Origin of the sequence: Bacillus sp. FJAT-26390 (assembly GCF_001682865.1) — a bacterium.
Taxonomy (GTDB): domain Bacteria; phylum Bacillota; class Bacilli; order Paenibacillales; family Paenibacillaceae; genus Pristimantibacillus.
The window spans coordinates 519,043-749,728 of the sequence record NZ_MAQX01000022.1; the positions used below are offsets into that span (position 1 = coordinate 519,043).

Sequence of the window (230,686 nt, forward strand, 5' to 3'; positions counted from 1 at the left end):
AGTACGCCGATGAGCAGCAGCAAGGCAGCTAAAATAAGCAAGGAGCGATTTAAAAGCTGGTAGCGGAGCGACCGGGGGGCGAAGAGCCGAGCGAACGCGCTTGATCTCAGCCTGTTCATGGCAAGTCCATCCGATAGCCTGCGCCCCGAAGCGTTCGGATAAGCCGATGCTCCTTATCGTTTAATTTATCGCGGAGCGAGCGGATATACACCTCGACGATATTTTCTTCCCCGCCGAATCGGTAGCCCCATACCTTGTCCAAAATAAGCGATTTGCTAAGCACGACGCCATTGTTCAAAATGATGAACCGGAGCAGCTCGTATTCGGTAGGCGACAGCTCAAGCGGCTCCTCCAAGTAAACGAGCTCCTTGCGGCGGTCATCGAGCCGAAACGGCCCATAGACGACCTCGCCAAGCAGATTGGGAAATTGGTTGCGGAGCCTTGCCCCAATGCGCGCGAGCAGCTCGCTGAAGCTGAAAGGCTTAACCAAATAATCGTCTGCGCCAAGCGTTAAGCCTTTGACGCGGTCCTCGACCTCATCCTTGGCCGTCAGCATAATGATCGCGATATTGTCGCCGGTCGCCCGAAGCGCTTGGCAAACCTCAAACCCGTTCAGCCCAGGCATCATGACGTCTAGGATGACGACATGAGGCATAAAAGCAGCTGCTTCCGCCAGGGCAGCTTCCCCGTCGTACGCGACACGAATGTCAAAGCCTTCATTAATAAGTCCAAGCTCCAAAAACTGCACGATATTAGGTTCGTCATCAACAAGCAATATTTTAATCCCCTTGAAGGATGTCATGCATAAGAGCCCCTTTCACGATTTATTACCATTCTATTATCAGCCTTTTGAGCAGAAGATGCACCTATTTGCAGCAGCATTCAGCAAACTTTCAGCGCGGTTATACGAAAGCGAACTATATAAGAAGAAGCATGTCCATAACATGCGGCTCGAAACGATTTTGAATAAAAGGATGGGGGCGTGTACACTAATAAAGCGGTTTATTCCTAGTGCGTTACTTAAACTTACATATTGTTAACGAAATTGTATTGACTATCAGGTATTCATTTGATAATTTATTGATTAATAGAAACTAATTATTGAATATTGATAATAAGGAGTGGCGAATATGGATCGAATTTTGGCTGCTAGAGGCGGCGAGCTTCGCTGCAAGGGATGGAGGCAGGAAGCGCTGCTGCGCATGCTCGAAAATGTGCTTGAAAATGGCGAGAATCAACAGGAGCTAACGGTATATGCTGCGCTTGCGAAAGCGGCGCGCAATTGGGATTCCTATCATGCCATTGTAAGCACGCTCAAAACGCTCGAGGAAGAAGAAACGCTCGTCATTCAATCCGGGAAGCCGATTGGCATTATGCGCACGCATAAATATGCACCGATCGTCGTCATGGCCAATTGCAATATGGTGGGCAAGTGGGCGACAAGCGAAAATTTTTATAAATATCAGGAGCAAGGCTTGATCGTTTGGGGCGGATTAACGGCTGCCGCATGGCAGTACATCGGCTCTCAAGGCGTTATTCAAGGCACGTATGAAATATTTCAGTCGATCGCTCGAATGCATTACGGCGGCTCTCTGGCAGGCAAATTCATTCTGACTGCCGGACTTGGCGGAATGGGCGGTGCGCAGCCGCTTGCAGGCACGATGGCAGGCGCGGTCATTTTGTGCGTGGAAGTGTCCGAAGCTAGAATCGATAAACGGATCGAAGTCGGCTATTTGCAGAGGAAGACCGAAAGTTTGGATGAAGCGCTGGAATGGATCGATGAGGCCTGCAAAACAAAGGAGAGCTTGTCCGTAGGGCTTCTTGGAAACGCTGCCGACATTTATCCGGAATTGATCCGCAGAGGCATCCAGCCGGATGTCGTAACGGACCAAACCTCGGCGCATGATCTCATGTACGGCTATATCCCAGCTGGCTATAGCTTGGAGAAAGCGGCTGAGCTTCGCAAGACTGCGCCGGATCAGCTTCAGGCGGATGCAGGCGCGTCGATTGCCGCCGAGGTGGAAGCGATGCTGGAGTTCCAGCGCAAGGGTGCGGTTGTTTTTGACAATGGCAACAATATTCGCTCGCAAGCGGTGCAGTATGGGGTGAAGGATGCATTCGATATCGCGGTATTTACGGAAGCCTTCCTTAGACCGCTGTTCGCGCGCGCGATCGGGCCGTTCCGCTGGGTGGCGCTGAGCGGCGATGCCGAAGACATCCGCAAGATTGATCAGTATATTTTGGAGCATTTCAGCGATAACGAGGTCGTCGTGAACTGGATTCGCCTCGCGAATGAATACGTCCCGGTCGAAGGACTGCCTGCTCGTATCGGCTGGTTCGGCCACGGCGACCGTACGAAGCTGGCACTTGCGGTTAACGCGATGGTGCAGGCGGGCGAGCTTGGCGGGCCGATTGCTTTCTCGCGCGATCATCTGGATGCCGGAGCGATGGCGCACCCGAACATCATGACCGAGAATATGAAGGATGGCAGCGATGCGATATCCGATTGGCCGCTGCTGAATGCGATGATTAATTGCTCATCAATGGCCGATCTTGTAGCGATACACTCAGGCGGCGGCGGATACAGCGGATATATGACAAGCGCGGGCGTAACGCTTGTTGCCGACGGCACATCGGATGCCGAGCTCAGGCTGAAAACGACGCTGGACAATGATACCGGGCTTGGCGTGTTGCGCTATGCTGACGCTGGTTATGAGGAAGCATTGGATGAAGTAAGCAAAAAGGGAATACGTAGAATCGATACGAATCGAGAGGGGAATTCATCTTGCGTGAACTAACGATAGAGGATGTACGGGCGGCAGTAAGAGGGGGAGCCGTATTCGCAGCAGGCGGCGGCGGCTGGGTTGACCATGGTTTGGAGATTGGCGGCGCGGCGGTTGGCATTGCCAAGCCGAAGCTGGTTTCAGTAGATGAGCTGCCGGATGACGCGATTATTGTGACGGCGACAGCGATTGGCGCGCCTGCGGGAAATGACTGGGAAATGTGGGGCATTGATTACATCAAAGCGGTTAAGCTGCTGATGGATAATTATGACGGCAAGGTCGTAGGCGTGATGACTCCGCAAAACGGCATGTCGAGCACGATTAACGGCTGGCTTCCAGCAGCGGCGCTTGGTCTCGTCGTCGTTGATGCGACCGGCGATATCCGCGCGCATCCTACGGGCAAGATGGGCTCGATGGGGCTTGCATCCCGCACGGATTATGAAACGATCCAGGTTGTTGTCGGCGGCAGACGGGATACAGGCTCGTACCTTGAGCTGGTTGTGAAGGGCACACCTGCCAAAACGTCCAACATTTTGCGGACGGCGGCTGATATGTCAGGCGGCTTTATTGCGTCGGCGCGCCATCCGATCCCGGCCTCTTACGTGAAGGAGCATGCAGCCATTGGCGGCATCTCTATAGCGCTGGAGCTTGGTTACGCGATGATCGAGGCGGAGGCAACTGGAGCTGAGGCGATTATGGAAACGGTATGCAAGAAAACAAACGGCCGGATGATCGGCAGAGGCATCGTATTGAAGAAGGACGTTCATTATTCGGGCGCTTTCGATATCGGCACGATTACGATGGAGGACGGCGGGGGCGGACAGCTGACGCTTCATGTGATGAACGAGTATATGGCGGTGGATGATGCGGAAGGCAATCGCCTGACGACTTATCCCGATGTCATTACGACATTTGAAGCGGCTACCGGCCTGCCGATCAGCGTAGGCGGCGTGAAGGAAGGCATGGAGCTTTCGCTGCTTGCCATCGACAAGCAGCATGTGCCGCTTAGCTCCAGCGTGAAGGACCCGACAGTGTATCCGGAAGTTGAGAAGGCGCTTGGCATACCGCTTGCCGAGTACGGATTGAAAGGCATTGTTTAATTCGTTCATTCCTAATTGATTTCAACTAAGAGGGTGCCATTGATGAGTGACAAAATAGTAGATACAGACCTCGGCAGGCAGCCGCCGCCTGTTCGAGTCGTTATGCTCGATGGGCATTCGCTCTCCATTCGGGAGGTTGAGCTAATCGCAATCGAAGGCTGGCGAGTGGAGCTGTCGGAGGATGCTTTGAAGCGGGTAGGGCAAGCGCATCGATTGATTCATGAGCTTGCGGCCGAAGGCATTCCCATCTACGGGCTTAACCGCGGGGTAGGGCTGAATAAAGACATTGAAATAACGGCGGACATGTATGAAGCCTTCAACCGGAATTTAATCTATTCGCATTCCGCGGCGGTTGAGCCTGCAGCCTCCGATCAGGAGGTAAGGGCGGTGCTTGTTGCCCGCCTGAATTCGCTGCTTAAGGGCTGCACAGGCGTTCAGCCGGCGATCGTCATGATGTACCGGGATTTGCTGAATGCCGGCATCCACCCGATCATGCCGCTGCGAGGTTCGATTGGCGCCGGAGATATTTCGGTGCTGTCGCACATCGGCCTAACCATGATTGGCGAAGGAAATGTCATTTGCGAGGGGCAGAACGTGGCTGCTAAGACAGCGTTGCAAGCCGCAGGAATGGAACCGGTGAAGCTAGGGCCTAAGGATGCGCTTGCGATCGTAAGCTCCAATGCGTTGTCCTCGGGCATCGGGGCGTTGACGGCAGCTGCGGCTCTAAGGCTGCTGGACACGGCTGATGCTGTGTTTGCTTTATCGCTCGAAGCCTTGCAAGGCTGCGCAAGCCCAATGGACGAGGCGTTATTCGCTGTAAGACCATTCGAGGGAGCGGCGGAGAGCGCGGCTAATGTCAGAGATGCTTTGCGCGGCGGCAGGCTTGTGCAGATGGAGCAAAGCGATAAAATTCAAGATCCGCTTAGCTTTCGCAGCGCTTGCCATGTGCATGGCGCGGCTCGTGATGCGCTTGCGTATGCGTCGAAGCAGCTGATCCTTCAATTGAACGGCTCCGATGATAACCCATGCGTCCTTATTGACGAGAGAAGAGTGGTTCCTTCCTCTAACTTCGACGTTACCTCATGGACGGTAGCCTTTGAAATGGTCGCGATTGCACTAAGCCATGTGTCGAAAATATCATGTTACCGCTCCCTTAAGCTCGGAACGTCCTCCTTTACCGGCCTCGGACGGTTTCTGGCTCCGAATCCGGGGACGATTGCATTTGGTACGCTGCAAAAAACCTATACCTCGCTAGACGCTGAAATCCGCTTGCTGTCCAATCCGGTGTCCGCTGATTATTTCTCGCTTGCGGGCGAGATCGAGGATCATGCGAACAATACGCCGCTCGTTATACGCAAGACAGCGGACATTATTGACCGCTTGTCCTATATTATCGGAATGGAGGCGCTGCATGCTGCGCAAGCGATCGACCTGCGCGGTTCGCAGGCTGGGCTAGGCCAAGGCTCGGCTGCTGTTTATGAGCAAATCCGCAGCGTTGTTCCGGTGCTGGCGGTGGATCGACCGCTTACTCCCGACATTGGAGCCGTATATGAGCTTATTCGCAGAGGGATTCGAATCGAAGGAGGGGTGCTGGATGAGTAAGTCCTATGATCTAGTCGTTTTTGGCAACATCGTGCTTCCAGAGGGTGTTTTATATGACTCGGCAATCGGAATCAAGGACGGCCGAATCGAAACGATAGGCCGGATAGGAGAGAACGGTCTGCCAGCCGCAAAAGTGATACGAGCAGAAGGCAGCTTCGTGCTGCCAGGCGCAGTTGATGCTCACGTCCATTGCTACAGCTCGGTAGATGAGGGATTCCATACAGCGAGCAAGTCTGCGGCTGCGGGCGGCGTAACGACGATTATCGAAATGCCTTACGATGCGACGGGGATGATCTGCACGCTTGAGGCATTTGAGCAAAAGAGAGTGCTGCTTGAGCAGCAATCCATCGTGGATATGGCGATGCTCGTTACGATTCATAAGCAAGACGGCTATGAGCATATACGCGAGCTGGCGCAGGCGGGAGCCTGCGGGTTCAAGGTATCGATGTTTAATACCGACTCCTTTCGGTTTCCGCGCATTGACGACGGCCAACTGCTCGACTCGTTCGCAGTCATTGCTGAAACAGGCTGTCCGGTTGGCGTTCATGCGGAAAACGATGAGATTGTTCACAGGTACATCGACAAATATAAGTCAGAGGGAAACAATCCTCGCGCGCATGGCTGGAGCAGGCCGAAGGTAAGCGAATCGGTGGCCGCCTTGACGGCGATGGAGCTGGCTTATGAAACCGGCGTTAAATTGCATTTATATCATTGCACTTATCCGCGTATTTTTCAGCTGGCTGACTATTTCCGTTCGCTTGGGGCTAAGATTACGGCTGAAACCTGTACGCATTATTTGACGCTTAGCGAGGATGATATGCCGCGGCTTAAGGCAAAGGGGAAAATCAATCCGCCGCTGCGCACCGAGCAGGATAAGGACGGCTTATGGGAACTAGCGAGAAAAGGGGCAATCGATATGATTACATCCGATCACGCGCCATGGCTTACCGACCGCAAATCGGATGCTGATATTTTCAAGAATGCTTCAGGCGCACCCGGTGTCGAGCATTTGCTTCCTATTATTTATAGCGAGGGAGTAGCCAAGGGCAAGCTGGCACTGACGGATTTGGTAAGAATGTTATGCCAAAGGCCGGCAGAAGTCTTCGGGCTTGGCCATCGCAAGGGCAGGCTGTCGGAGGGGTATGACGCTGACATCGCCATTATCGATCCATCCGTTTCTTGGATAATGGATGAGCGTGAGCTCCATTCCAGCGCAGGCTGGAGCGCCTATAACGGCATGTCTATGCAAGGAAAAGTGTCGCATACGATCGTTAGGGGTAAGCTCGTTTATGAAGCCGGAGCCATTGTAGGCAAAGCTGGCCATGGAAAATTTGTAAGGGCAGAGCACAGCGTTTAAGCCATAGCTGAAGAAGGAGAGGTATGGGATGGAAAGCAGAATAGACCAACTGGTACCGAGCGCCGCTCGGATGCAGGCTGATATCGAGCAGCTATCGTCGTATAGCGATCCGTCAAAGCCGGGCTGGACGCGTCGTCCGTTCACTTCGTTTTATGATGACGGAAGGCGCTGGCTTTCCGAGCTAATGCGGGCTGCGGGACTTGAGGTATCAATTGACGCGGCTTCTAACTTGATCGGAAGCTTGCCCGGAAGCGACCTCGCGCTGCCTCCGATTATGATTGGCTCCCATACCGATACGGTGACGGGCGGCGGCCGCTTTGACGGAATTATCGGCGTGCTTGCCGGCATCGAAATTGCGCGTTTGCTTAAAGAAGCGGGCAAGCCACTTCGCCACTCGCTTCAAATCGTCGACTTCACGGCGGAAGAGCCGAGCGAGTTCGGCATCTCGACGGTGGGCAGCCGGGGAATGGTCGGCAATCTGACAGAAGCGATGCTGGAGCTAAGCGACGATAACGGTCTGAAGCTTGGCGATGCGATTAACCGGCAGGGCGGGGACGCTGCGCAGCTCGCAGCGCAAGTAAAAAAGCCTGGTGACGTGGCGCTTTATCTTGAGCTTCATATCGAGCAAGGCCCGGTGCTTGAGCAGTCAGGGCACGGGCTTGGCGCCGTGCTTGGCATTGTAGGCATTCATCGATACCGCGTCACGCTGGCAGGCGCGCCGAACCATGCGGGCACTACGCCGATGACGCTGCGTAACGATGCGCTGGCGGGCTTTTGCGAAATAGGATTAGCGTTTGAACGCCACTGCATGAATTACGCGGCGGAAGCGGTAGGGACGATCGGTAAAGTTACGAATGAGCCCAACGCTTCGAATGTAGTGCCGGGTCTTGTTCGGTTTGACCTGGAAATTCGCTCGCTTGACCGAATGACTTCGGAAGCGGTGTATGCGGCTTTTGCAGCGGAGGCGTCTGCAATAGCTTCCAAGCGTGGACTCCGCTTGTCGCTTGAGCCATTGTCGAAGTCCGATTCGGTTATGGCCGGGGAGCAGGTGCTGCAAACCGTGCTCCAAGCATGCTCTTCGGTTGCTCCGGCAATTACTCTGGCAAGCGGCGCGGGGCATGATGCCAATCAGCTTGCAACGATTGCGCCAATCGGGATGATCTTTGTGCCCAGCAAGGGCGGCAGAAGCCATTGCCCGGAGGAATGGACGGATTATGAGGACGTAGCAGCTGGAACGCAGGCTTTGGCAGCCGCGTTGCTGTTATTTGACGCTAAGGATTTAAGCGGGTGGCAGGATGAATAAGACAGGAAGCTTACGAATCAGCGGCGGGCGGCTGTGGGAATCGATTCAGGAGCTAGGCAAGATCGGAGCCGACCCGCACGGCGGCGTAACGCGCCTCTCGCTCAGCAACGAGGAATTAATAGCAAGACAATTTATTATTCGATTGATGGAGGAAGCGGGATTAGCCGTTAGGCAGGATGAAGCAGGCAATCTTATCGGTCGACTGGAGGGCGAGCGCCAAGGCGCTGGAGCCATCGTGACAGGCTCTCACATTGACACGGTCATTCATGCCGGCATCTTCGATGGCGCGCTGGGTGTGCTTGGCGGCATTGAGGCGCTTCGAACCATCAACGAGCAAGGGCTTAAACATGATAGGCCGCTTGAGGTTATTTGCTTTACGGACGAAGAGGGCGTGCGCTTTGGCGCCGGTTATTTGGGCAGCCGAGCGATGGCAGGCACATGGGATGGGAACTTGCTCGAGCTGACCGATTCCGCTGGCACCAAGCTTGGGGAAGCGATGGCATTCGCGGATTTGAATCCGCAGCTCATATCGCTTGCCAGCCGCAGCCGGGAAGCAGTCAAAGCTTATGTGGAGCTGCACATCGAGCAAGGACGCGTGCTGGAGGAGTTAGGGGAAGCTGCAGGTATAGCAACGGCTATTTATGGTCATAGCTGGCTTGAGGCGAGCATGCGCGGACGGGCTGATCATGCGGGAACGACGCCGATGAAGCTGCGGCAGGACCCGCTCACCGCTGCAGCCGAAGCGCTGCTTGCGATTGAGCAAATTGCTGCCGAGCAGGGCGGAGTCGCGACGGCGGGTACGCTGAAGCTCGCTCCGGGGGCGATTAACGTCATTCCTGGCGAAGTGATCTTTACGATTGACCTGCGGCATGAAGCAGCGGAGTCGCTAGCGCAAATGGAGCTTGCAGTTAAGGCTGCGCTCGCAAGCTCAGCCGCTGCAAGGGGATTATCCATTTCCATCCGTACGATTGACGGTGCGCAGCCTGTGCAGTCTTCGAAACGAATCGTAGATGCGATCGCGAGCAGCTGCGCGGGTGTTGGTTTGCCGGACACCTATATGGTTTGCGGCGCGGGCCATGATGCGGTTGCCATGAATCAGCTGACGGATATCGGCCTGATTTTGGTTCGTTCCCGAGATGGGATCAGTCATCATCCGCTGGAATGGAGCAGCCCGGAGGATTGCGAGGCAGGTGCGAATGTGCTTGTGAACACGCTCATCCTGCTGGCAAATGATTTGGATTCATAATTCCGATTGACATAATGGGATATATAGTTTAATAATAATGGTAATGCATTATTGATAAATGATAATTCAATCGGAAAGGAGGAGCGAAGACAGATGGATGCTTTCCGCGGTGCCTACGAATATGTGATAACCAATAGCGATAGGTTTCTGGAAGCAGTCAAGGTTCATTTGACCATTAGCCTCTACGCGCTCCTTATCGCGATCGTCATATGCGTGCCGCTAGGCATATTGTGCGCGAAGAAAGAGTGGCTGACTGGGCCAATTATGGGTCTGTTCAACTCCTTGCGGGTTATTCCCAGTCTGGCTGTACTTATCATTATTTTGCCGATAATGGGGACGGGTTTTGCACCTGCGCTTATTGCGTTAACGCTGCTCGCTTGCCCGCCGATTCTGATCAACACCTACATGGGGTTTAGAGGGATTGAACCGGCTATCATCGAGGCTGCGTCAGGACTTGGAATGGGAGAGCGAATGATATTACGCAAAATCGAGCTGCCGCTTGCGGTTCCCTTGCTGCTGTCGGGCGTCAAAACAGCAGCCGTGGAGGTAATCGCCAGTGCGACATTGGCCGCTTTTATCGGGGGCGGCGGGCTTGGAACGTTCATCATTAACGGCCTTGGCATGTACAACTTCTCGTTGCTGCTTGTCGGAGCGCTGCCGGTGGCGCTGCTAGCGATTATATCGGAAATCGGCTTTGCAGGAATTGAAAGAGCGGCAACCAAATATGAGCGTTTATAATGAAGGGGGATTATTCAAATGAAAAAGAGATTAGTAGCTTTGACAGGGTTGATCATTAGTGCGGTACTGGTCATTAGCGCATGCTCGTCGAACGGCGGCTCAGGCAAGACAGAAGTTAAAGTAGGCTCCAAAAACTTTACGGAATCATTGATTTTAGGTGAAATGTACGCATTGGCGCTTGAAAATGAAGGTTATAAAGTGGATCGCAAGCTGAACCTTGGCGGTACGCTGGTCGCTCACGAAGCGCTCAAAAAAGGCGATATCGACTTTTATCCGGAATACACGGGAACGGGCCTCATCAACGTATTGGAATTGCCGCCAAACTCCGACGCTAAGACGGTATATGACGAAGTAGCTAAAGGCTACAAAGAAAAATTTAACCTTATCTGGCTTGAGCCAACGAACGCAAATGATTCGCAAGGTCTTGTAACGACGAAAAAAATTGCTGAAAAATACAATCTGTACAAAATTTCGGATCTTGTGAAGCTTGCACCTGAGCTTAACCTTGCTGCTGTACCGGAATTCGAAGAGCGCGAGGATGGCTTGAAGGGTCTGAATGCTTTCTACGGCAAAATGGATTTCAAAAGCATCAAGCTGTTTGATTACGGCATCAAATACCGCGTAACGCTTGATGGCGAAGCGGATGTAACGGTTGGCTTTACTACAGACGGCGACTTGACGAACCCGGATCTCGTACTGCTTGAAGATGACAAAAAGTTCTGGCCTCCGTACTTCGTGGCTCCTGTCATTCGCGGAGAGCTTAACGAGAAAGACCCGGAAGTGGCGAAGGTGCTGAACAAAGTATCGGCTAAGCTGGATAACGTGACGGTACAGAAGCTAAATGCTCAAGTGGATATCGACAAAAAAGAGTATGCTGATGTGGCAAAAGCATTTTTGGAAGAGCAGGGCTTGATCAAGAAATAAATCATATTTTGATGCAGCGGGGTTTCTCCATATCGGGGAAGCCCCCTTCCTACAGGAGTTGATAAACAATGAGCAAAGAGGCAATCGTATTCAATCAGGTATCCAAAACATTCCCGAAGGCGGCGAAGCCTTCTGTGAATGAGACGAGCCTCGTTATTCCGCAAGGCTCTTTTGTCACGATATTAGGCGCGTCTGGCTGCGGAAAAACGACATTGCTCAAAATGGTCAACCGGATCATTGAGCCAACAGCAGGCATCATCTCGGTGTTCGGCAAAGATATCAGGAGCTTGCCGGTTACGGAGCTGCGCCAAAGCATCGGTTATGTCATTCAGCAGGTGGGGCTGTTTCCCCATCTGACGATCGAACAGAATATCGCAACCGTCCCTGATATATTAGGATGGGATCGCCAGAAAACGGCTGAGCGAATCAACTACTTGATGGAGCTTGTCCATCTGCCGGAAAACTATAAAAAGCTGTATCCACGCCAGCTGTCCGGCGGTCAGCAGCAGCGTGTCGGCATAGCGAGAGCGATGGCGGGAGACCCCGCAATCCTGCTAATGGATGAGCCGTTTGGCGCGATCGATGCGATTACGCGGACGAAGCTGCAGGATGATTTCAAGCAAATTCAACGCGAGCTTGGCAAAACGGTTTTATTTGTGACGCATGACGTGGATGAGGCGATGAAGCTCGGAGATCGCATGATTGTCATGAATGAAGGCACGATCCAGCAATATGATGCTCCGCTTGCGATCATGTCAAATCCGAGCAATGATTTTGTGTCACGCTTGATTCAATCCGACAACTTGTTCCAGCAGCTGCATCTTATGCGTGCGGAGGAGCGGATGATCGAACTTGCGGAAAGTACAGCAGGCGACAACATTCCCCGCGTCCAAAAGGGGGAGAGCCTAAAAACGGTGCTTCAAATGTTGTTGCAGCAAAACATACCGTATGTGGCTGTGGAAAACGAAGAGCATGAGCTTGTTGGCAGGATCACGCTTGAGCAGCTAAAGCTGCAGAACGGCAGGTGAACGTAGATGATCGACTATTTTAGCCGCCATTATGACGATCTATTGGCCTCCTTGCTTGAGCATATTTATCTTACTTTCGTGTCGCTGTTTATAGCGCTGCTAATCGCGCTTCCGCTTGGTTACTGGCTCGCAAGACATCGCCGGATTTCGGTTCCTATATTGTCCGTGTTAGGCATCATTTATGCGATCCCGAGCCTCGGCATGTTCGCTTTGCTTATTCCGCTCGTTGGGCTTGGGAGCAAGCCAGCCATTATTGCGTTAGTTGTATACAGCCAGCTGATTTTGGTGCGCAACGTCATATCAGGGTTTCAATCCATTGAGCCGTCTATCCTTGAGGCAGCAAAAGGAATGGGCTTTGGCGCTTGGAGGATGTTCGTCCGAATCGAGCTCCCGCTTGCGCTTCCGGTCATCATTGGCGGGGTGAGGATCGCTTCGGTTTCCGTTATTGGCATAGCGACGATTGCAGCTTGGATCAATGCGGGCGGATTAGGAGGCATTTTATTCGAGGGCTTGTACCAAAATTCCGTTCCTAAAATGGTCTGGGGCACGCTGCTCGTTTCACTTCTGGCCTTATCGACGAATACGATTCTTCTGAGACTCGAAAAAACCACGCTGCATAGAGCACGCGGCGAACAGCGGGTATGATATACTATTCCACATACATGTAATAATTATTGCTTATATTTCGAGGTGTAATGATGAATGGTACTCAAACATTAGGGCGTGCTATCGATATTTTGTTCGTGCTTGCGGAGTCGGGAGCTACGCTTACGGTCAGCGAGATTGCGGAGAAGGTAGGCATCCCGGACAGCACGGCATATCGTTTTATTCAAACCCTTATAAAAAATGGTTTTGTGGAGCGCAAGGGCAGGGGACAAATTGGTTTAGGGCTGCGCATCTTTGATTTAGCCAGAAGCTTGTCTCAGCAAATTGAGAAGGAGCTTCTAACGATTGCTAGGCCGGTAATGGAGGAGCTTACCGCTCTAACGAACGAAACGACCGTTTTGTTCGTCCGCTCCGGCTCTAAAGCCATTTGCATCGAAAATGTAACGAGCAAACGGCTGATCAGGCTCTCCATTGAAAATGGCAGAGTACTGCCGCTTAACTCTGGCGCCTCAGGAAAGACGCTGCTCGCTTATGAAAATGACAAGGTTATTGAAGAGATGTGCAAGCTTTTTGCGGAAGATGCCAGCAAGCCTTCGTTATTGCAGGAGCTGCAAGGCATAAGGAAAGCTGGCTATAGCTTCACATTGGGCGAGGTGGATACCGATGCTTTTGCAATCGCGGCTCCGATTTTTGATCCGCAGCAGCGAATCGTCGCGAGCTTATCGGCAGCGGGTCCGATTCACAGACTTAATGAGAAAGAGATTCCAATTGTGATTCAATACGTGAAAGCGGCTGCATCACAAATTTCGTGCAAGCTAGGCGGTTTGGCATAAGTATTTTCCAAATAAGATGGTTAAAGAGCAGCGGAGCGCATATAGCGATCCGTTTTTTTGTCGTGAAATAATTGTGGTATGAAAATAAAAAGATGGGGATAGTAAGGTGGTGCTTTACTAACGAATTGAAAAGGATGGTGTATTAAGTATGCAACAAGGCGATGAAATGACATCAGGTGAGAAAAGCAGTTCGTTAATGAGGCTTGCTGCAAGATACATAGGCGCAGTGTTGCTAGCCGTAACATTAATGCTCAGCATGCCTCATACCGGACATGCGATTGGCAAAAACGCGAAGGGGCCGGATGTGTACGTGATCCAAGGCATGTTGAAGTCACTGGGCAGCTACTCTGGTCCAATCGATGGCTATTATGGTCCATCTACCGTTCGCGGCGTAAAATACTATCAGAAAAAGCACGGGCTAAAGGCAACCGGCTCTGTGGATGCTAAAACATTAAACTCCATTTCATACTCGTATTCAGTGTCGAAGTCTTCGATGAAAGCTCGGAGCAAAGCGAAGTCGAATATGAAAGCAAAATCAATTGGCAACGGTAAAGGCAATGGAGCTGGAGCTGGTAACGGCGCAGGCGGCGGAGCTGGTGGCGGTGCAGGCGGCGGAACTGGTGGCGGAGCAGGCGGCGGAGCTGGTGGCGGCGCAGGCGGCGGTGCTGGTGGCGGAGCAGGCGGCGGTGCAGGCGGCGGAGCAGGTGGCGGAGCAGGCGGCGGAACTGGTGGCGGAGCTGGTGGCGGCGCAGGCGGCGGAGCAGGTGGCGGAGCAGGCGGCGGAGCAGGTGGCGGAGCAGGCGGCGGAGCTGGTGGCGGCGCAGGCCAAGGCAAAGGCGGCGGATTTGGCGGCGGAGCAGGTGAAAACCGTGGCAAAGGCGGCGGATTTGGCGGCGGAGCAGGCGAGAACCAAGGCAAAGGCGGCGGATTCGGCGGCGGCCAAGGCGAGAACCGTGGCAAAAGCGGCGGAATTGGCGGCGGCGCAGGCGAGAACCAAGGCAAAGGCGGCGGAATTGGCGGCGGCGCAGGCGAAAACCGAGGCAAAGGCGGCGGAATTGGCGGCGGAGCAGGCGAAAACCGTGGCAAAGGCGGCGGATTCGGCGGCGGCGCAGGCGAGAACCAAGGCAAAGGCGGCGGAATTGGCGGCGGCCAAGGCGAGAACAAAAGCAAGGGCGGCAACATTGGCGGCGGCCAAGGCGGCAACCACAACCATGGCGGCAATGGCGGCCTAGGCGGAGGCAACAACCAAGCTCCTGGCGGCGGACAGTCAGGTAACCAAAGCAAAGGCGGCAACCAGTCCGAGAATCAAGCTCCAAATAGCAGTCAGCAATAAGCGAATAACGTTTTGAATAGGTAGACGAAGAGGACCTCTGAGAATGAGGTCCTTTTTGTTTTGCCATTTTCCGTTTAGTGTGCTGCCCATTGGATTTACGTTGCAAAAAGTGCAACGTAAGCTTCAAATGAAACCACTACTAAGAAGCAATGATGCAGAAATGCGTTAGAAATAGCCTCCAAAGTGGAAGATGAGGCGGAATTCAGCGATTCTGCTGTAAAAAATACATTGTAGCAAAGGAGCAGGCGGCAAATTTTGAATTACGTTGTATAAATTGCAGCGTAGCATCCATGCATACCGCATCAGCTGCTTGTGGAGACAAACGTATGAGGAATCAAAGTGATTAAAAAACACACTTTATTCTAAAGATACCTTTAAAAGTGCCTCATGCGCTGACCCTTACATCGCAGCTTGATGTGCGCGGCAATCCGATGACACTAGTCCGGTCGTGCCGTTTGGAGGTCAATTTGCCGCTGCTGATTGGCTTCTTTTTATAGGGCTCCGTTTGAAAATCCATTTGCAAAAGAGAAATGAATGACATATCATGATATATTATTAGAGACATGTTGATATGGTCAAATGGGAGAGGGGTTCAATATGAATGAAACTTCGTCTAAACCGATGTACGAAAAAATATTTGAATCGGTAAAAAATCAAATTTTAACGAAGGTATATGGCATGGGAGAACGGATCCCTTCGGAGAAGGAATTGGCGGAAGCCTATAAAGTAAGCAGAATAACGAGCAAAAAAGCGCTGGAGCTGCTTACGAATGAGCGTTTGATCGTACGAAAGCCGGGGAGAGGATCATTTGTTGCTGATCCAGCTACCGATTTCGGGTCCGCTGCTGCTCCCTCTCAGGCTGCTGCGTCTTCTTTGGCAACGGAAATGACGACGATTGGACTCGTCATAACCGATTTTGGCAACAGCTATGGGACGGGTTTGATCTATGGCATGGAAGAAGCTTCAAGAGAGCATGATTGCTTCCTTGTGCTCCGCAGATCTTTTGGCATACCGGCCAATGAGGAGCTTTCCATTCAGAAGCTGCTAGATTTGGGGGTAGACGGATTAATCATTTTCCCGGCGCAGGGGGAGTATTTTAACGAGGAAATTTTGAAGCTGGTTATTCGCAGATTCCCTCTCGTATTAATAGATAGGCACTTAAAGGGAGTTTCCGCCGCTTCGATCAGCTCCGATAATGCCGCTGCCGCCAGAAAAGCAACTTCCTATTTATTTGAGCTAGGCCATCGCCATATTTCGTTCCTATCACCGCCGCCAATGGATACGACCGCTGTCGAGGATCGGATCGAAGGGTTTATTCAAGCGCATGCCGAGCACGGGATTGCGGTGGATCGGGAGCTGTGGGTAAGCGATTTGACCTCAACCCTGCCGAATTCATTCAGCGATGAAAACATCGAACGGGATATTGAAAAGCTAATGGAGCATTTGAAGGAGCATCCGTTCATTACCGCATTGTTCGCTATTGAATATAACATTGCGCTGCTAGCCAAATCGGCTGTGGAGCGGCTGGGCCTTCGTATTCCTCAAGATATTTCGATTATTTGTTTCGATAGCCCGTCCACCAGACTTGGCGGCGGTTATGCCTTTACCCATATTCGCCAAAACGAAGAGGAAATGGGTCGCCTAGCCATCGGCCATGTGCTGCAAATTATGCAAGGCCAAGCCGTACCGAACAAAATCATGCTTGAAGCGGATCTAATCATTGGAGAGTCGACAGATAAAGCAAGCAAATAATGGAGCCGCGCCTATAGAGCGTTCAACATCACTCGATTAGTGATGTCGAACGTTCTTTTTTTGTGTGCAGCCCAGTTTAAATGATATATTAGCTTGTATAATGTCGAATTATATTTAGATTGACATACATATTTCATACTAATATACTAATCACATGAAAGCGTTTACTATTTATCGAATAAACCAAACAAAAGGGAGGCTTGGCAATGAAATCGAAGCAATGGTTGATGGGGTTAACGGCAATGGTGCTCGCAACGTCGCTTATGGCTGGATGCTCGGGCAATACGGACCAGAAAGATACAGGCGGAAACACGAAAGCGGGAGAAGGAAGCTCGAAAAACAATAAAGCGGTAGAGTTGACCTTCTGGGGCGATTGGGGCGGCGAAGGGCAAGCGCAATTTGAGACAATGGTGGATGCCTTCAACAAATCGCAGGATAAAATACGCGTCAAATACGTGCTGCAGCAGGATATGATCACAAAGTTTCTGACGGCTGCAACCTCGGGCGGCTCACCGGACATTCTGTTCTGGGATCGTTGGAGAACGTCGCTGTATGCGCCGAAAAACGTGCTCCATCCGATTGATGAATATTTAGAGCGTGACGGCATTTCGCGCGATGACTATTATGAGGAATCGCTAAAGGAGCTTTCCCTGAACGATAAGCTGTACGGACTGCCGCTGACGGTGGATGCGCGCGCGCTCTTCTATAATAAGAAGCTTCTTGACGAAGCGGGCTTGCAGCCGCCAAAAACATGGGATGAGCTTGCGGATGCCGCAGCCAAGCTAACGAAGTGGAATGGCAATAAGCTGGAGGTTGCAGGCTTCTCGCTTGGCGATGTCGGATTGTTCAACATGTATTTGCAGCAAGCAGGCGGACATATGCTTACCGAAGACGGCAAAACCAATTTTAACAACGAGCAGGGCAAGCAAGTTTTGCAATACTGGGACCGTCTGCTCAATCAAGACAAAGTGTATAAAGTCGGCTTTGAGCAAGGGTTAGGCGAGGGACAGGATGCGTTCGTAACCGGCAAGCTGGCGATGCAGTTTACTGGTCCATGGATGCTAAGCACTTATAAAAAATACGGTAAAGATTTGGAATTTGGCATTGTGCCGCCGCCAGCTGGACCGGGCGGCGACAAAGGAAGCGTCATGGGCGGATTCGGCCTTGTTATTCCAGAGGGCGCGAAGCATAAAGAGGAGTCGTGGACATTCATTAAATGGTGGCTTGCAAACAAAGACAACGCGCTGCTATGGGCAAAAACGAGCTTGAACATTCCGGGCTACAAGCCGGCGCTCGAAGATCCGTTTTTCAAGGATGATCCGCTCTGGAAGCCGTTTATGGATACGCTGGAATTCGCGAAGGTGCGTCCAAACCATCCTGGTTACTCGGTGTTGGAGGGCGATGCGCTAATACCGAACCTTCAGCTATTCCAGCAAAACAAGCAAAGTATCGAGGATACGCTTAAGAAATCGCAGGAGCAGGGCGATAAGCTGCTGAAGGACAATAGCGAAGTGAAATAATGCTTTAGCACTTTAAAAAAGAAAGGGAGGAAATCCTCCCTTTCTCCATGGAGGGGGGAGTTCCTATGGCTTCCGTTAGAAAGCTGGATCGTCATCAGGCAAGAACGGCATATGCTTTCATTGCGCCGACCATGCTGCTGTTTCTCGTTTTTACCGTGATCCCTGTATTTATGGCGCTTTATTTGAGCTTCACCAACTATGATGTGCTAAGCCGCAAGGATTGGGTTGGCTTCGAAAATTACCGGCGCTTGCTGGATGATGAGCTGCTTTGGGTTACGTTCAAAAACGTATTCCTTTATGCGGTCGTATTTGTTCCATTCAATATTATTATTTCGCTCGGGCTAGGCATTTTGATGAACCGGGCTTGGCGCGGCATTAAGCTGTTTCGGACGTTGAATTACTTGCCTACGCTCACTTCATCCGTAGCAGCAGCTACCGTATGGATCTGGCTGCTTCATCCCGAGTTTGGACTCGTAAACGGTTTGCTGTCGTATGTCGGCATTACCGGACCGGCATGGGTAGCCCAGACCGAGACGGCGATGCTCTCGATCATTATGGTGACGCTCTGGCAGTCTGTCGGCTCCAACATGATTATTTATCTTGCCGGCTTGCAGGGCGTTCCTGATTATTTGTACGAATCAGCACGGCTTGACGGGGCGACCAAGCTTGATTGCTTCCGGTTCATTACATGGCCGCAGCTCAGGCCAACAACCTTCCTTGTCAGCACGTTATCCATTATCGGGGCGCTTCAGTTATTTGATCAAGCGTTCGTGCTTACCCAAGGCGGGCCGGCCAATGTGACCAAAACACCGGTATATCTGATCTACCAGCAAGGCTTTAATCAGCTGCAAATGGGCTATGCGTCAGCGCAGGCATTTGTTCTGGCAGTAGCCATTCTCATTTTCTCCGTCATTAATATGAGAATTACTAAAGCAGAAGAGTCTGTGATATAGGGGGATGCATATGGAAACGGTCGGAAATACCCCCTTAACCAAGGGATTGAAGAAAACGTTCTATTATGTCGCGTGCGCCTTGATCGCCATCGTCATGTTTTTGCCCTTTTATTGGAGCGTGCTCACTTCCTTTAAACCGGATGATCAAATTTTTGCGATGCCGATCAAATGGCTGCCTACGGATATTACGTTTGAGCATTACAGGAAGGCGTTTACGACGGTGCCATTCGGCTTATATTTCTGGAACTCCTTTGTGCTTGCGGCTTCAGGGGTATTATTTAATCTCTTTTTAGGATCATTGGCGGGTTATGCGTTTGCCAAGCTCAAATTCAAACTAAGCCAGCCGCTATTTCGGGTATTGCTCGCGGCGATGATGATACCGGGAATCGTTACGATGATTCCAAGCGTTTATGTGCTGCAGCATCTTCCTTTCTTTGGCGGAAATGACTTGCTTGGGGCAGGCGGGCATGGTCTTATGAATTCGTTTTGGGGCATTATTTTGCCAGGTGCTTCGGGAACGTTTGCGGTCTTCTTTATGCGGCAGTTTTTCTTAACGCTGCCTACCGATATGCTGGAGATGGCGCGCATCGAAGGCTGCGGAGAATTTATGATTTTTTGGCGAATCTATTTGCCGCTGACGAAGCCGGCACTCGCTACGCTTGGGATATTTACGTTTCAGGCAGGCTGGAACAGCTTTCTGTGGCCGATGATCGTGCTTAATGATCCGGCAAAAGCGACGGTTCAAATGGGGCTGCAAGCCTTTTCCTACAACTTTCAAACGGATTTTGGTCCGATGATGGCAGGCGCCTTGGTCGCTATATTGCCGATACTGATTTTGTTTCTGCTGCTGCAGCGCTACTTTGTGCAAGGAATAGCGTTTAGCGGAATTAAAGGATAGCCGTGACGGCTCGATCAGCCATATGCAGCGTGTGGAGATTGGAACGAATAATGACATAAGGGGAGAAGGCAGATGAACCAATTAGCGGTAGGAGTATGGGAGAAGCGTGCTGACGAGGCTCAGGCAGCGCTGGAGCACTATTTTTGGAATGATGCGATACGGATGTACAATATTGAGACGCCGTGCCCGGATGGCAAATGCAATACGATTTTTCATTACTGGTGGATGGCGCATGCGGTTGACGTGCTGGTAGACGGCTTGGTTCGAACAGGGGATTCGCGTTATACGGAAAGGCTGCGCATTTTCTATGAAGGGATATTGGAGAGAAACGGCGGCTCTTTGCCTAACCAATTATATGATGATATGGAATGGATGGCGCTGGCCTGGCTGCGTGCTTATGCGGCAACCGGAGAAGAGACGTACAAGCAAGCTGCTTTGGAGCTATGGGAAGATATTAAAACCGGCTGGAACGAGCATATGGGAGGCGGCATCGCATGGCAGAAAACGCAGCTCGATTACAAGAACACGCCTGCTAATGCGCCGGCTGCGATTTTGGCGGCACGCTTATATCAAGCGTTCAAGGACGAGAGCGATTTGGAATGGGCGCTCAAAATATATCATTGGCAGAAGGATCATCTCGTAGATCCGGCAACCGGCTTCGTATGGGATGGGATGAACCGCAACGGGGACGGCGCCATCGATAAAGAATGGAAGTTTACGTATTGCCAAGGCGTATTTATTGGCGCTGCGGTAGAGTTGTTCCGCATAAGCGGCGAGCAAGCGTATTTGGATGATGCGGCACGTTCCTTCGAGGCAGCGGTTTCGGAGCTGGCTGATTCAGTCACGGGCATCTTGCCTGATGAGGAGACGGGAGATGGCGGCTTGTTCAAGGGCATTCTCGTTCGGTATGCAGCGGAGCTGGCGAAGGAAACGGGCGGAGCCGGCGCTTGGCAGCTGCTGCAGGCGAACGCTGAGCAGCTTTGGCTGAGCGGCAAAGCGGATGATAAGGCATTGTTTAATCAAAATTGGACAGAAATGCCTGGCGGGCTCGTTACGCTTAGCGTGCAGCTTAGCGGAGTCATGCTGCTGGAGCGAATGGCGGAGCGCCGCGGATGAGCATAATGAATAGGGCTGATTTTGCACAGGATGCTTTGATGGGCAATTATTGGAATGAAACGACCTCGATTATGAATCAATGGTATCCGCGCGAAGCGAACAGGGCTGACGAAAACTATTACTACTGGTGGCAGGCGCATGTGATCGACGTGTTTGTGGACGGGTTGAACCGGACGGGAGACCGCCTTTATAAGGACCGAATTGAAGCGATTTACGAGGGATTGCTTAGGAGCAACGGCGGGACGTTTCTGCACCATTATTACGATGATATGGAATGGCTCGGATTAGCTTTGCTGAGAGCCTATCAAGCCACTGGCAATGAAGCGTATAAACAAAGCGCCTTGGAGCTGTGGGCGGATATTAAGACGGCTTGGAGCGACCATATGGGCGGCGGCATGGCCTGGAACAAAGGACAATTGGATTATAAAAATACGCCGGCCAACGCGCCTGCTGCTATACTCGCCGCAAGGCTGTTTCAATGCTTTGGGGACAAGTCGGATTTGGAATGGGCTTTGAAAATATATAAGTGGAACAAAGAAAATCTGGTTGATCCTGAAACCGGCTTTGTATGGGATGGCATCAACCGCTTGGGCGATATGCAGATCGATTATGATTGGGCGTTTACGTATTGCCAAGGCGTTTATATCGGCGCTGGCGTAGAGCTGTATCGCAGCACGGGAGATCGGTCGTTTCTGGATGAGGCGAAGCGTACGGCGCACGCGTGCATCGTGAGATTATGCAGCCCGGGAAACCTCGTATTGCCTGATGAGGGCATCGACGATACGGGGCTGTTCAAAGGCATTTTGGTAAGGTATTTGGTCGAGCTGCTGCGTGCTGCTCCGGAGATGAACGAGGTGCGGGAAGTTGTCCTTGCCAATAGGGCGATTTTGTTGGAGCAGGGACTGGATAAGGCAAGCGGCTTATGCGGCCCTTCGTGGGAGGGCCTTCCCGTGGTGCCGGTACAGCTAAGCGTCCAGCTTAGCGGCGTGATGCTGCTCGAAGCGGCCGAGGCGCTTCAGCGTTTGGAATAAAAGAGTCCCCGTTAAGCTGGATTTACAGCGCAGCGGGGACTTTTTATTAGAGGTCATTGAGACCGGTAAAGGTTTGGATGAATTTTCGCGGCGAGATCGATACGATTTGCTTAAAGGCCTTGCTGAATGCGAAGACGCTGCCATAACCGACTTTCTCTGCGATGGTCGTAATCGATAACGGCGTATAAATTAATAGATGCTTCGCTTTCTCGATGCGGTAGCGCATCTGGAATTGATGGGGCGTAAGCCCGTATTTTTGTTTGAACAGCCGCGAGAAGTGATAGACGCTTAGCGTTGCCGTTTTGGACAGCTCTTCAAGAAGGATCGCCTGGTCAAAACGTTCCATGATTAGTGTCGCTGCCGCATCCAGTGATTTATGATGGACGCGGCTTCGAGTCAATTCGTATGCTTCCAGCCCTTTGGCAATGAGATAGATCAGCTTTAAAACTAACGATTTTTGCAAAATGTAAAATGCAAGGTCACGCCGTTCATACGCATAAATAAGCTGCTGCAGCGTTTTTAATATTTCCCCGTGGTTGTCCACTCGAATGACATCCGGTATTTGCAGCACGGACCCTAAGACGTCTTCACGAATCCATCCCTTTTCCTGCTCGCTGCATTCGGACAGGCTTTTGTAGCTGATGGGCACTTCCTCATGATTGTCCGCATAGAGCGCGTCAAAATGAATATGCGGCATCCAGCATTCGCCGACCGATTCGATAAACTCATGCTCCTTGCCAGGCTTAAACAGTACGATGTCACCGGGCAGGATGTTATGGATAGTATGGTCGATTCTTAACGTTAGCTGTCCCTTCTCTAAGTAAAGCAGCTCATAGTCGAAAATGATCCGGGCTTTCAGGCGCATGCCTGATTCGCGATGATTCCAAGCTCTGCGGACGTTTGGGGAAAGCTTGGCCATTAGTCCTTTTTTTGATTCGGAGAACGCTTCCATTTCATCACTCCAAAATAGCAGGATTGGACAAATAATAACAAGCTGAAATAAAGAAGTTCCCAAATAACTATGCTAACATAAGCAATGTAAACGGTAACAATACATAGCATATTCTATTATATGACGGAGCTGTTTAACGATCAATCACTGACATTTATGGGGAGTGAGCATTCGGTAATGAGTCGATTTAACGGGCTAGAGATGGGCATAGGCAGCTTGGCTAGAGTTTCTGATGCGCAGACTCGTTCGATAAGCGCAGAAAACTTTAACGGCGAAAAGGGCAAGGGCGGTATGGCAACGGAAGGTACCGGCGCGAATTGCGCGCGGGATTTGGGGATCGGCTGGAAGGTGTCGCCTTCGGTGGAAATCGCGGCTGGAGCGACCTTTACGATGGCGGATATCGACGGTCCGGGAGCGATTCAACATATATGGCTGACATGCGCTCCGGCGAACTGGAGAAATATGATTCTCCGCATGTATTGGGATGACGAGGAGCAGCCTTCCGTAGAGGTTCCGATTGGAGACTTCTTCTGCAACGGCTGGCAGGAGCGAAGCGACGTAAACTCGCAGCCAATTGCCGTAAATCCGGCTGGGGGGATGAACAGCTACTGGCTGATGCCGTTTCGGAAGCATGCGAAAATGACGGTCGAGAACAAAGAGGCCGACAAGGTCGTATTGTATTATCAGGTCGATTACACGCTAACGGACGTGCCGGATGATATGGCTTATTTCCATGCCCAGTGGCGAAGATCCAATCCCGTGCCGTACGGCGAAGTCCATACGATACTCGACGGCGTAACCGGAAAAGGGCATTATATCGGCACTTATTTGGCTTGGCAGGTCAACAATACAGGCTGGTGGGGCGAAGGCGAAATTAAGTTTTTTATGGACGGAGACAAAGCGTTTCCGACGATCTGCGGAACAGGCACGGAGGATTATTTTGGCGGCGCATGGAACTGGGAGCAGCCGCGCGGGCAATACGGCACTTACTCTACCGCGTACTTAGGCATGCATCAGCTGATTAAACCGGACGGCTTATATCGCAGCCAGCAGCGGTTTGGCATGTACCGTTGGCATATCATGGACCCGATCCGGTTCCATAGCGACTTGAAGGTGACGATCCAAGATCTAGGCTGGCGTTCGGGAGGAAGATATTTGCCGCAGCAAAGCGATATTTCTTCAACGGCTTTTTGGTACCAACTGGAGCCGCATGCTTCGTATCCTTCTCTGCCGGGGAACGACGAACGGGAAGTCATTTGACTTCTAAAATAGTAAATGAAATAGCAGGAAAAGATAGGGAAGTCATGCGGTTGGAGCGATAACGTTCCGAGCGGATGGCTTTTTTAGCGGCATTTTAGAAGCAAGTTCCATAAGTTGGGGAAGTTGGACTTTTGATGGGAAATGGTATATGATTCTATCGACCAAATTGATAGAGTAACAGCTTTACTCTAAAAGGAGAGAGATGATTTGAAGTTGCGGGGAAAAACGACGATGCTCATTGGGATCCTTATGCTGTTCATGATCGGAACGTCTATGCAGGCGTTTGCTTATGATGCACAATTGAAATTATATCGCGACGTGCCGGAGAAGGACTGGGCGGCGGAATCCATTTACCGTTTAGTCTCGCTTGGCGTCGTATCCGGTTATGAGGACGGTACCTATCGGCCTAATGCAGAGCTTACTAGAGAAGCGTTCGTGAAGCTGCTGGTAGAATCGGTAAAGCCGGTAATAGAGAAAGAGAAATCAGCCGCGCTCTCGGATGTGGCAAAGGACCGCTGGTCCTACGGACCAATCAAGCTTGCCTATGATGCGGGATGGCTGGACTTGCTTGTCAAAGACGGCAAATTCAGTCCAAGCCAAAGTATCAAGCGCGAAGAAGTGGCGGCATTAACCGCCTTTGCTTTATTGCAGGGCAAAACGGCGGAGGAGAAAAAGCAGTGGCTTGAGGTGGACTGGCTTCCGGCGCGCGAGCAGGCTGCTTTTGGCGATCAGGATCAGATTGACCAGAAGCTTGCTCCTTATGTGCTAAGGACATACGCAGACGCGATTATGAAAGGCGACAATAAAGGCTTGTTCCTTCCGAAAAAGTCGTTGACGCGCCGCGAGGCAGCCTCGATTATCGATCGGATGATCGGCTTTCGGAGCGCCAGCCATCAGCTTGAGATCGCGACGTTTTATGCGGCGTCCGGGCCTTATAAGAAGCTCGAGCGCTTCGCTTCCGCAAACGAGGTCATCTTCGATTGGGCGAAGCTCGATTATCAAGGCGCGGGCAAGGCAGCGGTTGCGCTGGCGCCGCCAAGCGATTGGAAGCAGGCGATTACTGCGGCAGAGAGCAGTACGTCTACGAAAACGCTAATGATTTTTGCGAATACGACGTTTCAAAAGCTTGGCGATTTTCTGATGGATGCCGATGCCCGCAAAGCATTTGCCGTTTCTGTAGGGGAGGCAGCCGCCAATCCATCATACGGATTTGACAGGGTTGCGATCGACTTTGAGGGACTTGTGCCAGCCTCCTACAAAGAGCCGCTCAATGAGCTGCTGTGTGCGATTAAGGCGGAGCTTGGCGATGCAGGTTTAACGGTTGTTGTACCGCCTTCGTATTATTACGCTGGCTATGATTACAAGCAGATTGGCGAGCTTGCTGACCAGGTCGTCCTGATGGCTTATGAATTTACGCATGAAGAAAGCGGGCTGCCGTCCGCGCCGCTCACTCTAGTGGGCGATGCTGCGCGGGATGCGCTGAAGCATATACCGGCGGACAAGCTGCTGCTTGGCATATCGAAGCAGGCAAACCAATGGACGACGGGCACGGATGGCAAAGTGGAATTTTTCCGTTCGCCGGCGATTACCGCCGTGGAAAGCCGGATAGCGGCACCGGATACGACATCGGTTATGCAGCTGCCTTACTTTTTGAATAAGGTGACTTTTACCGATGCAAGAGGCTCGCACCTGATGTGGTACGAGAACGTGCAGAGCATTCAAGCCAAGATGCGTTTGGCGAAGGAGCTTGGGCTGCGCGGCGTTGCCTTGTGGCAGATCAACCAGCTGACGGATGACGATTGGACGATGATCTCTTCTTTTAACAAATAGGATTAGAGGATAGGACGGAGCAGGATTTTACATCTGCTCCGTCCTATTTTTGTTGCAGCCGTAGCTTTAGTTTCTAGCTCTATTCACGCAAGTGCGGCGCTTGGAGGTGCCTCTAGCGGGACACTCCTTAGTTTTATACCCTTCTATCTTAGTTTCTTCCATCGTTTGTTTATGAAGGCGCTTTTATAATGAGGGTAGCGGGAGATAGCGGATGCTGTTTCGAATAGGCAGCACGGTATTCAGTTGGAGATAAGCTTACTTCCTTGCGGAAAAACTTAGTGAAATGGTTCGTTTCTTTGAAGCCGGTTTGATCGGCGATTTCTTTGATGCTCAGCGAAGTGGTCGTTAGCAGCTGCTTCGCGCGTTCGGTTCTTTTGCGGCTGACGTATTTAAGCGGCGGAATGCCAAAATGCTTTTTGAAATAGGAGCTGAAGTAGTTGGGGTGAAGATGGACGGACTCAGCCATCTGATCGACGTTAATGCTCGTATGAAGGCGGCTGTCCACAAAATGCGCAATGACGTTTAAGCGGTTCATCTCCTCCGTTCGGTGCTGGAGCACGCGAATCGGAACGCTGTCAAGGAAGAGGCTGACGATTTCAAGCAGCAATGCTTTTTCGCGAAGCCGGGCGACGATTGAGGTTTGCTCATGCCAAGCGATCAGCTCTTGGAACAAACGAGTCATGTTGTCGATGTCTTGGACAGGAATGCAAAGAGGGACGCCAATCCACTGGAACAGGTCGAGAGGGCCCGCCAGAATGCTGAAGTGGCACCAATATTTTAAGTAAGGACGCTCGTTTAAGGTCGAGAAGGAAACTTTCGCATGGGCGGGAGTAAGAAAGAGCTGTCCAGGCTGCGGATAATAATCGTCATCGCCGATTCGTATCCAGCCCTCCCCTTCGCAAATGAAATACAGCTTGTTGTAATCGGGATAGGAGTCGGTTTCTCCCCAATAGAGCGGAACCAGCGTTTTATGCGCGATGAGCAGCTGCAGCTGCAGCGATTGCAGCAAATCGGAAAGCGCATGTTGTTCATTTGTCCTGATCACCTGCTTAGCACCGCCATCTGAAGTTTTATTGGATTAACTACTAAATATAGTAATGGATTGTTCCATCAAATAAAAGATTAAAAGGAGAATCGCAGATGACGCAGCAAGCAGAAAATCGTTTGTGGTATAAGCAGCCAGCCTCGGTATGGGAGGAGGCGCTGCCGATTGGCAACGGAAAGCTGGGCGGCATGGTTCATGGCGGCACGCATCAGGAGAGAATTGCGCTAAATGAAGACAGCGTATGGTATGGCGGGCCGCGCGACCGCAACAATCCGGATGCGCTGCCTCAGCTTGAAAACATTCGGACGCTATTAAAAGAAGGGCGTTTGCGGGAGGCGCATTCCCTCTCTGCGATGGCGCTCTCCGGCGTTCCTGAAACGCAGCGCCATTACATGCCGCTAGGCGATTTGCAGCTGAACTTCCGCTATAAGAACGAGGACGAAGTGCACGCCTATGCGAGAGAGCTGGATTTATTCAGCGGGATCGCAGCGGTTGATTATAGCAAAGGGGGCACGTCATATCGCCGTGAAACGTTTGCGAGTTTTCCCGATGAGGTGCTTGCAACGCGGTTAACCGCGGATAAACCGGGCAGCATCAGCTTTACAGCGCGACTGCAGCGTGGGAGAAATCGATACTATGACGAGCTTGTGAAGGCCGATGAGAGTACGATTGTTATGCGCGGCGTATGCGGTGGAGCAGGCGGCTCGGATTTTCGAATGGCTTTGCGAGCGGTTGCGGCAGGCGGCTCGGTATCGATTATCGGCGAGCACATGGTTGTAGAAGGGGCAGACAGCGTAACGCTGCTGTTAACAGCAGCGACGTCGTTCCGCCATGGCGATCCAGAATCCTATGCGGTAAGTACGGGAGCTCATGCAGCGGCAGCGGGTTATGAGGCGCTCAAAGCCCGCCATATTCAGGATTTCGCTTCCCTATCGGAGCGGGTGAAGCTTCGACTAGCAGATGATGGCACGACCAGCCCGGGCGCTGCCTCTATGCCAACCGACGAGCGGCTAACGCTCGTTCAAGCGGGCAAAGCAGATGCGGGATTGACGGCGCTATATTATCAGTATGGGCGTTATCTGCTTATCTCGAGCAGCCGGCCCGGCTCGCTGCCTGCCAATCTGCAAGGCATTTGGAACGAACAAATGCTTCCGCCATGGGACAGCAAATATACGATTAATATCAATGCGCAAATGAATTATTGGCATGCCGAGACGGGCAATCTGGCTGAATGCCATGAGCCATTATTCGATCTTATTGAAAGGATGCGCGAGCCGGGCAGAGTAACCGCCAAAGCCATGTACGATTGCGGAGGCTTCGTCGCCCATCATAATACCGATATTTGGGGCGATACCGCGCCGCAGGATATTTATTTGCCCGCGTCCTATTGGACGATGGGAGCTGCATGGCTGTGCCTGCATTTATGGGAGCACTATGAGTATGGGCTTGATGCAGCATTCCTTGATCGGATATATCCGACCTTAAAGGAGTCGGCACGGTTTTTCGAAGATTTTTTGACGGAGACGGAAGACGGCTTGCTCGTCGCCAATCCATCCGTTTCACCGGAAAATACGTACATCCTGCCAAGCGGGGAATCAGGCACACTCTGTATCGGCGCTTCTATGGACAGCCAGATTTTGCATGAATTGTTTACAGCTTGTGTTGAAGCTGCTAAGGTGCTTGGTATCGATTCGGCGCAGCGGCAAAAGTGGGAGCAAATGAGAGCGAGGCTGCCAGAGCCTGCAATCGGCAAGTACGGACAAATTCAGGAGTGGATGGACGATTATGAGGAAGCGGAGCCTGGGCATCGGCATATTTCCCACTTGTTCGCCCTTCATCCCGGCAAGCGCTTCACGGTTAAAGGCACCCCGGAATGGGCGGCTGCTGCGAGAGTGACACTTGATCGGAGGCTCGCAAGCGGCGGTGGACATACAGGCTGGAGCCGGGCTTGGATTATCAACTTCTGGGCGAGGCTGGAGGATGGCGAGAAGGCTTTGGAAAACGTACATGCGCTGCTTGGCCATTCGACGCTTCCGAATTTATTCGATAATCATCCGCCGTTCCAAATTGACGGCAATTTCGGCGGTGCGGCAGGCATAACGGAAATGCTGCTTCAATGCCATGCGGGCAGCGTTCACTTGCTGCCGGCATTGCCTGCGGCATGGGCGGAGGGTGAAATAACGGGCTTGCGCGCCAGAGGCGGCTTCGAGGTGGACATGCGCTGGGCGAATGGGAAGCTGGCAGAGGCCCGTATTCGCGCAAGTGCCGCAAAGCTATGCTCGGTTCAAACGAACAGTCCGATCATCGTGATGAAGGATGGTCTTGCGGTAGAGGGTGTTGCCGGCAAAGACGGGCTGTTTGCTTGGATGGCAGCGGCAGGAGACGAATATGTGCTTGCTGCGCACGCTCCCATCCAAAGCGCTATAAACTAATGCGAATAAATAGCACCATGCAAAAAACCAGCCTATTCCAGTGCAAGGGAATAGGCTGGTTTTTTGCTCTTCATAGCTTTGCCGATCCGGCAAGCCCCCTCATAAATCTGTTGTTCATCCAAATGGCCGTAGCCAAGCAGCAGCCTGTTCTCAGGCAATCTCACGGCGTGTACGGCTTCTTCCTTTAGCCTGTCGCTGAAGCCAACCGGGAGCGGGTCAGAAAACTCCACGACCAGATGCAAGCCGGCGGCTTTGCCGAGCACCCGGAATTCCACGTCCAGATGCTCGTGCAAGGCGCTAAGCAGCTGCTCGCGTCTTCTTTTGTATAGCTTTTTCATTTTTAAAATATGGGCATTTAAATATCCCTTCGCCATAAAACGTACCAAGGCAAGCTGCTCGATGCTTGGCGTTTGGTAGTCGGATAGCTTCTTAAGCTGTCTGCAGCGGTCTACTAAACACTCCGGAACAATCATATATCCGACCCGGAGCGAGGGGAACATTATTTTACTGAAGGTTCCGATGTAGATGACCTGCTCCGGGCATAAATGCTGCAGGGAATGGACGGGAGCGCCGTCATATCGGAATTCGCTGTCATAGTCGTCCTCAAGGATGAAGCTGCCGGTGCGGCGGGCGTACTCCACTAGCTCAATCCGCCTTTGAATCGGTAAAATGCCGCCAAGCGGAAATTGATGCGAGGGAGTCACGTAGATACATTTTGGCGAGACGTCCTGCGGCAGCTTTTGCGATTGAAGGCCCGAATCATCGACCGGTATGTCTTGCAGCACAGCGCCGGTAGAGGTCAAAATGCTTCTTAAATCGTCATTGGAAGGGTCCTCCGCCAAAACAACATCACCGGACTGGAGCAGCAGCCTGACGATCAATTGCAGTGCTTGCACGGCGCCATTCGTTATGATGATATGCTCAGGCTTGCTGATTACCCCTCGCGTTCGCCGCAAATGCTGTGCGAGCAATTGGCGCAGCTCGAAATTTCCGGAAGGGTCGCCATACGCCAGTTCCGCGGTTGATAGGTCCATGCAGACTCTCTGAAGAATGGAGCCCCATTGCTTCATTGGGAATAGCTCCAGAGCAGGAAGGCCGGTACGAAAGGAAAGAAAAGGCTGCTCCGGCTCTTTCAAAACTGCGGACGAAGCGGAAGATTCATCATCAGTCTCCGCCGACGTATAGCCAATAAGGCAAGCGCCCTCTGCTACATAAGTTCCCGCACCTGAGCGGCCATTAATATATCCTTCGGCAAGCAGCAGATCGTAAGCCTCCAGTATGACATTGCGCGAGACATTAAGCTGCTCTGCCAGCTCCCGAGTGGACGGCAGCTTATAGCCGGCTTGCAGCTGACCGGTAAGAATCGCTGCTTGCAGCGCATTAAACACTTGGCGAAACATAGGCGCAGTCGCTTGCCTATCAATAGAAAACCACAAATATTCCAGTCCTCCCCCGTAAAGCGGTACCTTCAAATAGGTTTGTGAGTGGCACTACAACAAGCCAATTCCCCTTTGCTACAGTATATAGGAACCAATAGAAGAGGGGTTGTTGTTTTTGAATCGTTCCCGTATTTTTGCTTATTTCGAGCTTGCCATTGCCGCTATTCTGATCGGAAGCTCGGTTGTCGCCGGCAAAATGACTACCATGCAGATGCCTGTTTTTCTGTCGCAGAGTATGAGCCTATCGGTTGCTTTGCTGCTCTTAATTCCACTCTTATTGCGAAAACGCAGCGTTCCGATCATGGTTGGGAAGAAGGATCTTTTGTTTCTGCTGTTGCAGGCGTTTCTTGGCATGTTCATGTTTCGGGTGCTTATGCTGTATGGCTTGCGGTTTGCGCCTGCAACGGAGGCGGGCATCGTGACGAGCCTAACCCCGGCCATCGTGGCGTTTCTGTCGGTTATTTTCTTGAAGGAGCTGGTTACGGCACGGCTCAAAATAGGCATCATTTGCTCATTGTTGGGTGTTTTGAGCTTGCAGTTGCCCGGCTGGCTGCTGCCATCCTCCGAGTCACGGCCGCAGGGGCTGTACATCGGGCTTTTGCTCATTTTAGGCGCCGTTATCGGGGAGGCGATGCTTACCATTTTGCGAAAAATGACAGCCAGCAGCGTCTCCTCCTTGCTCGGCACCACCTATGTGACCTTTTTTTCGTTCTTAATGTTTTTGCCTTTTTCGTTTGCGGAAGCTTTAACCTACGATTTTGGCGAGTTAAGCTTTGGGGATATCGGGCTTCTGCTTTACTATGGCATTTTCGTTACGGCACTAGCTTATATCCTCTGGTTCCGCGGCGTCGCCAAGGTTCCCGCCGGTACTGCCGCCGTTTATACGAGCTGCATTCCAGTCAGCGCCTTGCTGCTCTCCTATGTCGTGCTCCATGAACCTTTTTCATGGGCGCATGTCGCAGGCGCCGCTTTTGTTTTTTGGGGCATATGGCAGGTATCTAGAAGCACAAAATAAATCTGGTTTTGCGAGGATAAAATAGATGTTTTGAAAGCTCCATTGTTTCATACTACATAGTTATGGGATAATTACTCAGGTAACGATCATCAGGAATGGAGCTTGTCTATGAATAAATTCAGCATTAAGAAAAAAGCGGATTTGGCGCTGCTCTTCTCGGCTATCGGAATATTTGCCGCATTTCCCTTTCACGATACGTTTATTGGGGGACTTTTCTTTTCGCTCTTTAGTGCGGCAACGATCGGTGGGCTTGCCGATTCCTTTGCGGTTGGCGCATTGTTCGGCAATCCTTTGCGGATCAAATGGCCGGAATGGATGGGGACTAACATTATTTCCCGCAACCGGGAGCGATTGATTGGCGAGCTTGTGAAGATGGTGCAAAATGAATTGCTGACCATCCCGAACATTAAGGAAAGGCTTGACGAATACAACATTGCGGATGTGCTGGTCACCTATTTGAAGCAGCATGGCGGCGAAGAAGGCGTAAACGATATTTTGCAGCAGCTAGCGGATGATGTGATTACGACAATCGATTTGCAGGAGCTGGCCAAAACGGTACAAATCTTCTTGTTTGAGCATGCCGATTCGATACCGGTCGCGGATATCGCGGCAGATGCCGGCGATTGGACGATCCGTAATGGCTACGATGACCGTATGATCGAATTTTTGATCCCGGAGCTCATAAAAATCGTGAAGTCGGCCGCTTTTGGCACCGTAATCAGCCAAATCGTTGATTCTGCGATTCGTTCTTATGAGGGTGATCAATTTAGAAGAAAGCTGATAGATGCTACAGCGGGCCTGGAATCGGCGAATATTAGCGGCAGGTTGCAGCAGTGGCTGGTGTCATTTTTGGAGAAATTCCATTCGGAAGATCATCCGCAGCGCATCCAGCTCAAGGCATTCATTGCGCAATTTGTTGAAAGGCTGCGTACCGACGAGCAGCTGCGCAACCGAATTGAAGCGGGCAAGACGACCCTTCTTTCTTCTGTAAAGGAAGAGGTAAAGCTTGATGTTTACATACAGCGGGGACTCGAGTCTATCCGCAGTGCCGCGGCAGCGAACGCGGAAGGGCAGATTACGCGATATCCTTGGATTGAGGAGAAGCTGAAGGAAGGCATTGCTTATTTGGAAGGCAATGCGGAGCTGCTCAACCGCATCGATCAATACGTGAAGACCACCGTGCTCAAATGGATGGAGCAGAAGCACTCGTACATCGGCAAAATGGTAACCGACAAGCTGAACAGCTTCTCTGAGGAGGAGCTTATCGAGCTCGTTAAAGAGAAAGCAGGGCGTGACTTGCAGTACATTCGAATTAACGGCATAGGGGTTGGAGCGCTTATTGGCGTGGTGCTGCATTTGGCAACCTTTTGGATCGGAGGGCAAGCGTAATGGCAATGAGAAAAAAAGCAAATCGCAGCCTGATGCTGCTAGCCGTCTTGTTCGTCCTTGCTGCTTGCTGCTTATATGTGTTCCCGAACAACTGGTGGACGCGCATGCTGCTCTATACGACCGAAGCGGGACTTGTTGGCGCTTTAGCTGATTTATTTGCGGTAACGGTACTATTTCGTCATCCATTTGGGTTGAAGTGGATTCCGCATACCGCAATAATTCCGAGAAATCGCGATAAGCTTATCGAAGGCGTCGCGAGCATGGTTGAGCAGCAGCTGCTCAGCAAAGATTTGTTGAAGGATAAAGTGAGCCAGATTTCGCTGGTGGAGATCGCGATAGCTTGGGTAGATCGCCGTCCAGGCGGCATGCTCGCAGAGCAGGGCTGGAAGCTCGTGTCGGGGCTGCTGGCTAAGCTGGATTTCAAGGGCATATCCGTCGTATTGGATGAGAAGGCTCGCAAAAGCTTAAGCCGCGTTAATATGTCGCCATATGCCGGCAAGGCGCTGAAATGGGTAATGGACCAGGGCAATTTTCAAAGCTGGCTCAACTATGTAGTTGAGTTTGCAGCTGTTAAGGCAGCCGATGAGCAGACGAAAGTAGCGATAAGGGAGCTGCTTGGCAAGGAGAAGGAGAAATTCGTTAACCAAGGAAGCATTTTTTCCAAGTGGCTCAAAAAAATGGCGGTAGAAATCGCAGAATCAACCAACGCGCTAAATCTCGACGATGCGGCAAACGTGCTGCATGGCGATTTGCAGCGATTAATCGATGACCTGCGAAATCCTCAGCATGAGCTTCGTGTTTTGCTCGAAAACATGGTATACCAGCTGGCTGACCATTTGCAAAATCGCGAAGACGTATCTGCAGCCGTCAACGAGTGGAGAGACGAGGTTATCGAGAAGATTTCCTTCCTTCCTTCGATTGAGGCGTTGCTTGGCAATTTGCGGCAGCTGCTGATGAAGGATCAGGGGCTTCAGCTGGCCTTGCAAGAGAAGCATTCCGTTAACCAAGCGGATATTAAGGATTTGATCAATCAATTTGTCATGTCTTATTGGGACTGGTTTAAGGCGAATGAGGAAACGAAGGGCTGGCTGGAGCAGTACGCCCAGAAATTCGTTCATAAAATGATTGAGACGGAGCATGCGATTATCGGAGTCATTGTGCGCAAGACGCTGGACAGCTTTACGGAGCAGAAGCTGGTGCACTTTATTGAAAGCAAAGTCGAGACCGATTTGCAGCGCATCCGACTGAATGGAGCGTATATTGGCTCCGCGCTGGGAGCAGCCTTTTATCTGTTGCTTTATGGCGTTTATGAGCCGATTTTGCGTTTGTTTTAACGGGAAGCCCTCACTCATTAGCGCTGCTAATGGCGAGGGCTTTTTTTTCATGTATGCCAATTCATTTAAAAGTAAACCATAAAGTTTGCTTTTACCCCCGTGCAATCCAAAATACAGTCAGGTAGTATGGAGGTAAGCAACAGCTAGAATGAGCAAGGTTAATGAAAATGCAAGAGGGGTAAGGTGAGAGGATGCTGCGTGCGCTAATAGTGGACGATGAATTCGAAATCCGCGAAGGTTTACGTAACCGCTTTCCTTGGGATCATTTTGGCATCGAGGAAGTGCTGGTGGCCGATGACGGAGATACAGCTTTGATGCTCGCAATGGATAAGCGGCCTGATCTGATCGTTACCGATATTAAAATGAACCGGATGTCCGGTCTAGAATTCCTCCGCTCTCTGAGTAAGGTGGAGGATTATAAGCCGGAGGCGATTGTTGTCAGCGGCTATGATGACTTTGAGCTGGTCAAGCAGGCGATGCAAATCGGCGTGCTGGATTATATTCTCAAGCCGATCAATTTGGAGGAGCTGGACCAAATCGTTCGCAAAACGATGGACCATATCCATAAGAAAAAAATGGACCAGCATAACGAACAGCTGCTAATCAACCAAGTTAAATTCGCCATACCCAAAATGCGCGAGGAGCTGCTCAGAGAGATGATTGAGCAGGATTACGATCCTTACCGGGAAGCGAGGCGGCGCCATCGTCTGCAGACGCTCAGCTTGGAGTGGATCGCAAACCAGCAGATGACGCTTGTGGTCGTGGAAGCCGATGATCTGAAGGCGATTGAGAACCGCCACACGAAGGAGAAGGATCTGGTGCTGTTTGGAATCGGCAATGTGGTCAATCAGACGCTGGAGGAGGAATATCCGCACCCCTTCGCGCTTTGCACCGACAGCAGCAGCCGCTGGGTCGTTATCTTAGGCTGCTCGCGCCCAGAGCATGCGGAGCTAAGCCGGGGCATGGCGCAGCTATGCTTGCAGCGAATCAATGATTTTGTGAAGGTGAAGGCGAGCGCTGGCATGCGGACGACACCTTGCACGTTCGAGCATCTTCATGAAATGTATGCGGAAGCGCTGAACGTATTGGAGCAGAAGGCGGTATATGGCGGCAATCGATTATTTACGGAGCAGGGGCTTTATTACGAAGGCGATGGAGGCGACTTGTCGCTTGGCGAGCCCGAGGAGGTGCTTGATCTCGTCAAATACGGATCAGATGATGAAATAACGGCGGCGATGGATCGGTTTGTGGAGATGGTCCAAGCTTGGCGGCTGAGCCAATTGCGGGATATCCAGCAGAAAATATTCGAATGGCTCTTTGAGGTGTTTCGAAGAGCAGCGGCGGCCGGCATTCCGAATAAAAATTGGGGCAGCAACCCGATTGCGGTTTGGGAGCAGCTGGAGCAATATGATACGCTGCAGTCGCTGCGCGTACAGACGGAATTATTTTTGAAAGCGATTGCGGCAGACTTTCGCAAGCTATCCGCAACGCCAAGCCAGATTGTTTATGAGGCGGAAAAAATATTGCACCGCGATTATGCGGAGAGCTTGACGCTGCAAAGCGTGGCGATGGCCGTTCATGTCACGCCCGTATGGCTGAGCAAGCTGTTCAAGAAAGAGAAGCGGAAAACCTTCTTGGAATATTTGACGGAAATACGCATTGAGAAAGCGAAGGAAATGCTGGGAGACATCCAGTATAAGGTGTACCAGATTTCGTATCAGGTCGGCTATAAGGATCCGGTGCATTTTTCCAAGCTATTCAAAAAGCAAGTCGGCTGCACGCCAAAAGAATATAGACGACAAAGGGGCATTGCTGACGAATAAAAGCTGCGGTAACCCGCAAATAGGAACAATGGCATTCATTATGACAGCAAGAGGCAGCTTCCAAGGTGGAAATAGCATGAACCTTCGGAAGCTGCCTCTTTGCGTTAAACGTTGATGCAAATGATAGTAATGAATTAGTTCGATTCTGATGATAAGCCGATCGTTACAATTTTATAGCCACCTACTTGAACCGTATTGTTAACCTGCTCGGAGCTTTTGTCTTCCATAATATTGCTTACGTAGGTTTCGGAAGCAGCGTCTGGATGAATGGCTAAGCTCGCAGACGTGCCGGCTAAATTATACCACCGCGCCATGCTGTCGCCTCTCTCTTCGTTGATCTTCAAGCTGGAGAACGCAAGCTGGTCGCCGTTCCACTTGAGAAAATCATGCGAAGCAGCAAGCTCGCCATTATGAACCCCTGTAAGGACAGCAGTCAGCGGAATGGGGAACCGGTACGCTTCACGGTAAGCATCGAAGCGGTCCGCGGCATCGCCGTACGGAATGATCATCCATTCCGCTTCGTTCGTGCCAAGGCACTGTGCTTCAGGCGTATGGAAAACGCCCCAGTCGCCAAGCTCTCCGACCGAGCGAAGCAGCGTTAACGCGATCGTGTTTCTTCCGTCCAGGAGCACCTCGTATTCATTTAAGCCTTTGCCTGCGACGGTTAAGCCTCTTTGATCTGCGTGCACGTCGATAAAGGTTTGCATATGCTGACAGTTGCTTGGATTTTCCCATTCCTTGGACGGTACGTTTTGGCGCTCTGCGACCTCAAAGATGGAGTCCGCAAAATGGGTTGTTGCCAGAATATCCGATGGCAGCAATACGCGCAGCCTGTGATCAGCGGACTGGTTTTCAATACGCGCATGAACATGCACGCCTGTGCCTTCGCGCTCGAGGCTGACGCGGGTTACGATGACGAGCGGAGCAAGCAAGTCGGATCTGCCAGCCTTCCGCTGCCGGAATGGGGCCATCGTCCGGACTTCTTCCGCGAGCAAGTCATCTGCCCGTGCAGGAATAGATAGCCGATGCACGATTTCGATGGCGGCCCTGTATGGCGAATCCTCAACAATCCGAATTTCGGCTTTGCTGCCTTTTGTCGTAATCGGCAAATCGCCAGCTGGCTGTTTGAAAATATATTCGTTCCCGATATCGCCAACGTTCTCATACTGGCCGAGATCAAGGAACAGCTGTCTGCTTCGCTTGTCATAAACAACGTAGCTTCCGTCCTCCTCAACGGTCAGTCTGAGATGACGATTTTCGAGCGTTGCCGTACCTGTCACCAAGGTCTCGCGTTTATCGGCTTCAGGCTTGCTATCATGCTCGCTTGGTATCCAAGCGAAGGAGCTGTAGCCCATGGAAGGAAGCGTTCCCGTCTCGAAGGTTATGCTCAGCGCGCGTGCCATGTAAGGCTGCCGGAATTTATCGCTTGGCAATTCATAGCCAAAACGCACGCCCAAATCATGCACGGTGAACGCGATCCGCTCTCCGGCAGCGTTAACCAAATAACCACCGGCATGCGTCCGCTCCTTAACGAGAGCGGCAATGGCCACAGGGTCCTCGCTCTGATCGAAGAAGCGATGCGACCATTCAACCTCAACGGTTATGACAGACGAGCCCTCGTAGCCGCTCGTATTAAAAACGACAAAAGGCGCTGCGGACTCTCCAAATGCTGCAAAATGGCTCGTATTCACTTTTGCGCTTATGAATTTGGCGCTCTCGTTCGTTAAAGCTTTGCCTACCTCCATGCTTTTGGCGAACCGCGTTTGCATCTCTTGGTAGACCTCATCTACGCTGCAGCCGCAAATGCTGTCATGCGGGTGGTTCTGCATCAATGTCTTCCAAGCATATTGGAACAGCCCATGCGGGTAAGGCTTGCCCAGCTGATGCGCTAAGCTTGCGATCGGCTCTGCAACTTTCTCCAGCAGCGTCTGATTGCGCTGATTCAGCTGCTTGATATAGACGCGGGCGGAAGCGGTATTGACTAAGGAATACCAGCCGTCCGTCTGCTGTCCGCGAAGCTCGCCGCGCGTCAAGCTTAAGGTTGGCGGCTGCTCGGCCTGAACGGCCTTTATATAGTCATCAAAGTTAGAATGCACAAACTCGTAGTCCGGGAAGAGCTCCCTGGCAACGCGAAGCGCTTCAGAGAGATTCGTCTGAATGGGCTGGTGGTCGCAGCCGTTCATGAGCAGCAGCTGCGAGGTTGACGCATACTGCATCGCGCGCGATAAACGATGCTCCCAGTAAGGCTTCGCTTTCAGCGGATCTACCGGAATTTCCATGCCGTTGTTGTACCAGTTGGCAAACAGGATGCCGAGTACGCTGGAGCCGTCAGGCGCCTGCCAGATCAGCTCGGAGAAAGGAGACTCAAGGCCGGTGCTATCCTCCACTCGGTTGTTGAAGCCCGTAGCCTTGACGCCTCTTCCGAAGACGGCGGTGTCGATGCCCGCTTGCCTGAGCAGCTGCGCGGCTTGGCCCATATTGCCGAATGAATCGGGGAAATAGCCAAGCTTCGAGATCGGTCCGTATTTTGCCGCATCCCGGTGCCCGATTTGCAAGTTTCTGACATTCGCTTCGCTGCTCGTAAGAAATTCGTCCTGCAAAATATACCAAGGGCCAAGCGACAGCTTGCCTTCATCACAAAGCTTTTGGATTTGATCGCGTTTCTCCGGGTATACCTGCAAATAATCGTCCAAAATAATCGTTTGCCCATCCAAATAAAAGCTGCGGAAATCAGGATCGGACTCGAACGTTTCCAGCAGCGTGTCCATCGTTTCAATAAGCTTCACATGATGGGCCTCGTAAGGCATATACCATTCTCTATCCCAATGGGTGTGGGAAATGACATGTACCACCCTTTTCGATGCAGTCATCGTTGTTCCTCTTTTCCGTGAAAGGTTAGGTATTACGGGAATAGTGTAATGAATCCGCAGCTTGGTCACAATGAGGGAAAAACAAACTTTAAGGGGAATTATTATCGTTTCGGGCCGAAAGAGCCAAAAGGCATAGAGATGCTCCTGCATAAGAGGAAATTGCATCTTGCAGGATGAACAGTAATGCGTATAAAATCGAGGACAAGTCTACCTGCGCGCAGGGGGCAGCATAGTCGAAGGAAGGTACATGCAGATGAATAAAGTTTCCTTTCGGTTGGCCTCATCCTTCCGCAATCGGATGATTCTAATCTTTTTTATGATCATAATCGTTCCGTTTCTGCTCTTCGCGTATTATGCGCATATCAAATCGATTGAGGGCATTTCCAATACGAATACGACGATGTCCATGAGTTATCTTCTCCAAGCGAGAAAAAACTTTGAAATCTATCTCAATAAATTAAACGATCAGGTTAATGAAGTGATCGGCAATAAAGCGCTTCAGGATTTGCTCGAAAAAGAGCCAAAGGACCAAGCAGAAGAGGAAGCGTTTACAGTTAATTTGTTGACCGTGCTGTATCATGCTACTCCGGCGATCGATGGGTTCAGGGTCAAGGTTTATCCGATCAAGCCAACCGATTATCCCTCGTACATGAGGACGATAGATGAATCGGTTCGCATTGGCGACCAGTATTGGTTCCAGCGCTCCAAAGCGACAGTCAGCCCGACTTGGTACCTGACCATGCCGCAGCAGGGCAAATACGCAAAGCCGCTGCTCTCCTATGTCAAACGTTTTTCGGGGCTGTACGACCAGAAAGTTAGAGGGATCATTGCTACGGATTTATCCGAGGACTATTTGAAACGTTATTTCTCGCCATCCGACCAGCTGAAGGACCAGAAGCTGCTGCTTATCAATGAGAAGGGCGTCGTGCACTACGATTCATCGGCTAATGAATGGACCGGCAAGGAGTTTCCGTCAGCCCCCTTTATCTCCTATATGAACACCGGGGATGAAGGCTCCAAATCCATTACGCTCAATGGGCAAACCTATCTGGCGACCTATATTAAAATGGCAAACCATCCGTGGACCATCGTCAGTCTGACTCCCCTGCACGAGCTGACGGGAACGATTGATGAGATTAACCGGATGCTCGTTATTTTTCTGATCGTCTATCTGGTCTGCTGCATTAGCGTCGTCTTTTATATTACCGCCTATTACACGCAGCCGATTGCTCATCTGGTTCGCATTATGAGAAGGCTGGAAGCGGACAATCTGCATTATTTGCTTCCATGGTCGTCGCGTAAGGACGAGGTTGGATGGCTTTACCGAGGGGTTGGCAGCCTTGTGCAGAGGATTGAAGGGTTGATTAAGGAAGCAGCGCGCTCGGAGAGAAACAAAAAAGCGCTCGAATTCCAAGTGCTGAGCCATCAGATTAATCCGCATTTTTTGTATAACACGTTGGAATCGATTCGGTGGAAGGCGGAAAACCATGGCCGCAGCGACATTAGCGAGATGGTGTCGGCGCTCGGCAATCTGCTAAGGCTCAGCCTGAACCAGGGCAAGGAGATTACAACGCTGCGCCGCGAGATCGAGCAGGTCAAAGCATATGTGTTAATTGAACAAGCGCGAATGGGGAAGGTAGTTCGCATCTTGTATGCTTGCGAGGAAGCGACGATGGATTTGCCGTTTTTGCGGCTTCTGCTGCAGCCGCTTGTGGAAAACGCGATTCAGCACAGCGTGCGGGACAATTTTGAGAAGGGCAAAATCATCATATCGGCTAGAAAAGAAGGCGACGACATCGTTATCGATTTGAGCGATAACGGAAAAGGCATTCCGGCTTCGGTTCTGGAGCAGCTGGAGAAGGAGGAGGAGCCTAGCGTCCAGTTCTCCCATACGCGCAGGGGAGTAGGGCTTCGCAATGTGAACGACCGGTTAAAGCTTTATTTTGGCGACGCGTACAAGCTCCAGATCGAGACAGGGCCCGAAATAGGCACGAAGATTACGTTAAGGCATCCTATCCTGAAGGAAGGTCAGGATTTGGATGCGATTGGGAATGGGTGAAGCGTGAGTATCTAAGGAGGCATAACCTTGAAAAACAAACGTACAAACACATTTGTTATAAGTTTACTCCTGATTTTTATGCTCGTTTTTACCGCTTGCTCGTACAATGGCTGGGGAGGCGGAGATGCGGCAAAGGGAGTTCGCACGACGAACGAGGAGCAGGAACCTGCTAAAGCTCCCGTCACGCTGAAGCTGCTGACTTGGGCCGATGATACGTACCAGGAGCTGTATGACAAATTTAATGCGAGATATCCTTGGATTACGATTGAGCCCATTCCAATCGAGGGCGGCGATGACGGCATTTTGGATCAAATACTTGCGCTTCAAGCTGCCGGTACGCCTGCTGATCTGACGTGGGTCGTGGGTGACCTGCTGCGCTTCGAGCAGCATGGCCTCTTAGAAAATTTGAAGCCGTATATGGACGCCGATGCTTCCTTCCAAGGAAAGGTGCTGCCTGACGGTTACTTCGATACGATGGCGTTTAATGGCCGCAGGCTTGCGGTGCCGTTCGTTGACGTGCCGATGTGGATTGTCGTGAACAAGGATCTGCTTGCGAAGCATGGCGTAGATATGCCGCCGAATAATTGGACCTTTGATGATTTTCGAGATATCGCAAGGCGAGTGACGGAGCCTGCGGCGGGCGAATACGGCCTGACAACGAGCAGCGACTTCGTGATGCGCCTGCTCCCGATGAAAGCGGCGGCCGACGGACACGCTCCGAATTTAGCCTATTTGAATGAGCGACTGACGCAAAGCCTGCTTAACACGCCGGCTGTTATGGAGGATGTGCGCTGGCTGACGGAATTCGTCACCAAGGACGGCTCGATGCTGTCATGGAGCAAATCGGCAGAGCAGGGCGACGTGGTCAAACAATTCATCAATGGCAAAACCGCATTTGAAATCGGCGGAGACTGGCTGCTCCCAAAGCTGCAGAAGGAAGCGAAGTTTGAATGGGATATCCTGCCCTTTCCTAGAGGCAAGGTTAACCAATTTTCCTTCCATATTCTAGGTCCGCTTGCGCTGCTGAGCGGCTCGAAGCATAAGGAGGAGGCGTACAAATGGATTAGCTTCCAATTCGAGACGGAGGCGCAAAAGTGGAAGATCGAGAAGGGCGCCAACGCCTCCGTCATCGAGCCGGAGCTGACGGCGTATATCGATCAGGTTCCTTTGTGGCAGGGGAAAAACATAGAGGCGGTCAAGATGACCAAGGATAACGGGCTCGTGCTGCCAGGCGCAACGATTCCCGGGTTTTCCGAGTACAACTGGATCAACGTGATTAACGATATCGTCTTCCAGGGACATGATATCAACCGGATCATTGCGGAGACGGAAGCATGGAACAAACAAACGCTGGAATTGCGGAAGAAGTGGAAGCGGTAATTCGCCGGATAGGCTGTCTAACAAGGTATTTGCCTTGTGGGGCAGCTTTTTTTGTATCAAGAGGGTGTGCGGGTAACTCATGCTAGTTAGATTGAGCTGGTTATACGCTGAATGCTGGTTAGTGCATTTACGTGCATGCTTTCACCAAAGGCTAGATATCCTGCGTATTCCTCTCTCATTCGCCTGCAAGGACAAGCCAGAGGCGAGGAGGATAAACCTAAACCACAAAGTATAAGAATGGCTCATAGTAAGCCCTTATAGCCTCCATTAGAATAAAAGTATCACATATGGGGAAGGGAAATTGATATGAAATCTAATGGAGTCATTCGGGAATTGCTTAGAAATCGCACGTTGCTGCTCATGTTCCTGCCCGTAGCGACGCTCCTTTTTCTCTTTAATTACTTGCCGCTCGCAGGGCTGGTCATTGCCTTCAAGGACTTTGACTTTGCCAAAGGAATTTTCGGCAGCGATTGGATGGACCCGCTGCTGAACAACTTTGAGTATTTGTTCTCCTCCTCCACCGCTTTCCGGGCGATGAGAAACACGATTCTGCTAAACGCATTGTTCATTACGGTGGGGCTGCTGTTCGAGGTTGGATTTGCACTCCTGCTTAACGAGATTAGGAACAAATATTTTAAACGGGTAACGCAGTCGTTAACGTTCCTGCCTTTCTTCATTTCATGGATTGTCGTTGGCGTGTTCGCTTACAATCTCATGAATTTCGAGAGCGGGGCGATCAATCGTCTCCTTGAAACGATTGGCATGCAGCCGATCGATTTTTATAGCGAAGCCGGCCTATGGCCGCTGATTCTAACCATCGCGGTGCGGTGGAAGGTTACAGGCTACGGAACAATCATTTATTTGGCGGCACTCACGTCAATCGATAATTCGTATTACGAAGCGGCTTCCATCGACGGAGCGACCAGATGGCAGCAAATTCGCTACATCAGCATACCGATGCTGAGGCCTACGATTATCATTTTAACGCTGCTTGCGGTGGGAAGAATTATGAATGCGGATTTCGGGATGTTTTACGCGATGGTTGGCGATGCTTCTCTCTTGTTCCCGACGACAGACGTTATCGATACGTTCGTTTATCGCAGCTTGCGCAAATCTGGAGATATTGGAATGGCATCTGCGGCGGGCTTCCTGCAATCGATTATCGCATTCGTGCTTATTATCGGCAGCAACTATGCAGCTCGCAAAATAGACAAGGATTCGGCGATATTCTAAAAACGTCATTTTACATCAAGGGAGGATCATCCATATGCTTGCGAAAAAGTTTTCCATCTCACAGTTTGTCATCATTGTAGCCATCTCCCTGTTCAGCTTGTCCTGCCTGTTTCCGTTCATTATGGTTATTTCGGGCTCGCTTAGCACGGAGAAGGACATTATGGATTATGGGTATACGTTATGGCCCAAAAGCATTACGTTTGACTCTTATCGCATTCTGTTTCTCGGCTCGACCCGCATCATTGATGCCTATGGCGTCAGCTTGTTCGTAACGGTAGCGGGCACGGTGCTGTCGCTGTTCGTCACAAGCATGGGCGCATACGTCATGGCGAGGCGGTCGTTTAAGTACCGGAATATTTTGTCCGTCTACGTCATTATTACGATGCTGTTCAATGGCGGACTAGTGCCTTGGTACATCATTTGCGTCAGATATTTGGATCTGAAAGATACGCTTTGGGCGCTTATTTTACCGATGCTCGCCAATGCGTTCAATATGTTCCTCATCCGAAACTTTATGTTATCGATACCCGAGGACATGAATGAATCCGCGAAGATGGACGGAGCGGGCGATTTTAAAATCTTTTACCGCCTCATTGCGCCGCTCTCTTTGCCGGTACTTGCCACAGTAGGATTGTTCGTAGCGCTGAGCTACTGGAATGACTGGTTTCTTGGCCTCATGTTCGTCGATAAGCAGGAGCTTCAACCGCTCCAGCTGCTGCTGCGAACGCTCATATCCAATGTGGAATTTTTGAAGAGCTCGAGCAACGCGTCGGCCATGCAGCGAATATCGGCGCAGATTCCTTCGGAATCGATCAAGATGGCGCTGACGGTCGTTACGATCGGGCCAATCATTTTCTTGTACCCGTTCGTTCAACGGTTTTTCGTAAAAGGTTTGATGGTTGGCGCTGTAAAAGGATGACTATGTCGGCATCAGCCGTGTAGTATATAAATCACAAGCTAAGGGGAGAGGTTTACATGCAAAAAAGCAGAGCAAAACTGCCGCTACTTATTGCCGTCATTATGCTGTTTAGCGTTATTCTGGCAGCGTGCAGCTCAAACAACGGAAATGCCCCAAGCAATGAGGCAACGAATGCGCCTTCGAATGCATCAGGGGAGAAGCAGGAGGATGAAGTTACGCTTAAGTTTTATTTTGGCGGGGATAAAAAAGCGGCTACGGACGAGGTTTGGTCCAAGGTCAGCGAATACGTGAAGGCTAAAGGGCTTAACGTAAAGTTTGATATTAACTTTATCCCGTTCGGCGATTTCAAAGAGAAAATGCTCGTTATGGCTGCTTCCGGCGATAACTGGGATATGAATTTCGACGGCGACTGGCTGTCGTACAAGCAAATGGCCGCAAAAGGTTCCTATATGGCGCTGAACGATTTGCTGCCGGAGTATGCTCCAAATCTGCACAAAAAGTACGAGGAGCAGGGAACGCTGGCTGCAGCAACAGTTAACGGCAACATCGTAGGTCTTCCTTGGACGATGAAAATGAATGAGCGCAAGTTTACCGGCTGGCGTTCCGATCTTGTAGAGAAAGCAGGCCTTGATATTCCTGCGGGCTCCATCAAGACGATTGAGGATGTCGACAGATTGCTGCGCGAGCTCAAAAAAGCGTATCCAAACGAAAGAATTTCCCGCACGCCGCCCGTTTCGCTCATTATGATTCGTGATGAGTGGGTTGACCTTAACTTCCACGGTCTCGGCTTCTATTTGAGCGACGATAAAATTACGGTTAAACCGGTTGAGCAGCAGCCTTTCTATCTTGAAGCTGCGAAGCTTGCCAAGGTTTGGTATGACGATAACCTCATCAACCGCGACGCTATGATTGATAAATCGGATGAAGCGGCTGAGTGGAGAAACGGCAAAAAACTGTTTACCGTAACGTCGCATGAGTGGGTAAGCGCAAATCCAGGTTTCTCTGATCCGACGTTCAAAATGGAATCTGCCGAGCTTTATCCTGACAAACGTTTCGTTAACCGTACCGCTCTTGCCAACGTCGTTGCGATCAACCGCAATTCCAAAAACCCAGAGCGCGTTCTTCGCTTCCTCGATATGATGGAAACTGATAAAACGCTGTATGACCTTGTGCAATACGGCATCGAAGGCAAAACCTATGTATTGAACGGTGAAACAGCCGAGTATCCAGAAGGCATGGAAACGACAACGAGCAATTACATGGAGTGGGGCGGCCAATGGGCATTCTGGAAGCCGCAATTCATGCGTCCGACTATGACTTACGGCAAGGACTTCTGGCTGAAGGAAGCTGAGTTTGCTAGCAAGCCTAACAACGTAAACTCTCCAATTGACGGCTTGTTCATCGCGGAAGACAATATGAAAAATGAAATTGCCAAACGCGACACGGCAAACGATGAGCTGAACAGACCGATTGAGTTTGGCGTCGTCAAAGATGTTGAGAAAGCGGTAGCCGATTATATCGCAACTCAAAAGAAAAACGGCCTTGACGTCATCATCGCTGAAACGCAAAGACAAATCGATGAATTCCTTGCAGCCAAAAAATAATACGCACACCACATGAGAAGCCGACCTGCTATTAAAAAAGGGAGGCTTCTCCTTTGAATCATAATGTAAGCGAATACATTTTCTTAATATGGAATACGCATACGTTCAAGCTAAGCTTTACCAAGGCGACAACAGCAAGCTGAAACCGCAAGGCAGCCTTAATCCGCGAGCCTGGTCCCCCGGGACCAGGCTCTTTTTTTTTGACAATACAAAAGCAGAGAGGGAGGTGGTAGGATCGACCAATTGAACGACAGGCTTTTGTTTCTCTATCATTCCAATCAATGAGGAGGCAAGTATGATGGTAAAAGGAAGGAATCAAGCGTACGTAATCGCTTTGCTTGTTTTTGCACTTATTTCCACGCAGCTTTCGTTTTCTTCATCCAAGGTTTCCGCAGCTACGAATCTAGCGCTAAACAAAAGCGTAACGGAAAGCAGCCATACCCAGAGCTATGCAGCCTCTAACGTTACCGATGGCAATCAAGGCACCTATTGGGAGGGAGCGGCAAACAGCTATCCGAGCTGGGTCAGAGTGGATCTCGGCAGCAGCCAGACCGTCAATCAAGTTGTACTTAAGCTTCCGGCGACATGGGGAGCACGTTCGCAAACCTTATCGGTGGAGAAGAGCAGCGACGACATCGCTTACAGCACGGTCGCTGCTTCAACTGCCTATTCATTTAGCGCGGGCACCAATGCGGTGACGATTAATTTTGCCAGCGCGAGCGCGCGATACATTAAAATTAGCATCACTGCAAATACGGGGGCCAGCGGCGGTCAGCTATCCGAGCTGGAAGTATATGGACCGGCAACGATACCATCGCCGACTCCAACTGCTACGATGCAGCCTACTGCTGCGCCGAGCTCTTTCTCGGCTTTTGCTCAAACGGCGGCTTCCAGCTTTACGAGCCAGTTCGGCACGCAATTGGAAGCCTCCAGCGAAGGCGGGCAAAATGTTGCCTTCGTGGATAACGGGGATTACATCGCTTTCGATAATGTGAATTTCGGAAGCGGCGCCTCCTCGGTCGCGCTGCGCGTAGCGAGTCAAACGAGCGGCGGCAATATCGAAATAAGGCTGGATAGCGCGAGCGGTACGTTAGCAGGCACATGCGCGGTGACGAGCACGGGCGGCTGGCAATCCTGGACTACGAAAAACTGCGCGATATCGACGATAAGCGGAGTGCATAATCTGTATTTGAAATTTACCGGCGGAGCCGGAAATCTGTTTAATGTGCAGTGGTTTAAGTTCGCAGCCGCTTCGCTTGGCGGCGATGTGGTCGGCAAAATATTTGCCGGCTATCAAGGCTGGTTCACCGCAGGCGGTGACGGCTCTCCGCTTAACAATTGGACGCACTGGTCGAAAAACAACAATAACCTTACGGCGAATTCGAACGTGAATTTCGAGATGTATCCGGACTTACGGGAATATTCCAAGCTTTATCAGACGAATCTGGGCAATTTGGGCAACGGCCAGCCAGCTAAGCTGTTTTCTTCTTATGATCAGGAAACGGTCAACAAGCATTTTGAATGGATGCAGACGTACAACATCAGCGGAGCGGCGCTTCAAAGGTTTGGAGCGGATGCGAACTATGCGCCGAATAGCTGGAACCAGAACCGCGACAGCGTAGCCGTTAAGGTGAAAAATGCAGCAGAAGCATACAGCCGCAAATTTTATGTCATGTATGATATTACGGGACTTGATCCAAACCAATGGGTCAATGCGGTCAAAAATGATTTTACGAACAATGTAGTCGGCACGATGAATCTGACCTCCTCGTCGGCTTACGCCAAGCAGGACGGGAAGCTTGTCATTTGTATTTGGGGAATCGGCTTTACCGACCGGCCGGGAACAGCAGCGGAATCCGCGGACTTGATCGCTTGGTTTAAGAACCAAGGCTATTACGTCATCGGCGGAGTGCCTACCCATTGGCGCAATGGCGACAACGATTCGAAGCCGGGTTTCCTTGATGTGTACAAATCGCTTGATATGCTGTCTCCGTGGTTTGTCGGACGGTTCAGCCAGCTTGCGGGAGCCGATCATTACAAGACCAATCAATGGCAGCCCGATTATGCATTTACACAGCAAAATGGCATCGTGTATCAGCCGGTTATTTGGCCGGGCTTTGCTTGGAAAAACATGAAAAATGGCCCCGTTAATGAAATTCCGCGGCTTCATGGCGATTTTATGTGGCGTCAGGCTTATAATTTGAAGAGCCTCGGCGTGAACACGGGTTACATTGCGATGTTTGACGAGTATGACGAAGCGACGGCGATTGCCAAAGCGGCGGAAAACAGCTCGATGATTCCAAACAATCAATATTTCCTTACCTTGGATGCAGACGGCGTCGCCGTATCCTCCGATTTTTATTTGCGGCTGACCGGCGACATTGCAAGGCTGTTCAATAATGAAATACCGCTTACCGTGAATCACCCGACTAGCCATCAATAAATAGCAAGTAAGGCGCTCCTCTAGCAGGAGCGCCTTTTTGGCTTATAATGGAGAGTGAAAGCAACGGGAGAGGAGCGATTTTTTATGCAGGAGATTAAGTCTATTATTTTTGACTTTGACGGGACGCTTGCCGATACTTGGCCGGTAATGTATCAGGCTTGTGCTGGCGTATTCCAAAGGCATGACAACCGGGAAGTGTCGATTGAGGATATTTATGCGATGGCGGGACCAACGGAGCTGCAGATCATCGAGCGGCATTTGGCGAATCGGGAGCAGGTTGAAACGGCGATAAATGAGTTTTTAGCAGACTATGAGCAGCATCATGAGGAGCTTGTGGAGCGAAACGTGGCGATTGCGCAGATGCTTAGCACCCTTCGGCAGGCGGGCTTTGGAGTAGCTTTATTTACAGGAAAATCTCGGCGCACGCTGGATATTTCGCTGGACAAACTAGGCTGGGACGTGGGCTTTGATAAAATCGTAACCGGTGACGATGTGCAGAAGCGCAAGCCTTCGGCTGAAGGCATTCATCAGATTTTGAGCGCGCTTGGCTGGGCGCGCGAGCAGACTATTTTTGTAGGCGACAGCAATGATGATATGCAAGCGGGCGAAGAGGCTGGCGTAAGAACCTTCGCGGCACAGTGGATGGCAGTGGTACAGGATAAGCATTACCGGATCCAGCCGGAGCGTATTTTTGATTCGGCCGAGGAGTTTCAGCAGTTTGTAATGGAGCGGCTAACCAGCGGTTAAATCCAGCTGCAACGCAGCAAAGGAGTGTCCTTATTCATAGGGCGCTCCTTTTTTAGTATATAAAGCACCGAGGAGGGGACAATCGTAAGATGGAATAATTGTACATAAGGAGAAGCGGGATATGGATGTTTTTCTGCAGGAAGTAAAGGAGCGGTTTGGTGGAAATGACGATTTCCTCATGCAACCGGACAAGATTTACGGGGAACCCGTAGTTTTGCTCGGTTTTACATCGCTGTTTGATTTGGTCAGCACAAAAATAGCATTGCGAAAAAATGTAGACAACGCTAATCCTGCGCCAAAAACGTTAGCGGACATCATGGCGCTATCCGGAGAGGTAAGAGAAATAGATATAAACGAAGCCCTTACCTTGTTTGTCGGGGGCAAAATGATTATTTTTTTCGAGAATGAACGAAGCTGTGCCATTGTCGATCCGTTCCCTATTGTCTTAAATCGGACGGTGGAATCCCCTACGAATGAGAACGTGCTTCAAGGGCCGATGAGCTCGTTTATCGAGGATATCGATACGAATATCGGGATCGTCAGGAAGCAGATTACGTCAAAGCATGTCCGGGTAAAATCGTTTTTGGCAGGAGACGATCAGCAAAAGAAGCTTTCGCTTATTTATGACGACCATAATTCCGATCCTGAGCTTGTCAGCAAAGTAATAGACCAAATCGAAGCCAACTTGCATAGAGAAATTAATAATTTGCAAAACCTTGCGAAAATGATGGGCTTCTCCTCATGGTCAGCCATTCCAAAATTCAATACGACTGAACTGCCGCAAGAGGTAGCCATTGCATTGAATAAAGGAAGAGTCGTGCTATTTATCGATCGATTTCCTTTTGCGCTAGTGCTCCCAAATCTGCTTTGGGATATGTTTGCGCTCGAAAATGACCGGAATTACCCGATTCCTTTAACGATAGTCATTCGCGCTTTGCGGGTGATTGGCGTACTGACAACGCTGCTTGCTCCGGGTTTGTATGTGGCTCTCGTTGCCGTGAATCCAGAGGTATTAAGGATAGAGCTGGCCTTAAACATTGCCGAAAGCCGCGAAGGCGTGCCGTATCCGGCGATCGTTGAAATTATTTTGATGCTGGTCGTGCTGGAATTAATTATTGAAGCGAGTACAAGGCTGCCCAAAAGCATCGGTCCAACGATCACGATGGTAGGAGGCATTATTTTGGGACAAGCGGTCGTAACGGCAAGACTCGTGAGCAATTTGCTCATTATCGTGCTTGCAGCTACGACGATAGCGAATTCTACAGTGGTTGGCTTTCAAAATTCGCTCTCGATCCGTCTGTTCAAATACTTAATCGTCATTTTAAGCGCCATCTATGGGGTTCTCGGACTGCTGGGAGGCTTGGTTATATTAAGCGCCTACCTCGCCAGCCTCACTACGTTTGGTATTTCATATTTGAATTTTAGTATGAAAAAGGGTGAATTCGAAAATGGATAGATCTTATCATGTCGTGCTGATGTACGGTCTGACTCAACTAGGGTTTGTGTTTTTTTTCTATCCTGTTGATATTATCGCAAGCACAACGGAGGGTCATTGGGTTGCCATAACATTAGGGATCGCCGTCAATATGATTGTCGTTTGGGCTTACATGAAGGGGCTAAGCTATTTTCCAAAACAGGATATCATCAGTATTTACTTGGGTGTCGGCAAGTGGGCAGCCATTCTTTTTTTATTGCCGCTTGTGCTGTTTTTGATACTCGTCAACATCATTACGGTACGGGCTTTCGCTGAGATCACTACCCTTGTATTTCTTGCCGATACGCCGATGTGGGCGATTATGGGGTTTCTTATTGCCATTTCAACCTATATCACTTTAAACGGGGTGAATGCAATCTTTCGGACGGGATTGCTGCTAGCCATTTTATTTCTTCCGTTGATCTTATTCACGACCAGCATATCGTTTCAAAATGTAGACCTCCGCTATTTGTTTCCGTTATTCCGGACCGACTTTTCGTTTTTGACAAAGCCAGCCTATCTTAACAGCTTTTCTGCATTTGCCGGGAACTTTCTGTTTCTTGGCTTCGTGCAGCCGTTTTTCTCTTTTCAGCGCAAAAAAGTGATGATATCGTTGGCGGCGCTCGTACCGTTTTTCTTTTTGTCGATTTACCTCCCCCTTCTTACTTTCGGACAGGCGACCGCTTCAACGTTCAAATTTCCATTCGTTATGCTTGTCAGCACGATCCATATCAATTGGCTGATGTTTGACCGGGTAACGATTTTTTTGCTGCTGAGCCTAATTACGTTTACGATGTTGTTTATTTCCATGCTGCTGTGGGAGGTCAGCCGTATTTTAAACCGGACCATGCCTAAAGTTAAACTAAATTATATTGTCATTGCCGTATCCGCGACGATTTATATATGCTGCTTAATGATTTTGAATTGGCAGGAAGTTCAGTCGTTTATGATGTGGAATACGTTTTTACGTTTTTTTGTATTATTCGCGATTCCTTTTTCCGTTTTATTTCTAGGGCTTCGTTCCAGAAGGATGTATAAAGATGAGAGTGCTTAGATCGCTAATTGCCGTCTGCATCGTTCTTTTCCTAAGCGGATGCTGGGATAACCGAGATATCAACCACCGGGTATTGCCTGTTGTAATGGGTGTCACGATGAAAGAGAACGAATACCTCATCTATCTGCAAATCCCTGTACCAAGCGGGAATACGACAAAAACGAAAATTGTTACCGGAGCAGGGAAAACGATCAATCACGCGGTGGATAAAATCAGTGCGAATTTGGAGGATCATGTAGATTTGCTGCACGTGAAGGTCATTCTTGTGGATACAAAGTATGCGCAGAAGGGCTTGGATGATATCATCGCTGATTTTATGAGAGGACGGGATGTATCTACCAAGACGCTTATCGCAATATGCGATGATGATATGGATCATTTTTTTACTTCTGCGACGCAAAGTATGGAGCCCAAGGGAACGGCGCTGTATGATTTTTTTGAAAAAAATGCAGGCTGGAATCCGCAAATTGCGCTTACCCGGGTGTGGGAAGTATACCGCAGCATTCACTCCTATACGCGGGATGTAGCGATCCCGGTCATTCGGTCGGGAAAAACGACTGTCGTTCAGCATATAGGTGCAGCAGTCGTGAAAAACGGGAAAATGGTCGCGCAAATCAATCCGGATGAAACGCTGCTGTTCAACGCTTTTAACGGAGAAAGCACACAAGGGAAAATCGAAGTCAGCAACCATGCAAGCGTACTTATCATTAGCAATTCGATAACGAATAAAAGTTTGATGGTAAACAGCATGCCGATTTTGAAAAGCAATCTAAAATTAAAGGTCGTCATTTTGGAAACGAAGGGCAATCCTACGACCGAGACGATTAAGCAGGAGCTTGAAGACGTGGTGAAGCAGCGGTTCGACCAGATGTTTGCCAAGCTTCAAAAGAGCGGCGCAGATATTTTAGGGACAGGCCAATATTTTCGGAGTGAACTATCGAGAGCAGAGCTCAAAAATTGGCGAACAAAATATTATTCCGAACTTAAGCTGGAGCTTCAAGTGGATGCGATTATTGAAAATACAGGATTTCTAAATATGAAGTAATAAAGCGAAGAGTATAGAAATAGGGATGATTTTGGGGAGCGGAGAGCCGCATCTTGGAATCATCCTTTTTTTTGCCCGGAGGGGTGAGAGAAAAGAGGACAATAATAGGACATAAAATTTATAGATGCCTCATTTGGAACGCAGCGCGATTGGCTTACACTAAACATGACAAAACAAGGGATGGTGGGAGCATGGCAAAAATTACGGGTATCAAATGCATTCGTACGCGAAAAAACGGCACTTGGACGATCGTGAAGGTGCAGACAGACCAAGACGGTTTATATGGAATCGGCTCCGCCTCGGACATTTATAATCCCGAGGCTGTCGTGCAGGTGATTGAGCAGCTTCTGGCGCCGCTGCTGATCGGCAAGGATGCCGCGAACATAGAAGATCTTTGGCAGACGATGTATATGAGCGGCTACTGGAGGAACGGCGCGATATTGCATACCGCGATCGGCGGCATCGATATGGCATTATGGGATATTAAAGGCAAGGAAGCGAACTTGCCGATCTATCAGCTGCTAGGAGGGGCAAGCCGTGCGGCCGTCCCGTGTTACGGTCATGCGGGCGGCGCGGATATTGGTGAGCTGAAGGAAGACGTGCAGCGCTTCATGGAAGAGGGCTATTCGGTCATTCGCGTCCAGATGGGCGGGTATGGCGGGGGCGGCTTCATTAATGGCGATAAAGCAAACCTGCCAGAGGGCGCATGGACGAAAGGTCCGGTATTTGATGAGCAGGCGTACCTGAATGCAATCCCAAGCATGTTCGAGCAGCTGCGGGTAGCTTTTGGCATGGGCGTTCAGTTCACGCATGACGTGCATGAGCATCTCTCGCCTATTAATGCGATACAGCTGGCGAAGCGAGTGGAGCCTTATGGTTTGTTCTTTCTTGAGGATGCGCTGGCGCCGGAGCAGATCGGCTGGTACCGCCAGCTGCGCCAGCAGAGCGCTACGCCTCAGGCGGTTGGCGAGCTGTTCGTCAATCCGCAGGAGTGGACGGAGCTAGTGAAGGAGCGGCTGATCGATTTCATCCGCGTTCGCGTCTCGAAGGCTGGCGGCATAAGCGCATGCCGCAAAATCGCGGCGTTATGCGAGGCTTTTGGCGTGCGGACCGCTTGGCAGGAGGGCGGAGAAAACGATCCCGTCAATCAAGCGGCAGCGGTGCATCTGGATATGGCGATCTGGAATTTCGGCATCCAGGAGGTCAATCATTTTCGGGCGGAGGAGCTGGATGCTTTTGAGGGACATATCGTTAGAAAAGGCGGCTACCTCTATCCATCGAACAAGCCGGGCCTTGGAATCGAGCTTGATGAATTGAAAGCGCAATTGCTCGTTGGCGAGGACTGGAATCGGTCCGTTTATCATAATCCTTATCATCTTGACCGTAAGGCGGACGGCACGTTAGTGCGCCCATAAAATAGCTACGGAGGTGCTTTTTATCATGAAAACGATCGCTGTCACGGGCGGGAGCGGCAAGCTGGGAACGCAGCTGATTAAGGAGCTTCAGCAGCAGGGCTATCAGGTTGTCTCCTTGGATAACCAGAGATCAAATGAGCTGCGCTGCAAGCAAATCAAGGTAGATTTGACCGATTTCGGGCAGGTCGTATCCGCGCTTCATGGCGCAGACGCGATTGTGCATTTGGCGGCTATTCCGGCACCGCTGGTTCATACTTACCCATATATTTTCGCTAACAATACGGTTGCGGGATATCATATTTTGGAAGCGGCATCGATTCTCGGCATACGGAAGGTTGTCATGGGCTCCAGCGAGTCTTCCTATGGCTTCGCATGGGCGCCGACACCGTTCGCGCCGGATTATTTGCCGCTCGATGAGGATCATCCGCAGCAGCCGCAGGAATGTTATGGCCTATCCAAAATAGTCAATGAGCAGACTGCTGCCATGTTCGATCGGAGAAACGGCATGCAGGTCATTTCGCTCCGGTTCTCGATGATTACGAAACCTGAGGAATATAAGCATCTCGCGACTGATAAGCCTGAGGTTTTCAAGCATATTTTGTGGAGCTACATCGATATACGGGATGCCGTCAGCGCATGCATAGCGTCTCTTCAAGTTGAGGATCGCGGGGCGATCTGTCTCAACATTACGAGCAGCGATACGTTGTGCAATTGGGAGACGGAGCGATTGGTGAGCCGCTTTTACCCAGAGGTTACCGATCGCCGAGCGGTGTTTGAAGGCCGCGCTGCCGTCGTCAGCAACCAATTGGCGCAGGATGTATTGGATTGGCGTCCCCTTCATTCGTGGGCGGATCACGTGGAGACGCAGCAGAGGTGAGGTTATTCATAGTGAGACTATCTTGAAAGGTCTGGCATGACCTTTTTGGATGGTCTTTTTTTTGAGGTTTTAGGCAAAGGATCTTTTTCTCACGCCAAATGAGCGGCCCCCTCATCCACCTGCCTAAAAAGAAAGCGTTTACCAAAAAAACAATTCAAATCGGTATTTTTGTACCCATAGAAGCTAATTTTTGACTGCAAAAGAAAATATCGTCTCATATTTGCCATTGTCTGGATGCGGTAACATTAATGATAGCAAGAGGAAGAAAAATACGTCATGAGAGGTGAGTGAGGGTGGGAAGCATTACGTTCAGCCATGTATATAAGCACTACAAAGGGGAGTCTCGTCCGGCGGTCAACGATTTCCACCTTTCCATTGAGGAGGGGGAATTCCTGGTGCTCGTCGGTCCATCCGGCTGCGGCAAATCAACAACGCTGAGAATGCTGGCTGGGCTTGAGGAAATCACCGAAGGGGATTTGTACATCGATGAGAAGTTCGTCAATTACGTCTCGCCAAAGGATCGGGATATCGCGATGGTTTTTCAGAACTACGCCCTGTACCCGAATCTAACCGTCTATGAAAATATCGCGCTAGGGCTGAAGCTTCGCAAGACAGCCAAGCATGAAATCGAGCTAAGGGTAAACCGCGTTGCGAAAATATTGGAAATCTCGCATTTGCTTGATCGCAAGCCGAGCCAGCTCTCAGGCGGGCAGAAGCAGCGGGTAGCTCTCGGCAGGGCCATCGCAAGGGAGCCGCAAGTTTTTCTCATGGATGAGCCGCTGTCGAACCTCGACGCCAAGCTGCGTGCCCAGACGCGGGCAGAGATCATCAAGCTGCAAAGCGACCTCAAGCGGACGATGGTATACGTCACGCATGACCAGGTGGAAGCAATGACGATGGGGACTAGAATCGTCGTCATGAAGGATGGCGTCATTCAGCAGGTAGCTCCGCCGAGGCAGCTGTATGATGAACCGGCAAATTTATTTGTTGCCGGATTTATCGGCTCGCCGCAGATGAATTTCGTAGAAGGCAGCCTGATCTTGGAGGAAGGGCATTATTATTTCCTCAATAAGCGGATGAAGCTGCTTGTGCCTGAGCGCTATTATGAGCATTTTGCCATTAGAAGCGGATCGCTTCGCAACTGCGTGCTGGGCGTGCGGCCCGAGCATGTAAGCTTGAAGCGTGAGACGGCAGGCGATTTGGAGGATGAATACGTCCGGTGTGAGGTCTTGATGTCGGAAGTGACGGGAGCCGACTCGTACGTGTATGTGAAGGCGGGAGAGAACACGGTCATTGGCAGAACGGAGCCGGAGATGGTGTTTGTCAAGGAAGAGAAGCTCGTTATGGGCTTCAATATGAACAAGGTGCATTTCTTTGATCAGCAAACGGGCGTATCCTTGGCGGCCGGAGGAGAGGAAGGATGAAGAGGATGAGGATGCTCGGCATCGGTCTTCGTCTCCTTGTGGCGGTGGCGCTGGTGTTTGGAGTCATCCGCTGGATGACAGCGAGCGAACCGATCCTTCACGCGACCTCCGTGAGTACGGAGAAGCTGCTCTCCTTCGAGAGCAAAGCGGAGGCGCTGCCTTATGCCAAGCTGATGTTTCAATTCCCGGAAGCTGCTGACACAGATGACAGCCTGAAGCCTATTGCGATTGCACCTGCTGAATATACGGCAGCCGCCGAGGAAGCGGTACTGAAAACCGGCAACGAGCAAGGCGAGACTGTACTGAGCTGGGAAAATGAGCAGGGCTGGGTCGAGTGGGCGTTCGAGGCGCCGCAGGGCGGCTGGTATGAGCTGCACTTTGAGTACAAGCCGCTTGAGGGAGGCAACGCTTCCGTCGTCCGCGGCGTGCAAATCGACGGCAAGTATCCATTCGTGGAATCGGAGCGAATCGAGCTTGAGCGGCTGTGGAAGGATTCCAAGTACCCGTATGACCGCAATACAATTGGCCAACAGATTCGGCCTGCCCAATCGGAGCTTTCGGAGTGGAGCAGTAAAGCGGCAGCTATTTTCTCCGCATCATCCGAGCCTGTGCTCTATCGCTTGGAGCAGGGGAAGCACACGCTCAGAATCGTTGGGGAAAGAGAGTCAGTTGCCATTCGTGCAATCTCCTTCAAGCCAAAGGAAGCCATTCCTAGCTATGAAAATTACAAGCGCTTACATCCGGAGGTCGAAGCGCAGCCAAGCTGGTACAGCATCATTGAGGCGGAGCAGTTCGAGCGTAAGTCGAGCCTCGCCATCCAGACCGATTTTTGGTCGGAGCCCCACATTTCGCCAGATCCGAAAGGGCGGATTACTTACAACGTACTGGGCGGACAGCGCTGGCGCTTGCCTGGCGAGTGGGTGGAATGGAAGCTTACCGTCCCGGAGAACGGCTGGTATGAAATCGATCTAAAAACGTTCCAGAATTATCGGAACGGCTTCGAGGCTTACCGCACGGTTTCCATTGACGGGAAAACACCGTTTCAAGAGCTGCTTCATTATGGCATTCCGACCAATAAGGAATTTTTGATCGGAGCGCTTGCGGACAACGAGAAAACGCCGATGCTCTTCTATTTGGAGAAGGGAGCGCACACGCTCCGCATGACCGCCGATTCATCGATGGTTCAGCCGGTATATCTGGCATTAAAAGAAACGCTTGACCAGCTCGCTGCGTTCGACCGTCATATCCGCCTGCTAACAGGAAATTACAGCAAGTCGGGCTTCGACGCGAATATCGACTCGACGCGGACTTGGGATATGAAGAAGCTGGAGCCTGATGTGGAGCAAAAGATGGCGGGCTTTATCACCCGCTTAACCGATATTCGAAATTATATTAACGGGCTGAACAAAAAGGATTCCGATTTGTCGGAAGCGATTAAGGGCTCAGTTGCCATTTTGGAGAAAATGCACAAAGACGTAGATGAAATTCCGAATAAAATCAACGACTTTTCCACCATTCAAAACAATATCGGAACGTGGATGGCAACGCTGACGCAGCAGCCGCTGCTGCTGGATTACATCGTGGTGCGCACGCCCGGAACGGAAACGAATTTGAAGGTGGCAAGCACGCTTTCGAGAGTTCCGTATTCCATTGCCGACTTTGGGCGCTCCTTCTACATGGACTATGACACGCGCAAGCATAATCGCAAGGAAGCGTTAACGATCTGGGTTCAGCGCGGACGCGATTACGTCGAGCTGCTGCGCGAGATGGTCGATCAGGATTTTACGCCGAGAACAGGAATCGAGGTCAACATCAATCTGATGACCAATCCCAATATGCTCATTCTCGGAAATGCGGCAGGGGATGTGCCGGACATCGCGCTTGGGGTAGGAGAATCTACGCCAGCCGATTATGCGATGAGGGATGCCGTACAGGATCTGTCTGGTTTTCCGGGATTCAAAGACGTGTTCGACCGTTTTATTCCCGGAGTCGGCCGTTCGCTCAGCTACGATGGGGGCATCTATGGCCTGCCGGAGGTGCAGAACTTCCAGATGCTGTTCTACCGCACGGACATATTAGAAGGCTTGAACTTGAAAGCGCCTGACACCTGGGAGGACGTGTTCGATATGCTCCCGACGCTGCAGGAGAACGGAATGACGATGAACTATCCGAAGAGCGACTTCTCCACCCTTTTCTTCCAAAATGGGGCCGAGGCTTACTCAACGGACGGCTTGAAGGGCACGCTGTCGAGCGATGCCGGCCAGCAAGCGTTCAAACGCTGGACGGAGCTGTACCGGAAATACAATCTTCCAATCGATATTCCGGCTTTCTTCCAGCATTTCCGTGACGGGGATATCCCGATCGGGGTGGCGGATTTTAACACGTACGTCCAGCTTCTTGTCGCGGCGCCAGAAATAACCGGCCACTGGAAAATCGCGCCTCTGCCAGGCATCAAGCAGGCGAGCGGCGAGGTGGAAAGGTGGTCGCCGCAAGGCATTTCCGCAGCGATGATCATGAAGAAGAGCGATCGCAAGGACGATGCTTGGAAGTTTCTTGAATGGTGGACCTCCGAAGAGGTGCAGTCGCAGTACGCGAAGGATATCGAATCCTTTTACGGCATCGAATTCCGATGGAATACCGCAAACGTTGATGCAATGAAAGCACTCACTTGGCCAAGCGACGACTTGAAGGCGCTCCAAGAGCAGGCGCGCTGGGCCAAAAACATGCCTTATGTGCCGGGCTATTATTTCCTGACCAGGGAGATGGAGTTCGCATGGAACCGCACCGTGCTTGAAGGCATCCCGGCGCAGGAGTCGCTTGAGCAGGCGCAGCTTTCCCTGCAGCGTGAAATGGACCGGAGACAGAACAATTTTGGCATAACGGCTGACGACGATCTTCATATTCCGCAAATAACACAACCTTACGAATGGGAGGAACCGCAGAGATGAATACGCAGCTTTCTCCCAGAATAGCCAAGCCTAAGCAAGGATCGGCACTCCGCTTGAAATGGAATCGATTTTGGCGGGAAATGAGGCGCGACGCGTTTTGCTACCTGTTTCTTGCCCCGTTCCTGATTTGTTTCCTGCTGTTCATCGTCGTTCCGGTCGTGATGGCCGGGACGCTAGGCTTTACGTCGTACGATGGCTTCGGCTCGCTTCATTTTATCGGGATAGACAACTACATCAGCTTGTTCACGCAGGACATTATCTTTCTAACAAAAGCGATACCGAATACGTTTTTGTTCGCGTTAATCGTTGGCCCCGGCGGGTATATTCTGGCGTTTCTGTTCGCGTGGCTTATTCATCAGCTGCCGATCCGCATTCGCGATTATTACACGCTGGCGTTTTATGCGCCGTCGATGGCGGGCGGAGTAGCGCTGTCTGTTGTCTGGATTGCAACGTTCAGCGGCGACCGCGTCGGCTACTTCAACAACTTCCTGCTGAATATGGGCTGGATCGACAGTCCGGTCATCTGGCTGCAGGACCCTAAATATTTGCTCAACATTATGATCATCGTATCGCTTTGGGTCAGCTTTAGCGTCGGTTTTCTCGCGATGCTAGCCGGGCTGCAGACGGTAAACCGGGAGCTATACGAGGCGGGGCGCATCGACGGCATATCCAGCAGGCTGCAGGAGGTTTTCTACATCACGATTCCTTCGATGAAGCCGCAAATGCTGTTCAGCGCCGTCATGTCGATCGTCGGGACGTTGAAGGCAGGCGGAATTTCTACCCAATTAACAGGGATGGCGATTACCCCTTCCTACTCGGGGCATTTGATCATCAATCATATTGACGATTACGCGTTTATCCGCTTTGAGCTCGGTTACGCTTCGGCGGTCTCGGTCATGCTGCTGCTCATCAGCTATTTCGCCATGAGATTTGCTTACCGGCTGTTCGGATCAAAGGAGGAGCTGTAAAACCATGATTCGAAAACTTCGCAACGTAACGTCGTTTCAGGTCATCCTTATTACGGTTTTTACCGCGCTTGCCGCGTTCATGTCGCTGCCGATCATCTTTATTTTGAACCATGCGTTCAAGCCGCAAAATGAGCTGTTTCTCTTTCCGCCGCGGTTTCTGGTGCAAAATCCGACGCTGCGCAATTTCGAGTCGCTTATTTTGCACGCTTCGAATGCGACGGTACCGTTCACTCGTTATTTATTCAACAGCTTAATCGTTGCGGGGCTAACGCTCGGCACCGTCATTATCGTCAGCACGATGGCGGGTTATGTGCTTGCCAAATACCAGTTTCATTTCAAGCAGCTCATTTTGGCATTGATTACGTTATCCCTGATGTTCGCGCCGGAGACAGTTGGCATACCCAGATACTTGATCATTAGCGGCCTCGGCATCAACAACACGTATTTCGGCCATATTTTGCCCGCGCTGGCTTCACCGATCGCCGTATTTATGCTGGTCGGCTTTATTTCGCAAATTCCAGGCGAGCTGCTTGAGGCGGCGAAGATCGACGGGGCAAGCCACTTTGGCATTTTTACGAAAATGGTGCTGCCGCTTTCGTCTCCCGCCATCGCGACGATATCCATCTTTACTTTCCAAGGCGTATGGGGAGATGTGGAAACCTCCACCTTGTTCATGCAGGAGGAAACGATGCGGACGCTGGCCTTCTATGTCAATAGTTTATTGAGCGGGCTCCAGAACAGCGTATCAGGCCAAAACGTAGCCGCCGCGGCCGGCTTGCTCATGTTCGTGCCCAATCTGATTATCTTTTTGCTCTTCCAGCGGAGAGTGCTGGAGACGATGGTACATTCCGGAATTAAGTAATTCAAACCAGCAAAGGAAGTCGTGACGATGAAGAGATTTCTAATATTCCTGCTTCTTGCGGCGACCTCCATGCTTGTCGCGCCAGAAGCGATTTTTGCGGAGCTGCCCTACCGGACTACCTATTATGACAGCAACCAATCGAGCTGGCTGCGCATTCAACCGATCTATACGCCGTCAGAAACGAAGGGCGCGCGCTTTGTCGAGCCGGTTGACCTGCAAGTGGGCGCAGACGATAAGGTGTACGTAGCTGACAAAGGGGCAAGCAAAGTAATGGTGCTCGGCAATGACGGAGCGCTTCTGCTGACGATTGGCGAGGAAGAGGGAGCCGGGATGCTTAGCGCTCCCGAGGGGTTGTTCGTCACACCGGAGGGGCTCGTTTATGTAGCGGATTCGGGCAATCAGCGCATTGCCGTGTTCGGTGCGGACGGCGCGTTCCTGCGGGAGTACAAAAAGCCGGAATCGACCTTTCTGGAGGGGGAGCATTTTGTTCCTGTCAAGCTTGTTGTCGACAGGCGCGGCGTTATGTATGTCAGCCTCAACTCCTCCTACCAAGGCCTGCTTCGGATGAATGATGCCGGGCAATTTATGGGCTTCTTCGGTGCCAACAAAGCACAGCAAACGGTGCTCAATTGGCTGAAAAAGCTCATTCTCAACAAGGAGCAGCTGTCGAAGGAGCTGGCTAGCCTGCCGCGGCCGATTACGAATGTGGCCATCGACGACGACGGGTTTATTTTCACGGCAACGGCTGCGGGGTTCGGACAGGGAGCCATTCGGAAGCTGAATGCCGGCGGCGTAGATGCCTTTAAAAACAAAACGTTAGTTAACGGTCATGGCATCGTCGATGTAGCGAGCGATTCAAAAGGTTTCTTATACAACATCGATATGTTTTCGGGCGGCATTAACATTTATGACCAAAATGGAGAAGCGTTGTTTGAATTTGGATTCATCGACAACGAAACGCAGCAGTACGGCGTTCTCGGCTTCCCGACGAGCATCGGCGTGGATTCCAAATATGGCGTCTGGATCGCCGACAGCCGGACGGGAACGATCCATAAATTTGTTCGCACCGAGTTCGGAAGCGATGTCATGAATGCGCTTGCTCTTTATTTGGAAGGCAAATATGAGCAGAGCAAGCCTTACTGGGATCGGGTTTATGCCCGCAATGATATGTACAACGGCACGTTCCAAGGGCTGGGCAAAGTGTATTTGCATGAGAACAACCATGAGGACGCATTGTCCTTCTTAAAAACAGCTTTTGATACAAAAGGTTATTCCAAAGCCTATTGGCAAATCCGGCTGGATTTCATACAGCAGCATTTCATTTGGCTGGCAGTCGCCATTGCAGCTTTTCTGCTATTGCTCAGATACGGCTCGCGGGCGATTCGAAAGCGGTTCGAGCGAAAGCCGTTGCCGGAGAAATGGCAGCGTCCGCTGGGCGATTTGCGAAACCTTTGGTACGTCATGCTTCATCCTTACCATGGCTTTTACCGGCTCAAGGAGGCGCGGGTTGCGCCTTGGATTATTATTCTGATCTTGGTGGCAACGGTAGCGGTGAAGATCGGAACGATTTATTACACGGGCTTTTTGTTCCATCCCGTGGAGCTGTCGCAAATCAATTTATTCAGCAGCCTGGGTTTGTTCGTGGTTCCATGGATCACCTGGATTATTGCCAATTATCTCGTTTGCAGCGTGAAGGACGGGGAAGGGAAATTCAGAGAGGTCATTCAAGGCAGCACGTATGCGCTTGCGCCGTATCTGTTTTTCTCCATTCCGACCTTGCTGCTCTCGAATATCGTCACGCTTGACGAGCGGGTAATCGTTGATTCGCTGAACACGATCATGTTTTTGTGGATGGGCGTGATGCTGATCGTCATGACGCAGGTCATTCATAATTTTGATTTTGTGGAGACGCTCAAAAATATCGCCATTACGGTGTTCACCATCGGCACGATCTGGCTGTTTGCTTTTCTCGTGTTTGGTTTGTCCTACAATTTATACGACTTCTTCTATCAGCTTTACAAGGAGGTGACCTTCTATGGTTGAGCTCATCAAGCGCACTTCCCTTCGAGTAAAGCTCGCAGCAATCGTGATTGGCGTGCTTATCGTGCTCATTCTCGTTATTTTCCTGCAAGGTGATGAGCTGTCGCCGGCAAAGGCACTGGAGTATGCGGGAATCGAGGAGCCGGCGGCAAGCCGTGCTCCCCTCTATGAAGGAGAAGCATGGAAGCCGCAGGCAGCCGCGGACGGTTTCGCCGAGGCGCTGGCAAGCGACGACTTTGCGCTATATATTCATCCAGCCAGCACGCAGATTGCACTGGTGGATAAGCGCACAGGCTACAGATGGAGCAGCAATCCTACGGAAGCACAGCTAAGCAGCGAGACCGTGAAGGGCGTACTGCTCGCCAATTTGAAATCACCCTTCGTCCTGACCTATGTGAGGACGCAAGGAAAGGATCAGACGATCAGGGAGGTTCTGAACGCGAATGATCCAAAGGTTCAGTCCACGCTGGTCAGAACGTCGAATGGGCTTCAAGTATCGTATGTTTTTCCCGAACGCCAGCTTGGCTTCACCATTCAATACGAGCTTACGCCGAAGGGGCTGAAGGTTCGGATTCCGACGGAGGGCATCAAGGAGGACGGCGAATATGCGATCTTTACGGTTGATCTGCTGCCGTACTTTGGAGCAGCGACTTCAGAGGAAGACGGCTATATATTCGTCCCTGACGGTCCTGGCGGCTTGATCCGTTTTGACACCGAGCGCGCAGGCGTCTCAAGAGGCTACATTCATCAAGTGTACGGGCTTGAATTGACCAATACGGGCAATTGGAGCCGTTCCGGTGAGAGACGGGAAAATATCGCATATCCCGTATTCGGCATGAAGCGCGGCAGCAATGCGTTTATGGCGGTTCTTACGGAGGGAGGCGCTTCGGCGAATATTGCGGCTATGCCGCCAGGCCTCAAATCGGGGCTTTACAATGTTTTCTCCAACCAGATATACCGCGAGGAATATTTGTATCGGATGAGCCGGCTGGCAGCTCCGCTGAAAGCGGTGCAGAAGCAGCGGCTGGACACGGATAGAGAGGTGGAGTATCGCTTCTTAAACGGAGAAGACGCAGGTTACGTCGGGATGGCAAAAGCCTACCGTGATTACATGACCGAGACAGGCAAGCTGAAGGAGCAGCTTAAGCCGGTAGAGCATATCCCTCTTTACCTCAAAATTATGGGGGGCAACTATACCGAAGCCTTTAACAAAATCAAGTATATTGCCGCGACTACGTTCCCTCAGGCGACCAAGATCGTGAACGGACTGAAGGAGCAGGGCGTCGACAATTTAAAAGTCATTTACTATGGCTGGCAAAATCAAGGCGACTATGATCTGTACGACCGCTTCCCGATCGAGGAATCGCTTGGCGGCGAGGCTGCTGCGAAGGACTTTGTATCCGCGATGCGCAAAGAAGACATTGACGTGATGTTCGAGGACGACTTTGTTTGGATTGATTCGGAAAACTCCAATCTATCGGGCAAATCGAACGGAATTCGCGGCATTGACGAGACGGTATTCATCGATGAGGGCTGGTTCATCAGCAAGCCTGCGCGTACGGTTGCAATGGCGTACCAGACCATCGAGAAGCTGAAGGAAATCGGAGTATCGGGCATTTTGTTCAACTGGATTGGGGAAATGGTATTCCATGATTATGATCCGTCAGGCATTGAGACCCGTTCGGATACGATCGCAGTCTATGATGGCTTGCTTGCTTATACAAGGAAGACGCTTGGCTCGGCCAGCGTATACCGCGGGAACGACTATGCTGCCCAGCAGACTGATTATATTGCCGGCCTGCCTTACGAATCGAGCTACGATTTCATGGTCGACGAGACCGTTCCCTTTTACCAGATTGCGCTGCACGGCTATGTGTCTTACTCCTTCGGAGACGGAAATCTTCGCAACGACGTGGAGTCCGAATTTTTGAAGGCGATTGAATACGGCGCTGTTCCTTCGTTTTTCCTGACGCATGACGACTCAAGGAAGCTCAAGTATACGTCTGCGGGTTTTCTGTTCAGCAGCCAATACGAGAAGTGGATGGAGCGGATTCAGAAGGAATATCAAGCGTTTGATTCGCTGTCAGCCTTGTTTGCGCAAAGGATTGTGAACCATGAGAAGCTGTCAGACAAACGGTTTGCGACCGTTTATGAGGATGGCACGCGCGTCATCGTCGATTACGGCAGCAAAACATTCGTAGTGGAGAAAGGGGATGGCGCATAATGCAAGCGAAGGAACGAGGCCGTGCAGAGCGCCTATATCTCAGTAAACGCTACGGGATGGGCCTGCTGTTCATGCTTCCGTGGATGATCGGATTTGCGATGTTCGTATTGATTCCGATCAGCTGGTCGCTATTTATGTCCTTTAACAAGGTTCAAGTAGCGGTCGGAGGGTTCAAATACGAATGGATCGGATTCCGCAACTACCGCGACGCATTCTTGAAGGACAACGTTTTTCCGATTGAGCTAATTACGTACATCCAAGAAATGCTGCTGATGGTTCCGATCATCGTTATTTTCGCCTTGTTGATTGCTTTGATGCTGAATCAAAAGTTTCCGGGACGGTTTATTTATCGGGCATTGTTCTTTCTTCCGGTTATTTTCGCAACGGGGCAGGTGCTCTCGGAGCTGTTCTTGCAGGGAGCGGGCGACATTCCGTTCCTCGAGCAGTACAATTTGCTGCCGCTTGTCGAGGAATATGTAGGCAAACAGTTCGCGGAGACGGTTATGGCTGTGCTCGGCAAAGCGATTCTTATTTTGTGGTATTCGGGCGTGCAGATTTTGATCTTCATCGCCGGCTTCCAGACGATTTCCCCGACGATCTATGAAGCCGTTCGCATCGACGGCGCTTCGCCGTGGGACAGCTTTTGGAAAATTACGCTGCCGGCATGCGTGCCTTTTATCAGCCTGAACGTGCTCTACACGATCATCGATCTGTTCACATTCCCGCTGAATCCGGTGCTAAAGCATATCAAGGACAATATGTTCAAGGTCGATACCGGCTACGGTTATGCCAGCGCGCTCGCTTGGATCTATTTCGGGCTTATATTCGCGCTGATCGCCCTCGTATTATGGCTGTTCAACCGAAGCCTCAAGACAAGGAGGGTACATTCATGATGACCGCGATGAAAGCAGAGCTTGAGAAGGCGGGCCGAAGCGTCAGAGGCGTATTTTGGGGCCGCAGGGCGCAGAAAACGAAAGTGCTTATTATGGGACGAAGCGTTTCCGACGGTCTGCTTGCCAAGCTCGTCATTTATTTGCTGCTCTCGATCGTCGCTTATCTCTATTTGCAGCCCATTCTTTATATGGTCAGCACGATGTTCAAAAACATGAGCGATCTGCTGGACCCGACCGTGAAGTGGATTCCTCGCGAGATCACTTGGGAAAATGTTTCAAAAGCGCTGAAAGGCTTGCAATATCCAGAAGCGCTTAGAAACACGGCGCTCATCTCGGTGACATGCTCGCTCGTACAGGTCGTCATTTGCGCGATGACCGGTTATGCGCTCGCTAGGCTTGCGCTGCCGTTCAAGGGACTTTTTACGGCGCTCATTATTTTAACCTTTTTGATTCCGCCGCAGGTCATCATCATTCCGCTTTACGTCATTTTTAGCAAGCTTGGGCTGCTGAATTCGATTTTTGTTTTTCTCATTCCGGCTATTTTCGGACAGGGGCTTAAGGGAGCGTTGTTTATCCTTATTTTCCGCCAGTTCTTCAAGGCGCAGCCGCCAAGCTTGGAGGAAGCCGCGAAGCTGGACGGAGCGTCGACTGCGAGATTGTTCTTTGGCATTATGCTGCCGCTTGCCCGATCGGCGTGCTTAGTCGTGTTCCTCTTCTCCTTTATCTGGTACTGGAACATGTATTATGAGCCGTCGATGTTTTTAACAAAGGGCTTTACGCCGCTGTCCATCAGGCTGGATATGCTGGAGGAAGTATTGAATCCGTCCTTGCTCGGCAATACCCGCACCATCGTTAATCCGATTACGGAAAGCACCAAAATGGCGGCTGCCTTCCTCATCATCCTCCCGCCGATTATCGTATTTATGTTTTTGCAGCGCTGGTTCGTGAGCGGGATCGAAAGAACGGGAATCGTCGAGTAACCCGCAATCAGCTCTTAAAGGAAACCGATCGGGGAGGTGATGTTCGGGCGAGGGTGCCTGGCTTGTATAGCATGGCGAACAGCGAACATTGAGGGGAAGGTACGGAGCTCGTTTTATTTTACAGATGGTTATTAGAGATTTAGAAAGCTAGTTTTGCTTCACAAAACTTAAGTAGATGCTTAAGATGCTAGTTTTGCTTCACAAAACTTAAGTAGATGCTTACGATGCTAGTTTTGCTTCACAAAACTTAAGTAGATGCTTACGATGCTAGTTTTGCTTCACAAAACTTAAGTAGATGCTTACGATGCTAGTTTTGCTTCACAAAACTTAAGTAGATGCTTACGATGCTAGTTTTGCTTCACAAAACTTAAGTAGATGCTTACGATGCTAGTTTTGCTTCACAAAACTTAAGTAGATGCTTACGATGCTAGTTTTGCTTCACAAAACTTAAGTAGATGCTTACGATGCTAGTTTTGCTTCACAAAACTTAAGTAGATGCTTACGATGCTAGTTTTGCTTCACAAAACTTAAGTAGATGCTTACGATGCTAGTTTTGCTTCACAAAACTTAAGTAGATGCTTACGATGCTAGTTTTGCTTCACAAAACTTAAGTAGATGCTTACGATGCTAGTTTTGCTTCACAAAACTTAAGTAGATGCTTACGATGCTAGTTTTGCTTCACAAAACTTAAGTAGATGCTTACGATGCTAGTTTTGCTTCACAAAACTTAAGTAGATGCTTACGATGCTAGTTTTGCTTCACAAAACTTTTAGGAGGTTAAAACAGTGAAAAACAAACGCGCATTCACATGGATGTTGACTATGGTGTTAATATTTTCTGTCATCCTTTCGGCTTGCTCCGGCAACAACGGCGGCAGCAACACCCCTAGCAAAACAAATGAGGCGACCGATCCTCCAGCGACAACGGATAATCAGCCGGCTCCAGAAGAGAAACATGATCCCGTAACGCTCAAGCTTATTTCTTGGTCGGATTCGTACACGGAATTATACAAAAAATTTAACGAGAAATATCCATGGATCACCATTGAGCAAGTGCCGGTTAACAGCCAGCCGATCATGGAAATTATCGCGACTTTGGAAGCAGCAGGGACGCCTGCCGATTTGACTTGGATCGACAGCGATCTTATTACTTTTGACCAAGCCGGTCTAGTGGAAGACTTGACTCCTTATATCGATAAGGACCCAACGTTCCAAGACGTTCAGCTTCCCGAAGGTTTTTTTGATACGATGACGTACAAGGACAAAAAGCTTGCCGTTCCTTTCGTAGACGTGCCAATGTGGATATTGGTCAATAAGGATTTGCTAGCTAAGCACGGTGTTGAGATGCCGGCGAATGACTGGACCTATGACGACTTCCGCGAGGTTGCCAAAAAGATTACAGATCCGGAAGCAGGCGAATACGGTCTGACGACGCAGCCGGAATTCCAGATGCGCGTGCTTAGCACGAAAGCAATCGCCGACGGCCATGCAGCCAACATTCATTACATGAATGAGGATTTGACGCAAAGCTTGCTGAACACGCCTGATGTCATGAACGATGTAAGATGGCTTTCTGATTTCGTTTGGAAAGACGGCTCGATGCAAAGCAACGCGAAGGCTGCGGAGCAAGGCGATGTGACAAGAGAGTTCATCAACGGTAAAACGGGTTTTGCAATCGGCGGGGACTGGGTGCTGCCTGGCCTGAAGAAGGATGCGAAATTTGAATGGGATGTTCTGCCTTTCCCAAGAGGAAAAGTCAGCCAGCCCGGCTACAGTATTTATGGCCCGCTTTCCTTGCTTAGCGGCTCGAAGCACAAGGAAGAAGCGTTCCTATGGATCAGCTTCCAATTCTCGAAAGAAGCGCAAAAATGGAAAATCGATCAAGGCGCGAACGCTTCCGTTATCGATCCGGAATTGACAGCTTATTATGACCAAACCCCAATGTGGGAAGGCAAAAATAAGGAAGCGGTCAAAATCGCGAAGGAAAACGCTAAAATTCAGCCAGGCGTGACGATTCCGGCATGGTCCGAATACAACTGGAACAATATTTTGAACGAAATCATTTTCGACGGGGCGGATATTAACAAGCTCATTCCGGAAACGGAAAAATGGAATAAACGGACGCTAGAGGTCCGAGAGTCATTGAAATAAACGGTTTACAGCTCCCCTAACTCGTTACGAAAACACCCTTAGTCGCATTTGCTGCGGCATAAGGGTGTTTTTGGTGTGATTTATATCACAGATCATTTGGATGATCTGGCTTAATATAAATCAATAAAGATGGGGGATATTGCATATGAAAATAAAAATTCGCACGTTGACGAATAAATTTTTGCTAGTTATGACGGCTGCGTTGGTAGCGGTTGTCAGTGTCATTGTCATTTACGAATGGAGAGCAACTCGTATCTCTATTGAAGAGAGGCTGCTGGATAAGGGGCGGGATTTGGTCTTATCGCTCTCCCGTACGCTTGAGCATGTGACGGAGCAGGATTTGAATAGAGGCATCGTATTCCAAGACGGGACAAGCTGGAATCATGACACGCTTAAGCAGCATCTGTTCAACGATGAACTGACCGTTAATCCCCAAAGCGAGCAGTCAGCCGCAAATAGGATCAAAGACGCAGCGTACGCTTCAAAGGAGGCGGTTTTGTATAATGGCGAAACGATTCCGCTCTTTCAGTACGAATTGAAATACGATAGCGCTTACGATCGATATACGGATGACCGTTGGCAGGGCATTATGGATAGCTTTATGAACGAAGAGGATGTCATTTACGCGATGGCGGCTGCCTATTCGGACAATCCAAGCTACGCAGGCTATATTGCAACGCATAATAGTATTTATAGCAAATTAGGAGAAGCGTCCAAGGATGCTTGGGGAGATGAGGGCTTTCTTAGCCAAAACTACCGGGCCAACCGTGTTTTTAATGATCAAACAGGCTATAACGCCGTCATGAATACGAATACGGATGAGGTCTATTTGCAAAAATATGACCGTCTTATCGATGGACGAACGGTAGAGGCATGGGATATCTCTTATCCGCTTATGATAGACGGCAAGCATTGGGGCGCCGTTCGCGTCGCCGTATCCAAGGAGAAGGCGGATGCGCTCATAGCAGCCGAGAGGACCAAAGTACTGCTGCAATTCGGCGGCTTAATGGTCGTTGTTCTAGTCATCTTGTTTCTTCTATCGCAGCTGGTCGTTGGACGAAAGCTTCGCAGCATCGTGCGTGCCGCTGTCAATCTTAACTCTAGCGAAGCCGATCTTACTTACCGCATAGAGGTAAAGGGAGACGATGAAATTTCGCGGCTGGCGGAGGAGGTCAATCGGTTTATCGAGCATATGCAAAGCCTGATGCGGGCGATTCGAAACAATTCCGCTTCCGTATCGGAGCTTGCCGGCAAATTAAGCGCAGGCTCGCACCAGAGCAGAGAGCTCTCTTCGCAGCTAGCTTCTGCCGTGAACGAAATGGCGCTAGGCGCAGAAAATCAAGCAGTTGGCGCAGATGAGGCTGCCAGATCGATGGAGGAGATGGCGGCTAGCGTGGGAAGAATTGCACATTCATCGAATGTGATGGCGGAAGCGTCTGGCGATATGCTGCATGCAGCCGAGCTGGGCCATGAAAAGTCGGACAAAGCCGTTGTGCAAATGGAAAGATTGGGCGCAGCCACCGCTTCCATCTCACATGTCATTGGGCAGCTTAATGAGCGTTCTTCTGAAATTCAAGAAATGGCAGGAACAATATCGGCGATTGCTAGCCAGACCAATTTGCTGGCACTGAACGCTGCGATCGAAGCGGCACATGCCGGTGAATATGGCCTTGGCTTCTCGGTCGTTTCGAATGAAATTAGAAAGCTGGCGGAGCAGGCTTCGGCACATGCCGGACATATTGCGGAGACGATCGATCAAGTGCTAGCCTTGACAGCAAATGCGGTAGGTGCCGTAAATACCGGCGATCAGGAAATGGAGCAGGGATTGGAAACCGTGCAAGAGCTGAAGGCATCGTTTGATTCGTTATGGAACGAATCACGCTTAGTTGCAGCGCAAATACAAGACGTTTCCGCATCAACCGAGGAAATGGCGGCAGGCAGCGAACAGGTCAGCGCATCCGTTGATACGATGGCACAGGTAGCCAAAGCAACCTCCAGCCACGCTCTGCAATCGGCAGCGGATACCGAGCGGCAAAATCAGCTTGCTGCTGAGACACTGGCACTTGCGTCGTCGGTAAATGAGCTGGCGGAGGAGCTTCAGCGGTCGATTGAGCGATTTAGGATTGAATAGCTGAGTGCGAAAATAACATAATTTTATATTTTTCCTAAGATAGTGAAGTAATGGTTAGATATCATACTATCCATCAATGAATTGTTGCTTTTTCGCTGTGTTAGGTATAGACAAACCATCTCCATTCCTTGTATGATCTTTAGTACAAATGAATATAACGAAGGAAATATGGTGCTCTATGCTTAGTAGTTGGCTATAGAGCTTAATAGGGAAGTTCGGTGCAATTCCGTCGCGGTCCCGCCACTGTAAATGAAGAGTATCTCGTCAAAATGCCACTGGATAATCAATGATCTGGGAAGGCGACGAGGAACGATGACTCATGAGCCAGGAAACCTGCCAATTTCTTAAGTTTCTAGTTCTTCGGGTGGAGAGAAAAAGAAACAGTCTAATTGGCGACTTATGCGTAATATTTACGTTTAAACGCCATTGCTTATGTGTGTTCGCATGCTTGCATGCATGTTTATTGAAAGCCGTCCTCCTAGGGCGGCTTTTATTTGTTTGAACATAATTTATTGAAGAGAGAGGTTACTAATGAAAACTCAAGCATTATCGCAAAAATTATTAGCTTTAATATTGAGCTTAACCGTATTTATCACTGCGGCAAGCTCAGCGTTTTTGCCAGCGGCCAAGGTTGCTGCAGAGGATGCAAATCCTGATTTAGGTCCGTTTACCATTTATGACTTGCTTCCAGCTCCTGGTCAGTTTGTCAATGAATCCGGTTTTGGCGGCATTGGGGACGTAAATCAAAGTTGGAATAACAATGTGTTATCAAGCGGCGTGTCTTTAGGCGGCTTTGGTGGTGCTGTCGTATTTAAAACAAATGCACCGGTTCAAAACAGTAAGGATCACCCTTACGGCGTGGATTTTACGGTTTACGGAAATGCTTTTAGTGGATTTGAGGAGCCAGGAGCAGTTGCTGTCGCACAAGACGATGGAACAGGCAAACCGGCAAAGTGGTACTATATCGCAGGTTCAGAGCATTATGAGGATTCAACGATCTGGGATTATGCAACGACATACACGAATCCTGATCCAGAATTCGCTGCACCAAACGGCTTGAACGTACCTTGGGCGGATAACGAAGGTGCGACAGGTTTTATTAAGACTAATAGTTTTCATAAACATTCCTATTATCCCATTCCGGCAAATTATCCATTAGCACAGCCTGCAATCGATAATTTGGCTCGGACTTATTCGGGAGTGAAAGTTACTACTCGAAATACGGCTTTTGGATATACAGATACTCATTCCAATGGCAGTGCCCCTTATAATGTAGCAGGAAATCCCTATGTACCAGCAAACGCTAAAGGTGAAGGAATTGACATTAGCTGGGCTGTTGATGAGAACGGCATGCCGGTTAATTTAGAAAGCATTGATTTTATTAAAGTCTATACTGCCGTACAGATTGACGGAGGTCCTTTTGGTGAAATAAGTACAGAAGTGACTTCACTACAACTGCATGATGCAGACAGCGCAATTGAACAAACGCCAAGCCTAAGCTCGATCACCTTGGCAGGTATCGAACATGGTTCTGGTTCCAAGGAAGTTACGATACAGGACAGTGTTTATGTCTATAAAGATATTAAAGTGAACGCTGACACGATAAAGGTAACTGCTAATACAACCAAAAAAGTCGATCAGCTTTTCGTAAATAACACGAGTGGTGCGGTTAACACGCCAGTCGATAAAATATTGACGCTAAACGAAAAAAAACCCCGTATTGTACGGGTTATTGCCCAAGAAGGTAACAAAGAGCCTAGAATTTATTACTTAAGTATTTTAAAGGGTTCTGAAAAAGTAGATTCTGCCATTAACAATGCAGCGAAGTATATCAAAAGCAAAGGCGTCACTTCTGAGTGGCAAGCCCTTGCCCTTGCACAAGCTGGACAAAAAACACCGGCAGCTTACTACGAGCAGCTTGTTGCTAATTTAAAGAAAACAAATAATACGTTTACTTTTGTAACGGATTATGCACGTTTTTCAATGGCTATTTCGGCGTTAGGCTATGACGCAGAAGATTTTGCAAGCTATAATTTAATTGAAAAAATATATAATCACAAAGGGATAGTTAGCCAAGGATTAAATGGGCCTTTATACAGTCTAATTGCTTTGGACTCAGGTAACTATAAACTGCCGGAAGATTCTTTGTGGACGCGAGATAAACTAGTAGAAGCTATTGTTAACAAGCAATTGCCTGATGGCGGTTTTGCTTGGGGCGGTTCAAATAGCGAAGCAGATATGACGGCAATGGCTCTTATTGCGCTTGCGCCATACATGGATAAAGTAGATGTGAAGACAGCGGGCGAGAAAGCCATACAGTGGTTGTCTATAAATCAAAAAACACATGGCGGTTATGGCGGAGAAAGCAGTGAAAGCATTTCACAGGCTATAATCGGGCTTACTGCTCATGGAATTGATCCAACAGGCGTAGCCTTTACTAAAAATGGAATAAACCTTCTCGATAAGCTGTTAAGCTTTGCACAAGCAGATGGCGGGTTTTCGCATTTATTAACTGGAAAAAGCAATGGCATGGCGACGGAACAAGCTTTACAGGCTTTAGACGCGTATAGCCTATTCGCCAATAAAAAAGGTAGATTGTACGATTTTGCCGGAAGAGTAATGCCAGGCGTTGCTTTTGCTGTTGATGTCGCGGTTGATATTGAAGGTCCGCAGGCGAATATAGCAACAGGTACTGCAAATGGGTACAGCGCTCTTGATGCTCTAAAAGATCTTACGGCTGATCAAAAAATAGCTCTTCAAGTTACAACACATCCTTCTTTTGGCGATTATGTAACTTCTATTGCTGGAATCAGTGAAAAAACGTACCAAGGTTATGACGGTTGGCAGTATGCAATCAAGAGAAATGGTGAATGGATTACACCTTCAGTTGGCATTGCTGATTTTGTACTAGAGGAATCTGATCACCTTACTGTATATTACGGTGATTTTGATACTCAGTTTGTTCATGCTGTTACAACTGCTCCAAGCTCGCCTAAAGCAGGCCAACCTTTTTCCGTAACAGTAAGCAAGGAAGGCTGGGATTGGAATAATCATGTGCCTGTGGTTACTCCTGCGGCAGGGGCAAAAGTTACGATTGGCAATCAATCAGCATTAGCGGATGATAATGGTGTAGCTGCGTTCCCTAATGGAATTGGAACGGCAGGCTTAAACAACGGAGAAGTTACGCAATATCGTTCGGACAACTCTCCTAGCATCGTTCGTCAATCATTCGCATTAACGATTAGTCCGGCTGATCCAAATCCGGTTGATCAATATGTGACGTTGAAAGTATTGGGAGACAAAATAAAAGGAACTATTCTTGGATCAAAATCGTTAAAGCTCCAAGAAGGTGATACTGCTTTCTCTATTCTTCAACGCGAATTAGGAGGCAAGGTCGTTTCAAGCGGTACGGGACCTTCAACATACGTATCCGCAATTGACGGGCTAGCTGAGTTTGATCGTGGAACATTGAGCGGTTGGATGTATTCGGTCAATGGTACATTCCCTGATGTAAGCGCGGGGGCATACTTGCTGCAGCCAAATGACGAGGTTGCTTGGAGATACACAGTTGATGGAGGTAAAGATTTAGGATCTTCGAATCCGGTTGAAGGACCGATTGCTGGCCAACCGGAAGTGCCATCCAGCATTTCTAAAGACGTTATTAGTGAGTTTACTAAACTAACGTTGTCAGCTAATAACACGACTCCGATTGACAAGGTTGGCCAAACAACGGTTTCAATCAATGCGAATACGCCAATGAGTGCAGCAGAGCTTGCTGAGCTCATCAAGCTGCTCAACAAATCTAAAGTGAAGTTAAGCCAAAGTGCAGCTTCGAGTAACGAAACGATTATTCAAGATTCAGATGCAAAAGTGAAGCTTGTGCTTCCAGCAGGCTCTGTAAAGCAAAATACAGCAATAAGCATAGAAGAGCTTACATTACAGCGCGATGAATTGGCGTCTGGAGTCTTTGAATTTACGCCTAACGGCACTGTTTTCCAAAATCCAGTTTTCATTCAGATTAAAGTACCTGTCCAAACTAAAAACGTTAATGATCTTTCTCTCGCATGGTTAGATGAGAAGACAGGACTATGGATTCCGATTCCTGCTGTGCTTGATTTGAAAACAGGCATTATTACAGGTAAAACAACACATTTCACAAAGTATGCAGTTGTGGATCGCAGTAAGCTGTCAGCAACAGGACAAGATGTTACTTCTGAAATTCAAGCGGCATCGAAGCAAATTGCAAACGCGGGAACCATTTCAGATTGGGAAGCCATTGCTTTGGCACGCTCAGGAAATAAGCTGCCTGCAAGCTACCTGGTTGATATAACGAAGTTATTAAAAGAAAACAAAGGCGAATTCCGTAAGGTAACGGATCTGGAAAGAATCGCGCTTGCGTTAAGAGCAAACGGAGAGAATCCAGCATCCTTCGCCGGCTACAACCTCATTCAAAGCATTTACAACCATGCGAACATGACGAGCCAAGGCACGAATGGACCGATATTCGCATTGATCGCTTTGGATAGCGGAAAGTATGAAGTCGCGACCAATGCGCTTTGGACGCGTACGAAGCTGGTGGACTGGCTGCTTAGCCAGCAAAACGCTAGCGGTGCATTCCCGCTTTCAGAAAAAGGCGAAGACAATATGGATATTACTGCGATGGCAATTACTGCCCTTTCATCGTATAAAGAGCAAGCCAACGTGAAGAGCGCCATCGACAAAGCGGTAAAATGGTTGTCAGCGCAGCAACAGGAAAACGGAGGCTACACAGCCTTCGGTGAATCAAACAGCGAGAGCGTAGCGCAGGTTGTGATTGCGCTGGCTTCCGCAGGAATAAGTCCGCTGGATTCCAGCTTTGTGAAAAAGAACGGCAATCTGCTCACCAATTTGCTCAGCTTCCGTCAGTCCGATGGCGGCTTTGCGCATACGATTGGCCAGCCTTCCAATGAGATCGCAACTGAGCAAGCGCTAATGGCGCTGGTCGCTTATGACCGATTTATGAAGCTGAAGCCGGCCCTTTTCAACCTATCGGCTGACACACCCGTAACGGGCGAGAAACAAAGCTTCGTAGATAACAAGCTCATCTCAATTTGGGCGTATGATGCGGTGTACCGCGTGTTTGATGCGAAAATTATGGTAGGGGTTAGCGGTTCGGAGCTTCGCTTTGATCCTAAGAAGCAGATGACAAGAGCAGAGTTCGCAACACTGCTCATTAATTTGCTCGAGGAGAAGCCAGCCAATGATGCTGCTAAAGTATTCAAGGATGTATTGCCGGGTGCCTGGTATTACGGAGCCATCATGCGTGCGAAGGAGCTTGGCATTATCCAAGGGATTACGGCAGATACGTTCAAGCCGAATCAAGCTGTATCAAGACAGGATATGGCGATCATGATCGCCAAGGCATTCAAGCTTAAAGGCAGCACGGAGCCATTGCCGTTCCAAGATGACAAAACGATTCATGAAGGCGCCAAAGCTTATGTCAACGCCGTTTACCAGAACGGTCTGATGCAAGGCGCGAACGGAAACTTTCTTCCGAAAGATGCCGTGACGAGAGAGATGGCTGCCGTAGTGGCAGATAAGCTCCTCAAGCTGCCTGCAGCTTAAATATCATAAAGCGGAACAAGTGAGCAGACGGCTCACTTGTTCCGCTTTTTTTTATTGCAAGGATAGAAGCGAGCAGATAAACGATTTTCCCCGAACGAACATTTTTATCTATTTGTTCTTTATAAAGAATGATAACAGTGGTATATTAAAGTTGTCGTGTTGAAAATGTTTCTAAATATGTGATTAATTTCGACAGAAACTAGGAGGTCAAAGTGAATATTTTAAAATTAGCGTTGGTATTATGGCTTGGCATGCAGGTCGCGCTGCTGTCAAAGGACAATGTTCAAGTAGCGAGTGCAGCCGAAGCAGGCGCGCAGGCCTTTTACATGATTGAGCTAACACGGTTTGGCATTCATAACGATGGAACACATCCGGTTGAGACAACCAAAGGCATCAATAACGCACTGCGGTGGGCAGCGCAAAATGGGAAAACGACAACCTCGCTTCCGCCCGGAAAATATTTGATCGATAAAAATAGCCGGATCAATATGGTTAGCAATATGACATTTGATCTGCCTATGGACGCTGTGATTCAGAAGGAGACAAACGACAAAGAGAGCTATTTTCTTATGTATCTGGGTTATGGCATCCATAATGTAACGCTCAAGGGCGGAACGTATGTCGGAGATAAAGAAACGCATAATTACTCGAAGAAAGACCATAAGGGCAGCGCTGGGACACATGAGAGCGGATATGGCATTTTAACGCAGGGAGCATCGAACATTACGATCGATGGCGTCAAAGCGATTAATTTTACGGGCGATGGCCTTGCTCTAGGCGGCTTCGGAACGCTCGTGAAGGATTTATACGAAGGTCATTTTATTAATGGCGCCATTGATGATAAGGGGAAAAACGTTTCTAATGCGCAGAAGATTAGAACGAAGGAGCCTTTAAACTTTTCAAACGTTATTTTCAAAACGGAAGATACGTTTGAACTGTCGAATGCGGTAAAGCTGCCGCGAACGTTTGATATCTTTTTCTACAAGGCGAATAGTTCGTTTCTTGCGAAGAAGTCCAATGTGACGGTTAGGGATATTATACAAATTCCGGAAGGCGCAGCCCAGTTCCATCTGGTCTTTGATCAAGCGGCCAAAAAAGGTGCTTACGTGGAGGTTTGGAACCGGACGGTAACGACCGACGTCGTTGTTCAAAATTCAGAGTTTGCTTATAACCGAAGGCAGGGCATAACGGTCGGTGGAGCCGACCAAGTGCTGATTACAAACAACAAGCTCCATCATATGAAGGGGACGATGCCTCAGGCAGGCATTGACCTGGAGGGCGGCTTTGGGGAGAACGGGCACCGCAACAGCAACATTACGATCAAGAGCAATCAGTTTTACAACAATGCTTCTTATGACGTCATTCTTTACGATGGGCGCGATGCGATTGTAGAAGACAACCATCTCGCGTCCAAAGGCGCGATTGGCTTAGCGATTTCCGATCCGTTTAAAGGCGCGCTTATTAAAAACAACCATTTTGACGGCTCACGGATTATAGCGACCCATGACGCGACATTCATTGATAACAAAATGAACGATTCCTATACCCAGTTTGACGGTCCTAATATTAAAATAGACGGCATGACGTTAACGGATTCGATGTTTACGATAAGTGCCAAGGTTGCTTTTGGCGTCACCGCATCCAACATCACGATCAACAACAACAATAAAAGCGACTCCGGCTTGTCTGTTTGGGGGAAGCCGATCCGCCTGAAGGATGTGACGATTAACGGTGAAGGCAAACTAAGGGTCATGTCGGGCGGAGTGGTGGAAGGGTCGATTTTTGACAATTTGAAGGTCATCGGCTACAACACCAACTCTGGATTGTCGCTGCCGCCAGGCACGTATAACAATTGCGTCTTCGAGGGCGCGGAAGGCACCGGCAAATACGGAACGATTGGCATTTCGCTTGGAGGCAAATACGTTTTTGACAATTGCACGTTTAAATCACCGTCGAATCTCAGCACTTACTTGAACGGCGAGCATCCCAAGCTGGATCTTACGATCAAGAATTCAACGTTCGAGGTGCTTGGCAATACGCAGGTGATCAGCATCCAAGCTGCCCAAAATGTGCTTTTGGAAAATAATACGATTACGGCTAACCAAATAACCTCCGATAAGACGGAGATTATTCGCATCAACGATTTTTGGAAGCGCAACGAGCGGCATGATGTCCTTAAAGCCGTCATAAGAGGCAATACGATAACGGCAAATATGGCTGCAATCGGCATTGCAACGTTGTATGCGGGTACAGGAGCACCTGCGTATACGATCGAAAACAACACGCTTTACACGGCAAAGCTGCTCATTAAAAATAATGATATGTTAAAAAATAATGCTGTAAAATAGTAGAGTTATTGGAGAGCCCTGACGAATGGTCGTCGGGGCTTTTTTTTGTTCGGTACAGCCGATTCGACGCGGGGGTAGGTACATACGTTATAATAAGGAAGAGGCGACCAATAATGGCTGCAGCCTCGCTCCATGAAATTGATGAATAGGATGAATAATGATGCTTCAACTATTTGGAACCAGTATCCGCGATTTTCGCGATACGTATAAGAAACATCTGTTGTTTGAATACATGTTTATGCTGCTGACGAGCTTTGTCATCATTCCGATTATTTCGTTTATTTTTAACCGGGTGCTCCGCGTTGTTGGTTCAGGCTCCGTATTGAATGGCGAGGTATATAAAATCGGGCTTAGCTATACGGGGGTTGCCGGCTTAATTGCGATTTGTTTGGTAGCGGTGCTGGTGCTGTTCATTGAATTTGGCGTCGTGATTACGATTGCCCAGCAGCATTATTTTGGCAAAGAGGTATTGATTGCGGATGCGCTTCTGACGACGCTGAGGCAGACGCCTAAGCTGTTCGGATTCGGCATTATTCAGCTTTTGTTTTTCCTGCTGTTCCTAGTGCCCTTTATCGATTCGCCATTGTCTTCATCGTTGTACGCGCAGTTTAATGTTCCGATCTTTTTGAATAGCCGGGTACTTACCTCGTCCTTTGTGACGCTGGCTTTATTCGGAATGATGCTGCTGCTCGGCTTGTATATCATCCTGCGCTGGATTTTCGTTTTGCATTTCATTATGATCGAAGACAAGTCGATCCGGAAGGCGATTAGAAGCAGTTTGTTGTTAACGAAGGGCAAACGATTGTCTATTTTTATCCAGCTATTTTTGCTTAATGCGGTCGTATTCTCGCTTGGCTTTATGACGATTTCGGCGGTCGCTTATTTGCCGTCCTGGCTTGATATTAATGTGCTAAAAGCGATGTCGGATCATTATTCGTTGACGTTATCGACCGTGCTTACCTATATGTTTACGCTGATGCTCGTACCGGTGAACATTATTTTTTTGACGAGGCAATTTTATCATTTCAACCGCAAGCAAGGATCCATGCCAAGAGATCAGCTGCGAATATATAAGAGCCGCTTGGTAGGCCCTATTGAGAAGCGCCTCTTGTCCTTCCTAAAAGGAAGAACGCGCAAGCGAGTGTTATACTCATCGATTCTAGCCGTTTATTTGGCGCTTGCGCTATTTGTCAGCTATGCGGCAAACGATAATTTGGTCTATGTCAAATGGAATGTGCTGCTGTCAGCCCACCGCGGCGATACGCAAGCTGCGCCGGAGAACTCGCTTCGCGCCGTTCGCAGCTCGGTAGAGCAGGGCATTGATGCCGTCGAGATTGACGTTCAGCTAACGAAGGACGGAGTCGTCGTGCTGAACCATGACTATAATTTGCTGCGAATGACGGGTGAGCCGAAGCGGGTAAGCGAGCTAACCTATGATGAGGTAGCAAGGCTGAGCCTTGGCAAGGGCGGCAATGAATTAGAGGAAATCGACCGGATTCCGATGCTTGCCGAGGTACTTGCCGAGGTACAGGGAAAAACGAAGCTTATCGTCGATCTCAAGCCTTATGGCCCCGGCGAGGAGCTGGCTAAGCAAGTGGTTTCCTTGATCGAACAGTTCGAAATGGTGCAGGAGTGCTATATTCAGTCGTTTGACCGTCAGACCTTGCGGCAGATCAGACAGCTGAACCCGGACATCAAGATCGGGCAAATTCTTTATTTTGCGGTTGGGGATTTATCGCAGCTCGATGTGGACTTCTACACGATTGAGCAGGTGATGCTGACGGAGCAGCTCGTTGAACGTGCGCATAAAAAAGGCCGCGAGGTATGGGTGTGGACGGTCAACAGCGAGCGCAATTTGAAAGAAGTGCTTAAGTTCGAAATCGATGGCATCATTACGGATTATCCTTCACGCGCGCACAATATGGTTGAGCTTAATCTATAGCAGGCAATAAGCGAGGGAGCGGATATGGGTGACTCAAATTGAAAAATACAAATCGTACTTGATGTCGCTCCCGCCAGGCAGCCTGTCCAAGGAGCAGCTGTTCGTGAAGGAGCTTTTAATAGAAGAGCGCGATCATATGAAGATTTATTATGTGCCTTATGAGTACGTGAACGAGCGGGCTAAGGTGATGATCATTGGCATTACGCCGGGCTTTACCCAGATGGAGCTTGCGATCCGAAGCGCGAGAGAGGATTTGCTTGCGGGAGTGCCGCAGGACCAAATCGATCAGCGAGCAAAAAAGCTTGCCAGCTTCGCGGGCTCGATGAGAAAAAACTTGATTGCTATGCTGGATCAAATTGAATTGCCGGCTGCCATCGGGCTTGAAAGCAGCGCCTCCTTGTTTGAGGAGGACAGAGAGCTGCTTCATACGACTTCTGTGATCCGCTTTCCCGTTTTCCAACAGGGGAAAAACTATACCGGCCATAGTCCGCCTATTTTAAAATCAGAGGTGCTTTACCGCTATGCGGAAACCATTTTGCTGCCGGAATTGCTTGCGGTCAAGGATTCGCTTGTCATTCCGCTCGGCAAATCCGTTTCTGAGGTGGTACAAGCTTTCGTGGATAAAGGCTGGGTCAGCAGGGATCGGTGCTTGTTCGAAATGCCGCATCCTTCGGGAGCGAACGGACACCGGAAAAAGCAGTTTGAGCGGAGCAAGTCCGGCATGCGGCAGCAGGTTGGGGAATGGTTCAGCCGCTAAGGTTATGACAGAGAGGAGTGAATGGGCATGCACAGCAATAAGGTTCGTTTCATAACTGCCTTCGCCGTCCTTACTTGTCTTCTATGGCTGTTTGGATTAGGCTGGTCGGTCAAGGATTATTTAATCGGAGCTGGTTCCACAGCATCGCTGCCTTCCTCATCGGAGGAGCCAAGCATCCCGTCCAATCAGCTGAAAATCGTCGCTCTTGGCGATTCGTTAACGAGAGGCACCGGCGATATTGAGGGCAAGGGTTACGTCGGTTATGTCAGCGATCAGCTGAAGCAAGGCGGCATGGAAATTTCATTAATTAATTTAGGGATCAAAGGGCTGGTCTCCTCAGAGCTGGCAGAGCAACTGAAGGAGAAGGAAGTTGGGCGCCAAGTCGGACAAGCAGACGTCATTCTGATGACGATTGGCGGCAATGACCTGTTCCTTGGCGGACAGACGTTATCGGATCTTTCCGAAGCTAGCATTAAAGGGCTTGAGGACGCGTATCAGAGCAATCTAAAAACAATTATAACGAGCATTCAAGCTGTTAATAAGGAAGCGGCGATTTATTTATTAGGTCTCTACAACCCGTTCAGGGAGCTGCAAAACGGCGAGCTCATGTCGAGCGTCGTAAGAGACTGGAATGCCAAAACAGCGGATACGCTGGCGAAATATCCAAAGGCAGTATTTATTCCGACCTATGATCTGTTTCAGCAGAATACGGGCAGCTTGCTGTTTACGGATCATTTTCACCCGAATGAAAAAGGGTATCGATTGATGGCTGAGCGGGCAGCCGCACTGATCGCCGAAGCGGGAGGGCAACGATGAGCGACATTACATTATCGGTTCAGGGACTGCGGAAGGTGATCGGCAAGCGTACGATCATTAAGGATTTGAGCTTCGAGCTGAAGCGCGGCGAGGTGTTTGGCTTTCTGGGACCTAACGGGGCAGGGAAAACGACGACGATTCGGATGCTGGTTGGGCTGATTAAGCCAACCTCAGGCACGATTCATATATGCGGGCTGGATATATCGAAACATTTTACAAAGGCCATGAGGCATTTAGGCTGCATCGTCGAAAATCCAGAGCTGTATCCGTTCTTGAGCGGAATGGATAATCTTCGCCATTTTGCCGTTATGATTAAGGGCATATCACAGGAGCGGATTGATGAGGTCGTTCGGTTGGTCGGCATGCAGGATCGAATAAACGATAAAGTGAGCACGTATTCGCTTGGCATGCGGCAGCGGCTTGGCATCGCGCAGGCGCTGCTTGGAAAGCCTGATGTGTTGATTTTGGATGAGCCGACGAATGGACTTGATCCTTCGGGGATTCGGGAAATGCGCGCGTTTATTCGGTTTCTGGCGGAGGAAGAAGGACTCACGGTGCTGGTCTCGAGTCATTTGCTGCATGAGATTCAGCTGATGTGCGACCGGGTTGCGATCATATCCAAGGGCGAGATCATCCGGGTAGATTCGGTTTCCAATTTATTGTCCAGCGAAGAGAGGCTTGTGTGGCGATTGATGCCCCATGCGCTTGGCCGGTCGATTTTGAAGGAGCTTACTGCGATCATAAGCGAGTCGGAGGATACGCTTACGACAGCTTACATAGAGGGCTCGGTCGGGGAGTGGAATCGGAAGCTCGTGGAAGCGGGAGTAAGCGTGCTGGAGATGAACCGGAGACTTCCGGCGCTTGAGGATTTATTCCTTGAGCTGACAGGGGGCGAGTCGATTGATTAATCTTGTTCAAAATGAAATGACGAAGCTGATCGGCAAACGCCGGTTTATTATTATTTCGGTTATTATCGTCGTTCTGCTCTCCATGTTCTCGTACGCGCAGGTGAAGCAGTCGGAGTCGACGAAAGAGAGATTGGGCACAGTGGATTGGCGCGCCGAGCTGCAGCAGCAGATCGTAGATATGCAAAACAGGCTGAGCAGCGCAGGGCAGTGGCGCGAGCAAATTCAGATTCAGATCAAGCAGTCGCAATATTATTTGGACCATGATGTGAATCCTTCCGAGCCAGGCGCACCAACCTTCATAAGAGGTTTTGTGCAAAATTCAGCAGAGCTGTTTTTGCCGTTATTGGTCATGATCATTGCCGTCGATCTAGTCTCCTCGGAGCGGAGCATGGGTACGATTAAGCTGCTGCTTACGAGACCGGTGAGCCGCTTCCGTATTTTGCTCAGCAAATATATCGCGCTTATTTTATCGGTTTCTCTCGTTATTTTTCTGTTCGGCTCGTTATCCTATTTGATCTCTGCGGTGATGTTCGGCAACGCTGGCTGGTCAGCCCCCGTGTTAACCGGTTTCTCCACGCACGGAGGCGAGCTTGATATATCGGGCGTTCGCCTAGTCTCGCAGTGGCAGTATATTATTCAGCAGTTCGGGCTCGCATGGTTCATTTCCTTGGTGGTCGGGACGTTATCGTTCATGCTGTCCATCCTGATGAGAAGCAGCGCTGCCGGCATGGGAACGATGCTTGCCTGCCTAATCGCGGGAGCGATCTTAAGCAATATGGTGTCGTCATGGGATTCGGCAAAATATTTGTTTATGGTCAACCTTGGCCTAATGGATTACATCAGCGGCTCGGCTCCGCCCATCGAGGGAATGACGCTGGGCTTCTCGCTTGCCGTCCTTGCAGCATGGATGGTCGGTTCCCTGCTCGTCTCGTTTACGGTGTTCATGAGGAAGGACATTTATTGATCCGTGCAAGGCTCGTCTGTGCCTTGTCCTAAAATCATTCTCTCTGCATATGCATGTAGTAGAAGAGGAGAGTGATTATGGTGGACAAAACCGTGCGAAGATATTATCAGCAAAAACAAAAGCAAAAAGAGATAGAGCAGGAATTAACCGAGCTGCGAGGCGAAATTATGACTTATTTTACCGAGCAGGGCGTAAATGAATTGGAGATTGGGAGCCATAAGGTGAAAATCGTCGTCCAGGAGCGGAAGGAATACGACGACACTAAGCTATACGAGGCGCTGCCGGATCCGGAGCTGTGGCGGCTGCTATCGAAGCCCGATGCGTCCAAAATTACCAGTCTCATCAAACTGAATGTCATTTCGGAGGAGAAGCTGAAGGATACCTTCTCTACGAAAACAGTAAAGCTGCTTCAAGTGGATAAAAAGTAAGCGATGGCAGAGCTTCTATACGCAGTGGATACTGCGCGTGGAGGCTCTTTTTTTTTGTGCGTCAGCGCAAAATGGCGTTAGTGGAGATGAAGAAGGCCAACCAGCCAAGCTGGTTGGTCTACTTCTGTTCCCGCAGTAAAAAACGACAACTGAGCCAAAGTTTTTCCATACCGCAGTCACTATTTGATATCTATACTGAGGTGGAATAGTTAGCAGGAGGAGGAGCAGCATGCGGTATGCAGACGGCAAGGTAAGCGAGATACAAATTGCGTATATCGGCGGCGGGTCGATGTATTGGGCTAAAAACTTGATTGCGGATCTGGCGCTGGAGGAGCAGCTGTCGGGGACGATCCGGCTATATGATTTGGACTACGGCAAAGCAAAAAACAACGAGAAGCTTGGAAATTCGGTATCCTCTTACGAGGACGCGAAGTCTAAGTGGGAATACAAGGCGTATGAGACGCTGAGTGAGGCGCTTACAGGAGTCGATTTTGTTTTCATTTCCATCCTTCCCGGCACTTTCGCGGAGATGGCGGTTGACGTGCATGAGCCGGAGAAATATGGCATTTACCAGCCTGTTGGCGATACGACGGGGCCGGGCGGCCTGATGAGGGCGTTAAGGACGATACCTATGTACGTGACGTTTGCGGAAGCTATCGAGCGCTACGCGCCGAATGCATGGGTATTCAATTACACGAATCCGATGACGCTTTGTACGCGGACGATGTATGAGGTTTTCCCGAAAATCAAGGCGCTTGGCTGCTGCCATGAAATCTTCGGAACGCAGGGACTGCTGATTCGGATGCTGAAGGAAATGGAAGGTATAGAAGGCGTGCAGCGCGACGATATTCAGGTCAATGTGCTGGGCATTAACCATTTTACATGGATTGATCAAGCGACTTACCGCAATAAGGATCTGTTCCCGATATACAGTGAGTTTGTCGACAAGTATTACCAAGAGGGCTTTGAGACGAGCAAGAACGGTTGGCGGACGAACACGTACACCGCAGCGAACCGAGTGAAGTTTGATTTGTTCATCAGATACGGCCTTATCGCTGCGGCAGGAGACCGTCATCTCGTAGAGTTTATGCCGCCGTGGTACGTGAAGGACAAGGAGACGATTGCCTCATGGATGTTCGGCCTTACTACGGTACCTAGCCGGGTCGAAAAAAATGCAGCAGCCGCCGAATATTATGCGAGGCTGATCAGCGGCGAAGAGAAGCTGCCGCTTAAAGCGTCTGGCGAGGAAGAAATTCGGCAGCTGAAGGGATTGATTGGCCTTCAATCATTCGTCACTAACGTGAACTTGCCGAACGCGGGCCAGATGAAGGGCATCCCGCTAGGCGCGGTCGTGGAGACGAATGCCGCATTCTCCGGCAACAGCTTAAAGCCTATTCACGCCGGCGAGCTGCCTGTTGAAGTGAACTCGCTTGTGCTTAGGCATGTCATGAATCAGGAGACTATTTTGAAAGCGGCGCTGGAACGGGATAAAAACTTAGCATTCCATGCATTCGTCAATGATCCGCTTGTAACGATCGGCATCAATGAGGCGGAGGAGCTTTTTGAAACAATGCTTATGAAGACAAAATCTTATTTGCCGGGGTGGGATCTTTAATGACTTATTATGCTGCCAATAATCGCTACGAGACTATGACCTATAACCGCTGTGGCAACAGCGGGTTGAAGCTGCCTGCCATCTCCCTCGGGCTATGGCATAATTTTGGCGGAATCGATGCGCTGGAGAATGGCAGACGCATTTTGCACCGTGCTTTTGATCTCGGTATTACCCACTTTGATCTCGCTAACAATTACGGTCCGCCTCCCGGCTCGGCAGAGGAGACGTTCGGAATGATCTGGAAACGTGATTTCGCGAATTACCGTGACGAGATGATCGTCGCCACCAAAGCCGGCTATTCGATGTGGCCCGGTCCTTATGGAGAGCGGGGCTCACGAAAAAGCATGCTTGCGAGTCTGGATCAGAGCTTGAAGCGAATGAATATGGAGTATGTTGATATTTTTTACTCACACCGCTTCGACGCGGATACGCCGCTTGAGGAAACGATGGGCGCTCTCGATCAGGCGGTCCGACAAGGCAAGGCGTTATATGTCGGCATTTCCAATTACGGGCCTGAGCAGACCAAGCAGGCTGCGGATATTCTTCGTGGCCTTGGAACGCCATGCCTTATTCATCAGTCGCATTACTCCATGTACGAAAGAAGATTGGAGCAAGGCTTGCAAGAAACGCTGAAGCAGGAGGGCGTTGGCACGATTGCATACAGCCCGCTTGCTAGAGGGCTGCTGACGGACCGTTACTTAAAAGATATTCCGGCGGATTCGCGCGCGGCGGGAGCGAGCGCTTTCTTGAAACGGGAAGACATAACGGAAGCGAAGCTTTCGATGTCGCGGGAGCTGAACAAGCTGGCTGAGGAACGCGGACAATCGCTTGCCCAGATGGCGGTTGCGTGGGTGCTGCGGCAGGGCCGCGTCGCATCTGCGTTGATTGGGGTCAGCAAGGCAGAGCAAATCGACGATATCATCGGATCGCTGAGCAAGCCTGACTTTAGCGAGGACGAATTGAACCGAATCGAGCGGATTTTAGGAGGTCATGCGCAATGATCCGTGCCAGGTTAAATGAGCTTACGAACAACGCGAATGGGGCTGGACATTTTTTAGGCGACCTGTTACCCGGCGATTTTCTTACCTCGGGCGGGCTGTCCTTCGCGAAGCGAGGGGACCGCAGCCATACGAATGATGGGCCTGACGGTAGAGACTACCATATCCATCGCGACCGGGAAGCATTCATTATTTTGCAAGGAGCAGGGACGATGGAAATCAATGGCGAGCATCATCCGGTTGCCGCTGGCGATATCGTCATTGTCGAGCCGGGAGAGGATCATCATCTTTGCTCAAGCGAGGAAAATCCGATCGTTACAATCTGGTGCCATGCCGGAGAGAATCGCCATCCGAACCAAAGCTAGGAGGAATGCGGCTTGATTACCGTATCGACAAAAAAACATCAATTTATGCTGGCGAGTAAAGAAGAGGGCGAAACGGAGAACCGATTTGCCATCTCCTTGGCTGTAGAGAACAAAGGGGATGGCATTGACGTCATTCGGCTTATCATGAAGGCGGAGCAGCTTCTGAAGCCGCCGGTTCTGACGCTGCGCTGGCAGCATCCGGCTGATGACATTCAGGCAAGCTGGCATCCTGCGCAGGATCGGAACAAGAGCTTCAAGGCGGATTGGATGCGCGATCTTCGTGCAAATGCCGCGACGTCAGCGCCTGTTTATTCGCTTTTCAATCTAAACGGAAACAATAGGCTGACCTATGCTTTCTCGGACGCTCTTCACACGACTCATTACGCCGGGGGCATTCGCGAGGAGACGGCGGAATTTCATTGCAGCATCCAGCTGTTCAAAGAACCAACGGCGCCGCTAAAGTACTATGAGGCAGCGCTGTTAGTGGATACTAGGGACATTCCCTATTACGAGAGCTTGCAGAATGTGCAAAATTGGTGGAGTGAAATGCCTGCCTTTAAGCCGGCTGCCGTGCCGGATGAGGCGAAGCGGCCGATGTATTCCACCTGGTATAGCATGCATCAGAACGTGACGGCGGAAAGTGTTGAAGCGGAATGCGAGATTGCCCGTTCGCTCGGTATGGATGCGGTTATCGTCGATGACGGCTGGCAGACGGAGGACAACCGGAGAGGATATGCCTATACAGGCGACTGGGAGCCGTGCGAGAGCAAGTTCCCTGATATGGCTGGACATGTAAGCGCAGTTCACGCGCTCGGCATGAAAATCGTGCTCTGGTATGCCGTTCCATACGTCGGCAAGCACAGCAAAGCTTGGGACCGCTTTCAAAACAAGCTTGTCCGTTATAACGAGAATAGCCATGCAGGCGTGCTGGATCCCCGTTATCCCGAGGTGCGGGAGTATATTATCCATACGTATGAGAAAGCGGTGAAGGAATGGAACTTGGATGGCTTCAAGCTTGATTTCATCGATGCCTTCTATTCCCCCGAGCTGCAGCAGCCGTCTACGGCGGAAGGCCGAGATTGCGAGTCCATACCAGCGGCAGTCGATCGGCTGCTTACCGATTCTTTAAGCCGGCTGAGGGCGATAAAGCCGGACATCATGGTGGAGTTCCGCCAGCCTTACGTTGGTCCTGCCATGCGTAAATACGGCAATATGTTCCGGGCCTCTGACTGCCCGTACGACAGCATCCAGAACCGAGTCCGTACGCTCGACATCCGGCTTCTATGCGGCGATACCGCCGCGCATGCCGATATGATTATGTGGCATCCCGAGGAGCCTGTGGAGAGCGCCGCGCTGCAGCTTATCAATCTGTTGTTCTCCGTGCCGCAAATTTCAATGCCGCTGCATTCGCTTCCTGACGAGCATCGCCGGATGCTGCGTTACTGGCTCGGCTTCTGGTCGGAGCACCGGAACGTGCTGCTGGATGGCAAGCTGGCGCCGGGCAGCCCGGAGCTTCTTTATCCAGTTGTACAGACCTCTAAAGCAGGCAAAACGATCATTGCCACTTACCATGACGCAATAGTTCCGCTCTCCTCATCAAGGGAAACCGATGCGAGTGAGGAATGGATCATCGTCAACGGCCGATTAAAGGACAACGTCTATGCGGAGGTTACGGCACCGCTTGGCAAAGCGAATGTCGTCATCAGCAATTGCTGCGGAAACGTAGTCAGCGAGCATCAGCTCCATCTTGCAGCGGGACTGCACAAGCTGCCGATTCCGCCGTCAGGCACTGCCGTGATTCGAATGGTGTCGTCGTAAAAAAACACAGGCTGCCTCTAAATTACACCATGGCTGCCTGGATACATCCCAGCTATAGTGAGAGAGACAAAACTATAATCGTACGAGGAAAGGGGAGGAGAGCATGGCAAGCAAGCTCGAAAGCTCCAACAGCATCACGTATCAATTCGCGACGCCTGAGCACAAATGGAAGTTCGTACGCAAGCATTGGCCGCTGTACGTGCTGTCGATTCCTGGCATCATTTTTTTTCTCATATTCCGTTACGTGCCGATGCTCGGATCGGTCATTGCATTCCAGGACTACAATATTTTTAAAGGGATCAAAGGCAGTGATTGGGTAGGACTCTACCATTTCAAACGAATGTTCGAATATGCAGAGTTCATGCCTATTTTAAAAAATACGATTCTTATCGGCGTGTACGACCTTTGCTTCGCGTTCCCAGTTCCAATCATTTTGGCGCTGCTGCTGAACGAGATACGCATCATGGCCTACAAGCGAATCGTACAGACGGTCGTTTATATGCCGCACTTTCTGTCATGGGTCATCGTCGGCGGAATTGTAGTCGGCGTACTGTCCCCGTCTACGGGAATCGTCAACCACATCATGTCGCTCTTTGGCCTTGATTCGGTCTACTTTCTAGGAGAGAACTCTTATATACGCACGATCCTGATTGGCTCGGGCATCTGGAAGGACAGCGGCTGGGGGACCATTATTTATCTTGCCGCGATCGCCGGCATCAATCCCGATTTGTACGAGGCGGCACAGATGGACGGCGCAAGCCGCTTGCGGCAGGTAACTTCTATTACGGTTCCAAGCATTTTGCCAACGATCGTTATTTTGTTTCTGCTGCAAATCGGCAACTTCCTGGACTTCGGCTTCGAGCGGGTGTTTGTATTTTTGAATCCGCTTAACAGCGAGAATGGAGAAATCATCGACACATATGTGTATCGGGCTGGTCTTGTAGACAGGCAATACAGCTACACGACCGCAATTGGCTTGTTCAAGTCCATTGTCGGCCTCACGCTCATCATGGTCGGGAACAAATTCAGCAAAAAAGTAACCGGTGACGGGTTGTACTAACGCTACTTGGAGAAAAGAGGTGAAATTCGCTATGATCATGACAAGAGGTCAAAAAATCTTCAACATCTGCAATATTTTCTTTCTTGGCATCGTCGGTCTCAGCATGGTGCTGCCGCTTATTCATATCATTGCGCAATCATTGAGCGACGCGGTCGCAATCAATGCCGGAAAGGTCAGCTTCTGGCCGATTGGCTTCACGCTTAGCAGCTATAAGCTTATTTTGCAGGATCCGTCCATTTGGGCTGGTTTTCGCAACAGCGTCATGATTACCGTATTCGGAACGCTAATTAATCTCATGATGACGGCGATGCTTGCTTACCCGTTGTCTCGTCCGGAATATCTGTACCGCAAGGCCGTGCTTATTCTCGTCTTGTTCACGCTGGTCTTTAGCGCGCCGCTTATTCCGAACTATCTGCTGGTGAAGCAATTGGGGCTGCTAGATACGCTATGGGCGTTAATGCTTCCGATGGCGATCAGCGCGTTTAATCTGTTTATTATGCGATCGTTCTTCATGAATCTCCCGAATGAGCTTATTGATTCGGCGAAGATCGACGGCTGCGGGGAGTTTCGGACTTTTTGGAAAATCGTGCTGCCGCTCTCAAAGCCGGCAATGGCAACGATGGGCATTATTTATGCAGTCGCGCATTGGAATCGGTATGCGGATGCGGTATTCTATATCAGCGACCGTCGCTGGATTCCGCTGCAAGTGCGTCTGCGGGAAATCGTCTTCACCGATCAATACGGCCAATCGGATGTTACCTCCGAGCTGCTGCAGTTGGTGTCGCCAGAAGGCATTAAAATGGCGGTTATCGTGGTCGCAACGATTCCAATTATGATGGTCTATCCGTTCTTGCAAAAACATTTTATCCAAGGTATGCTTGTCGGCTCTATCAAATCGTAAAAGGTGTTCAAACGGTCCACCTTAGAAAAATACAAGCGGGCTTAAATTTTGACATACAGAATGTTGGAAATAGTTTCTATAATTGCTCCATACAACACGAAAGCGCTTGCATATTTTAATCATGGGAGAGCGGGGTTATGGTATGAAGAAATGGGTTGGCATTGGGTTAACAATGGTTTTGGCAACAAGCCTGGCGGCAGGCTGCTCGGGGAATAAGCCGGCAGAGCAAAAGCCTGTAAACGAGCAAACGGACAACGGTGGGAAGCAGCAGGCAGATGAGGGCAAGAAGAATCCTACAAAGTTCTCTTATTTGCTGCCAACAACGGTGAGCTCAGGTTACCACACTAGAGTGCCGGATCTGAACAAGGACAAGTGGGTGCTGAAGCTGGAGGAGCTGACGAACGTAGACCTGGACATTAAGGTCATGGAAGATGCCAAGTATGGCGTCATGTTCGCAAGCAATGACATTCCTGATGTCGTAGGCAGCATCGGCGGCCCAGGCAGCAAATCGATGTCGGGCTCCGTAGAGAGCGGAATCTTCATGCCGCTGGACGATCTGCTTAAGGAGCACGCGCCGGACTTGATGAAGCTTATTCCTAAGGCTGCTTGGGATACCGTATCCTACGATGGCAAAATTTACGGCATTCCTGAGTTTCTAAAAAGCCCGTCCCGCCGCGCAACGTACATTCGTACAGATTTGCTAGAGAAGACCGGCCTTAAGGCGCCGACGACCATTGAGGAATTTCTCGATGTGCTGCGCGCCTTCAAGAAGATCGGCGTTGAAACACCTTACCAGATGCGTGAAAACTTCAAGTACGCGGATATCGTTTTAGGCGCGTTTGACGTCTTGCCGTACAAAGACCAATTCGAGCTTGTGGATGGTCAAGTCGTTCCGAAGTTCTTTGATTCTGAAAATATGCAAAAGGCGCTTCAAACCTATAAGACGATGTACGAGGAAGGCCTTATTCCGAAGGAGTTCGCAACGATCTCCTCGACCGACTTCACGAAGAGCCTCGATGCCGGCAAGCCGGGCATGTGGTCGCAAAACGCTTCTGGTTTGCCAGGCTACCGGACGACTGTAGGGCGTGCCGTACCGGAAGCCAAAATTGACATCATTCCTTCGCCGAAGGGACCGGAAGGGAAAAATGGCTACTTCTTGTATTCGCCAGTCGTTAGAACCTTCTACATCAACAAAAACGTTGACGAAGCTAGAGCCATTGAGATTGTGAAGTTCTTTAACTGGATGGTTTCGCCGCAAGCCGAGGAGTTCTTCACTTTCGGCATCGAAGGCGACACATACACGAAGGATGCAAGCGGTCTTATCAACTACAAGTTCCCGGATACGAAGGAGCTTCAAGAGGAAGAAAGCTGGAGAAGCGGAACGATGTGGGCCGTGCATGATTCCACCTACAATAAGCTGAGACTTGAGCTCAATGATGATGGCAAAGCGACGCTTGCCGCATTCGACAACGTATTGTCCCAGGAAGGCCTGCCAGGCATCGGTTTCTATCCGGAGCTGATCACTTTCAGCAAGTTTCCGGATCTAGCCGCACCGCAGCCGGACGTTGGGCCAAAGCTCATCATCGACCATATGGTCAAAATGATTTACGGCAAGGAACCGATCTCCGATTGGCCGAAAGTTATCGAGGAATATAAGGCTAAAGGCGGCGACGAGATCATTAAGGATGCCACGGAGCGTTGGAACAACAAAGTGGGCGCCGTTCAGATTGAAAGACAATAATAAATTAGATGCTATATGAAGAGGCTCCCTTCCTGCGAAGGGAGCTTTTTCGCTCCGACGCAACAGAAAAATAATCATAAAAAAACACAAGTCTGCTAAAAATAACCCTTTCATGAAAACCGTTTTTGCGTCATGATAAAGGTAGTGACAGTCAGGTAAGGAGGAATGAGCTATGCATGTACTTATCGTAGACGACGAGCCCGTTATTCGCAAAGGGATATCGAAGATGACGGAGCAATATGTGCCGGCTTTCACCAAAATATCAACCGCAGAGAACGGACAGGCCGCTCTCGAGCGGATTCGGACACTTGAGCCTGATATTGTGCTCACCGATATTCGGATGCCGAAGCTGGACGGCCTTGAGCTATGCCGGATTCTTCATGAGCAGTATCCCCATATCAAAACGGTCGTCATATCAGGCTACAACGACTTTAGCTACGCCCAGAAATGCGTGGATTACGGCGTAAAGCACTATCTTTTGAAACCGATTACAAAAGCAGATGTGCATGAGGTGCTCGCCAAGTTAGCCAAGAAGCAATCGGCTGGCTATATAGCGCCATCGAGATATATGGAATGGGTTGATCTCATGGAGCAGCATATTTGGTCGCTCCAGACGGACGAGCTGGATGAGCTGAGCGGACGCTGGCGGGAGTATTGCTTGTCAGCGAATTTGTCGCTCGCGAGGTTGAAGGAGCTGCTCTGCGATTGCAGCGACCTTCTTTTAAAGCGCTTCCAAGCGCGGAACTTCGTCCCTAAACCGAAGCTTAGCTTCCTGCAAGCGGGCACTGTGAAGGACGCGCTGGATGCTTTCGAGGCAGAGCTTCGCGGAATCCGGGACGGACTCGCTTCGGTGCGAAGCGGCAACTTCCGTGATCCGATGGAAGAGGCAAAGTCTTACATCGACAATAAGCTGTCGCAGGAGATAACGCTTGATCAGGTCGCAGCGATGGTTGGACTTACGCCTACCTATTTCAGCTCTTTGTTTAAGAAAATGACAAATGAAACGTTCGTGAAATACCGGATTAACAGAAGGATTGACCGTTCAAAGGAGCTGCTGTCCGTGCCGCATTTGCGCATCGTTGACATCGCGTCGGAGGTTGGGTACGACGATTATCCGCATTTTACGAAAACATTCAAGAAGCTTGTAGGCGTTACGCCATCCGAATACCGGGCAGCTCTGGGGATTAAATAAGATGAGGTTCCGCAGCCTGTACGCAAAGCTGTTCTTCTATTTCCTTGTCGTTATCGGTCTGACTTTAAGCGGAGTAGGCATCTCGTATACGACATCGTCCCGCGAGCTCGACGAGATGGCCGAGAAGCAGATGGGGCAGATTGCAAGCAACGCAGTCCATCATACCGATCTTTATTTAAAGGATTACGAGCGGTCGATGGTTTCCTTGCTGACGTTTCGTTATGTGATGGAGTTTATGGACCTGCCGGCCGACCGGGAGGAGTACGATTATTATTATTACCGCAAGACGATACGCGAGGTAGGGGCGGACCCGCTATTCATCCGCAATCCGAAGATTGCATCCATCTCTTTGATCAGCGATAAGGGAAACGCCGTTTATTATTTCAACGAGGCGAGCGAGCAGTCATTCACCCCTGAGGAGATCCGCAAGCAGCGGGATTATTTCATGAGCAATACGAGCCCGCAGGGCCAACTGAGCATTTTGAAAAGCAGCATATTGACCGGTCAGGAGAAACAGATGGTTACGCTTGTTCGCCGCATCCGCGGGTACAGCTCGCCGGAGCTTAAAGGGCTGCTTGCGATTGAGCTGCGCTCGGCAGACCTCTCTGCCCTTTGGAAGGGCGTGGATCTAGGCAAATATGGCTATTTATTCATTACGGATGCAAACGGGAACATCATCTATCATCCGGAAAACAGCAAGGAGGGCACCGTATTGACGGATGCCGTGCGCCTTAAGCTTGAGCACGCTGGCGATGCGTCCTTCTTCGACGACAGCGAAGGTCAAAAACGAATGTACATGGCGAGAACGTCGGATTACTCGCGCTGGAAGCTCATCGTCTCGATGCCGGTGGACGAGGTGAGAAAGCCGGTTACGAATATTCGGAACTCGACGCTCACCGTCGGATTGTTGACGCTATTGCTCGCTATTTTTCTCGCTTATCGATTCGGAAAATCTATAACGAAGCCGATTCAAGTGCTGAAATCGGGGATGAGGGAGACGCAGAAGGGCAATTGGGTGCCGATTCCGCTTCCGAAGCACCGCGATGAGATTGCGGAGCTGATGCTGCGCTATAACCACATGGTCAAGCGGCTGTCTGATGCCGTGGACAAGGTCGTTCAGGTCGAGCTGAGCAATCAGGAGATTCAAATGGAGCGTCAGCGCGCCGAGTTCCAGTCGCTGCAGCTGCAGATCAATCCGCATTTTATGTACAATACGCTTGAAACGATTATCTGTTATGCGGCGGTGCAGGACTCCGAGGATATAGCCGAAATTGTGCAGGCGCTCGCTTATATGCTGCGTTATTCCGTTCAGACCAATCTGGAGGAGATTACGGTTGCGAACGAGCTGAAGCATGTCATGTATTATATGAAGGTGATGCAGCACCGGATCGGCCGGGAGTTCGAGATCGATGTGGCAATGAAGCCTGAATATTTGCTGCATGCGATGGTTCGCCTAACGCTCCAGCCGCTCGTGGAAAATGTTTTTCAGCATGCCTTCCCTGAAGGCGTGGAGGAATATCACTTCATCCGCATCGATTGCGGTGAGGAGAACGACGTCTTCTGGGTTAGCGTCGAGGATAACGGCTGCGGCATGACGAGTGAACGGCTGGTTGAGCTGCGCCATAAGCTAAGCGCGAACCGATTGGCAGACGGCGAGGAGCAGGATGATGACGGGCACAAAAGCGGCATCGGCGTGCTGAACGTGCACCGGCGCATCCAGATGGTTTTTGACGACAGATTTGGCCTTCGCATCGAGAGCGAGGAGCAGCAGGGCACGAAGATTACGATGCTCATGCCGAAGGGGCGTCAAATAAAAAGGAAGCAATAAGCTGTTGCAGCTAAATGGAAGCAGGCTTTAGCTAGCTTCCGGCTTCCGGTTTGCTGACACGATTACTGGTAGGCGTAAAGAGCTTTAGAAGCGATTCTATAGCTCTTTTTGCTTTTTTTGCACACCCAAACATACGTAGGCATGCGGTACGTATTTTAAGAAGGTTAGATTGTGTTTCCTTGTGCCGGAGGTGGGCTTTCTTACGATTTCGTGAGGAATACAAGGAAGCAGCATAGGAAAACACATTTCGATGTGAAGAAATGACATGTCAATGTGGTGACAGCGGAGGTATTATGAAGGCGTTTCAATAAACGGCGAGAGGTGGGAAATGAAACGTGAATGGGGGGAGGGAAATCAGTTTGAGGCTGCCGATACTTTTTTTGTTCGCGGAACTATTGCCGATTGGAAAGAAGCTGGCGCTGGGGGCAGAAGTGAACGAGAGCGCCACGAAGCAAGCAGCCCCGCGGCATCTGAAACGGATTTATTTTGCAGACAGCGAGGGTTTGGAGTATGGGCTCAATAGCGAAATCAAGCTGCATAAGGGCGATTTCATTAGCTTATCGCTGAAGGGCCGATTAGAGTCCGGCGAGGAAGTTGACCTTGGCGGCATGACCAAGACTTTTTTAGCCGCAACTGCCGACATCTCGGTTGATTCATCGGGCGTGCTGTCAGCTAATCAAGTAGGAGCCTCTCTCCTCTATGCGGAGGTTCGGGCAGGAGATGCGAGTCTAAAGACGAACGACCTGTGGGTGAGCGTAAGCGATCCGAGTGAGTTCGAGGCAGAGGAATATGTGTTTTCTAATGTGTCGGTAGCGCATCCAACGATGGAAGCGAAAATAGGCCGTCCCGCTCTTATTGAGCCAGGCGACTTCTATCCCGAGGTTACCTTGCACTCGAATATGAACGGACGAGTAAGCGGAGAGTTGATAACGCACGGCTCAACCATTGTGGAGCGAATCCCTTCGGCCTCCTTGATTAAGGGAGATACGATCAAGCTATCGCTGCCTGGCAGGGCAAGCGAACAGGGCGAATATGAGCTTCGTTTGACCATTGAGCGCGCAGGCGCAGGGCTGGTTTATGATTCCTACTATTTCACAGTATGGAAGCAGGAGGACATTTCTAAAGATGATTGCCAGATCGCTTTCTTAGATAAAAAGAACAAAATGATCTATGCCAGCGATTATAAAGGGAATAGATTGCTAGACTTTTCTAATGCCGGCTACATGGGCGGCGGAGTGCCGCTGCCAGATGTTCCGGTGCAGGCAGTCGTTGAACCAGGCGAGGGAGACGATACGGCGAGCATTCAAGCCGCGATTGACCGCGTTGAACAGCTGCCTGTAAATGAACGAGGCTTCCGCGGTGCCGTTTTGCTGAAGCGAGGGAAATTCGAAGTAAGCGGCACGCTGTACATTCGGGCAGGCGGAATCGTGCTGCGCGGGGAAGGCGATGGCGAGGGAGGCACGGTTATTCACGGAACTGGCGTGATGAAGCGCAATCTGGTCGAGATCGGCGGGACAAACGCTCCTGTAATCGACACGGCTTCACGAGTGGCTGTCGCAGATCTTTATGTGCCGTCCGGCGCAAGAAGCTTTCGGGTAACGGATGCATCCACCTTCCGTGCGGGAGACCAAATTATAATCCGCCGTATGGGGAATGACCGCTGGATTCATGAGATCGGCATGGACCATATCTATAATCGCCCAAGCGGCGGAGTGACCCAGTGGTCCCCGTTTGACCTCGACTTTGACCGAATCATTACCGCAATCCATGGAAATGAGATTACCGTCGATGCGCCCATCTCAAATGCAATCGAACGCAGATGGGGCGGCGGCGAAATTTTTAAATATACGGATGCTGACCGCATTGAGCAGGTTGGCGTCGAGCACATCCGCGTGGACAGTGATTTTGATCCGCGCATCATAGATACGGTTATGGATAACGACACGGCAGAGCCTTATTATGCGGACGAAAATCATGCCGAACGGTTTGTCGTCTTCGGCAGCGCCAAGAACGGCTGGGTACGAAACGTGACGGGCAGCCATTTGTCCTATTCGCTCGTCCAAGTGGGACGCCATGCAAAGTGGATTACGGTGCAAGACAGCAGCATGTACGATATGGTCAGCATCGTGACGGGCGGACGGCGCTACGCGATTCATTTCATGGGACAGCTGAGTTTGGCACAGCGGATTTACACCGAGACGGCGCGGCATGCATTAATCGTGGACAGCTATGTTACCGGTCCAAACGTCTTTCTCGACAGCGTATCTGCCAAGGAGTACAACACGAGCGAGCCGCATCACCGCTGGTCGGTCGGCGGGCTTTTTGACAGCGTGAGCGGTCTGATCTCGATTCGGGACAGAGTATGGCTGGGAAGCGGGCATGGCTGGGCGGGCGCAAACTATGTGACATGGAACACGGAGGGCGAGCTGACAAGCCAGCAGCCGCCAACGGCGCAGAACTATGCCATTGGCCACGTTGGACCGAAGATTCCGGGCATAGTGCCATCCGCGTATGACCCTCGCCCTCGCGCCGAAGCGTATTGGGAGCATGAAGGCAAGCATGTAAGGATCGAGAGCCTTTATAAACAGCAGCTGGAAGAGCGTCTAGGCAAGCAAGCGCTAAAAAACATACAGAAGAGGTGATGGGATTGAAACGAGTACTTAAGTTGACAATGATCAGCGCATTGATTGCCATAGTTGCTGCAGGATGCGCGGACGGCAAGGCGGCAGGCAACAAGCCGAAGGGCGGCGACAGCGTCCCGGCAGCAGGCGGCAAAACGTCCTTCTCCATGTCTATGGCTACTAGCGGCAACAAGCATGCGGAGCGGTCTGCTGATATAAACAGCGAGAAGTGGGTACTCAAGCTGGAGGAGCTGACGAATACGGATCTGGACATCCGAATGATCCCTTTGAAGGATTTTGCCAGCAAAATGTCGCTCCTATTCGCCTCAAATGACATTCCCGATGTCGTTCAGAACGTTGGCGGGGCTACATCCAAGGGGATGTCCGGCTCCGTAGAGTCCGGTATCTTTATGCCGCTGGATGCTTTGCTAAAGGAGCATGCGCCAAATTTGATGAAGGCTGTGCCACCTGAAGCTTGGCAGGAAACCAGCTATGACGGCAAGATCTACGGCATCCCGGCATGGATTTCCAATCCGTCGCGCCGCGCTTTGTTCATCCGTACGGACTTGCTTGAGAAGACGGGTCTGGCGGCTCCGAGGACGGTCGAGGAGTTTTTGGACGTCATGCGTGCCATGAAGAAAAACGGCGTCGAGTTTCCTTATCAAATGCGGGAAAATTTCAAATATGCCGATACGGTTATGGGGGCATTCGACGTGCTGCCTTCGCAGTTCGAGCTGCAAAATGGCGAGGTTGTGCCGAAGTTTTTTGACGTGGAAAATATGACAAAAGCGCTGGAGACGTACAAGACGATGTACGACGAGGGTTTGATTCCGAAGGATTTTGCTTCCCTGTCATCAAGCGACTACAGCAAGAACAATGAAAGCGGAAGATCGGGCATGTGGTCAGCGAACGCCCAGCTTCTAACAGAGCTGCGAGGCAAGCTCATTAACGCCGTGCCTGAAGCGAAGCTCGACATCATCCCGTCGCCGCGCGGCCCGGAAAATGTAGGCGGACATTTGCTCTACCCAAGCGTGAACACCTCTTACTATATCAACAGCAAAGTGTCGCAAGAGAAGGCGATCGCTATTATTAAGTTTTTTGAATGGATGCTGACGCCGGAAGCGGAAATTTATTTCACATTTGGCATTGAAGGCGATACCTACACGAAGGATAGCGACGGCAAAATCAATTACACGCCGCCGACTGAGCCAGAGGCGATGGATGAGGACCGGTTCCGCGGCATGTTCTGGTTCGTGCATGACATGATCTACAACAAGGCGAAGGAAGAGCTGACAGAAGACGGCCGTGACATGATGATGTACCTGGATACAGTCGTGTCGAAGGAAGGGCTGGGAACCGTTCGTTTCTCTCCTTCATTAGAGACGTTTTCAAAATATCCGGATGCATCCCCGCTCGGCGATGATACGGGGCCGAAGCTGATTATCGAGCACATGGTAAAGATGATCTACGGCAAGGAGCCGATCGCGGATTGGCCTAAAGTAATTGAGGAGTACAAAAAGAAAGGCGGCCTCGACATTATCAAGGATGCGACCGAGCGGTATAACAACGGAGAAGGCGTAATTGTCTCGGAAAATCGGAAATAAAGGACGCTAAGCTCGTCCGCATTGGAGGAGAACGATGACGATCGTATATGACGAGGCAGCGCAGACATTCCATCTGCAAAGCCGATCATCCAGCTATATCATGCAGCTTGTGAAAAACAAATATCTCGCACATGTTCATTGGGGCGGTAAAGTCAGGGGCACAAGCGCCGGTGCGCTGCTCGCCATCCGTCGCAGATGCTCATTCTCGCCGTCGACGGATCCAAGCGATCTGACGCTGTCGCTCGATACGCTGCCACAAGAGCTTCCCGGCTTCGGAGGCAGCGACTTCCGGGTTCCTGCCTATCAAGTCCAGGTTGAGGACGGAACGACGGTCAGCGAGCTTGTCTATGAATCGCACCGCATCTATGCCGGCAAGCCTGCGCTTAGCGGTCTTCCTTCAACTTATGCCGTGGAGGCAAGCGAAGCAGAAAGCCTCGAAATCGTTCTGATCGATCCGATCATAGGCTTGAAGGCGATTCTGACCTACACGACGTTCCGCGATTTGGACGCCGTGGCCCGCTCGGTTCGCTATATCAATGAAAGCGGCGCTCCGATGAAGCTGCTGCGCGCGCTTAGCATGAGCATCGACTTTCCTCATGATGACTTCGACATGCTTCAGCTGCCCGGAACATGGGCAAGAGAGCGCCACATCGAGCGTCGTCCGCTCGCATCCGGCGGTTCGGTCATCGAGAGCAGAAGGGGAGCGAGCAGCCATTCGCTCAATCCCTTTCTTGCCCTTCTCTCGAAGGACACGAACGAAGTGCAGGGCGAAGCCTACGGCTTCAGCCTCGTGTACAGCGGCAGCTTTGTGGCGCAGGCAGAGGTTGATCCCTTTCATACGACCCGCGTCGCAATGGGCATCAATCCATTCGACTTCTGTTGGCATTTGGAGCCAGACGAGTCGTTCCAGGCACCGGAGACGGTACTCGTGTATTCGTCGGAAGGGCTTGGCGCGATGTCGCGGACGTATCATAAGCTGTACCGGACGCGCTTATGCCGAGGAGCTTTCCGCGACCGGACGCGTCCCGTGCTGCTCAACAACTGGGAGGCGACGTACTTTGATTTTGACGCGGACAAAATCGAGGAGATCGCACGCGAGGGCAAGGAGCTTGGAGCGGAGCTGTTTGTGTTAGACGACGGCTGGTTCGGCAAGCGGGATAATGACAAAAGCTCGCTTGGCGACTGGTTCGTCGACAAGCGCAAGCTGCCTAAAGGCTTGCCGAATCTAGTCGAGCGTGTAAGCAAATTGGGCATGCAGTTCGGCATTTGGTTCGAGCCGGAGATGGTTTCACCGGAGAGCGAGCTGTACCGCGCCCATCCGGACTGGTGCCTTCATGTGCCAGGACGGCGGAGAACGGAGGCGCGGCAGCAGCTGGTGCTCGATTATTCCCGTCAGGATGTGAGGGATTACATTATCGGGACCATTAGCAGCGTCCTGCAAAGCTCTCCGATCACTTATGTCAAATGGGACATGAACCGCAATATGACGGAGGTTGGCTCAGCGCTGCTTCCGCCAGAGCGGCAGCGCGAGACTGCGCACCGCTGCATCCTCGGATTATATGAGGTGCTGGACCGACTCACTTCGGCATTCCCTTATGTGCTGTTCGAGAGCTGCTCCGGCGGCGGCGGCAGGTTCGACCCAGGCATGCTCTACTATATGCCGCAAACATGGACGAGCGACAACACCGATGCGGTTGAGCGTCTCAAAATCCAGTACGGAACGAGCATCGTTTATCCCATCAGCGCGATGGGCGCCCACGTATCCGCCGTTCCTAATCATCAGGTGCACCGGACAACGCCAATCGAGATGCGCGGCCATGTCGCCATGTCCGGCAACTTTGGTTATGAGCTGAATCCGGCTTTGCTGACCGAGGCAGAGAAAACAGCAGTAAAGCAGCAGATCAGCTTGTACAAGGATATGCGTTACCTCATCCAGAGCGGCGAGTTCTACCGCCTTCGCAGTCCGTTTCATGGGAACGATACGGCATGGATGTTCGTGATGGAGGACGGCTCCGAGGCGATGGTCGGCTATTTCCAAGTGTTATCCGAGGCGAACGCGCCGCTTAAGAAGCTTCGGTTGCAGGGGCTTAACTCCGAGCATGACTATCTGCTCTACGATGCGGATCGGCCTGAGGACGGCGAGGAGCTGCTTGGCGGCGACGAGCTGATGAGGGTTGGACTAAAGCTTCCGATATGGAAGGGCGATTTTCGCAGCAAGCTTTACCGATTAAAAAGGGTCACAACTTAAAGCAGATAAAAGGAGAGGTTCGCATGAGCTCGATTGGGAATGGTGGGAATACGAAAGAACAATTCATAAACCATGTGATGGCGCTGCCGGTATTCGATACGCATACCCATCTGGTGGGTGATCGTCTCAGCGCGCGCGACTTCTGGGAAATCGCGCATTATTTCTGGCTGTTCCGGGAGCTGCAAGCCGGCGGTTACCCGGCTGATGCCGAGAAGCTGCCAGAGGAAGAGCGCATCGCCGCTTTTTTGAATGCATATAAGGAAACGAGAAGCACGTTGATGAATTGGACTTTTACTGCGATTATGCGGGAGCTGTATCGCATTGAGATTAAGGATGCTGAATCTATCAGAGAAGCGATAGCCGCAGTTAAACGGTCAAGTACGGATGAAGGCTGGGCACAGCAAACGGCAGACCGGCTGAATATCCGCAGGTTCGTCGTGAATCATCCGGAGCATGCCGTATTTGAAGGGATGCGCGAGCATGCTGTACTTATACCTCGGATAGACGGGGCAATAGGGAAGTGGGTTGACCGCGTGGCGCAATCGGCAGATCCAGCCGGCGAGTTTTTGGGCGTGCGGTCAGAGATTAGCCAATTGCTCGGCAGTTATGGAGCAGCAGGCTTGCCCGGCGTTATGACGACGCTGCCTGCATATGAAACCAGCGCTCATATCCGATACACGATTAGCGACAGCAGCACACGCGACGAAATTATGATGGAGCTGCTGCATGCCGTATGCGCCGCGTCAGAGCAAAACGGCTTGCTCGTCCAGCTATTCCTAGGCGTAGAGCGTTCGTGGTGCGGAACTGCTTTTCCGGTAAACGACACGGAAAGAATTTTGAAGCTGACCGCTTTATTTGAGAAGTACAGCTGTTCATTCGAGCTTGTGCTTGCTTCTGAGCTTAATAACCTAGACGCGGTGCAGGCGGCTTGGAATTTCCCGAATGTGCATATCGGCGGCATGTGGTGGTTCAACTTCCGTGCCAGCACCTACCGGGACAGCATGCAATACCGGCTTGAAGCGCTGCCCGCCAGCAAAAGCTCGGTTATCGTATCCGATGCCCGCTGCATGGAATGGAGCTTTGGCAAAATTATGTTAGTCAAGAAGCTGGCCGCAGAATTTCTATGGGAGCGGTTGGAATCGGGATGGATCGATGAGGAGACTGCTTTGCATACGGCTCGGCAGTGGCTGTTCGAAAGTGCGTCCAAACGGTACGCCATGAAGGAAAAACATTTGACGGCTAAGGGGTGAGAGTGATGCATGCAAGCAGCATTGCAGGGAGAATGCTGCCCGCTCCGAGAAGCGGCGGCTTCAAGATGGAAGGCTACTGGGTCTGGTGCGGATCCGTCGTAAAAGGTGAGGATGACCGGTTTCATATGTTTGCCTCCAGATGGCCGATGACGGTGCCCATGCATCCGGGCTGGCTGTTAGCCTCCGAAATCGTAAGGGCAGTATCCGATACGCCGGAAGGGCCTTATGTTTTTCAGGAAATCGTGCTTCCGGCAAGAGGCGCGGAATATTGGGATGGGCGCAGCACGCATAATCCGCATATCGTCAAGCATAACGGCGTCTATCTTCTCTATTATATGGGCACCACGCATCCTTTGCCTGAGCCGGTTCCCGGCATGGAATGCGGCCTTGGCGATCCGCGAACCATCGTTGCCCGTTCGAACAAGAGGGTGGGACTTGCGGTTTCGGATAGCGTATTCGGTCCGTGGAGGAGGAGCGATGCTCCGCTGCTGCCGACTCGTCCCGGCCGCTTCGACAGCTATTTGACTTCGAATCCGGCACCGTGCGTTAGGGAAGACGGCTCAGTGCTGCTTATCTACAAGGCCCGGCGGCATGAAGGCAATGATTTTGGCCAAATGACGATCGGAGTTGCCGAGGCGGAGCATTGGAGCGGGCCTTACAAGGTGATGTCAGAGGACCCTGTATTCCCGCCTGCTGAGTTCCATATTGAGGACCCGTTCATATGGCAAACGGAGGAAGGGTATTCGCTTATTGCGAAGGATATGGACGGCACGCTCGGCGGTGAGAAGCATGGCGGCATACAAGCCTCCTCCAAGGATGGCCTGCAATGGGCGCTGTCCGAGCAGCCGCAAGCCTACTCGCGCACCGTCCGCTGGGATGATGGAACGGTTCAGACCATGGGAAGCATGGAGCGTCCGTTTCTATTGTTTCAAAACGGCAAGCCAACCCATTTATTCGCGGCTGCGGCTGATGGGCCGGGCGGATTTCAGAAAGCTTCCCAAACTTGGAATATGGTCATTCCGCTAGCGGAATCGGAAGGAGAATAAGCGATGAAAGCAATATTAGTTGGTCTCGGAAGTGCAGGCTTTAGCTGGTACAAAAGATTGAGAGACAGGGGCTTGCTCGCGGCAGTCGTTGAGACGGACCCCGCCATGAAGGCTAAGCTGGAAGGGGCTCCTTATCCGTTCTATACCTCTCTGGAGGAGGCGCTTGCGCAAGAGGAGGCAGACTTCCTCGTTAATGTAACTTCTCCGGCTGCGCATACGCGGGTCAACCATGCTGCATTTGACAGAGGCCTGCCCGTGCTTTGCGAGAAGCCCATCTCCTTCGATTATTCGGAATCGATAGAGATTGTTGCTAGAGCGGCGAAAGAGAATATTCCGTTCATGATCGCCGAGAACTACCGGCGTTTTCCCTATGTGCGCAAAATGAAGCAGCTGCTGGACGAGGGCATCATCGGGGCGATCTCGACGATCGACATACGGTTCCGCCGTTATCATCAGGTGCAGCGGAAGTATGCGGTGCGCATTTTGGACGATATCGGCGTACATCACTTTGATATGCTTCGTTATTTGACCGGACGCGAGGGGAAGGCCATCCAAGCGAAATTGTATAATCCGCTTGGCAGCTGGGAAGAAGAAGGCGCGCTTATTAACGCGAGCGCCATCATTGAGATGGAAGGCGGAATTATAGCCGGTTATGCGGCGACGATCGCCTCGCGGGGGCCGGAGACGTTATGGGCCGGCGACTGGCGAATAGAGGGGACAAACGGCGCGCTGGTGCTGGCAGGCAAGGAGATTCGCATTTACAAAGAGGATGGGACAGAGGTCATTAATGACTTTGCCGATGTTGGCGAGACGGATACGTTAACGGAGTTTTTGGCTTCGCTTGAAACAAGGCAGGAAGCGGAAACAAGCGGCAACGATTATCTGCTTACGCAGGCGCTTGTCCACTATGCCAATCTGTCCGGCGAATCGGGCCATAACATACAAATTGAACTGCCGGATTTGGGGAGGACCATACAATGACAACTTTGACATGGACGGAAGCTGCGCCGGGTGTATGGCGTGCCACAATTGGAGATTCGCAGGCGCTCACGCCGCTATCGTTAATCGGAGCTGATCCGAGGCTGGAGGCGCTTATGCAGATGGCGAAGGCGAATCCACCCTTTGAATGGGAGGAGGTCCGGGTTGACAATTCGGTCAGCGGACGCCAAATGCTCACGCTGCCGCTTTCGGCTAACGAGAAGCTTTACGGAACGGGGCTGCAATTCATGCGAATGAACCAGCGCGGACGAACCCGCTATCTCCGCGTGAACAGCGATCCGAAGCAGGATACCGGAGAGACGCATGCGCCGGTTCCTTTCTACGTGAGCGACCGCGGGTATGGCGTGTTAATCGATACGGCGCGTGCGGTCACGATGCATCTCGGCTCGGCGCTTCGCCTTGACGAGACGAGCGCGGAGGATGCAAAGGACCGCAATCGCGATGCAAAATGGCGGGCGACGCTGCCTTCAGCCCGCGCGGAGGTCCGCTTGCCGGAGGAAGGCGCGGACATTTATGTGTTCGGCGGTCCATCGCTTGGCGATGCGGTAAGCCGCTACAATCTGTTCTGCGGCGGCGGTACGCTGCCGCCGAAGTGGGGACTGGGCTTCTGGCATCGCGTGCCTACCTTATTCAATGAGGAGGAGGCGCTTGCGGAAGCGATGGAATTCCGCCGCCGGGATTACCCTTGCGACGTAATTGGTTTGGAGCCGGGCTGGCATAGCCGCAGCTATCCGGTGACGTATGAATGGGACGCGGAGCGGTTCCCTGCTCCCGAACGATTCGTTCGCAAGCTCGCGGATAACGGCTTCCGCGTCAACCTGTGGGAGCATCCTTATGTGTCGCCGGAGAGCGAGCTTTATCCGGCGCTTAAGCCGCTGTCCGGCAATTACTCGGTATGGGGCGGGCTTGCCCCTGACTATGCGCTGCCGGAAGCGCGGGAGCTGTATGCCAAGCAGCATAAGGAGAAGCACGTTGCGATTGGCGTATCGGGCTACAAGCTGGACGAATGCGATGGCAGCGAGCTGACCAACAATTCTTGGATGTTCCCAGAGCATGCCCGTTTTCCATCCGGGCTTGACGGTGAGCAGATGCGGCAAGTTTACGGCCTAATGTTCCAAAAAATGACGAATGACCTCTACCGCGCGGACAACCTGCGCACCTATGGCCTTGTCCGGGCATCAAACGCAGCGGCTTCCTCGCTGCCCTATGTGCTTTATTCGGATCTATATAACCACAAGCAATTTATTAGGGCGCTGTGCAATTCCTCCTTCAGCGGATTGTTGTGGTCGCCGGAGGTGCGCCGTGCGCGCAGTGCCGAGGATTGGGTCAGAAGAATGCAGACCGTCTGCTTCTCGCCGCTTGCCATGCTGAATGCTTGGGGCGACGGAACGAAGCCTTGGTCATATCCTGAGGTCGAACCGATTATTCGCCGCTACATCAAGCTGCGGATGCGCTTGCAGCCTTATTTATATACAGCGTTCGCTGCTTACCATGAAAAAGGCATTCCTCCCTTCCGCGCGATGCCGTTTGTCGTTACACCGGAGGAGCTCGTCCACGCCGAGCAGCAAAGGATGGAAGCGGAGAAGCTGAATACGACGGATGGAGCCTACGGAAAGCGCGTCATTCCGCAATGGGACGACCAATATATGTTCGGGGATTCGCTGCTCATCGCGCCGCTCGTTGAAGGGGAGTCCGAGAGAGATGTGCTCTTGCCGTCCGGCTCATGGATCGGGTTCGAGACGGGAGAGCGGCATGAAGGGGGCGGCGTTATCAGGGTTCGCGCTGGGCTGGATACGATACCTATATTTGTGCGCGACGGCGCGGTTATTCCGATGATGGCTTCGCAGCCGCATGCGCTCCGCCCAGGCGAGAAAACTCAGCTTGAATTCGTGCATTTTGGATCTGTTGCAGGCTCATGCCTGCTGTACGATGACGACGGAGTAACGTTGGATCATGAAAACGGCGCTTGCGGCTGGTGGAAGGCGGAAGTAACGAAAACGGAGGAAGGCGGTTTTCAAGGCGTGTTATCCGGCGATTCGAATTTACCGGCTTCATATTCCAGCGTGAAGTGGCGCTTTGCCGCGATAGGGCTGGCACTACATGACGAATAGACGGATGGACTAACGCGAGGGGGGAGAAAAGATGGAGCGACGACTATGGTACGCAGCGCCCGCAAGCAAGTGGGAAGAGGCGCTGCCTATCGGCAACGGCCGGCTTGGCGGCATGGTGTTCGGCGGCGTAGCCAAGGAGACTGTACAGCTGAACGAGGATTCGCTGTGGTACGGCGGCTCGATCCGCGGAAATAATCCCGATGCGCGAACGAATCTACCAAAAATCCGACAACTGCTTATGCATGGCAAGCAAAATGAAGCGGAGCATTTGGCGCGGATGGCGCTGATGTCGAGTCCCAAATACCTTCACCCATATCAGCCGCTCGGCGAAATGCTGCTCTGGACTCAGGGGCATGAAGGATTAGTAGAGGGATACGAGCGTGAGCTTGACCTGGAAGATGCGATAACCCGCGTCAAGTACAGCCGGAATCAGGTTTTGTATCAAAGAGAGTTCTTAAGCAGCGCGGTTGATCAGGTTATGGCTGTTCGTCTGACAGCTGACGTGCCGGGCGCGATAACGGTTGGCGTCAATCTGATGCGCCGTCCCTTCGACGAAGGGACGGCGGCGGCAGGCGAGCGGGCGATTATGATGAGCGGTCAATGCGGACCAGGCGGCGTGCAATATGCGGCAGCGGTACGTGCCGCTGCCGAGGGCGGGACCGTACGCGTCATAGGAGATTTCATATCGGTTGAAGGGGCGGACGCGGTAACGCTGCTGCTCGCGGCTAATACCTCCTTCCGGCATCCTGATCCAAAGCAGACTTGCCTTGATCAGCTGCAAGCTGCAAGCCTGCTGTCTTATGACGAGCTGCGGGAGCGGCATGTGAGCGATTACTCGGCATATTACGAGAGGGTGAAGCTTGAGCTGCATGGCTCAGCGAATCAAGCGGCTGAGGCTGGACCTGAGCAATCCCAAAAGCTGGCAACCGACGTTCGGCTGCAGAGACTGGCAGAGGGAGCGGAGGACGCGGAGCTATTTGCGTTGTATTATCAATTTGGCCGTTATCTTCTTCTTTCCTGCTCGCGGCCGGGCACGCTTGCAGCTAATCTGCAAGGCATTTGGAACGCTAGCTTCACGCCTCCATGGGAGTCCAAATATACGATTAATATCAACACGCAGATGAACTATTGGCCGGCGGAATCCGGCGGGCTGCCGGAATGCCATGAACCGTTGTTCGATCTTGCGGAGAGTATGCTCGCATCGGGCGGAACGACAGCTCGCGAGATCTATGGCTGCCAAGGATTCGTCGCTCACCACAATACAAATTTGTGGGGAGACACGCATGTCGAGGGCGTTCTGGTCTCTTCCTCCATCTGGCCGATGGGAGCAGCGTGGTTATCGCTCCATTTATGGGAGCATTACAGGTATGGGCTGGATGAGGAGTTTTTAAGGCGCCGCGCTTATCCGTTATTGAAGGAAGCGTCTTTGTTTTTTCTTGGCTATATGACTGAGGATGGCGCAGGCAGGCTGATTACGGGTCCTTCGCTCTCGCCGGAAAACCGTTTCATAAGACCAAACGGAGAAACGGGGACGCTTTGCATGGGACCATCGATGGACAGCCAAATTGTTCATGCGTTATGGAGCTCTTGTATAGAAGCACAGCGAATATTGGGCATGGAAGATGGGTTTCTCCGCGAGCTGGAAGAAGCGCTCGCCAAGCTGCCTCAGCCTGAGATTGGCAAGCACGGACAAATTATGGAGTGGCTGGAGGACTGGGACGAGGCGGACATCGGGCATCGGCATATCTCGCAGCTGTTCGCGCTGCATCCCGGCGAGCAGATTCATGTACGGCGTACGAAGGCGCTTGCCGAGGCAGCGAGACGGACGATCGAGCGGCGGCTTTCGCATGGAGGCGGCCACACGGGGTGGAGCAGGGCTTGGATCGTAAACTTTTGGGCTCGGCTAGAGGACGGCGATGAAGCCCTTTCCCATCTCCGGCAGCTATTGACCCATTCGACGTATCCTAATCTGTTTGATGCGCATCCGCCGTTTCAGATCGACGGTAACTTCGGCGGCGCGGCAGGCATCGCTGAGATGCTGCTGCAATCGCATGCCGGTGAGCTTGCTTTGCTGCCGGCGCTGCCTGCTGCTTGGAGCAGCGGGAAAGCAACAGGGCTGCGAGCTAGAGGAGCATTGACGGTCGATCTCGAATGGGAGGATGGTTTGCTTAAGGAAGCCAGCCTTACGGCTAAGAAGAGCGGGGACTGCTGCTTGAGTTATGGAGCGGGTTCTATTGTGATTTTTGACGGCGATAAACGGATAGGTGAGCATACCGGCTCTGCTGCCGCAAAAATCCGGCTGGAAGCGGGCAAAACCTACCGGGTCATTAGCCATACCGATGTATAAGCAAACAGGGACAACGTCGATTCATTCCTTACAATAGCCCTTGATGATAGCAAAAAGGGCTATTGTGAATGAGCAAAAGAGCAATTGGCATGACTCCCGATTAGACTACAGGGATATATTTAGCTCCGAAGCCGTTTTACGTATATAATCCGACGCTTGCTTGTATTCTTCATTGGTGGACAAATGCTCGATGATCAGCGTGACATCCGGGTGCAGCTTATTTAACTCGGTTAGGAATGTCCGATAGTCCAGTGCGCCTAAGCCAGGAATGACCTCATCCATATGTACGGTTAGGTGGCCGCGCAGCAAAATATCTTTGGCATGGCAATTGCGAATATAAGGAGCCAGCTTCGCAATAAAATCTTTGATCATCTCCCCGTTCCGGTAGTAGACCCGAGGGCTGGAGACGATATTTACCGGGTCAAAATGTACGCCAAACCCTTTGCGGTCAATCGCTTTGATTAACGCGAGGTAGGTGTCGGCCGAATCGGGGAACACCCATGGCATCATTTCCAGTGCAAATACGGTACGCTCGGGTTTGACCGCATCAATAATTTCACGTGACGTCTCGACGATCAGCTCGAACGTCTCATCGCTGAAGTTGTCGGCGTCCGGGCCGTCCCACTGTTCGCCGCGGGAGCCTGCGATGTTCACGCAGCAATTGGCAGCTATTCGTTCTGCCAGTTCGAGTCGTTTGATACAGTAGGCGATCGCGTTTTTCCTCGTTGCCTCATCTCGGCTGATAGGGTTGCTCCATGCACCGACCTCAGAAATGAGAATATCATTTTTCTCAGCCGCCTTCAGATAGCCATCAAGCTCAGCCATATCGTCATCACCGTTGATTGGACAGGTCGTTGCTCGGAAGCCCGCTTGTTTTAACGCATGTGACCAGCTGTCAGGATTTTTATCTTCTAGAAATACTTGCCCGCCAAGCCGCATTGTAATCCCTTCCTTTGTCTGTAGATTATTTATATAGCAACAATAATGATGTTTCGAAAAGTATATCATGAACACGTGTTTATTCAAGCCCTGACTTTATAGAATTGAAATGTGCTGCGATTTTTTTTATTTTTTATTGTTGTGAAATGGATTGACAGCGATTTTATGCATTGTGTATGATGAATTCATGAACACGCGTTTACGTGATGGATTAACCGCAACAGAATACGGTACCTAAAATAGGCTAGGCGATTGCTCGTGCAAATGGATGTAAGTTGGCGGGAGAGCAGGTTTCCACCAATTCCGAAGAGTAAGCTATAGTTGAGCATCGCTGCGCAGATCGAAATTCATGTCGAAGAAGCCAAAAATTTTAGCGAAAAATAAACACGTGTTTATGATAAAGCGTCTTATATTCGATGTCATACGGCATTTTGTCGAAAAATGAACACGTGTTTACGCTAATTTGGGAGGAGGGGATTCACATGTAGTTTTCTCCGGCGTTTAGGAAGAAAACAACCACATGTTAGGTGATTGCGACTGACTAATACTTTATTTAAGGGGGATTTTCCGTGAAAAAAGGATGGACGACATTAGTTGGCATCATGCTTTCCCTTATGCTCGTAATAACGGCCTGCTCAAGCGGCTCTGATCAAAAAAATACGGCGGAAAAAGATAATTCGGATGGCAGCTCTGCTGCGACGACGGATAACGGGGGAGAGCTTAATTACTGGTATCCTTGGGGCGGCGATTCCGAGAAGTGGGACAAATGGCGGATGGGCGAATTTGAAACGAAAAACCCCGGCTATAAAATCAATGCCACTTACGTACCGCCGGATGGCGGGTTGACGAACGGCAAGCTCGTATCAGCCATTTCGGGTAAAAATCCGCCGGATGTTGTTATCAGCTCCGAATATGCAAGCGCTTACTCGCTTGCTGCGCAAGGCGCGCTGGAGCCGCTGGATGACTATCTTGCCGCGCTGAATTTCCAAGAGTCAGACGTTCTTTCGTCTTTTCTGCCGCTGATGAAATACAAAGACAAAACCTATCTCTATCCGCAGGACTCCAACGTCAACCTGCTCTATTACAATGTGGCCATGTTCAGGGAAGCCGGCTTAGATCCTGATAACCCTCCCCAAACAATCGAGGAGCTTGATGCAGCAGCGGAAAAGCTTACGAAAATAAGCGACAGCGGCTTTGATCGATTGGGCTTCATTCCTTGGATCGACGCCGGGGACGATTCCTTCCTATGGGGCTGGGTGTTCGGCGCTAATTATGTTGACGAGGCTACAGGTGCGATTAAGCTGAATGATGACCATCTGGTCACGATGTACAACTGGATGAACAAATACGCGCAAAAGTACAATCCGGAAAAAATCAAATCGTTCACGTCCGGCTTTGGCGGCGCCTTCTCCCCGGATCATCCATTCTTCACGGGCAAAGTTGCCATGACGGTTAACGGAAACTGGTTCGCCAATGCACTGAAAATCTATGCGCCCGATACGGAGTACCGCGTAGCTGCCATTCCTTATCCAGAAGGCGGCCGCGAGAAAGCGACTACGTTTGGAACGAACGTATTTATGATCCCGAAAGGGGCTAAAAATCCGCAAAATGCGATGAAGTTTATTATGTTTGCCGGCCAGCCGGAAATTCTCGCGGACAACATTAACACCTGGCGCTCGATATCCATCTATACGAAACCAAGCGATGCCATCAAGTGGGATAAAGAAAACGACCAAGTGTATAAAGTCGTTCGTGAAGTCGCAGCTTCGCCGAATTCCGGACATCCAGCGCTGACGCCTGTAGCCAAAGAAATGTCCAATGAGTTGATACTGCTGCGCGACAGCGTCATTTATAACAACAAAGACCCCAAGCCTTTACTTGAAAATGCAGAGAAAAAGATCCAAGCAGCATTGGACAAAAAGAAATAGGTTTAGCTTTGAGACTGCTGCTCCCGGACAGGTTTGCTTGTTCGGGAGCGCAGGCCTCCGACAGCTTATGTCCAATAAAAACGCACAAGGCGGTGAAAGTACGTGAGAAGTTCTGTCCCAGCCCTGAAGCCAGCCCCATTGTTGCCTGCGAAGCGCAGATCCAAGAAGCTGATGGAACGATTGGAGCTCACAGCGGTATACGTGATTTTGAGCCTAACGGCGCTCGCTTTTATCCTTCCTTTCCTCTGGCTGTTATCCGGTTCACTCAAGAGCAGCTCGGAGCTGTTTGCGAATCCCCCGATTTGGATTCCAAGCAAGCCGCAGTGGTCCAACTTTTCGACTGCTTTTGGTGAATTTCCGTTTCTGCTGTACTTGCGCAACACGCTGACGATTGCGGGATTTGGAATCGTTGGCGCCGTTATTTCAAATACCTTGATTGCCTATGGTTTCTCGCGCGTGGAATGGAAGGGACGGGACGGCGTATTCGTTCTAGTGCTCGCTACGATGATGCTGCCGTTCCAAGTAACGATGATTCCATTATTCATCATGTTTCAGAAGCTAGGCTGGATCGGAACATTTCTCCCGCTCATTGTTCCTGTCTTTTTTGGAAATCCGTTTTTCATTTTTTTATTGCGCCAATTTCTCATCGGCATTCCGAAGGAGCTGTCTCAGTCCGCTAAGGTTGATGGGGCGAGCGAGTTCCGAATCTATTGGCAAATGATTTTGCCGTTATCTTTGCCCGTCGTCACCACGGTCATGATCTTCTCCTTCATTGGCTCATGGGGAGATTTTATCGGTCCGCTCGTGTTCTTGAGCGACAACAAGCTGTATACGTTATCGCTTGGCATCCAGCAGATCATGTCCGTTAATGATCCGCGCTGGCCGCTATTGATGGCGATAGGCATTAGCATGACGGTGCCGGTGCTGATCATTTTCTTTGTCCTTCAGAAGTACTTCATTCAAGGGATCGCTTTTTCGGGAATCAAAGGATAGGGGCGAACAGTGATGAATATGGCCAGAAAAAATGTGCTGAACGGATTGTTGTTTATTTCTCCTTGGATTGTCGGTTTCCTATGCTTCACTGCATATCCCCTTATCAGCTCGTTTTATTATTCGTTAACCGATTACGATATCATCAATCAGCCCGTATTTGTTGGACTTGAGAATTACAAGACGTTGTTTACCGGTGACGACCTGTTTTATAAAGTGTTGAAAAACACGCTGTATATGGTTTTTGTCGGCATTACCGTCATTACGATTTGTACCATTTTTATATCGATTCTTCTTAATAACAAAAAGGTAAAAGGCATGGCTTTTTTCCGGGTCGTCTTCTTCCTGCCGACTTTGGTACCATTCGTCATCCTGTCGATTTTATGGGTTTGGGTGCTGCAGCCCGACTCGGGTGTGGTGAATACGATACTCGGCTGGTTTGGCATTGATGGTCCCGGCTGGTTCTCCAGTCCGACTTGGTCTAAGCCGTCTTTTATCCTGATGGGATTATGGGGTGCAGGTGGCTCGATTATTATTTACCTTGCGGGCTTGCAGGGCATACCGGAATCGCTTTATGAAGCCGCGTCGATCGACGGTGCGAACTCGATGCAGAAAATTTTTTCCGTCACGCTGCCCATGCTGCGGCCTGTTATTCTTTTTAACGTGATTACGGGCATAATCGGTACCTTTCAATCTTTTGCGGAGACGTTCATTATTACGCAGGGCGGGCCGAATGGGTCAACGATGTTCTACTCCTTATATCTGTACCAGAATGCCTTCCAATACGCCAAAATGGGATACGCGTCGGCTATGGCATGGGTGCTACTGCTTATCGCGCTTACCTTCACGCTGATTTTGTTTAAAGTTTCAAACCGCTGGGGCAATAACGACTAATGCTGTTAATTGAAGGGACGTGCTGTATGAACCATATGGATAACGCTAACCTGACCAAAATCGGGCTTATCGTGGATAACATTGAAGAAGCTGCCAGACGTTACTGTGCTTTATTTAACCTGCCGATGCCGGAAATTCAAGTGCCAACGCTTGATGATCCGCCGGCTAGCCAAACAGATGACTCTTATACGTGGTACCGCGGAGAACGCAGAGATACCCGGACAAAATTCGCGAATTTACAGATGGGTCCCGTAACCATTGAACTGCTAGAGCCGCTTGACGAGCCTAGTCCATGGAGTGAATATAAGCAAAAGCATGGGCAGGGCGTACACTTTATCACCTTTACGGTGGAGGGCTTCGAGCAGCATATCGATTTTCTGGAGCAGCAAGGGCTTCCGCTCATTCACAAGGGAGAGTACGGCTCGGGGCGCTACAGCTATTTTGACTCGGAGCAGGCGCTTGGCGTTACTTTAGGCGTTCAGGAGATCGGGCCAAAACGGGAGCTTTAAACACTTTTGACTTACTTAATTAGAAGGAGAGTTCATATGATAAAAGGAATTGCGCATAACGCGCTGCGCGTGACGGATATGGAGAAGTCTCTGCATTTTTACTGCGGCATTGCAGGATTAACGAAAGCTTTTGAGATTCATGACGATCACGATAAGCCTTGGATTGTTTATTTGAAGGTGGCGGACGGGCAGTTTTTGGAATTATTTTATGATGGCGTTAAAGTACCGGAAAATAGATACGCGCCTGACCTTATCGGGTATCACCATTTCTGCTTTGAGACGGATAACATCGTGGAGCTTGCGAAGCGGTTCCATGCGAACGGGCTTATGGAGGGCGACCAGCCAGGCCATGGCAAGGACTTGAACTATAATTGCTGGATTCACGATCCCGATGGCAATGCCGTGGAATTCGTTCAGATCCATCCGGATTCACCGCATGCCAAAAGCAGCTTGGGAAAGGAGGTATAACGATGTTAAAAGGCAATGCACATGTGGCGTTTGTCGTATCGGATATGGAGAAATCGCTTCATTTTTACTGTGACGTATTAGGCTTTGAGAAAGCTTTTGACCTTGAAGATGATAATGGCAATCCTTGGATTAATTATTTGAAGGTGGCGGAGGGGCAATTCATAGAATTGTTCTACGGCGGTAAGCGGAATTACGTTCAACATCCGAAAAATGCGGGCTCGGCGCACATATGCTTCGAGGTGGACGATATATTTGAAATGGCTGACCAGCTCAAAAAGCATGGCATTAAGGTTGACGTGGAGCCAAAGCGCGGCAAAGACCACAATTACCAGTGCTGGGCGAAGGACCCTGACGGCTTCCCGATCGAATTTATGCAGCTTGATCCAGACTCCTTGCAAAGTAAGAGTTAGGTGTTGGCTTTGGCATGGGCGTAGGCATAGATATAGACATAGGAAATCGAGCAGGCTTAGGTTAGGAATCTGCTAAAGTTCGAGTAAATTCTTTTTCGCGATTCGGCGTACATGCACTTCTAGGCAGCTACCCACATACACTAAAGAACAGACTTCAATGTTCGCCCGGATCGGAAAAGCCAGAAGGTTTTTCCGGTCTGAGGTAATACAACGTGGGGGTGTACGGTTCAATGCCTGGATTGTTCTCAGCGATAGCGCTATTCATTAAGCAGCTTTCATTGCTCGTCTCTTATGTCAAAAACAACGCTTTTCCCCAGCCTCTTCAAGAGGAGGAGGAAACCAAGCATCTGCAATTGATGGCCGAAGGCAATCAGCGTTCCCGTAACCTGCTCATTGAGCACAATCTCCGCTTAGTCGCTCACATAGTGAAAAAATTCGACAATACCGGGGAGGATCTCGAGGACTTAATTAGCATCGGGACAATCGGCTTGATTAAGGCAATCGAGAGCTTTCAGACTGGTAAAGGCACGAAGCTCGCGACCTTCGCGGCTCGCTGTATCGAGAATGAAATACTTATGCATTTGCGGTCTTTGAAGAAGACGCGCAAGGATGTATCTTTGCATGATCCGATTGGCACGGACAAGGAAGGCAACGAGATTACGTTGATTGATATCCTCGGCACCGAGGCGGACGATATCGTGGATAAGGTGCAGCTGAAGATTGAAAAGTCGAAGATTTATAAAAATTTGGATATACTCGATGACCGCGAGAAGGAAGTCGTGATCGGCCGCTTCGGGCTGGAGCATGGCGGGGATGAGCGGACGCAGCGGGAGATTGCGAAGGAATTGGGGATCTCGCGGAGCTATGTGTCGCGGATTGAGAAGAGGGCGCTCATGAAGCTTTATCATGAGTTTTATAAGGCGAAGAGGTAGAGAGTGACCTGATCCTTATATTACACCTGATCTTATTGTATGTAACGATAGAGTTAGGGTTTAACTGCACGATGTTATATTAATAAATGAAACCAAATGGCAGAGATGTCATCTGGTTTTTTTATTGTTACACACTCCACACATGTGGAGTGCTTAATACTGATGCTACTAAATCAATAAATGAGATGTGACAGTATGACTCGAAGGTATTAGTTCTATGGGTAATATACACTGCTCTAAAATAGAAACAGACCAGCATTTTGTTGTAAGTTTTCAATTGTGTTGGTAATCGTTAATAAAGATAGGATTTTCGAGAGCGAGACTGACACAACAATAACAAAACAGGCTACGGGTTATAACAACATACAGTCTGTTTTGTTATTTTGGTATCTTAATTTAAGATAAAGCGGGGGATGAGCTCGGGATATTGAAGGTGACAGGGATACAAAGGGACTGAGAACAGTATTTTCAGATATGGCATCATAATGCATTGACATATCGGGATTTAACGATATAATGATTGTCATGAACCCAATACTCATCTTTAAGGCACTGGCGAATGAAACACGCTTGAATATTCTCGATTGGTTAAAGGAACCTGAGAAACACTTTCCCACGCAAGAAGGCGGTGACAGTAAAAAAATCGGGGTTTGTGTCAGCCACATTCAGGAAAAGGCAGGTTTATCTCAATCGACCGTTTCTCAGTACCTTTTACTGCTTCAGAGGGCGGGTTTGTTACAAGCGAACCGCTATGGTCAATGGACGTATTACAAAAGAAACGAAGAGGCTATTCAAGAATTGGCTGTTTATATGAAAGATGGTTTATAGGACCGGAAACAGGCATACATGGAAGAGACCCTGCATTGGATATCTTCCATGTATCTATTTTCCTCTATATATCTAGAAAAATAGATATATAGATGTATAGATATACCGAATTTAAAGGAGAAATCAACTTGACAACAGCTGCTCACTTAAATAAATTTCCCCGTCTTTTGTCTGATATACAGATTGGTAAACTGAAACTAAAGAATCGTATTGGTGTAGCGCCAATGACCAGAATTAGCGTATCTGAAGACGGCCAAGCAACCAAAATCATGATGAATTATTATGAAAGCTTTGTACAGGGCGGTTTTGGATTCTTGATCACGGAAGGCGCCTATCCCGATGAAATGTATAGCCAAGGGTATCTGAACCAGTCAGGAATTGCAAATGAGAAGCATATCGATGCATGGAGAAAAGTAACCGGGGCGGTTCATCAAGCCGGATCAAAGATCATTGTCCAATTGATGCACGCAGGTGCGCAGTCACAAGGAAATCGTTATAAGAGCGAGATCATCGCGCCCTCTGACATACCAGCAAAAGGTGAACAGCTTCCGTTCTATGTCGGGGAGGGCCCTTACAAGAAACCAAAACAAATGACAAAAGAAGACATCCAGGAGGTTGTTCATGGTTTTGCGGAAGCGGCCAAGAGGGCAAAAGAAGCAGGGTTCGATGGCGTGGAAATCCATGGTGCCAACGGCTATTTGCTTGATGAGTTCCTGACGGGTTATATGAATGAAAGAACGGATGAATATGGAGGCTCAACAGAGAACAGGGTCCGTATTCTGATTGAGGTCGCTAATGCAGTGCGTGAAGCGGTTGGGACTGATTTTGTCGTAGGAATCCGTATCTCCCAAGGGAAAGTCAGTGATTATCATCATAAATGGGCCGGGGCCGAAAAGGATGCCGAAATCATTTTTTTAAGTTTGAGCAGAGCGGGCCTGGATTTTATCCATGTAACCGAATATGATGCGACTCGGGCGGCATTTGAAGGAACTGAACTTACGCTTGCCGCATTGGCTAAGAAATTCGGTACTGTTCCAGTGATGGCGAATGGCAATCTCGAAGATCCTGATAAAGCGGAACAGTTATTGATGCGTGGTGATGCTGATCTTATTACCTTGGGTAAAGGAGCGCTTGCCAACCATGACTGGCCTCAGCGCATCCTGACAGAGCATCCTCTGCGGGAGTTTAATCCAGAAATTTTAGGACCAAAAGCCAATATAAAGGAACAGGAATTGATAATTACAAAAGATTAAGGTGGGGTAAGGAATTGGAGCATGACGGATACCGAAAAATGTATCAGAAAAATAAGTTGACGCTTGGGTTTGTGTTACCAACCGAAAAGATGACAAAGACGCCGCAAATGGAGAATCAGCTGCATCTGGCTCGCAAAATCGAAGATTACGGATTTGCTGCACTTTGGCTGCGGGATGTAACCATGCAGAATCTTCACATAGACGATAATGGCCAAATGTATGATTTATGGATTTATTTAACTTATCTCGCCGCGCATACAAAAGAAATCGTGTTAGGGACTGCGGGTGTTGTCCTTCCGTTGCGTCACCCGGTCCGGGTTGCAAAGGAAGCCGCATCCATACACCGCTTGTTTCCGAACCGATTAATTATGGGTGTAGCTTCGGGGGATCGCGAAATGGATTTTACGGCCTTGGGAGTCCAAAGAGAGGATAGAGGTGAGCTTTTCCGGGAGAGCTATGAATTTCTTGACGGGCTACTGCGGAATGAGAATGCAGCGATTGAATCGAACCTAGGCGTTTTTGACGGCAGTGATATGCAGTTGATTCCCCGTCCCGTAACAGCAATTCCGACGATGGTGACGGGATTCAGCCAACAATCCATGAATTGGGTTGCTGAACATGGAGATGGTTGGATACAGTACCCCAGAAGCGTTGATAAACAGGAAATGCTTATTCGGGATTATCGCACATTGACGGAGATGAAATCGCCCGGCGTATTTAAACCATTCTCTCAAACTTTATTTATTGATTTATCGGAAAATCCTGATGATTCACCGGAGGAAATTCCATTAGGCTATCGTCTCGGACGCCATCATTTGGTGGAGTTGCTTCATGGATTTCAACGAATAGGCGTCAACCATCTCGCTTTTGTCCTGTATTTTTCCTGGCGTCCTCCGGAGGAGGTCATCCAGGAGTTGGGTGAAGAGGTATTGCCTTACTTCCCTACCCATCAGATGACCATTACAACATGAATATCACACAATAATGAATAAAGGAAGTATGCCATCATGTCAGACATTGCGAATACGCCCTTATCCGTGCTCGATCCCTCCCCTATCATTGAAGGTGGTTCGGCTGAACAGTCACTTGCCAATACCCTTGTTTTGGCAAAGAAAGCCGAACAATGGGGCTACAAACGTTTTTGGCTTGCGGAGCATCACAATTGGATCGGAATGGCCAGTTCCGCATCCCCAATCGTGATTGGCAGGGTTGCCTCCGTGACACAGAACCTCCGCATCGGTTCAGGGGCCATGCTGCTTTCCCATTACTCACCATTCACGGTGGCGGAGCAATTTGGCACTTTGGAGGCTTTCTTTCCGGGGCGGATTGATCTTGGGTTGGGACGGGCGCCTGGCACAGACCGGTACACAGCAAATCTAATCCGTCAACGGACTGCCGGAGAACCTGAATTTGATGAGCGGCTGCAGGAACTGATCGCTTATCTGCATGGTTCCGGAACGACAACAGGGAATGGCGCCCATCGCTTCCGCGCCATTCCCGGTGAACAATCGAAGGTGCCGATATGGCTGTTAGGCTCGGCCTTGTACAGCGCCGAATTGGCCGGAAAGCTGGGCTTGCCCTTTTCGTTTGCAGGCCACTTCGCTCCAGGCAATATGATGGATGCGTTGGCCGTTTACAGGGAGAACTTCCTACCGTCCCCGATGCTGGATAAACCCTATGTGCTTTTATCCGTACAAGCTGTTGCCGCCGATTCTGATAAAGAAGCACAAAGACTTGCCACTTCTATGTACCAAAAGTTTTTGCTGCTAACACGCGGAAAAACCGCTCTGCTTCAGCCTCCGGTTGACAATATGGATTCCGTCTGGAGCAACGAGGAACGCAAAGCGGTTGAAGAACAACTGTTTACTTCCCTCATTGGCGATCCATCCGCTATTAAACAGCAATTGCGCGAGTTGATTGAAAGGACCGGGGCGGATGAAATCATGGTGCACACCGAAATCTTTGATCATGAAGCCCGTTTGCGTTCTTATGAAATTTTGGCGAATGCGGCAAAATAACAAAAATGAAATGAGGAAGACGATATGTCTGCAAATAAAACAAACAAACGACTGAGCGATATACCATTCTCCGTGCTAGATCTGTCTCCTATCGTCGCCGGCGGCAGTCCTGCCGAGTCGTTTCGCAACACGCTAGTCCTTGCCCAGCATGCAGAGAAGTGGGGTTATAACCGGTACTGGCTCGCGGAACACCATAATATGCCTTTTATCGCCAGCTCCGCCACTTCCGTTGTGATCTCCCATGTGGCGGCTGGCACATCCACAATCCGGGTGGGCTCAGGTGGTATCATGCTTCCCAACCATTCACCGCTAGTGATCGCGGAGCAGTTCGGGACGCTTGAAACCCTGTTCCCGGGACGCATCGATCTCGGTCTTGGACGGGCACCCGGCACGGATCAGCGTACCGCGCGCGCGCTGCGTCGCGACGGCAGGAATGACGGCCAGGATTTCCCTGAGCAATTGGATGAGCTGCGGGCCTATTTCGATCCCTCGTTAGCATCAGGCACCATGCATGTCAAGGCGATCCCCGGGGAGGGCCTAACTATTCCCATCTGGCTGCTCGGCTCCAGCGGGTTCAGCGCACAGCTGGCCGGGCAGCTCGGTCTGCCGTTTGCCTACGCTAGTCACTTCTCGCCTGGCAACACCGTGCCGGCGATGGAATTATATCGGCGTTCTTTCAAGCCTTCGAAAGTACTGGAGAAGCCGTACGCGATGGTCGGCGTCAACGTTATTGCCGCCGATACGGATGAGGAAGCGAACCGCCTGGGAACGACGCTGCAGCAGCAATTCCTAAACCTGATCCGGGGCAATGAAGTGCAGCTGCAACCGCCTGTGGACAGCATGGACAGCTTATGGAGTGAGTACGAGAAACAAGCGTTGGAGCAGCAGCTCGGCTCGTCCATCTTCGGCAGTCCTGGGACGGTGAAAGAAAAGCTGCAATCTTTCTTGAACGATACCCAAGCTGACGAAATAATGGTCATCGCCCAGGTGTTTGACCACGAGGCACGCCTGCGTTCCTACGAAATTGTCGCAGATATAATCAAACCGTAACCCACTGGAGCGGATTCTAATTCTTTAATTCCTAGTCTAAAAAGGGTAGCAACAACTATCCAAGAAAAAGGATCCAAGGCCATCTTGCAAATTTTTCATGGCGGTAGAATGTGTCCGCCTGAGCTATTGCCCTTGGCTGATCAGCAACTGGATTACCTCCACATTTCGGTGGGAGCATTTTGGAACGGCTCGATCCGTGATGCAAATGATCAAACATCGCGTGGTGTAATGGTTCATGATCGAGTTGGTGATCGAATTCCAGTAATGGGAGTTGGGATACTGCGCACACCCGATGAAGTGATGAAAGCATTGGAAACAGGGATACCTTTAATCGCTTTAGGGCGGGAATTGATTATGGAACCGCATTGGGTACAGAAGGTAGAAGCTGGTGAAGAAGAAAAAATTCGTACCACTTTATCAAAAGAAGATCAAAAAGAGCTGGTGATTTCAGATCAGATGTGGGAGTACTATACAAGCATACCAGGTTGGTTCCCCATCGTTTAAGCAGAGTTAGAGCAAATATAAATCTTTCTCCAAGTCCATTGAAAAAGCGTGGAGATATTGGACAGAGCCAGAAAACATAACAAAATGGCTTTTTAATTTTTCGAAAAATAAATATATCCCTTTCACCGTCTCCACACATGTGGAGTGGTGCTCACTACTCGTGAGAAATGAATAATATAAGATGCAAATATGTCTAAGCGCCCTCATTTCGAGGGTTTTTTTTATATAATTTAAGTAGTGACAAGAGCATTTGAAGCTTTAGGTGAAAAATGGTTAACCGATTAGTATGCTGTGATAATATTGATATGAATAAAATGCACAATTTTATCTAAAAAGGTGTTTTAGTGAAAATTAAAATTGATGATGAAGAACGACAAGTAATATTCGATGATTATTTTCATATCGGTGGGGCGGTTGTTCCAATCATTGAATGTTAGGAATGTGGAAGTGTAATTATCTATTACGACAAATAGACAAATATGACAACGAGTTCAGTCCCTCTTGTAATAGATGGTTGTCTGAAGCAACCCTCTAGTCGGTGATTTGTGGACTATCAGTAGATCGCATGGAACCACAGCTTGATGCACATCATCACTACATTTTTTCTGAAATGGAATTATCCAATCTAATTGTTCGCAGTTTCGATACCCTTATTAATGAAAACCAAAGGCTCAGAAAATAAAAGAAAAAAACTTTATTCCACTTTGCATTAAAGTGAAAATCTGATAGGATATAAAGTATAGTCTATAGATTTAGTAAGGATTAAAGGGAGGCACTTTTTTCATGGACAAATTGATGCTTGATTCCATAGATGAAACGACACATCTAGATCAACTCGAGGCTGAGGCGATTTATATTATTCGAGAAGTAGCGGCGGAAAGTGAAAATCCCGTGATGCTATACTCGATCGGTAAGGATAGCTCCGTGATGCTGCATTTGGCGCTGAAAGCATTTTATCCGGAAAAGCCGCCGTTTGCTTTCATGCATATTGACACAACGTGGAAGTTCAAAGAGATGATTGAATTCCGCGACCGCAAGGCGAAAGAATTCGGAATCAACATGATTGTTCACTCCAATCAGGAGGGAATTGAGCAAGGGATTAACCCATTTGATCATGGTTCCGCATATACGGATATTATGAAAACCCAAGCCCTGAAGCAAGGCTTGGACAAGTATGGATTTACGGCTGCTTTTGGCGGCGGAAGACGTGATGAGGAAAAGTCACGTGCGAAGGAGCGGATTTTCTCATTCCGTAATAAAAATCATGCCTGGGATCCGAAAAATCAGCGTCCGGAAATGTGGAAGCTTTACAACACAAGAATTAATAAGGGTGAAAGCATCCGCGTATTCCCGATTTCCAACTGGACGGAAAAAGATATCTGGCAATACATTCGCAGAGAGAACATTGATATTGTGCCTCTCTATTTTGCGAAAGAAAGGCCTGTCGTTAATCGCGATGGACAGATCATCATGGCGGATGATGAGCGGATGAAGCTCGAGCCCAATGAGAAGATTGAAATGATGAAGATGAGATTTCGCACATTAGGCTGTTATCCGCTGACTGGTGGCGCCGAGTCAGATGCGGATACGCTGGATGCTATTATTGAAGAAACACTTGGTGCGGTATCATCCGAACGGACAACAAGGGTTATCGACCAAGAAGAAGCGGGCAGCATGGAAAGACGTAAACGGGAGGGCTATTTCTAAGATGAAGAGTCTGCTTAAATTTATTACTTGCGGAAGTGTGGATGACGGCAAGTCCACTTTGATTGGACATATGCTTTATGAGGCTAAGCTTTTGTTCGCCGACCAGGAGAGAGCATTGGAGCTGGACAGCAGGCTGGGCAGCCGCGGCGGAAAAATTGACTACTCCTTGCTTCTTGACGGGCTGATAGCCGAACGTGAGCAGGGAATTACGATTGATGTGGCATTTCGGTATTTTACGACGGATCACCGTTCGTTCATTGTAGCGGACACGCCGGGGCACGAAGAATATACACGCAACATGGCCGTAGGCGCATCATTTGCGGATCTTGCCGTTATTCTGGTGGACGCAACCAAAGGGATCATTACTCAAACGAAGCGCCATACCCGGATTTGCGCCCTCATGGGGATTAAGCATCTGGTCTTGGCGGTAAACAAAATGGATTTGGTGGGTTTTGATACGACGAAATTTGATGAAATCAAAGAAGAATTCTCTCGCCTCACCACTGAATTCCGGTTTGAAAGCATTCAGGTGATCCCTGTTTCTGCAACAGAGGGGGATAACATTACAAAGAAATCGCCCAATACGCCATGGTACGAGGGGCTTGCTTTGCTGCCCTATTTGGAGGGTGTTGACGTTCATTCGAACGATGACGTTAAGCCGTTTATGATGCCCATTCAGCGGGTATGCCGACCGGACCACACATTCCGCGGATTCCAAGGCCAGATTGAAGCCGGCAGCATCGCAGTTGGCGATGAACTGATAACTCTGCCTAGCCGTGAGAAGGCGAAGGTAAAACGCATTTTTGTAACAGACCAAGACAGGTATTCGGCTCATGCCGGACAGCCTGTCACTATTCAATTGGATCGGGAAGTCGACGTTTCACGAGGTTGTGTGTTTACGAAGGACAATCAGCTCCATGAGGCTGACAGCTTTAGCGCCACGATTCTTTGGATGGATGATTCTTTCCTGACGCCGGGAAAAAATGTTCTGGTGAAGGTAGGTACAAAGGTTCTTCCTGGTACTGTGACGAAAATTATTCACAAAATCGATATTAATTCAGGCAATACGGTTACAGCCGATCATGTGGTTAAGAATGAAGTGGCTAAATGTGAATTTTCATTATCGGATGGTATTGTTTTTGATACGTTTGAAAAAAATAAAAGCATCGGTGGATTTATTCTCATCGATCGTGTAACGAATATGACATCCGCTTGCGGCGTCATTAACGAAGCTCTTCAAAGCTCAGACAATGCCGACCGGATCGATACGGAAATCACAAGAGATGTTCGTGCCCAGCAAAAAGGACAGCAGCCATTAACGCTTTGGCTTACTGGTTCAGTCTCGGACAACTCGGCTCTTGCGAAGGAAATCGAGAAACGGTTGGTAGCGAGAGGCTATCATACGATGCTAATCGATAACAGCTTAGGAGAATCTGTGCGGCAAATCGCGGGTTATGCCACTTTACTAAACAATGCGGGACTTATTGCATTGGTACTGGCTGGTACTGCGAACGGCAACGACCAAGCCATCGCGCAAGAATTAATCGGTCAAGCCTTTTTGCCAATCGATGTTGCTTTTAACAGCAATTCGATTGAAGAAGCGGCCAATGCTGCCGTGAAACGTGTTGTGAAGGCTCTCATTCAAATTTAGTGTCAGGACATCAACAGAAGCATAGTATGGTTAATATAAAATCGTATTTAAGAAGCCGCCCCCCATCTAATTGGAGGGCGGCTTTTCCTGCTTTTGTATTTAAGATGAAATAGGATTCTCATGTTTATCGAGAAAAAAATTTAGTATTAGACTGACGTACTTAGAACTAAATCGAAATTTTCTGAAATGAGAGAGAACTACCCGATATATATAATTGTTTTTGTGGTGGCCAAAGCCTTGAGAGCAATCATTTATCTAAACATTTACAGTATTTCTTTTGAATTTTTTTGTTGAATTAATAAGAAGCGTTAGTTAAAATGCTAAGTTCATGAAGCTGCGGGTACTACTCGATCGGCAGTTTTGTTATATTGAATTCACTTGTGGTGAACTGACAAATAAATATTACATTCGTCTGCTTGTTGCAAAGTTGAAATGTGAAATTTGTTATGCTAGAATTATATTTAATAATCTAGAGGAGATGATAAGGATAATGTAATATTTCTTGCTATTTACGAATGATAAAACATAATCAGAGTTGTTTTATTCTTTGTTAAGTAAGAAATTTACTTATTCTTTTCACTCAAATAACAATTTCAATTCCATTAAATGGATTGGAATCTGTATTCATTTATTTGAGCTACAAGAAAGGTAAACTTTCTTGTAGCTCTTTATTTTTTTTAATGCCATAGTGTTTTAAATAATTTTGTGCTTTTTTATCTTAGGAGGTTGAAAATGATGTTTGAGGTTGTAAATGTTCATGTGAGTCGTTCATTGTCCGTTGGCACGGTTCACGATCAAACTAAACGGATGCCGGAGCATTATCCATCTATCGATAGATGCACGTAGCGATTTTAGCTGCAAGCTTCGTGGGTTTTAATATGGTTGGTTAGTGTACATGTTAAGCACCAACAAGGGGTGCTATGGCTGTTTCTCCGGCTCAAGAGGAGAAAACACATGAAGTCAACTTCGAAATACGAAATGATTCAACATCTATTAGCAGAATTGAAACAACCCGCATATCGGTTCCAACAAATTGCGGATGCGATCTTTAAGCAAAGAATTGGCGAATATGACCGAATGACCATTCTACCCAAGGGTATAAGAAATGAATTAATCAAGAACCTCGGCGAACACGTTTTGAACGTAACACCTGTCATGCAAAAAACATCCAGTCAAGTGAATAAAGTGCTTTTTGCCATTGAAGGCGGTGAGCACATAGAAGCAGTTCAACTAAGTTATAAGCGCGGCTGGAAATCGTACTGCATTTCCAGCCAGTGTGGATGCGGATATGGTTGCAGCTTCTGTGCTACAGGTACAATTGGACTTAAACGTAATCTTACAGCTGATGAAATTACCGATCAATTGTTATATTTTCATTTAAATGGTGAAGCCTTGGATAGTGTTTCGTTTATGGGCATGGGAGAGGCTTTGGCCAATCCTAATATCTTCGACACGATTATGATTCTAACAGATCCACGAACCTTTGGTTTGGGGCATCGTAGAATTACAGTTTCCACCATCGGAATTTTGCCGGGTATCGATCGTCTTGCAAAGGAATTTCCACAGGTTAATCTAACCTTTTCCCTGCACTCTCCTTTCGACGAACAGCGGAGCGAGCTAATGCCAATTAACAATCGGTTTCCGCTTCATGATGTGTTGAACAAGTTGGATCAGCATATTCGTGATACAGGTAGGAAAGTATACATTGCGTATATTTTACTTCGAGGCGAAAACGATTCAAATGAACATGCGGAAGCCATTGCTGCTTTATTAAAGGACAGAGGTCCTTGGGAACATTTATATCACGTCAATTTGATCCCCTACAATTCAACCGACGTGACGCCTGAAAGCTTTCATCAATCTGACAAAGAACGGGTTCAAAAGTTTGTCACGATCTTAAAGTCAAAGGGAATCAAAGTCACTGTGCGCACACAATTCGGTACTGACATTGATGCAGCATGCGGCCAGCTATACGGACACAACAAGTTATAAAGGAGGGGGAACATGAGTACAGACACGGTTGTTACACATGATTTACTCCGTATAAGTCGGTTAGTATCCATTGAACTTATACGGAGTAAATAAGAATAAATGGGTATGTACTGACTTTTTATAAAGAAGAAGTAATGTTTTTATAAAAAGGAGAAACCTACCATGTCTATGATCCATGTACAAAACCTGACATTTTCATATCCTAGCAGCTTTGATAATATTTTTGAAGATGTTAGCTTTCAAATAGATACGGATTGGAAGCTTGGATTTATTGGCCGTAACGGTCGAGGCAAGACGACCTTTTTCAATCTTTTATTAGGAAAATATGAATACAACGGAAAAATTATTTCTTCAGTAGAATTCAATTATTTTCCATTTCCAGTCTCGGATAAAAGCAGATTCACCTATGAAATAGTAGAAGAGATAAGTCCTCAAGCAGAAGATTGGGAGATTCTTCGAGAAATATCTTATTTAGATGTCGATGCTGAAGTGATGTACCGACCATTTGCAACATTATCGAATGGGGAACAAACGAAGGTTTTGCTGGCTGCACTTTTCTTGAATGAAGGGAAATTTTTATTAATTGATGAGCCAACCAATCACTTAGATATCCATGCGAGAAAGATGGTTTCTAACTATTTAAAAAGGAAAAAAGGATTCATTTTAATTTCACATGATAGAAACTTTTTGGATGGTTGTGTTGACCATATCTTGTCAATAAACCGAACCAATATAGATGTTCAAAGTGGTAATTATTCTTCTTGGAAGCTGAATTTTGATAGACAGCAAGAACATGAAGAAAAAACAAATGAGCGTTTGCAAAAAGACATTGGAAGGCTGCAACAATCATCAAAACGTTCAGCCAATTGGTCTAATCAAGTAGAAGCCTCCAAAAATGGTACAACGAATTCTGGTTCTAAATTGGACAAGGGTTTTGTAGGACATAAAGCTGCTAAAATGATGAAACGTGCAAAGAACCTGGAATCAAGGCAAAATAAAGCTATAGAAGCAAAGTCAACGCTGCTAAAAAATGTGGAAAAAACGGAGTTATTACAGTTAGAGCCTTTAGCACACAAATCTAAAGAACTAATTCAGTTATCGGACGTGTCTGTTATGTATGATGGTGAATTAGTTCATACACCCATAAGTTTTAAAGTTGAAGCAGGAGACCGAGTAGTGCTTGATGGAAGGAATGGTAGTGGGAAAAGCAGTATATTACAACTGATTCTAGGAAAGCCGCTCCAGCATACAGGTACTTTGAACGTTAGTTCAGGCCTTGTTATTTCTTATGTACAGCAAGATACCTCTCATTTAAAGGGGAAATTATCTGATTTTATTGAAGAAAATCAGATTGATGAACCGATATTTAAGTCCATTCTACGTAAGATGGACTTTGACCGTATCCAGTTTGAGAAAGATATAGCCCACTATTCTGGTGGACAAAAGAAAAAGTTGCTTATAGCTAAAAGTTTATGTGAAAAAGCTCATTTATATATTTGGGATGAGCCACTAAACTTTATTGATGTTTATTCACGAATGCAAGTTGAAGAACTTATTAAAAGCTTTAATCCAACAATGGTTTTTGTTGAGCATGACCAGACATTCCAAGAGGAAGTTGCAACGAAAACGGTAACTTTATAGCTATACTTGGAGTATTGCATATTGTGTTGCTTCGTCAAAGTGAGGCTTAACTTCGAGTTATTTCCTTGAACTTAACAAGTACCTTGAAACAACAAGACAGCTGCCGACAATGTATCGGCAGCTGTCTTTCATTCAACGACACTTATTTATGGTTTGGACGTAACTTATGAAACGATGTGTTCCGGATATATCAAACGGTTTATTTTTTTATTACGTATTCGGTTAATTGATTGAAGGTTATGGTAAATACTTCCAGAACGATCTCTTGGAAAACCTCCAAGGTTTTGATCTCTTCCTCTGTCGGGGATGAGCGGACGCAGCGGGAGATTGCGAAGGAATTGGGGATTAGTCGCAGTTATGTTTCACGGATTGAGAAGAGGGCGTTGATGAAGCTTTATCATGATTTTGCGAAGAGGTAAGGTCAGCCAATCCCCTCGCGATCTCAGTTGACAGAAGTTTTTCCAACATGTTACACTTTTTGTACTGACTAGTCAGTTTTTTTAAAATTAAAGAGAGGCGGATCACCTTGAGTAAAGAAAAAATTATCCAAACAGCGGTTGAAGTATTTTCAGAAAACGGTTACCATCGGGCAAGCATGGATGAAATTGCTCTGAGAGCCAATGTTGCCAAAGGAACGCTTTACTATCACTTTCCAGGTAAAGCCCAATTGTTTAAGACGCTTGTTAAGGATGGTTTTCAGGAGATTATTAATAAAGTTCAGGCCGATCTTAAATCCACTTTTACTTTGGAAGAACAAATCAAAAGGATTATCACGCATAACCTCGATCTGTTTTTGGAATCTAGCAGTTTAGCGCATATCGTTTTCAATGAACTATCCAACGGCATCGATCAGGAAGTGCTCGAAGAACTGAAGAAACTAAGAATTGACTACATTCATTTTCTTGCCAACGTCTTAGAAGAAGGAAAGCAAGAAGGCGTGCTTCGTGATGTTAACTGCAATTTGGCCGCGGCTGGGATCGTTGGGATGCTCGACAGCGCAAGTAATTATTTTTTGAATAACAACGAAGAATTGACCCGTGATCATATTGAACAATTCTTTTATACGATCATTACATCAGGTTTGTTTTTGACTAGCGGTGAGTAACCGCCCTTTTTTGGGGTTAGTATACTGACTAGTCAGTTCTATAAAAAAATATGGAAGCGATGGTGTAACATATGGATTGGAGAATGGCTAATGAATTGATACCTTTGTCTTATTTTAAAGAAATGCGTGCTGCCTCCCCCTTATTGTTTAAAAAAGAGACTAATTCTTGGGACGTTTTCAAATACGAGGACGTCAAAACGATTTTTTCCGATCACGAGCATTTTTCTTCGCAAGGTGTCGAAACGATGAAAGATCCGATTGAAGCGAGTATTCTAAGACAAGATCCGCCTAAACATCGGCAATTGCGGATGCTTGTTTCTCAAGCTTTTGTTCCACGGGTTATTGAAGGACTGACACCAAAGATTGAAGCGATAGCGAATGAGTTGTGTGACCAAATGGAAGCGAGCGGTAAGATGGATGGGCTTTATCATTTTGCAAGTCCGTTACCGATTATCGTCATTGCCGAAATGCTAGGCATTCCTCTGGAAGATCGAAAGCGTTTCAAAGAATGGTCGGATGCGCTGGTCGGAAACAACTCTGAGCAATACTATCAATGCCAACAAGAGATGAGTGACTATTTTACCGCAATAGCGGATCAGAGACGTCTTGAACCGCAGGATGATCTGATTAGTCGTCTAGTCTATGCGAAAACAGATGGCGAACAATTAAGCGATCTGGAAGTGATCGGCTTCTGCATCCTGCTGCTTGTTGCGGGGAATGAAACTACAACCAACCTAATTTCCTCGGCACTATTTATGCTCGATAGCTATGCTGATGCTAAAGAGCAGCTTTTGGAAAATCGCTCTTTGGTTCCGCAGGCTCTGGAGGAGGTTCTTCGTTATTGTTCCCCTGTTCAAACGATGATTCGAACAGTAAAAAAGACCACAGTCCTACGCGGACAAACACTAACTCCCGGACAAATGGTCAACATCTGGATTGGCTCGGCCAACCATGACGAAGACCTATTCGAGCGTCCGGATATCTTCGACATCCACCGGAGTCCTAATCCCCATCTTGCTTTTGGTCACGGCATTCACTTCTGCTTAGGAGCGCAATTAGCCCGTTTAGAAAGTAAAATTGCCATTCAAACGCTGCTTAATCGATTTCCTGAGTTCCGCCTCGATCGCTCCCATTCATTGGAGAGAATCGACAGCTGGTTGATGTTTGGAATCAAACAAATGCCTATTATTTTGCGGAAATAATAGAAGTTGTGCTCACAGCACTTGTTTTCCCAAAGCCGTGACATTACTGCATATTTCCATATAGCGTTAAACTCAAAATAAGAAGCATTCCTGACATTGCAGCTTGGCTGCTACGACTTGGAATGTTTCTTTTTCGAAATTATAAGGTCGAAATCGCTCGTGAAAGTGCTCTTTATTTCTATAGCCTGGAGCAAATTGAAACAAAATCTGGAGAGTTTTCTCTGGGGCTGCTTTTTCCTTTACTCATTATACAGATACCGTGCTCTACTGAATTCATTTTCCTAATCGAACATGTAATAAGGAGATCACCGGTTTCCGATGACCAAGCAACTTGACGCTGCTTACCCCACACATTTGGAGTATACAGTGTGAATGAAGAGCATATAAGTCAAGACAAAGAGCCCTTGCGTAGCAAGGGCTCTTTGTCTTGATGGAGAGAGATCTCTTATGCTGAAATGACGCTACAGCGTTGTTGATTGTCATGCAATAAGCATTATCCCAACTCGGGTTGATCAACAAACTGCAGCTCTAAGCTATCTGTTCCGTCAATGTCAAATACTATGATTTCATTGTTGCCTTGACGTAGAAACGGTGCGGGAATGTAAAGGGTCTGCTGTGGACCAGCTTTCCAATATCGACCTATATTGAATCCATTCACGTACACAACCCCTTTAGACCATCCTTTGAGCTTCAAGAATGTATCTGCTGGTGCATTTTCAATGTGTAATTCTGCACGATAAAATGCTGGACCATTTGTTGTTGTTTTCTCTATCGCAGCAAAGTCCAAAGGTTTCAAATCGTCAAGTGGCATTGTCCAAACTGTCCATCCATAGAGGAATTGATTGCCGTGACGAACGCCTTCGGTAATACCTTTACGATCAGCTAGATAGGGTCCGTAGTTGATACGCCCCATATTCTCAACTAAAATTCGTAGACTTGCGCCGCCATTTGGCACTTCAAAATGCACTTTTTTACTGGAATCCCATCTCTCGATGATTCCTTTAAATTCATCATTCAAGAATACTAGTGCTCGGTCGTGGCAATCTTGAATAATGAGTTCTTTTTCTTCACGTGGTCCTGTAATAAATGTTTCATATAGGATAAATCCGTTATTTTGTCCGTAACGCTCCATTGGTTCTGGAGTGACAGATTTTACTGGTTCAGACAATAGGTGTAACTGATCAAACAAGGCTGCATGGCTAGCAGTAAGGACCGTTCCATAGGCTTGCTTAGGCAAAGCTTTAGGAACTTCCATCTCAGGAAGATCTGTATATTTCGCTATAATATCTCGTATTGCAAAGTATTTCTCAGTAGGATCGCCAGCTTCATTCAATGGTGCGTTATAATCATAGCTTGTAACCGTAGGCTCATAATGATCGCGTTCTAAGCCATTCGCTCCGCTAGTGAAACCAAAATTAGTGCCGCCATGGAACATATAAAAATTCACTGAGGCCCCTAAAGAAAGCATATCCTCGAATACTTTAGCCACTTCATCACCATTACGGACATGATGTTCTTCACCCCAGTGATCAAACCAACCATTCCAGTATTCCATACACATAAGCGGGCCTTGTGGTTGATATCGACGAAGCATCTCGAAAGATTCTTCTGCTCTTGAACCGAAATTCGCAGTTTCTAGAACATTTGGAACCATTCCGCCTTGAAGCATATGATTCTCTGGTCCATCAGAAGTGAATAATAATACGTCAATGCCACGACTTATCATAGCTTGCTCTAAATATTGTAGATATGCTGTATCGTTGCCATAGCTTCCATATTCATTCTCTACTTGCATAGCAATAATAGGGCCGCCATTTGTGGAAAGTAATGGTTTCAGTCTTGGCAATAGCTCATCGTAATAGGCGTCCACTTTTTCAAGATAGGGGCGGTTCATACAACGAAGTTGTATCTCTCGATCTGCAAGGAGCCATGCAGGTAATCCGCCGAATTCCCATTCCGCGCAAATATACGGACTCGGGCGTACGATGACATGCAAACCTAGTTCGCCTGCCAATCGAATAAAACCTTCAACATCTGCCATGCCTTCAAAGTTAAACTTACCAGGCGTAGGTTCATGGAAATTCCATGGAATATAAGTTTCTACTGTATTAAAGCCACATGCCTTTAGTTTTAATAAACGATCATACCAATATTCAGGCACGACTCTAAAGTAATGGATAGCCCCGGAAATTAAGCGAATAGGCTTGTCATCGAAATGAAATTGATCATTTTGTACAGTTAACACAGTCATCTATATGACCTCCAATTCTAATTGGGTGCGCGCTTAGTAGTGATACTCCCCATTTTAAGTGGAAAAAATGATCAAACAAATGGACAAAAGTAGACATTATTTGACCTTTTGTTTGGAGGGCGTTACGCTATAATAAGATGCTTGAAATATTGAACGCAAGGAGGTCCGTGTAAAATGGATATTAATTATTCACTCCCTAACCTAACGAGTACGCTGCAGATTATCGGCTGCCATGTAGGGAATTTTCATCCTAATTGGTCTTTTCCACGGCATCATCATAATCTCTTTGAACTATTGCATTGTAAAAATGGAGAGATAAGGCAAACGATAGGGGACCATGTTTTTACGTTTAGCAGTGGGGATTGGCTATTAATAAAGTCCGGAATGTTGCATGCTTCTGAGAATAACTCAACATCCTTTTATCGTTTCTTTAATTTACATTTCGATCTGGATGACCCGATTATTCGTGCGCGATTATGCAAAACGGATTATGTGATCATTAAGGCGGAAGAGGCAACTCAACTTGCGTTACCGTCACATGTTGACGCTATTGAAAATGCTCTTTTGCACCACAATCGAATAGATACCGTCGAGGACGACAAAGCGCTTAATCGCCTTATTATCCAATCTCATACGATAGGCATCATTACTGAATTTATAAAGTACAGCGAAAAAACGACTAGCCCGATTCTGAAGATTGATCATAATATGCATGATGCCTCCGTATTTGAAACGGAGCTAGCCCATGAGATTGAAGACAAACTACGGAATGGAAATCATGAAAAAATAGCTGAAATTGCCGCCTCATTAGGGATTAGCCGCGGACGCTGCACGCATATATTTACTAAGGTTTATGGGCAATCGCCCAGGCAGTATATGAGTAAAATTGTGCTTAATCAGGCGAAGCATTTGCTTGTGCATTCGACCTATACGATGGAAGAACTAGCTGAACGGCTTGGATTTCAGTCTGCAAGCCACTTTTCTAGGCAATTCCGCCGGTGGACAGGCATGCCACCTAGTGCATTTCGACCGAAATTCGTTCGTTCTCAAAGCGATGAGGACGGGTAATCGCTATCGTTAATTTTGTTTGCTCATATTCGCTTGAATCTCTATAAAGGCATGTTCTACTTGATTCATCCATTCCTCGGTAGTCATTTTCCCAGTCATAACCGGTGTTATAGCTGATTTGAACAATTGATTTCTTATATTCTCTTTGGAAAACTTAGGAATAACTTCCCACTCTTGTGTTATGGCAGTCGTTCCTTCATATGCGCTGGACATTTCATATACACCAGGGGTTAAATAGTTTCTCAAAAGTTCTTGCGCTCCTTTCAGTGCAAAAGTACCGTTGGATTTCTCTGCAAATAATCGGATAGATTCCTCGGTATAAAGAAACTTCAAAAACTCTTTTGCAAGTTCAGCGTTTTTGGCTTTGAGCGGAATCGAAAATTGTTCATAGCTAGAAAGGATATAACGTTCATCGCCTTCATGAAATACAGGCACAGGAATCATGCCGAATTCGAATCCTTCTTCTCTTGGAGAATCTTTCATTTCATTTTCCATCCACGAACCATTAACGATAAAAATGGCTTTGCCAAGCATCATATCCGTTTGTGATTGGGTGTGATTAAGTCCGACGGTTCCCTCCATCAAATACCCGTCTCTCCCAAGCTTAGCTAATGTATCCAAAACCTTTTTGACAGGCTCCGTCTTAAAAGAACCCGGTTCATATGAAAATATTTTTTTTAGTTGCGCAATTCCAGCTGCATTTGCAAGTGACGGATAGAGAATTTCCTCCAAATATTCTGGATATATGCCCTGATAAGTAAATAGCGCACGCTTGATTAGATTTCCATTTTCATCAACTACATAGTTTTCTTCTTTCTTTAATTCCTCGTCTAACGCAAAAAACGCATTCCATGTTACGGGCAGCTTCCATCCCTTGTCCTGAAACAATTTTTTGTTGTAGATTAATCCCATTGGTGCAGCATTAAACGGTGCCATATAGATTTTCTCGTCTCGATACGGAGTAAATCTCGTGCTTTCAAGGATGCCAGGGAGAATCAAGTCCTTTAAGCGCATTTTCTTATCTAGTGCTACCTCATCAAAAACGTCGGTTATATCCATTAAACCTTTTTCTTTTACTAATGAGGCCATAATTCCGCTTTGGTCCGTATCCGAAATCGCTAGAAAATCCGGGGGATTGCCAGCGACAATTTGTGGTCTAATTACATCACCTATCCGAGGACTGATTGTCATATGCACTTGTACGCCAGGATAAGCAGCTTCGAATTTTTCTGTGATTTCTTTCCAGTATTCTTGTCCATATCCTCCTTGAAATACGGCGATATGCAATTCATTGCTCTTGAATTTTTTCGCCTCAGCATCTGAGTGCTCATTAATGGATGACTTGTCAGAGGGAGACGTTTGATCTTTCATAACATTTAAAGATGAAATTGCAATTATTCCTAGTAATGCAAACGTTATCAAAAATAGGCTTGGATATCTTTTCATCTTATTCACTCCAAGATTTTTATCGTAAAAAGACCCTTAACAGATCAATTATGAACATTATTGACATAGAAGTACATGAATATTATCGCTCATGTTATGAATAATTTTAACCAAAATCAGCAGTGGAAATATAAATATTCTATTTAACTGCTTCTGAATTTTATCTGAAAATGAATGGTGGCTTCAGCTTATAGATAATTTATGCAAGCCGATGAGCGATTTTATCTACTTGAGCAAATGCTATTGAACACTTTGAATTTTATTGGTTAATCTAGATAAGCGGAAACAACTTTATATCGAATAATGAATGGTGTTCGTTATTCAAAAGAAACGAGGAGGGGTAAGATTATGAAAAAAATGGTAACTTTGGCGCTTGCGGTTATTATGGCATTTACGCTGGCAGCTTGTGGTTCATCCAATGGCAACGCAGAGAAAAACGGTTCAACTAATTCTAATGCTTCAACTGGTAAAGTCCGTACGCTGAAATTTGCTGCACTAGAAACAGCTTATGGAAAAACGGCGTGGGAAGAAGTTGCAGCTGCATTCGAGAAAACGGTTCCTGGTGTGAAAGTTGAAATGACGATTGAAAAAAACATCGAAGATGTTATTGGACCAACGATGAAATCCGGTGAGTTTCCAGATGTTATCCATTTAGCAGTCGGTCAACCGAAAGGGCTTACAGAAACATTCGTAAAAGATAACAACATGACTGATCTTACCGATGTTCTTTCAATGACAGTGCCTGGCGAAGAGGTAGCCGTTAGTGAGAAAATTATTCCTGGTTTTACAGATACGACGATTACCAATCCATATAATGATGGCAAAACCTATTTGATGCCAATGTTCTACAGCCCTACTGGCTTGTTCTATAACGAAGGTTTATTAGAGCAAAAAGGCTGGGAAGTACCGAAAACATGGGATGAAATGTGGGCATTGGGAGATAAAGCAAAAGCAGAGGGTATTGCACTATTTGCTTATCCAACAACTGGTTACTTCGATTCGTTCTTCTACGCCATGTTGAACGCAGTTGGCGGACCTGATTTCTTCACTAAAGCAATGAGCTATTCTGAAGGAATCTGGCAATCAGCAGAAGCAACGCAAGCATTTGATATTATTACGAAGCTAGCTTCTTATACGGAGAAAACAGTTCCAGCTAACGGAAACAAAGATAACTTTACGAAAAACCAACAGCTCATTTTGGACAACAAAGCCATATTTATGCCTAACGGTACATGGGTTGTTAATGAAATGGCAAATGCACCTCGTGCAGAAGGATTTAAATGGGGCTTTACAGCGCTTCCAGCTGTAGCAGATGGTGGAGACCGTTATTCTTATACATTCTTCGAGCAAATTTGGGTTCCAGCTAAAGCCGAAAATCCTGATTTAGCGAAACAGTTTATCGCATATTTATATTCCGATGAAGCTGCAGCGATTTTCGCTAATGCAGGTGCAGTTCAACCGATTGCAGGTATGTCTGGAAAACTTGAAGGCGATAACAAGCTATTCTACAGTATCTATGATAATGGCGCTAAAGCAGCAATGGGCGCGTTCGCAACTACTGTACCCGTTGAAGGCGTAAATATTTCTGATACCGTATTCGGATCGATCGATTCCATTGTAACGGGTGCAAAAACAGAGCAAGAGTGGGTAGATTCGATAACTAAAGCCAGTGATGCTCTTCGTAACGCGAAATAGTCACTTAACTACTCATTTAAAATAGAAATTGGTGCTGTGGTCAGTGACAACTGGCCACAGTTACGTTAGACCTAGGAAGGAGCTCGAGTAATGCCATCTAACAGGGGGAAATCCCGTTTCATATTCTTTTGTCTGGCTCCGGCCGTAATCTTATTTGTTATCTTCTTGTTAATTCCGAGCATTGACGTGTTTCGAATGTCCCTATACAAATGGGGAGGATATACGGATGACAAGACATTTGTCGGATTGGATAATTTCAGCAAGTTGTTCCAAAGCGATAAATTTTATCAAGTGTTCCAAAACAGCATTTTGTTAATTGTTGTTGTTACTATTGTTACGTTTGCATTAGCTCTTATTTTTGCAGCGATTCTTACGCGAGGTAAATTAAAAGGAATAAATATATATCGAGTTGTTTTTTACATTCCAAATATTTTGTCTATTGTCGTAATTAGCGCGATTTTCTCTGCAATTTATGATCCGAGCAATGGACTTCTAAACTCGATTCTTAAATTATTCCATATCGTAGATGAGCCCGTCTTATGGCTTGGAGATCAAAAACTGGTTATTTACAGTCTTGCTGCAGCAATGATATGGCAAGCAGTTGGTTATTACATGGTTATGTATATGGCAAGTATGGCGAACATTCCTGAGAGTTTATACGAATCTGCTGATCTTGAAGGTGCATCGCCTGTACATCAATTTCTTACCATCACAATTCCACTTATTTGGACGAATATTCGCACAACGCTTACCTTTTTTATTATCAGTACGATTAATATGAGCTTCCTCTTCGTTACAGCTATGACTAGCGGTGGTCCTGATGGAGCGACTGAAGTATTCCTAAGTTACATGTATAAAGAAGCGTATACGAATTCTTCTTATGGTTACGGAATGGCGATTGGCGTTGTGGTGTTCTTGTTCTCGTTTGCTCTAGCCGGCATTCTTAATGCAGTTACCAAGCGTGATCATCTAGAGTATTAAGGAGGGAAGAAATGATGACAAGCAATTCAGCTCTGCAAAAGGGTAAAGGAAAAGAAGTATTATTCAAGTCTGTATCCTATTTTTTGTTGATTTTACTAACAGTCATTATTATCATTCCGGTATTGTGGACGTTTATTGCATCTATTAAAGAAGATGTTGAATTTTACGGTAGTCCATGGGCGTTACCTAAAGGCATTTATCTTCAGAACTTTGCAGATGCTTGGCTAAAGGCAAATATGGGTGATTATATGCTGAATTCAGTGCTTGTAACGGCATTGTCAATTGCATTATTGCTCGTTATTGCACTTCCGGCAGCTTATGTACTTGCACGTTACCGTTTTAGAGGTAATCTGCTATTGAATACGATGTTTATGGCTGGTTTGTTTATTAACGTTAACTATATCATCGTTCCCATTTTTCTAATGCTGAACAATGGTGACAAAATGGCGCGTACTATGTTTGGTCAACCCATTTTATTGAATAACATTATTGTACTAGCGCTAGTGTATACAGCTATGGCGTTACCATTTACGATTTATTTACTGTCAGGTTATTTCAAATCACTATCGAAAGAATACGAAGAGGCTGCTTCTGTCGACGGAGCAGGACATTTTAGAACGATGGTACAGGTTATTATGCCAATGGCAAGACCTGCGATCATTACGATTATATTATTCAACTTCCTGTCCTTCTGGAACGAATATATCATTTCGATGACCTTGCTAACGAAACCTGATTTCAAGACACTTCCGGTTGGTTTGATGAATTTGCTAGCTGCGCAAAAATCTGCTGTTGAGTATGGACAACTGTATGCTGGTCTCGTGATTGTTATGCTGCCAACATTGCTTGTATATATTTTGGTACAGAAGAAATTAACTCAGGGTATGACTATGGGCGGTTTGAAAGGATGATAGGATAATATGGACAAATTGCTCTATTTAATACTGTTCATTATAGGAATGTTGCTTACCGTATTCGGTCATCAATCGATTGGCCCATCGGGACTTTTAACTATGCTGCTTGGACTTGGGATGCTTACAAGTTTCTTATGGTTATATAACAGAAAATATAAATAAAATCCAAAGAAGATGATTTTTCCAATATTGGGGGGATCATCTTCTTTAAATGTTTTAAGGTGCACATTATGTTACTATAAACAGATCAAGATCAAGGGGTCATGCTATGCTGCGTAAATTTAAGATTCAGCATCGATTAATTGGAACATTTTTGATCGTATCGGTTATTCCTATCATTTTTCTCGGATTCTACGCATACAAGTTATATTCGGAATCGATCAGTGATAAGCTCAGTTCATCAACCTTTCAGGCAATAACTTTGGTCAATAAAAATTTGCTGACAGAGCTTCAAAATTATCAATTTCTTAACGGTTCGATTTCTACGAATGAATTCGTGCAAGCAAACTTAGCTAACGAAAGTGCACAACAATTGGTTTCCTCAACATCCAAAGAAGCTGCAATGGATGCTATATTTCGAACGATATTTCCGTCTCATGTTGTAACCGTTAGCATTTACGATACGGATCACGAACCATTCTACGAGCTTGGATATGAAACGATTAGCAAGCAGTATTTGGAAAAGGCGATTTCGGATGTCAATGAGAATGCTCCTTACGATGGGCTTACTTATGTAAGAACGATTAGTTCATACGACACGATCGCTGTAGGGAGAAAGATCCATGCAGAGCATGATAGCTCCGAGCAGATCGGATATGCTTTCGTGTACGTCAATACAGATTTGTTCTCAAAAAATATTCTTTCAAGTGTTGATCTAGGGAAAGGGTCGAATCTTCTTATTATGGGGCGAGATGGGACTGTGTTCTCCTCGAGTAACAAAGAGATTACATTAGGAGAACAATACACCGATCCTGCGCTGTTTCAAATGATTCAAGATGCACAGAAAAGTAATCATTCTTCTTTTTCCGGATTGGTTAATCATGCTGATCAGCAAATATCTTATATATATAATGAGCAAATAGGTTGGTATCTTATATCTTTGATGCCCTATTCATATATTAACTCTGAAATAAGTCAAATCACGTTTAGCATGATTATAATCGTATTAGTGATTGTAATCTCTTGTATTTTCATTATTTATTTCATGAATAATAGTATTGTAAAACCTATAAAAGGTATTATGGCTTTCAGTAATCAAATATCTAACGGAGAGTTTTCCAATCGCATTCAAGATGAGTATGATGATGAGATGAGCGTACTATCTCGTAAAATAAATAGCATGGTCAGTGAGATTGAGAGATTGATGGATAATCAAAAGCTTGATGATAAACGGAAGCGGGAGTTAGAACTCCAAATGCTTCAGTCACAAATTAATCCGCATTTTTTATTTAATACATTAAATACGCTTCGCTGGCTCGCAGTTATTAATCAGGTGCCAGTACTGAATAATGGAATTAGCTCACTATCTGAATTATTGCGCAGTACGATTTTAGATAATAATGAAGAGATTACGATTGAACAGGAACTTCAAAATTTAGCGCATTATTTTGAAATTCAAAAAATTCGTTATGCAGACAGGTTCGAGGTTAGATATGAGATCAATGACGAGCTGCTTCCATTCTTAATTCCAAAATTAATATTGCAACCCGTCGCTGAAAATGCCATTATTCATGGTATTTCTGAGAACGGAAAGTCTATAGACATTATGATTAAAGTTCAACAGGTTGATAATCAGCTTCACATAGACATAACCGATAACGGTAAAGGATTCGATACGAATCAAAACCGTTCTTCGGACCATACAGATAAGTTGTCAGGCATTGGAGTAAATAATGTGAATGAACGAATTAAGCTCCATTACGGGAATCAATATGGTTTATTCATTTCAAGTGCAGTAGGAGAAGGAACAAGTTGTAGAATGATCATACCTATTCAAAAGTCAGAAGGAGATTAATTTTAATATGTTCAATGTATTGCTTGTAGATGATGAGCCTATTGTAAAAATTGCCTTACGTACGATGATTGATTGGGATAATCTTGGTTTTTCTATTTGTGGAACAGCCTCAGACGGAAATGAAGCATTGGTGTTAGTTAAAGAACTAAATCCAGATATCATCATTACAGACTTAAAAATGCCGAATATGAATGGTCTGCAGCTTATAAGAGAACTGAATGCACTTGGCTATAAAGGTAAAATCATTGTTGCAAGTAATTTTGGTGAATACGAGCTTGTACGTGAAGCGCTAGTTCTTGGTGCGGTCGACTATATGTTGAAAATTAGTATCAAGACGGAAGCACTTATTGAGCAGCTTCAGAAGACTGCAAAGCTCCTTCAGGAAGAACAGCTTATTTTGCAAGAGCAAGTAACGAGAGAGCAAGTATTGCGTAACAACTTGAAAAGCGTAAAGAACACGATGCTGAAAGATTATTTTACAAATAGTTATCATGACATCGAGCATTTTTTAAAAAATGAGGAAATTCAACTAAATTTCGCTAACAAAGCTTGTTACCAATTTTATATACATTTAGATGATTCCTCATTAAAGGAAGGTCAAAAATTCAATATTTCTTTGTCATTCATTGAGAACATGATTCTTGATTTAATGGAATCGGAACATGATGTAGAGGTATTTCAAGTAGAAATCAACGCAATTATTGTCTTAATTGCTAAGGAACGACTGCATCAATGTCAATTCGATCCCTTGACCTTTGTTCAAAAAATTCAAAAACTAATGCAAATGTATATGACGATCGAGACTGCTATCGTGTATTCATCGGAAATATGCGGTTATCAAGAGGCTAGACAAACGTATTTAGAGTGTAAAGATACGATTGATATCATTTTTTACGAGGAACAATCCGTTATTTTTAATGATGAGGTTGATCTAAAACAAGAGATAGATTTTGTCAACTATGTTGATTTTTCTAAATCTATTTTGGATTTTCTGTATAAAGACGAAAGCTCTTCCATACAGTTGATGTTGAAAACCTTTACAGAACAAGCTCATCAGAGTAGCATACATCCTTTTGCGCTTAAAACATTTATGAATAAATGTTTGGATTATTTACCGCTATGTGATACCCAAATAACGATATTGAATGCCGAGCAATATGAGAGAAATAAAAACAATGTATTGGAATGTAAAAGCTCAGATGCATTATTGGCAATTGCAATGGAAGCTTTAGATGGGTTAAGTTTATGGAAAAATGCTCCTAGATCACTTGATTCGTCTGTGACCAAAAAAGAAATAGTCGATGTCATTCGTTATATCGAATTACATTATCGGGATAAAATCACGCTAGAAATGATTGCTGACCATGTTAATTTCAGTGAAAACTATTTGTGTCGCGTGTTTAGGGATCAAATGGGTATGAGTTTAATTCATTATATTAACAATGTTCGGATGAACAAAGCAGCAGAATTAATTATGAAAGGCCATACTTATATTAAAGAGATATCAGCATTAGTAGGAATTAGCGACCAATTTTATTTTAGTAGAATGTTCAAAAAACAATTCGGAGTCTCACCTACTGATTATAAAAGTCATGTTACGCAATTAAGTCAGCAAAAGAAACAAACGTATCCCCAATTGTCGTAAAGGTAACCCAATAGTTAGACAATGCTAAAAAAGCATCAGCTAAGGTATGAAGTCGGTATTGTGAACCGAACTCATACCTTTTAACCATTATATACGAGAAAGTTTACGGGATCACGTGGAGACATTCGTAGTATGATCGATGTGTTGGTTATTGTATTATGGATATTAGAACAACTGCCTAAATAGGTAGTAATTAATATAGAACAAGGAGTAGTACATGACCTGGAGCAAATTGAAACAAAATCTGGAGAGTTTTCTCTCTCCCGCGTTAAACGGAAGGGTCGAATACCTTGCAACGAGCTACCGTTATTCACCAGATAAAGCGGGGCTTTGTAATATTGCAGTAGATAAAAAGAACATACTTAATATGAGTGATGCAACTAACTTGATCAGATGGTATCAGACCGAGCTGGAAATTAAGAATGATTCAGATATCCAAATTCCTATCACCAATGAAGAAATTGAAGCAGTCAGAAAAGATACCAAGGGGAACGTTCCGGAGGATCGTCTGATCGTAATTGCAAGAAGCAGAAAAAAATCAGATTATGCAAAGGAGCTTTTGTCGGCACAGTCAGCATTAAGCAAATCAAATTTTATCGTTATAGCGAATAAGTTTTTATCCATTTCTATAGAGGAAAGCATAGAGAGCAATGATATCTTATTGAATATTCTAGCTTTGGTGGACAGACGAGTTGGAAAAAAGCGAATTTTAAATATGTCCGAGAAGATGAAGTTAAAGCATCCAATTGTGCAGTATTTTTATGAACTACGTCTTGGTACGTTATGAATAATGATAAATTCAGCTTCTGTTAACTCATCATTGATAGCGCAATTCGATTTAGGCATCCTAGAATTAGATGAATTATCGGTGTTGACGCTGCTTACTCCACACAACTGGTGTGAAGCTCGCTATGCGCATTGGCGGAAATCGTAAAGAGGGGCGAAGAACCCCTCTTTTTGCTTTTAGAAATGTTATCGGACAATGTTGTTTTTAAAACGAAATAATCTTCACTGTTATCTTCGAAACGGTTTCGATTCAAATGAAAATAAATTAAATGATCTCTAAGTTCAATCTCCCTTTCGAATCCTAATTTCCTCAATAAACGAATTGACCTTTCATTCTCTGGCTCAACAGTCGCATCAACAATCGTTAGCCCCATTTTTGAAAATCCGAAATCAATTGCTACTTTTATTGCTTCAGACATTAATCCTTTGCCCCAGTATCGCTTAGATAAATCGAATCCGACTTCAGCTGTAAAGACATCATCCGTTTTTCTTAAATAGTGATATCCACATGTACCGATTAGATTATTATTTTTTTGTCAAACAGCCCCCACCGACAGCCCGAATCCTCTTGATGAAATCTAATAATTTCTTCATCTGAGAAATGTTTAAATACTGCTTTGGAATCCTGTAGTGTTAAAAGCTTAAGATGTAGTCTCTCTGTTTCTAATGAAGGAAACTCGACTCTTTTATTGATTGACACCATTTCTGGCCCCCTCATTTCTAATCAAATCATGATCAAAATATAATTCTATTCAGGAACTGATTAATCCTTTTCTAGCAAGCAAGGCTAGCCGTAGGGGGGAGTTGTTTACTGCTTGACAAAGCATTAGGCTTGGCTTTAGGTAAAGACTCATCGGCCATTTGAGCAAAGTTTCGGATATGCCATGATGGATAAGCTAATTTGATAAGTTAATAATCACCACTATGGCTTGATTTCCATCGTTAATACTGTTAGACACAATATGGTGGTGCGAGCGGACTGAGGTGCCGTTATTTGTTCGATTTTGTCATTTTGGTTGTGTAAGAGGACAGGAGAGACGCTATTACCCATCGAACGAGTGATTTTCGTGTGTTTATGACTGAATAACGGAACCTCAGTCCGTAAGCATCAAGATAAATAGTTGATTTTCATTAATAACGGATTCTCTGTCCGCTATATTTTCCGTGTTTCCACTTCACGTCTTTATTTTATGGTGAAAATCGCAGTTTGTAGGTGAGAGCTCGGAGTTCGGAGTGTTACTTTGATCAGGGTAGCGATTTTAGCTGTTTTAGACGTGTTAAAGAAACGGATATTACTGATTTTGGGTGATCGCGAATTTATTTTCGGCGTAAAATCGTTGCGGCAGCAAGCTCCGTCCCAATATTCGTCTACATCCTTGACCATATGAATATATTTCGTAGTAAGAAGTTGGTTGTAGAATGAAGGAGGAAATGGGCAAATGGAGGGTAATGCTACTGGTTCTTTAATACTTACAGTCAACGCGCCAATGATGCAAATGGTTGACAACTTTATCGCTTTTATCCGTGAAGCAAATGAAATTCTTCAGAAGGAATTAGACCTGTCTCCTGCTAATCAACTGGTTACAAACATCATTACTCAGCTTTCCATACAGTTACGATCCCGTTATTTACCGGAGGAGGTGCAAGCCGTTCTAGGCAATGAGTATATTCGAATGAATCAACGAAAATTGCAGGATAAGTTGTCAGAAGCCGAATTTCTAGTTGAGCTAAGTGATTCTCTTCATATTTGCAAATCCGAGGATTCCGTCTTGGATATCGTTAGGAGCTTGCCTAACTGGAACATTTACATGGCCTTAGTTAGTAAGGAGCTGTCAACTTTTCGTCGATTCATCCGCCAGGGCAGTCAGACAGAGAAGTCGCCGATTGTCTTTGTTGGAAGTGGACCGATGCCGCTAAGTCCTATTATTCTGCACCTGCTCGGCGGTATGGAGGTGATCTGTCTGGAAATGGATTCTGTGGCCTATGAGGCATCAAGGTCTTTACTCGAGCACATGGGCTTAGGGGCAAAAGTGACTGTAGTCATGGAGAATGGTTCGGAGTTCGAGTATAGCTCGTATAACCGGGTTTTTGTGGCTAGTCTCGTGAGAAATAAGCGGGCGGTGCTTGAACGAATTAGTCATACTTCCCCAGATCCTCTAGTAGCTATTCGCACAGCCGAGGGAATGAGTCAAATCATGTACGAAGCGATTGATGAATCGCAGTTAGATAAGCAGGGGTGGAAGATTCTGGGGCGAACGTCCCCTGAAGATAATCTGGTCATCAATTCGACTTTGTTTATCGATCGCTTTAATGCTACCGGCATACTGGATTGACAAAGGACCGCGTCCACGACGTCAAAAAATTCGATAATGCTGGTGAGGATCTCGAGTACTTTATTAGCATTGGGACAACCGGCTTGATCAAGTTGATCGAGAGCTTCCAAACCGGAAAAGGCACACGAAGCCCGCTACATTCGCTGCTCGTTGTATCAAGAATGAAACACTTATGCACCTCCGGAATTTGAAGAAGACGCCGCAAGGATGTATCTTTGCATGATCCGATCTGCACGGACGAGGAAGGCAATGAGATTACGTTGATCGATATCCTCGGCACCGAGGAGGGCGATATTATGGATAAGGTGCTGCTGAAGATTGAAAAGTCGAAAATACATAAAAATCTGGTTGTGCTCAATCACCGCGAGAAGGAGCTTGTAATCGGCCGCTTCGATCTGGAGCATGGCGGGGATGAGCGGACGCAGTTGGAGATTGCGAAGTAACGGGGTAATAGCCGCAGCTATGGTCGCAGATTGAGAAGCGTGCGCTGATAAAGCTTTATTTTGAGTTTTATAAGACGCAGCGTTGATAATGTTGAATTTTGAAAAGTGGCCACGTGTTTGGGACGTGGCTTCTTATTTTGTTTGAGAAGAATAATTTCGCTAGTGATTTCATTATATCTAAGTAGGTAGGGTACGGTGTAAGTCTAAAAAGGGATGGTGCCCTTGAATCATTTGCTTACCATATGAAGAAATTAGAAATTTTTTGTGCAAGAAAAATAAATGACTAGTCAGTTTGAAAACCCCGAAAACATGTCGCAAAGTTATTATTGTTAAATAGAAAAAAGTCTTGTAAAGTGAGTTTAACATCTCACCACCGAATCTGCAGAATATCGTTATTCACTCTGTTAAAGTACGAATGCTAATGGAGGTGTGCTGAGAAACGATGGTTCTCCAATTTGATCCGACTGAATGACGCTTATAATGTTATAGGCGTTACGCTTGGCGGTTTAATTGGTCTAGAACGAGAGCTTGGTAAATATTCAGCCGGTTTTCGGACTTACTTCTTGTTTGCATTGATGCTGCTACGGCTTGGAAATCAAATGCGTCCCAGCATAAAATGAAAGCGAATACATAATGGTTGGAAAGAGGCGAAATCGCATGCATAACACGATGATAGCAGCCCATACTGGCTGTGGCATTCATCCTGATAACACGATGGCTTCATTTGTTGAAGGCATTCAATTAGGCTCAGATATCGTAGAAGTCGATGTACGCGTATCCCAAGATGGCAAAGCCATCCTTCTGCATGACGATTCACCTTACCTGCATATATATACATACGAACAGCTGAATAATCCGTCCATACGGCCGCTGCTCGATCCGATTTACAGTGAATATGAAATCGCAACGTTAGAACAAGTTCTACAAGTATCAGATAGACTTGGATTGAAATTGAATGTCGATATAAAAACGGTAGACGCTATTGATGCTACAGTTAGCCTTATTCGCCAGTTTGAAGCGCAAAAAAGAGTCTTCATTACGGGATGCTCGGATAACATTACGGTGCGATATCCGGATATTCAAGTCATGCTGAATACGCCGGACGATCTATCCATCGAACAAATGGAGCGATATGGCGACTTCGCGGACGCTATTTGCAGTGAAGCTCTGCAGGGTGGATATGCAGGTCTTAACATGAATGGTTTTACTTGTCTTCCGCCTATAGTGATCAGGGCTCACGCCGTAGGTTTAATGGTTTGGGTTTATACGGTAAACTTTCGATCAGCGATGGAATGGTTTCTTAAGATGCAAGTTGACGCCATTACTACGCGAGAACCAAAGGTTCTTATGGAGCTTAAAGACGATTTGAAAAACTGTAAAAAACGGTAGCTATTAGAAAAATATTTTGGTATAATCTGTTTGCAGTAAGCGCTTACACTGATGAAGCGCATTTTGTTTTCATCTTCATGGTATCGATTCCAGAAATTTTTGCATTCGACAAGGTTCACACATTGTTAATAAGGAAGAAGGTGGATCCTGTCGTAATTCTGGGTACCGTTCAGTGAATGAAAATTAACAAAACATTTACTTCTGTATAACAATTATTGGTTTATTAAGAAAATTTTTATGAATATAATTCTTTTAGGGTACGAATTCATCATTCTGCTAAGAGGGTGGTTGGATAGAAATTATTAACTTAGTGATCTCTTTGTGGTATCGATACCAGATAGTAATCAGAAAGAAGGTGATTTCCGTCTTATGAAGCCAATGACCGTACCTTTAAAGCGGAAAAAGAGTGGAATCGTTTTATGGAAAAATATTTTGCATCATCGTTATTTGTACTTCATGTTACTGCCATGTGTTGTGTTCTTCATCGTTTTTTCTTATATTCCGATGGCCGGATTGCTTTTAGCCTTTAAGGAATACAAGTTCAACGAAGGCATTTTGGGAAGCCCTTGGGTAGGATTAGATTATTTCAAACAGTTCTTTAATTCCTATCAAAGCTCAGAGTTGATTAAAAACACACTTATCATTAGCTGCATGAAATTGTTTCTATACTTGCCGTTTCCGATCATTCTGGCACTCATGTTTAACGAAGTACGCTCTAAATGGTTCAAAGGCGTTTCCCAGAGCGTGCTGTACTTGCCGCATTTCCTCTCTTGGGTCGTCGTTGTGGGATTGGTTCAAAGGATACTCGCTCCCGATACTGGCTTGCTGAATCAATTAATAGCAAAGGCGGGCGGCGACGGAAGTACTTTCTTCATGATGGATCCGGATTACTTCTACCAGATTATGTTCGGAAGCCATATGTGGAAGTCTATTGGTTGGGACTCAATCATATATATCGCAGCCATTTCAGGAGTCAATCCCGATATGTACGAAGCGGCTAAAATCGATGGGGCCGGTAAATTGCGGGAGGTTTGGAATATTACGCTGCCATCCATCACACCGACAATTGTAATCCTCTTCATACTATCATTGGGCAGCATACTGTCCGCCGGATTCGACCAGATATATTTGCTCAAGACACCGGGCAACGCACCGCTCTCCGACATTCTGGATACCTATATTATCCGCGTTGGCTTGCAAGGCGGACAGTACGGATATGCTACAGCGGTGGGCATGCTGCAAGGATTAATTGGATTAATTCTGGTTGTTTTCGCGAATAAGCTTTCCCGTAAAGTCTCTGATACATCCTTATGGTAACGGCATTCTGATATCGTTACCATGTTAGAAATACGCAAGGTTTAGCATGACCATCCTTTCGGTGGAAAACGTCCTCTGGCGTGTTTCATAAAAAACATTTTTGAAAAGGGGAAAAATCGCATGAGTAAGAAATGGGCAAAGTATTTTGCAATCCCTATGGTGGCAGCTATGCTGATCGCGGGCTGCTCTAACGGTAACAAGAACAATACTGAAACTCCTGCTCCTGGCGACACAGCTGAGGTTACATCTGTACCTGAAGGGAAACCGGCTACATGGATTGCTGACCGCAAGATTAAAGGTCTTGTATTCATGGGTACCGACGATTACACCGAAGATATGAACCCTGAAATCAAAGCAAAAATAAAGGAGCAGACGGGGATCGATTTTGAAATCGAAATCATGAAGGCCGAAAAATCCATCGATGGTTTGATTGCAGGCATCGCCGCGAACGACTTGCCGGATTTCGTTGCTTTCTACCTCAATAACAGCGGTAGACCGGAAATGCCGGTTGTCTTGAAAGCAGCACGCGAAGGTATGTTCACTGATCTGACTCCGCTTATGAAAGATACGAAAGTGTATAGCAAATATTTGCAAGACGACTACTTGCCGCTGGATACGAAATACGGCGTTATGTTCCGTCCCGAGTTCAACGGTGCCTCTTATTTCGTTCATATGAATATCAATCGCCAAGGCGGCTACCTATCTAACAAATATGTAGGCGGCGCTTATATCCGCAAAGACATCGCTGAATCACTGGGAGTCGACCCGCGCACGATCAAGACGTCTGCGGAAGTGTATGAGCTAGCTAAAAAAATTAAAGCCGGTAACTTCAAGGACAACAACGGTAGTCCGGTTATCCCGATCGGTCCATCCTTCTGGGGCGGTAAAGATGTTTCAGCTGCTTTCAAGGATTTGCAGTGGGGCGAAGACGACCAACGCATCAAAAAATCGAAAGACGGTCAAATCCTTCATGAAGCAGAAACCGAATATCCTATGAAAAAAGTAGAGTACTTCCAAAAGCTGCTTAAAGAAAAGCTTATTCATCCAGAGTACTTTACGATCGACGAAAGCCGCGCAACGGAAGGCGCATTGAACGGCTCATGGGCGATTATCGGTGATGCCCACAACTATCAAGAATTCAACCAAGATATGCATTACCTCCCGCTTGGACCCATTGACAATGTAGACGGTCCATACCAAATGCAAGTCAGCTTTAAATCCGGTTACAGCGCATGGGCAATCCCGACTACAACGAAAAACCCGGCAGATATCGTTAAATTCGCTGACTACCTAGCTAGCAAAGAAGGAAAACTTATCTGGAAATACGGTCTGGAAGGCCGCGATTACACGCTCGGCGCAGACGGCTTTCCAATGGTGAAGCAAGAAGTGATGGATCTGAAAGAAAAAGACCCGAACGAAGCGAAGAAGCTCGGCTTTCAAGGCGTTGGCAACTCATGGGGCGACATACTAGGAGGTACCGACACCGATAACTTGGCTGATTTCGGCGAAATGCAATATGGCGACAAATTGAAAAAAGAAGATAATAACGGTGCTCTAAAACTAATCGAATATTGGAACTTTGAGGAAAAGTACAAAAATGCGAAGATCGTTGACAGCTATGTGCCAACTGCATTTCTCGGAGAATTTGACAGAGCTACAGAACTCAAAGCGGCTTTGGACGCTTACAACGAAACATTGATCCGCGCTTATTATGGCAAGAGCCTAGATGATGCTAAGAAAATGCTGGATAGCAATTTAAAACAATTGAAAGCAGCTGGATTGGACGACTATTTGAAGCTTCTCGCAGAAAAAGATGCCGATCCGAAAACGGATGTAAACCTAAACGATTAGGCAGCAAAGTTCAATAATAGGAAGCTGAAAATAAATAGTTGATGGTTAGGCGATTTTATCCGCGGCTGGGTAAAAGCGCCTTTCCTTCAAAGGAGGAGGAGAAAGTGGGAAACGAATTTTATAAGCTTAGCGTCGGCGAAAGAGTATTCAGAATCGTCAACTATTTGCTTCTTATTGCGCTGTGTTTATCGATTATTCTACCTTTTTTAAATATTTTTGCACTTGCTTTTAATCCCGGTAAAGACGCGGAAAGAGGCGGTATTTACTTCTGGCCTAGGATTTGGTCCTTGGAAAACTTCCAAAAGGCGTTTGAAACGTCGAACATTACAACTGCTTTTGGCATTTCCGTTTTTCGTACGGTTGTCGGTACGATCACAAGCGTTTTTCTGACTGCGGCAGCAGCATATGCGTTAAAGAGCAAAACGTTGCCTGGCGGGAAGTATATTATGATGCTCATTTTCTTCACAATGCTGTTTGGCGGGGGAATTATTCCCTACTACATGCTGCTCAAATCGATTCATTTGACTAATAATATTTGGGTTTATGTCATTCCAAGCTTATATAGCGTATGGAACATAATCATTATGCGTACATTTTTTCAGCAAATTCATCCGAGTTTGGAAGAATCGGCACGAATTGATGGATACAACGACTTTTCGATCTTCTTGCGTGTTATTATGCCGCTCAGCCGACCAGTAGTAGCAGTTATTGGCCTGTTTAACGCTGTTGGCCATTGGAACGATTGGTTCACCGGTGCTTTTTACATTCGTAAATCGTCACTACGCCCACTGTCTACGCTGCTGCAAGAAATGCTGATGAGCGCGGAAGCAATGCGGGATACGCTCAATCAAGCTGCCGGCCTTAGATACGATATGCTTGAAAAAATGCAGGTTACAGGTAATTCGCTTAAAATGGCAACGATTATTATAGTCGTCACTCCCATTATTCTTATTTATCCATTCGTGCAACGCTATTTTGCAAAGGGGATTATGATCGGTTCAATAAAAGAGTAAATCAGCCCAGGAGAGAGGAAAAGAAAGATGAACATATTGAATCCTTACGTGGAAATGGGGACTTGGTTAAAAGGAAGCTTTCATAACCATACGACGAACAGTGATGGCTGGTTTCCGCTTGAAACTGTTTATAAAATGTATGGCGGCTATGATTTTCTCGGTATTTCTGATCACGATAAAATTACGAAACATGAAGGTGAAAGGCAGATTCCGACCGTTTTCGAAGCAATAGAAGTTAGTAGTCGGCAAACGCATATGTTGCTAGTGAAACCGCCGCAGGTCATCATGGAAAACTACAGCAATGCGTTTACGATTGAAAATTATCAGCGTTTTGTGGACCTAACTGCAGCGAACGACGGCTTTGCAGTGCTCGTGCATCCCAATCGGTATTTCTCTAATTTTTGGGAACTGGAAGATATGCTTAAGATGAAACGATATCTTGGGATTGAGGTCTATAACGGGGACGGAAATCCAGAGTACGATATTGCGTTCGACAAGTGGGATGCTCTGTTGACCGCCGGTCGTAAAGTATGGGGGTTCGGCAATGACGACTCACACTTATATGGCCAAGAGAAGCGGGCTTGGAACGTGGTCAGAGCTAAAGAAAATACGAATGAGGCTATCATAGCTGCGATTAAAGAAGGCAACTTCTATGTATCAACGGGGTATGGGTTTGATGCGATCAGAGTGGAAGGCAACACCGTAGTTGTTGATCTTCGATCTAATGATTTGCTTGATAAAATGTACAAATACGTTACGTTCTTTGGCAAGGACGGACAGGTGCTGCAAGAAACGACTGGGCGGATCAAGCAAGCGAAGTATGCGTGCAAAGGTGACGAAGGTTACGTCCGTATAGCTGTTTATTTGGAAGGCGGATATTCCGCGTTTTCGCAGCCATTATTTGTTGAAAATGATTGAGCTTTAGGTCGAGGAGGAGTTAAGGTGGCGCACAACAAATTAAGATTCCGATCAGACGGAACCTTTACGATCGTTCAATTTACCGATATGCACATCAAAGATGGAATTGAGCCTGAAAAAGATGTTCAGACGTTAGCGATTATGGAGCAAATCATTGCGTCGCAAAAGCCGGATTTGATCGTCCTTACCGGTGATGTAATATCTAGCTATGATGTAGAGGACCCTGAGGGAACATTCCGCCGCGCGATTGCTGGCGTAGCCCAGTCAGCTATTCCGTTCGCTGTTATTTATGGCAATCACGACTCAGAGAAAGGCATTACGCGTCAACGATTAAATGAGATTTCAAACGATTATGCGAATAACTTATCAGAGGATGGCCCTGAGGATATACATGGAGTAGGCAATTATGTACTTACCGTTGCAGGTTCTATGAATGGAGAGGATGATGCCGCTGTTCTGTATTTTTTTGATTCGGGAGATTCGGCGCCGGAGTCCGTTGGCGGATACGAATGGATTCATTCGGATCAGGTTCATTGGTACTGCAAGGAATCGAGCCAGCTTGCTCAGAAGAATGGCAGCGTATTGCCGGGGCTCGCATTTTTCCATATTCCAATCCCGGAATATGAGCAAGTCTGGCGGGAAGGCACGAGTGTAGGCAATAAAGGCGAGGAAGTCTGCTGTCCCAAGTTGAATAGCGGCTTATTCACGGCGATGCTGGAGCAGGGAGATGTCATGGGAACCTTCGCTGGACATGATCATGATAATGATTACGTAGGCGTGCTGCATGGGATTCGATTATGCTATGGGCGTGTTACCGGGAACAACACTTATGGGGAGCTGGAGCGGGGAGCAAGAATCATTACCTTATTCGAGGGAAAGCGGGAATTCGATACGTGGATCAAAGTAGCGGAACAGATTTAAGCTTATTAGGCTTAGTTTTCATGGCTGGGTAATGATGTAGAAGGGATTATGAGAAAGTTTGTCGTAGCGGAAGTATTTCTTATATAATCCTAATAGATGAAAGAATATACTTCCTTGAAGGGTGAATAATGTGCAACCAAAAATCAAAGATGTGGCCCGAGTAGCGGGAGTTTCAGTTACAACCGTATCCAGAGTGCTAAATGGCGAAAGGTATGTGAAAGACGATCTCAAAGAAAAGGTCAATCAAGCAATCGATCAATTGGGATACGCTCCGAGTCAAATCGCCAGAAGTTTGGTGCGTAATAAAACGAATCTCATTGGGGTTATTGTGCCGGATCTTACCTCAAGCTTCTATTCGACTATTTTAAGCAGCATCGAAGAAGCGGCTAGCACGAATGATTATAACCTATTGGTGTGCAATATCATCGAGGACATAGATAAAGAACTAAAATATATAAATGTGTTTCAGGAAATGCGGGTAGAAGGCATCATTATTATGCATGAAAAAATCAATGAGGAAATCACTGCTCTGATTCATAAGATGAATATTCCCGTTATTTTTTCTAGCGTCAAACCGATGGACCAAGATATCACTTCTGTAATCATTGATGACTACAAGGCGGCTTACGATGCTACGAAATATTTGATTGAGCTTGGCCATGAAGAAATAGGGTTTATCGGCGGCGACATGCGCGATATTACATCGGGACAAAACCGTTATAGCGGATACAGAAATGCATTGTCGGATCATTCCATTAAAATCATATACGAAAATATCCGGTTCGGTGATTATAAAGTGAAAAGCGGCTACGAGCAAATGAAAGATATGCTTCGTAATAAAAAGACGCCTACGGCTGTTTTTGCCGTAAGCGATGATATGGCTGTCGGAGCGATGAACTGTATTTGGGATCATAACCTTCGAGTACCGGAGGATATTTCCATTATAGGTTTTGACGGAAGCCAACTGACAGAGCTCGCACGTCCGAGGTTAACCTCGATGGAGCAGCCTATACATGACATGGGTAAAGTGACGATGGCAGCGCTGCTTAAACAAATTAGGAATAAGGAAACAGCAGCCGAGGATATCATTATGGATCATAAGCTAGTTGTCCGTGAAAGCTGTATAAGAAGAGATTCATAGGGAGTAGCGAGTACATCAGTGCATAATGGAAATAGATGGAGATGAGGCACCATTGAAAAATTACGATGTTATCGTGATTGGAGACGCGAATATCGATTTAGTCGTTGAGGGCTGCAATGAGCTGCCGGCACCTGGACAAGAGGTGTTCGTTAAAAATATGTCCATCCACATCGGAGGCGGGGCAGCTTTGTTTAGTCTGGCGACAGCCAAGCTAGGCTTAAAGGTTGCCTTTAACGGTGTACTGGGCGACGACGGATTTGGTCAGCTTATAAAGGATCAATTTTCTCAATATGGAATCGATACCAGCTTTATTAAAAAGAGCAGCAGCAATACCGGCATTTCTATTGCTATTAACCCGGAAAATGATCGTTCCTTTATTACATATGCCGGTTCAAACGCCGAACTTAGCTTGCAACAGCTAGACATGAACAGTGTTTTATTCGGGCGTCACGTTCATTTAACTTGTTATAAAGGAAGCCGTAATCATGCTGAATTTTTGGAAACGGCAAAAAAACTGAAAGCGCTCAACGTTACGACCTCTATTGATATGGGATGGGATGACACCGGGGAATGGTATCCGGGTGTTTTTGAATTAATGAAGGATATCGACGTCTTCTTCATGAACGAAACGGAAGCGCTTCATTACACGGGCTGCGCAACGGTAGAGGAAAGCCTTAGCGTGCTTGCCGATCACAGCAACCATATCGTAATCAAATGGGGTTCGAAGGGTGCTGTGTCATCAGTGGGCGGGCAGCAGACATATCGATCGAGCTTTCCCGTCCGGGTCGTCGACACGACGGGAGCGGGCGATTCTTTTAATGCCGGCTACATTTACGGGTACTTGGCAGGCAAAAATCCAGAAGATTGCTTGATTTATGGAAACGCTTGCGGAGCTATGTCCGTTAGTGAATACGGCGGCAACACAGGGACGACAAACATACAGCTGCTAGAGAAATTTATCGCTGATAGAATTGGCGATACAAACGTAACGATGGAAACCAAACAATGAAAGTATGAAACGGCAGTTTTTATATGCCAAAAGCTATCTTACGCGGTTGTTTGAATTAAAGGCTGATAATTTGCAAATCGACTTTGAGCCGGACACTTTCAGTCACTGCCTTAACGTGCCAGAAACGCTGCATTACGCGGGCATCAAATATTATTACTATTGCCGCGGCCATAACAATGATAGGCATCATTTGTATCGCTGGATGGCGCCTTCTGGTCGATTTGGTTGATGCATCGAGAAATCAGCAATTGATCGAACAATCCTCCCATTCTCATCATCCGCTTCAATACCTCTCTGTGACTGCAGGTAATGGAGAGTGGCCGACTACTCGAAGCTTCTTCCAATTGATTGAAGGCACTATTGCGATAGCAGCAATTAAGATGCCGGAGGACAATCAAGCCGGCAAACGGTGGATCGTTCTGGTATATGAAACGGAAGGTGAGACGACCACGTTAAAACTGAATCTATTCCGCAAGGTGAGCAAAGCTTATTTCGTAGATACGCATGAACGTCCAGTTGCTGAAGGGGGGGTTACTATAGAGGATTCCCTGATAGAATTTGAAGTTATGGCGCATGCTGTTGCGAGCATATGTATTGAATTTGAGCATGGGGGCTAACGCTTCCATTACGTATGCCACTAATGGCTCTGATAGGCAAAAGAAGAATGAACAAAATTTTCGCAACGATATCGCCGCTGTATTTGCTCCTGCACCATCGCCACTGCTGATGTTACAAACATCAGCATACTTACTATCCACGTACGATTCGTATTCATCTACTAGAGGCAGCTGCCAACAATCTCACCGAACGACTCAATAGCATATTCACACAAAAGCATCAACTGATTCATGAATGGTAAACGCCATTATATTCATTTATTACCAAAACTAATAAATTTCTCGGAGTTGCATCTGAATTTATTATCTAGATTTATTTAGGAGGTAATATGTTGAGCAAGAGAAATATGAGATGTGTTAGCTTGATTCTGATTGTGAGCTTGTGGGTTAGCTGTATCTATATGGGCATTCCGAATAGGGTTGTTTATGCTGACGAAGGCAGTCAGCCTACGACGGCAGCTGGATTAGTAGGTGAATGGAAATTTGACGAAGTGTCAGCGGGTGGCATGACACCGGACTCGTTGTTGCGCAACAATGCGACGCTTACCGGCGCTGCATTAGGAAGCGGCAAGGTTGGCAAAGCCTTATTGTTAAATGGTTATGATAATTACGCCACAATTCCGAATCAAAATTTGATAAATACAGGCAGTGATTTTTCCATAAGCCTGCTTGTTAATTTCAATTCGCTCTATACGAATCGAGACGTTGTCATTGTTCAGCAGCAAGGTGAAGGGGGAGAGACGCTGCTGTCGCGTAGACCGGATGGTAGAATACAATCCTCACTTGGTGGAAAAACGACAATCGGAGACACCTTAATTGAACCCAAAAAGTGGTACCATGTTGCCCTTAGCAGAGAGGGGGAGCAGGTTAAGCTTTATGTCAATGGTGCGCTCGAAAAGGTAACGGACGATACGTTATTGGTATCGAATAGCGGTGAATTTCGGATTGGAGCCGATCGGGAAGCGGCAGTGACGAATGCATGGCCGGGGTACATGGACGAATTGAAAATTTATAATAAGGCGCTGACGGATGAAGAAATGAAGCAGGTTCCAGGCTTTAGCTGGCCTATCATTTCATTAAAAGGCGCTTCAGAAATGAATTTGTCTTTGAACGATACCTATGCGGAGAGCGGAGCAACGGCTTCCGATTCATCGGACACAGATATTACGGGCAGTATTCAAATGACTGGTCAAGTCGATACGAGCAAAGGCGGTATATATAAAGTCAAATATACGGTTTCTAGCCTTGAGGGAGAATCGGTTTCCAAAGTGCGGACGGTAACGGTTATACCACCCAAAACGTTATCTCGCGCCAGCCGGGTATTGATTGACAAAGGACTGCAAATGCAAACGTGGATGACAACGGACGATACGGGCAGAAAATATGCAACTGCAGATGAGTGGAATGGAAGTCATTTCACTACAGCTACTTATTACGAATTTCCGGGCTACAACGGAACGTTCCATGCAAACGTACCTGCAGCGCAATGGTCATTTGTGAAAGGGTCAGCCGGATTTTGGGGAGCCTTGAAGGGCCCGGAAGAAAAAGATAAGAACGGTTTCCTGACTGAGCCGCAATTAAAAAATTTGAATAATCTCATTACGATATCTTTTGGAGATGAAGAGCTCTACAGTCAGAACATGTTGAAAATATTTACCGATTGGTTCAAATTGAGCCATGACCTTTATCCGAATGTACTTGCACACAGCAACCAACAATCGCGCCAGTGGCAAAGGGATGATTATGAGACATACATTCGTACGGCTGAACCCGATTTGCTCACTTTCGATGATTATTTATTCACGACGACAGGCTCAGACAATAATCATTTTACAACGATTGTAAATAACATCAATGACCAAAGAACGATCGCACTGAAAGGCTATGACGGAACCGGTCAAAGTCCGATCGCTTTCGGGCAATATTTGCTTGGCTTTAAGACAGGGGTAAATTCAGGTGACACCGGTTCATATATGATAACGGAATCTCAAATTTATAGCGTTCCTTTTGCTACCCTGACGCTGGGCGGCAAATGGCTCAGCATGTTCCGTTGGGAGTATGACAGCAACTCTTTCTTGTTGTTCGACAAGGATGGCAAGCCTACTGAACAATATCATCAATACGCCGAAATGGCCCGACAAATTAAAAACCTCGGACCGCATCTTGTTCGGTTAAACAGCACGGACGTCTCTTTTGTACCGGGGCAGCATGTTGGTGAAAACGGAAATATATCGAAAAACCTAACGCCCAGGGAAACCCCGGTATTCGATAAGAATACCCAGTTGAAGCACCCCTATCTAAGGAGTGTAGCTGCGAAAAATACTAGCGTGGTCGCAGGCGACACTGGCGGCAAAGACAAGCTTAACGGCGACGTTTTGCTCGGTTTCTTTGAGCCGTTGCCGGATACTGAAGACTTTTTCAAATCGGATGATATGGAATATTTTATGGTGATGAACGGATTAACCTTAGGTAACGGGAAACCGGTAGGGGAGCAGCACGGTAAGGGCACGGAGACCGAACAAACGATTACGGTAAAATTAAATCTAGCTAAATACGATACGGATGCCATTAAGAAGGTAAGTAGGCTTACAGGGCAATTAGAGCCTGTAAATTTGAAGCCGATTGGCGGAAACCTTTATGAACTGGAAGTCGTTCTGAACGGCGGAATTGCCGATTTATTCCAATTGGATAAAACAAAGGTCAATGCAAATTACATTGCTGCGGATTCGATTAGTCTTCCTGCGTCATTCGATATGGATGCGGGAGAGTCAAAAGTGATAGACGCTGTCGTATCGCCTCCAAATGCAACAGAGAAAAAGGTGGAGTGGTACTCTTCGAATTCGCAGGTCGCGACAGTAGACAGCGACGGTAAAGTTAATGCTTTAGCTAAAGGCAAAGCAGTAATTACGGCAATTACGGTCGATGGAAACAAGAAGGCAACGGTTGCCGTCACGGTATCTAGTATGACTGTTCCTGTAACTGGAATTACGGTTACCCCATCTGCTGCAAAGCTCTACACGGAAGAGACGATGAAGCTTTCGGCAGTGGTCTTGCCGGACAATGCGACAAACAAAGCATATGAGTGGTTCAGCAGCAACGTGAATGTAGCAACAGTAGATCAAAATGGTTTCCTCATTGCCAAGGCTCCAGGCTCGGTCGATATTACAGCAAAAACATCAGATGGGCTTTTTCAAGCCAAAAGCACGATAACGGTGTTGAATGCGGATAGCGAGGCGTCATTGTCAGAGTTCATCGTCGATGGAGGAAGAAGGAACATTTCGTTTGATAGCGAGATTTTTAATTACACGACAACGATCGATTCAAAGGTAGATACAATTGCGATGCAGCTACGGCTGAAAAACAATGGCACCATTAAAGTAAACGATACATCAGTCAAGAGTGGACAGCTGATTACAGCGAAAATACCGATGGGGAACAGCAAGATCGTCATCGTGACCACAGCGGCGGATGGATCAACAACGAAGACCTATACGCTAACGGTCAAACGGAATAAAAATATTGCGCTTGAAGCTACTGTTGCAAGATCGACGTATTTGGATCATGGGCATGATTACAGCAGCAACGATTACGATGACGCCAGCGAGCATTCACCGTTTAAGTACATTGACGGGAATGTTGAAACTTATTTCCAAAGCGCAGCTATTACAGAGCTTAACACAAAGGGAGAGTTTAGTCCGGCACATCGAATTATGCTGCAATGGGACGATGATAATCTTCAAGATTTCAATAAGCTTGTCCTAGTCGTCAATCATGCACAGCAGCAAGGGTTGACTGTCATGGATACGCAGACGTCCGTAGACGGTACCAACTGGGATGAGCTAAATAAAAGCGCCTACAAACCAACTTGGCAAACAGACAGTCCGGACATTTACGAGAAGGTAACGATAGATCTGCCGAACTACAAAGAATATTACGGCAAAGACTACAAAGGGCTAAAGGGCATATATTTACTGCTGTGGGCAGCAAATTTAAATGCGGACCACAAATATGCCATCAGCGAGTTCGAACTGTATAATGAGCAGGATGCGACAGAGCCAGTTGTGCTGACTGTAAGCGAGGAGCCTGAGCATCCAAATGATTCTTTGGTCGCTGACTGGGTATTCTCGGAAGATAATGTGCTGCCTGGAACATCCATCGCAGCGGGCAACTTGGTTATTAAAGATAGAAGCGGTAATAACAATGACCTAAGAATGGCCGAAGCTAGTAATCCGACAGATAAAAGGCTGTCTTTTACTGCAGACGGTGCTCTTGCTTTTGCAAATGCTAAAAAAGAAGGACATTATTTAACTACAGTAAAAGAGGCTCCAATCAATACCGAAACGTTCAAAAATGGCTTTACGATTGAAGCGGAATTTAAGCTTGGCTCAAGTATTAATGATTGGATGGGGATACTGACCCGCCAAGGAAATAACACCTTTGATCCTGGCGAACAGGAGCCGCTGTCTACTCTCTCTATATCAAGTATTCGGGAGGTTCAGTGGGCGAGCACGCAAGGGAACTTGAGCTCGAACGAGCTCCAGTCGAACTGGTCGAACTCGCTTTCCTATATTAAGGCATGGGCGCAGTCAGAGGAATACACGCATGTTGCGGTTGTGAATGATGGCTCGAAGACGCGATTATTCCTCAACGGCGTGGAATCTATTCGCAATCCTCAAACTGACGGAATCATTAATGGGATCGCGGCCGAAGTGGGCAAGGGGTGGAATGTCGGAGCTTATGAATGGGATGGAGCACCTGACAGCCTCTTTTTAGGGAAGATCAAACACATCCGGGTAACGGATAAAGCTTTGGAAAAGAACGAATTTTTTAAAACGGAATTCCATTACACAGTAGACTATGGGACGAACGAAGATCTGCCGATGTTTGCGCCCGATACGTATACGTTTGCGATCATCCCGGATCCACAGTACGTCGTGCAGTCAAAACCGGAAATTCTTGAGAAACAGCTGCAGTTTATTGCAGACAATCATCAAAGCAAGAATATTGCAATGACGGTGAATGTTGGCGACACGACCCAAAGCAGCGCGGCCAAAGAATGGGCTTCCGCCGACAAAGCATTTAAGATTTTGGATAATGCCAAAGTCCCATACATTGTTACGCGGGGTAACCATGATACGAACGGTAACGGTTATATAAACACGATGGGTCCCAAAAGATTTTCCGAGACGGAGCACTTCAAGGGAGCTTCTTATTCCGGCTTAAGCACTTATTCGATCATAACCGCCGGCAGCTACAAGTATATGTTCCTTGCGGTAGACTCAGTAGGGAACAATTCTAGCAACACGACCGAAAGAAACTGGGCAAAAACGGTGCTTAACGAGAACCCGAAAATCCCAACAGTCATTTTCTCGCATAATATTATGACTATAGACGGCAATGGTCAAGTGAGGGAAGGTGGTCAGGGCAGCTTATTTTGGAGGGATCTTGTCGAAAATTATGATCAAGTATTCATGATGGTCGGCGGCCATTTCAGCGGTGCTGGTCTGAATGTGAAGAAGAAGGACAATGGGCAAGACGTTTTGCAAGTATTAGCCGATTATCAATCTGATATCGCTGGCGGAAACGGTTGGACTTCTTTCTTTGAATTTGATGAAAAGTCGAAGGAGATTCGTGTTAAGACGTTCTCGCCCTATGTAGACAGCATTCCGGTAGGTGAGCGCTCATACCTTGATACGAAGTTCCTAATTGGTCCCGGGGACAGGTACGACATTCCGTTCGATTTCAGCAGCAGATTTCGTTTTGCGAAAAAAGATATCATAGAGGTAAGCAATCCCTCAACAATATCCGTGTCAAATGGGACACCATTTAACTCAATTGGTTTACCTTCAACGATCAAAGCGAAGCTAGTGGACGAGAGGGAGCAGGACGTTTCCGTTGCTTGGCAGCAGGGTGATTACAATGCAACTGTTGCCGGTACGTATACGGTTACGGGCATATTAAAGCTCACGGACGAAATTTCCAACACCACCAGAAAGACGGCAAGTATTAGGATAACAGTAGCATCACCGGGAGTAGTAACTCCAGATTTGCCAATCGGCAATGGCCCAATTAAACCGAGCGTTGATAGTAGAACCGGAGAAGCAAAGGCAGTGGTAGCTGAGCGAGACTGGATTAATGCTCTCCGTACATCTGTAGCTGATGCTAACGGTGTGAAAACCGTTAAATTCGAGGTATCGAAAGCCGATAAAGCAAAAGCGTATGTCGTGGAGCTTCCAAAATCAGCGCTTAATTCTGATCAAGCCATTCATATGATCGAGGTTACGACTGAATTTGGAACGATAACTGTACCTGCCAATATGCTAAACGGACAGGATCTGTCCGGAGCGAAGACAGTAGCGCTGGTTATTGCCAATGTTGACCAAACATCTCTAGATCGAGCCTTGCAGCAACAGATTGGAGCAAGGCCGGTAATCGAAGTGGATGTTTATATCGATGGAGCTGTGGTTGCTTGGCATAATCCGCAGGCTAGAGTGAAGGTTTCTGTGCCTTATAAGGCGTCTGATGCCGAATTAGCAGATCCGGAGCATATTGTTGCAGGTTATATTAACAGCACAGGCAAAACAATCGTTGTACCTAACAGCAAATATGATTCGGCTACAGGAAGGATTACATTTACGACGACTCATTTCAGCAAGTATGCTGTTATGTTTGTCCATAAGACGTTCGCTGACCTTGAATCCGTGAAATGGGCTAAAAAGCAAATTGAGGTGCTGGCGTCCAGAGGAGTTATCAATGGCATTTCTGTTACCAATTACAGTCCATCAGCTTCAATAACGAGGGCAGACTTTATCGTACTTCTCATGAAGGCGCTTGAATTGACTGCTCCAATCGACACTGGATTTTCCGATGTGAACGCTTCGGCTTATTATTATAATGAAGTGACGATGGCCAAGAAGCTTGGAATTACCAAAGGCAGCGGAGACAATAAGTTTAATCCGCTGCAACAGATTACAAGACAGGATGCGTTCGTTCTTCTGCATAAAGCAATGATGGTTGCGGGTAAGAACCTGAACGCTGGAACCTCAGCAGATCTGGCTCGTTTTATCGACAAAACAGACGTTTTCAATTATGCGGCAGAAAGCTTATCGGTTATGGCCCAAAATGGACTCTTCCAAGGCAACGGGAATTCCATTCATCCGCTAGCGTCATTAACTAGAGCGGAGTCGGCGGTAATTCTGTATAACATGATGAGCAAGTAACGAAGATAGAAGCGCCGCTCGGGTTGAACTGGGCGGTTCTTTCTATTCATTATTAGCGTGTTATGAATGATATTGTAAACCAGGATAGAATCCATTATACTGACTTCAATTGCCATATGATAACGATTACAATAAAACGTCTTAGTCCATTTATGGTATCGATACCATATCGGATTTTAGGCAAAGTGTGTGAGCATTTATTCCAAAAGAAAGTATAAGATAACGGCATACTAGAGGAGTGACGATATGAAAACGATGATGATTCAAGGTGTGAACAAGGCGATGTCCCGACTGATCATGGGAACGGGGGATCTCAGAGTATTAGACGAAGCGAAACGGTTGATGCTCGATGCTTACATTGAAGCTGGCGGCAACGTGTTTGATACCGCTCATCAGTACAGGGGAAAAGAGCAAATTTTAGGACAATGGCTGGCTGAGAAGAAGATAAGGGAAAAGGTAGTCATTATGACCAAAGGCGCTCATCATGATGACGGCAGTCCAGGGCCGCGGGTGAACCCTCAAGCCATTCGGAAGGACCTGACAGAGAGCCTGGAGAGGCTGGGTACAGATTATATCGATCTCTATGCTCTTCATAGAGACGATCCGAGCGTAGAGGTAGGGCCGATTATCGAGGAGCTGAACGAGCATCTTGAGAGCAAGCGAATCCGCGCGATCGGCGCTTCGAACTGGTCCTATCAGCGAATTCAGGAAGCAAATGAATACGCGGCGGCACATCAATTAGTCGGTTTTAATTTTAGCAGCACGAACCTGAGTCTTGCCAAGGCAAATGAACCGAGATGGGAGGGCTGTGTTTCGGCTGACGAGGATACCTGCGCTTGGCATAAGCGTAATCAACTAACCCTATTGTCATGGTCTTCTCAGGCAGGCGGTTTTTTCTCGGGCAATTTTTCACCGGACAATCTCTCAGACGCGGAAATGGTAAGAGTATATTACAGCGACGACAACTGGGAGAGATACCGGCGCACAGTGAAGCTGGCGGAGCAGAAGCAGGTATCGCCGATACAAATTTCATTATCTTATGTACTTCATCAATCCTTTCCGACATGTGCGATCATTGGACCGCGCAATCCGGATGAGCTTCACGACTCGGTACTGGCTATGAATCTTCCCTTGACTCCTGCGGAAGTCGAATGGCTAGACTTGAAAAAAGAGGAGATTGCGCAATGATTAAACATCAATTAGCGGCTCAGCTCTATACATTGAGAAACGAAGTGAAGCAGGATTTTCCTGCTGTATTAAAACAATTAAGTGAGATGGGCTGGGCGGCTGTTCAGATCGACGGGCTTCATGGATATGAGGCACGAGACATTGCTGCAGTAATGAAGGAAGCCGGCCTAAGGACCGCAGGCATGCATGTCGGACTGGAGCGCATGAAAAATGATTTGGATGCTGTGCTTGAAGAGGCGCGCTTGTTCGATACCAAGGACTTCATTTGTCACTCATTGCCGGACGGCCTGCAAAATCCGGAAGGATATGCCAGTGTGAAGCGTGACTTGCTTGAAGTCGCAGCCAAAGTTAAGGGAGCGGGGTATCGCGTCGGCTATCATAATCATGATTTTGAATTCCATACATCCATTGATGGTAAATTTGCGCTTGAATACTTGCTTGAAGACCCAGCCATTTACGCGGAAATTGATACCTACTGGGTTCGCAAAGCCGGCCAAGATCCTTTGTCCTTCATCCGAAATTACGCGAATCGTATGCCGATTCTTCATTTGAAGGATATGACTGCGGACAGCAGGCAGACCTTTGCTGAAATCGGCTCCGGAGTCATCGACTTTGCACCGATTTTACAGTGGGGATTGCAAAGCGGCGTTGAGTGGTTTGCGGTAGAGCAGGATTACTGCCCGGGAAGTCCGATGGACAGCTTGGCTTTAAGTTTGGATTATTTATTAAATTTGGAGAAGACACTTGGTTAATATCTGCATGAGATGACGGGTATTGCCCTTATAAGATATTTCATAGACTTAATGGCCACGTCTTTAAAGCGTGGCTTTTTATATTTCTGTGGCTCCGGCATAATCGGATTCATTATTTGCAGGAACGGAAACAAGCTTCCGTTACGCAGACATTCAATACCGATCGTCACAACACCGATATTGTTTTCTTTCTATTAAAAGGATTAAGTTGCTATTGGGTTTATCTCTATCTTGTTCTATAATGAAGCGAGTTTACATGATTGCGAGGATCCATCACTTTTGAATAGTTTAGGAGAAGAACAAATGATGTCTGCAACAAAAAAATATGACCGCCTAAGATTAGTATTGCTGCTAGGTGCTTTTTCAGCGCTTGGCCCACTTACGATTGATATGTATTTACCGTCATTCCCGCAAATTACGGCTGATTTTGGAACCCAGGCTTCTCTTGTTCAGCTTAGTTTGACAGCATGCCTCATTGGCCTAGGGTTGGGTCAAATTATTATGGGCCCCTTAAGTGACGTTCATGGGAGACGCAAGCCCATTATTATTTCACTTATTTTCTATCTGGTTGCTTCGTTTGTCTGTGCGATTTCCCCGAATATTTATTGGTTTATAGCTGCACGCTTTATTCAGGGTTTCGCTGCCTCTGCGGGAATCGTTATTTCCAGAGCAATCGTACGGGATGTATACAGCGGAACAGAATTAACGAAGTTTTTCTCCATGCTCATGCTTGTAAATAATCTGTTTCCTATGATTGCGCCTATGGCCGGCAGCGGCGTGATCTCCTTTACAACGTGGGTAGGTGTGTTTTTCGTACTGAGCATTGTTGGATTACTGCTTGTTATTTTGGCAACGATGAATTTAAAAGAAACCTTGCCAGCCGAGAATCGGGTATCCGGCAACTTCGGAGAGCTGTTAGCCGGCATTAAAGCTCTGATTAAGGATCGGCAGTTTATCGGTTACGCGCTTGCACAAGGCATCATGATCGGGGGCGTATTTGCCTACGTATCGGGGACTCCGTTTGTTTATCAAAATATTTACGGAGCTTCTCCGCAGCTATTCGCCCTTTTGTTCGCATCCAATGGAATAAGCTTAATTATTGGTTCACAGGTCGTTGGGCGGTTCAGCCAATCGTTCTCGGAACGCAAATTTGTTATTCTTGGCTTGCTGCTGTCTTGTACGGCCAGTTTTGCAGCTTTGCTCGTTATTTTGTTGCAGGGTCCTTTGCTGGCACTCGTTATTCCGTTGTTCTTCTTTGTGGCGTCAATCGGCATGACGTCAACAGCATCCTTTGTCCTGGCGATGGGTTCGCAAAGTCAAAGGGCAGGAAGCGCATCGGCGCTGCTTGGCTTGCTGCCGTTTGTGATTGGGGCATGTACGTCACCATTAGTCGGGATTGCCGGAGAGTATTCCGCGGTACCAATGGGGATCATCATTTTGACCACTAGCCTGCTTGCCCTTATCGCTTTTTTTGGGCTCGCACAGAAGCCGCAAATTAAGCTTGCTAATAAACATATGGCATCGAAGGCTTCTCAATAAACACGGACATCTGGAGGACAGAGAATCCGTTATTAATGGAAATCAACTAATTATTATGATACTTGCGGACAGAGATTCCGTTATTTACCCATAAAAACACGAAATGGACTCTTTTGATGGATAATAGCGACTCTACTGTCCGCACACACGATCAAAACGAATAATTCGGACAAATAGCGGAACTTCAGTCCGCACGCATTAGAATATTGTTTTTTTAGGTTCGAAATCAAGCCATTGCGGCTGATTGTTTTACTCAAATTCGCATATCCATTTTGGGATGTCCGAATCTTTGAGCAAAGGGCTGAGATGCTTGCCCGGCGAGGACCTTAAGCGGTATATTCAGACGCCGTGCTCCCATGCTTTCGCTCCATGCGAGTGCTCTGCTACTATGTGCTCCGCCAAAAAAACTGCCGAAACCCTTGGTAACCAAGGATTTCGGCAGTTTTTTTGATGTAAGTTTCTACAATATCGCGGAGCAAAACAAGCGGTTCATAAAGAAAATGATAAAATTGAAGCTTGGAATCCATGTTATTTCTTGCACTCAACCATTAAGATGTCTTAGCTTGTCTGCGATATTCAGCCGGCGTAACCCCGGTGATCTCCTTGAAGACTCGTCCAAAGTGGCTGGAGTTAATATACCCGCTTTGAATGGCGATACTAGATACTCGTTCCTCACTGGTTTGAAGCAGATTCTTGGCGTGATCAATACGCAAATTGGTGACGTAATCCCAGAAGGTTACATGCAATTGATCCTTAAACAGATTGCAGAAATGATATTTGTTGATATCCAAATGGTCGGCTATTTTCTGCAGATTAATGTCTGTCGTATAATAGCGTTTACAAAACTCTACTGCTTTATCGATCAAGACACCTTGATGATCCGTTGTGTTTTTTGTAATCGTAACATCCTGTATAGCAGTAGAATACTGCAAAGCATCCTCATAGGCTTCCGGCAATTGCTGAGGGGGGTATTGGCTCTGGCTGGAACCTACCTTAAAAGGTTTATGGAAATAATTCATCAAGATTCGAATACAGCCTTGAACGAGTTGAGCATCCGTGTCTGCGTCCTTCGACGCATGAATCATAATGATTTCGTTAAGCTTGCGGAAAAAACTGATTCCTTGATAACCGGAATAAAGCAAATGGCTGTTCATTTCCTCCGTAATGCTAATTTTAATGACTTCCTCGATTTCCTCTGCTTTTAAATTTGACCCACCTAGCTGAAAAACACTGACCACGCATTGTTCCCAGCGGTTTTCCGCCATTTCTAAAAATTCATTTAAGTCATTTGAATCCAGTTTCCCAACTAGCAGCTTTTTCAAGGCGTTCTCTTCAAACAGTGGGATGGCTTTGGACAGGATGCTCTTATACCCGTTCTCGGCTTCAATCTCCTTGGTGACACGAAATACTTCCTTGATGAGTTCGCTTTGGATATAGGGCTTAAGCAAATAGCCGGATGCACCGAGCTTAAGCGCTTGGCGCGCATATTCAAATTCACCGTAGGCGGTTAGCAGAATAACTTTGATTGGCAGCTCTGCATCACGTACTTTTTCTAAGAGCTCCAGACCATCCAAGTTCGGCATTCGGATGTCAGAGATGATGAAATCGGGTACCCGGTCCTGGATGATCTCCCAAGCTTTAAGGCCGTTTGTCGCTTCCCCCAATACTTCAATGTTAGGAAAATGGTTTTCTAAAATTTTGTGAAGCGCTTGCGTCGTCAGTGGCTCGTCATCAATTAATAAAGTCGTTAGCATTCCGTACATCTCCCAATGACTTAGTTTTCGGAATAATCAGGGTGATTGTTGTTCCTTGTCCCCATTCACTCTCGATCATTAATTTGGCTTGAGATGAGAACCTCAATGCCATACGATTTGCAATACTCATTAATCCTATTCCGCTTGTACTAGTTGCTGTAGAGCAAAGCTCCTCATTGATTTTGCTTAACCGTTGCTCTGTTATCCCAATCCCGTTATCCTTAACGATTACGCGGATATGATCAGTCTCATTCTGAATAAGGAGGCTGATGATCCATATCCCATCCTTGCTTTCCAAGCCATGATAGATAGAGTTTTCAATAATGGGCTGAAGAATAAATTTGTTAATAGGGTATTCAAGCACACCGTCATCGGTTTGGCAAACGAATTGAAGACGTCCGTCATAACGGATATTCTGTATGCGCAAATAATTTTCTACAGAGCGTATTTCATCTTTCATTTGAACCATTTCGTTCATCTGGTATAACGAATAATGCAGCATTTCTCTAAGGGAATGCGTAACAAGCTCGATATCCTGATTCCTGCCAAGTATGGACAATGACGAAATAGACTGCAGCGTATTATAAAGGAAATGCGGATTCATCTTGGCTTGTAGGGCGCTGTACTCGGCTTCCTTCTGAAGAAGCTGTTGATTGATTGAATTAGCAATGAGCTCCTTCATCCTATCAAGCATATTGTTAACGCCTCGATTAAGGACCATAATTTCCTCGTATTCGGTTTGACGATCGATCCGGATGTCTAACTTGCCCGTGCCGACTTCTTTCATAAAGGCAACCAATTTTAAGATGGGCTGCGTCGTACGAATGGTGATGACGGAAGCAAGGACAATCGTAATGACGATCATGATAGTCAGAAGAAACAAGGTTGTATCACGAATTACAGACAGTTTCTTGTTGAACTGGGTGAAGGGAAGCATGCTTACGGTTTTCCAGCCTGTCACCGAAGAGGTTGAATAAGCGATAAGCATATTTGTGCCGTTCACCATACGAGTCCAGTGCCCTGAAGTATGTTGAAATAAGCTCTCCATATCCGATTCAGTCAGTATAAGAGAGGGGTCTGATTGGTAAATCACCTGTTTTCCGTCATCTACAACAAAAGATTGGATGCCAAGCTCTGTTTGAATCGATTTAAAAATGTTTTTGAGCTTATTGATGTTGTAATCGAATACAGCGACGCCATATAGATTTGGATTGGACGGATCATAGGCATCCTTAATGTTGGCAGCAATCGTAATTACGTTATTAAGATCGGAAGTACGACTGTAGTTATCATAATAATCAGGCTTATGAGCACCGTAGAATTTGATCTGCAGGGCATATTTCGTGTCCTTAAAATCTTGCCACACTTGTTTCAAAAAAGGTGACTCAATATTAATGGACTGGGCACTGTTGATATATTGCTTTCGATGGTCGTAATTGTAAATAAAGTAACCACGTATATCGGATTTCTCGGAGAAGATATTATTGAGCAAAATGGAAATTCGCGCACGGTCTTGTTGCGATTCATACACTTCGCCTTCTGTTATAGAGCCTTCAAGAATGGATATTAAATTCTGATCGATAGCGAGAAAGTGAAGGGAGTCCTTGACCTCATTTAAGTAAAGATCAAGACTCTGATTCACTTGGTTTGTGATTAAAGAGGTGCTTTTAATCATCTCTTTTTTCGTAAAGTTAGAGAAGGTTTGATAGCTGATAACGCCGAGAACGCTGAGAGAAACACATATTAACAGGGCGAAATAGAAGATGATACTTGACTTGAATGATTTAAATTTCATGAATTCACCTTCTCGAAATCGATCCTTTTGAGAATTTTTTGCTCGCTGCGCCTCGTATGAAGCTCATTTTTGCTCTGTGGACTTTGCGTTCCTAAGCTTTTCTTCCAACCAGTATAGTGCTTAAAATATTGAAAAACAATATGTCTAGAAATGATCCCAATATTAGAACATTAATGAAATATTAGAACATAAAATTCGTTTTTTATCGTGATTTAAGGCGAAGTAAGCGTTTCCCAAGATTAGAACAGGATCAAAACATTTGACTATTTTCAAATAATTGAACATCACTTAACATGTGGTAAGCGGTTACAACGAGAGAAAGGAGACGTGCAAATGAAAAATAGCAACAGCATTGTAAGGGAGTTGTGGACGAACAGAGCTTATTATCTGATGGCTCTCCCAGGCCTCTTGATCTTATTCGCTTTCACTTATTTGCCTTACCCGGGAATTATTATCGCATTTAAAAACTTTAATCCGGTTAAGGGCATTTTCGGCAGTCCATGGAGCGGGTTTGATAACTTCAAGTTTTTTCTATCCAATGGTGATTTTCTGCGAATAACATTTAATACGTTCTGGATCAATTTCAATCAAATTTTATGGGGAACGATTCTCGCCGTAGTCTTCGCCGTTCTATTGAACGAAATTAAGAGTAACAGCATGAAAAAATGGTTCCAGAGCATCCTGTTTTTACCGTACTTCTTCTCCTTCGTCATTGTCGGAAAATTAGTCTTGTTAATTTTCAAAAATGAAAACGGTCTCGCGAACGAATTGATTGAGATGTTCGATGGGGTGCCGATTGATTGGTATACCTCGCCTCAATATTGGGTGAAAATCATTGCATCGGCAAGTATATGGAAAAATGTCGGGTATTCCGTCATTATTTATCTCGCTGTTATTACTTCCATTGACGAAGAGATGATGGAGGCGGCCTCTCTAGACGGTGCTTCCCGGGTACAAAAGATTCGGTACATTTTGCTGCCAAACCTGGTTCCTACAATTATCATTTTGACACTGTTGTCCATAGGTAGAATTTTCTTCGGGGATTTTGCGCTCATCTATGCAATTGTAGAGAACAATGGGCTTTTGTTTTCAACGACGGATGTGATCGACACCTATATCTACCGTGCTTTAATCAATGGCGGACAGGAATACGGTATGATCACCGCAATTGGAATTTGCCAATCCATCCTTGGCTTCCTTGTAGTCGTAGGCAGCAATTGGCTAGTTAAACGGTATGATAAGAGTTATTCCTTATTTTAAACAGCAAGAGAGGTGACTGCATTGAAGAACAAGTTTGGCTGGCTCGATATTTTCATTTATGTGGTATTTATTATCTTTTCCCTCGTTACCCTGGTCCCATTCATCTTGGCGATAATGGTCTCCATATCGGATGAGAGCTCTATCGTGCTGAATGGATACAAGTTCATCCCTGACTTGTTTTCATTAGCTGCGTATAAGATTGTCTTCCAAGACAATATCGTCGCCAATGCCTATAAAATTACGATCATCGTTACCATTGTAGGCACAATGATCTCGTTAACCTTATCATCGCTGCTTGGCTATATGATGTCCGTGCAAAAAGTAAAATATCGCAACATCATTGCCCTGCTTATCTTTATACCCATTGTATTCAGCGCAGGACTGGTTCCTTGGTACATTGTAGTCACTAATTACCTCCATTTGAAAAATACGATTTGGGCTCTTATTCTTCCGATTGCAATAAATCCGTTTAATATTTTTCTGCTTAGAAATTATTACAAATCGATTTCGCCTGCGCTCTCAGAATCAGCGGAAATCGATGGAGCCGGCCCTTGGTTTATTTTCTATAAGATCATTACTCCGTTGTCTATGCCGATATTAGCCACTATAGGTCTGTTCTCTTCGTTAAGTTATTGGAATGATTTCACGATGTCCCTGTGGCTGATTGATGATCGGAAGCTGTTCTCCGTTCAGTTCTTATTGTATCGGATCAATTCGATGATTGCTTATATGAGTCAGCATTCGAATGTTGCATCCACTCAGCTGCCTTCAGAAACGATCGTCTTCGCGATGTTCTTGATTACAATCGGACCGATCATTCTCGTTTATCCGTACGTGCAGAAATATTTTGTCAAAGGTATCATGGTCGGCTCAATCAAGGGTTGATTCCGAATGAGCGGGCAATATATAACATTATAAAAAGGGAGCGAATAACATGTTCAAAAGCAAGTTCTTTATGGGAAGCATAATTGCAACTGTTTTAGTATCAACGCTATTAGCAGGCTGCGGCACGTCAAACAATGCGAATACACCTTCTAAAAATGCGGAAGCGCAGGGTGAGACAAGCACTGGAAACACAGCAGCTGGCGAAGAAGTTACATTAAATATTTTATTCCCGGGAGATCCGCCTAAGGATTTGGACGCGATTAATGCAGCTATTGCGACGAAGCTTAAAGCAGACGGCTTAAATATGAAGCTGAACTATACTTTTGTACCGTGGGAAACGTACACGAACAAACAAAGTCTAGTCGTGGCAGCAGGAGAAAAATATGACTTAACTTGGACGCACATTTCCAATTTATCACAAGGTGTAAGCAAAAATGTGTTAATGCCTCTGGATGACCTTCTCAAAAGCGACGGTCCTGGACTGCTTAAGGATATTTCGGACTTTGTATGGAAAGCAGTTAAGGTTGACGGTAAAACCTATGCCATTCCACGTGTTGTCCCTGTTGCACAAAGCAATGATACGTTCCAAATTCGCGGCGACCTGCGTAAAAAATATGGCTTGCCGGAAATTAAAAGCTCGGCTGATTTCGAGAAGTATCTGGAAGCGGTTAAGACCAACGATCCGACGATCACTCCTCTAGCAGGTGGTGCAGGAGGACTTGTCAGAGAATTAGCGCCTAGTTATTTTGCCAATGGAGATTTTACTGGAAGCTTCTTCTATATTGACGTGAATGAAACACCGCTTAAAGTTAAAAACCTCTTTGCCTCGGAAGCTTATGAGCAGTATGTGAATAAAACAAGAGATTGGTACAAAAAAGGATATCTGCCGAGTGATCCTAATATGTTCAAAGACATAAACGGAGATTTTGCCAAAGGCAGAATGGCTGCGATGCCTTCTAATATCCTGCGTCCCACTGAAATTATTGATGCTCTAAAAACCAATATACCTGATGCTGAGCTTGAATTTGTACAATTTGCATCGGACAAGCCCAAATATATTTTCACTAGCGCAGATAATCTGTTGTCTGTATTATCAACGAGCAAACATCCGAAAGAAGCAGTAGCGTTCGTCAATTGGCTGCACAGCAGCCAGGAGAACTATGATTTATTCTCCTTGGGCGTTAAAGATGTAAACTTCAAGGCTGACGGAAATAGCGCTTCGTATGAGGGGATCTCACCCGATAAACAATATTTCCCGATCAGCTGGGCGTGGACAGACTTAAGGTATAACAAATTCAGTAAATACATTACGCCAGAGCAGCTTGATGTCATTAAAACCTGGGATGACGGTGCCGTACAAACACCACTTATTGGTTTCTCTATTAACACGGAGCCAGTAAAAGCAGAATTGGCGAAGGTCTCGGCGATTGCATCTGAGTATTCAACACAAGGTCCGCTTATGAATGGGGTCGTAGATTTTGCGGCTGTAAAAGATAAATTTCTAAGCCGGTTAAATGATGCGGGAATCGATAAGGTGCTTGCAGAATACCAGAAGCAATTAGATGCTTTCTTGGCGCAACAGAAGTAACGGCATGAGCTAATTAAATAAGCGACTAAGGCCAATCGATTCGAATCGGTTGGCCTTACTTGCACCAACATCAATGGGGCTGACACTCAACGAATTCCGCATTAGCGAACATACAAGATGATTTAACATTGAGAGGAGTTAAACGATGAGCACAAAGAGAACAGCGCATATCATTTCACACACACACTGGGATAGGGAATGGTATTTGCCATATGAAAAGCATCATGTTCGCCTCGTAAAGCTCGTGGACACGCTGCTGGATAAACTGGATCAGGATCAGAATTATCGCAGCTTCTTTTTAGACGGACAAACGATCATTCTGGAGGACTATCTTCAAGTCAGGCCTGATCAAAAGGACCGATTGGCTAAATTTATTCAAGACGGCCGTATTTTGATCGGTCCTTGGTATATCCTGCAGGATGCATTTTTGACCAGCGGCGAGGCCAACGTGAGAAATATGCAGATCGGGCACCAAGATGCGAAGAAATATGGCACTGTGTCGAAGATCGGCTATTTTCCCGATACGTTCGGTCTGGTAGGTCAAACGCCGCAATTGATGAAGCAGTCTGGGATTACGAATGTACTGTTTGGCCGAGGCGTTAAGCCGACGGGCTTTAACAATACCGTTTCGGATGGCGATTACGAATCTTCCTTTTCGGAGCTGATCTGGGAAGCGCCTGACGGTTCCCAGGTACTCGGCATACTTTTTGCCAACTGGTATAATAATGGAACTGAAATTCCTGTTGACCGCGAAGAAGCGAAGGCTTAATGGGAGAAGAAGCTGGCGGATGCCGAGAAATACGCATCGATGGGCGAACTACTCTTAATGAATGGCTGCGACCACCAGCCGATTCAACTCGATTTGCCCGAAGCGATTCAAGTCGCGCGCGAGCTCTATCCAGATACAACCTTTATTCATTCAAATTTTATAGATTACTTGCAGGCTGTACGGCATGCCTTGAATCATGAGCTTTCTATTGTAAAAGGCGAGCTTCGCAGCCAACGTACAGACGGCTGGAATACACTCGTGAACACCGCTTCCGCCCGCGTATATTTGAAGCAAATGAATCAGTTGGGGCAAGCGATGCTGGAAAAAGTAGCCGAGCCTCTGGCCGCTTTGGCTCACATCCTTGAAGCCGAGGAGAAATACCCGCATCATCTGTTCACGTATGCTTGGAAAACGCTGATGCAAAACCATCCGCATGACAGCATTTGCGGCTGTTCGATTGATGAAGTGCACCGTGAAATGGTAACGCGCTTCGATAAAAGCCGACATGTGGCGGAAGCGATCGTCGATGAGAGCAAACGAGCCATTGCAGAAGTTGTGGATACGTCGAGCTTCGCCAGAATGGGAGATAACGCCCTGCCCGTCATTGTTATGAATACATCCGGTTGGGAGCGAACCGGTGTGGTAAGTATAGAGCTAGATGCATTGCGGTCGTATTATCATGACGGATACACGCAGGAGGATGCCATCGATATTGTGAAGTCGGCGGATCTTTCAGGCATGATGCTCGTGGATGAAAACGGGATTGCCATTCCATGCACATCCGAAGATCTCGGATTGCAATTTGGTTATGACCTGCCGGAGGATAAGTTCCGCCAGCCGTATATGTGCCGCAAGGTGAAGCTTACTTTTGAAGCGAAAAATGTTCCTGCATTGGGGCTGAAGGCGTATGCTTGGGTTAAATGCGAAGCTGAGGTTCCTGCTTCCTCGATGCTGGTCGGAGACCGCATATTGGAAAATGATTCGCTAAGGATTGAAATCGCCGATAACGGTTCATTCAGCTTGACAGACAAGGTGAACGGCCGAATCTACCGGGATCTAGGCATATATGAAAATACAGGGGATATCGGTAACGAATATATCTATAAACAGCCAGATGGCGAAACGCCGCGAACCACCTATGGGGTGGCGGCACAAATTCGGGTGTTACAGGATCACCCCTACCAGGCTTCCATTGAGATTGTGCACGACTGGGAAATTCCTGCGTCTGCTGACGAAGTGCTCGAAGAAGAGCAGCGCGCTTTGATTCCTTTTCAACGCCGTAAAGCACAGCGTTCGGAGCGCATGGTACCGATGAGGCTTCGTACGGTTGTTAGTCTGAGCAATAGCGGTAAAGGGGTGGAGATCTCTGCTTCCTTTAACAATCAAGCCAAAGACCATCGTTTGCGGATGCTGTTCCCAACCGATCTGGACACGCAAGTTCATCGCGTCGATACGATGTTTGAAATCCCCCAGCGGGACATTTCACCGGCAGCCACATGGGAAAATCCAAGCAATGCACAGCATCAGCAGGCATTCGTTGACATCAATGAGGCAGAAGCAGGCCTTGTTGTGGCTAACTTAGGCTTGAATGAATACGAAATTCTGCGCGATGGTCGCCATACAATTGCAGTGACGCTGCTCCGAGCGGTTGGCGAGCTTGGTGACTGGGGCTTATTCCCGACACCTGAGGCACAATGTCAGGGCGAGCATACCGTCCGTATGTGCATCATTCCGCATAACGGGGATGGTGTACAGTCTGGCGCCTATGCAGAAGCCTACCAGTTCCAAATTCCGTGGACGTTATGCCAAACAGACATCCACCAAGGAAGCATTGCGCCTACGTTTGCGCCATTCCAGTGGGAAGGCAATAAGATGGCCTTTTCCTCGATGAAAATAAATGAAGGTACTGACGATCTGCTGCTGCGTTGGTACAACATGGACTTCCAAAAGGCTGAATTGAAACTTAGCTCTAACCTTCCATACTATTATTTCTACAAAAGCTCCATCATGGAAGATAATGGGCAACCTATTGAAACTGACATGGACGGTCAAATCTCTCTTCCGATTGGAGCTTGCGAAATTGTGACGATCGGGATTAATCGTTAATTTTGCTCACATCCGCACGTATTTACGAGAATACAATATTGCGGTAAATGGAGAAAAGCTTGTCGTGAAAGTCGTTAAGGCGGTTGGCTATAAGCCGATGTTAAGCTAGATCAAGATCGAAAGGTGATGTCTGGCCTGTGCATCTAGACGTTCCATTGGAGCTGATGGTCACAGGTCTGGCTAGCTGCCTAAGGTTTAGTTGAAGTTCCTAAATGACATCGGGTCGTGTCCACAACGCCTACACAAGATGAACATGAACGGATGTCATTTATGAATCGGATGGACAAGCAGCAATGAAATAGCCTCGTTGCGTAATTTTAGCAGGCAGACTTGCTTGAGCTATGCTATTATTTTATCACCTTGGTAAGTTTTAACCTCGATGGACAGCCCCTGCTTCATCAATTGTTCTGATAGAGAGAAAACGATTATAGGCAACACGTAAGTGCCCAGCAGCCTTTAAACAAAAAGGAGAGGTTCATTTGGTTCGGCTAGGCCTTTAAGGCAGCTGTTAAACGGTTGGCAGACTACGTTTGTGAGGAAAATGACTGGGAACGTTCAGAGGAGAATCCTATATGAAAAATTGGAACGACTACCTGCTGAAAAGTAAGATGTTCATCGTGTTCTCCGCTGTGTCGCTGTTTATCGTTATGCTGACATGCATTATTTTCTATTACAAAAATGTAAGCGATATCAAAAATCAGACCTTGTCGCTTTCCGACACGATTACCCGGCAGTTCAGCCGGACCTTCGAGCTGTATATTCAAGACATCGAGAAGCTCTCCGTCTCCATTATTGGCGACCCGATCATTCAGCAAAGCTTGATCGATCATTACAGAATCCAAGAACCCGTTGCGCAGAACGAGGTTGAACTGACGATCAACAACAGGCTGTTCACCCATCTTCAGCCGCGCCCCCAGCTGCAAAGCATCTATATCTTCACGAAGGACGATATCGCTTATTTCGTATCGAAGGCAGGCGGACCCAAAGTAAGCTTCAAGCTGCGGGACGAGAGCTGGTATTCGAAACGGCTGGAGATGCCCGGAATCAAATTTCTGCTTCGGCCCGTCACCATGGAGAGCACGGGAAGCGATCGTGAAGCCCAAGTTATTTCCTTCGTGCGGAACATTAACCGCATCCCCTATCGGGATGTTCTGGGGTATATGAAAATTAATATCAACGTCGATGTCGTCAAGGACATGCTCGTCAATTCGGACAGCAATGACGTAGAACGGAACATGAGAGCGTTCATCATAACCGATGAAGGCAACGTCATTTATGACGACAGGAACGAGCTGACGGGCAGCGAGAATCCGGGAATCGATCTTTCGATCTTTCAGGGCAGCCGCGAATCTAACGAGGTGGTGTGGAACGGCGTGAGCTATCTCTATACGACGTCAAAATCCTCATACACGAAATGGAATACGCTAATTCTCATTCCGAACGAATTTCTGCTGTCCAAGCAGAAGCGAACCACGTATATTCTCATACTCGTTGGCCTGCTTGCGATGGGGCTGATAGCCATTGTTTCCTATGCGCTCTCCTATCAGATCACGCTTCCTCTACGAAACCTGATGAAGAAGATGGCGCGAGTCGAGCAGGGGGATTTAAGCCAGCGAATGGAGGTGGCCGGCAACAATGAGATCGGCCGTCTAAGCCGCATTTACAACAATATGCTGGACAGTATTACCCGGTTGATCAGCGAAGTGTACGCATCCAAATTGGCGGAGAATAATGCGCAGCTATCGGCGCTGCAGGCGCAAATCAATCCGCATTTTCTGTACAACACGCTTAACATCATGAAGTCAATCAGTCGGGTTCGAGGCATCGAAGAGGTTGCCGAGATGGCAGAATCGCTGGCGGAGCTGTTTAAATACAGCATGAAAAATCTTCAACATCCGATCCCGCTGCGTGACGAGATGGATCATATCTACAATTACATGAATATCCAGCAGCACCGGTTCGGCAGCCGATTCGAGTTCAGTATGGACGTTCCGGAGCCGCTGCAGGAAGCTTCGGTGCTGAAGCTTACCGTGCAGCCGTTGATTGAGAACGCAATCGTTCACGGACTCGGCAAGGTCAAGTCCGGCGGGCGAATCGATATCGCCGTCAGGCGGCTTGGCGGCGATCTGATTATCGAAGTGTCCGACAACGGCTGCGGCATCGAAGAGGAACGCATCCACATGCTGCGCAGGAGGCTTGGGAGCATCCAAGCGGTGGACGTTTACGACGAGGAGGGGCTGGGCATAGGCCTGTCCAATATCGCGCAGCGGATCAAGCTGTTCCACGGTGTCAAATACGGCGTTGAATTGATAAGTGCGCTTGGCCGCGGTACGACCGTGAGGCTGACGTTCCCGTATGAGCTTTTCGTCAAGGTGAGAGGAGAGGGCGAATGATGAATCTATTTCTGGTGGAAGACGAGCGGTGGGCTCTGGAGGAGCTAAAGGCGCTCTTTAAGAGATATGAACCGCAGCACCTGGTGCATGCGTTCGAGAACGGGGAAGATGCGCTCGCGGCCGCGAAATCCGTCGTCCCGCATCTCGTGCTAACCGACATCACCATGCCGGGCATGGACGGTTTGGAGCTGCTAAATAAGATAGGCCGCAGCCATCCGGAAGCCAAGGGCATCATTCTCAGTGTCCATGATGATTTTGCTTATGCGCAGCGTGGGATGCAAACTGGCGTGACGGACTACTTGCTGAAGCCTGTCAGGAAAGAAACGCTGTACCGGGCGGTGGACCGCATGCTTGCCCGCATTGAAGAGGAGTCGCGCAGCCGGAGCGACCGTGCAGAGTGGTCTCTTCTGCAGCGGCTGCTGTCCGCGGACGCACTGGAGCGGGGAGAGAGAGCGGCAGCCGAGCCGCAGCGGATGTTCATGGCGCTGCTGCTTCTAGGGAACTTTGCATCGCCGCTCACCTGGAAGGATGCCGGGCTTGATGCATCGGATATCCTCGCGCATTTCGGGAGCGGCTTGAACGGCGAATCGGAATGTCACTGCGTCACGATCGACTGTCGCCGCAGAGTGCTGCTGCTGCCGGCTGACAATGAGGCAAGTGCGCTGTCGATAAAGACAAAGCTTCAAATTCTCTTCAATCATATGGAAACCCGCGGCATTCTACTCCATGTGAGCTTCGGAATGAAGAAAGAGAGCGAGAGTCTGAACCGCAGCTTCGTCCGCCTTGGCAAGCAGCTCGAAGAGCATTTGCGGATCGGCGTACCGACCTGGGCAGCGCCGGATATGAAGCCGACCGTGCCTGATATCGGCGAAATCTGGGTGAAGGTGCGCGCGCTGCAAGCGCAGATCAAAGCGGGCGATATGGCCAGAGGACGAGACACGGTATCCCGCATCGTTACATGGCTGCAACGCAAAGAGGTTACCCAAAAGCAGCTGACGCAGTTCGCAATCGATCTCTTCTACTCGTTGAAGTTCAATCTGCAATCCGAATCCAAATCCCGGCTGCATGAGGATATGAGCCTGCTGAACGAAGTGATCAACTACGAGCCGATCACGGCATGGCTAACGGCAGCGGTATTCGGGATGGCGGGGGAGCGCGAATCAAAAGAGCATAAGCCGAAAGAGCTCGTACCGGTGGTAATAAATTGGATCCACGCCAATTATCAAGGCGACTTTTCCCTTCAGCAGTTTGCTTCTGAGCATCATGTCAGTCTTGGACATCTATCCAGATTGTTCAAAAGTCAGACCGGCTACACCTTCTCCGATTATGTGATTGGCTACCGGATCAGCAAAGCGAAAGAACTGCTCGCCGATGGCACGTCGCGTCCGTCGGAGGTCGGCGAGCTCGTCGGTTACGAGGATGCCAAACATTTCTCTCACTTGTTTAAGCGAATAACGGGCGAAACGCCAACTGCCTACGCAAAACGCAAAATGAGCGAATAAGACGAATGCAAGTACACGGTTAAATGGTTAGAGGGTATACGCCTTCGAAAATCGAATGGTTTCCCCACCCGTGCCTTCACTTTATCCCGAAATGGAAAAATCACCCCCTTAAAATAGCAAAAGCGCAGGTATGCATCAAAAGCGGAAACTCGTAGACTGAAACTACGAGGGGACCCGGGCCCTTGAAACGGAAGATCGCACTTGTTGGAAGCGTATTCATTCAATGGATTGAAAATTACGAAATCAGAGCTGCGAAGAGGGCAACGATGGACGGCTGCCGAAGGGAGCATGATCCATGCCCACAAAGGGAGGCTGCGAAACGATGAAACGAACGACTGGCAGAACACTCGCATTCGTGACAAGCATGATTATGACCGTGGTGCTGCTCGCCGGCTGCGGCGGCAATAATGCGCCTGCGACGAACAAAAACAACGGCGGCGCTAGCGGTGAAACAAACGCGAAAACCGACGCCACAAATGCACCAGCAGAGAAAACGACGTTGACGCTGATGGTCGGCAATTCAGGCACAACGCTCGAAGCGCTTAAAGCCGTTGCCGCGGAAGCAGAGAAAAAGCTGAATATCACCATTGAGTACGACATTAAGCCGGATGGCACGGAGGGCGACAACCTCGTCAAGACGCGGCTAGCAACGGGTGATATGTCCGATCTGCTCGTTTATAACACAGGCTCGCTGCTGAAAGCAGTCAATCCGGTGGAAAATTTCCTCGACGTGACGAATGAGACGTTCATGGCGGACGTGCTTGATTCCTTCAAAACCGTCGTTACAGTCGATGGCAAGGTGTTTGGCGCGCCTGTCGGTTCGAGCTCCGCTGGTGCGATTTTGTACAACAAGAAGGTGTACGGCGAGCTTGGGTTGACCATTCCGCAAACGTGGGACGAATTCATGGCCAACAATGAGAAGATCAAAGCCGCGGGCAAGACAGCGGTTATCGCGTCCTACAAAGATACCTGGACTTCCCAGCTGTTTGTCCTCGGCGATTACTACAACGTACAGGCGCAGGTTCCGAATTTTGCGGACGATTACACGAACAACAAAGCGAAGTACGCGACGACACCGCAGGCGCTGCGCAGCTTCGAGAAGACGGAGGAACCGTTCAAAGCCGGCTACATGAATAAAGACTTCTTGGCCACGACGTATGATGTTGCTTTAAAAATGCTTGCCGAGGGCACAGGGGTGCACTATCCGATGCTGACAAGCGCTCTTGATTCCATCTTGCAAAATAGCCCGGACAAGATCAACGACATCGGCGTTTTCCCGATTCCGAGCGACAGCGCAGACGTCAACGGGCTGACGGTATGGATGCCGAGCGGCCTGTATATCAACAAGAACAGCAAGAAAGTTGAAGCCGCCAAAAAGTTCACGGAATACTTCGTATCTAAGGAAGGCCAAGCGATATTTGCCTCCAAAGTCAAGGCGGCCGGTCCCAATGTCATCAAAGGAATCGAGCTCCCTGACGATGCATATGAAGGTGTCAAAGAAATGCAGAAATACTTTGACGAAGGCAAGACGGCACCAGCACTTGAGTTCGTATCGCCGGTCAAAGGCCCGAACCTCGAGAATCTCACCGTCGCTGTCGGCAGCGGCATCACTTCCGCTCAGAAGGGCGCCGAGGACTACGACAAAGACATTTTGAAACAGGCGCAGCAGTTGAATCTGCCGGGCTGGTAGACCGCCCGCCGCAAGCAGAAATTCAAGGTGGAGACGTGGCTCCGCGCATGACGGTGCGGGGTCCGTTTTCTCCGGAAAGAAGGAGAGAGCCATGACCAAGCTGACGATTCGGACCTACTCGTATATGTTTCTTGTGCCCGCATTTCTGATCTACTTCGTCTTTTATTTGCTGCCAACCGTGTTATCGCTGTTCTTTAGTATGACTCGGTGGACCCTTACCGATTGGGATTTCATCGGCTTTGACAACTATGTCACTTTTTTCTCGGAGACGGCGCTTAGCATTGGCTTCCGAAACACGTTAATTTACGCGGTTGTAACCTGTGGGCTCAAGGTTATTCTTGGCCTGTTGCTCGGCGCTTTCCTCACCTCTACCGCACTGTTCAAAAACTATTTGCGCTCCGTTATTTTCTTCCCGACACTGCTCAGTACGATTGCGGTCGGGATCGCGTTCTCCATTATGATGCATCCTTCGTCAGGACTGATCAATACAAGTCTGGCCGCGCTTGGCATTAACGGACCAGATTGGCTCGGCAATACAAAGATCGCACTGCTGTCAGTTGCCCTAGTAGACGTATGGAAAGGCATCGGCGTCGCTACCGTCATTTATATCGCCGGCATTTCGGGCATTCCGGGCGAGTATTACGAAGCGCTCAAAATCGACGGCGGGAGCAGCATGAACGCTTTCCGGTACATCACGGTTCCATTAAGCAGACCGGCGATGAATTCGGTCATCATACTGGCATTTATCGGAGGGCTTCGTTCCTTCGACCTGATCTGGGCCATGACTAAGGGGGGACCGGGTTTCACGACCGACCTGATCGCCTCGATCATATACAAGCAGTATCAGGCGGGCTTCTACGGTCTGGCGACTGCGGGCAACGTCATCCTGTTCATCGGCGTGTCACTGCTGGCGTTTCCCTTGTATAAGTACCTAACGAAAAGCGAGGTGCACTTATGAGCAGGGAAATGAGCAGGATTATGGATAAAGGCGTCGGCAAAGCGCTGAGCCGCAGCGAAAGCTCGGGGGTTAGCACCAAAGCGAAGAGGGTCATCGCAGCGGTGTTCGCGCTGGTGCTCAGCACCGCCATTTTTTGGATTCCGTTCTATTTCGTCATCATCAACTCCTTTAAGAATCAGGCCGAATCCGCGCTCATGAATATGGCTTGGCCGAAATCATTTCATATTTTGGAAAATTACAGGGATGTGTTAACTGCGTCCGATCATATGCTTGTCCGCGCCTTCTACAACAGCATGCTGCTGACGGTTCTGTCCGTTGGCGTACTGATTGTCGTCAGCGCAATGGCCGGCTTTGTATTGCATCGTCGCGAAGGGGGGCGGTTCTCTTCCTTCTTAAACTTTCTTGTTTTGGCCGGTTTGATGATTCCGCCCGCTATCGTGCCTACGATCTGGGTGCTCGACTCGATTGGCTTGTTCAAGACGCTAGCCGGCATTACCTTCGTGGAGGTTGCGCTTCATTTTCCGTTTGCGGCCATCTTGTACAAAGCGTTTGTGGCAACGCTGCCGCGCGAAATCGATGAGAGCGCATTGATCGACGGTGCGGGCGGGGGGCGGCTGTTCTTCAGTATCATATTTCCTCTGTTAAAGCCCGTTACTTCAACCATCATTGTGCTTGAATCGATAAACGTATTCAACGACTTTGTTAATCCGCTTTACTTCTTCCCAGGCTCGTCCAACGCGACGGTGCAGCTGACGCTGTACAACTTCATGAGCCGATTCACGACCTCGTGGAATCTGTTGTTCGCCGATATCGTTCTGATCTCTATTCCAATGCTCATTTTGTTCATTTTCTTCAACAAGCAAATTGTAGCCGGCATGACGGCAGGCGCCGTTAAGGGATAATCGAGCGAATACTTTGGCCGGCCAAAGGATGTCGCCTGCCGGTCGGTTTAACGGTACCGAGCTGAGCCAATCCTTTTATGAAAACAGTCCCGATCGGAAAGGTTTTTGTCCCGAACCGCCATGATTCGGACAGTAAGAGGCAGTATGATGGAAATATAAAGCGTTTACAACTATGACGGCTGGACGATACGGCTATTGAACCTAACTAGGAGCATGATTATCCAATTCAGAGGACGAAAGGACGTTGAACATGGCGGTCAAAATCGGAATCGTAGGCATGAACGGTATAGGCAACAACCATGCGAACTGCTACAAGGAGGATGAATTGGCTGATGTCGTTGCGGTATGCGACGTCATCAAGGAACGCGCCGACGCGGCTGCGGAGAAGCACGGCGTAAAGGCGTACTATACGCTCAAGGACATGATCGAGAACGAGCCCGACCTGCAGGTCGTCGATGTGACGACAGGCGGCATCGACAACGGCAGCTGGCATTTTGAACCGGCGATGGAAGCGATGTCTTACGGAAAGCACGTGCTGGTGGAGAAGCCGCTGTGCAACGATGTGCGCGAAGGCCGCCAGATGGTGGCTTATGCCGAGAAGCAGAATGTATATCTGGGCTGCAACCTGAACCATTACTTTACGCCGCCGGCTGAGAAGGCGAAGCAATATATGGACAGCGGCGAGGTGGGCGAGCTGATTTACTGCATGGCCAAAATGGGCTTCAACGGCGGCGAGCGCAACTACTCCCTTGCCGGCTCGGACAAAATCAAAGGCCATCCCTACTTTCACATGCGGGCGTTTCTAACCCACCCATTCAGTGTCATGCGCCATTTCTGCGGCGATATCACGCATATCCAGACGTTCTCCGACCGTCCTGGCTTCCGGCGAAGCGCAGGCGACGTTATGGTGTCGATCAACAGCATCCATATGAAGTTCGCAAACGGCGGCGTCGGCTATCTCTTGAGTCAGCGCGGCGATGCGGTCTACGGCTTAGGTGGCTGGTGGAGCCTAGAGGTCGCGGGCTCGAAGGGGACATTCACAATTGAGAACTGCGTCGAGAAAGTGTCGTTCTGGAAAGCGGACAAAGGCATTCCGGCTATCAGCGTCCAGACTGAGCCTGAGGTGACGGATTTTGGCACGAATGATTTCAACCGGACGTTCAACAATCGGCTGCATGCCTTTCTGGAGGATGTTGACGGCAAGGTGTCTCCGGATGCGCTGCGCGCGAGCGGACGCGATGCGCTTGCCGTGCTGGAATATGTGCATGCGGTGCAGGAGTCGTATGAACGGGGCGGCGAGGTCGTTCGGCCGCAGCCGCTGCCGCCGCTGCACGGCGATCCGTTTTATTTGAAATAATGGCTGTGAAATGACGTGATGCGCTATCCCTGCTTCCGATTCTTAGCAGGGATGCTAGGCACTTATACATGCTTTACTAATCAATCTTTCAGGAGGACTCTTATATGATTAAATTGGGTGTCAATTCCGTGCTGTTCAAAGAGTTCGATTTTGCCGTAGCGGCGAAGCATATTGCGGCTTGCGGCTACGACGGCGTAGAGATCGCCGCGATTCAGGGCATGTGCGAGCATCTGGATCTCAGCCGCTGGAAGCAGCAGAAGAGCGAGCTGCAAGCGATCGTGCAGGAGAACGGGCTGACGTTTCTCTCGACCGAGGTTGCGTCGCTCAAAGAGGAACGGCTGCTGCCGGCGTTTGAAGCTGCCGCTGAAATTGGGATTCCAATCGTCAACGTTGGTCCTGGCGGGAAGCTGGGTGTCGAAGAAGACCTGCAGTCATCGATTGAGATGCTTGCGCGGATGGCGGAGAGGGCCGCTTCGTACGGCATCGCGCTCTGCGTGAAGGCGCATGTCGGCAATGCCATCCACAATACGCCGACCACGCTGCGGGCGATGGACGCGATCGCATCTCCGGCGTTCGGCATCGACATGGACCCCAGCCATATCCACCGTGCCGGCGAAAACGCGGAGAAGGCGCTGCCCGCCGTACTTAGCCGCGTGAAGCATGTCCATATCCGAGACTGCAAGGGACGCGAGCAGGGACCAGGACCGATCGCCCTGCAGGCGTGCGGACGCGGAGACATCGATCTGTACGGCTACTGCAAAGCGATGGCGGACGGAGGTTACGAAGGACCGGTCGTCGTTGAAGTCATCGGCGCCGCACCGGAGCATACGCTTGCGCAAGTATCCATCGTGGCCGCCGAATCGTACGGCTACCTAAATGCCGTCCTTAAGCAGCTGAACGCGCGATAAAAGCATTATTTTCATCCAAAAGGAGGATTTCAATATGGCGAGTAAGAAACCGAATATTCTACTGTTTGGCATAGATAGCCTTCGTCGGGACCATATGAGCGCATACGGCTATTCAAGGCTGACTACCCCGCATCTTGATAAAATTGCAGCTCAGGGCGTTCTGTATGAGAAGCATTTCAGCCCGGGCATCCCGACAACGCCGGCTTACGCATCGATGCTGACAGGGATGGACGTGTTCGGCACCGACGTTGTGGCGCTGCGCCATGAAGGACCGCTTGGCGGTCACGTCAGGACACTGCCGGAGGTGCTCGCTGAGAACGGCTACAATACATCGTGCGTCGGCTTTACGGGCAATCCGTCATCGCGCGGTTTCCAAACGTATCTCGATTATGAATCTTGGGTCCCCGACGAGTCGGGACGCACGCCTAAGGCGCAAAACCTGAACGATGTCGCTATTCCGGAGCTGGAACGGCTGGCCGCGGAGGATAAGCCGTTCCTGCTGTTCATGCGGCATATGGATCCGCATTCGCCGTATTTGCCACCTGTGCCGTTCGAGCGGATGTTCTACGGCAAAGACGAGAAGGACCCGGCCAACGATTCAATGGAGCCGGTTTACGGCTTCAAGCCTTTCGCCGACTTTCTGAAGTCATGGATTCCGGAAGGCGTTACCGATGAAGCATATGTCACTGCGCAGTATGATGGCGCGATCGCTTACATGGACGCTTGCATCCAAAGCATTTTCGAGAAGCTGGCGGCACTAGGCTTGGAGGAAGAGACGATTGTCGTTATCACGTCGGATCACGGCGAAACGCTATACGAGCACGACTGTTATTTTGATCATCACGGCTTGTATGACTGTACGCTTGTCGTGCCGCTGGTCATCAAGTTCCCTGGACGCTTGCCTGCGGGAACGCGGACTCAGGATGTGTCGGTCATCTCGGATATTATGCCGACGCTGCTGGACTTGATTGGCATCGACAGCGGCATTTCCTTCGACGGCCGCAGCTTGACAAATCAGGTTGCTGGCGAGGAAACGGACCGGATGAGCGAGCTGTACCTGACGGAATGCACGTGGATGCGCAAGCACGGCTGGCGGACAGCGGAATGGAAGCTGATCCGTTCTCTTGAGCCGGATTTCCACTTCAAGCCGGAGGTAGAGCTCTACAATCTGGTCCGTGATCCGGAGGAGAACAACAATGTGGCGGAGCAGGAGCCAGAGGTCGTCGCGCTGCTGACGGAGCGGATGGAGGCCCATATCGCGAGACGCGAAGAGCAGACGGGCCGCATGAATCCGATCTATACGAATCTGAACTGGCACGGCAAAGGCGTGACGTTCACCTCTTCCGAGCAGGCATACGAATCGCTGCATATCGGCAATATTATCGGCGCACGCTCCCTCCAAGCCAAGGAGGAGGCGGCATCCAAATGATTCGGGTTGCGGTCGTCGGCGTCAATCATATCGGAAAAATCCACTGCCGCGCCTACAGGCAGCATCCGGACACGGAGCTTGCCGCTGTCTGCGATCTAATGCCGGAGCGCGCGGCGGCGGCGGGACTTGAACATGGCGTTCCCGCTTATACCGACCTAAGAGAGCTGCTAGCTAAAGAACAGATCGACGTAGTGGCGGTTGCAACGGCTGGGGTGGAGAAGGGCAGCCATCATTTCGAGCCGGCGATGATTGCAATCGATGCAGGCAAGGACGTCCTTGTGGAGAAGCCGATCTCCAACCGGATCGAGGAAGCAAGGACGCTTGTCGCTGCCGCCAGGGATAGGGGCGTCCGGCTAGCCTGTAATTTAAATCACCGCTTTACGCCTGCTGCGTACAAAGCGAAAGAATTGATGGAGTCTGGGAAGCTAGGCTCCCTGCTTTTTCTCAATATGCGGCTAACCATTCAAAATCAGCAGGAGGATACGGAGTGGCTGCACATGCGTGCTCTGCATCCCCACTCCATCGATGTCATGCGTTATTTTGGCGGTGACGTAAAGCGGGTGCAGGCGTTCATGACCAAGGCTCCGGGGCGCCTAAGCTGGTCGACCGCATCGGTCAATCTGGAGTTTGTCTCCGGCGCGGTTGGCCACTTGACCGGCAGCTACGACATGTCGATGCGCCATCCGATCGAATATTGCGAAGTGGCAGGCAACGAAGGCCGATTCGTAATCGACAACGTTTACGAGAGCTTGACGTATTATCCGCATCAATCCGACGAGCTGACCGTCGTCCGCAATTCGCTGTTTGGCGGGATGCAGGGCTTCAATGATACGTTTACGCATCGGATCAATCGATTCATCGGGCAGATCAAGGCCGGCGATGCGCCGGAAGTGATTGAGGCATCCGGCGCGGATGCGCTTGCCGCACAGGAAGTGATTGAAGCCGCCATTCGTTCGCATCAGTCCGGCGGCATGCCCATTGACGTGCCCGCGAACGAATAATCGAAAGGAATTGGCGAGAGGAGACGATCTGCATGGACAGACAACACGGTTCGGTATTATGGTTCATGGGATTGTCGGGAGCGGGAAAAACGACGACCGCCCGGCATATAGCGGCGCAGCTGCTGCAGCAAGGACGGCATGTGGAGCTGCTTGACGGCGACGAGCTTAGGGAGACGGTTTGCAAAGGCCTTGGCTTCTCCCGCGAGGACCGGATTGAAAATATCAAACGGATTGTCTATGTGGCTAAGCTACTCTCACGCAACGGCGTGGATCTGCTCGTCTCCGCCATTACACCCTACCAGGAGATGCGCGACTACGCTAGATCGCAGCTGCCCGGATTTGTGGAAATTTACGTGCAGTGCCCGATCAGCGAGTGCGAGCGCCGTGACGTGAAGGGCTTGTATGCCAAGGCGAGAAACGGCGGCTTGCGCCATTTTACAGGCGTTTCCGATCCGTTCGAGGTGCCGCAATCCCCCGACATCGTAATCGACACGGCCGCCACCACGCTGCAGGATAACGGTGATGCCGTGATTGGCTGGCTGCATGCCAATTTGCGGTTCATGCAAGCTGCGAAGAGAGCATAATCCGAGAGGCGATCAATCACCGGATTACCGGATCACCGGACATACCGAAGGAGAAGGCATACCATGAAAATCATCCTAATATCGCTGGATACGCTTCGCGCCTCAAGGTTGAGCGGGTACGGCTACCCGAAGCCGACGAGCCCCTATTTGGACCGGATCGCCGAGCAAGGCGTGCTGTTCGAGCGCGCTTATGCCGCCGACATTCCGACGGAAGTAGCGCATACCGGCATTTTTACAGGCAAAGTCGGGCTTACGACAGGGATTGTCTCTCACGGCTCGGAGCTGACGCATCTTCCTAAATCGACCCCGTGGCTGCCGAACCTGCTGCGCGGCGCCGGCTTCACGACGTCTGCGGTGGACAATTTGTACCAGCTTAAGGAATGGTTTGCGCGCGGCTACCGCTACTATACGAATAGTGTTGGCGGCAATCGCTGGATCGACGGCCGGACCGTCAATGATCTGGCCATGCCATGGCTGACGGAGCATAAGGACGAATCGTTCTTCTTGTTCCTTCATTATTGGGACGCCCATACGCCTTATTTGCCGCCGGATTCGTATGTTCCAGACTTTTATGAAGCAGGGCGGGATCCGTATGATCCGGGCAACCGAAGCATGGATGCGGCTTACAACCATCCCGCCTATCCTTTCTTTAAGCACCATCATTACGATCTTGTTGGTCCGGTGACGGACAGTGCCTACTATGACGCGTTATACGACGCAGAAATCCGATATCTTGATGATCGTTTGAAGGAACTTGACACTCATCTGGAGAAGTTGGGTATCAAAGAGGATACGCTGCTGATTTTGTTCGGCGATCATGGCGAGAGTCTGACAGAGCATGACATCTACTGGGATCATTGCGGCTTGTACGAGCCAACCGTCCATGTGCCGCTTATCATGCGGTGGCCGGGTCGCATACCAGAGGGACGCAGGGTACAAGGTCTCGTGCAGCAGGTGGACATTATGCCGACCGTGCTGGAAGCGATACGCAGCGAAAAGCCTGACGGCGTCGACCTATTGAAGGTTGAGGACCCGCCTGCAATGGACGGCCGAAGCTTATGGCCTTCTATCCGCAGCGAGACGGACGGTACGCATGAAGTCGTCTACCTGAGTGAATGCGCCTGGCAGGCAGCCCGCGGCGTGCGGACGAACCGCTACAAATTTATCCGCACGTACGACGCGGGGCCTTTTACTAGACCGCCAAGAGAGCTGTACGATCTGGATGCCGATCCAGAAGAGACGGTGAATCTCGCGGAGCGGGAGCCGGAGCTTGCCGACCAGATGGAGAGGCAGCTGGAGAGCTGGGTGGAGGCGAAGCTGAACGGCCGCGAGGATCCGAAGGACCGGCAGCTTCGCGAGGCGGGACTGCCGTTTCGCAGGCGCATTGAGCAAATACTGGCGGCATCGGGGATGACGTGGGACGAATGGTTTCAGAATCCGAGCCGAGAGCGATTCGATCAGGCGACAGATGAGCGGCTTGAACCGATCAGCGGATCTTGAGCGGTTCATGATCGACTCTTGATCGGATATAGACGCGAGGGGATGAAAGATGGAACGAATACTGGGAAGCAATACTTACATGAAGGATGAATTTCCGTTCTGGATCAATCGGACGGTACAATCTTCTGTTGCCGAGCATGGTCATGAGTTCATCGAGCTTGTCTACGTGGTGCAAGGAGAGGGCGTCCATATTTTCCAAGGCAACCATTACAATATTCATGCGGGAGACGTGTTTATTATTAATCCCGGCGAGACACATGCTTACTTTGTGGAGTCTGGCGGGAATATGGAAATCGTCAATTGCTTGTTCATGCCGTCCTTTATTCCCGATGCGCTGCTTCAGGAGCTGGAAATAACGGCATCGATGGACTACTTCTACGTGCATCCCTTCCTAAAGCAGGATGTCCGCTTCAACCATTACTTGAATCTGAACGGCCAAGAGGCGGCGTCCGTGCTAGCGCTGCTGGAGAGCATGATCCGCGAATTCAGCAGCCGCGATTCCGGCCACAAGACGCTGATCCGCCTGCAGATGGTGGAGCTGCTCGTGCTGCTTTCCCGCTATTATGCCAATATGCAAAGCCATCGAATCCATAGATCCCCGCGTCAATCGGAACGAGTTATGATGGCCAGACGGATTTCCGGCTATCTCGAACGCCATTTTGACAAAAAAATTACGCTACAGGCGCTGTCCGGCCTGTTCAATGTCAGTACCCGGCAGTTGAACCGGCTGGTGCGCGAGGAGTTCGGCAAGAGCGTATTCGATCTGCTGCACGTCATTCGCATCGAGAGGGCAAAGCGGATGCTGCTCGAATCCGACCAGAAGGTCATTTACATTGCGACCATGGTCGGCTACGACGATCCATCGTTCTTCAGCAGGCTGTTCGTCCGCTATGCCGGCTGTTCGCCGCGCGAATACCGAACCGGCTCATGCGATCAGCGGGATGGAAAGGAGCGGATGGCGCATGCCGGACTCGATGAAAGAGCGGAGGCCTAACGTACTGCTGATCACGGCCGACCAATTGCGGGAGGATTGCGTTGGCTATAGCGGCAAATACCCGGTTCGTACACCGCACCTTGACCGCCTGTCCGAGCAAGGCGTTTCCTTCTCCCACGCCTACTCCGTGCTGCCGGTATGTTCGCCGGCTAGGCAGTCCTTGCTGCGTGGGAGGAGGCCGGAGACATTCGGCGCCCTATGGAATTACAGCGGTGCCCTGCCCGTGATGGCACTGCCGCCTGAATCCTACACGTGGCCAAGAGCGCTTGCGGAAAGTGGCTATGCGACGGCATATTTAGGCAAATGGGGGGTCAATCCAGTGCACGGCCCTACGGCTTATGGTTACGAGTCGTACGTCAGCGAAGCAGAATATCAAGGCTTCGTCTCGCAGAAGCACCCGGACGTCCGTTACGAGAACGGCTTCTTCGGCGAAGAGTGCCTGTTGCCGCTGGAGGACGCGGAGACGCATTGGTTCGCCGCGCGAGCGGGCGAGACGCTGGAGCGGCTGCAAGGCGACGGGCGGCCTTGGCATATGGCGCTTCATTTCAGCGAGCCGCACTTGCCCTGCCGACCTTCGGCTCCCTTCGCTGGGATGTACGAGGCGGCGGACATCCCGGAATGGGCTGGCTTCCGCGAGACCTTTGCCGGCAAGCCGTACATGCAGCGCCAGCAGCTGCAGAGCTGGGGCGTCGCCGGTTACGGCTGGCAGGAATGGGCGCCGCTCGTAGCCCGTTATTACGCCGTCATCAGCCAACTCGACGATGCAATCGGGCGTGTGCTGGGTACGCTGGAGCGTCTAGGGATGGCGGATGACACCATAGTGATCTTTACCGCAGACCACGGCGACATGTGCGGTTCCCACGGCATGATGGATAAGCACTACATCATGTACGACGATGTTGTACGGGTGCCGCTTATCGTTCGGATGCCGGGCGGCGGGGAGGCGGAACGAGGCTGGCGATGCGAGCGGTTCGTCTACAATTTTCTGGATTTGCCGCCTACGATACTGGAGCTCCTCGATTTGCAACAGCGTGATCCTGGAGATTTGCAGGGCCGCTCACTTGGACCTCTGCTCGCTGGGGAGGAACCGCTCGATTGGCGGGACGCCGTCGTGTCGACCTATAACGGACAGCAGTTCGGGCTGTACACATCTCGGATGATCCGCATTGCGAACTGGAAATACATCTGGAATTTAACGGACGTCGACGAGCTGTATGACATGACCGGCGACCCCGGCGAACTGAAGAACTTAAGCGGGCAGGCTGATCAAGCAGAGCTGCTCGCCGCGCTAAGGAGGCGGCTGTACGAGCAGCTGACTTTGGACGGCGATGCGATCGTGGCCAACGAATGGACACGCCGTCAGCTGCTGCAAGGCGCGAAGCTGGGCGGTACATGAACAAAACTAACGCAGCCAATGTGGCTGCGTTTTTTCTCATGAAATTCGAAGTATTGCCCAGAGTGGAAGTCCATGGAACCGTATTAATGGAGCGAGGAAATTCACCCTTATTTTTTTATCAGACTCAAGAGAAGCGCTTGCTCCTCCGTTAAAATAAATTGCTCCTGAGGCCAAAATTCCTCATCCTCGTCCCTGCCGAAGAGACGAAGGAGCTCCTTCCATACCCCTTTATCCATTGCTTCCGAAGCGGAAATCATGATCTTCAATGCGAGCACCTCCTTCCATTTCCTTATGTTCAATTACACTTTTATATGTGAAAATAAACATAGCCTTATGCAAGATTCACCCCTCAAAGCAATTGAGCTTTGGTTGATTATCATTGTTTTGTTACTTTGGGAGATGATAGGAGATATGACGGAGAGAAAGGAAAATCAACCAATGGATATTGAATTATTCTCGGATCTCATCAAAGATGAGCGTGGCAATTATTATGTTGCCGTATATAAAGAACAAATGGAATTAACGTTGGTTAACGCGCTGGTTGAGCGGTCTTATGTTGATATTTTGGCCTTTAATGAGGAGTTTAAACAAAAATTCGCCGAATACGAGAACCATTATATCGGTAAAATCGTGACGGATCAGCTCCGGCATGATATTGTTTTCGCTTCAAAAGCGGATGGGCATGGCCGCATGCATGATTTGGCGGAGGTTATGCTTCGTTACAAGGTAAGCTTTATTGATGTAATCGAGTTTTACCGAAACCCGCGAATGGGACGCGGAGAGCGGTTATGATGTCTTTAACGTTTAGCGCTCTCGATCTGGTACCTGTGATCGGAGGTGTGGATGACACCATCGCTTTGAACGAAGCGGTGAAGCTTGCCCAAGCAGCCGAACGGCTGGGCTATAGCCGTTACTGGGTTGCAGAGCACCATAATATGCCGGGTTTGGCCTGTACTTCCCCTGAGGTGCTGCTCGCACATATCGGAGTAAAAACAGAACGGATTCGCATCGGTTCAGGAGCTTTGCTGCTGCCCCATTATAAGCCGCTTAAGGTGGCCGAATCGTTTAACCTGCTTGCCAGCTTGTACCCCGGCCGGATTGATTTGGGCATGGGCCGGGCACCAGGCGGATCAGCGCAGGCAAGCATGGCGCTCAGCGGGAATTTTCTTGAGAATGTCAGGCAGCTCCCTGACTCCCTTAAAGGAATAACCGAGCTGATGGAGGGGAGTTTCGAATATGAAGGAGAACCGGTCGTCGCCCGTCCATCACCTTCGATACATCCGGAACTATGGCTACTTGGAACTAACAGCAAAAGCGCCGCTTATGCTGCAGAATTCGGAATGGGATATGTATTCGGCCAGTTTATGAGCGATTCGGATGGCGTGGAGATTGTACACAGCTATCGAAAAGCCTTTATCCCTTCGCGCCGTTGCCCTCAACCCAAAGTAATCGTGACTGTGGGGACAGTCTGTGCCGAAACGGCGGAGGAAGCAGCCCAGCTTGCCGCATCCGGCACCGCGCTGTTTCAAAGCGATGGGGCAATCGAAGAGAAGTTAATTTCTACGCATCGCAAGCTGTTCGTTGGAGAGGCAAACGATGTAGCGGCAAGCCTGGAGCAGCTTGCGCTGCAGTATGGCATTGATGAAATAATGATCGTTACGATGATCCCCGATTATAAAAAACGGCTTCGTTCTTTCGAGTTGTTAGCACATGCGTTGCAAAGCAGGTCCTTCTGATACATAAAAAAGACTACTCTCCTTTTTCAAGCTAGGGAGAGTAGTCTTTTTTTCCGGCTGAGATAGGCAATCAGCAGATTGCCTTATTCATCATGCTTCTTTGGCGATTGCCACTTCCAGCTTCGATTTGGAATCTTCCGCAGAAGCTTGATCCGTACGTTTGATAAAGAACGATAGCAGCAAACCGATTACACCAATCGCAACGATAACGAGATAAGCGTCATTTATACCTTGAATGGAGGCTTCCATAATCATTTGCTTTTGGTTTGCAGCCTCTGTTCCGCTTGAAACCATTAGATCCTGAAGATGCGTTTTCGTACGGCTCGTCATCACGGTAACGAGCAGCGATGTGCCTACTGCGCCGGCAACTTGTTTAATCGTATTGGAGATAGCCGTACCATGCGCATTAAGCTTGGCTGGTAATTGATTTAAGCCTGCCGTAGTGATTGGCATCAGAAGCATAGCCATACCGAAGCGGCGGCCTGTGGACATGAGAACCAGATAAGTATAGCTGGTTGAGTCCGTCAAATTAATAAAGCCGAAGGTGGTGGCGATCGTAATAGCCATCCCGATGATGGAAAGCCATTTTGCTCCGAACCGATCGAACAGCCGTCCCGTGATCGGCATTAGAACGCCCATTAGGAGCGAGCCAGGGAACATCAATAAGCCGGATTCCAGGGCTGTAAAGCCTCGAGCGTTTTGCAGATAAAGAGGAAGCAGCATCATATCCGCATACATCACGATGGTAACCGCGATATTGATGACGGTAGTTAAAGAAAACATGCTGTATTTGAAGGCCCGGAGATCAAGCAGCGGATTTTGGGAAACCAACTGCCGCCAAGTGAACAGGATGAGGGAAACAACCCCCGAAATAATAGATACAAGCACCTCAGCGCTCGACCAGCCTAAGCTGCCAGCTCGGCTGAAGCCGTACATCATTGCGCCGAATCCGACGGTGGAGAGGATGACGCTTAGCATGTCAATCTTGGCATGGATGCGCTCCGACACATTTTTCAGATAAATAAACCCGCAGATGATAACGAGAAGAGCTAACGGAATCATGCCGTAAAACATCATTTCCCATGGGTAATTTTCTAGAATATACCCGGCAAGCGTTGGCCCAATTGCTGGTGCGAAAATAATGGCGAACCCGACCATGCCCATCGCGGCGCCTCTCTTATTGGGAGGGAAGAGCGTCAAAATAACATTCATGAGCAGCGGCATAATAATGCCGGCGCCTGCTGCCTGGATCAAACGCCCGGTCAGAAGGATGGGAAAACTTGTTGCGACTGCCGATACGATCGTACCTGCCAGAAAAATAAACATGGAGGTCTGAAAAAGCTCACGCGTCGTAAATCGCTGCATCAAATAGGCGGTGATCGGAATCAAAACACCGTTAACCAACATGTACCCCGTCGTCAGCCACTGGGCCGTTGCGGCCGTAATGTTAAAATCAATCATTAACTCCGGAACTGCAACACTCATGACTGTTTGATTCAGCGTCGCAAGAAAGGCACCCAAAATCATAACGAACAAGATTGGTCCCTTTTTTATCGAACTGCTGTTTATTGCCAAACTTTTACTCAACCTACTCCATCCTTTCAAATCTCTCTTTATAGACTTAATTTACACTGTGTTATATAATCGACAATGTATTAATTAGATTATATGCAGAATTAATGGGTTGACAAGCAACAGAATTGGATAAAGTGTAAAGTAGTTTACAATAAAAAGTTTTACTGTCGATAAACTCGAAGATATGCTACGAAAGCATTGAAATTGTAGCTTGAATAATTTTAATAAAGGAGAAGGATATGGATAATACAACGACACGGACAGATCCTCGCGTACTCCGAACACGTCAATTGCTTAGGGACGCCTTTATCGAGCTGCTTCAGGAAATGGATTTCGAGAAAATTTCGGTTAATCGCCTTGCGGAACGCGCGACCATCAACCGCGTTACTTTTTATCTGCATTATCGGGACATTCCTGATATGCTGGAGAAGATGGCGGAAGATATGATCGATGATATTCATCAGGTTTTGGACAATGCGCCGCCGAATCCGAATCCGGAAGAAGAAGAGTATTGGCCGATGCTGGTGAACTTGCTCGACCACATTGCCAAACACGCCAAGTTTTACAAAGTCATTCTTGCAACGAATCGAACGACGATTTTTTCTGATCGCCTGTTAAAGCTGCTCGCGGAGCTAGTTGCCGATCGAATCGAAAGAATGGAAAGCGAATCCTACATTTCAAAAGCAAATATTCAAAAGGATATTGCGGTATGGTACAGCTCTTCAGCTTTAATCGGTACGATTATCGCTTGGCTGCGAAAGGACATCCCGTACACGCCGCTTTTTCTCGCCAAACAATTTTCGCTGATGCGGTTATTGCCGAGGTAAGGTTTGGATAGCAGCCGCTTATGCAGAGTTAATCGGTTAAACATGAACAATAAAGATCATAATCATATAGGGGGCTTAAGGCATGCCGGCTTTGGCTTTTCACCGAGATGATTCGCTGCCTTTCTTGGAAGCAAAGCGATGTATGGCAAGCGATCTTGCCTATCAAAAACATTTTCATGAGGAATATTCAATTGGACTCATTGATCAAGGGGAAACGAACGCATGGTGCGATGGAACTCAGCTCCTTGTTGAAGCGGGGAGGATGATCAGTTTTCCGCCGCTGATGATGCATGCTTGCCAGCCCCTTGCGGGCATGGAATGGCAGTACAAGATGCTATACATCAAGCCTGAATGGTTTCAAGGGCTTAAGCAGCGGGAGCTCGATCAGCTTTATATCCCTTACTTGTTGGAAGACGGTAAAAATAAAGCCTGCCGTTTGCAAATCAACCGTACGATGGAGGCGCTTACCGGAAAAGGCACTCCGCTTGCGATCGAATCTGCTCTAATCGAGCTGGTGCAAGCGCTTGTTAGCCAGAATGACTCCGATCTAGAGCACGAACCTCAGGGCAAGCACGATCAAAAGTACGCTAATCTCATTAAAGAATACCTTCATGCGCATTTTGCCGAAAAAGTCACGTTGGAGAACCTGGAGGCAGAAGCAGGCATCAGCAGATTTCATCTCGTTCGTCTATTTAAGAAATGGAGCCATCTGCCCCCGCACGCGTACCAAATCTTGCTCCGAATCAATCATGCGAAGACGGAACTAGCGAAGCAGCGGCCGATTGCCGACGTTGCGGCAGAAGCGGGTTTTTACGACCAGAGTCACTTCGCGAGAGCTTTTGTCAAAATCGTCGGGGCAACACCACAAAAATATGCGTTATCGATTTAAAGATAGAGCAATTTTATACAATACCGCTTCCTTTCTAACTTGTACACTTGGAGTGACTTGAAAGAAGGGGTGGCAGAACTATGAACCGTGTTTCAGATTTGGAAAATCAATTGACAGCCGCGCTTAAAACTATCGCTCGCCGCTCGGATTTAAAGTCTTATGTGGAGCAGACGCCACAGGTGAATCAACTGCTGCGGCGCGCGGCTGCAAGGTATGTGACAGGCGAAGCGCGTCAGGATGGACTTGAAGCAGGGCGGAAGCTTTTGAAAAAAGGGTATGCGGTATCACACGAATATATCGGCGAAAATACGACCGTTGCCGCAGAATGTGAGGCGGCAGTCACAGAGATGCTGGCCCTGATTCATGACATTGGCGAAACCGGGATGCCAGCCCGAGTATCATTCGATCTATCCCATATCGGGCTTTCGCTGGATACCGAGCTTGCTTTTGCGAATCTGGAGAGGCTGGCTGAGCGAGCACAAAAAGGAGGCGTAGAATTATTCATTAGTATGGAAGAGTCCTCCAAGACAGAGCGGATTCTTACTGTTTATGAACGCGCAGCCTCCATTTATCCGAACATCGGCATTACTTTACAGGCGCAGTTGAAACGAACGCCTCAGGACTTGGCTGCCCTGCTTGCCACACCTAGACGTGTTCGTATCGTCAAAGGCGCCTATCAAGAAGCGAATGACAGCTCGATTCCTCGCTCTCCGGCGCTTAATGCACGTTATTTAGAGCTTGTTGAAAGCTCGATTCGCCAAGGACACTCCGTGTCGATCGCTACCCATGACGAACCTATCATTGAAAAGTTGCTCGAACAGGAATGGTTATCGGGCTCAAATATAGAGTTCGAAATGCTGTACGGCATTCGCCCGGATTTGAGCAGCAAGCTGAAAGCAGCGGGGCATCCTGTGCGCATTTACCTGACTTATGGACAAGAATGGTATTTGTACTTGTGCCATCGAATGGCGGAGTACCCGCCGAATCTATTTCGAGCTGTAGTAGATACGGTGAGCGATGAGGGAATCGAGCCTGTGCAATCGTATAACTGAAACGGCATACTCAGGTTTAAGAAAGTTGAAGCTTTCTCAGTCCAATCTAGCAGATTTTTTTAATATGAAGTGCACCTCTAAAAATAGACATCGGTCAAGCCGCTGGGTTATCCGATGAAATTTTTAAGAGGTGTATTTTTTTATGCCGTTAAACCATAGGTTGCTATTGCAGCGAATGAGCCTTAGACACTAGGTTGTTGTGCCTAGTTTCGATTCTGAAAGATCAATTATGATTATTTTTAGAGCAAAATTATGTTTATATGACTATATAATATATAAATAATTAATATGAAATATTTAAAACTGAAAAAATTTACTATTAATAAATCGTCGAAATAGTCCGATATAACCAAGTGAGATGGTTTTTAGTTCATCTAAATTAAAGATATTTTTAGCGTTATAGTAGTTGAGGACTATATTTTCGGGTATGGGGGTTGTTAATTTGCTTACAGCTTGGAAAAAGTGGGCGAAAGGCCTAGTATCCCATGAATTAGTGAGCATGAGAAATGCCCTCCTCCTGATCGACCAAAAGTACAACCTGATTAGTCGCATCTCTGATTCGGAGCTCATGATGATGACTGAAAAGCTGAGAGAGGAACTTATGAGGAGTACACCTCCCGCGTATGTTCCTTATATAGCTGTTGCTTTGGTAAAAGAAGCGGTTAGGCGGCGGTTGGGCTTGGTTATGCATGACGAGCAGCTGCTCGGCGGCTACGGGATGATGAAGGGCAAAGTAGCTGAGATGTTGACCGGTGAAGGGAAGACGCTTGCATCTTTGATCCCTGTTTTTTGGTTCGCACTTCAGAACAAGGGCGTTCATATGATTACGGTCAATCCTTATTTGGCCGAACGGGATTATATGCAGGCGCGAGACGTTTTTCAGATGCTGGGGATGTCGGTTGGTCTGAATCATGCAGGACTTCAAATGGAGGAGAAGCAGGCGGTCTACGAATGCGATGTTACTTACGGCGCTTGGTCGGAATTCGGCTTCGACTTTTTGAGGGATAATCTGGCGTTTGATCCGGCCAAGCAGGTACAGCGATCGCTCGCTTATGCGGTTATTGATGAAATTGATAGTGTACTCATTGACGAAGCCAAAACTCCGATGATCATTGCGGGCAAGACGAAAGCAGCGCCCGATCTTTATTACATTTGCTCCAAGTTTGTCAAAGGCTTGAGGGAGCAAAAAGATTATGAGCTGGACGTCGAATCGAATCAAGTGATGTTTACCGAAGCCGGGATACGAAAAATCGAAACCGTGTTTATGATCGATAATTTGTTTGATTTGGAATATACGACTGTGTTCCACTATTTGCTGCAAAGCTTGCGCGCTCTGGTATTAATGAAGGTCGATCGGGATTATTTGGTTGAAGGCGGTAAAGTGAAAATTATCGATTCATTTACGGGACGAATGATGGAGGGCCGGGAATTCAGCGACGGTCTGCACCAGGCGATCGAAGTCAAGGAAGGGCTGCCGATCAGCGAAGAGACTCGATCTAACGCTTCGATTACGGTACAGAAGTTTTTTAGCCTGTTTTCCCAAGTGATCGGAATGTCAGGAACGATTCAGACGGATTGTGAAGAGCTGAGGCATATTTACGGTTTGGACGTGCTGTCGATCCCTCCGCATAAACCGGTTGCTCGGCGGGATGCTCCCGATCTCGTCTTTGTCAGCTTAGAAGCCAAGTACAAGCGGCTGGTTTCGGAGATTGCTGCGTTGCATCAGCAGGGCATTCCGATATTAGTGGGCACGACTACTGTTTCGCAGTCGCAGGAATTGGCGGACCGCTTGTCACAAGCTGGCTTGAGATGTCAGGTGCTGAATGCGAAGACTCAGTCAGAAGAAGCGGAAATCATCCGCAGCGCCGGAACGCAGGGGGGCATCACAATAGCTACCAATATGGCTGGACGTGGAGCCGATATTTGTCTAGGCGAGGGCGTTGCCGAATTGGGAGGACTGCATGTCATCGGGCTCGAGAGACATGAAAGCCGGAGAATTGACCTTCAGTTGAAAGGACGGTCGGGACGGCAAGGAGACCCGGGAGCATCACAGTTTTTTATCTCGCTGGAGGATGATTTATTCCGGCGCTTTGCTGGTGAAGAGGCGGAGGCATGGCAAGAAAAGTGGAGGTGGGGGGATGATGGTGCTTCCTCCAAGGAGCTGCTGCGATTTGTGGAAATGGTGCAAAGGCGGGCAGAGCAGCAAATGTACGAAATTCGTTCATTGGTATACAAGTTTGACTGCGTCGTTCATCGCCAGAGGGAATGGTTTTATGCGCATAGGCAAGGGATGCTTTTAATGGAGCGAGTGGAAGATGCCGTTTGCCGATCCGTTTCCTTTTGGATCAAGGATCGTGTGCAGCGGTATTGTCCTTCTGATCGGCTCCCGGAGGAGTGGAAGGTGGAGCTGCTAAGGCAGGAGTTTGGGCTATCGTCCCCTCTTGCGATTACAGACTTCATGACTGGGAAGGGAATGCTTAGGCAGGTGGAGCAAACCTGGAGAGTGGATTGGGCGCAATTCATAGAGGATCGGAGCTTGCAGCAATTGCGTTCCATGTGGCGGCATGAATATTTGCGGCTGCTTGATGAGCTTTGGCAGGATCATTTGGACCAGCTTGGATTCATTAAACAAGGTATCCACTATAGGGCATTGGAAAAAAGGGATCCCGTTGAAGTGTTTGAGGAGGAAGCGTATCACCTCCACTTAAAGTTCGAACGAAAGCATCACCGCGCCGTCTGCAAAATGTTGATTAGGGAGATGAGAAACGAAGCGGCTCCTTCGCTTTCAGGAACGGCATAAGGAAGACAGCTCACTTTGAGCATTATTTTGGAGGTGGTGGCAGGCATTGAATTAATAAACGGAGCACTCTTACATAAGCAGTTGATTTAATCCAATTTCTACCCATTCATTCCTAACTTCCATGAAGAAAAGAGGAGATTTCCAATGACAAAGAAAAAATCCGATTCCAAAAAGCCTTTAAGTAAAAAAGTAGCCCAAGTCATGACAGCGACTTTGGCCGCGTCCACTGTTGTTGCGGTGCTTCCGGCTGATTTCATAAAAGCCGACATGTTCCAAGGGGACAGCGTATCGGATTCCGTATACGATCAATCTACGACGGTAACGGATTCTGTTTACGTACAGCCTTTCGTACAAGCGCTGGAGGCAGTGCGAGTTGCCGATTCAGCAGCCACGCTGCAACAAGCTTTGAGCGCCGTGGAACTAGCTCTGAACTTCACGGGCTACAACGAGCTTAGCCCGCTGGATCAAGAGGCAGTAGCCCAAGCATTGCTGAGTGCTGGGAACTATGCCGATACGGCTGAGCTGCAAGATGCTTTGAACAAGGCGGTAGCGGTTCAAAGAGATGCTGTGGCGCTGCGCAATGCGGTTGCTGCGGTCAATTCCGCAGACAGTGCGGCACAGATACAAAGTGCTCTTGAAGCACCGTATTTGGGACTCATCCTGATCAATTATAGAAAATTGAATGCGGACGGCAAGCTTGCTGCTGCAGAGACGGTTCGCGAAGCTGTCCCAGCCGGCGGTTACAATGGCCGAACTGATATTCAGAAGGCGTTCAACGAAGCGATTGCATCCGTTTTTGAAGCGCAAGCACAATAACTGAGCGGTTTGAAGCGGGGGTGAAGAGATGGAACACCGGGCAGGAATGTGGTCCCGTCTGCGTCAACGCATTTTTTCAACCACACCAACATCTGATGAAGCGATGCAGGTGCTCGCTGATCCAGAAAGCTCGCAGGAGGACGAGGTCGTTTTCGGGACCGATCGACTGGAGCTGACTGAACAGATGTGTTTGATTGAAGTCGCCAAACATTACATGGATGAGTTCTTTTTGCCGACGCTTAGGACTGAGCCTGCGCTAACCAGAGGTTTTGCCCTGAAATCACAAATGTTTGTAACCAATGGAGTCGAGCCCGTTTACCGCTCGAATATGGTTGTATTTTATCAGGATACGGATGGACAGCGAAAATACGAATATCTTGTGAGCCTGATTCGTTTTGGTACGGATGAATGGCGTGTATTTCAAGTGAAATAAACAAAACGACAGAGGTATAACGAACCATACATAATGTGAAAAAGAGAGGTAACGATGACATGTCGAAGATAAAGAAAGACAATCAAAAGCCTTTGGTCAAAGGGATGTCTGCCGTAATATCCGCAACGATGGCAACTGCATCGATCATTTCCGTATTGCCTGCCCAAGTGGCGAGTGCAGATGAAGCTGCTGCCATTGCGGAAGTGAACGCCGCTGCTACCGTTTCCGATATGCAGGCCGCACTCACTCGAGTGGATCTGGCTCTGAACCTTACAGGGTATAATTCCCTGAGCAGCACGGGTAAAGATATAGTCGCTCAAAATGTGATCGATTACCGCACGGCAAATGGCAGCTATGCTACACAGCCGAGCATTCAAACAGAGTTGAACACTGCAGTATCAGCCCGCCAGAATGTGGAAATTTTGCTAAATGCCATTAATGCCGTTAACTCGGCAGCTTCCGCGAGCGACATGAGAACGGCTCTGGAAAATACGGCACTCGGTCTGATCCTGACTACATACAACAATTTGAGCACGCCAAGCGGTAAACTGGGAGCGGCTCAGCTGCTGCTGGATTATCGCACGGCAAATGGCAGTTTCGCGGATCAAGCGGCTATCCAGAGCGAATTCAACAACGTCGTGCAAGACCAACTGGATGAGGAGGCACTTTCTCTAGCGGTGGGTAGTGTGAACGCTGCAACGGATGCTGCAACGATGACGACCGCATTGGAAGATCCGTATCTCGGTTTAGTGCTGAACTCGTTCCATAATTTGAGCAGCCAAGTAAGCCGAGACGCAGTTGCCCAGCAAATGCATGACTTTAAGCAAAGCAGCGGAGCGTATGCGAGCAAAGCGGCGATTCAAAGCAAATTGAACACCTTTGTTAGTCAAAGGGCCCAGTTTGAGGCTTACGCTGCTGCTGTGCAAGTGGTGAATGATGCAGCAACGGCAAACGATACGCAATCCGCTTTGGAAGCCTCTGATCTAGGCTTAAATTTGACGGAATATTACAAACTGGTTGCTGGTCATAGAAACGCAGCTGCACTTGCGGTATTGAATTATAAAATTGCAAACGGTGCTTTCGCCGATCAGCCGAGCATCCAGAGCACGTTGAACGCCATAGTTGTTACCGAGCAGATTGCACAAGCCGTCGATGTAGTCAACGCAACTGCGGATACGAACAGTATGAAGAGCGCTTTAGTATCTGCAACATTAGGGCTTACGCTTACTGCTTACAACGATCTCGGTGCAGCAGACAAAAATGCGGTTGCTGCTCTAGTGCTCGCGAACCGTGGCGGCGGGTATACGGACAAAGCAGCCGTTCAAACGAGCTTGGATTCGGCAATTGTTATAAATGCGCCAATGTCAGCGGTCAACAAAGCGGCTGATGCCGCTGCGATAGAAACAGCACTTGAAAACGGAGCGCTTGCTCTGGCGTTAGGCGGAGTCTATCCTAGTTGGCAGCAAGCAGATCAAACAGCTGTTGCTGCTGCTGTCCTTGCTGCTCGTCCGGGTAGTGGATACGTGGATTTGACAGCGGTACAAACCGCATTTGATGCAGCGGTAACAACACGTACGCCTATAGCTGATGTAAATATTGCAGCGGATGCGGCGGCAACGCAAACAGCGCTGGAAGCGGGCGCCCTTTCCTTAACGCTAGGCGTATACTCGACTTGGTCAGCAGCGGATAAGACGACTGTAGCAGCGGCCGTTCATGCGGGTGTTCCAGTTGGAGGGTATGCGGACAAAGCGGCGATACAAGCAGTGTTCGATGCGGCTGTTACTGCACGGACACCTGTGGCCGATGTGAATATTGCAGCGAATGCGGCGGCAACGAAGACGGCACTGGAAGCTGGTTCGCTTTCGTTGAACTTGGGATCCGAGTACCCAACTTGGACAGCGGTGGATAAAACGGCCGTGGCGACAGCTGTGAATGCTGGCCTGCCAGTTGGAGGCCATGCGGATAAGGCTGCAGTACAAACAGCGTTCGACGCGGCGGTAACGGCGCGGACACCAGTAGCCAATGTGAATGTGGCTGTCAGCGCTGCGGCGATTCAAACGGCTTTGGAAGCCGGAAGTCTCGGCTTGAATTTAGGGGCTACATATCCAGGATGGCTTTCAGCAGATAAAGCGGCCGTAGCGGCTGAGGTGCTGGCAGCGCGTCCTGTAGGTGACGGCTATGCAGATCTTGCGGCGATTCAAGCTGCTTTTGACTCAGCTGTCAGTCAGGTTGCTCCGATGGCAGATATCAATGCGGCAGCAAATGCTGCAGCCATGGAAACGGCTTTGGAAAGCGGCACGCTCGCGCTCACTTTAAGCGCGGCATATAATTCCTTATCAGCTTCGGAACAAACGGACGTGGCAGGTTTGGTGCTAAGCTACCGCCCTGTCGGCGGCTATGCGGACAAGCCTGCGGTGCAGGCAGCGCTGGATATTGCGGTAGCTGTTGAGTATGTAAATATTGCAGCGAATGCGTCAGCAACGCAAACGGCGCTGGAAGACGGCGTTCTCTCCATGAACCTGGGCGCAGCATACCCGACTTGGACGGCGGCGGATAAGACAGCAGTAGCCGCAACCGTGCATGCGGGAGTTATCTATGCGGATAAAGCCGCAATACAATCGGCATTCGACGCGGCGGTAACGGCACGTACGCCTGTAGCGGATGTAAATATTGCTGCGAATGCAGCGGCAACGCAAACGGCGCTGGAAGCCGGTTCGCTTTCGCTGAACCTCGGCGCCGTTTACCCGACCTGGACAGCGGCGGATAAGACAGCAGTCGCAACGGCCGTACATGCAGGTATTCCAGTTGGAGGCTATGCGGACAAAGCGGCGGTACAAACGGCATTCGATGCGGCGGTAACGGCACGTACAGGAGTTGCGGATGTAAATATTGCAGCGGATGCGTCGGCAACGCAAACGGCATTGGAAGCCGGAGCACTATCATTAACGTTAGGCGCCGTATACCCGACTTGGACAACGGCGGATAAAACAGCTGTGGCTACAGCCGTGCATGCAGGTATTCCGGTAGGGGGCTATGCGGATAAAGCGGCAGTACAAGCGGCATTCGATGCGGCTGTAACGGCGCGGACAGCGGTGGCCGATGTGAATATTGCAGCGGATGCAGCGGCAACGCAAACGGCGTTGGAAGCGGGTTCGCTCTCGCTGACACTGGGCATATATGCGACTTGGACAGCGGCGGATAAGACGGCGGTAGCAGCAGCGGTGCATGCAGCTCTCCCAGTAGGCGGTTATACGGATAAAGCGGCGGTACAAGCAGCGTTCGATGCATCGGTAACGGCACGTACGCCAGTAGCGAATGTGAATATTGCTGCGAATGCGGCAGAAGCTCAAACGGCGCTTGAAGCCGGTTCGCTTTCGCTTAACCTCGGCGCCGTGTACCCGACCTGGACAGCGGCGGATAAGACGGCTGTAGCAGCAGACGTGCAAGCGGGTATTCCAGTAGGCGGCTATGCGGACAAAGCAGCGGTACAAGCAGCGTTCGATGCTGCTGTAACGGCACGGACACCTGTAGCGGATGTGAATATAGCGGCGAATGCAGCGGCAACACAAACGGCGCTNGCGCAAACGGCGCTGGAAGCAGGATCGCTCTCGCTTAACCTTGGCGCCGTGTACCCAACCTGGACAGCGGCGGATAAGACGGCAGTAGCCGCGTCCGTGCTAGCAGGTCTGCCAGTTGGAGGTTATGCGAACAAAGCGGCAGTCCAAGCGGCATACGATGCGGCAGTAACGGCACGGACTGCAGTGGCCGATGTGAATATTGCAGCGGATGCAGCGGCAACGCAAACGGCGCTGGAAGCGGGATCGCTCTCCCTGACACTAGGCGTTTACTCAACATGGACAGCGGCGGATAAGACGGCTGTAGCAGCAGACGTGCAAGCGGGTATTCCAGTAGGCGGCTATGCGGACAAAGCAGCGGTACAAGCAGCGTTCGATGCTGCTGTAACGGCACGGACACCTGTAGCGGATGTGAATATAGCGGCGAATGCAGCGGCAACACAAACGGCGCTGGAAGCTGGTTCGCTTTCGCTGAACCTCGGCGCACTGTACCCAACTTGGTCAGCGGCAGATAAGACAGCCTTAGCAACAACTGTGCAAGCGGGAATTCCAGTTGGAGGCTATGCGGACAAAGCGGCTGTGCAAGCAGCATTCGATGCAGCGGTGACGGCACGGACAGCTGTAGCTGATGTGAATATTGCGGTGAATGCGGCGGCAACGCAAACGGCGCTGGAAGCAGGTTCATTGGCTTTGGATCTGACAGCTTATAATTTGCTGCATACGGCAGATAAAGTGCTTGTCGCAAGCCATGTGTTGAGCCATCGCCCTGTTAACGGCTTTGTAGATAAAGCTGCAATTCAATTGGCGCTGGATAGCGCGATCTCCGCTGACGCACCGATGGCTGCTGTGAATAATGCGGTCGATGCAACGGCAATGGAAACGGCTCTAGAAAATGTGGCGCTCGGACTTACACTTGGCGTATATAGCAGTTGGTCTGCAGCAGACCAAGCGGCGGTTTCAGCGCAAGTATTTGCNAGTAGCCGCGTCCGTGCTAGCAGGTCTGCCAGTTGGAGGTTATGCGAACAAAGCGGCAGTCCAAGCGGCATACGATGCGGCAGTAACGGCACGGACTGCAGTGGCCGATGTGAATATTGCAGCGGATGCAGCGGCAACGCAAACGGCGCTGGAAGCGGGATCGCTCTCCCTGACACTAGGCGTTTACTCAACATGGACAGCGGCGGATAAGACGGCTGTAGCAGCAGACGTGCAAGCGGGTATTCCAGTAGGCGGCTATGCGGACAAAGCAGCGGTACAAGCAGCGTTCGATGCTGCTGTAACGGCACGGACACCTGTAGCGGATGTGAATATAGCGGCGAATGCAGCGGCAACACAAACGGCGCTGGAAGCTGGTTCGCTTTCGCTGAACCTCGGCGCACTGTACCCAACTTGGTCAGCGGCAGATAAGACAGCCTTAGCAACAACTGTGCAAGCGGGAATTCCAGTTGGAGGCTATGCGGACAAAGCGGCTGTGCAAGCAGCATTCGATGCAGCGGTGACGGCACGGACAGCTGTAGCTGATGTGAATATTGCGGTGAATGCGGCGGCAACGCAAACGGCGCTGGAAGCAGGTTCATTGGCTTTGGATCTGACAGCTTATAATTTGCTGCATACGGCAGATAAAGTGCTTGTCGCAAGCCATGTGTTGAGCCATCGCCCTGTTAACGGCTTTGTAGATAAAGCTGCAATTCAATTGGCGCTGGATAGCGCGATCTCCGCTGACGCACCGATGGCTGCTGTGAATAATGCGGTCGATGCANCTGTACCCAACTTGGTCAGCGGCAGATAAGACAGCCTTAGCAACAACTGTGCAAGCGGGAATTCCAGTTGGAGGCTATGCGGACAAAGCGGCTGTGCAAGCAGCATTCGATGCAGCGGTGACGGCACGGACAGCTGTAGCTGATGTGAATATTGCGGTGAATGCGGCGGCAACGCAAACGGCGCTGGAAGCAGGTTCATTGGCTTTGGATCTGACAGCTTATAATTTGCTGCATACGGCAGATAAAGTGCTTGTCGCAAGCCATGTGTTGAGCCATCGCCCTGTTAACGGCTTTGTAGATAAAGCTGCAATTCAATTGGCGCTGGATAGCGCGATCTCCGCTGACGCACCGATGGCTGCTGTGAATAATGCGGTCGATGCAACGGCAATGGAAACGGCTCTAGAAAATGTGGCGCTCGGACTTACACTTGGCGTATATAGCAGTTGGTCTGCAGCAGACCAAGCGGCGGTTTCAGCGCAAGTATTTGCTGGTGTCCCAGGAGTTGGATATGCCAACCTGGCAGCTATACAAGCGGCATTCGATGCGGCGGTAACGGCACGTACAGCAGTAGCCGATGTGAATATTGCGGCGAATGCGGCAGCAACGCAAACGGCATTGGAAGCCGGTTCGCTTTCGCTGAACCTCGGCGCCGTATACCCGACCTGGACAGCGGCGGATAAGACAGCAGTCGCAACGGCCGTACATGCTGGTATTCCAGTTGGAGGCTATGCGGACAAAGCAGCGGTACAAGCGGCATTCGATGCGGAGGTAACGGCACGTACAGCAGTGGCTGATGTGAATATTGCGGTGAATGCGGGGGCAACGCAAACGGCGCTTGAAGCCGGCTCGCTTTCACTAAACCTGGGTGCATTGTACCCGACTTGGACAACGGCGGATAAAACAGCTGTAGCGGCGGCCGTGCACGCAGGCATTCCGGTAGGCGGCTATGCGGACAAAGCGGCAGTCCAAGCGGCATTCGATGCGGCAGTAACGGCACGGACTGCAGTGGCCGATGTGAATATTGCAGCGGATGCAGCAGCAACGCAAACGGCGCTTGAAGCCGGCTCGCTTACCCTGACATTGGGCATATACTCGACTTGGGCAACGGCGGATAAGACAGCGGTAGCTGCGGCAGTTTATGCGGGAATTCCGGTAGGCGGCTATGCGGACAAAGCGGCGGTACAAGCAGCGTTCGATGCGGCGATAGCAGCACGGACAGCAGTAGCTGATGTGAATATTGCAGCTAATGCGTCGGAAACGCAAACGGCGTTGGAGGCCGGTTCGCTTTCGCTGAACCTCGGCGCAGTGTACCCGACATGGACAGCGGCAGATAAGACAGCAGTAGCGGCGGATGTGCTTGCGGGAATTCCAGTCGGAGGCTATGCGGACAAAGCGGCTGTGCAAGCGGCATTTGATGCAGCGGTGACGGCACGTACAGCAGTGGCTGATGTGAACATTGCGGTGAATGCTGGGGCAACGCAAACAGCGCTGGAAGCCGGCTCGCTTTCACTGAACCTGGGTGGGTTATACCCGACTTGGACAGCGGCGGATAAGACAGCGGTAGCTGCGTCCGTGCTAGCAGCACTTCCAGTTGGAGGTTATTCCGACAAAGCGGCATTACAAGCGGCATTCGACACGGCGGTAACGGCGCGGACAGCTGTAGCCGATGTGAATATTGCAGTGGATGCAGCGGCAACGCAAACGGCGCTTGAAGCCGGCTCGCTCTCCTTGACGCTAGGCGTATACCAGACTTGGGCAACAGCGGATAAAGCAGCAGTAGCTGCGGCAGTTTATGCGGGAATTCCAGTAGGAGGCTTTGCAGATAAAGCGGCGGTACAAGCAGCGTTCGATGCGGCTGTAACGGCACGAACAGCAGTAGCCGATGTGAATATTGCTGCAAATGCGGCAGCAACGCAAACAGCACTGGAAGCGGGATCGCTCTCTCTGACGCTTGGAATTTACTCAACTTGGACAGCGGCGGATAAGGCAGCCGTAGCAACGGCCGTGCAATCGGGAATTCCAGTTGGAGGTTATGCTGACCAAACGGCCGTGCAAGCGGCATTTGATGCAGCAGTGACAGCGCGTACGCCAGCAGCTAATGTGAACGTAGCGGTTAGTGCAGCAGCAATGAAAACGGCGCTTGAAGCTGGCCTGCTCGGACTAGATTTGACTGTTTACAACATATTGGGCAATGCGGATAAGCTGGCTACCTCAAGCAAAGTATTGGAAGCTCGTCCGGGTACAGGCTATGTGGACATAGCGGCCATTCAGACAGCACTAGACAATGGATTAGAAGCCGGCTCGTTAAACCGTGATACAGCTTCGCTAGAAATTCAATTTAAACCAGGAGATGCTGCCAGCCATGTAACTGATCAGCTAACGCTTCCTATATTGGGAGTCGAAGGATCGGCAGTTTCTTGGAGCTCTGATTTACTGGAGGTTGACGTTTCTAACGGTAACGTTACTCGGCCAGCTTACTTGACAGGTGATTTGACTGCCACCTTGACAGCCACTTTGACTCGAAATGGCAGCACGAAGACGAAAGAGTTTGTTGTCAAACTGATCAAACTGGCAATCACAGATAGTGAGTCCGTTTCAGTTGATAAAACAGCGCTTGGCATCGTGTATGCCGGTGCTGATCATGCAGCCAACGTGTCGCAAAACTTGACGCTTCCAACAACAGGTGCAAATGGAACTACGATAACATGGGCATCTGACAATTTGGCTGTCGATGTGGCTGTTAATGCAGGAATAGGTACAGTAATTCGCCCGTTGAAAACATCTAACGATGCCATTGTTACTCTGACAGCTACCATTACAAAGAATGGTGTGCAAGAAACCAAAGAGTTTGTAGTGAACATTCTCAAACAAACGACGTTCAACGATGCGGAGTCCGTTGCGGCAGACAAAGTGGCGCTGGGTATCGGTTATACCGGTGTCGATAAAGCCGTCAGTGTAACGCAGAACTTAACTTTGCTGGGAACGGGTGCGAATGGGGCGAATATTACATGGTCGTCCAGCAACACGGATGTCGTTGAAATAAACGGAACTGTAAAACGTCCGTTGAAGACATCCAGTGATGCCATCGTGACGCTAACAGCTACAATTACGAAGAACGGTGTACAGGATACGAAAACATTTGATGTGATTGTGCTTAAGCAAACGACGTTCAATGATACCGAATCGGTGGAAGCGGACAAAGCGGCATTGGCTATCGGATATGGCGGAGTCGATAAAGCCGTCAGTGTAACGCAGGACCTGACATTGCCGACAACGGGTGCGAATGGGGCGAATATTACATGGTCGTCCAGCAGTCCGCTCGTCATTGCTACGAACGGAAATGTAACCCGCCCGGCGAAAACATCGAGCGATGCCATCGTGACGCTGACAGCTACGATCACGAAGAACGGCGAGCAGGATACAAAAACATTTGACGTGACAGTCATTAAAGAAACGACGTTTAACAAAGCGGAATCCGTAGCGGCAGACAAAGCTGCACTGTCTATCGGATATGGCGGGGTCGATAAAGCTGTCAGTGTAACGGAGAACGTGTCATTGCCGACATCGGGTGCGAATGGAACGCTTATTTCATGGTCGTCCAGCGACACAGATATCGTTGCAACGAACGGAACTGTGAAACGTCCACTGAAGACATCCAGCGATGCCATCGTGACGCTGACAGCTACGATCACGAAGAACGGCGAGCAGGATACAAAAACATTTGACGTGACAGTCATTAAAGAAACGACGTTTAACAAAGCGGAATCCGTGGCGGCAGACAAAGCGGAACTCGGTATCGGTTATGGCGGCAGCGATAAAGCCGTCAGCGTAACGCAGGACCTGACATTGCCGACAACGGGTGCGAATGGGGCTAATATTACTTGGTCGTCAAGCAACACGAGCGTCGTAGCTACAAACGGTAATGTGAGCCGTCCGGCGAAGACATCCAGCGATGCCATCGTGACGCTGACAGCTACGATTACGAAGAACGGTGTACAGGATACAAAAACATTTGATGTTACGGTTCTTAAAGTAACGTCGTTTAACGACGCGGAATCCGTAGCGGCAGACAAAGCGGAACTCGGTATCGGTTATGGCGGCAGCGATAAAGCCGTCAGCGTAACGCAGGACCTGACATTGCCTACAATTGGTGCGAATGGGGCGAATATTACATGGTCGTCCAGCAACACGGTTATCGTTGACACGGATGGCAAAGTAGCACGTCCTGCGAAGACATCCAGTGATACCATCGTGACGCTGACAGCTACGATTACGAAGAACGGTGTACAGGATACAAAAACATTTGATGTGACAGTTCTTAAGCTAACGTCCTTCAATGACGTGGAATCCGTAGCGGCAGACAAAGCGGAACTCGTTATCGGTTACGGCGGCAGCGATAAAGCCGTCAGTGTAACCCAGGACTTGACATTGCCGACAACGGGAGCAAATGGAGCGATTATTACATGGTCGTCGAGCAACACGGCCGTTGTAGCTACAAACGGTAACGTAAGCCGTCCTGCGAAGACATCGAGCGATGCCATCGTGACGCTGACAGCTACGATTACGAAGAACGGCCAGCAGGATACGAAAACATTCAATGTTAATGTGCTTAAGCTAACGTCCTTCAATGACGTGGAATCCGTAGCGGCAGACAAAGCTGGACTCGGTATCGTTTATGGCGGCAGTGATAAAGCTGTCAGTGTAACCCAGGACTTGACATTGCCGACAACAGGAGCAAATGGAGCGATTATTACATGGTCGTCCAGCAGCCCGCTTGTCGTAGCCACGAACGGAAAAGTGACGCGTCCGGCGAAGACATCCAGCGATACCATCGTGACGCTGACCGCTACGATTACGAAGAACGGTGCACAAGATAAGAAAGTGTTTGATGTGACGGTTATTAAAGAAACGTCGTTTAACGACGCGGAATCCGTAGCGGCAGACAAAGCGGAACTCGGTATCGGTTATGGCGGCAGCGATAAAGCCGTCAGCGTAACGCAGGACCTGACATTGCCTACAATTGGTGCGAATGGGGCGAATATTACATGGTCGTCCAGCAACACGGTTATCGTTGACACGGATGGCAAAGTAGCACGTCCTGCGAAGACATCCAGTGATACCATCGTGACGCTGACAGCTACGATTACGAAGAACGGTGTACAGGATACAAAAACATTTGATGTGACAGTTCTTAAGCTAACGTCCTTCAATGACGTGGAATCCGTAGCGGCAGACAAAGCGGAACTCGTTATCGGTTACGGCGGCAGCGATAAAGCCGTCAGTGTAACCCAGGACTTGACATTGCCGACAACGGGAGCAAATGGAGCGATTATTACATGGTCGTCGAGCAACACGGCCGTTGTAGCTACAAACGGTAACGTAAGCCGTCCTGCGAAGACATCGAGCGATGCCATCGTGACGCTGACAGCTACGATTACGAAGAACGGCCAGCAGGATACGAAAACATTCAATGTTAATGTGCTTAAGCTAACGTCCTTCAATGACGTGGAATCCGTAGCGGCAGACAAAGCTGGACTCGGTATCGTTTATGGCGGCAGTGATAAAGCTGTCAGTGTAACCCAGGACTTGACATTGCCGACAACAGGAGCAAATGGAGCGATTATTACATGGTCGTCCAGCAGCCCGCTTGTCGTAGCCACGAACGGAAAAGTGACGCGTCCGGCGAAGACATCCAGCGATACCATCGTGACGCTGACCGCTACGATTACGAAGAACGGTGCACAAGATAAGAAAGTGTTTGATGTGACGGTTATTAAAGAAACGTCGTTTAACGACGCGGAATCCGTAGCGGCTGACAAAGCAGCGCTTGGCATTGTATATTCAGGCGTTGATACGGCAACTAACGTGACGCAAAAATTGACGCTCCCATTAACGGGAACGAATGGTACAACCATCACTTGGTCGTCTGGCAACACAGCCGTTATTGCAGCAAACGGAACCGTGAATCGTCCGGCTAATGCTTTCGGTGACGCTTCCGTTACTTTAACGGCTACCATTACGAAGAACGGCACTACGGAACAGAGAACATTTAATTTAACCGTACTGAAGAACGTTCTAACATCGGCTCCAATCGGATCGGACATCATGGTTACAAACAACGTCACGGGTCAAGATGACTTAATACTCGTGAGCAATCTCCAAGCTGGGGATATCGTGAAAGTTTACAGCTCTACGGGTAACTTGCTCAAAACGGCTACTGTAGCAAGCGGCGCAACATCTGCCAGCTTGCAGATTACGCAGCTTGGCGCTGCGGCTGGAACTGTGAAAATTACAGTAACCCGCGCCGGCTTTGAGGAAAGCGCTAAGGTCATTGCAGCATTTGCAGCAGAAAATGCCAAGCCGTACGTTATTTCCGGTACTGGACTGGATACGAAAAATGGTATTGAAGCCAAGGTGACTGTAACACCAACCGAAGGACTAACGTATTCCGGTTCCAAATACGTCATTTTCGAACTTATGAATGGAGATACTCCTGTAAGCATCATAGCGTTAGAGTATGATGGCAAATCCGCTTCAACCTTGACCGCACAATTCAATACCGCATTTACAAAAGATCATAAGGTCAATGTACTGATTATGGATCAAATTAACACGGCTACAGATAATGTCGGTACACCGCTGGCTGACAAAATCGTTCTAAGCAAGTAAAAGACAATCATTTTGAGATGCAGCCAAGTTGCGGGATAACCAAATTTGGCTGCAACACATAGGAGTGAAACAACAGTGAATAAGAAATGGCTTGCCCTGATTATCATTGCCGCAATTTTGTGGGGCAACTTAGCCGGGGTGAACTCCGTACAAGCCGCAACTGCCCAAGTGACGGTTGACAGCATCGCTTCGGTAAAACCCGGTCAAGAAATTGTGATCAGCGGGACTGCTCTTTATCCTGAAGTCGTCGTAAAAGTAATTGACAATGCGAAGAACGTAGTTGAATTTATCGATACGGTACAGGTAACGAATGGTACCTACTCCGTCAAATTCAAACTTTCGTCCGATGCTTCCGCCGGTAAACACCATGTAGTTGTAGGTATCGGTTCAAACGTTGCTAATCAGAACTTCGATGTTACAATCGTTTCGACGCCGCCCGGCGGTCCTGGCGGTCCTGGTCCAGTTCCGGGTCCTATTGTAGTCGTGCCAACACCAACGACGTCTTCACCAAACCAAATCAATGCTCCTGCGGATGTTGTCAAAATCGAGCAGGTGACGGTAGACGGCAAAACGGTTGTGAAGGCGCAGCTGGACAAGAAGAAGCTGTCCGATTTTATCAACAAAGACGTTGCAGCATCTCCAGTTGAGAAGCAAACCGTCGTAGTGGACGTTGCCGGAAACGGGCAGCAAGTGGAAGTAAGTTTGACGCTGGGAATGTTTCAGTCATTGAAGGATAAGGCGAGCAACGCTTCCATTCAATTCAATACACAGGTTGGCCAAATATCTTTTCCAGTTCAAACATTGACAGAAAAGGCTGCTGAGCTCAATTTGAAGAGTGATTTTACGATTAAAATCATTATTTCTACGCCAGATGAAAAAACGACGCAAGGCATCAATGATATTTTTGCCAAATCGGGCGCGCAATCGTTAGCTGCTCCAGTTGATTTTATAATTGTGGCGGATTTGGAAGGAAAGGATGTGGAGCTAAACCAATTCAGCTCGTATACGGAGCATATTTTGACGATTCCTCAAGCGTCCGGGGATGACTTCAGTCATTATTCGGGTGTTTATTTCGATCCTTCGACGAATCAATTCTATCCGCTGCCAACGCTGTTCACAACGAACTCGAATGGTGAAGTATTGTCGAGTATTCTTCGTAAAGGCAACTCGCTCTATTCCGTTGTTAAAAATGTGAAAACATTCAGCGACGTGCTCGGCACTTATGCACAGAAACCAGTGGAGACGCTGGCTTCCAAGTTCTTTATCTCCGGTTTTCCAGACGGGAAATTCCGTCCGAATCAAAAAGTTACTCGCGCAGAGTTTACGGCTATGATTTCTCGTGCTTTGGGTGCTCTGCCTGAAACGGCGGGCAATCAAACGTTTAAAGATGTGCCGAAGAGCAGCTGGTATGCCGGCGTTGTCTCTACAGCTGTCAAAGCTGGGCTTGTCAGCGGGTATAAGGATAATACATTCCGTCCGGATCAACAGATCACGCGGCAGGAAATGGTCGTTATGATGTACAACGCTATGAAGCATGCAGGATATGTGAACAGCATGGCGGCAAGTGACAAAGATCAGTTATTGAATTCGTTTGTGGATCGCTCCTCTATTGCTGCTTGGGCGAAGGATGCGACAGCCATCGCGATTCAAGAGAAAATCGTCAACGGGCTTGAGGGCAATGCATTTGCCCCTTTGAAATCAGCAGATCGAGCGCAATCCGCCACCATTGTTTATCGCATGATGCAAACACTTAAATTCATTAATTAAAGCCAAAAAGGTTCCACCAACTAAGAAAGTCCACGATTAAGCTCGTGGACTTTTTTATTAGAGGCGAGCCCGTGGGTTCAGTCTGAACAGCTGCTGAACGGACGGAAGGGAACGGGTATGCCCTTTCCCTATAAGAGGGTAATTACATCGCAACACTCGTTTAAATTCTGTTTAAAAACATGAGTTAGAATGACCATATCATCTGATATTGGAGGAATGGCAATGGATTTTGCTCACAACAAGAAAAAAGAGCCAAACAATGGCGATTGGGCTATCGAAGCGCGCGGACTCGTTAAAGCTTTTGGCAGCTTTCGCGCGGTGGATGGCGTAGATTTGAACGTGCGCGCAGGCTCGATCTACGGCGTGCTTGGTCCAAATGGAGCGGGTAAGACGACTACGATTAGAATGCTGGCAACCTTGCTAAGGCCGGATGCGGGTTCGGCGCGAATCTTTGGACATGATGTGTTGAAGGAGGCGCAGATTGTCCGTCAACTGATCGGGGTGACCGGTCAGTATGCTTCGGTCGACGAGTCGCTTAGCGCTACCGAGAACCTGATCATTTTCTCACGGCTGCTAGGTCTGGGACGTGCAGAGGCGCGGAAAAAAGCAGGGGAGCTGCTTGAGGAATTTGGTTTGACGGAGGCGGCAAAACGGCCGCTCAAAAATTTCTCCGGCGGCATGCGCCGTAGGCTCGATCTGGCAGCAAGCCTTATTGCACAGCCGCCGCTTCTTTTTCTGGATGAACCAACGACGGGGCTGGATCCGCGAACGCGCGCGCAGATGTGGGACACGATCCGCCGGTTGGTGAAGACGGGGTCAACTGTACTGCTAACAACGCAGTATCTCGAAGAGGCTGACCAACTTGCAGACCGGATTGCGGTTATCGATCATGGGCGAGTCGTCGCCGAGGGCACTTCGGATGAACTGAAAGCGTCAGTCGGTTCCTCGTCGCTGCATTTGAGACTCCAAAATCCACAGGATATCGAGGCCGCCCGTAAAACAGTTGAACAGGTGCTTCGAATTCAGGCTAATGTGCTGGACGAAGAAGGGAAGCTTACTGCGCCGATTGTGAACGTTGACCGAGTCACAGATCTGCTTAACGCCCTCCGCGAAGCGGGAATTCACTTGACCGAGATGAGTGTGCAGAAGCCGACCCTCGATGAGGTGTTTCTAAACATTACAGGCACTGGTGTTAAGGAGGATGCGATACTGGCGTCTGATGAATCGAATCAGAAAGAGGTGGCTAGCGTATGAGCAGTCCTACAGTGAGAACGGTTGCCGATCGCAAGCTGAAAAACTACACGAGCTTCGGCCAGACGATACGAAACTCGTTGACAATGGCCTATCGGGGTTTGCTTAAAATTCGGCGTACGCCTGAGCAATTGTTCGATGTAACGCTTCAGCCGATCATCTTCACCTTAATGTTTACTTATATTTTTGGCGGCGCCATCTCAGGCGACGTGGTGAGCTATTTGCCTGTCATCATTCCGGGCATTCTCGTGCAGACTGTGATCACAACCTCAATCGTCACCGGCGTCCAATTGCGTGAGGATATGGATAAAGGGGTGTTCGACCGATTCAAGTCACTGCCTATCGCGCGAATAGCTCCGCTCGCGGGAGCTTTGCTTGCAGACACCGTCCGGTATACCATTGCGACTGTTCTTACCTTTACGATGGGGTATATTATGGGCTACCGGCCCGATGGAGGGCTCGGCAGCGTCGCCATCGCTGCGCTTCTAGTCATTATCTGCTCCTGGTCGATAAGCTGGATTTTTGCTTTCTTTGGCGTCATTGCGCGTACGGCCTCAAGCGTGCAGGGTATCTCGATGCTTGTGCTGTTTCCGCTTACGTTTCTGTCCAACGCCTTCGTGCCGGTTGATACGATGCCGAACTGGCTTCAATGGTTTGTTAACGTCAATCCGATCTCGCATCTCGTCACCGCCGTCCGAGAACTTGCCAACACAGGAACTGTAGGCTGGGATCTTGGCATCTCACTCATCGGAGCTGCTGTCATTGTGGCGGTCTTTGCACCTATTACGGTGCGCGCCTATATGCGCCGGACATAGTGTTGCTAAAGATTCACAGCTATCTTCAGCCTACCGAATGCCTGTAGCGGTTCGGACTTAAGCCAACATGCTTTTTGAACAAATTACAGAAGTAGGAGCTGTTCGTCAGTCCGATCGCTTGTCCCACTTCCTGAATGGATAGGTCGCTCATCTTAAGGAGCCAGCAGGCTTGGCGGATGCGGCGGGCGGTCAAATATTCGGTAATGCTCGTGCCCGCTTTTTGCCGGAAGGCTGCCGATACATGATTGGGAGTCAAATGGATGTCATCGGCGAGCTGTCTCAGATCAAACTCATCCATATAATGCTGCTCAACCCAGCCCATTACCCGCTCAGCTATGGAGGAACTCCGCAGCTGCAGCGGGTCTTTGCGCTGCTGCGGGGCTTCGAATGGCTTTAGCTGATGCAGGAGCGAAATGAGGAATAGCATTTCCTCCTCCAGTTGAAGCTCCGGCTGTGTATTCGCGATGCGCTCGCGATAGCTATCGAACAAGCTGAGGAAAGCTTCTTGCGGCAAGCCTTCAAATACTTGCGCTTGCTCCAGAGGCTCCTTCCATAGCCGGTGGAAAAACGAGCGCAGTGAAGCGAAAGGAGCAAGATACTCATCAAGCTTGGAAGGCTCGAAGACGAATAACGATCGGATATAGCGGGATCCCGGCCCGAGCTTCAATTGTATGCGATGCAGCTGGAAGGGACGGAAAAAGAAGAGGCAGCCCGGAGCCAGCTTGACGATCTGCTGATTGACGATAACTTGGCTGTTTCCCTCATGTACATATAACAGCTCCATCCCTTGATGGGCATGGTAGACTTCAACGAATTCATCGGTTCGATCCTTTAGGAAAGAAAGCTGGACAGGGTGGCTGTACAAATTCATATAATTTAAAATTCTCATCTCATACGCTCCCGTTAAATCGTAATATAGCAACATTTTATCATAAGAGCGCAAAACTAGTGTCGTTCTTTTTTTGCTACTATAAAAGAAAGAATATTGAAGTATAAGTCAACAAGCTTCCTAACTTTCATGAAAAAATGTTTCTGCCTTATTAAAATTCGGGAATAAAGCGAGGAGATGGGAAATGGGTACTTTGTTATCGCAGAACAGTCGAATAAAGCAGGAGGAGCTTCATTCGCTTTGGCAAGCTCTGCAGCAAAAAGTGGATCGGATGATTGGGCAGCTGGGGGACAAGTCGCCGCATGTTGCGCCTCAAGATACCGGCATCTATGACGATATGCGCCTCGATTGGTGGACGGCAGGATTTTGGCCGGGCATTCTTTGGATCATGCATGACATGACGGGCAAGGAGCATTACAAGGAAGCGGCTTGGGAGTGGGACGGCAGATTTGAACGTAAAATGATGGAGGACAACAACTTCCACCATGACGTCGGTTTTCAGTTTTTGCCTTCGGCGATTATGAAATACAAGGTGACGGGTGATCAAGACGGCAAACGCCGCGGCTTGGCCGCAGCGAATTTCCTAGCTGGCCGTTTTAATCTGGCGGGGGGCTTCCTGCGTGCATGGAACCAAGAAAAGACGGGCTGGTCGATCATCGATTCGGCAATGAACTTGTCCGTCTTATTCTGGGCGGCCGAGGAGATTGGCGATCCGCGTTTTGCCCATATTGGCAGAACGCATGCAGATACGATAATTAAGCACTTTATTCGCGAAGACGGATCGGTTAATCATATCGTAAGCTTTGATCCATCGTCAGGCGAAGTCATTGAATCGTTAGGCGGGCAAGGCGCGGGACCGGACTCCGCTTGGAGCCGCGGGGCCGCTTGGGCGCTGCACGGTTTGGCAAATGTATATCGCTATACGGGCGATAAAAAATATCTATATGCGTCGCAGCGGGTCGCGCATTATTTTATGGCGATGCTTCCAGCCGACAGCATCCCGCATTGGGATTTTCGCGCGGCAGAGTCGCTCGGCGAAGAGCCGCGTGATACTTCGGCCGCTGCATGCGCGGCTTCGGGGTTAATCGAGCTGGCGGAAGCGCTGCCCGAGATACAGGCCCGTCCATATCGCGAAGCGGCTGAGCGGATCTTGCAATCGCTTACTACTAGCTATGGCACTTGGGACCGCCCTGAGCATGAGGCCATCCTGCTGCAAGGAACGGGGAATAAGCCGGCAAACTCCAATATTAACGTCTCGCTTATTTATGGAGACTATTACTATATCGAAGCGGTCGCCAAGCTGATGGGTTGGAAGCGCCGTATTTTTTAATAGACGAAGCACAATTGATCAAACGTAGAGGTGAACGATGAAAACATTGAATCTAACCAATTGCTGGGAACATTACCGAGGCTGCCTAGGCGGGGTGTTTGAAGTATGGCGGGAAGATAAGCTAAAGCAGACGATCTATCATCTTCCTTGGGAAATGGTGAGTCTTCCGCATTGCTTTAACGAATATGATTCGGTTGATCCGGATGTCAAATATTATCAGGGGCAGGGCTGGTATCGAACAAGACTTGATGTGAGCAGCCCCTACCCGGATGGGAGGACGCTGCTGCGGTTCGAAGGTGCGGGGCAAAGAGCTGCCGTCTACGTCGGTACAGAAGAAGTAGGGAAGCATATTGGCGGCTATGATGAATTTAGGATCGACATTACCGATGCTGCGCTGCGTGCCAAAAGCATTCCTTATTTTAACGGGCAAGTGCCGATCGCAGTCATGACCGACAACAGCCGCGATCTTCAGACGATTCCATCGGACATCAGCGATTTTAATCTGTACGGGGGCTTGTATCGCGGCGTGCATCTCGCATATGTGCCGAGCGTATCGCTGGACCGCGTGCATATATCGGTTAAGACGGATTCGCGGGAAAAAGCTACGGTCCAAATACAAGCAAGGCTTTACAATCCGCAGCAAAAGCAGTCGCCGCTTCACTTGGCCGGAGTCGTTCGCGACCCTTCTGGAAATGAGGTAAAGCGGTTCGCCATTGAAGCATTGCCATGGGAAGGCATGCAGGAGTGCGCGGCGCTCGAGCTTCGCTTGCCTTCCTTATGGAGTCCCGAGCATCCCTCCCTATACACTTGCGAGATTAGACTCGAGAGTATTCATGGCATTGACGAAGCTGTTGAAAGGTTTGGCGTCCGGTTCTATGAATTTGTAGAAAAAGGACCCTTCCTGCTGAACGGTACAAGGCTGCTCATTCAGGGAACGCATCGGCATGACGATCATGCGGGAGTAGCCGCTGCCATGACAGACGACATGGTCCGAGAAGAGCTTGCGCTGATCAAGGATATGGGGGTTAACTTTCTGCGGCTAGGCCACTATCAGCAGTCGAAATTGGTGCTGGACCTATGCGACGAGCTTGGCATTCTAGTATGGGAAGAAATCCCTTGGTGCCGCGGCGGTCTAGGCGATGATGATTACAAGCGCCAATGCCGTGACATGCTTGGGGCGATGATCGAGCAGCATTACAATCATCCGTCGGTAATCATTTGGGGACTCGGCAACGAGAACGATTGGGAAGGCGACTTTGACTATTTCGATCAGGAGCAAATCCGTGTTTTCATGAAGGAGCTGCATGATCTTGCCCATGAGCGCGATCCGCATCGGGTAACGGGCATTAGGCGCTGCGAGTTTTGCAAGGACATCGTCGATGTTTATTCGCCTTCGATATGGGCCGGCTGGTACAGAGGCATTTATCCCAAATACGAGGACTACAGCCGCCACGGTTTCGAGCATACAAGCCGCTTCATCCATATGGAATGGGGGGCTGACGCGATGGCGGGCAGGCATGCCGAGCAGCCATACACCGGATTTCAAACGATTTCAGCGGAAGCGACTGCGGAGGAGCGTGACGGCGACTTCTTAATGACTGGCGGAGACCCGCGCGTGTCGGCAGACGGCGATTGGTCAGAGACCTACTTTTGCGATTTGATCGATTGGCATTTGAAGACGCAGGAGAAAATGGACTGGCTGACAGGAACGGCGCAATGGGTATTCAAAGATTTCTCTACGCCGCTCAGGCCGGATAATCCGGTACCATACGTCAACCAAAAAGGTGTTGTCGAGCGTGATTTGACGAAAAAAGAGGCATATTATGTTTTCCAATCCTACTGGAGCGATAAGCCGATGGTTCGTATTTACGGTCATTCATGGTCGACAAGGTGGGGAGGAATTGGCGAGAGGAAGAAGGTGCGTATCTACTCCAATTGCCAAACAGCAGAGCTGTTTATAAACGGTAAGAGCTGCGGCAGGAAAAATCGTGATTCGCAAAGCTTTCCTTGCGCGGGTCTAAGCTGGGATATTGTTTTTCAGAGTGGCGTTAACACACTGCGAGTCGTGGCGGAAAAGGACGGCGTTACGGTATCGGATGAACTGCAATTCGATTACCAAACGGAGCGTTGGACGGAGCCGGCTTCCTTGCGGATGACCGCAAAGAAGCTTCCGCAAGGAACGGTGCTCCTAGAGGTCGAAGCATTCGATAGCAAAGATCGGTTTTGTCCCGACGCTGCCAACTTTATCCGGTTCTCGCTCGCTGGCGAAGGCAGGCTGATCGACAATCTCGGGACAACCCGCGGAAGCAGATATGTCCAGCTGGCGAATGGGAGAGCGTCGATTCAAGCGGAATATGCCGAAGGCGGCGTTGCGTCTGTTTGCATCATATCGGAAGGATTGAAAGGCGCGGGCTTAGTATTGTAACAAGGTGGGTAAGCGTCGTCCGAACGTAGAAAAGGAGTGGAATATATGATCGATACGAGGCTGGATTGGTCATCCTTCTTAGGCAGGCATGATCTGACTTGGTCGGTAAAGCCTGTTTCCTGGGATCAAGGCGCCTTTATCGGCAACGGCTGGCTTGGCGCTATGGTTTACGGCGAGGAACACCGTTTGAAACGAAATGTTCTTCGATTCGTGCTAGGGCGAACAGATGTGACGGCAAGACGTCCGGATGGTGGGTTTTCTCCCCGTGTGCCGATTGGCGAATTGCATTTGGAGCTGGCAGGATGGATTTATCAGCCGACCAGTATGCGGCTTCATTTATGGGATGCGGAGCTTAAGGCGGAAATTACGACGACCGCTGGAGCCGTCAAGCTAAGAGCCATCGCGCATAGCCGCGAAATGGTCATGGCGGTGGAGCTGGAGACGTCGGAAGGTGAAGGCAGCGCAGCCTTCCGGTGGTATCCCTATTCGGAGGTTGATCCGATTCTGCACAATGCGGACGGCCGCAATCTGAATCAATATATTCCGGAAGAGGAAGTTACAAGGTCAGTCAAGAACGGCATCGAGATCGCCCTAACCGCATTCAAGCCCGATGGGACAGGCGGCTGCGCGGCTGCCTGGGCCGAGATAGAGCTGGATGGAGCTTCAACGGGATTTGATAGACGGCGCATTATTTATTTGTCGGTCATGAACGGCGCGGATGAAACCTCAGCGGAGCATGCAAGGGAAGCGGTAAACGGTGCACGTCGGCAGCCATGGGATGCGTGGGTTTCGCAGCATCGCAGCTGGTGGCATGCTTATTATCCGCAAAGCTTCCTTTCGATTCCCGACACGCAGCTGGAGGGCTTCTATTGGATTCAAATGTATAAGCTCGCATCGGCGACACGGTCAGACGGCATGATGATCGACAATCAGGGACCTTGGCTTACTTCATCGCCTTGGCCGGGCGTTTGGTTCAACATGAACGTGCAGATGTCTTACTCTCCCGTCTATGCGTCTAATCGGTTAGAGCTTGGCATGTCGCTGGTCAAAGCATTCCGGGAGCAATCTGATCAATTGGCCTTGAATGTACCCGAGGAGTACCGACAGGATTCAGCGGGTCTCGGACGGAGCTGCAGCTACGATCTGGTTAGCCCCGTCGATGACGAGAAGGGGAACCTGCTGTGGGTATGCCATAATCTGTGGCGCCAATACCGGTATTCGATGGATGCGGATTTGCTGAAGGAACTGGTGTATCCGCTGCTGCGTCGGGCTGTACGCTTCCATATGCGATTGCTGGCGGAAGGTGAGGACGGCCTGTTACATTTGCCGCCGACTATTTCACCGGAATACGGCTCATTCCTGCAGTTGACGGTGCCGGACGCTCATTATGATCTCGCACTGCTCGAATGGGGAATCCGCACGCTGCTGCGCATAAGCGAACCGTCAGAGCGTGACGGGATTGCAGAAGCAACGGGGCTAGGTGCCGAGCGGCAGGAGTGGACGGAAACGCTAGGGCGTCTCGCTCCTCTTCCCGTGGACGGGACCGGTTACATGATCGGCCGGGGACAGCCTCTAGCGTTCGGGCATCGGCACTTCAGCCATTTGATGGCCGCTTTTCCTTTGCATACTGCGAATATGGACTCAGAGGAAGAGAGGGCACTCATACATCGCTCGCTTCGCCACTGGTTTTCGAGGGAAGGAGACTTGCGCGGCTTTACGTTCACGGGAGCGTCTTCCATTGCGGCAACAATCGGTCTAGGAGACGAAGCGCACGCTTACCTGAAATCGCTGCTCCATATATTGAAACCAAACACGATGTACAAGGAGGCCGGACCGGTTATCGAGTCGCCTCTCGCGGGCGCGGAAGCCGTACATGATATGCTGCTGCAGAGCTGGGGGGAATGGATTCGCGTTTTTCCGGCGCTGCCCGGCACTTGGAAGGAAGCAGCCTTACATGACCTGCGCGCAGAGGGAGCTTTCCTTGTCAGCGCGGTACGCTCGAGCGGAAAGACGTCGTGGATTCGGGTCAAAAGCTTGGCCGGAATGCCTTGTCGTCTAATAACTGATATGACTGACGGGGCAAGCGTAACGGCAAGCGGTGGAGCGAAGGCGATTCCGCTAGGGGACGGGCGATTTGAATTAGTGCTGGCAGAAGGAGAAGAGATTGTATTGTCTGGAGAGGATGGCGTGGGCAATCCGGCTTTGGAAAACGGGGACAGTTTGCCGAAGATTCGCCCTGTAGCGGCAGAGCCGCATTTATGCGGGTACTTCGGAGGCTTCAAGCCGTGGAGGCTGCACGGAATCCCAATCTGGACTGCCGAGTAAATTTGTTGCGAGGGGAGCTTGTACAAGGTGCTGACGATGGATACGCTTTGCGAATGGCGAACGGATCTGGAAGAAGTAAAGGCGAAGGCTGACCGCTCGCTTGAAGCGCCATTGATCGGCATTACGGAATGCCGATCGGCGTTAAGCCCAGGCGGCAAGCACGATTATTACTCCAATGGCGATTATTGGTGGCCTAATCCGGTTACGCCAAACGGGTTGCCATACGTCCGAAGGGATGGCGAATCGTACCCAGGGGCATTCACCGCGCATCGCGAAGCGCTTCGCGAAATGCGGACGCATACGGCCAATCTTGCGGCGGGTTACGCGGTTTCAGGCCGTCGTATTTACGCGGACAAAGCGGCGGCGTTTCTTCGCTATTTTTTCCTGGATGCATCGACCCGCATGAACCCGCATCTCCGATATGCCCAGGCGATTCCTGGCGTTTGCCCGGGGCGTGGCTTTGGCATCATTGATACGCTTCATCTAATCGATGTCCCTGCTGCGGCGGAAGTGATTGAAGCGGCAGGGGCGCTCTCAGAACGTGAAGGGTTATTGCTGAGAAGGTGGTTTGCGGATTATCTTGAATGGATGCTGACGCATCCTTACGGTTTGGAAGAAC

Annotated in this window: 161 protein-coding genes, 4 pseudogenes and 1 riboswitch (2 of these 166 running past the window's edge); of the genes and pseudogenes, 149 read left to right on the top strand and 16 right to left on the bottom strand. The window is 48.8% G+C overall.

Going from position 1 to position 230,686, the window contains the following annotated elements; translation table 11 throughout:
* Window positions 1-119, bottom strand: the start of a protein-coding gene (locus A7975_RS19455) for a sensor histidine kinase (protein WP_065386180.1). The gene continues 1,411 nt to the left of window position 1, outside the view; 119 of the gene's 1,530 nt are visible here — the first part of the coding sequence; it begins with the start codon at window positions 117-119; its stop codon lies off the left edge, out of view.
* Window positions 116-802, bottom strand: coding sequence for a response regulator transcription factor (locus A7975_RS19460; RefSeq protein ID WP_053374899.1), 687 nt, complete (start codon window positions 800-802; stop codon window positions 116-118). The genes A7975_RS19455 and A7975_RS19460 overlap by 4 nt, the downstream gene beginning before the upstream one ends.
* A 328-nt stretch (window positions 803-1,130) precedes the next feature.
* On the opposite strand from A7975_RS19460, the gene A7975_RS19470 reads away from it, so the two are divergent.
* The 18 genes from A7975_RS19470 (at window position 1,131) to A7975_RS34990 (ending at window position 22,123) form a co-directional block, all read left to right on the top strand.
* Window positions 1,131-2,798 (top strand): thiourocanate hydratase, encoded by a 1,668-nt coding sequence (locus A7975_RS19470; protein WP_065386182.1) that lies wholly within the window; start codon window positions 1,131-1,133, stop codon window positions 2,796-2,798.
* Complete coding sequence (locus A7975_RS19475; RefSeq protein ID WP_255314363.1) at window positions 2,786-3,883, top strand: thiohydantoin desulfurase; 1,098 nt, start codon at window positions 2,786-2,788, stop codon at window positions 3,881-3,883. Before A7975_RS19470 ends, A7975_RS19475 begins: the two co-directional genes overlap by 13 nt.
* A 42-nt stretch (window positions 3,884-3,925) precedes the next feature.
* A complete protein-coding gene (locus A7975_RS19480) occupies window positions 3,926-5,485 on the top strand; it encodes an HAL/PAL/TAL family ammonia-lyase (RefSeq protein ID WP_082198306.1) in 1,560 nt (519 codons plus the stop codon).
* Window positions 5,478-6,842, top strand: coding sequence for a dihydroorotase (locus A7975_RS19485; protein WP_065386184.1), 1,365 nt, complete (start codon window positions 5,478-5,480; stop codon window positions 6,840-6,842). The genes A7975_RS19480 and A7975_RS19485 overlap by 8 nt, the downstream gene beginning before the upstream one ends.
* Window positions 6,843-6,870: 28 nt before the next feature.
* A complete protein-coding gene (locus A7975_RS19490; protein ID WP_065386185.1) occupies window positions 6,871-8,145 on the top strand; it encodes a M20 family metallo-hydrolase in 1,275 nt (424 codons plus the stop codon).
* The gene (locus A7975_RS19495) at window positions 8,138-9,391 is read left to right on the top strand and encodes a Zn-dependent hydrolase (protein WP_065386186.1); all 1,254 of its coding nucleotides are present in this window, start codon (window positions 8,138-8,140) and stop codon (window positions 9,389-9,391) included. Before A7975_RS19490 ends, A7975_RS19495 begins: the two co-directional genes overlap by 8 nt.
* Before the next feature lie 93 nt (window positions 9,392-9,484).
* Window positions 9,485-10,129 carry an ABC transporter permease gene (locus A7975_RS19500; protein ID WP_053374907.1) on the top strand — a complete coding sequence of 215 codons (645 nt, stop codon included), beginning with the start codon at window positions 9,485-9,487 and terminating at the stop codon, window positions 10,127-10,129.
* A gap of 18 nt (window positions 10,130-10,147) precedes the next feature.
* Window positions 10,148-11,053 carry an ABC transporter substrate-binding protein gene (locus A7975_RS19505; RefSeq protein ID WP_053374908.1) on the top strand — a complete coding sequence of 302 codons (906 nt, stop codon included), beginning with the start codon at window positions 10,148-10,150 and terminating at the stop codon, window positions 11,051-11,053.
* A 68-nt stretch (window positions 11,054-11,121) separates the two neighbouring features.
* Window positions 11,122-12,081, top strand: a complete 960-nt coding sequence (locus A7975_RS19510; RefSeq protein WP_053374909.1) for an ABC transporter ATP-binding protein — start codon at window positions 11,122-11,124, stop codon at window positions 12,079-12,081.
* Window positions 12,082-12,087: 6 nt separating this feature from the next.
* Complete coding sequence (locus tag A7975_RS19515; protein ID WP_053374910.1) at window positions 12,088-12,726, top strand: ABC transporter permease; 639 nt, start codon at window positions 12,088-12,090, stop codon at window positions 12,724-12,726.
* A gap of 50 nt (window positions 12,727-12,776) precedes the next feature.
* A complete protein-coding gene (locus A7975_RS19520) occupies window positions 12,777-13,520 on the top strand; it encodes an IclR family transcriptional regulator (RefSeq protein WP_255314364.1) in 744 nt (247 codons plus the stop codon).
* Window positions 13,521-13,668: 148 nt separating this feature from the next.
* A complete protein-coding gene (locus A7975_RS19525; protein WP_141680358.1) occupies window positions 13,669-14,853 on the top strand; it encodes a peptidoglycan-binding domain-containing protein in 1,185 nt (394 codons plus the stop codon).
* A 597-nt stretch (window positions 14,854-15,450) separates the two neighbouring features.
* On the top strand, window positions 15,451-16,605 hold the full coding sequence (locus A7975_RS19530; RefSeq protein ID WP_065386187.1) for a GntR family transcriptional regulator: 1,155 nt from the start codon (window positions 15,451-15,453) through the stop codon (window positions 16,603-16,605).
* Between the two features lie 206 nt (window positions 16,606-16,811).
* A complete protein-coding gene (locus A7975_RS19535) occupies window positions 16,812-18,125 on the top strand; it encodes an ABC transporter substrate-binding protein (protein ID WP_065386188.1) in 1,314 nt (437 codons plus the stop codon).
* A 65-nt stretch (window positions 18,126-18,190) separates the two neighbouring features.
* Entirely contained in the window at window positions 18,191-19,078 is an 888-nt protein-coding gene (locus A7975_RS19540) for a carbohydrate ABC transporter permease (RefSeq protein ID WP_065386189.1), read from the top strand.
* 10 nt (window positions 19,079-19,088) lie between these two features.
* Window positions 19,089-19,976 carry a carbohydrate ABC transporter permease gene (locus A7975_RS19545; protein ID WP_053374915.1) on the top strand — a complete coding sequence of 296 codons (888 nt, stop codon included), beginning with the start codon at window positions 19,089-19,091 and terminating at the stop codon, window positions 19,974-19,976.
* Between the two features lie 72 nt (window positions 19,977-20,048).
* Window positions 20,049-21,092, top strand: coding sequence for a glycoside hydrolase family 76 protein (locus A7975_RS34985; RefSeq protein ID WP_231637447.1), 1,044 nt, complete (start codon window positions 20,049-20,051; stop codon window positions 21,090-21,092).
* A complete protein-coding gene (locus A7975_RS34990) occupies window positions 21,089-22,123 on the top strand; it encodes a glycoside hydrolase family 76 protein (protein WP_255314366.1) in 1,035 nt (344 codons plus the stop codon). The genes A7975_RS34985 and A7975_RS34990 overlap by 4 nt, the downstream gene beginning before the upstream one ends.
* A 46-nt stretch (window positions 22,124-22,169) precedes the next feature.
* Here the strand turns inward: A7975_RS34990 and A7975_RS19555 are convergent, their stop codons facing one another.
* The gene (locus tag A7975_RS19555; protein ID WP_065386190.1) at window positions 22,170-23,075 is read right to left on the bottom strand and encodes an AraC family transcriptional regulator; all 906 of its coding nucleotides are present in this window, start codon (window positions 23,073-23,075) and stop codon (window positions 22,170-22,172) included.
* Between the two features lie 177 nt (window positions 23,076-23,252).
* On the opposite strand from A7975_RS19555, the gene A7975_RS19560 reads away from it, so the two are divergent.
* Complete coding sequence (locus A7975_RS19560) at window positions 23,253-24,335, top strand: glycoside hydrolase family 172 protein (protein ID WP_065386191.1); 1,083 nt, start codon at window positions 23,253-23,255, stop codon at window positions 24,333-24,335.
* A gap of 207 nt (window positions 24,336-24,542) precedes the next feature.
* Complete coding sequence (locus tag A7975_RS19565; RefSeq protein WP_082198307.1) at window positions 24,543-26,165, top strand: S-layer homology domain-containing protein; 1,623 nt, start codon at window positions 24,543-24,545, stop codon at window positions 26,163-26,165.
* Window positions 26,166-26,334: 169 nt separating this feature from the next.
* On the opposite strand, the gene A7975_RS19570 is transcribed toward A7975_RS19565, so the two are convergent.
* Window positions 26,335-27,210: an AraC family transcriptional regulator gene (locus A7975_RS19570; protein ID WP_065386192.1), complete on the bottom strand. Its 876-nt coding sequence runs from the start codon at window positions 27,208-27,210 to the stop codon at window positions 26,335-26,337.
* 95 nt (window positions 27,211-27,305) lie between these two features.
* Here A7975_RS19570 and A7975_RS19575 point away from each other — a divergent pair, with 95 nt between their 5' ends.
* Entirely contained in the window at window positions 27,306-29,642 is a 2,337-nt protein-coding gene (locus A7975_RS19575; RefSeq protein ID WP_065386193.1) for a glycoside hydrolase family 95 protein, read from the top strand.
* Window positions 29,643-29,674: 32 nt separating this feature from the next.
* Here A7975_RS19575 and pdxR read toward each other — a convergent pair whose 3' ends face one another.
* Complete coding sequence (gene pdxR / locus A7975_RS19580) at window positions 29,675-31,078, bottom strand: MocR-like pyridoxine biosynthesis transcription factor PdxR (protein WP_065386194.1); 1,404 nt, start codon at window positions 31,076-31,078, stop codon at window positions 29,675-29,677.
* A 118-nt stretch (window positions 31,079-31,196) separates the two neighbouring features.
* Here pdxR and A7975_RS19585 point away from each other — a divergent pair, with 118 nt between their 5' ends.
* The 4 genes from A7975_RS19585 to A7975_RS19600 all read left to right on the top strand — a co-directional run bounded on the left by A7975_RS19585 (window position 31,197) and on the right by A7975_RS19600 (window position 36,642).
* Entirely contained in the window at window positions 31,197-32,096 is a 900-nt protein-coding gene (locus A7975_RS19585; protein WP_065386407.1) for a DMT family transporter, read from the top strand.
* A gap of 108 nt (window positions 32,097-32,204) precedes the next feature.
* Window positions 32,205-33,485, top strand: coding sequence for a DUF445 domain-containing protein (locus A7975_RS19590; protein WP_065386195.1), 1,281 nt, complete (start codon window positions 32,205-32,207; stop codon window positions 33,483-33,485).
* Window positions 33,485-34,819, top strand: a complete 1,335-nt coding sequence (locus A7975_RS19595; protein ID WP_065386196.1) for a DUF445 domain-containing protein — start codon at window positions 33,485-33,487, stop codon at window positions 34,817-34,819. Before A7975_RS19590 ends, A7975_RS19595 begins: the two co-directional genes overlap by 1 nt.
* A 191-nt stretch (window positions 34,820-35,010) precedes the next feature.
* Window positions 35,011-36,642: a response regulator transcription factor gene (locus A7975_RS19600; RefSeq protein ID WP_053374923.1), complete on the top strand. Its 1,632-nt coding sequence runs from the start codon at window positions 35,011-35,013 to the stop codon at window positions 36,640-36,642.
* A gap of 134 nt (window positions 36,643-36,776) precedes the next feature.
* Here A7975_RS19600 and A7975_RS19605 read toward each other — a convergent pair whose 3' ends face one another.
* Entirely contained in the window at window positions 36,777-39,512 is a 2,736-nt protein-coding gene (locus tag A7975_RS19605; protein WP_065386197.1) for an alpha-mannosidase, read from the bottom strand.
* A 253-nt stretch (window positions 39,513-39,765) separates the two neighbouring features.
* Between A7975_RS19605 and A7975_RS19610 the strand changes: the two genes are divergently transcribed.
* The 47 genes from A7975_RS19610 to A7975_RS19840 all read left to right on the top strand — a co-directional run bounded on the left by A7975_RS19610 (window position 39,766) and on the right by A7975_RS19840 (window position 111,893).
* A complete protein-coding gene (locus tag A7975_RS19610) occupies window positions 39,766-41,571 on the top strand; it encodes a cache domain-containing sensor histidine kinase (RefSeq protein WP_053374925.1) in 1,806 nt (601 codons plus the stop codon).
* 27 nt (window positions 41,572-41,598) lie between these two features.
* A complete protein-coding gene (locus A7975_RS19615) occupies window positions 41,599-42,951 on the top strand; it encodes an ABC transporter substrate-binding protein (protein ID WP_065386198.1) in 1,353 nt (450 codons plus the stop codon).
* A gap of 306 nt (window positions 42,952-43,257) precedes the next feature.
* The gene (locus A7975_RS19620; RefSeq protein WP_065386199.1) at window positions 43,258-44,184 is read left to right on the top strand and encodes an ABC transporter permease; all 927 of its coding nucleotides are present in this window, start codon (window positions 43,258-43,260) and stop codon (window positions 44,182-44,184) included.
* 34 nt (window positions 44,185-44,218) lie between these two features.
* Entirely contained in the window at window positions 44,219-45,103 is an 885-nt protein-coding gene (locus tag A7975_RS19625) for a carbohydrate ABC transporter permease (protein WP_065386200.1), read from the top strand.
* Between the two features lie 56 nt (window positions 45,104-45,159).
* Entirely contained in the window at window positions 45,160-46,707 is a 1,548-nt protein-coding gene (locus A7975_RS19630; RefSeq protein ID WP_053374929.1) for an extracellular solute-binding protein, read from the top strand.
* Between the two features lie 295 nt (window positions 46,708-47,002).
* Window positions 47,003-49,150 carry a carbohydrate-binding protein gene (locus tag A7975_RS19635; RefSeq protein WP_082198308.1) on the top strand — a complete coding sequence of 716 codons (2,148 nt, stop codon included), beginning with the start codon at window positions 47,003-47,005 and terminating at the stop codon, window positions 49,148-49,150.
* A gap of 84 nt (window positions 49,151-49,234) precedes the next feature.
* Window positions 49,235-49,897: an HAD family hydrolase gene (locus A7975_RS19640; protein ID WP_065386201.1), complete on the top strand. Its 663-nt coding sequence runs from the start codon at window positions 49,235-49,237 to the stop codon at window positions 49,895-49,897.
* A gap of 121 nt (window positions 49,898-50,018) precedes the next feature.
* Window positions 50,019-51,353 (top strand): spore germination protein, encoded by a 1,335-nt coding sequence (locus A7975_RS19645; protein ID WP_065386202.1) that lies wholly within the window; start codon window positions 50,019-50,021, stop codon window positions 51,351-51,353.
* Window positions 51,346-52,425, top strand: a complete 1,080-nt coding sequence (locus A7975_RS19650) for a GerAB/ArcD/ProY family transporter (protein ID WP_053374932.1) — start codon at window positions 51,346-51,348, stop codon at window positions 52,423-52,425. The genes A7975_RS19645 and A7975_RS19650 overlap by 8 nt, the downstream gene beginning before the upstream one ends.
* Complete coding sequence (locus A7975_RS19655; RefSeq protein ID WP_255314368.1) at window positions 52,412-53,470, top strand: Ger(x)C family spore germination protein; 1,059 nt, start codon at window positions 52,412-52,414, stop codon at window positions 53,468-53,470. The genes A7975_RS19650 and A7975_RS19655 overlap by 14 nt, the downstream gene beginning before the upstream one ends.
* A gap of 191 nt (window positions 53,471-53,661) precedes the next feature.
* Window positions 53,662-54,885, top strand: coding sequence for an enolase C-terminal domain-like protein (locus tag A7975_RS19660; protein ID WP_065386204.1), 1,224 nt, complete (start codon window positions 53,662-53,664; stop codon window positions 54,883-54,885).
* A 25-nt stretch (window positions 54,886-54,910) separates the two neighbouring features.
* The gene (locus tag A7975_RS19665; RefSeq protein ID WP_065386205.1) at window positions 54,911-55,762 is read left to right on the top strand and encodes an NAD-dependent epimerase/dehydratase family protein; all 852 of its coding nucleotides are present in this window, start codon (window positions 54,911-54,913) and stop codon (window positions 55,760-55,762) included.
* Window positions 55,763-56,055: 293 nt separating this feature from the next.
* Window positions 56,056-57,186 (top strand): ABC transporter ATP-binding protein, encoded by a 1,131-nt coding sequence (locus A7975_RS19670; protein ID WP_053374936.1) that lies wholly within the window; start codon window positions 56,056-56,058, stop codon window positions 57,184-57,186.
* Entirely contained in the window at window positions 57,183-60,134 is a 2,952-nt protein-coding gene (locus A7975_RS19675; RefSeq protein ID WP_065386206.1) for an extracellular solute-binding protein, read from the top strand. The genes A7975_RS19670 and A7975_RS19675 overlap by 4 nt, the downstream gene beginning before the upstream one ends.
* On the top strand, window positions 60,131-61,102 hold the full coding sequence (locus tag A7975_RS19680) for a carbohydrate ABC transporter permease (protein ID WP_065386207.1): 972 nt from the start codon (window positions 60,131-60,133) through the stop codon (window positions 61,100-61,102). The genes A7975_RS19675 and A7975_RS19680 overlap by 4 nt, the downstream gene beginning before the upstream one ends.
* Before the next feature lie 4 nt (window positions 61,103-61,106).
* A complete protein-coding gene (locus A7975_RS19685; RefSeq protein ID WP_082198309.1) occupies window positions 61,107-61,964 on the top strand; it encodes a carbohydrate ABC transporter permease in 858 nt (285 codons plus the stop codon).
* A 27-nt stretch (window positions 61,965-61,991) separates the two neighbouring features.
* Entirely contained in the window at window positions 61,992-64,007 is a 2,016-nt protein-coding gene (locus A7975_RS19690; protein ID WP_065386208.1) for a YIP1 family protein, read from the top strand.
* On the top strand, window positions 64,000-66,228 hold the full coding sequence (locus A7975_RS19695; RefSeq protein WP_065386209.1) for a DUF5696 domain-containing protein: 2,229 nt from the start codon (window positions 64,000-64,002) through the stop codon (window positions 66,226-66,228). The genes A7975_RS19690 and A7975_RS19695 overlap by 8 nt, the downstream gene beginning before the upstream one ends.
* On the top strand, window positions 66,228-67,121 hold the full coding sequence (locus A7975_RS19700) for a carbohydrate ABC transporter permease (RefSeq protein WP_065386210.1): 894 nt from the start codon (window positions 66,228-66,230) through the stop codon (window positions 67,119-67,121). The genes A7975_RS19695 and A7975_RS19700 overlap by 1 nt, the downstream gene beginning before the upstream one ends.
* Window positions 67,118-68,101 carry a carbohydrate ABC transporter permease gene (locus A7975_RS19705; RefSeq protein ID WP_053374943.1) on the top strand — a complete coding sequence of 328 codons (984 nt, stop codon included), beginning with the start codon at window positions 67,118-67,120 and terminating at the stop codon, window positions 68,099-68,101. The genes A7975_RS19700 and A7975_RS19705 overlap by 4 nt, the downstream gene beginning before the upstream one ends.
* A gap of 785 nt (window positions 68,102-68,886) precedes the next feature.
* Window positions 68,887-70,251, top strand: a complete 1,365-nt coding sequence (locus A7975_RS19710; protein ID WP_065386211.1) for an ABC transporter substrate-binding protein — start codon at window positions 68,887-68,889, stop codon at window positions 70,249-70,251.
* Between the two features lie 145 nt (window positions 70,252-70,396).
* A complete protein-coding gene (locus tag A7975_RS19715; protein WP_065386212.1) occupies window positions 70,397-72,382 on the top strand; it encodes a methyl-accepting chemotaxis protein in 1,986 nt (661 codons plus the stop codon).
* Window positions 72,383-72,534: 152 nt separating this feature from the next.
* A riboswitch (cobalamin riboswitch) is annotated at window positions 72,535-72,737 on the top strand.
* 176 nt (window positions 72,738-72,913) lie between these two features.
* Window positions 72,914-77,986, top strand: coding sequence for an S-layer homology domain-containing protein (locus tag A7975_RS19720; protein ID WP_065386213.1), 5,073 nt, complete (start codon window positions 72,914-72,916; stop codon window positions 77,984-77,986).
* Window positions 77,987-78,198: 212 nt separating this feature from the next.
* The gene (locus tag A7975_RS19725; RefSeq protein WP_065386214.1) at window positions 78,199-80,334 is read left to right on the top strand and encodes a right-handed parallel beta-helix repeat-containing protein; all 2,136 of its coding nucleotides are present in this window, start codon (window positions 78,199-78,201) and stop codon (window positions 80,332-80,334) included.
* Window positions 80,335-80,491: 157 nt separating this feature from the next.
* Window positions 80,492-82,276, top strand: a complete 1,785-nt coding sequence (locus tag A7975_RS19730; protein ID WP_255314370.1) for a glycerophosphodiester phosphodiesterase — start codon at window positions 80,492-80,494, stop codon at window positions 82,274-82,276.
* A 28-nt stretch (window positions 82,277-82,304) separates the two neighbouring features.
* On the top strand, window positions 82,305-83,033 hold the full coding sequence (locus tag A7975_RS19735; RefSeq protein WP_082198311.1) for a uracil-DNA glycosylase family protein: 729 nt from the start codon (window positions 82,305-82,307) through the stop codon (window positions 83,031-83,033).
* A 27-nt stretch (window positions 83,034-83,060) separates the two neighbouring features.
* The gene (locus A7975_RS19740) at window positions 83,061-83,849 is read left to right on the top strand and encodes an SGNH/GDSL hydrolase family protein (protein WP_053374950.1); all 789 of its coding nucleotides are present in this window, start codon (window positions 83,061-83,063) and stop codon (window positions 83,847-83,849) included.
* Complete coding sequence (locus tag A7975_RS19745) at window positions 83,846-84,757, top strand: ABC transporter ATP-binding protein (RefSeq protein WP_065386216.1); 912 nt, start codon at window positions 83,846-83,848, stop codon at window positions 84,755-84,757. Before A7975_RS19740 ends, A7975_RS19745 begins: the two co-directional genes overlap by 4 nt.
* The gene (locus A7975_RS19750; protein WP_065386217.1) at window positions 84,750-85,721 is read left to right on the top strand and encodes an ABC transporter permease; all 972 of its coding nucleotides are present in this window, start codon (window positions 84,750-84,752) and stop codon (window positions 85,719-85,721) included. The genes A7975_RS19745 and A7975_RS19750 overlap by 8 nt, the downstream gene beginning before the upstream one ends.
* Window positions 85,722-85,798: 77 nt before the next feature.
* Complete coding sequence (locus A7975_RS19755; RefSeq protein ID WP_442950609.1) at window positions 85,799-86,149, top strand: hypothetical protein; 351 nt, start codon at window positions 85,799-85,801, stop codon at window positions 86,147-86,149.
* A 229-nt stretch (window positions 86,150-86,378) separates the two neighbouring features.
* Window positions 86,379-87,764 carry a family 4 glycosyl hydrolase gene (locus A7975_RS19760; RefSeq protein ID WP_065386218.1) on the top strand — a complete coding sequence of 462 codons (1,386 nt, stop codon included), beginning with the start codon at window positions 86,379-86,381 and terminating at the stop codon, window positions 87,762-87,764.
* Window positions 87,764-88,765, top strand: coding sequence for an aldo/keto reductase (locus A7975_RS19765; protein WP_053374954.1), 1,002 nt, complete (start codon window positions 87,764-87,766; stop codon window positions 88,763-88,765). The genes A7975_RS19760 and A7975_RS19765 overlap by 1 nt, the downstream gene beginning before the upstream one ends.
* On the top strand, window positions 88,762-89,127 hold the full coding sequence (locus tag A7975_RS19770; RefSeq protein WP_053374955.1) for a cupin domain-containing protein: 366 nt from the start codon (window positions 88,762-88,764) through the stop codon (window positions 89,125-89,127). Before A7975_RS19765 ends, A7975_RS19770 begins: the two co-directional genes overlap by 4 nt.
* Before the next feature lie 12 nt (window positions 89,128-89,139).
* The gene (locus tag A7975_RS19775) at window positions 89,140-90,945 is read left to right on the top strand and encodes a glycoside hydrolase family 36 protein (protein WP_255314371.1); all 1,806 of its coding nucleotides are present in this window, start codon (window positions 89,140-89,142) and stop codon (window positions 90,943-90,945) included.
* 103 nt (window positions 90,946-91,048) lie between these two features.
* Window positions 91,049-92,005: an ABC transporter permease gene (locus A7975_RS19780; protein WP_065386219.1), complete on the top strand. Its 957-nt coding sequence runs from the start codon at window positions 91,049-91,051 to the stop codon at window positions 92,003-92,005.
* Between the two features lie 31 nt (window positions 92,006-92,036).
* A complete protein-coding gene (locus tag A7975_RS19785) occupies window positions 92,037-92,906 on the top strand; it encodes a carbohydrate ABC transporter permease (RefSeq protein WP_053374957.1) in 870 nt (289 codons plus the stop codon).
* Window positions 92,907-93,048: 142 nt separating this feature from the next.
* The gene (locus A7975_RS19790) at window positions 93,049-94,647 is read left to right on the top strand and encodes an extracellular solute-binding protein (protein WP_065386220.1); all 1,599 of its coding nucleotides are present in this window, start codon (window positions 93,049-93,051) and stop codon (window positions 94,645-94,647) included.
* Window positions 94,648-94,819: 172 nt separating this feature from the next.
* The gene (locus tag A7975_RS19795) at window positions 94,820-95,839 is read left to right on the top strand and encodes a response regulator transcription factor (RefSeq protein WP_065386221.1); all 1,020 of its coding nucleotides are present in this window, start codon (window positions 94,820-94,822) and stop codon (window positions 95,837-95,839) included.
* A 1-nt stretch (window position 95,840) separates the two neighbouring features.
* Complete coding sequence (locus tag A7975_RS19800) at window positions 95,841-97,667, top strand: sensor histidine kinase (RefSeq protein ID WP_065386222.1); 1,827 nt, start codon at window positions 95,841-95,843, stop codon at window positions 97,665-97,667.
* Window positions 97,668-98,026: 359 nt separating this feature from the next.
* Entirely contained in the window at window positions 98,027-100,309 is a 2,283-nt protein-coding gene (locus A7975_RS19805) for a hypothetical protein (RefSeq protein ID WP_255314372.1), read from the top strand.
* Window positions 100,309-101,892 (top strand): extracellular solute-binding protein, encoded by a 1,584-nt coding sequence (locus A7975_RS19810; protein WP_065386223.1) that lies wholly within the window; start codon window positions 100,309-100,311, stop codon window positions 101,890-101,892. The genes A7975_RS19805 and A7975_RS19810 overlap by 1 nt, the downstream gene beginning before the upstream one ends.
* A gap of 34 nt (window positions 101,893-101,926) precedes the next feature.
* The gene (locus A7975_RS19815; protein ID WP_065386224.1) at window positions 101,927-104,140 is read left to right on the top strand and encodes an alpha-galactosidase; all 2,214 of its coding nucleotides are present in this window, start codon (window positions 101,927-101,929) and stop codon (window positions 104,138-104,140) included.
* Between the two features lie 23 nt (window positions 104,141-104,163).
* A complete protein-coding gene (locus A7975_RS19820; RefSeq protein ID WP_065386225.1) occupies window positions 104,164-105,390 on the top strand; it encodes a hypothetical protein in 1,227 nt (408 codons plus the stop codon).
* A 5-nt stretch (window positions 105,391-105,395) separates the two neighbouring features.
* Entirely contained in the window at window positions 105,396-106,436 is a 1,041-nt protein-coding gene (locus A7975_RS19825; RefSeq protein ID WP_218061021.1) for a glycoside hydrolase family protein, read from the top strand.
* A 3-nt stretch (window positions 106,437-106,439) separates the two neighbouring features.
* Window positions 106,440-107,417 carry a Gfo/Idh/MocA family protein gene (locus A7975_RS19830; protein WP_065386226.1) on the top strand — a complete coding sequence of 326 codons (978 nt, stop codon included), beginning with the start codon at window positions 106,440-106,442 and terminating at the stop codon, window positions 107,415-107,417.
* Window positions 107,414-109,546, top strand: coding sequence for a glycoside hydrolase family 31 protein (locus tag A7975_RS19835; protein WP_065386227.1), 2,133 nt, complete (start codon window positions 107,414-107,416; stop codon window positions 109,544-109,546). Before A7975_RS19830 ends, A7975_RS19835 begins: the two co-directional genes overlap by 4 nt.
* A gap of 31 nt (window positions 109,547-109,577) precedes the next feature.
* Window positions 109,578-111,893 carry a glycoside hydrolase family 95 protein gene (locus A7975_RS19840; RefSeq protein ID WP_065386228.1) on the top strand — a complete coding sequence of 772 codons (2,316 nt, stop codon included), beginning with the start codon at window positions 109,578-109,580 and terminating at the stop codon, window positions 111,891-111,893.
* Between the two features lie 105 nt (window positions 111,894-111,998).
* Here A7975_RS19840 and A7975_RS19845 read toward each other — a convergent pair whose 3' ends face one another.
* Window positions 111,999-112,832: a sugar phosphate isomerase/epimerase family protein gene (locus A7975_RS19845; protein ID WP_065386229.1), complete on the bottom strand. Its 834-nt coding sequence runs from the start codon at window positions 112,830-112,832 to the stop codon at window positions 111,999-112,001.
* Window positions 112,833-113,401: 569 nt separating this feature from the next.
* Between A7975_RS19845 and A7975_RS19850 the strand changes: the two genes are divergently transcribed.
* The 20 genes and pseudogenes from A7975_RS19850 (at window position 113,402) to A7975_RS19940 (ending at window position 133,914) form a co-directional block, all read left to right on the top strand.
* Window positions 113,402-114,760: an ABC transporter substrate-binding protein gene (locus A7975_RS19850; protein ID WP_255314374.1), complete on the top strand. Its 1,359-nt coding sequence runs from the start codon at window positions 113,402-113,404 to the stop codon at window positions 114,758-114,760.
* Between the two features lie 102 nt (window positions 114,761-114,862).
* Window positions 114,863-115,753, top strand: a complete 891-nt coding sequence (locus tag A7975_RS19855) for a carbohydrate ABC transporter permease (protein ID WP_231637454.1) — start codon at window positions 114,863-114,865, stop codon at window positions 115,751-115,753.
* 12 nt (window positions 115,754-115,765) lie between these two features.
* Window positions 115,766-116,644, top strand: a complete 879-nt coding sequence (locus tag A7975_RS19860; protein ID WP_053374967.1) for a carbohydrate ABC transporter permease — start codon at window positions 115,766-115,768, stop codon at window positions 116,642-116,644.
* 26 nt (window positions 116,645-116,670) lie between these two features.
* Window positions 116,671-117,153 carry a VOC family protein gene (locus tag A7975_RS19865; protein WP_065386230.1) on the top strand — a complete coding sequence of 161 codons (483 nt, stop codon included), beginning with the start codon at window positions 116,671-116,673 and terminating at the stop codon, window positions 117,151-117,153.
* Between the two features lie 36 nt (window positions 117,154-117,189).
* The gene (locus A7975_RS19870; RefSeq protein WP_053374969.1) at window positions 117,190-117,621 is read left to right on the top strand and encodes a VOC family protein; all 432 of its coding nucleotides are present in this window, start codon (window positions 117,190-117,192) and stop codon (window positions 117,619-117,621) included.
* A gap of 2 nt (window positions 117,622-117,623) precedes the next feature.
* On the top strand, window positions 117,624-118,031 hold the full coding sequence (locus tag A7975_RS19875) for a VOC family protein (RefSeq protein ID WP_053374970.1): 408 nt from the start codon (window positions 117,624-117,626) through the stop codon (window positions 118,029-118,031).
* Window positions 118,032-118,261: 230 nt separating this feature from the next.
* Window positions 118,262-118,963 carry an RNA polymerase sporulation sigma factor SigK gene (gene sigK / locus A7975_RS19880; protein WP_053374990.1) on the top strand — a complete coding sequence of 234 codons (702 nt, stop codon included), beginning with the start codon at window positions 118,262-118,264 and terminating at the stop codon, window positions 118,961-118,963.
* A gap of 525 nt (window positions 118,964-119,488) precedes the next feature.
* Window positions 119,489-119,791: an ArsR/SmtB family transcription factor gene (locus tag A7975_RS19885; protein ID WP_053374991.1), complete on the top strand. Its 303-nt coding sequence runs from the start codon at window positions 119,489-119,491 to the stop codon at window positions 119,789-119,791.
* Window positions 119,792-119,919: 128 nt separating this feature from the next.
* Window positions 119,920-121,044: an NADH:flavin oxidoreductase gene (locus A7975_RS19890; protein WP_255314375.1), complete on the top strand. Its 1,125-nt coding sequence runs from the start codon at window positions 119,920-119,922 to the stop codon at window positions 121,042-121,044.
* A 38-nt stretch (window positions 121,045-121,082) separates the two neighbouring features.
* Window positions 121,083-122,015: a TIGR03571 family LLM class oxidoreductase gene (locus A7975_RS19895; RefSeq protein WP_065386414.1), complete on the top strand. Its 933-nt coding sequence runs from the start codon at window positions 121,083-121,085 to the stop codon at window positions 122,013-122,015.
* A gap of 36 nt (window positions 122,016-122,051) precedes the next feature.
* Window positions 122,052-123,062: an LLM class flavin-dependent oxidoreductase gene (locus tag A7975_RS19900; protein WP_065386231.1), complete on the top strand. Its 1,011-nt coding sequence runs from the start codon at window positions 122,052-122,054 to the stop codon at window positions 123,060-123,062.
* A 24-nt stretch (window positions 123,063-123,086) separates the two neighbouring features.
* Complete coding sequence (locus A7975_RS19905; RefSeq protein ID WP_065386232.1) at window positions 123,087-124,112, top strand: LLM class flavin-dependent oxidoreductase; 1,026 nt, start codon at window positions 123,087-123,089, stop codon at window positions 124,110-124,112.
* 132 nt (window positions 124,113-124,244) lie between these two features.
* Window positions 124,245-124,616 (top strand): hypothetical protein, encoded by a 372-nt coding sequence (locus A7975_RS19910; RefSeq protein ID WP_483295925.1) that lies wholly within the window; start codon window positions 124,245-124,247, stop codon window positions 124,614-124,616.
* 783 nt (window positions 124,617-125,399) lie between these two features.
* On the top strand, window positions 125,400-126,323 hold the full coding sequence (gene cysD, locus A7975_RS19915) for a sulfate adenylyltransferase subunit CysD (protein ID WP_255314378.1): 924 nt from the start codon (window positions 125,400-125,402) through the stop codon (window positions 126,321-126,323).
* A 1-nt stretch (window position 126,324) separates the two neighbouring features.
* Window positions 126,325-127,974 (top strand): GTP-binding protein, encoded by a 1,650-nt coding sequence (locus A7975_RS19920; RefSeq protein ID WP_065386234.1) that lies wholly within the window; start codon window positions 126,325-126,327, stop codon window positions 127,972-127,974.
* Window positions 127,975-128,928: 954 nt separating this feature from the next.
* Window positions 128,929-129,966, top strand: a complete 1,038-nt coding sequence (locus tag A7975_RS19925) for a Cfr family 23S rRNA (adenine(2503)-C(8))-methyltransferase (RefSeq protein ID WP_053374994.1) — start codon at window positions 128,929-128,931, stop codon at window positions 129,964-129,966.
* Window positions 129,967-130,128: 162 nt separating this feature from the next.
* Window positions 130,129-131,607: an Lsa family ABC-F type ribosomal protection protein gene (locus A7975_RS19930; RefSeq protein WP_065386235.1), complete on the top strand. Its 1,479-nt coding sequence runs from the start codon at window positions 130,129-130,131 to the stop codon at window positions 131,605-131,607.
* A gap of 302 nt (window positions 131,608-131,909) precedes the next feature.
* Window positions 131,910-132,026 (top strand): annotated as a pseudogene (locus A7975_RS33185) (sigma factor-like helix-turn-helix DNA-binding protein); the annotation flags it as partial.
* Between the two features lie 107 nt (window positions 132,027-132,133).
* Window positions 132,134-132,712, top strand: a complete 579-nt coding sequence (locus tag A7975_RS19935; RefSeq protein WP_065386236.1) for a TetR/AcrR family transcriptional regulator — start codon at window positions 132,134-132,136, stop codon at window positions 132,710-132,712.
* Window positions 132,713-132,795: 83 nt separating this feature from the next.
* Window positions 132,796-133,914 (top strand): cytochrome P450, encoded by a 1,119-nt coding sequence (locus A7975_RS19940; RefSeq protein ID WP_255314381.1) that lies wholly within the window; start codon window positions 132,796-132,798, stop codon window positions 133,912-133,914.
* 493 nt (window positions 133,915-134,407) lie between these two features.
* Here the strand turns inward: A7975_RS19940 and A7975_RS19945 are convergent, their stop codons facing one another.
* Entirely contained in the window at window positions 134,408-136,165 is a 1,758-nt protein-coding gene (locus A7975_RS19945) for a glycoside hydrolase family 35 protein (protein WP_065386238.1), read from the bottom strand.
* Between the two features lie 174 nt (window positions 136,166-136,339).
* Between A7975_RS19945 and A7975_RS19950 the strand changes: the two genes are divergently transcribed.
* The gene (locus tag A7975_RS19950; protein ID WP_065386239.1) at window positions 136,340-137,233 is read left to right on the top strand and encodes a helix-turn-helix domain-containing protein; all 894 of its coding nucleotides are present in this window, start codon (window positions 136,340-136,342) and stop codon (window positions 137,231-137,233) included.
* 9 nt (window positions 137,234-137,242) lie between these two features.
* On the opposite strand, the gene A7975_RS19955 is transcribed toward A7975_RS19950, so the two are convergent.
* A complete protein-coding gene (locus A7975_RS19955) occupies window positions 137,243-138,679 on the bottom strand; it encodes a carbohydrate ABC transporter substrate-binding protein (protein ID WP_065386240.1) in 1,437 nt (478 codons plus the stop codon).
* A gap of 348 nt (window positions 138,680-139,027) precedes the next feature.
* On the opposite strand from A7975_RS19955, the gene A7975_RS19960 reads away from it, so the two are divergent.
* The 7 genes from A7975_RS19960 to A7975_RS19985 all read left to right on the top strand — a co-directional run bounded on the left by A7975_RS19960 (window position 139,028) and on the right by A7975_RS19985 (window position 146,715).
* Window positions 139,028-140,374, top strand: a complete 1,347-nt coding sequence (locus tag A7975_RS19960) for a carbohydrate ABC transporter substrate-binding protein (RefSeq protein WP_065386241.1) — start codon at window positions 139,028-139,030, stop codon at window positions 140,372-140,374.
* A gap of 90 nt (window positions 140,375-140,464) precedes the next feature.
* The gene (locus A7975_RS19965) at window positions 140,465-141,355 is read left to right on the top strand and encodes a carbohydrate ABC transporter permease (protein WP_053375002.1); all 891 of its coding nucleotides are present in this window, start codon (window positions 140,465-140,467) and stop codon (window positions 141,353-141,355) included.
* A gap of 11 nt (window positions 141,356-141,366) precedes the next feature.
* On the top strand, window positions 141,367-142,266 hold the full coding sequence (locus A7975_RS19970; RefSeq protein ID WP_197286085.1) for a carbohydrate ABC transporter permease: 900 nt from the start codon (window positions 141,367-141,369) through the stop codon (window positions 142,264-142,266).
* 9 nt (window positions 142,267-142,275) lie between these two features.
* Window positions 142,276-142,431, top strand: a complete 156-nt coding sequence (locus tag A7975_RS35675) for a DUF6903 family protein (RefSeq protein ID WP_442950611.1) — start codon at window positions 142,276-142,278, stop codon at window positions 142,429-142,431.
* A 106-nt stretch (window positions 142,432-142,537) separates the two neighbouring features.
* The gene (locus A7975_RS19975; RefSeq protein WP_065386242.1) at window positions 142,538-144,283 is read left to right on the top strand and encodes a sensor histidine kinase; all 1,746 of its coding nucleotides are present in this window, start codon (window positions 142,538-142,540) and stop codon (window positions 144,281-144,283) included.
* Between the two features lie 7 nt (window positions 144,284-144,290).
* Complete coding sequence (locus tag A7975_RS19980; protein WP_065386243.1) at window positions 144,291-145,928, top strand: response regulator transcription factor; 1,638 nt, start codon at window positions 144,291-144,293, stop codon at window positions 145,926-145,928.
* Window positions 145,929-146,145: 217 nt separating this feature from the next.
* Window positions 146,146-146,715, top strand: coding sequence for an SF0329 family protein (locus A7975_RS19985; protein WP_065386244.1), 570 nt, complete (start codon window positions 146,146-146,148; stop codon window positions 146,713-146,715).
* A gap of 94 nt (window positions 146,716-146,809) precedes the next feature.
* Here the strand turns inward: A7975_RS19985 and A7975_RS35485 are convergent, their stop codons facing one another.
* Complete coding sequence (locus A7975_RS35485; protein WP_369688943.1) at window positions 146,810-147,232, bottom strand: GNAT family N-acetyltransferase; 423 nt, start codon at window positions 147,230-147,232, stop codon at window positions 146,810-146,812.
* Window positions 147,233-148,153: 921 nt separating this feature from the next.
* Between A7975_RS35485 and A7975_RS20000 the strand changes: the two genes are divergently transcribed.
* From A7975_RS20000 to A7975_RS34995, 12 genes and pseudogenes are all read left to right on the top strand, one after another.
* A complete protein-coding gene (locus A7975_RS20000; protein WP_065386247.1) occupies window positions 148,154-149,047 on the top strand; it encodes a nicotianamine synthase family protein in 894 nt (297 codons plus the stop codon).
* Window positions 149,044-149,576 (top strand): annotated as a pseudogene (locus tag A7975_RS20005) (sigma-70 family RNA polymerase sigma factor). The gene A7975_RS20000 and the pseudogene A7975_RS20005 overlap by 4 nt, the downstream one beginning before the upstream one ends.
* A 571-nt stretch (window positions 149,577-150,147) precedes the next feature.
* A complete protein-coding gene (locus A7975_RS20010; protein WP_065386248.1) occupies window positions 150,148-150,879 on the top strand; it encodes a glycerophosphodiester phosphodiesterase in 732 nt (243 codons plus the stop codon).
* 369 nt (window positions 150,880-151,248) lie between these two features.
* On the top strand, window positions 151,249-152,196 hold the full coding sequence (locus A7975_RS20015; RefSeq protein ID WP_065386249.1) for an ABC transporter permease: 948 nt from the start codon (window positions 151,249-151,251) through the stop codon (window positions 152,194-152,196).
* Window positions 152,197-152,316: 120 nt separating this feature from the next.
* The gene (locus A7975_RS20020) at window positions 152,317-154,047 is read left to right on the top strand and encodes an extracellular solute-binding protein (RefSeq protein ID WP_053375010.1); all 1,731 of its coding nucleotides are present in this window, start codon (window positions 152,317-152,319) and stop codon (window positions 154,045-154,047) included.
* 104 nt (window positions 154,048-154,151) lie between these two features.
* Window positions 154,152-155,060 (top strand): carbohydrate ABC transporter permease, encoded by a 909-nt coding sequence (locus tag A7975_RS20025; protein ID WP_053375011.1) that lies wholly within the window; start codon window positions 154,152-154,154, stop codon window positions 155,058-155,060.
* 27 nt (window positions 155,061-155,087) lie between these two features.
* The gene (locus tag A7975_RS20030) at window positions 155,088-155,978 is read left to right on the top strand and encodes a CehA/McbA family metallohydrolase domain-containing protein (RefSeq protein ID WP_065386250.1); all 891 of its coding nucleotides are present in this window, start codon (window positions 155,088-155,090) and stop codon (window positions 155,976-155,978) included.
* Between the two features lie 24 nt (window positions 155,979-156,002).
* Window positions 156,003-156,899, top strand: coding sequence for a metallophosphoesterase family protein (locus tag A7975_RS20035; protein ID WP_141680360.1), 897 nt, complete (start codon window positions 156,003-156,005; stop codon window positions 156,897-156,899).
* A 130-nt stretch (window positions 156,900-157,029) separates the two neighbouring features.
* The gene (locus A7975_RS20040; RefSeq protein WP_053375013.1) at window positions 157,030-158,040 is read left to right on the top strand and encodes a LacI family DNA-binding transcriptional regulator; all 1,011 of its coding nucleotides are present in this window, start codon (window positions 157,030-157,032) and stop codon (window positions 158,038-158,040) included.
* Between the two features lie 52 nt (window positions 158,041-158,092).
* A complete protein-coding gene (locus A7975_RS20045) occupies window positions 158,093-159,049 on the top strand; it encodes a carbohydrate kinase family protein (protein ID WP_065386251.1) in 957 nt (318 codons plus the stop codon).
* 4 nt (window positions 159,050-159,053) lie between these two features.
* Window positions 159,054-159,278, top strand: a complete 225-nt coding sequence (locus tag A7975_RS33745; RefSeq protein WP_141680361.1) for a glycoside hydrolase family 38 N-terminal domain-containing protein — start codon at window positions 159,054-159,056, stop codon at window positions 159,276-159,278.
* Entirely contained in the window at window positions 159,226-159,666 is a 441-nt protein-coding gene (locus tag A7975_RS34995) for a glycosyl hydrolase-related protein (protein ID WP_255314383.1), read from the top strand. Before A7975_RS33745 ends, A7975_RS34995 begins: the two co-directional genes overlap by 53 nt.
* 63 nt (window positions 159,667-159,729) lie before the next feature.
* On the opposite strand, the pseudogene A7975_RS35000 reads toward A7975_RS34995, so the two are convergent.
* Window positions 159,730-159,837: pseudogene (locus A7975_RS35000) on the bottom strand (hypothetical protein); the annotation flags it as partial.
* 191 nt (window positions 159,838-160,028) lie between these two features.
* Here A7975_RS35000 and A7975_RS20055 point away from each other — a divergent pair.
* The 4 genes from A7975_RS20055 (at window position 160,029) to A7975_RS20070 (ending at window position 170,365) form a co-directional block, all read left to right on the top strand.
* On the top strand, window positions 160,029-166,886 hold the full coding sequence (locus tag A7975_RS20055; RefSeq protein WP_176707768.1) for a LamG-like jellyroll fold domain-containing protein: 6,858 nt from the start codon (window positions 160,029-160,031) through the stop codon (window positions 166,884-166,886).
* Window positions 166,887-167,132: 246 nt separating this feature from the next.
* Window positions 167,133-168,074 (top strand): aldo/keto reductase, encoded by a 942-nt coding sequence (locus tag A7975_RS20060; RefSeq protein ID WP_065386253.1) that lies wholly within the window; start codon window positions 167,133-167,135, stop codon window positions 168,072-168,074.
* Window positions 168,071-168,826 (top strand): sugar phosphate isomerase/epimerase family protein, encoded by a 756-nt coding sequence (locus tag A7975_RS20065; protein ID WP_255314384.1) that lies wholly within the window; start codon window positions 168,071-168,073, stop codon window positions 168,824-168,826. The genes A7975_RS20060 and A7975_RS20065 overlap by 4 nt, the downstream gene beginning before the upstream one ends.
* Window positions 168,827-169,132: 306 nt before the next feature.
* Window positions 169,133-170,365, top strand: coding sequence for a multidrug effflux MFS transporter (locus A7975_RS20070; RefSeq protein WP_053377706.1), 1,233 nt, complete (start codon window positions 169,133-169,135; stop codon window positions 170,363-170,365).
* Between the two features lie 548 nt (window positions 170,366-170,913).
* Here the strand turns inward: A7975_RS20070 and A7975_RS20075 are convergent.
* Both A7975_RS20075 and A7975_RS20080 read right to left on the bottom strand, forming a co-directional pair.
* Window positions 170,914-172,119: a response regulator transcription factor gene (locus A7975_RS20075; RefSeq protein WP_065386254.1), complete on the bottom strand. Its 1,206-nt coding sequence runs from the start codon at window positions 172,117-172,119 to the stop codon at window positions 170,914-170,916.
* A complete protein-coding gene (locus A7975_RS20080; RefSeq protein ID WP_065386255.1) occupies window positions 172,097-173,914 on the bottom strand; it encodes a cache domain-containing sensor histidine kinase in 1,818 nt (605 codons plus the stop codon). The genes A7975_RS20075 and A7975_RS20080 overlap by 23 nt, the downstream gene beginning before the upstream one ends.
* A 333-nt stretch (window positions 173,915-174,247) precedes the next feature.
* Between A7975_RS20080 and A7975_RS20085 the strand changes: the two genes are divergently transcribed.
* The 17 genes and pseudogenes from A7975_RS20085 to A7975_RS20165 all read left to right on the top strand — a co-directional run bounded on the left by A7975_RS20085 (window position 174,248) and on the right by A7975_RS20165 (window position 197,136).
* Window positions 174,248-175,174: an ABC transporter permease gene (locus A7975_RS20085; protein ID WP_053375020.1), complete on the top strand. Its 927-nt coding sequence runs from the start codon at window positions 174,248-174,250 to the stop codon at window positions 175,172-175,174.
* A gap of 21 nt (window positions 175,175-175,195) precedes the next feature.
* Window positions 175,196-176,059, top strand: coding sequence for a carbohydrate ABC transporter permease (locus A7975_RS20090; protein ID WP_053375021.1), 864 nt, complete (start codon window positions 175,196-175,198; stop codon window positions 176,057-176,059).
* A 49-nt stretch (window positions 176,060-176,108) separates the two neighbouring features.
* Window positions 176,109-177,647 (top strand): extracellular solute-binding protein, encoded by a 1,539-nt coding sequence (locus A7975_RS20095; RefSeq protein WP_065386256.1) that lies wholly within the window; start codon window positions 176,109-176,111, stop codon window positions 177,645-177,647.
* Window positions 177,648-177,792: 145 nt separating this feature from the next.
* Window positions 177,793-180,522: pseudogene (locus tag A7975_RS20100) on the top strand (alpha-mannosidase).
* A gap of 572 nt (window positions 180,523-181,094) precedes the next feature.
* Window positions 181,095-182,915, top strand: coding sequence for a sensor histidine kinase (locus A7975_RS20105; protein WP_053375024.1), 1,821 nt, complete (start codon window positions 181,095-181,097; stop codon window positions 182,913-182,915).
* Window positions 182,912-184,417: a response regulator transcription factor gene (locus tag A7975_RS20110; protein WP_082198319.1), complete on the top strand. Its 1,506-nt coding sequence runs from the start codon at window positions 182,912-182,914 to the stop codon at window positions 184,415-184,417. Before A7975_RS20105 ends, A7975_RS20110 begins: the two co-directional genes overlap by 4 nt.
* 322 nt (window positions 184,418-184,739) lie before the next feature.
* Window positions 184,740-186,107, top strand: a complete 1,368-nt coding sequence (locus A7975_RS20115; RefSeq protein WP_065386258.1) for an ABC transporter substrate-binding protein — start codon at window positions 184,740-184,742, stop codon at window positions 186,105-186,107.
* Between the two features lie 91 nt (window positions 186,108-186,198).
* Complete coding sequence (locus tag A7975_RS20120; protein WP_053375027.1) at window positions 186,199-187,065, top strand: carbohydrate ABC transporter permease; 867 nt, start codon at window positions 186,199-186,201, stop codon at window positions 187,063-187,065.
* Window positions 187,062-187,967 (top strand): carbohydrate ABC transporter permease, encoded by a 906-nt coding sequence (locus A7975_RS20125; protein ID WP_231637475.1) that lies wholly within the window; start codon window positions 187,062-187,064, stop codon window positions 187,965-187,967. Before A7975_RS20120 ends, A7975_RS20125 begins: the two co-directional genes overlap by 4 nt.
* Window positions 187,968-188,217: 250 nt before the next feature.
* Entirely contained in the window at window positions 188,218-189,324 is a 1,107-nt protein-coding gene (locus A7975_RS20130; RefSeq protein WP_053375028.1) for a Gfo/Idh/MocA family protein, read from the top strand.
* Between the two features lie 104 nt (window positions 189,325-189,428).
* Entirely contained in the window at window positions 189,429-190,232 is an 804-nt protein-coding gene (locus A7975_RS20135; RefSeq protein WP_065386259.1) for a sugar phosphate isomerase/epimerase family protein, read from the top strand.
* A gap of 34 nt (window positions 190,233-190,266) precedes the next feature.
* Complete coding sequence (locus A7975_RS20140; protein WP_065386260.1) at window positions 190,267-191,661, top strand: sulfatase family protein; 1,395 nt, start codon at window positions 190,267-190,269, stop codon at window positions 191,659-191,661.
* Window positions 191,658-192,662 (top strand): Gfo/Idh/MocA family protein, encoded by a 1,005-nt coding sequence (locus tag A7975_RS20145; protein WP_065386261.1) that lies wholly within the window; start codon window positions 191,658-191,660, stop codon window positions 192,660-192,662. The genes A7975_RS20140 and A7975_RS20145 overlap by 4 nt, the downstream gene beginning before the upstream one ends.
* Before the next feature lie 32 nt (window positions 192,663-192,694).
* On the top strand, window positions 192,695-193,246 hold the full coding sequence (gene cysC, locus A7975_RS20150; protein ID WP_065386262.1) for an adenylyl-sulfate kinase: 552 nt from the start codon (window positions 192,695-192,697) through the stop codon (window positions 193,244-193,246).
* Between the two features lie 63 nt (window positions 193,247-193,309).
* Window positions 193,310-194,746: a sulfatase family protein gene (locus A7975_RS20155; protein ID WP_065386263.1), complete on the top strand. Its 1,437-nt coding sequence runs from the start codon at window positions 193,310-193,312 to the stop codon at window positions 194,744-194,746.
* 49 nt (window positions 194,747-194,795) lie between these two features.
* Entirely contained in the window at window positions 194,796-195,740 is a 945-nt protein-coding gene (locus A7975_RS20160; RefSeq protein ID WP_053375034.1) for an AraC family transcriptional regulator, read from the top strand.
* Window positions 195,709-197,136 (top strand): sulfatase family protein, encoded by a 1,428-nt coding sequence (locus A7975_RS20165; protein ID WP_065386264.1) that lies wholly within the window; start codon window positions 195,709-195,711, stop codon window positions 197,134-197,136. The genes A7975_RS20160 and A7975_RS20165 overlap by 32 nt, the downstream gene beginning before the upstream one ends.
* Before the next feature lie 107 nt (window positions 197,137-197,243).
* Here the strand turns inward: A7975_RS20165 and A7975_RS34260 are convergent, their stop codons facing one another.
* On the bottom strand, window positions 197,244-197,402 hold the full coding sequence (locus A7975_RS34260; protein WP_176707769.1) for a hypothetical protein: 159 nt from the start codon (window positions 197,400-197,402) through the stop codon (window positions 197,244-197,246).
* Between the two features lie 145 nt (window positions 197,403-197,547).
* On the opposite strand from A7975_RS34260, the gene A7975_RS20170 reads away from it, so the two are divergent.
* Together A7975_RS20170 and A7975_RS20175 are read left to right on the top strand one after the other, a co-directional pair.
* The gene (locus A7975_RS20170) at window positions 197,548-197,928 is read left to right on the top strand and encodes a hypothetical protein (RefSeq protein ID WP_053375036.1); all 381 of its coding nucleotides are present in this window, start codon (window positions 197,548-197,550) and stop codon (window positions 197,926-197,928) included.
* On the top strand, window positions 197,925-198,872 hold the full coding sequence (locus A7975_RS20175; RefSeq protein ID WP_065386265.1) for an LLM class flavin-dependent oxidoreductase: 948 nt from the start codon (window positions 197,925-197,927) through the stop codon (window positions 198,870-198,872). The genes A7975_RS20170 and A7975_RS20175 overlap by 4 nt, the downstream gene beginning before the upstream one ends.
* 90 nt (window positions 198,873-198,962) lie before the next feature.
* On the opposite strand, the gene A7975_RS20180 is transcribed toward A7975_RS20175, so the two are convergent.
* A complete protein-coding gene (locus A7975_RS20180; protein WP_141680373.1) occupies window positions 198,963-200,399 on the bottom strand; it encodes a DHA2 family efflux MFS transporter permease subunit in 1,437 nt (478 codons plus the stop codon).
* Window positions 200,400-200,686: 287 nt separating this feature from the next.
* Between A7975_RS20180 and A7975_RS20185 the strand changes: the two genes are divergently transcribed.
* The 10 genes from A7975_RS20185 (at window position 200,687) to A7975_RS20240 (ending at window position 223,098) form a co-directional block, all read left to right on the top strand.
* Complete coding sequence (locus A7975_RS20185) at window positions 200,687-201,274, top strand: TetR/AcrR family transcriptional regulator (RefSeq protein WP_065386267.1); 588 nt, start codon at window positions 200,687-200,689, stop codon at window positions 201,272-201,274.
* Window positions 201,275-201,356: 82 nt separating this feature from the next.
* Entirely contained in the window at window positions 201,357-202,163 is an 807-nt protein-coding gene (locus A7975_RS20190) for a helix-turn-helix transcriptional regulator (protein ID WP_065386268.1), read from the top strand.
* An 80-nt stretch (window positions 202,164-202,243) separates the two neighbouring features.
* A complete protein-coding gene (locus A7975_RS20195) occupies window positions 202,244-203,215 on the top strand; it encodes a proline dehydrogenase family protein (protein WP_065386269.1) in 972 nt (323 codons plus the stop codon).
* Between the two features lie 427 nt (window positions 203,216-203,642).
* Complete coding sequence (locus tag A7975_RS20200; protein WP_065386270.1) at window positions 203,643-206,015, top strand: preprotein translocase subunit SecA; 2,373 nt, start codon at window positions 203,643-203,645, stop codon at window positions 206,013-206,015.
* Between the two features lie 144 nt (window positions 206,016-206,159).
* Window positions 206,160-206,831: a hypothetical protein gene (locus A7975_RS20205; RefSeq protein WP_065386271.1), complete on the top strand. Its 672-nt coding sequence runs from the start codon at window positions 206,160-206,162 to the stop codon at window positions 206,829-206,831.
* 28 nt (window positions 206,832-206,859) lie between these two features.
* A complete protein-coding gene (locus A7975_RS20210; RefSeq protein WP_065386272.1) occupies window positions 206,860-207,264 on the top strand; it encodes a hypothetical protein in 405 nt (134 codons plus the stop codon).
* A 7,459-nt stretch (window positions 207,265-214,723) separates the two neighbouring features.
* Window positions 214,724-219,265, top strand: a complete 4,542-nt coding sequence (locus A7975_RS35490) for an immunoglobulin-like domain-containing protein (protein WP_369688944.1) — start codon at window positions 214,724-214,726, stop codon at window positions 219,263-219,265.
* 75 nt (window positions 219,266-219,340) lie between these two features.
* The gene (locus A7975_RS20230) at window positions 219,341-221,032 is read left to right on the top strand and encodes an S-layer homology domain-containing protein (RefSeq protein ID WP_065386276.1); all 1,692 of its coding nucleotides are present in this window, start codon (window positions 219,341-219,343) and stop codon (window positions 221,030-221,032) included.
* A 222-nt stretch (window positions 221,033-221,254) separates the two neighbouring features.
* Window positions 221,255-222,286 (top strand): ATP-binding cassette domain-containing protein, encoded by a 1,032-nt coding sequence (locus A7975_RS20235; protein ID WP_065386277.1) that lies wholly within the window; start codon window positions 221,255-221,257, stop codon window positions 222,284-222,286.
* Window positions 222,283-223,098: an ABC transporter permease gene (locus tag A7975_RS20240; protein WP_053375048.1), complete on the top strand. Its 816-nt coding sequence runs from the start codon at window positions 222,283-222,285 to the stop codon at window positions 223,096-223,098. Before A7975_RS20235 ends, A7975_RS20240 begins: the two co-directional genes overlap by 4 nt.
* A gap of 25 nt (window positions 223,099-223,123) precedes the next feature.
* Here A7975_RS20240 and A7975_RS20245 read toward each other — a convergent pair whose 3' ends face one another.
* The gene (locus tag A7975_RS20245) at window positions 223,124-223,987 is read right to left on the bottom strand and encodes an AraC family transcriptional regulator (RefSeq protein WP_065386278.1); all 864 of its coding nucleotides are present in this window, start codon (window positions 223,985-223,987) and stop codon (window positions 223,124-223,126) included.
* 184 nt (window positions 223,988-224,171) lie between these two features.
* On the opposite strand from A7975_RS20245, the gene A7975_RS20250 reads away from it, so the two are divergent.
* The 4 genes in view from A7975_RS20250 to A7975_RS20265 are tightly spaced (at most 45 nt apart) and all read left to right on the top strand, a layout consistent with a single transcriptional unit that may run on beyond the window.
* Entirely contained in the window at window positions 224,172-225,317 is a 1,146-nt protein-coding gene (locus A7975_RS20250; RefSeq protein ID WP_065386279.1) for a glycoside hydrolase family 88 protein, read from the top strand.
* Between the two features lie 37 nt (window positions 225,318-225,354).
* The gene (locus A7975_RS20255) at window positions 225,355-227,742 is read left to right on the top strand and encodes a glycoside hydrolase family 2 TIM barrel-domain containing protein (protein WP_065386280.1); all 2,388 of its coding nucleotides are present in this window, start codon (window positions 225,355-225,357) and stop codon (window positions 227,740-227,742) included.
* A gap of 45 nt (window positions 227,743-227,787) precedes the next feature.
* Window positions 227,788-230,067 carry a glycosyl hydrolase family 95 catalytic domain-containing protein gene (locus A7975_RS20260; protein ID WP_065386281.1) on the top strand — a complete coding sequence of 760 codons (2,280 nt, stop codon included), beginning with the start codon at window positions 227,788-227,790 and terminating at the stop codon, window positions 230,065-230,067.
* Window positions 230,068-230,103: 36 nt separating this feature from the next.
* Window positions 230,104-230,686, top strand: partial view of an alginate lyase family protein gene (locus A7975_RS20265; protein WP_141680374.1) — the 5' portion only. The gene runs 527 nt beyond the window's last position; only the first 583 of its 1,110 coding nucleotides appear in the window; the start codon lies at window positions 230,104-230,106; its stop codon lies off the right edge, out of view.

Excerpts from the sequence above, each read along its gene's own strand:
- A7975_RS19460 (WP_053374899.1), bottom strand. The coding sequence starts at position 802 with ATGACATCCTTCAAGGGGATTAAAATATTGCTTGTTGATGACGAACCT.
- A7975_RS20120 (WP_053375027.1), top strand. The coding sequence starts at position 186,199 with ATGACCAAGCTGACGATTCGGACCTACTCGTATATGTTTCTTGTGCCC.
- A7975_RS19825 (WP_218061021.1), top strand. The coding sequence starts at position 105,396 with ATGCATGCAAGCAGCATTGCAGGGAGAATGCTGCCCGCTCCGAGAAGC.
- A7975_RS20145 (WP_065386261.1), top strand. The coding sequence starts at position 191,658 with ATGATTCGGGTTGCGGTCGTCGGCGTCAATCATATCGGAAAAATCCAC.
- A7975_RS19540 (WP_065386189.1), top strand. The coding sequence starts at position 18,191 with ATGGCTTCCGTTAGAAAGCTGGATCGTCATCAGGCAAGAACGGCATAT.
- A7975_RS19975 (WP_065386242.1), top strand. The coding sequence starts at position 142,538 with ATGCTGCGTAAATTTAAGATTCAGCATCGATTAATTGGAACATTTTTG.
- A7975_RS20095 (WP_065386256.1), top strand. The coding sequence starts at position 176,109 with ATGTTCAAAAGCAAGTTCTTTATGGGAAGCATAATTGCAACTGTTTTA.
- A7975_RS19795 (WP_065386221.1), top strand. The coding sequence starts at position 94,820 with ATGCATGTACTTATCGTAGACGACGAGCCCGTTATTCGCAAAGGGATA.
- A7975_RS19740 (WP_053374950.1), top strand. The coding sequence starts at position 83,061 with ATGCACAGCAATAAGGTTCGTTTCATAACTGCCTTCGCCGTCCTTACT.
- A7975_RS19700 (WP_065386210.1), top strand. The coding sequence starts at position 66,228 with ATGCAAGCGAAGGAACGAGGCCGTGCAGAGCGCCTATATCTCAGTAAA.
- A7975_RS19875 (WP_053374970.1), top strand. The coding sequence starts at position 117,624 with ATGTTAAAAGGCAATGCACATGTGGCGTTTGTCGTATCGGATATGGAG.
- A7975_RS19980 (WP_065386243.1), top strand. The coding sequence starts at position 144,291 with ATGTTCAATGTATTGCTTGTAGATGATGAGCCTATTGTAAAAATTGCC.
- A7975_RS19770 (WP_053374955.1), top strand. The coding sequence starts at position 88,762 with ATGATCCGTGCCAGGTTAAATGAGCTTACGAACAACGCGAATGGGGCT.
- A7975_RS20020 (WP_053375010.1), top strand. The coding sequence starts at position 152,317 with ATGAGTAAGAAATGGGCAAAGTATTTTGCAATCCCTATGGTGGCAGCT.
- A7975_RS19470 (WP_065386182.1), top strand. The coding sequence starts at position 1,131 with ATGGATCGAATTTTGGCTGCTAGAGGCGGCGAGCTTCGCTGCAAGGGA.
- A7975_RS19820 (WP_065386225.1), top strand. The coding sequence starts at position 104,164 with ATGAGCTCGATTGGGAATGGTGGGAATACGAAAGAACAATTCATAAAC.
- A7975_RS20065 (WP_255314384.1), top strand. The coding sequence starts at position 168,071 with ATGATTAAACATCAATTAGCGGCTCAGCTCTATACATTGAGAAACGAA.
- A7975_RS19690 (WP_065386208.1), top strand. The coding sequence starts at position 61,992 with ATGAAGAGATTTCTAATATTCCTGCTTCTTGCGGCGACCTCCATGCTT.
- A7975_RS19605 (WP_065386197.1), bottom strand. The coding sequence starts at position 39,512 with ATGACTGCATCGAAAAGGGTGGTACATGTCATTTCCCACACCCATTGG.
- A7975_RS19505 (WP_053374908.1), top strand. The coding sequence starts at position 10,148 with ATGAAAAAGAGATTAGTAGCTTTGACAGGGTTGATCATTAGTGCGGTA.
- A7975_RS19830 (WP_065386226.1), top strand. The coding sequence starts at position 106,440 with ATGAAAGCAATATTAGTTGGTCTCGGAAGTGCAGGCTTTAGCTGGTAC.
- A7975_RS19760 (WP_065386218.1), top strand. The coding sequence starts at position 86,379 with ATGCGGTATGCAGACGGCAAGGTAAGCGAGATACAAATTGCGTATATC.
- A7975_RS19780 (WP_065386219.1), top strand. The coding sequence starts at position 91,049 with ATGGCAAGCAAGCTCGAAAGCTCCAACAGCATCACGTATCAATTCGCG.
- A7975_RS19535 (WP_065386188.1), top strand. The coding sequence starts at position 16,812 with ATGAAATCGAAGCAATGGTTGATGGGGTTAACGGCAATGGTGCTCGCA.
- A7975_RS19685 (WP_082198309.1), top strand. The coding sequence starts at position 61,107 with ATGATTCGAAAACTTCGCAACGTAACGTCGTTTCAGGTCATCCTTATT.
- A7975_RS19655 (WP_255314368.1), top strand. The coding sequence starts at position 52,412 with ATGAGAGTGCTTAGATCGCTAATTGCCGTCTGCATCGTTCTTTTCCTA.
- A7975_RS20030 (WP_065386250.1), top strand. The coding sequence starts at position 155,088 with ATGAACATATTGAATCCTTACGTGGAAATGGGGACTTGGTTAAAAGGA.
- A7975_RS19765 (WP_053374954.1), top strand. The coding sequence starts at position 87,764 with ATGACTTATTATGCTGCCAATAATCGCTACGAGACTATGACCTATAAC.
- A7975_RS19905 (WP_065386232.1), top strand. The coding sequence starts at position 123,087 with ATGTCTGCAAATAAAACAAACAAACGACTGAGCGATATACCATTCTCC.
- A7975_RS19560 (WP_065386191.1), top strand. The coding sequence starts at position 23,253 with ATGAGTCGATTTAACGGGCTAGAGATGGGCATAGGCAGCTTGGCTAGA.
- A7975_RS20070 (WP_053377706.1), top strand. The coding sequence starts at position 169,133 with ATGTCTGCAACAAAAAAATATGACCGCCTAAGATTAGTATTGCTGCTA.
- A7975_RS20240 (WP_053375048.1), top strand. The coding sequence starts at position 222,283 with ATGAGCAGTCCTACAGTGAGAACGGTTGCCGATCGCAAGCTGAAAAAC.
- A7975_RS19840 (WP_065386228.1), top strand. The coding sequence starts at position 109,578 with ATGGAGCGACGACTATGGTACGCAGCGCCCGCAAGCAAGTGGGAAGAG.
- A7975_RS19590 (WP_065386195.1), top strand. The coding sequence starts at position 32,205 with ATGAATAAATTCAGCATTAAGAAAAAAGCGGATTTGGCGCTGCTCTTC.
- A7975_RS19920 (WP_065386234.1), top strand. The coding sequence starts at position 126,325 with ATGAAGAGTCTGCTTAAATTTATTACTTGCGGAAGTGTGGATGACGGC.
- A7975_RS20205 (WP_065386271.1), top strand. The coding sequence starts at position 206,160 with ATGACAAAGAAAAAATCCGATTCCAAAAAGCCTTTAAGTAAAAAAGTA.
- A7975_RS19895 (WP_065386414.1), top strand. The coding sequence starts at position 121,083 with ATGTATCAGAAAAATAAGTTGACGCTTGGGTTTGTGTTACCAACCGAA.
- A7975_RS20015 (WP_065386249.1), top strand. The coding sequence starts at position 151,249 with ATGAAGCCAATGACCGTACCTTTAAAGCGGAAAAAGAGTGGAATCGTT.
- A7975_RS19520 (WP_255314364.1), top strand. The coding sequence starts at position 12,777 with ATGATGAATGGTACTCAAACATTAGGGCGTGCTATCGATATTTTGTTC.
- A7975_RS19525 (WP_141680358.1), top strand. The coding sequence starts at position 13,669 with ATGCAACAAGGCGATGAAATGACATCAGGTGAGAAAAGCAGTTCGTTA.
- A7975_RS20235 (WP_065386277.1), top strand. The coding sequence starts at position 221,255 with ATGGATTTTGCTCACAACAAGAAAAAAGAGCCAAACAATGGCGATTGG.
- A7975_RS19610 (WP_053374925.1), top strand. The coding sequence starts at position 39,766 with ATGAATAAAGTTTCCTTTCGGTTGGCCTCATCCTTCCGCAATCGGATG.
- A7975_RS19595 (WP_065386196.1), top strand. The coding sequence starts at position 33,485 with ATGGCAATGAGAAAAAAAGCAAATCGCAGCCTGATGCTGCTAGCCGTC.
- A7975_RS20000 (WP_065386247.1), top strand. The coding sequence starts at position 148,154 with ATGGAGGGTAATGCTACTGGTTCTTTAATACTTACAGTCAACGCGCCA.
- A7975_RS19510 (WP_053374909.1), top strand. The coding sequence starts at position 11,122 with ATGAGCAAAGAGGCAATCGTATTCAATCAGGTATCCAAAACATTCCCG.
- A7975_RS20060 (WP_065386253.1), top strand. The coding sequence starts at position 167,133 with ATGAAAACGATGATGATTCAAGGTGTGAACAAGGCGATGTCCCGACTG.
- A7975_RS19600 (WP_053374923.1), top strand. The coding sequence starts at position 35,011 with ATGCTGCGTGCGCTAATAGTGGACGATGAATTCGAAATCCGCGAAGGT.
- A7975_RS19530 (WP_065386187.1), top strand. The coding sequence starts at position 15,451 with ATGAATGAAACTTCGTCTAAACCGATGTACGAAAAAATATTTGAATCG.
- A7975_RS19985 (WP_065386244.1), top strand. The coding sequence starts at position 146,146 with ATGACCTGGAGCAAATTGAAACAAAATCTGGAGAGTTTTCTCTCTCCC.
- A7975_RS19480 (WP_082198306.1), top strand. The coding sequence starts at position 3,926 with ATGAGTGACAAAATAGTAGATACAGACCTCGGCAGGCAGCCGCCGCCT.
- A7975_RS19645 (WP_065386202.1), top strand. The coding sequence starts at position 50,019 with ATGGATGTTTTTCTGCAGGAAGTAAAGGAGCGGTTTGGTGGAAATGAC.
- A7975_RS33745 (WP_141680361.1), top strand. The coding sequence starts at position 159,054 with ATGAAACGGCAGTTTTTATATGCCAAAAGCTATCTTACGCGGTTGTTT.
- A7975_RS19720 (WP_065386213.1), top strand. The coding sequence starts at position 72,914 with ATGAAAACTCAAGCATTATCGCAAAAATTATTAGCTTTAATATTGAGC.
- A7975_RS19620 (WP_065386199.1), top strand. The coding sequence starts at position 43,258 with ATGAAATCTAATGGAGTCATTCGGGAATTGCTTAGAAATCGCACGTTG.
- A7975_RS20130 (WP_053375028.1), top strand. The coding sequence starts at position 188,218 with ATGGCGGTCAAAATCGGAATCGTAGGCATGAACGGTATAGGCAACAAC.
- A7975_RS19555 (WP_065386190.1), bottom strand. The coding sequence starts at position 23,075 with ATGGAAGCGTTCTCCGAATCAAAAAAAGGACTAATGGCCAAGCTTTCC.
- A7975_RS19790 (WP_065386220.1), top strand. The coding sequence starts at position 93,049 with ATGAAGAAATGGGTTGGCATTGGGTTAACAATGGTTTTGGCAACAAGC.
- A7975_RS20260 (WP_065386281.1), top strand. The coding sequence starts at position 227,788 with ATGATCGATACGAGGCTGGATTGGTCATCCTTCTTAGGCAGGCATGAT.
- A7975_RS19815 (WP_065386224.1), top strand. The coding sequence starts at position 101,927 with ATGACGATCGTATATGACGAGGCAGCGCAGACATTCCATCTGCAAAGC.
- A7975_RS20190 (WP_065386268.1), top strand. The coding sequence starts at position 201,357 with ATGCCGGCTTTGGCTTTTCACCGAGATGATTCGCTGCCTTTCTTGGAA.
- A7975_RS20160 (WP_053375034.1), top strand. The coding sequence starts at position 194,796 with ATGGAACGAATACTGGGAAGCAATACTTACATGAAGGATGAATTTCCG.
- A7975_RS19885 (WP_053374991.1), top strand. The coding sequence starts at position 119,489 with ATGAACCCAATACTCATCTTTAAGGCACTGGCGAATGAAACACGCTTG.
- A7975_RS20180 (WP_141680373.1), bottom strand. The coding sequence starts at position 200,399 with ATGATTTTGGGTGCCTTTCTTGCGACGCTGAATCAAACAGTCATGAGT.
- A7975_RS20105 (WP_053375024.1), top strand. The coding sequence starts at position 181,095 with ATGAAAAATTGGAACGACTACCTGCTGAAAAGTAAGATGTTCATCGTG.
- A7975_RS20245 (WP_065386278.1), bottom strand. The coding sequence starts at position 223,987 with ATGAGAATTTTAAATTATATGAATTTGTACAGCCACCCTGTCCAGCTT.
- A7975_RS19925 (WP_053374994.1), top strand. The coding sequence starts at position 128,929 with ATGAAGTCAACTTCGAAATACGAAATGATTCAACATCTATTAGCAGAA.
- A7975_RS34990 (WP_255314366.1), top strand. The coding sequence starts at position 21,089 with ATGAGCATAATGAATAGGGCTGATTTTGCACAGGATGCTTTGATGGGC.
- A7975_RS20085 (WP_053375020.1), top strand. The coding sequence starts at position 174,248 with ATGAAAAATAGCAACAGCATTGTAAGGGAGTTGTGGACGAACAGAGCT.
- A7975_RS20170 (WP_053375036.1), top strand. The coding sequence starts at position 197,548 with ATGACGGAGAGAAAGGAAAATCAACCAATGGATATTGAATTATTCTCG.
- A7975_RS19575 (WP_065386193.1), top strand. The coding sequence starts at position 27,306 with ATGACGCAGCAAGCAGAAAATCGTTTGTGGTATAAGCAGCCAGCCTCG.
- A7975_RS19515 (WP_053374910.1), top strand. The coding sequence starts at position 12,088 with ATGATCGACTATTTTAGCCGCCATTATGACGATCTATTGGCCTCCTTG.
- A7975_RS34985 (WP_231637447.1), top strand. The coding sequence starts at position 20,049 with ATGAACCAATTAGCGGTAGGAGTATGGGAGAAGCGTGCTGACGAGGCT.
- A7975_RS20165 (WP_065386264.1), top strand. The coding sequence starts at position 195,709 with ATGCCGGACTCGATGAAAGAGCGGAGGCCTAACGTACTGCTGATCACG.
- A7975_RS20135 (WP_065386259.1), top strand. The coding sequence starts at position 189,429 with ATGATTAAATTGGGTGTCAATTCCGTGCTGTTCAAAGAGTTCGATTTT.
- A7975_RS19845 (WP_065386229.1), bottom strand. The coding sequence starts at position 112,832 with ATGCGGCTTGGCGGGCAAGTATTTCTAGAAGATAAAAATCCTGACAGC.
- cysD (WP_255314378.1), top strand. The coding sequence starts at position 125,400 with ATGGACAAATTGATGCTTGATTCCATAGATGAAACGACACATCTAGAT.
- cysC (WP_065386262.1), top strand. The coding sequence starts at position 192,695 with ATGGACAGACAACACGGTTCGGTATTATGGTTCATGGGATTGTCGGGA.
- A7975_RS19965 (WP_053375002.1), top strand. The coding sequence starts at position 140,465 with ATGCCATCTAACAGGGGGAAATCCCGTTTCATATTCTTTTGTCTGGCT.
- A7975_RS19940 (WP_255314381.1), top strand. The coding sequence starts at position 132,796 with ATGGCTAATGAATTGATACCTTTGTCTTATTTTAAAGAAATGCGTGCT.
- A7975_RS20210 (WP_065386272.1), top strand. The coding sequence starts at position 206,860 with ATGGAACACCGGGCAGGAATGTGGTCCCGTCTGCGTCAACGCATTTTT.
- A7975_RS19640 (WP_065386201.1), top strand. The coding sequence starts at position 49,235 with ATGCAGGAGATTAAGTCTATTATTTTTGACTTTGACGGGACGCTTGCC.
- A7975_RS20195 (WP_065386269.1), top strand. The coding sequence starts at position 202,244 with ATGAACCGTGTTTCAGATTTGGAAAATCAATTGACAGCCGCGCTTAAA.
- A7975_RS20185 (WP_065386267.1), top strand. The coding sequence starts at position 200,687 with ATGGATAATACAACGACACGGACAGATCCTCGCGTACTCCGAACACGT.
- A7975_RS19955 (WP_065386240.1), bottom strand. The coding sequence starts at position 138,679 with ATGAAAAGATATCCAAGCCTATTTTTGATAACGTTTGCATTACTAGGA.
- A7975_RS19945 (WP_065386238.1), bottom strand. The coding sequence starts at position 136,165 with ATGACTGTGTTAACTGTACAAAATGATCAATTTCATTTCGATGACAAG.
- A7975_RS19680 (WP_065386207.1), top strand. The coding sequence starts at position 60,131 with ATGAATACGCAGCTTTCTCCCAGAATAGCCAAGCCTAAGCAAGGATCG.
- A7975_RS20200 (WP_065386270.1), top strand. The coding sequence starts at position 203,643 with ATGGGGGTTGTTAATTTGCTTACAGCTTGGAAAAAGTGGGCGAAAGGC.
- A7975_RS19865 (WP_065386230.1), top strand. The coding sequence starts at position 116,671 with ATGAACCATATGGATAACGCTAACCTGACCAAAATCGGGCTTATCGTG.
- A7975_RS19705 (WP_053374943.1), top strand. The coding sequence starts at position 67,118 with ATGATGACCGCGATGAAAGCAGAGCTTGAGAAGGCGGGCCGAAGCGTC.
- A7975_RS19900 (WP_065386231.1), top strand. The coding sequence starts at position 122,052 with ATGTCAGACATTGCGAATACGCCCTTATCCGTGCTCGATCCCTCCCCT.
- A7975_RS19810 (WP_065386223.1), top strand. The coding sequence starts at position 100,309 with ATGGGATTGAAACGAGTACTTAAGTTGACAATGATCAGCGCATTGATT.
- A7975_RS19625 (WP_065386200.1), top strand. The coding sequence starts at position 44,219 with ATGCTTGCGAAAAAGTTTTCCATCTCACAGTTTGTCATCATTGTAGCC.
- A7975_RS19950 (WP_065386239.1), top strand. The coding sequence starts at position 136,340 with ATGGATATTAATTATTCACTCCCTAACCTAACGAGTACGCTGCAGATT.
- A7975_RS19495 (WP_065386186.1), top strand. The coding sequence starts at position 8,138 with ATGAATAAGACAGGAAGCTTACGAATCAGCGGCGGGCGGCTGTGGGAA.
- sigK (WP_053374990.1), top strand. The coding sequence starts at position 118,262 with ATGCCTGGATTGTTCTCAGCGATAGCGCTATTCATTAAGCAGCTTTCA.
- A7975_RS20140 (WP_065386260.1), top strand. The coding sequence starts at position 190,267 with ATGGCGAGTAAGAAACCGAATATTCTACTGTTTGGCATAGATAGCCTT.
- A7975_RS20155 (WP_065386263.1), top strand. The coding sequence starts at position 193,310 with ATGAAAATCATCCTAATATCGCTGGATACGCTTCGCGCCTCAAGGTTG.
- A7975_RS20250 (WP_065386279.1), top strand. The coding sequence starts at position 224,172 with ATGGGTACTTTGTTATCGCAGAACAGTCGAATAAAGCAGGAGGAGCTT.
- A7975_RS20255 (WP_065386280.1), top strand. The coding sequence starts at position 225,355 with ATGAAAACATTGAATCTAACCAATTGCTGGGAACATTACCGAGGCTGC.
- A7975_RS34995 (WP_255314383.1), top strand. The coding sequence starts at position 159,226 with ATGATAGGCATCATTTGTATCGCTGGATGGCGCCTTCTGGTCGATTTG.
- A7975_RS19665 (WP_065386205.1), top strand. The coding sequence starts at position 54,911 with ATGAAAACGATCGCTGTCACGGGCGGGAGCGGCAAGCTGGGAACGCAG.
- A7975_RS19960 (WP_065386241.1), top strand. The coding sequence starts at position 139,028 with ATGAAAAAAATGGTAACTTTGGCGCTTGCGGTTATTATGGCATTTACG.
- A7975_RS19635 (WP_082198308.1), top strand. The coding sequence starts at position 47,003 with ATGATGGTAAAAGGAAGGAATCAAGCGTACGTAATCGCTTTGCTTGTT.
- A7975_RS19675 (WP_065386206.1), top strand. The coding sequence starts at position 57,183 with ATGAAGAGGATGAGGATGCTCGGCATCGGTCTTCGTCTCCTTGTGGCG.
- A7975_RS19785 (WP_053374957.1), top strand. The coding sequence starts at position 92,037 with ATGATCATGACAAGAGGTCAAAAAATCTTCAACATCTGCAATATTTTC.
- A7975_RS20110 (WP_082198319.1), top strand. The coding sequence starts at position 182,912 with ATGATGAATCTATTTCTGGTGGAAGACGAGCGGTGGGCTCTGGAGGAG.
- A7975_RS19800 (WP_065386222.1), top strand. The coding sequence starts at position 95,841 with ATGAGGTTCCGCAGCCTGTACGCAAAGCTGTTCTTCTATTTCCTTGTC.
- A7975_RS19835 (WP_065386227.1), top strand. The coding sequence starts at position 107,414 with ATGACAACTTTGACATGGACGGAAGCTGCGCCGGGTGTATGGCGTGCC.
- A7975_RS19870 (WP_053374969.1), top strand. The coding sequence starts at position 117,190 with ATGATAAAAGGAATTGCGCATAACGCGCTGCGCGTGACGGATATGGAG.
- A7975_RS19490 (WP_065386185.1), top strand. The coding sequence starts at position 6,871 with ATGGAAAGCAGAATAGACCAACTGGTACCGAGCGCCGCTCGGATGCAG.
- A7975_RS19860 (WP_053374967.1), top strand. The coding sequence starts at position 115,766 with ATGAATATGGCCAGAAAAAATGTGCTGAACGGATTGTTGTTTATTTCT.
- A7975_RS19545 (WP_053374915.1), top strand. The coding sequence starts at position 19,089 with ATGGAAACGGTCGGAAATACCCCCTTAACCAAGGGATTGAAGAAAACG.
- A7975_RS20010 (WP_065386248.1), top strand. The coding sequence starts at position 150,148 with ATGCATAACACGATGATAGCAGCCCATACTGGCTGTGGCATTCATCCT.
- A7975_RS20175 (WP_065386265.1), top strand. The coding sequence starts at position 197,925 with ATGATGTCTTTAACGTTTAGCGCTCTCGATCTGGTACCTGTGATCGGA.
- A7975_RS19730 (WP_255314370.1), top strand. The coding sequence starts at position 80,492 with ATGATGCTTCAACTATTTGGAACCAGTATCCGCGATTTTCGCGATACG.
- A7975_RS19930 (WP_065386235.1), top strand. The coding sequence starts at position 130,129 with ATGTCTATGATCCATGTACAAAACCTGACATTTTCATATCCTAGCAGC.
- A7975_RS19745 (WP_065386216.1), top strand. The coding sequence starts at position 83,846 with ATGAGCGACATTACATTATCGGTTCAGGGACTGCGGAAGGTGATCGGC.
- A7975_RS19660 (WP_065386204.1), top strand. The coding sequence starts at position 53,662 with ATGGCAAAAATTACGGGTATCAAATGCATTCGTACGCGAAAAAACGGC.
- A7975_RS19630 (WP_053374929.1), top strand. The coding sequence starts at position 45,160 with ATGCAAAAAAGCAGAGCAAAACTGCCGCTACTTATTGCCGTCATTATG.
- A7975_RS35490 (WP_369688944.1), top strand. The coding sequence starts at position 214,724 with ATGAAAACGGCGCTTGAAGCTGGCCTGCTCGGACTAGATTTGACTGTT.
- A7975_RS19500 (WP_053374907.1), top strand. The coding sequence starts at position 9,485 with ATGGATGCTTTCCGCGGTGCCTACGAATATGTGATAACCAATAGCGAT.
- A7975_RS20125 (WP_231637475.1), top strand. The coding sequence starts at position 187,062 with ATGAGCAGGGAAATGAGCAGGATTATGGATAAAGGCGTCGGCAAAGCG.
- A7975_RS20115 (WP_065386258.1), top strand. The coding sequence starts at position 184,740 with ATGAAACGAACGACTGGCAGAACACTCGCATTCGTGACAAGCATGATT.
- A7975_RS19695 (WP_065386209.1), top strand. The coding sequence starts at position 64,000 with ATGGTTGAGCTCATCAAGCGCACTTCCCTTCGAGTAAAGCTCGCAGCA.
- A7975_RS19650 (WP_053374932.1), top strand. The coding sequence starts at position 51,346 with ATGGATAGATCTTATCATGTCGTGCTGATGTACGGTCTGACTCAACTA.
- A7975_RS19970 (WP_197286085.1), top strand. The coding sequence starts at position 141,367 with ATGATGACAAGCAATTCAGCTCTGCAAAAGGGTAAAGGAAAAGAAGTA.
- A7975_RS20075 (WP_065386254.1), bottom strand. The coding sequence starts at position 172,119 with ATGCTAACGACTTTATTAATTGATGACGAGCCACTGACGACGCAAGCG.
- A7975_RS19715 (WP_065386212.1), top strand. The coding sequence starts at position 70,397 with ATGAAAATAAAAATTCGCACGTTGACGAATAAATTTTTGCTAGTTATG.
- A7975_RS20080 (WP_065386255.1), bottom strand. The coding sequence starts at position 173,914 with ATGAAATTTAAATCATTCAAGTCAAGTATCATCTTCTATTTCGCCCTG.
- A7975_RS19755 (WP_442950609.1), top strand. The coding sequence starts at position 85,799 with ATGGTGGACAAAACCGTGCGAAGATATTATCAGCAAAAACAAAAGCAA.
- A7975_RS35675 (WP_442950611.1), top strand. The coding sequence starts at position 142,276 with ATGGACAAATTGCTCTATTTAATACTGTTCATTATAGGAATGTTGCTT.
- A7975_RS19485 (WP_065386184.1), top strand. The coding sequence starts at position 5,478 with ATGAGTAAGTCCTATGATCTAGTCGTTTTTGGCAACATCGTGCTTCCA.